We start from the raw sequence: 225,249 nt of genomic DNA on the forward strand, positions 1-225,249 counted from the left end.
ATGATGATTGCAGCTGCATGCGGAAACGCAGGAGAAAGTGAAAAAACAAATAGCGGCTCTGCAAAAGGAGAAGAAAAGGCATCAGGTTCTTTAACCATTTCTGGTTCATCGGCCATGCAGCCATTAGTACTTGCAGCTGCAGAAAAATTTATGGAAGAAAACCCTGATGCTGATATACAGGTACAAGCAGGGGGGTCTGGAACAGGGCTTTCTCAAGTCTCTGAAGGGGCTGTTCAAATCGGAAATTCAGATGTTTTCGCTGAAGAAAAAGAAGGTATCGACGCAAAAGCGCTTGTAGACCATCAAGTTGCAGTAGTCGGTATGGCAGCGGCTGTAAACCCTGACACAGGTGTAAAAGATATCTCAAAAGATGAATTGAAAAAAATCTTCACTGGCAAAATCAAAAACTGGAAAGAGCTTGGCGGAAAGGATCAAAAAATTACGCTTGTAAACCGTCCTGATTCTTCAGGTACACGTGCTACATTTGTAAAATACGCGCTTGACGGAGAAGAACCAGCAGAAGGTATTACTGAGGATTCTTCCAACACTGTGAAAAAAATCATTGCTGATACTCCGGGAGCGATTGGATATCTTGCATTCTCATATTTAACAGATGACAAGGTAACAGCTTTATCTATTGACGGCGTGAAGCCAGAAGCGAAAAACGTTACAACTGGAGAATATCCAATCTGGGCTTATCAGCATTCTTATACAAAAGGCGAAGCGAAAGCTCTAGCGAAAGAATTTCTTGATTATCTAAAGAGTGAAGACATTCAAAAAAGCATTGTAACTGACCAAGGGTACATTCCGGTGACTGATATGAAAGTGACTCGCGATGCCAAAGGGAAGCAAAGCTGATCTAAATAAAAAGAGGAGTGCGGAGACTTCCGTTTCTCCTCTTAACACATTCATAGGAGTGTAAAACAATGATAAATAATAGAGAAAATATGTCTGTGAGCGAACGTTTAATCAGCTCAAGGCAAAACCGGCAATTGGATGAAGTTCGGGGAAGAATGATCGTGACAGCCTGCGCCCTTATAATGATAGCGGCATCTGTGGCGATCACCATTTTCCTCGGCATTAAGGGGCTGCAATCTTTTCTTGTAAATGGTGTAAGCCCAATTGAATTCTTAACGAGTCTGAATTGGAACCCTACAGATTCTGATCCGAAATACGGAGTGCTGCCTTTTATCTTTGGCTCATTTGCAGTAACGATTCTCTCCGCTCTCATTGCTGCGCCGCTCGGCATAGCAGGTGCGATCTTTATGACAGAAATTGCGCCGAATTGGGGGAAGAAAGTGCTGCAGCCGGTGATCGAATTATTGGTCGGCATCCCATCTGTTGTTTATGGATTCATAGGTCTTACAGTATTGGTGCCTTTTATTGCTCAGTTCAAAACGAGCGGAACAGGACACAGTTTATTGGCGGGAACGATTGTGCTTTCTATTATGATTCTGCCGACGATTACATCTATCTCAGCCGATGCGATGGCATCACTTCCGAAAAGCTTAAGAGAAGGTTCTTACGCTCTCGGTGCGACACGATGGCAGACCATTAGAAAAGTGCTTATTCCTGCAGCTTTTCCGACATTAATGACTGCCGTTGTCCTAGGTATGGCGCGTGCGTTTGGTGAGGCTTTGGCTGTCCAAATGGTCATTGGAAATACAAGAGTATTGCCTGAAAGTCTGTTTGACACCGCAGGAACATTGACAACCATTATTACGCTGAATATGGGCCATACCACATACGGAAGCGTTGAAAATAATACGCTGTGGTCAATGGGGCTTGTATTGCTGGTGATGTCATTCTTGTTCATCCTGCTTATTCGCTACTTGTCATCTAGGAGGAAAGTGTAATGAACCGCAAATTAACAGATAAACTGGCGACTGGAATGTTCGGTTTATGCGCAGCCATTATCGCCGCGATTCTAGTCGGTTTGTTTTCCTATATTATTATTAACGGTGTTTCTCAGCTCAGCTTTGATTTTATTACGACAAAATCAAGCGCCATTGCCGCAGGAGGCGGGATACGAGACCAGCTGTTTAACTCCTTTTATATTCTGTTTATCACGATGCTGATTACCATCCCGCTCGGGGTGGGCGGCGGAGTGTTCATGGCGGAATACGCGCCTAACAACAAAGTGACAGATTTCATCAGAACGTGTATTGAAGTCCTTTCATCTCTTCCATCAATTGTCATTGGGATGTTCGGCTTACTGATGTTTGTTAACCTGACAGGCTGGGGATATACGATCATAGGCGGGGCGCTGGCATTAACGGTCTTTAATCTTCCTGTTATGGTGCGTGTGACAGAAGACGCGGTCCGTTCAGTCCCTAAAGATTTGAAGGAAGCATCGCTCGCTTTAGGTGTTTCTCGCTGGCATACCGTAAAAACCGTTTTAATACCAAGTGCGATCCCTTCCATCATTACAGGTGCCATTTTAGCGTCAGGACGGGTGTTCGGGGAAGCGGCGGCTTTATTATTTACAGCAGGGCTTACAACGCCGCGTCTCAATTTTGCAGAGTGGAATCCGTTTTCTGAAACATCGCCGCTTAATATTTTCAGACCCGCTGAAACACTTGCGGTCCACATTTGGAATGTAAATACGCAAGGGATGATTCCGGATGCTGAAGCGATTGCCAACGGAGGTTCTGCAGTGCTGGTGATTTCAGTTCTAGTCTTCAATCTCGCGGCGAGATGGCTTGGGACAATAATCTATAAAAAGCTTACGGCAAATTAGACCGGAAAGAGGCGAAAACAATGTCTGAACAAATGCTAAAAGAAAAGCCTGAGAGAACGGTTATGATTCCTCAGCAGCAAAATGTGCTCGAGGTGAAGGATCTGTCTATTTTCTACGGAAACAAACAGGCTGTTCGTCACGTGAATATGGAGATTGAAAAAAATGCGGTGACCGCTTTGATCGGGCCGTCAGGATGCGGCAAATCTACTTTTCTTAGAAATATTAACCGCATGAATGACTTAATTCCTTCTGCAAGAAGTGATGGTGAAATTTTGTATGAAGGATTAAATATACTGGGAAGCAATATTAACGTTGTCAGTTTAAGAAGAGAAATCGGCATGGTCTTCCAAAAGCCGAATCCATTTCCAAAATCGATCTACCATAATATCACGCATGCATTAAAATATGCCGGAGAGCGGAACAAATCAGTGCTCGACGACATCGTGGAAGAAAGCTTAACAAAAGCGGCGCTCTGGGATGAAGTAAAGGACCGGTTGCATTCATCCGCACTTTCGTTATCAGGCGGTCAGCAGCAGCGTTTATGTATTGCCAGAACGCTCGCGATGAAGCCGGCCGTTCTTCTTCTTGATGAACCTGCTTCAGCGCTAGATCCGATTTCAAATGCGAAAATAGAAGAATTGATTACGGAATTGAAAAGCGAATACTCAATTATTATTGTTACTCACAATATGCAGCAGGCTCTGCGGGTGTCTGACCGGACGGCTTTCTTTTTAAACGGCGAGATCGTTGAATACGGACAGACCGAACAAATTTTCACAAGTCCGAAGCAGCAAAAAACAGAGGATTACATTAACGGGAAATTCGGATAGGAGGCTGGCAATGAGTATTGCTACCGAAGCTGTAAAGAAACAGGAAGTTTATCAAGTCAACGGAATGAATTTATGGTATGGGGAAAACCATGCTTTGAAAAATATCAATTTGAGCATTAATCAAAACGAAGTCACGGCGATTATCGGGCCGTCGGGATGCGGCAAATCGACATTTATTAAAACATTGAATTTAATGATTCAGATGACGCCGAATGTAAAGCTTGCGGGTGAGCTGAACTATAATGGCAGTAACATTTTAAAGGATAAAGTCGATATCGTAGATTTACGCAAAAATATCGGCATGGTATTTCAGAAAGGAAACCCGTTTCCGCAATCAATTTTTGATAATGTTGCTTACGGACCGAGAGTTCACGGCATCAAAAATAAAAAGAAGCTGCAAGACATTGCAGAAAAGTCACTAAAAGACGTGGCGCTGTGGGATGAGGTGAAGGATCGTTTGCATTCATCTGCACTCTCATTATCAGGCGGCCAGCAGCAGCGGCTCTGTATCGCCAGAGCTCTTGCGACAAATCCTGATATTTTACTGATGGATGAGCCGACATCTGCGCTAGATCCAATTTCGACGAGAAAAATTGAAGAGCTCATTCTTCAGCTGAAAAATAAATACACCATCGTTATCGTGACGCACAACATGCAGCAGGCAGCGAGGGTTTCTGATCAAACTGCATTTTTCTACATGGGTGAGCTTGTTGAATGCGACAATACAAATAAAATGTTCTCTCAGCCGAGAGATCAAAGAACACTCGATTATATTACAGGGAAATTCGGATAAAAAAACAGGCTGTTACATAGCCTGTTTTTTTTTATCGTGTTAATGTTTTAACGATCTTTTTGAAACTCATATCTGATTTTACTTTAAATTTTCCGGCACGGATCTCCTTGTGATACCCAGCGTCGATCACGTAGTCATTAAAGTCCTTAGCTGAAGAAATAATGCCTTCTTTTTCAAGAATAGCTGATACATCTGCGGTGCTCATGCCGTCTTTAATAATGAGTTTATACGTTTTTACTTTGTTTTTCGAGTCTGAGCTGCTGTCATCGCTCAGAGATTTCTCTTTTGAATCGAGAAGCTTTTGATATTCATCACGGTTAACAGAAACCATTTTTTTAGAATCGAGATAATTGTTCACGTCTTGCTCGGTTACTGTTTTTTGTTCTTTTACAGCAGCGGCTTGATCTTCATCTGTCAGATAAAAAACACTTGCGAGAACGGCTGTCGCTAATATGATACCGCCGGCAAATGCCTGAATGCCTCGTTTTGTCATACGAGCACCTTCTCATTATCTTTTATTATCGTATTCACGTCTTCTACTGATACATGCTCTGCTTTAGCAATTGCTTCAGCTGACATGCCGTTATTATATTTAGAAAGTATTTGTTTGGCGATCTTTTGATTGATGCCGCTGTTCTTTGCTTTGCGGATCACAAGGTTTGTTTCAAGTAATTCTTCCTCAAGCACTGTCATTTTCTTTTTGAGCTTATAAATTTCCTGCATAGCAGAAAGCTGCAATGTTTCAAGCTCCTGCTCGACATCTTTCATCGGATCTCGTTGAGAATATGAGAATGCAATTAGCGCTATACTGACGATAAACAACGCAATAATAGCAATTTCCACGTTTCATCACCTTCTATTCTTTTTTTATCCTTCTTTTTTATACCATAAAACAAGTGGATTCTAAAGGAATTCGCGAAAAAAACGAGTTTTTGTCGAGAAATCTTTCTTTTCTTCCTTTATGGGTAATGGTTTAATAGGATCACCGAGCCAATGGAAGGAAAGGAGAATGTGAAAAGCCTATGGACAAACACTCATTTCCTCATAACATTCGAAGCGGGATTCCTTTTTTTAGGGACATATTCGACATGAACATCCAAAACTCTCACACATTGACAGTCCGATGGAATCTTTCAGTTGAGACGATGAAACTGGCGGAAACCGTGCTTTTCGAAAAAACGCCGGACATGATAAAAGAAATCCGTATTTTTGTGAAAAGAAACGGTATAGAAGCTGTCAGGACGAAATGCATAAAACGGGATAAAGGGAAATGGACCATTGTTCAGGTGCCTGGTCATGCTTTATATCGCGCTGAATGCAGAATACTGAATTCGATAAATGTTTCTCTCAAACTAGCTGAAACAGAGGACATCTTTCTTGCAGAAAACGGTGTCAGCGACATAAACAGTTTCCGTAATGCAGAAATACATACCAGGTGGGAGGAGCAATTTTCTGCTTATACCTGCTATCGCAGTGAGGGAAGAGGGAAATGAACATTCTTATGCTTTCATTCGAGCATCCTAATAAACCGAAAAGCGGGCTTGGCGTTCATTTGAGCCGTCTTATTTCCTATTTAAATCCGCATATCAAAATAACGGTCTTCGTTCCAAGCGGTAAGCTATCTTCCTATGCGAATGTTGAAGACTTTATAGCTGATGTCAATGTTAGAATGGTTCAACAAGTGTTGTCATGCAATGAACGCTTTGATCTGATTCATGCCCATGATGACATGACGGCCCCTGCCGCTTATTATTTGAAAAAGCAGCTTGGCATTCCGCTTGCTGCAACGATCCACGGGCTTGAAAGCAGAAGGAAGCGTGCATGCAAAGAAACGCCTCATCCGTACAGGTTGCTGACGGAGAGGCTCCTCCTCGACATTTCCGACGAACTGATTGTGTTAAGCACTTTTATGAAGAGATCGATGAATAAGGCGTATCCGTTTCGTGAAAAAATAACCGTCATCCCAAGCCCTCTGTCTCTGCAGGCAAAAAGCGGCCTAGCTGAAAGGGTCATTCATAAAAGATACTTGTTTTCGTTTGGAAGGTTTGTTCCGGAAAAAGGGTTTTCACAGCTGTTAAAGGTATTTTCTATTCTGAACAAATGCCGGCCTGACCTTCAGTTGGTGCTAGCTGGACAAGGGCCGTTTCTGGCTGCCTATAAGAAACTGGCTGAGCAATTGAGCATAAAGGAAAGTGTAATGTTTTATCCTTTTTTAAATAGAAGAGAGATCGTGACGTTACTGTCTCAATGTGAAATGGCTGTTTTCCCAAGCTTTTATGAACCCTTTGGGCTCGCTGCACAAGAAAGCATGGAACAAGGCGTGCTGACAGCTGTTTCACAGTCGGGCGGTTTTTGTGACTTTGCCGTTCATGACAAAACTGCAATTGCTGCTGATTTTTCGCAAGAACGGGAGGCAGCCGATAGGCTTCACAACATATTAATAGATGAAGAAAAGGCCCGCCGGATAAAAGAAGCGGGCAGAGAACAGGTGATGAAACTGCATCATCCACGGATCATCACAGCATCATATTTGCAGCTTTATCAGCGTCTATCCAATAATTCATCATTTCATTGAAAAACATCCTAGCATTCCGTGCATTATAGTGGTATTATATATAAGTCTGAATAAGTAAATGATATTTAGTTTGGAGGGAAAACAATGCGCGTTAATATTACTTTGGCTTGCACAGAATGTGGTGAGCGTAACTATATTTCTAAAAAGAACAAACGCAACAATCCAGACCGCGTTGAATTTAAAAAATATTGCCCACGTGATAAAAAATCTACGTTACACCGTGAAACAAAATAACAGCATAGCTGTTTGAGGTGTAAGAAAAAAGCCAGAGCTTTGAAAAAGGTTCTGGCTTTTTTCTATTCCGAGGGGGATGGAAATGAAATCACAATTAAGAAAAAAAACAATAGAAACGTTATCAGCGATATCGAGTGAAGAGCTGTCTAAGAAAACGGCGCGTATCAACAAGCATTTATTTTCACTTCAAGAGTGGCAAAATGCCCGCACCATAGCCGTCACCATTTCAAGAGGGCTGGAGGTACCGACACGGCCGATCATCGAAAAAGCCTGGGGCGAAGGGAAAGAAGTTTGTATTCCCAAGTGTGATCCCGACACGAAAAGAATGCAATTCCGCACATTCCAAGCGGATGATCAGCTTGAAACGGTTTACGCCGGACTTCAGGAGCCGATGATTGAGAAAACGAATGAAGTGATCCAATCACAGATTGATTTGATGATCGTGCCTGGCGTATGTTTCGATGCTGACGGCTATCGGATTGGCTTTGGCGGCGGTTACTATGATCGTTATTTATGTAATTATACAGGGAACACAGTTTCTTTGCTTTTAGAATGCCAGCTGTATGATCATGTGCCGCATCTGTCACATGATATCCCGGTTCAAATGCTGGTTACTGAGGATCGAATCATTTCTTGCTTTTTATAGCTTTCCCGTCCCTCCGTCAAGAATAAATAAGAAAGAATAACAAACCCTAATGGCAGGAGGGATATAATGAAAAAATTTATGATCTATGCCATATGTGCTGTTTCTGCCGTGATGTTTTACCAAAACCGTTACCGTCTCATGAATACCGTGCTCAGCCAGCCCGGGATCAGACGGTCCTTTATTCATCTTTTTTTAAGAATCCCGTTTATCCGCAATAAGTTTATACAGCAAGCTTTTTAAAAATCCCGTTTTCACGGGATTTTTTGCTTTTAGTAGGCGTCGGGAGCACCAGCTGTTATAATGAAAAAAAACCATTGGAGCGGTAAACATGTATTTGTTGGAGTATACATATTGGAAGGTCGCGGCGCATTTAGTAAGAAGAGGGTATGGCGTCATACAATCCGGTGAATCTGATGAAATATGGCTGGAAGCACCGGACAAATCCTCTCATGATCTGATTCGCCTCTTTAAACAGAATATTGATTTTCGCCAAGAAATTGTAAGGGACATAGAAGTGCAGGCGGAGCGAGTAGAGCATGTCAGGAAGTCTATCGGAAAGCGGCATTTGAAGCTGCTGAATGTGCTGATTTCAGCGGAAGCCCCTGTCGATGACTGGGAGGAAATCGCTGAAAAGCCATTTGTAAAAGGACAGGTATCCGTTGAAACGGCACTTGTGACTGGCACTTCGCTTCATGAAGATCTGCAGGCAGTTTTCCCCTCACTTGATGCTGTTGAATGGACGGAAGACCGAGACTCATTGGAACACGCGCAAATGGCGAAAGAACACTTTTTTTCACTAGTGCAGAAACAAGAAGAACAGCGGAAAAAAGAAGCGGCGTTTTTCCAGAACGGAAAACCGATCTTTACATATTTGTTCATCGCACTGCAGCTCGTGATGTTTTTCCTGCTCGAAATAAACGGAGGCAGCACCAATACGGAGACGCTTGTTGCTTTCGGTGCTAAGGAAAACGGCCTGATTGCAGCCGGAGAATGGTGGCGCCTGCTGACGCCGATTGTGCTTCACATCGGCCTTGCGCATTTAGCCTTTAACACGCTGGCTTTATGGTCTGTTGGAACCGCTGTTGAGCGCATGTATGGATCAGGCAGGTTTTTGCTGATTTATTTGGCGGCGGGTATCACGGGATCGATCGCCAGCTTCGTGTTCAGTCCGTATCCTTCAGCCGGTGCTTCAGGCGCCATATTCGGATGCTTAGGCGCATTGCTGTATGTAGCTGTGTCAAACCGAAAAATGTTTCTAAAAACGATAGGCACAAATATTATTGTTATTATCCTGATAAACCTGGGTTTTGGCTTTGCGGTCTCAAATATTGATAATTCGGGGCATATTGGCGGCTTGGCCGGCGGTTTTCTTGCTGCGGCAGCACTTGGTTTGCCAAAAGCAAAAGACTGGGGCAAAAAAATGGTGTCAGCGATTCTGCTGGCTGCCCTGGCCGGCGGGTTTCTCTATTACGGATTGCATTCACCCCATCAGGAGACAGCGCTGATCCAGCAGGCAAATGAGCTTTACCAGGAAGGAAAATATAAAGAAGTAACCGAGTTGCTGAACGGTGAAGCAGAGCAGAAAGACGCTTCAGCTGATCTTCTGAAAGTCCTGGCAGTTTCTGATATTCAAATCGGCGAATATGATCAGGCGATTTCTCTTTTGGAAAGAGCAGTGCAAAAAGAGCCTAAAGACCATGCGTCCCATTACTATTTGGCATTTGTGTATGCGGAAAAAAATGAACTTGATCAAGCTGACAAGGCAATCAGGACCGCTGTAAAGCTGAAGCCGAAGGAGAAGCGTTACATAGAACTGCAGCAGCAAATTGAAAATAACAAAGAATAAATGGCTGGATGAGAACGTGTTGAATTTGCCAAGGAATGAATCCCGGGTATTTTTGTCAGCGTTTTCTTCTTGACTGGCCGCTTCTTTATGACTACGCTATTTATAGTTAAGATCAAGAATGGTGAGGAATATGAATACATTTTATGATGTACAGCAGCTGTTAAAAACATTTGGACTCATTGTTTACTTTGGTGACAGAGAGTTTGAAATTGAGTTTATGCTTGATGAATTAAAGGAACTTTATATAAATCATATGATTGAGAAGGAGCAGTGGGCTAAAGCGGCAGCTGTCCTTCATAAAGAGCTGGAACAAACAAAAAAACGTAAGAGATTTACGTAAAGGTTAAGGTGATAAAAATGGACGAGATATGGTTTGTGGGAATCGATCTTGGAGGAACGACGATAAAACTCGCATTTATTAATCAATATGGAGAGATTCAGCATAAATGGGAAGTGCCGACAGATAAGTCCGGTGACACCATTACCGTGACAATAGCAAAAGCGATTGACAGCAAGCTGGATGAGCTTCATAAACCGAAGCACATCGTCAAATATATAGGAATGGGCGCACCGGGGCCAGTAGATATGGCAACTGGGGTCGTTTATGAAACGGTAAATCTGGGCTGGAAAAACTATGCTTTAAAAAATCATCTGGAAACGGAAACAGGCATCCCCGCGGTTATAGAAAATGATGCGAATATTGCCGCGCTCGGAGAAATGTGGAAGGGTGCGGGTGATGGCGCAAAAGACGTCATTCTCGTTACGCTAGGCACAGGAGTTGGCGGCGGTATTATTGTGAATGGGGAGATTGTGCACGGGATGAATGGCGCTGGCGGAGAAATCGGCCATATTTGCAGCATCCCTGAAGGCGGGGCGCCGTGCAACTGCGGTAAAACAGGCTGTATTGAAACCATCGCGTCAGCAACTGGCATTGTCAGAATTGCAAAAGAGAAAATTGCAAAAGCTAAAAAGCCGACTCAATTAAAAGCATCTGATCATTTAACGGCACGAGATGTATTTGAAGCAGCAAATGAAAATGATGAATTAGCTCTTGAAGTTGTCGATTATGTAGCTAAGCATCTCGGCCTGGTGCTTGGCAATCTGGCCAGCTCGCTTAATCCGTCAAAAATTGTTCTCGGCGGCGGCGTTTCAAGAGCTGGAGAATTGCTGAGATCCAAAGTCGAGAAAACATTCCGTGTATGTGCCTTTCCGCGCGCTGCGGAAGCGGCTGATATATCTATTGCGGCGCTTGGAAATGATGCGGGTGTTATCGGAGGGGCTTGGATTGCTAAGAATGAATGGCTGAAACACCAAAATTGTTAAATTTGTGAAAATGAAATTGATTTTTTGTTATGTTCAGGTTAAGATTTAATTTGATGTGTTAATGAGAAAGTTGTGAATAGACTGATTTATTTGAGCGTGCTGCATAGGAGGTTGAAATGCGAAAAACGTTTTTTTCGATGATTTCATTTATGCTGATTGCCATTTTAATGATGTGGCTGAAAACGTATGTTGTTTACAAAACCAGTTTTCATATTAAAATTGACAATCTTACGCAGGAATTTATTCTGTTTATCAACCCATTGAGCTTTTTGCTGCTTATTTTTGGCTTCAGCCTGTTTTTAAAGGGAAGAAACAGAAATCGTTACATTATTGCCATGAGTTGTATTGTCACATTTGTTTTGCTGGCGAATATGGTTTTTTATCGTTTTTACAATGATTTCTTAACGATTCCGGTTCTTTTTCAAACAAGCAATATGGGTGATCTGGGAAGCAGCATCGGAACGCTTCTTGAGCCGACAGACCTCCTATTGGCTGTAGATATCGTGATTTTAATATGGCTTCATATGCGTCAAAAAGCCTTTCAATCAGACATCTCCTCCACGAAAAATGAACGGGCGGCATATTTTTTGTTTGTGGCTTCTGTTTATTTCTTCAACTTAGGTCTGTCTGAAGCAGAACGGCCGCAGCTATTGACACGCTCATTTGACAGAGAAATGCTCGTTAAAAATATCAGCCTGTTTAATTTTCATATTTATGACGGAGTACTTCAGTCGAAGCAATCCGCACAAAGAGCGCTGGCTGACAGCAACAGCCTGACGGAAATTGAAAACTATGTCACAGCCAATGCGAAAGATGCCAATAAGGACTTATTTGGCGCCGCAAAAGGCAGAAATGTCATACTCGTATCTCTGGAGTCGACACAAAGCTTTGTGATCAATGAAAAGGTGAACGGAAAAGAAATCACCCCGTTTTTGAATGATTTTATAAAAGAAAGCTATAACTTTAGTAATGTTTACCACCAAACCGGGCAGGGGAAAACCTCTGATTCTGAATTTATCGTTGACAATTCACTTTATCCGCTTGGACGAGGCGCTGTGTTCTTTACAAATGCGGGCAATCAATACATGGCCGCGCCAGAGATTCTCAAAAATAACGGATATTATTCAGCGGTGCTCCATGCCAATAATAAAAGCTTTTGGAATCGCGACTTAATGTACGATTCATTTGGGTACGATTCATTTTTTGATATTGAATCGTATGATGTCAATGACGATAATTCAGTCGGCTGGGGGCTGAAGGATAAAGAATTTTTTGAACAGTCTTCAGAGCTGATGAAAAACCTGCCTCAGCCGTTTTACTCCAGGCTGATCACACTCACGAACCACTTTCCGTTTGACCTTGATGCAGAGGACAAATTGATTGAGGAATATGATTCAAACAGCCAAACGTTAAACAAATATTTCCCAACGGTTCGCTATCAGGATGAGGCGCTGAAACGATTTATCGAAAAGCTGAAGGAAGACAGGTTATATGATAACTCCATTATTGTTTTATACGGTGACCATTACGGGATATCGGAAAACCATAATGAAGCGATGGGGCAGTTTTTAGGGAAAGAAATTACACCATTTGAAGAAGTGCAGCTCCAAAAAGTGCCGTTTGTCGTTCATATTCCTGGAATTACAGACAAGAAGCCGAAAACGATTGATAAGGTAGGCGGACAAATCGATATCCGGCCGACGCTGATGAATCTGTTAGGTATTGATACAAAGAACTTTATTCAATTCGGCAACGATCTGCTTTCTGACGACAAACTGGACTTTACAGTGCTGCGGGACGGAAGCTTTATCACAGACCAGATCGTGTACACTGACGGTCTATGTTATGACAAAGCGAGCGGAAAGCCTTTGAAAGAGGCAAAGCAATGTGAAACATTTGCAGATAAAGCGAAGCAGGAGCTTTCACTTTCTGATGAAATCATTTACGGAGATTTGTTACGATTTTATGATCAGGAAAGACTGGACAATTCGTCAAAAAGAAAAGAAAAACAAATTCTTGATGAGGCCTCATGATCACAAAGTCTCCCGTATCAAAAAATGCGGGAGGCTTTCTTTTTTTAAAAACGCCGTCATATAGTAACAAAAAGGGGGATGATGATGGCGTTTATTACGATAAAACCTGAGATCAAATACAATTTGGCTTTATTGGCAAGAGAACTGAAGATAGATGAGACATTGCTTAGAAGTGCCAATCATACAGCACAGAAACATCAATTGTACTGTCCGGGTTATAAGATTGAAAATAGCACTGATAAGGAGCTTCAATCCATTCAGGAAGTAAAGCGCTTTTTACACCCGCTGCAGCTGCAGCCTGCTGATGACTGGCTGGAACAAGAAAAAATCTATGACTTTCTTGCTGTCGAAGAGGAGATTAAAAAAATAATCAATGTGTTTCCGTTTGTTTCGTGCCGGGAAATCGGACGTTCTGTTTTGGGCAGGCCGATCTGGGAGCTGGCAGTTGGGGGAGAGCATATCTCCAAAAAAGTTCACATGAATGCATCGTTTCATGCAAATGAGTGGATTACCACGTCTGTATTGCTGAAGTGGCTGAAGGAATATTGCCTTTCTTTATGTCATAATACGAATTTCTTTGGTTTTACTCCTTTGGAGCTGTTCAGCCGAACCTCTCTGTCTCTTGTTCCTCTTGTGAATCCGGATGGCGTGGATCTTGTCTTACACGGATCAGCGGGCATGGGAGACAGGAGAGATGAACTTGAAAGACTAAACTGCCATCGTCCGAATTTTAATGAATGGAAAGCAAATATTAACGGAGTTGATTTAAATAAACAATTTCCGTCTTTATGGGAAATTGAAAAATACCGCAAACCAAAAACGCCCAGCTACCGAGATTTTCCCGGAACTTCTCCGCTCACAGAGCCGGAATCCATTGCGATGCAGAAGCTGATAGCAGCGGATCCGCCTGACAGGCTGGTGGCCCTTCACACTCAAGGAGAAGAAATCTATTGGGGATATAAAGGCCTTGAGCCCGATGAATCGGCTGCGGTAATAAAGGATTTTGAGACGATAAGCGGAAACATTTATAAAGGAGTCAAGGATATTGACAGCTATGCGGGATTCCGCGACTGGTTTATTCATCACTATTTTAAGGAAGGTTATACGGTGGAACTTGGAAAAGGCCGAAATCCCTTGCCGTTTGAGCAGTTTTCACATATTTACAGGGCGACAAGCGGGATCTTATGGAGGTCGTTATTTTTTCCTGAATAACTGAAACTTTTTCTTTTTCGTGCCGTATCAAATATGGGACAATAAATTATGATCGGAGGGGAAGGCTGATGAGATCAGTTTGTTTGATTCTGCTGTCAGCATTGCTAGTTTGTTTATCGGCATGCGAACCATCTCATCAGCAGCAAAAACAGGCAGCGACGGCAAAAAGTGAGGAAAAAGAGATTGTTCCGCTGCCAGCAGGAAAAGCGGACGGAGCGGAAGGCTGGCTCAATAACAACACCATTCTGTATACAGCCTCAGATCCGACAAAAACAGAGCTTCTTGCATATCAAATCTTTAATGGCAAAACGAAAAAGCTCTATCAGACGGATGGTCAAATCGTTGATGTTCAAATCAATCCTAAGAAACAGATGATTCTGCTGCAGATCACGCATAGCCAACAGACAGCAGTAGTTTTGCTGAATCAAAAAGGGGAGACGCTGTACCAAAAAGAATACGAAACGTATGAGCTGGAGGCAGCATGGAATCAGTATGATCCGTATCAAATGATGGTCACGGTATTCACTGAAAACTGGGACTTCAATACATATCACGTGGATGCCAAAAAAGACAAGTCTGCGTTAAGTCGAATACAGGTACCGTTTGTCCATTGGACCTCAAAAGACACATTTCACTATCTAAAAGAGGGAAGAAACGATAAAGAAGGCCCTTTGTATACGTATGATATTGCTTCTGAAAAGGAGAAAAAGCTGGAGGAGGATGTCCTTTACTTTGATTCTTTTCATAATGTGAGCTTTATCGTCAAAGCAGATTCCGGAGAGAACGGCTTGTATGAATTTACATCACCGCAATTGAATGGTGAAGCAATTACAGCAGAATGGCCGCTTCAAATCAAATATACAAGTCTGGCTCCGATGGAGTATGATTATGATGAGGCTGGCGGTCTGTTTTACACGTTTAAAGAAAGCGGGGACGCATATAAGCTGTCAGCGATAGATATGAAATCGGGAAAGGCGCAGGATCTTCTTACCTTGCCTGAAATGGAGCCGATCCAAGTATCCCCGAACGGAAAATATGCGTTGTACGGTTTTCATTTTGAGCGCATAATTTCATTAATATCTCATGAAATGAAGCCAATCATCATTGATAAAAAGGAGATGGAATAAGTAATGGCTATCGCAGATGTAACCATTATCCCAATCGGAACAGAAACACCTAGTGTGAGCGCCTACGTGGCGGATGTGCAGAAGATTTTAGAGGGCTACAAGGCAGAAGGGAAAATCAAATATCAGCTGACACCAATGAACACACTGATTGAAGGCGAGCTCAGCGACCTTTTTACTGTGATTCAGGCGATTCACGAAGCGCCGTTCCAAAAAGGACTCCACAGAGTGGCGACCAACATTCGCATCGATGACAGACGGGACAAAAAAACGACGCTTGAAAGTAAAATAGAAAGCGTGAATAAACATTTACAGCAATAAAAAATAAACCTGTATCCCATTGGATACAGGTTTTAATGAGCAGTAGGATAACCGCTGTTTATCACCGTCATCACTGTAAACCAGCCAAACACACACAAGGTGGCTCCGGCTAATAAAAATCCAAGGATATTTTTGTTTTTCACAGAACGCAAGACTCCCCATAAAGCGAAAAGAGCGACAAGGCCGAAAATCACGACAAGTAACATTACGCAGCCCCCTTTACATTGAAAAACCTGCAATTCTTTCCATTTTTATTCTACCCGTTTTCAATGTGTTTGTCGATAGCGTTTTCATAGCGATTGTTTGAATCTTTTTTGAAAAAACCTCATAATAGGAGCATAAAAAGGAAAGAGGTGAGAAAAGTGAAATGGAGAAGAATGCCTGTAGGACCGATTCAAGCGAATGCATATTTTTTAATCAGTGATGATCAATGCCTGATTTTTGATCCGGGCGGCGAGGGAGATAAAATCAATCAATACATAAAAGAAAAAGGATTAACGCCTTTAGCCATTTTACTGACACACGCCCATTTTGACCATATTGGGGCGCTGGATGACGTGAGAGACAGATGGGATATTCCTGTCTATCTGCATCAAAATGAAAAGAATTGGCCTACAGATGCCTCATTAAACGGCTCAGGAATGCTGAGAGGGATAGAAGTGACAGCTAAGCCGGCAGATCATTTGATTGAAGGGGACGGTGAACTGAATATTGGGCCTTTCCATCTGGAGACGCTATTTACACCGGGGCATTCCCCGGGAAGCGTTTCATATTACGTGAAGGATGCCGACCTGGTGATTTCCGGTGATGTCCTGTTTCAAGGCGGGATAGGCCGTACAGATTTACATGGAGGCGACCAAGAAACGCTGCTGACGTCTATCCATGAAAAATTGCTTACGCTGCCGGAGCACACATTGGTGTTAAGCGGACATGGCCCTGAAACTGACGTGCAGACTGAGCAGGATCAAAATCCGTTTTTAAATGGTTTTTCATTATAGAAAAAGAGACAAGCCGATGAGGTTTGTCTCTTTTTGCATTTAATGTCCTCCGCCGCCTGGTGCCATAATAAAAATGGAATAGTATGTGAAGCCGGCAAAGAAGATGGTTAAATAAGCGCCAAAGATATAAATGTACATCCGTTCTGTTAAATTCAAATACGATAGAAACACAAATAAGATCGTCTGTCCAAAAAATAAAAGGGAAGCATCTTTCATATCACCTAAATAAAACATGACTGCAAATATTCCCGTCCAAAATCCTAACACCCGGAACATGCGATTCATTTTTTATCCCCTCCCGAGAGTCCCTCTGACTGTTATTATAATAGATCACGGACAAAAATGTAAACATTTTCATTATTAATATGAAAAATGGTATTCAACCCTTTGATTGCGTTTTCTATTATATGTGCGGTTTTTTAGAAATAACCCGAAAAAAAAGTTCAATAAATGGTTTAAAGAAAAATTGATACGGGTAGTTATTCTACAAAGAGATGGTTAACTGGAGGAGGAAAAAACATAATGGAACAATTAACTTTTTACTCATACCCAAGCTGCACGTCATGCCGAAAAACAAAACATTGGCTCAAAGCGCACCAGATTGAATTTAACGAACGGCACTTATTCAGAGAAACTCCAACGATGGATGAATTAAAGTATATTTTATCTTTAACCACAGAAGGAATTGACGAAATTTTAGCAACAAGAAGCCAAACGTTCAAAAATTTAAATTTAAACATTGAAGATATGACTGTAAACGAAGTGCTGGAACTTTTAATTGAGAAACCGAAGCTTTTGCGCCGTCCGATTCTCGTGGACAACAGGAAGCTTGTTATCGGATACAATCCGGGGGAACTGTTAAAGTTATCGAAGAAGAAAACGATTCATCAATCTGCATGATGAAAAACCGAAGATCCGCTGATTTGCTTGAATCAGCTTATCTTCGGTTTTTCACGGTTCAGAAACTGGGCTAGCTGGATTCGAACCAACGATCACGGAGTCAAAGTCCATTGCCTTACCGCTTGGCTATAGCCCATTGAATATAAAAATAGTATGTGTAACGTGAGACAAGTTATACATATCAATCATACACTTTTTGAAAGATAAACATCACAGGAGGTAACCGATTGAAATGACAGCTCTAGATCAGTATTTAACAGAGCACAAAGAAGACATTACACTCCAATGGCTGGAAACGTGCACGTTAAAAGGAAGTTTGCTGTATTCTGCAAAAGATCAGCAAAAATTAGAACGAAAATTAAAAGACCAGCATGAATCATTGGTAGCCATTGTAGCCAAATCCATTAGAAAAGAAGAGGTGAAGGATCAGCTTAACCAATGGTCACTTCAATGTGCCAGAGACCGTGCTGTTCATGAAGTGACCGTGACGGAAAGTGTCAGTCAGTTTAACGCTTTCAGACACATCATGTGGCGGTGGATTCAGGACTTCAGCGAAGCCGCTTCTTCCCAAGAAATCGGCATCCAGGAGATATTTGAGTGGAGCAAGATTTTGAATCAAACGATTGATGAGATTATCGAGGTATTTACAGAAGAATATCATCAGGTCACGGTGATCCAATTGAATGCGCAAAAAGAAATGATCAATGAATTGAGCGCACCGATTATGCCGATTTCTAAAGAGATTGGGATTCTTCCCCTTGTTGGTGAAATTGACACGTACAGAGCGAGAACCATTTTGGAATCCGTTTTGGCCCAATGCTCGGCGTTAAAGCTTTCATATTTATTTTTAGATATATCCGGTGTTCCCATCGTCGATACGATGGTTGCCTATCAAATCTTTAAAGTGATTGACAGCACCAAACTGCTGGGCATTGAGACGATTATTTCAGGAATCAGGCCTGAAATCGCCCAGACTGTTGTGAAGCTCGGATTAGATTTTTCGAATGTGAAAACAGAGCAAAGTCTTGCTAAAGCTTTAGCCAACAAAGGATTTAAGATAGAAGAATCTTAAGATGTCCCTTAAGGGATGTACTTTTTTGAAGCACGTTCAACAATGAAGAGAAGCAACAGCTGAACAGCCTGTGCTAGGCTATTCAGCTTTTTTTACTTCGATAAACAAAATATGGTGACTGTCGATGTCTTTTACCTTGAATGAGTAGCCGTCATATTCAATGACACTTTCAGGCTCGGCGTCTATGTTTTGTGTGAGAAACCAGCCTCCGAGCGTATCGACTTCAGCATCTGATAAATCAGTTCCAAGCAGGTTATTCACGTCACTGATTAATAATTTCGCATTTAATAAATAATGATCTTTTCCCAGCTCACGAACATGAGGCACTTCATCTGCATCGAATTCATCGCGTATTTCTCCTACAATTTCTTCAATAATATCCTCGACGGTGATCAATCCTGAAGTTCCGCCATACTCATCAATAAGAATCGCCATATGAGTGCGTTCCTTTTGCATTTTGATGAGTAATTTGTAAATCGGAATGGTCTCAATAACATGAATGACGGGCTGTATGAAGGGTTCAATTTTGTGCTTCTGAAAAGAAAAATCTTTCGTCAGCAATGAAAACAGCACTTCTTTCATATTGATCACGCCGATGACGTTATCTTTATCTTCTTTTACAACCGGGTAACGGGTATATTTGGTCTGCTTAACCGTTTCCCGCATGCTTGGAATCGAGTCATCCTCAATAGACAAACTGACCATTTCGTTTCGCGGGACCATGATTTCCTTTGCCATTCGTTTATCAAATGTAAAGATATTATTCATATATTTTAATTCGCTTTTTCTGATTTCTCCGCTTTTATAGCTTTCGGTCAACAGTACTCTAAGTTCTTCCTCCGTATAAGCCAGTTCATGCTCTGATGCCGGCTTCAGCCCAAAAAGTCCTGTGATCATTCTGGCAGACTGGTTAAGGAGCCAAATGAACGGAAACATGATTTTATAAAACCAGATTAATGGTTTCGCGAGCATCAGCGTAATGCTTTCTGCTTTTTGAATCGCGAAGCTCTTCGGTGCCAGCTCCCCGATGACGACATTTAAATACGTTACCACTAAAAAGGCGATAATAAGGGAAAGAAGATGGGTAAGCGACTCGTTTAAACCTGCCTTATGAAAGAGCGGACGAAGCAGAGTCTGTACAGTCGGTTCACCCAGCCAGCCGAGTCCTAAAGCTGCGACCGTGATGCCCAGCTGGCAGGCTGATAAATATTCGTCAAGATGTGTGACCACATGTTTTGCCGCTTTAGCGCCTTTTTTGCCTTTGGCGACAAGCTGATCAATTCTGGATCGCCTTACTTTTACGATTGAAAATTCTACGGCGACAAAAAATCCCGTTAACAAAATTAAAAACGCGACTGCTAATAAATTGATAAATTCCAAAATAAACTGCCTTCTCCAAGGAAGGCATGCACCTCCCTTTCCGATGTCTTTCTACATTCCATACCACCGGCAAAAGCTCACAAAACATGTGATAAAGTGCCTAAATGGTTTAGGAATGCTTCTCTTTGGGCAATTAAAGAACAAAGAATAAAAGTCTGGAGGATCGTAACATGAAGGTACATACAGGTGAAGATTGGTTTTGGTACCAAATGGGGCCTCAGGAAAGAGATAAGGCAAGAGATCTGATCCATTTTTCTCATTGGCCGCAATGTGAAAAGTGGTTTGAAAATAATCATCATATTAACTTTTTGCGCGTGGATACAACAGAAGCTGAGAATGAAGCGGTATTCGGCTCGATTGTATATGATCAGGGGCTTGGTGAAGAAAAAGACCATACCGTTTTTCACTTCTATATTACAAGGCAATATTTTTTCACAATTAACTTTGATTTTTCAATTTTGGAGGGGATTAAGGGAAAACAAGTTGTCCAGCAAATGGAAAGAGCGAACAATGCAATAGAGGGGTTTTTGATTCTTCTCGGCGAACTAATGAATGCGTATTTAATCGGTGTAGATGAATTTGAAGTAAAGCTGAGAAAGCTCAGATGGCAAATCAAAGACGACAATAGCAAAAGCATTTTAAATCGCGTCCATCTCCTGCGCCATGAGCTGATGATTTGGAAAAACTTAATCCTTAGCGCTAAAAAAATTGAAATGGCGTTGAAAGAAACCTTTTTGCCTCAAAATGAAGGAAAAAAGGATTATCAGCGGACACACCTGAAAATTGACAGAGGGTTTACATACATCAGCGAATTTGAAGGGGAGCTTAACAATCTGCTGCATTCAGAGGAAGTCATTACCTCGCACAGGGGAAATGAAATTGTAAAAGCGCTGACCATTTTTACGACGCTTTTTACGCCGATTACAGCGCTGGGGGCCCTCTGGGGGATGAACTTTTCTGTGATGCCTGAGCTGAATTGGAAATACGGTTATGTCTTTTCTCTTTTATTGATTATCACTTCTACAGTCTTAATCTACCTATATTTGAAGAAGAAAGGCTGGACGGGAGATATGCTGCAGGAACGGAAGGATAAAAAGAAATCTCGAAAACGGCGGATACTATAGAATGTTTCATTTTTTGTGCAGCGGATAAAGAATAAATAGAACACGGTAAAGGAGGAATTGAAATGAAAGTAAGAGCTATCATGACTGCGAATGTAGAATGCTGTGAGCCAACCGCATCAGTCACTGAACTAGCCAAAAAGATGAAAGACTCCAATGTCGGTTCGATTCCAATTTGTAAAAGCGGCAGACTTCAAGGCATCGTTTCTGATCGGGACATTGTCACAAGAAGCTTAGCTGAAGATCAAATGGAGGCGAAAGCAAGTGATATCATGAGCACAGAAGTCGTTTCCGGTCATCCTGATATGTCTGCTGATGAAGCGAGTCAGCTCATGGCAGAGCATCAAATCCGCCGTTTACCGATTCTTGAAAATGAACGTTTAACGGGTATTGTTGCGTTAGGCGACCTTTCCGTTAAGAAAGACACAGACCAGAAAGCCGGAAAAGCATTAAGTGAAATTTCTAAATCAGCATAACAAACAGTTCGGAAGAGGTAACTGCCTCTTCCTTTTTATTTTGTATACAATAAACTGATTCGCCAATTTTAGAATGCGTCAAACTCCGATTTATAAATCCCTCTTTGGATGCCAGAGCCGGACTGCGTACATCTGTACATCAATCTCTTTTCAAATCCTTATTAAAATTAAAAATGATGTGATACATATAGCTGAATTTCTATTTTTGATAGGATTGAAATGTTTTTTTAAGTTGTAAATACATCAGAAAATCACATTTTCTTTGTTTGATTACCATGTCTTCTTTTTCTACAATACGCTTTGAAAGGAGAGGGAATCAAATTGGATTCGATAGAAAAAATAAGCAAAACTTTAATTGAAGAGGCATATAGGACGAAGGCCTCTGACATTCACATTGTGCCGAGGGAACGGGACGCAATCATTCATTTTCGGGTTGACCATGCATTGCTTAAAAAGCGAAACATGAAAAAAGAAGAGTGTGTAAGGCTCATTTCTCATTTTAAGTTTCTCTCAGCTATGGACATAGGGGAAAGAAGAAAGCCGCAAAATGGATCTCTTACTCTAAAATTAAAAGAGGGTGACGTTCACTTAAGGATGTCAACGCTCCCGACAATTAACGAAGAAAGCCTCGTCATCAGAGTGATGCCTCAGTATAATATCCCTTCGATTGACAAACTGTCTTTATTCCCAAAGACAGGAGCCACCTTGCTTTCATTTTTAAAACACTCCCACGGCATGCTGATTTTTACCGGGCCAACAGGCTCTGGGAAAACAACAACATTATATTCTCTGATCCAATATGCAAAAAAACATTTTAATCGAAACATTGTCACACTTGAAGATCCAGTGGAAACGAGGGATGAAGATGTTCTTCAAGTGCAGGTGAATGAAAAAGCCGGTGTCACATATTCCACAGGACTGAAGGCAATATTGCGCCATGACCCCGATATGATCATTTTAGGTGAGATTAGAGACGCTGAAACAGCCCAAACCGCGGTGCGGGCAGCGATGACTGGTCATTTAGTGCTGACGAGCCTTCATACGAGAGACGCGAAGGGCGCGATTTACAGGCTGCTTGAATTTGGGATTAATATGAATGAAATCGAGCAAACGGTTATCGCGATAGCGGCTCAGCGTTTAGTTGATTTGGCTTGCCCGTTTTGTGAAGACGGATGTTCATCAGTGTATTGCCGGCTGTCACGAAACGTCAGGAGAGCAAGCGTATACGAGCTGCTTTACGGGAAAAACCTTCAGCAGTGTATTCAGGAAGCGAAAGGGGACAATGCAAATTACCAATATCAAACGCTGCGTCAAATTATAAGAAAAGGGATTGCGCTCGGCTATTTAACGACAAACAACTATGACCGGTGGGTTTATCATGAAACAGATTAGAAAAGTTTGGCCGTTAAAGGATCAAGCCTATTTACTGAAAAGGCTGGGTGAAATGACAGCGGGCGGATACAGTCTTTTAGACGGATTGCGCCTGATGCAGCTGCAAATGAATAAAAGGCAGCTGGCGGACTTGGCTAACGCAATAAGACGGTTGAGAGAAGGGGAATCGTTTTACCATGTATTAAAGAGCTTGTCATTTCATAAGGAAGCCATTGGTATTTGTTTTTTTGCTGAAACACATGGAGAATTGCCGGCTTCTATGATTCAGAGCGGGGAGCTGCTGGAACGAAAAGCAGGCCAGGCAGAACAGATAAAAAGGGTGTTGCGATATCCTCTTTTCCTCATCTTTACTGTTGTTGTCATGCTTTATATGCTGCAAAACATCATTATCCCTCAGTTTTCCGGTATTTATCAATCGATGAATGTAGAAACCTCACGCACAACAGACATCATTTTTGCGTTTTTTCAGCACCTTGATGCTGTGTTCATATTAATGGCCATTTTGGCTGCAGGGATAGGTCTTTATTATTGGTTTGTGTTCAAGAAAAAATCCCCTGACCATCAAATGCTCATTTGCGTAAGCATTCCTTTGTGTGGAAAGCTGGTCAGGCTGTTTAACAGCTACTTTTTTTCTTTACAGCTGAGCAGTCTGCTAGCATCAGGTCTTTCTATTTATGACAGTTTGAAAGCATTTAGGCATCAAACGTTTCTCCCTTTTTACAGCTATGAAGCTGAACAAATGATTGAACGGTTAAAAGCCGGTGAAACCATTGAAGCTGCTTTATGGAAACGGCCTTTTTACGAAAATGATTTTTCAAAAGTGATATCTCATGGCCAGCTAAGCGGCCGCTTGGATCGGGAACTCTTCACATACAGCCAGTTTATATTGCAGCGGCTTGAGGACAAGTCACAAAAATGGACAGGTATTCTTCAGCCCATTATTTACGGATTTGTCGCAGGGATGATTTTAGTTGTTTATCTATCGATGCTCCTGCCTATGTATCAGATGATGAATCAAATGTGAAAGGAAGAGGCGGATGAATGAGAAAGGGTTTACACTTGTGGAAATGCTGATCGTGCTCTTTATTATTTCTATTTTGCTATTGATCACCATACCGAATGTAACAAAACATAATCAAACCATTCAGAAAAAGGGCTGTGAAGGCCTGCAAAACATGATAAAGGCGCAGGTAACAGCATATGAACTCGATCATGACGGGAAGACACCAAGCCTCGGCGATTTACAGGCAGAAGGTTATGTGAAAAAAGATGCGGTTTGTCCAAATGGAAAGCAAATTATCATTAACGGCGGGGAGGTTAAGGTTGAACATTAAAATAAAAGGGGAAGCTGGATTCACCCTTTTAGAAAGCCTGCTTGTTTTAAGCCTCGCCTCTATTATGCTGATCGCGGTGTTTACCACGCTTCCTCCTGTTTATGAAAATACAGCATTACGGCAGACAGTATCCCAGCTAAAAAACGATATTTTACTTGCACAGCAGACCGCTATTTCCAATCATCAAAGAACAAAAATTCTTTTTCAAGAGAAAAAATATCAATTAATCATAGGTGACACTGTTATAGACCGTTCGTATCATCATGGTCTTTTTGCAGAATCACTGACATTAAAAGACCGCTTGGAATTTAACGAGAAAGGGCACCCCAATATAGGCGGGAAAATCCGTATAAAAGGAAGTGCCGCCTATGACATAACAGTTTATTTAGGGAGCGGAAGAGTGAATGTGGAGAGAAAATAAAGGCTTTTCTACAATTGAAACAATGGCTGCCCTCAGCATATGGCTGTTTATGCTTCTGACGATCGTGCCGTTGTGGAACAAGCTGATAGCTGATGAACATATAGCGGAGTCGAGAGAAATTGGTTATCAGCTTGTTAATGAAAGCATAGGCAAATATATGCTGACAGGAGCAGGAAATTCGTCACAAACTGTTTCGATCAACAATAGCAAATACTCGATGACATGGGAGGAGGAGGGTGAGTATCAAAACGTATGCATCACATCAGACGCCTATAAAGACAAGCCATTTTGCCTCAGCATTTTGCGGACAGACTGGCTATACGCTTCTTAATGTATTATTTTCGCTCTCTGCTTATTTGCTCATATCAGGATCGTTAGCGATGTTCTTTCATCTATTTTTGACACGTCAACAGGAGAATGAGGGCTTCATGCAGCGGGAATGGGTCATTTCGGTAGAGCAGATCATGAATGAGTGCAAGCAGTCGCAGACGGTGCAGACAGATGAGCATGGCAGCGTCGTAATCTGCAGAAATCTGTCAGGGCATGAGGTCCGTTTTGAAATCTACCATTCAATGATCAGGAAAAGAGTAGACGGAAAAGGGCATGTTCCGATCCTTGACCATATTAAAACAATGAAAGCCGGGGTTAAAAACGGGATGCTTTGGCTGAAAGTCAAGAATGAGAATGATAAAGAGTATCAAACCGCTTTTCCGGTATATACGTCGTTAGGAGGTGGGTGAATGTACTACTCAAAAGGGTTTATCTATCCGGCCGTTCTTTTTACATTTGCCCTTGTGATGCTGATTGTGAATTTCACCGCCCCTCAATTTGTTTCACGCCATATGTTTGAGAAGGAAACAAAAGAGTATTACGCAGGAGAAAATCTGCTGCAAAATGGCGCGCTTCTATCCATTAGGCATATACTTGAGCACAGACCAGGCCGAAAGGGTTCACAGCAGTTTCAATATGGACATGTATCTTATGACATTCGCAAAACAACCATAAAAGAACAGCAAGAAATCACTCTTAAAGCCATCACAGAGTCGGGAACAGAAAAAAGCGCTCAGCTGCTGTTCGATCAAAATCAGAAAAAACTGCTGAGCTGGACAGAATAAACCAGCGGTATGTGTATAAAAAAAGTCGTGTGAGCCAACACTTCATAATAACTGAATGATGAGGTGATCACGTGAAAACGAATGATTATGTCAAATATATGACTCAGCAATTTGTGAAATATATAGACACTCCGAAAGATGAGCGAAAAGAACGAAAAGAGGTTCGAAAAGAAACAAAAACGCCTGCTTCTCAGCATTGGTTCGGTATTTTACCTTATGGTTTTAGGCTATGGCTAAAAAGAAAAAAATAAATTGTACCAATATAACGAATAAGGTCCTTCACATGGAGGACCTTATTGATATTCTTCTAAAATTGCAATTTTATTCACCTTTTGACTATGAGGATCGAAAGAAATTGTGACAAACACGCCGAATTCCTTTGAGCCTTCTCTCAGGGTTAAATGATATTGCTTCACAGCTTCGTCTTTTCTTTTGCGGTCCCAAACTTTTTGTTTAACCAGTACCTGTGCGAGCGGGTACCTTTTTTTTGCTTCTTTTACAGCAAGCTCTTCCCATTTTGACATGTGGCGGGCGGTTACAAGCGGCCCTTCTTCTGCTTGTGCGGCACTGGTGCCGAAACCGAGAAGAGACAGACAAATCACACATTGTTTGATCATAAGCCGTCACCCCTTCTTTGTTGTTTATTATTTCCAAATGTTAAGCGGATATGCATTTAATTTCTCACATAACAATCCCAAAAAATTCTAAAAACTTAAAAAGATGAGCAATATTGAGTAAGGCTATGCAATATGATGAAAACATTCTTTTAAACGAACAAAATGGCGGATTTTGGTGTTTTTAAATCCTTCAATCATTGATTATACTCAGTTTGTGCGGTTCTTAAAAGAGAACGATTGTCACATCAAGTTACAGTGTTTTACAGGGGGTAAGGTATGTTTCGATTGTTCCGCAATCAGCATAAGGCTAAGACAAAATTAAGAGTGCTGCTTGTTTTTCAGCTTTCAGCCATATTCAGTCTGACAGCCGCTATATGCTTACAATTTACCGGAGATACAAGCGCTGCTTTTTATGATATTGAAAACTTTGATGTTTCGCTTCAAACGTGTGAGAACTTTCAGCATACAGATAAAAACTGTCATTATGATAAACGGTGGGACCAAAGTGATTTACACGTGGTGAATCAAACAGATACAAAAGGTACTGTCTGTTCCCCTGTTCGTCTATTTGCCGAGCTGGAAAACAGAGGCGAGAAACTTAAGAAATCGAAATGGAAGTGGGAGCTTCATAAACTGGCAAACATCCGCAAACCGCTAAAAGACGGGAACGTAAAAGATAAAGGATACGTTTCCACCCAAATAGGCGAATCACTTTACAAAATTGAAACAAAGAAAAAAGTGAAACCCGGCATTTATGCGTTTAAAGTATATAAACCGGCCGGCTATCCGGCGGACGGCAGCAAGTCTGAGTGGTCGGAACCAATGACAATTGTGAAGTGTGACGAAAAACCGACAGCACCGAAAAAGGAAAGTCAGCCGGCTGTGAAAAATCAGCACAATCAAGCAGACAGTGACAGAAAAGACAAAACAGATAAAGAAAAAACAGCTGACAAAGCTGTAACTGAAGACAAAGAAAATCAACCAATTCAGAAGGAAAGCGGGGAAGAGGATGAAAAAAGCATTAAAGCTGATCAGTAATATCCTTTACGTAATCATCTTTACTCTGATCATTGTGTTAACGCTAGTTGTCATATCAACACGTTCATCCGGGGGAGAGCCGGCAGTGTTCGGATACACGCTGAAATCAGTACTGTCTGGCTCAATGGACCCTGAATTTAAAACGGGCTCATTAATTCTCGTTAAAGAAATCACAGATGTGAAAGAGCTCCAAAAGGGCGACGTAATCACATTTATGCAGGATGCAGACACAGCGGTGACCCATAGAATTATTGATATGAAAAAGCAAGGCGATCATTTGTTATTCCAAACAAAAGGGGATAATAACGCCGCAGCTGATTCTGCGCCTGTGTCGGATGAAAGTGTCCGCGCGCAGTATACAGGTTTTCAGCTTCCTTATGCCGGCTACATGCTTCATTTTGCCAGTCAGCCGATCGGCACTGCTATTTTACTGATTGTTCCCGGCGTTATGCTGCTGATCTACTCCTTTGTGACAATCAGCAGTGCGATCAGAGAGATTGAAAGAAAGACGAAAGCCTTGGAAACAGAGACAAAGGACAATACGATGTCCACTTAACATCAGTTGTAAACCTGGCAACAGGTTTCGATAATATAATCATTCAATAAAAGGGGAGTTTAGCATGGGTATGAAAAAGAAATTGAGTTTAGGAGTTGCATCAGCAGCACTAGGGTTAGCTTTAGTAGGAGGAGGAACATGGGCAGCATTTAACGATATTAAATCAACGGATGCTACTTTTGCATCAGGTACGCTTGATTTAGCAGCGAAAGAAAATTCAGCCAGTGTCAACTTATCAAATCTAAAGCCGGGAGATAAATTGACGAAAGATTTCCAATTCGAAAATAACGGCTCACTTGCGATCAAAGAGGTATTAATGGCGCTGAATTATGGAGAATTTAAAGCAAACGGCGGAAGTAATACATCCCCAGAAGATTTTCTCAGCCAGTTTGAGGTTACATTATTGACAGTCGGCAAAGAGGGAGGCAATGGCTATCCGAAAAACATCATTTTAGATGATGCCAACCTTAAAGACTTATATTTAATGTCCTCTAAGAATGATGCTGCGGCGACTGAAAAAATTAAAAATCAAATTGATCCTAAATTCTTAAACGCAAGCGGAAAAGTCAATATAGCGACAATTGACGGTAAAACCGCTCCTGAATATGACGGTGTTCCTAAAACACCGACTGATTTTGACCAGGTTAAAATGGAAATTCAATTTAAAGACGATAAAACAAAAGATGAAAAGGGACAAATGGTTCAAAATAAATATCAAGGCAACTCATTACAGCTTCAATTCTCATTTGAAGCAACACAGTGGAATGGCTTGACAATCAAAAAGGAACATACTGATAAAGACGGTTACATTAAAGAAAATGAAAAAGCGCATAGCGAGGATAAACATTAATTGAAAAAAGAGGTGGCTCAGTACATGCGTACTGAGCCATTCTTATGTTTATTGACAAAAGAGGAGTAAGTGCCTCTGCTCAGGCACTACTCCTCTTTTTGGGACTTTCTCCATTTTTGATAATCTAAAAATTCACGAAATTGTTTTTTCGATACCCCAGATGTCATCGCATCGCGAACCAATTTCTCCCATTCACTATCTAATTGACCATCGTATTCGGTTTCATGTTTTTCATCAAGCAAAGTATGAACCGAGACGTCCAGAACAGCGGAGACTTTTTCGAGAAATTGAATGGAGGGGTTCGTTTGTAGATTTCGTTCTATTGAGCTTAAATAAGACTTCGCTACCCCAGCTTTTTCTGCTAGTTCTGATAGTGAGTAGCCTTTTTCTTTACGGTATTGTTTAATACGCTGGCCAATCAATGTCATCACCTTCCTTGTGATATTATAGCACATTCAGAAAGGATTTATGGTATGACTTCTGGCTGCCGGACCAGGATGAGCAGACTTTTTGTTTAAAAGTAAATATTTGCGTATTTCCTCAGGGCTGATATTTGCTTCTCTGGCTTTCATCATTAATTCAACCCATTCTTGATCTAATTCGAAGTGCTCTTGTTTTGCATTTTTCATGCAGTTTCTCCTCCTAAAATACTTGTTTATGTATTTCAGCCAGTCCGGCCATGACCTTTGTACGCCTTCTGTGGTCTCTGGAAGTCATTTGCTAATTGAATAGCCAGAATTTTTTTCCAATATACCTTTATTATAATAGCATTTTTCCAAAAAAAACGAGAACGATGTCGAATCTGAAAAAAGTTAGCTCGAAATATTATTTTGCAGAAAAAATAATCCGCCATTTTCGATCTGAACTGATATCTTTGGTTGATACAAGGCTTTTAACGCTTGTTTTTCAAGATGGTACTCTTCTGGCTTTTCTTCTGTATGCTCATAAAACTGATCAAGTAATTTCATATCGTTTTGCCACCTGTTTACCGCCTGCTCTGCCCAGTCTGACGGTTCTTGCATAGCGGCTTGGGTAATATAGCTCTCCATCCGCTTAAGACCACTTTCAGGTTTGATCATAGGCGATATGGTGAAACAATAGTCACATATTTGTGATGTCAATGAAAGCTGTACGAGCTTACTTTGAAAATCTTCAATCATGGTTCCAGAGACAAGGTGAAGACCTAGTGACAATAGCTTATCCTTTTTCATGTCGGACTGGTATGAAATCATGACATTTATACCAAGCCAAGGCTGAAGCGGAATTTTCGCTCCGGCTGATTCAATTTTCTCATACATTCTGGTAAATCTCCCATTTTGTTTAACTGCTTTAAAGATTTGAAAAAGGCGTGGCGCCCCGAAATAAATAAATTCGCCATCTAGGTCTTTTGGAGCGGATTCCTTATCTGTAATGAACGTTATTTTCATCGGATTCGGGTCGCCGCCGGTCTTCTCGCGCCAGTGCCAGTAAAAAGGCCGATTCATGATCTGTTTGTCCATTTCAACTGTAAGCTGAACCGTCATGTAACCGGGTCCTTGGTCGATGATCGGACAGCTGTTTGCCTGGAAAAAACGAAGCAGAAATTGGTGAACCTCTTGCTGTCTCACTTGTAAAACCTCCTTGCGGCTAAGAACCTCTTTTTTCAGCGGGCTGCTGTTTTTTATAAGACAAAAATGAGGTTAAGTTGTCCATTTTGATTTTCATTTCTTCTTCGGTTGCCGAATGGTACAAAATATCGTGCAGGTGCTCTTCAAAATTGTTGACTTGAATTTTTGTTAAAATGTCATCAAGCTCGCCGACCACTTTTTCAAATAAATGAATTTTTTCATATAAAAGCTTTAAAATATGCTCTTCCACTGTATGTTTGGTAGCCATGTTATAAATATGCACGTCACGCTCCTGCCCGAGCCTGTGGATTCTTCCGATTCTTTGTTCAAGCCGCATCGGGTTCCATGGCAAATCATAGTTAATCATGTGATTGCAAAACTGCAGGTTGATCCCTTCGCCGCCCGCTTCAGTTGCAATCAGCACTTGAACCTTCCCGCGGAAAAGGTCCTTCATCCAGTCTTTTTTTCCGCGTTTAAATCCGCCTCTGAACGGCACAGAGCTGATGCCGTGTTGCTGAAGAAACCACTGCAGATAAATTTGAGTGGCACGGTATTCTGTAAAAATAATGACTTTATCGTCTATCTTTTTAATCAGATCGACGACTTGATTCGCTTTAGAATTTTGCGTCACTTGATTGATGCGGTCCATTAATATAGAAATGGTGTGTTCATCAATGGCTGGTGCCTGTTTTTCTTTTTGGTCGAGCATTTTTTTCAGTGTCATGTACACAGCTTCCCTGCTTGAACAGCATTCTCTTTGGAGTGTCATAATGGAGAACATGCTGGCCGGTTTGTTAATGCTTTCTTTCAGGCGGGAAATCTCATCGTAAAGCGCCTGCTCTGATGGAGAAAATTCAATCGGCACTGTTTCGACGCGGCGCTGCTTCCAATTCAGCCCGGTGTCATGCCGCCTGTTGCGAATCATGACTTTATTCACTAGATCTTTTAAATGATCATGCGCTTCTAAGCTGGATTTCTTTTTAGAAAACATTTCTTGAAAGTGATTCTGATTGCCTAAATGACCAGGCTTTAATAATGAAACCAAATTGAATATTTCTTCAACACGGTTTTGGATTGGCGTCGCAGTCAGCAGCAGGCAGTATTTTTTCACAAGATTCCGGACAAATTCATAGTTCTTTGTTTTGCTATTTTTGAGCTTGTGGGCCTCATCAATAATGACGAGATCATATGGGATTGACAGCACAATTTCCCGGTGGGGCGAGCGTTTTGCCGTATCGATGGAGGACACGACGATATCGCACTGCTCCCACACATAGCTTTTCTTTTGCTCAACAGCCGGAATCAAAAATTTTTCCTGAAGCTCTTTCACCCACTGCGAAACAAGAGAAGCTGGCACAAGGATCAGAATTTTTTTGGCTAACCCGCGAATCATATATTCTTTTAGAATCAGCCCGGCTTCGACAGTTTTGCCGAGCCCCACTTCATCTGCTAAAATCGCTTTTCCGTTCATTTTTTCAACAACCTTCTGCGCAACCTCAAGCTGATGGGGAAGCGGCGTGAAGGAAGGGAGATATAATGGGGCCCGCAAGCCTTCAAATTCAGGAATCGCCAATGTTTCCTGGATTTCTGATGAAAGCTTGTACAGCTCCCAGTTTGACCACGGACCGTCGTTTTTCAGTTTTTCGGCAAATTCTTCGGGCCATTTTGTATCATATTTGATTTCTGCATTCATTGCTGTGAAACCGCCTTTCATATTCTTCAATTTTTTAAATGAACAATATAAGAAAAATCCGCCCAAATTGCTGTTGCCCCGCATATAGTGATGATGGTAGGATATGAGTATGTATTTGATGTAAGATATTGCTATAGTATGTCCATAACAGCATGAAAATATGAGCGAATGACAGCAAGGGGAGAGACCTGACCGAGAAAACCGGGATACAGGCGCCGAAGGAGCAAACTGCGGAGTGAATCTCTCAGGCAAAAGAACTCTTGCTCGACGCAACTCTGGAGAGTGTTTGTGTGAAATGCGCAAGCCACCAAAGGGGACGTCTTTGCTATTGCAAAGTAAACTTTCAGGTGCCAGGACAGAGAACCTTCATTTAATATGAGGTGTTTCTCTGTCCTTTTTTGTATGTTTTTTTAGCTGCGCCGTTGATAAAGGGGAGGAATTTGATGCTGAAAAGAACACCGTTATTTGAATTGTACAAGGAATATGGAGGGAAAACGATTGATTTCGGAGGCTGGGAGCTTCCTGTTCAATTTTCTTCAATCAAAAAAGAGCATGAGGCTGTCCGAACAGCAGCCGGGCTGTTTGATGTTTCCCATATGGGGGAAGTCGAAATCACGGGGGATGACAGTCTGTCTTTTTTACAAAAGCTGATGACAAATGATGTATCCGCGTTAAAAACCGGCCGTGCGCAATATACCGCGATGTGCTACCCGGACGGCGGCACCGTTGATGATTTACTCATCTATCAAAAAGCTGAAAACCGCTATTTGCTTGTCATCAATGCTTCAAATATAGATAAAGATCTTGCTTGGCTCAAAGAACACGCAGCAGGAGATGTCCAGATTGACAATTTGTCAGATCAGATCGCGCTTTTGGCCGTGCAGGGGCCGAAAGCAGAAACAATCTTAAAAAATCTGACAGCTTCAGATGTGTCTGCTTTAAAACCATTTGCATTTATTGATGAAGCTGATATCAGCGGCTGCAAAGCACTCATTTCGCGCACCGGCTATACGGGTGAAGACGGGTTCGAAATTTACTGCCGTGCTGATGACGCCGTCCGAATTTGGAAACAAATCATTGAAGCGGGTAAAGAACATGGGCTTATGCCATGCGGGCTAGGAGCGCGTGATACGCTCAGATTTGAAGCGAAGCTCCCGCTCTATGGCCAGGAGCTGACTCGGGATATCTCGCCGGTTGAAGCAGGTATAGGATTTGCCGTAAAACACAAAAAAGAGTCTGATTTTTTCGGGAAGTCTGTATTGAGTGAACAGAAAGAAAACGGGGCGAAACGAAAGCTCGTCGGTCTTGAAATGATTGAAAAAGGAATACCGAGACACGGATATGAAGTGTTTCAAAGCGGCAAGTCCATCGGAAAGGTGACAACAGGCACCCAGTCACCGACATTGGGGAAAAACGTGGGCCTTGCCTTGGTTGATGCTGGAGCGAGTGAGATCGGAACTGTTGTAGAAGTGGAGATTCGCAAAAAATTAGTGAAAGCAAAGGTAGTTAAAACACCATTTTATAAACGCTAAAAATTTTTCTTTGGAGAGGGGTCAACACATGAAGCACCGCTATTTGCCCGCGACAGAAAAGGATAAACAGGAAATGCTTGATGCCATCGGCGCAAACACGATCGATGATTTATTCGCCGATATACCGGAGAACGTCAGATTCAAAAAAGAGTATCAAATCAAAAAGGCAAAATCAGAAACAGAATTAACAAAAGAACTGACCAAGCTGGCGTCTAAAAACTGTGATACCGTTCAATACGCATCTTTCTTAGGCGCCGGTGTTTATGATCATTATCAGCCGGTTATTGTGGATCATGTCATTTCAAGGTCTGAGTTTTATACAGCTTATACACCATATCAGCCGGAAATTTCTCAAGGGGAGCTTCAGGCGATTTTCGAGTTTCAAACGATGATTTGTGAATTAACTGGCATGGATATCAGCAACTCTTCTATGTATGATGGCGGAACAGCCTTGGCGGAAGCTGCGATGCTTGCCTCCGGACATACGAAAAAGAAAAAAATTGTGGTGTCAACAACCGTGCACCCTGAATCGAGAGAAGTGCTGAAAACATATGCAAAAGGACAGTATATTGAAGTTGTTGAAGTCCCTGCCGCAAATGGAGTGACTGATCTTGATGCTTTGCGCGAAACCGTTTGTGACGATACGGCGGCGGTCATTGTGCAGTACCCGAACTTTTTTGGTCTGGTTGAGCCGTTGAAGGATATTGAGCCGATCGCTCATCAGGGAAAATCTATGTTTATTGTCTCAGCCAATCCGCTTGCATTGGGACTTCTGACCCCGCCGGGCGCTTTTCAGGCTGATATTGTGGTTGGCGATGCACAGCCATTCGGGATTCCTTCCGCATACGGCGGACCCCATTGCGGGTTTTTTGCGGTCACGAAAAAATTAATGAGAAAGGTGCCGGGCCGCCTCGTCGGACAAACGGAGGATGAAAACGGAAAAAGAGGTTTTGTGCTTACCTTGCAAGCCAGAGAGCAGCATATTCGCAGGGATAAGGCGACGTCAAACATCTGCTCGAACCAGGCTTTAAACGCACTGGCCGCTTCCGTCGCCATGACGGCTCTCGGGAAAAACGGCGTAAAAGAAATCGCCCGCCAAAATCTCTTAAAAGCCAATTATGCTAAGCAAGAAGCGAAAAAAGCGGGGCTCACCGTAATGTTTGACGGGCCGATGTTTAACGAATTCGTTATCAAACTAGATGAACCTGTGAAATCGGTAAACAAAAGATTGCTGACAAATGGGATCATCGGCGGCTACGATTTGGGTCTGACGTATCCGGAGCTTGACCGCCATATGCTTATTGCCGTAACAGAGCTGAGAACAAAAGAAGAAATTGACGCACTCATTCAGGAATTGGGGGATCGCCATGAATAATCAGGATCAGGCACTTATTTTTGAGCTTTCAAGAGAAGGCCGTGTAGGCTACAGTCTGCCGGAGCTTGACGTACCGGAAATGGAAGTGGAGGACCTCTTGTCAGACAGTTATATCCGTGATGAGGACGCAGAGCTGCCGGAGGTTTCTGAGTTGGATATTATGCGGCATTACACGGCATTGTCCAAACGGAACCACGGGGTTGATTCGGGCTTTTACCCGCTCGGTTCCTGTACAATGAAATACAATCCGAAATTGAATGAAAAAATCGCGAGGATTCCCGGTTTTGCCGCGATTCATCCTCTTCAGGACGAAGACACAGTGCAAGGCGCTTTGGAGTTTTTATATGACTTAAGCAAGCATCTTGAGGAAATTACGGGAATGGATGAGGTCACGCTTCAGCCCGCGGCGGGGGCGCATGGCGAATGGACGGGACTGATGATGATCCGCGCTTATCATGAGGCGCGCGGAGATATGAAACGGACAAAGGTCATTGTCCCCGATTCAGCTCATGGGACAAATCCCGCGTCTGCAACAGTTGCCGGTTTTGAAACGGTAACGGTGAAATCGAATGAAAACGGACTTGTTGATTTAGAGGATTTAAAAAGAGCGGTGAATGAAGAAACCGCAGCTCTTATGCTGACGAATCCGAATACACTCGGATTATTTGAGGAGCAGATCACCGAGATGGCGGAAATCGTTCACCAAGCCGGAGGAAAGCTGTATTATGACGGCGCTAATTTAAATGCCGTGTTAAGTAAAGCGAGACCCGGTGATATGGGATTTGATGTGGTGCATCTTAATTTGCATAAAACCTTTACAGGGCCTCACGGCGGAGGCGGTCCGGGTTCAGGTCCGGTTGGCGTAAAAGAAGATCTGATTCCTTATCTGCCAAAACCCGTTTTAATCAAAAAAGAAGGCCGGTTTACTTTTGACTATGACCGCCCTCACGCGATCGGCCGTGTTAAGCCTTATTACGGCAACTTCGGCATCAACGTCAGAGCGTATACGTATATCCGCTCTATGGGCCCGGACGGGTTAAAGGCCGTTACTGAAAACGCGGTGCTGAACGCCAACTATATGATGAGAAAGCTTGCCCCTTATTACGATCTGCCGTTTGACCGCCATTGCAAGCACGAATTTGTATTGTCAGGGAAACGCCAGAAAAAGCTTGGGGTGCGTACGCTGGATATTGCAAAACGGCTGCTCGATTTCGGCTATCATCCGCCTACGATTTATTTTCCGCTTAATGTTGAGGAGTGCATCATGATTGAGCCGACAGAGACAGAATCCAAGGAAACGCTGGATGCGTTTATTGATGCTATGATCCAAATTGCGAAAGAAGCAGAGGAAACTCCGGAGCTCGTACAGGAGGCTCCGCATACAACAATCGTCAAAAGAATGGATGAAACAAAAGCAGCCAGACAGCCTGTACTTAGATACGAGAAAAACGTAAGCAGCGAACTTGTAAAATAAAAAACAGCTGTCTGATATCAGACAGCTGTTTTTTTAATTTTTGGCTTTAATTTTTCCGCCCCATTTTTTAAAGCCGCCCTTAAGGTTATAAATCTCAGTGCAGCCGTTTTTGCGCAGGGTTTGTGCCGCGCGTCCGCTGCGGACACTGTTCTGGCAGTACAGATAGACAGGCTTGTCCGGCCGGATTTCATTTTTTCTCTGTTTCAGCTGAGAAAGCGGAATGTTGCGGGCGCCTAAAATATGTCCGCCATCAAATTCATTCGGTTCACGAACGTCGATAAGCTGCGCTTTGCGGTAACCAGCGCGGAATTCTTCTTCCGAAAGTGTTTTCATAATTCGCTGCTGATAGACATATGAAGCAATCATATAGACGATAAACGCAGCAAAAATAATTAAAACGATCATATTAGACAATGTGATTCTACTCCTTTAACGTATAAAATCAAAACCCTGCTTCTTTAAACAAGGGCATAGAGACGTTTTCGACAAATACTATTATAGTAAAGCACGGCGCGATTGTCATCCATAATGGAACTAAAATATTTTTCATTTTCCCGGCAGTTTGTTAAACTGATTCTATTAAAACGGTAAGGAAGGTCTCAAAATGGAAAAAGAAACTTGGCGGTTTATAGACTCAGGAAATGCAAGCCCGGCTTTCAATATGGCGCTTGATGAAGCGCTTTTATATTGGCACAGTGAAAAGAAAATTCCTCCGGTCATCCGTTTTTACGGCTGGAATCCGGCGACGCTTTCTGTAGGTTATTTTCAAAATATTAAAAAGGAAATCAATTTTGAAGCAGTACATAAGTATAATCTTGGATTTGTCAGACGCCCGACCGGAGGAAGAGGGGTGCTCCACGATCAGGAATTGACATACAGTGTAATTGTTTCTGAGGATCATCCGGAAATGCCGGCGACGGTAACCGAGGCATATCGGGTTATTTCAGAAGGCATACTTCAAGGCTTTAGAAATCTTGGCCTGGACGCTTATTTTGCCATTCCGAGAACCGAAAAAGAAAAAGAAAGCTTAAAGAACCCGCGATCATCCGTTTGTTTTGACGCGCCGTCCTGGTATGAGCTCGTTGTCGAGGGACGCAAGGTGGCGGGAAGCGCGCAAACGAGACAAAAAGGCGTCATCCTTCAGCACGGCTCCATTCTGCTTGATTTGGATGAGGACAAGCTGTTTGATCTGTTTTTGTATCCGAGTGAAAGAGTCAGAGAGCGGATGCAGCGCAATTTTAAAAATAAAGCGGTTGCGATTAATGAACTCACCGATCACCCGGTGACGATGGACGATGCACGCAAGGCTTTTAAATCCGGATTTGAAACCGGTTTGAATATTCACTTGGAGCCGTACGAATTATCCCAGGAAGAGCTTGCTTTTGTTCAGGACTTGGCAGAAACAAAATATGCTTCTGATGAATGGAATTATAAGCGGTAAAAAGGGCTTTTTGGCCTGCAGAGCATCCTTGTTTTTTCAAGTTCATTAGTGTAAACTTGTAATGATTTATAAAGTTAAGGTGCTTTTTGGGAGGGTTTCGATGACGACACCAAGTATGGAAGATTATATTGAACAGATTTATATGCTGATTGAAGAAAAAGGATATGCAAGGGTTTCTGATATCGCGGAAGCATTGGCAGTCCACCCCTCCTCTGTAACAAAAATGGTTCAAAAACTAGATAAAGACGAATATTTAATTTATGAAAAATATCGCGGTCTCGTGCTAACGTCTAAAGGAAAGAAAATAGGCAAACGGCTAGTATACAGACATGAATTGCTTGAGCAGTTTTTAAGAATCATTGGTGTTGATGAAGAGAAAATATATAACGATGTCGAAGGAATCGAGCATCATTTAAGCTGGAACAGCATTGATCGCATCGGTGATCTTGTTCAATATTTTGAAGAAGACGATGCGCGTAAAAAAGAGCTGAAATCAATCCAAAAGAAAACAGAACATCATAATCAGTAAAAAGGCGGGTCTCAAAGGAGGCCGCCTTTTTTTGATGAAATGCGCCCTGCTTCATTCATTGGTCTATTTCTTCGCGTTTTTTCTTAAAATGATAGTAAACCATTGGATGGAGGGGGAGGGTATGGGATGTATATTGACGGTGTGTTTTCTGGCGGAGGGGTAAAAGGCGTGGCGCTTGCCGGCGCTTATGAAGCGCTTGAGGAAAAAGGCTTCCGCTTTGCACGGCTTGCCGGCACAAGCGCCGGCGCCGTTATTGCCGCTTTTATTGCATCAGGTTATTCAAGCAAGGAAATTCACGCTTTGATTGAAGAAGTGGACGGAGAGAGGCTGCTGGACCAGCGATACTCATTTCTCCCCTTAAAAATGCTCCAATGGGTGTCTATTTACTGGCGTTTGGGCTTGTTTAAAGGAGACACATTAGAAAAGTGGATCGCCGACCTTTTAAGAGCGAAAGGCGTACGCGTCTTTGGCGATTTGAAAAAAGGCTCTTTGCGGCTCATCGCTTCGGATCTGACAAACGGTACAATGATCGTGCTGCCGGATGACTTGGTCCGCTACGGGTTAAATCCGGATATGTTTCCGGTTGCCAGAGCGGTAAGAATGAGCTGCAGCATTCCCTATTTTTTTGAACCAATAAAATTAAAAACAGATACAGGAACTGCCACCGTAGTGGATGGGGGCGTTTTAAGCAATTTTCCCATATGGCTGTTTTCTAAAGAAAGAAAACGACCTGTTATCGGTGTGACGCTTGCGCCGAATGAAAGGGAGCGGCCGAAAAAAAATATCGGAAACGCTTTTGAACTGTTTGGCGCTCTGTTTGAAACGATGAAGGATGCGCATGACGCAAGACATATCGCGTCACGCTATGAGCAAAATATCATTTTTCTGCCGGTTGACAACGTGATGGCGACCGAATTTCATTTAACACAACAAAAAAAACTAGCCCTGATTGAGCTAGGTAAAAGTCGGACAGAGCAGTTTTTAAAGCAGTGGACCTATTAAAAAAGCGCTCTGTTTTTCTTTTTATTTTTTTTGCCTTCTATGACAGTCAGCTGCGTCTGGCTTTTTTTCTTGAGAATCATCGGCTTAGGTTTGCTGGCGCTCGGAACGCTTCGCAGATGGCTCACCCGGCCTTTATGCCCGGCGCGGTGCTTTGCTTTTTGTTCTTTCAGCCGGCGCCGCGATTGTTTGGCCGCTTTTTTAAAAGCCGCTCCTTCACTGCCAGTATTTCGCTTCATAACATATTTCACAATAAAATAAATAATGATACCTGCCAAGATGACGGTTATCGCCATTTTTGCCATTTCTCCGGGATTGGTTACCAGCACATAGAGGAAACCGAACGCTCCCAGCGCAATTAATACAGCAATAATAGGTTGTACACGATGATTCATAACTGTCCACCTCCGAAAGTAATAGCAGGGCAACGGATATTAGATGACGTTGTGAGAAGGCTGCTCTTTTTGTTCAGATCTTTCTTCGAGTCTGAGAAGCTCGTTAAAGCTTTCGATTGCAACTTCTACTTGGTCATCCTTAGGTTCTTTCGTCGTTAACAGCTGAAGCCAGAGGCCCGGGTACCCGAGACATTTCAAACCGGGAATATCACGCACTTTATTTGTCAGCTGCAGCACTTCAAAGGAAATCCCAAGTACAACCGGTATGAGAGCGACACGATCTATAACACGCAACCAAAGCGGATCTGTCGGAACAAGCAAGTATACAAACATACCGACAATAATGGTAAATAAAATAAAACTGGACCCGCAGCGGTAATGAAGCCGTGATTGATTTTGAACGTTCTCTACAGTAATTGGCAAATTCTGTTCATAACAGTTTATGACCTTATGTTCGGCTCCATGATATTGAAACACTCTTTTAATCAGCGGTGTCATGGATAAAAAATAAATATAACCGAGCAGCAAAATCAATTTGAACAGACTTTCAACTGCGATTTGCGCTGTGTCCGATGGAAAAACCGGTCTTGTCAGTTCAGCTAAGAAAACAGGAACCAATGTAAATACGAATTTACTGAACAAAAAAGATAAGACGCCGATCACTGCAAGGCTGAGATACATTGACAGCCCCGAGGATTTTTTTTCTTCCTTAAGCGTCTCGTCCTCAGACGGATCAAGTCCGTAGCGTTCACTCGAGAAATTCAAATGCTTTGTGCCGTTAGCGCTCGCTTCAATAATAGCCGCGATCCCTCTTATAAATGGTATTTTTTTCACCATGTTCAGCTTCGGATTGTGTTTCCGCGGAAGCTTGAAGAAATCAATGCTTCCGTCTGTTCTTCGTATGGCCGTAACGTAATTGTGTTTTCCGCCAAACATAACGCCTTCCACAACCGCCTGCCCGCCGTAAGCGGGCGGAATTTTATGTTTTGACATATTGATCAACCTGCCTATTTCTTTAGGATTGCTAACTATTTCCTTTCACTCTATTGTACAGGAAACAGCGCGAAACCTCTAGATTGACGGGCCGAAAATTTGCCAGAGCCTTGCTTTTTCTACATGCAGTATACCCGTTATTTTCAAATTTTACTCGCTGCTGTCAAAATGTGTGAGCTTTTTTATTGACATTTCATTTTTTGGGCACACTTTAACAAGGAGGTGGCCGTTATGACAAGTGAAAAAAATACAGATCAAAACGAACAAACAAAAGAGGATCAGGGACCGCCTGTGCCAATGGGCGGCAGGGTAGCGGCGACGGGTTTTTGCGGAGGCGTATTATGGAGTATCGTCGGTTATATCGCCTACTTATTTCATTTTTCCGAAATCAACCCCAATATGATATTGCAGCCGTTTGTACTCGGAGAGTGGAAAAAACATGGTTTAGGAACGATTATCAGCATCATTGTGATTGGCATCATTTCGATTGGCGGGGCGTTTCTTTATTATCTTCTCTTGAAACGCTTGAAAACGATGTGGCCTGGTATGTTATACGGCTTGCTGCTTTGGCTGCTCGTGTTTTTTGTGTTTAATCCGATTTTCCAGGATGTGCGCGCCGTAACTGAATTGAAATCAGATACGATTATTACAACGATCTGCATCTATCTGCTTTACGGGCTGTTTGTCGGATATTCAATTTCATTTGAATATAATGAGCTGAACTCGGAAAAGCTGGCACGTGCGCTGGGAACACAGAGAGAATAGTGTATTATCCTTTTTTGTTATGATAAAATGTTCACGAGAAGTGAACATTTTTTACATGAGAAACCCTCGCGAAAAGGAGAGAGCCATGTGCCTCATTTTTTGATTTTGAACGGCCCGAATGTCAATCGGCTGGGGAAGCGTGAGCCGGATGTATTTGGGCGTCACACACTGACAGATATTGAAACAGATCTTTTTCAATTTGCTGAAGCCTTACATATTCAGCTTACTTTTTTCCAGTCTAATCATGAAGGTGATTTGATAGACGCCATACACGAGGCTGAGGAACAATATGACGGAATTGTTTTGAATCCGGGCGCGCTGAGCCATTACAGCTATGCCATCAGGGATGCTGTTTCAAGCATCAGTCCTCCTGTGGTTGAGGTGCATTTATCAAACTTATACGCCAGAGAAGAATTCAGGCATCAGTCAGTGATCGCTCCTGTTGCGAAAGGGCAGATTGTCGGCCTCGGATCTGAAGGCTACAAGCTTGCTGTTCGCTATTTATTAAGCCGGCAAGGGGGAGAATAAAGATGAAACTTGAGAAATTAAGAAACTTGTTCGAACAGCTGGGGATAGACGGAATGCTGATTACAAGCAGCATCAATTTGCGCTATATGACCGGTTTTACAGGGTCAGCGGGCTTAGCTGTCATATCCGGAGACAGGGCTGCGTTTATTACGGATTTCCGTTATACGGAGCAGGCGAAGGTTCAGGTAAAGGGCTTTGAAATCATTGAGCACGGCGGCAGCCTGATTCAAACCACTGCCGACACAATTGAAAAGTTCGGCATCAAACGCCTCGGTTTTGAACAAAACAGTATGACCTACGGCACATACGCGTCCTACAACGCGGTTATCAGTGAGGCTGAATTAGTGCCTGTGGCTGAATCCGTGGAAAAGTTGCGCTTGATTAAGTCTAATGAAGAGATTAAGATATTAGAGGAAGCTGCGAAGATTGCAGATGATGCTTTCAGCCATATCTTGACGTTTATGAAACCCGGCATTTCTGAAATAGCTGTTGCCAATGAATTGGAGTTTTATATGAGAAGCCAAGGAGCGGACAGCTCTTCTTTTGATATGATTGTCGCCTCGGGCCTTCGGTCAAGCCTTCCCCATGGAGTGGCAAGTGACAAACTGATTGAAAGCGGGGATCTTGTTACGCTGGATTTTGGCGCTTACTATAAAGGATATTGTTCTGACATTACCCGAACGGTCGCTGTAGGCCAGCCTAGTGAACAATTGAAAGAAATTTATCAGGTCGTATTTGATGCTCAGGCACTCGGTGTCGAACATATTAAGCCGGGCATGACAGGCAAAGAGGCTGACGCCCTGACAAGGGATCATATCGCTGCAAAAGGCTACGGCGAGTACTTCGGCCATTCAACCGGGCATGGGCTCGGCATGGAAGTTCATGAGTCGCCGGGGCTGTCCGTCAGATCTTCAGCTATCCTTGAACCGGGCATGGTGGTTACAGTGGAGCCGGGCATTTACATACCAGAAACAGGCGGTGTCCGAATTGAAGATGACATCGTGATGACAGAAAACGGCAACCGGACAATTACCCATTCCCCAAAAGAACTCATTATTTTGTGATTGGAATATAGGAGGACATTAAACATGATTTCAGTAAACGATTTCCGTACAGGATTAACAATCGAAGTGGATGGCGGCATTTGGCGCGTCGTTGACTTCCAGCACGTAAAACCGGGTAAAGGTGCGGCATTTGTCCGTTCTAAACTTCGCAACCTGCGTACTGGCGCGATTCAGGAAAAAACATTCCGTGCTGGTGAAAAAGTGGCAAAAGCGCAAATCGAAACAAAAACAATGCAATACTTATATGCAAACGGAGACCAGCACGTATTCATGGATACAAGTTCATATGAACAGCTTGAACTGAGTGAAACTCAAATTGAAGAGGAATTAAAATATCTGCTTGAAAATATGTCTGTACACATCATGATGTACCAAGATGAAACACTCGGTATCGAACTTCCGAACACGGTTGAGCTGAAAGTGGTAGAGACTGAACCTGGTATTAAAGGTGATACGGCATCAGGCGGTACAAAACCTGCGAAAACCGAAACTGGTCTTGTTGTAAACGTGCCGTTCTTTGTCAATGAAGGCGACACTCTTGTAGTCAACACATCAGATGGTTCTTACGTTTCAAGAGCGTAAGGAGAAAAAAGAGGCCTGTTCCCAATTGGGAGCAGGCTTTTTTTGTGCGCAAAAACAGAATCTTTCTTTTATACGAAAATGGCAAGACTACTTCCGACAGCTAGAGCATATCATATAAAAAAATGGGAGGTTGGGAGAGTGCTATGAAATTTTTTCTTGGAAATATCAATTCTACTGTTTTGACAATGGCCGGATTGCGAGTTTTATCCTCTATGATCGAGCTGACGGCCGCGATTGTGATGCTTGTGACAAATGATGTCCGCAAAGCGGTTGTGGTCAACAGCATTCTTGCTATTGTCGGTCCGTTAATTTTTATCATCACCATGACTGTGGGAATCTACCAAATTGCCGGGCAGCTGTCATATGCAAAACTGATCTTGATTTTTACGGGTGTCGTGTTGATTTTAGCGGGTGTCCACAAATAAAGAGAGGCTTGTCATAAAGTCTGCCTCGCATCATACATTTTAAAGAAGCCGATCGGTAGAAAGGAGGAGACTCTGTTGAATGAAATTGCTGACGTTCTCCCTGAATCCATGAAAAACGCCCTTTCTGAAATACCGGAACATCAATGGCTGGAAATCGAAGAAATCAGAATTCGGGTTAACCGCCCTGTTGAACTGATACGAAAAGGACAACCTCTTTTTTTGTCCTATGCGGGCACGGCCGAGGATGCCCACCTGATCCTCAGCCGGCTGAGCAATTATAGTATGTATACGCTCGAAGAAGAGCTGAAGAAAGGGTATGTCACCATCAGGGGCGGCCACAGAGTCGGACTTGCAGGCAGAGTCATTACAGAAAACGGAGGGGTGAAGGGCCTCCGCGACATTGCGTCTTTTAATATACGAATTGCCCGGCAAAAGCTTGGGATTGCAGAACCGCTGCTGCCTTATCTGCATCAAAACGGCTGGCTGAATACATTGATTATCGGTCCGCCCCAAACCGGTAAAACAACGCTGCTTCGGGATCTTGCCAGACTTGCGAGCAGCGGCAAGAACCGGATTCCGCCCGTAAAGACAGGCATTGTCGATGAACGGTCGGAAATTGCCGGGTGCCTGCGCGGCATCCCGCAGCATCAATTCGGACAGAGAATTGACGTGTTAGATGCCTGTCCGAAGGCTGAGGGGCTGATGATGATGATCCGGTCAATGAGTCCCGAGGTGATAATCGTTGATGAAATCGGAAGAACGGAGGATACAGAAGCACTTCTCGAGGCGCTGCATGCCGGTGTTTCGGTCATTGTATCCGCGCATGGCTGGAGTATTTCTGATCTGACGAAGCGGCCTTCATTAAAGCGTCTGTGGGAAGAAAAAGCCTTTGACCGCTATTTGGAATTATCCAGAACGAAGGGACCGGGCACGGTAAGCCGTATTTATGACAAAGACGGAAACGTGCTTTCGGGAACGAGGGACGTGAAAACATGCTGAAGCTGTTAGGCGCTGTATTCATTGTAGCTGCGACAACATGGACAGGTTTCGAGACGGCGAAAATTTATACAGAACGGCCAAGGCAAATCCGTCAGCTGCGTGCCGCGCTCCAATCTCTTGAGGCGGAAATTATGTACGGCCATACACCGCTTCACACCGCTTCGCAGCAGATCGCAAAACAGCTTGCACAGCCTGTTTCGGCTCTGTTTCTCAGTTTTAGCGAACAGCTGGAGAAAGGCAGTGATTCAGCTAAAACGGCATGGGAGCAAAGCTTAAAAAAAGTGTGGGACAACATGTCGCTGAAAAAAGCCGAATATGATGTGCTGAAGCAGTTCGGCGAGACGCTTGGGATTCACGATCGAATCTCACAGCAAAAACATATCAAGCTGGCACTTACACACTTAGAGGCATCGGAAGCGGATGCTGAGCAGGCCCAAGCGAAAAATGAAAAGATGATAAAAAGTTTAGGCTTTTTAGCGGGCTTGTTACTCATTCTTCTATTGATGTAAACGTGAGGGGAGCAAAAATAAAATGGGAGTAGACGTTAATGTCATTTTTCAAATCGCCGGAGTGGGAATCGTGGTCGCTTTTTTACACACGATTTTGGATCAGATGGGAAAAAAAGAATACGCCCAGTGGGTGACGCTGTTAGGTTTTATCTATATTTTATTTATGGTCGCCACTATTGTGGATGACCTCTTTAAAAAGATAAAAGCTGTGTTTTTATTTCAAGGATAGGGGGGCTTACAGATTGACATTGTTCAAATTGTAGGTTTAGGGCTGATCGCCACCTTCCTTTCTTTGATCGTAAAAGAACAAAAGCCGACATTTGCCTTTTTAATTGTCGTCTTTGCCGGATGTGTTATTTTTCTCTATTTGGTAGATCAAATCTACGACATTATCAGAATGATTGAAAAAATAGCCGTTAACGCCAATGTCAACATGGTATATGTTGAAACGATTTTAAAGATTATCGGAATCGCTTATATTGCTGAATTCGGGGCGCAGCTCACCAAGGATGCCGGTCAAGGGGCCATCGCCTCGAAAATAGAATTGGCGGGGAAAATTCTGATTCTCGTTATGGCTGTTCCTATTTTAACCGTGATTATTGAAACGATTCTCGGACTTATACCTTCCATGTCATAACCGAAAGGAGGCGGCAGATTGAAGCGTTTTCGATGGGCGTTGGTTCTTGCGGTGCTGCTCGTATTCGGCTGCACAGAAATTGTACAAGCAGCAGACGATTCGACCCAAACAGAAGAACATACCGAAACGCCGGAGCAATTGGCTGAAAAAACGGCAGAGTCGCTTGAAACAGACAAGATCGGTGAATTTTGGAATGACATAATGACGGAGTACGGCGGGCTTCTGCCGGAAAGTCAAAAAGGAAGTTTGCTTGAGTTTATAAACGGCGATAAATCCTTTTCACCGCAAGAATGGCTGAAGGCTCTCTTTTCTTATTTGTTTCATGAAGTGCTTGCCAATGGAAAGCTTCTCGGCACGTTGATTTTGCTGACGATTTTTTGCGTCATTCTTCAGCTTCTGCAAAATGCATTTCAGCAAAGCACAGTCAGCAAGGTTGCCTACGCAATTGTTTATATGGTGCTGATAATCCTGGCGCTGAACAGCTTTCATGTAGCGATCAATTATGCGACAGAGGCGATTCAGACGATGACCAGTTTTATTTTGGCTCTCATTCCTCTCCTGCTGGCACTATTGGCTTCCTCTGGAGGAGCTGTATCTGCGGCTTTCTTTCATCCTGTTATTCTCTTTCTAATGAATACGAGCGGTCTGCTGATTCAAAATATCGTCATGCCGCTGATTTTCTTATCGGCGATTCTGAGCATCGTCAGTACAATGACTGAACAATACAAAGTAACGCAGCTGTCCAATCTTCTCAGAAATATTGCCATCGGAGCGCTGGCAGTCTTTCTCACTGTGTTTCTCGGCGTCATTTCTGTGCAGGGTGCCTCGGCGGCAGTGACAGACGGCATTACGCTCAGGACGGCTAAGTTTATTACCGGCAACTTCATTCCTGTTCTTGGAAGAATGTTTACTGACGCAACAGATACAGTGATCAGCGCTTCCTTATTGCTGAAAAATACGGTGGGAATTCTGGGTGTCGCCATTTTGATTTGTATTGCGGCTTTCCCGGCAATCAAAGTGCTTTCTCTCGCTTTTATTTACAAGCTGGCAGCCGCGATTCTCCAGCCGCTCGGCGGCGGTCCGGTCATTACCTGTCTCGATGTCATCAGCAAAAGCGTCATTTATATTTTTGCGGCTCTCGCTATTGTGTCTCTCATGTTTTTTTTAAGCCTTACCGTCATTATTACTGCCGGAAACCTCACGATGATGATGAAATAAAGGAGGCTGACGGATGAGTTTTTTAACTGAATGGCTTACCAGCATCGTCTTATTTATCCTATTTGCAATCGTCATTGATATGCTGCTGCCGAGCTCCAGCATGCAAAAGTACGCAAAAATGGTAGTCAGCCTGCTGCTGATCGTCGTCATGCTTACTCCAATCTTTAAGCTTTTCAAAACAGACCCCGAAGTCATCTTTGAATACCTCACAAAAAACGGGCAATCGGAATCTGCCGAAATAAAAAATCAGATCAATTCAAAAAAAATAGAAATACAAGCTTCCCAGCGCGCATATATTTTAGAAGAAATGGCTGTCCAACTAAAAAAGAAAGCGGAGGAGATGTTCAGTCATGACGAATATAAAGTAGACCAAATCAAGATCACGGCAGGAGAAAAAGTAGATTCAGAAGAGGATATCAAAACAATCAGCGTGTATATGGCCCCGTCTTCTGAAAAAACGGTCCAAACGGTCGCGCCGATCGACATTAATACGGATCATGCATACGTCACGAAAGAAAAAGCGGAACAAAAAGAAGCAAAACAGATTGAGACAAAGCTTGCGGACATTTGGGAAATCGGCAGTGAGAAAATTACGGTTCATATGGAAGGCGGGGAGAGGATCGGCAATGAATAAAAACGGATTATGGAACGTATTGAAAAAGCAGTTTCTTCCGGGGCAATCGAAGGACGGCGAAAAACCGAAGCTGACCAAATATCATTACTTTCTGTTCGTTTTTGTTCTCGGCGTCTCCTTTATGCTTGTCAGCCAGCTCTTTTCTTCACCGGAGAAAACGGAAAACGCCCAGACCATAACAGCACCGGCATCAGTTGATTCGGCGGACAGCAAAGAGAAAACAGCCGAGGTGTTTAAAGCCTCTAAATCTGATGATCCTAAAAACTCTATTGGCGATTATGAAAAAGAATATGAAAACCAGCTGAAAGAAATTCTTGAAACCATTATCGGCGTGGAGGATGTCTCGGTTGTGGTCAATGTAGACGCAACGTCACTGAAGGTTTATGAAAAAAACAAATCAAGCAAAAATACAACAACTGAAGAAACAGACAAAGAAGGCGGAACTAGAAGTGTGACGGATCAAACATCAGAGGAAGAAATCGTCATGATCAGGAATGGGGATAAAGAAACCCCTGTTGTGGTTCAAACGAAAAAACCTGACATACGCGGTGTACTCGTTGTTGCTCAAGGAGTGGACAACGTTCAAATAAAACAAACCATTATTGAAGCGGTGACACGGGTCCTGGATGTTCCAAGCCACCGGGTTGCGGTTGCCCCTAAAAAAATAAAGGAGGATTCATAAATGCTCAAAAAACAAACCGTTTGGCTGTTAACAATGCTCAGTCTTGTTGTGGTGTTAAGTGTTTATTATATCATGTCGCCGGAAAGTAAAAACGCGGTGCAGATGCAAAGTGAAAAAAGCCCGTCTGACAGCGGTGAGGTAGCAACTGAAAAAACACCTGCCAAGGAAGACACAAAGGAAAAAAACGGTACTGAAACAGAAAAAGAAGACGGAACAAAGGGGACGAAAGATTCTTCATCAGACAAAGAAACTTCCGCTGAAGCGAGTGAAAAAGGAACAGTTGTGACCGAAACCGCCGATGATGATCTCTTCACAACGTACCGCCTTGATTTAGAGGACGCCAGAAGCAAGGAAAGGGAAGAGCTGAATGCGATCGTGTCCAGCGACGATGCAACAGCAAAGGAAAAGAGCGAAGCATATGATAAAATGACAGCCCTCAGTGAAGCGGAAGGAACAGAAAAACAGCTTGAAACACTGATTAAAACACAAGGCTATGAAGATGCCCTCGTAAACGCGGAAGGAGACAAAATCAACATCACGGTCAAGTCTGACAAACACTCCAAATCTAAAGCTACAGCCATCATAGACCTTGTTGCCAAAGAAATTAAAACGATGAAAGACGTTGCTGTCACATTTGAGCCTTCCAAATAGTTAATGGACAACCGCCCGCCGAAACGCGGGCTTTTTGCATGCCAATCATATTAGAGTTGAATTCAAAAGTCCGCTCCTGTAAGATAAACATAGTATGTACTTTTAGTAGTAACCTATAAAAAGAAATTTCAATACATAGGAGTGCGATGGAATGTTAAATATTAAAGAAATCCATGAGCTGATTAAAACAATTGACGAATCTTCAATTGATGAATTCGTATATGAAAATGAAGGTGTTTCCCTAAAACTGAAAAAACACGAAGCGGGTACAGTGCAAGTGATGCAGCAAGCGCCGGCAGCACCTGTACAAGCAGCGGCTCCGCAAACGGCACAGCAGCAAGCAGCGCCGGCACCTGCACAAGAGGCGCCGAAACAAGATGAAAACCTGCATCAAATCAAATCGCCGATGGTGGGAACATTTTATGCTTCTTCATCACCGGAAGCCGGTCCTTATGTAACTGCAGGCTCTAAAGTAAATGAAAACACAGTTGTCTGCATTGTGGAAGCAATGAAGCTATTCAACGAAATCGAAGCGGAAGTAAAAGGCGAAATCGTTGAAGTATTAGTTGAAAACGGCCAGCTGGTTGAGTATGGACAACCTCTATTTCTTGTAAAAGCAGAGTAAGGAGACTTAACATGATAAAAAAGCTATTGATCGCCAACAGAGGAGAAATTGCTGTCAGAATCATCAGAGCCTGCAAAGAGCTCGGCATTGAGACTGTCGCTGTTTATTCAGAAGCTGATAAAGATGCCCTGCATGTGCAAATGGCTGACGAGGCTTTTTGTATCGGACCGAAAGCGTCAAAAGACAGCTATCTAAACGTTACAAATATCGTAAGTGTCGCCAAGCTTACCGGCACAGACGCTATCCATCCGGGATACGGATTTTTAGCTGAAAACGCCGACTTCGCGGAATTATGTGAAGAAGTGAATGTCACGTTTGTCGGACCTAGCGCTGAGGCCATTTCAAAAATGGGAACAAAAGACGTTGCGCGGGAGACGATGAAACAGGCGGGCGTGCCGATCGTTCCAGGTTCACAAGGAATTATAGAAAATGTGGAAGAAGCGGTTTCGCTGGCTAATGAAATTGGGTATCCTGTAATTATAAAAGCCACCGCAGGCGGAGGCGGAAAAGGAATCAGGGTTGCGCGCACCGAAGAGGAATTGATTAACGGCATTAAGATTACTCAGCAGGAAGCTGCAACTGCATTTGGAAATCCTGGAGTTTACATCGAAAAATACATAGAGGATTTTCGACATGTTGAGATCCAAGTGCTTGCCGATAATTATGGAAATACCATTCATTTGGGCGAACGCGACTGCTCGATTCAAAGACGCCTTCAAAAGCTTTTGGAAGAATCACCATCTCCTGCGCTTGATTCAGAAATCAGAGAGCAGATGGGTGAAGCAGCGGTTAAGGCTGCAAAAGCAGTTGGCTACACAGGCGCGGGCACAGTTGAATTTATTTATGACTACAGAGAACAGCGCTACTACTTCATGGAAATGAACACAAGAATTCAAGTAGAGCATCCAGTCACAGAAATGGTGACAGGAACAGACCTGATTAAGGAACAAATCAGAGTCGCATCAGGAATGGAACTCAGCCTCAAACAAGAAGATGTTCTATTTGAAGGCTGGGCCATCGAATGCCGAATTAATGCGGAAAACCCTAGCAAAAATTTCATGCCGTCACCTGGTGAAATCAAAATGTATCTGCCGCCGGGCGGTTTAGGTGTTCGTGTAGATTCAGCCGCGTATCCGGGTTATACCATCCCTCCGTACTACGACAGCATGATTGCGAAAGTAATCACATACGGAAAAACGAGAGATGAAGCGGTTGCCCGCATGAAGCGCGCATTAAGCGAATTCGTCATCGAAGGCATAGAAACAACAATCCCGTTCCACATCAAACTGCTTGAACACGAAACATTTGTCAGCGGAGAGTTTAATACGAAGTTTTTAGAAACATATGATGTAATGGGCTCATAATTTTTACGGAGGTGAATTGAATGAAAGACAACAGCTTGCTTAAAATGGATCATGAAGACACGCATTTAGGTAAGGTTGAGATCGCGCCGGAAGTCATTGAGGTGATTGCGGGTATCGCAGCTTCTGAGGTTGACGGCGTTGCTGAAATGCGCGGAAACTTTGCGACAGGCGTCGTCGAGCGCTTCGGCAAAGTAAACCACGGCAAAGGCGTAAAAGTCGACTTGGCGGATGACGGAATTACGATCGATGTCTACTGTGTTGTCGCATTCGGCGTTTCCATTCCGAAAGTCGCAGCGGCCGTTCAGGAAAACATTCGTCAAACCTTATTAAATATGACGTCTCTTTCAATTAACGAGATCAATATTCACATCGTCGGCATTCAATTTGACACAAAAGCCCAGGAAGTCGAAATCGACGAAGAAATGTAAATGGCTTAACAGAAAACCAAGGGGAGGGCGGCCCTTTGGTTTTTTTACACGTTACCCTTTATTTCAAAGTATGAAGAAAGCCGGCTCAAGGCAGCCGAGTTTCTTCATGATCGTGAAATCCGAATGATCATATGAAGGTGTGTAAAAATATTCGGTAATAGGGTCAAAAAACCTTGATTTCAATATGCGGATACGAAAAAAATATGTTATGATCTCTTTATGGCTTAACGACAAGCGGATAAAGAGGATCAAAGGAGAAAGAAAATGAAAAGAAGAACAGCAAGAGAAAAAGCTTTGCAGGCACTATTTCAAATTGATGTCAGCGATATTGCAGTGAATGAAGCCATTGAACACGCATTAGATGAAGATAAGACAGATCCTTTCTTTGAAAAGCTTGTATACGGTGTACTTGAACACCAGGTTCAGCTGGATGAAATGATTTCGAAACATCTGGTGAATTGGAAGCTTGACCGGATTGCCAATGTTGACCGTGCGATTTTGCGTCTGGCAGCGTACGAAATGGCATATGCCGAAGACATTCCGGTAAATGTCTCCATGAACGAAGCGATTGAGCTGGCGAAACGGTTTGGTGATGACAAAGCGACAAAATTTGTAAACGGGGTTCTTTCTAACATTAAATCTGATATTGAACAATCATAGGAGGAAAGAAAATGACTGCAACAATCATCGACGGAAAAGAAACGGCAAAAGAAAAACGCGAACAATTGGCAAAAGAGGTAGAAGAGCTTAAAAAGCAAGGCGTCACTCCCGGCCTGGCGGTTATTTTGATTGGAGATGATCCAGCTTCTCATTCTTACGTGCGGGGAAAGAAAAAAGCAGCAGAAACAATGGGCATGAATTTTAAGCTTGATCAATTCGACAGCAGCCTCACAGAAGCTGAACTGCTTTCGATTATTGACAAATACAATGAAGACCCTGAGTTTCACGGAATTCTCGTTCAGCTTCCGCTTCCAGACCATATTTCTGAAAAAGCGGTGATTGAACGTATTTCTCCTGATAAGGATGTAGACGGTTTTCATCCGTTAAATGTAGGAAAAATGCTGCTAGGCGAAGATACATTTCTTCCTTGCACGCCGCACGGAATTGTTGAGCTTTTGAAGAAAACCAATATTGACCTTTCCGGTAAAGAGGTTGTTGTAGTCGGCCGAAGCAATATTGTCGGTAAACCTGTCGGCCAGCTTTTATTAAATGAAAACGCGACAGTGACATACTGTCATTCAAGAACAAAAGATATATCTGAACATACGAAAAAAGCGGACATCCTGGTGGTGGCGGTCGGTAAAGCCAACTTCATCACTGCTGACCAGATGAAAGAAGGCGCCATCGTTATTGACGTCGGCGTTAACCGTTTGGAAAGCGGAAAGCTTTGCGGAGACGTTGAGTTTGAAGGTGCGAAGGAAAAAGCATCCTTTATTACACCTGTTCCGGGCGGAGTCGGTCCTATGACCATCACGATGCTTGCGCATAATACTGTTAAATCTGCGAAACGTACGTTATCATAGATCTTTGGAGATATTCAGAGACAGGCTAAAACCCTGCCTCTGGATTATGAGCACGATACCCGCTTCTTCAGGCTCCTTAAGCCAGAGCGGGTTTTCTTTAGTTATGGTGCAGGAATGCTTACGAGAGGAGTTTGAGACATGGGTGAAACAGCGTATGTTACTGTCTCAGCGCTGACAAAGTATATAAAACGAAAATTCGATGTAGATCCTCACCTTGAAAATATTTGGATTAAAGGCGAATTATCGAATGTAAAGATACACACGAGAGGCCATATTTACTTCACGTTAAAAGACGAAAACGCCCGGATGCAGTCGGTCATGTTCGCCAGACAGAGCGAGCGTCTTCCTTTTAAACCTGAAAACGGTATGAAAGTGCTGGTGAGAGGCGGAATTTCCGTATACGAACCGAGCGGAAACTATCAATTATATGCAAAAGAAATGCAGCCTGACGGGGTCGGAGCGCTTTATTTAGCGTATGAAGAATTAAAAAAGAAGCTAGCCGGAGAAGGTTTATTTGACGAACGCTACAAAAAACAAATCCCCGCTTTTCCAGCCACAATCGGGGTTGTGACATCACCCACAGGTGCTGCTGTCAGAGATGTCATTACAACTCTAAAAAGAAGATATCCCCTTGTAAAAGTCATTGTTCTTCCAGCGCTCGTTCAGGGTGAAAATGCGAGCAGATCAATCGTTAGGCGCATTGAAGAGGCGAATGAAAAACAGGCGTGCGACGTATTAATTGTCGGAAGAGGCGGCGGATCGATTGAGGAACTATGGGCGTTTAACGAAGAAATCGTAGCGCGTGCGATCTTTGCTTCCAACATACCGATCATATCGGCAGTCGGGCATGAGACGGATTTTACCATCAGTGATTTTGTTGCGGATATCAGAGCGGCGACACCTACAGGAGCAGCTGAGATTGCAGTGCCCCATACCACTGATTTAATGGAACGGACGAAAACGGCGGAAGTCAGAATGACAAGAGCGATGCAGCAGCATCTCATCCAAAAAAAAGAACGGGTTCAAACACTTCAATCCTCATATGCATTTCGCTTTCCTAAGCGGCTGTTTGAGCAAAAAGAGCAGCAGTTTGACCTTGCATATCAGCAGTTTCAAGCTCAGCTTACCGTGCTGTTGGATCGGAAAAGCAGACAGCTTGAGCGCGAAACATACAGATTAGAGGCGCTGCATCCCCATGAACAGCTGAAACAGGCGAGAAAACGGTATGAGGATCAGACGAATCAGCTGAAAAAAAATATGAATATCCAAATGAAGCAGCTGCATTCTCAGTTTCAAACCGTTCTTGGCAAGCTGAACGCGCTAAGTCCCCTTCAAATTATGGAAAGAGGATACAGCTTGGCTTATAAGGAAGATGAACTCATAAAAAGCGTCAGTCAGATCGAAGAGAAAGACCAGCTTGAGGTCAAGCTGAAGGATGGCGTGCTGACCTGTGAAGTATTAAATAAGAGAGGGGAAGAAAAATGACAGACATGAAAAAAAATGAAAGCATGACGTTTGAAGAAGCGATGAAAGGCTTAGAAAGCATTGTATCAAAGCTTGAAGAAGGCGATGTGCCTCTGGAGCAAGCAATTAACTACTTTCAAGAAGGAATGGCTCTTTCAAAAATGTGCCATGAAAAGCTTCAAAAAGTAGAAAAGCAAATGGACTTCATTTTAAAAGAAGACGGCGAACTGGCACCTTTTAGTGTTCAGGAGGAAGACGAAGGTGACAAATAAATTAGCTAGCTTTCTGGCGGAGCGTAAAAAAACGGTTGAAAAACAGCTCTTTGTATATACAGAAAACCTTAATATCCCGGATTCATTAAAAAAATCTATGCTGTATTCCCTTGAGGCCGGAGGGAAACGGCTGCGGCCTCTCATCGTGCTGGCGGTTTTGAACGCGTACGGAAAAAGTGAAAAAGACGGCATCCCAGTCGGGTGCGCTGTTGAAATGATTCACACGTATTCATTAATTCATGATGATCTGCCTTGCATGGATGATGATGATCTGCGCCGCGGAAAGCCGACAAACCATAAAGTATTTGGTGAAGCCACGGCTGTTTTAGCGGGAGACGGGCTGCTGACGGAAAGCTTTAAGCTGATTACGTCCCATGTGTCAGACGAAGTATCCGCAGAAAAGCGGCTTCGTCTTGTGAATGAACTGATATCAGCAGCGGGAACCGAGGGCATGGTCGGGGGGCAGATCGCCGATATGGAAGCAGAAAACCGTCAGGTCACGCTTGAAGAACTTGAATCCATTCATGAACGGAAAACAGCCAAACTGCTCGGTTTTGGCGTCATCGCCGGCGCTATTTTGGCGGATGCGCCTGAGGAAGAAATTGAAACATTGCGCGTCTTCAGCAGACACATTGGAATCGGTTTTCAAATCAGAGACGACATTTTAGATTTAGAAGGCAGTGAAGAGAAAATCGGCAAACGCGTCGGCTCGGATACAACGAACGACAAATCGACTTATCCGTCACTTCTGTCACTGGAAGGGGCCAAAAAGAAATTGGACGGTCACATAAAAGAAGCAAAGCGCTTGATCGACGGGCTCTCCCTTCAAAAAGACCTTTTGTATGAGCTTTGTGATTTAATTGCGGCAAGAGACCACTAAAACGATCCTTATTTGAAGCGGCTGCACGACATATGGTAAAATGTAAGCAGTTTCGATGAAAATCAAAAGGAAGAGCGCGTTTGTCTTTTTTTATGCCTGAGAAATGATCTGAGTTCAGCTCGGCATTTAAGACATATATCAATGCAGAAATTCATGCTGAAAGTGAGTTGATCCGCTTTGGATCTTTTATCAATACAGGACCCGTCGTTTTTAAAAAACATGTCCATTGATGAATTAGAGAAATTAAGTGATGAAATCCGTCAGTTTCTGATTACGACTTTATCGGCTTCTGGCGGTCACATTGGCCCTAATTTGGGTGTCGTTGAGCTTACCGTTGCATTGCATAAGGAATTTAACAGCCCGAAAGACAAGTTTTTGTGGGATGTAGGCCATCAGTCTTATGTCCATAAGCTGCTGACGGGCCGGGGAAAAGAATTTGAGACCCTTCGTCAGTATAAAGGGCTTTGCGGATTCCCGAAGCGGAGCGAAAGCGAACATGACGTATGGGAAACCGGTCATAGCTCAACTTCCTTGTCAGGTGCGATGGGGATGGCGGCCGCTCGCGATATTAAAGGAACGGATGAGTTTATCATTCCGATTATCGGTGATGGTGCGCTGACCGGCGGAATGGCGCTTGAAGCGCTGAACCATATCGGTGACGAGAAAAAAGACATGATTGTTATCCTCAACGATAATGAAATGAGTATCGCTCCGAATGTCGGTGCTATTCATTCCATGCTCGGCCGGCTGCGAACAGCCGGGAAATATCAATGGGTGAAAGATGAGCTTGAATACCTGTTTAAGAAGATCCCGGCTGTTGGGGGCAAGCTTGCCGCCACGGCAGAACGTGTCAAAGACAGCCTGAAGTATATGCTTGTCTCAGGCATGTTTTTCGAGGAACTCGGATTTACTTATTTAGGCCCTGTGGACGGACACTCTTATCATGAGCTGATTGAGAATCTTCAATACGCTAAAAAAACAAAAGGCCCTGTCCTGCTGCATGTGATCACCAAAAAAGGAAAAGGGTACAAACCTGCTGAAACCGATACGACCGGTACGTGGCACGGAACCGGCCCATATAAAATTAATACAGGTGACTTTGTAAAACCAAAAGCCGCAGCGCCTGCATGGAGCAGCCTTGTCAGCGGCACAGTACAGCGAATGGCACGTGAGGACGGGCGAATCGTGGCGATAACACCGGCAATGCCTGTCGGTTCGAAGCTTGAAGGCTTTGCGCAGGAATTTCCTGACCGAATGTTCGACGTCGGAATTGCAGAGCAGCATGCCGCTACAATGGCAGCCGCTATGGCATTACAAGGGATGAAGCCGTTTCTGGCTATCTATTCAACCTTCCTGCAGCGTGCATATGACCAGGTTGTTCATGACATCTGCCGTCAAAACGCCAATGTGTTTATCGGAATTGACCGTGCCGGATTAGTCGGTGCAGATGGCGAGACGCATCAAGGCGTATTTGATATCGCGTTTATGCGCCACATTCCAAATGTGGTCTTAATGATGCCAAAGGATGAAAATGAAGGGCAGCATATGGTTCATACAGCGCTCAGTTATGACGACGGTCCGATCGCCATGCGTTTTCCGCGCGGAAACGGCCTCGGTGTCAAAATGGATGAACAGCTTAAAACGATTCCAATTGGCACGTGGGAGGTGCTGCGTCCGGGTAACGACGCGGTCATCTTAACATTTGGAACAACAATTGAAATGGCGCTTGAAGCTGCTGAAGAGCTGCAAAAAGAAGGCCTTTCCGTACGCGTGGTCAACGCGCGATTCATTAAGCCGATTGATGAAAAGATGATGAAGGATATCCTAAATGAAGGCTTGCCGATTTTAACGATTGAAGAAGCGGTCTTAGAAGGCGGATTCGGAAGCGCGGTTTTAGAATTCGCTCATGATCAGGGGATGTATCATACGCCGATCGACAGAATGGGCATACCGGATCGATTTATAGAACATGGTAGCGTAACGGCGCTTCTTGAAGAAATAGGATTAACGAAACAGCAGGTGGCAGACCGAATTCGATTGCTGGCACCGCCGAAGACACATAAAGGAATTGGATCATGACGGCTAAGAAAGAACGATTAGATGTATTATTAGTGGAAAGAGGGCTTGCGGAAACGCGGGAAAAAGCGAAACGGGCCATTATGGCAGGGATCGTGTATTCGAATGAAAACCGCTTGGACAAGCCTGGAGAAAAAATTGACCGCGAGCTTCCGTTGACCATCAAAGGAAACCCGCTGAAATATGTGAGCAGAGGCGGCTTAAAGCTTGAAAAAGCGCTGAAAGAATTTCCTGTCTCTGTTCAGGACAAAATTATGATTGATATCGGTTCCTCCACCGGCGGCTTTACGGACTGTGCTCTGCAAAACGGCGCAAAACAGTCGTACGCGGTGGATGTAGGCTATAATCAGCTTGCATGGAAGCTAAGACAGGACGAACGCGTCGTCGTGATGGAACGCACGAATTTCCGTTATGCGACTCCGGCAGACTTCTCAAAAGGCATGCCGGAGTTTGCTACGATTGATGTATCCTTTATTTCACTTCGGCTGATCCTGCCTGTTTTAAAAACATTGCTTGTACCGGGCAGCGATTGTATTGCGCTTGTCAAGCCTCAGTTTGAAGCAGGCCGGGAATCTGTCGGCAAAAAAGGCATTGTCAGAGATCCGAAGGTGCATGCAGATGTCCTGCGGCGTATGGTCAGTTTTTCGGCTGGCGAGGGCTATATCTGCAAAGGCCTGTCATTTTCTCCAATTACAGGGGGAGACGGAAATATTGAATTTCTCCTTCATTTGCACTGGCTGGGAGAAGGTCAAGAAGGTGCAGGTTTGCCTGAGGAGGAAATCAGCCGTATAGTGGAAGAAGCACATAAGACGTTAAAAGAAAAAAAAGCAGATGTACCGGAATAATAGGGCGCTATTATTCCTTTTTTCTGCATTCATGTACTTTTTGCGGAGAATCATATACCATATAAGAACAGATAAGCTGGAAATAGAGGTGCTTACATGAACAAAGGCCAGAGGCATATCAAAATCAGAGAAATCATTACAAGCAATGAAATCGAAACCCAAGATGAATTGGTCGACATGCTGAAGCAGGATGGATACAAGGTGACACAAGCCACGGTTTCACGTGATATTAAAGAGCTTCACCTTGTGAAGGTGCCGACAAATAACGGCTCATATAAATACAGCCTACCGGCGGACCAGCGTTTCAATCCGCTGTCTAAGCTGAAACGGTCACTGATGGATGCTTTTGTGAAAATAGACTCAGCAAGCCATATGATTGTGCTGAAAACCATGCCGGGCAATGCCCAGGCAATCGGAGCGCTTATGGACAATCTGGACTGGGACGAAATTATGGGGACCATTTGCGGAGATGACACCATTTTAATTATTTGCCGGACTCCTGAAGATACCGACGGCGTAAAAAGCCGGCTCCTAGAGCTGCTGTAAAGGAAATCTAACAAAGATAAGAGGTGTAATGCTGTTTGTTAGCTGAATTATCGATTAAAAACTTTGCCATTATTGAGGAACTGACGGTTTCTTTTGAACGCGGGCTTACGGTTTTAACAGGAGAAACCGGAGCCGGCAAATCCATCATCATAGATGCCATTTCACTTTTGGTCGGTGGCCGCGGTTCATCTGAATTTGTCAGATATGGAGAAACAAAAGCCGAGCTTGCAGGGCTGTTTCTGTTAGATAGCGGCCATCCCGTTTTTGACGTCTGTGCTGAGCAGGGGATTGACGTTTCAGATGAAATGATCGTCATGAGAAGGGATATCAGCACGAACGGAAAAAGCATATGCCGGGTTAATGGCAAACTTGTAACGATTGCGTCGCTTAGAGAAATCGGCAGGCTTTTATTAGATATTCACGGGCAGCACGATAACCAGCTGTTAATGGAGGACGAAAACCATCTTCAGCTTTTGGACAAGTTTGCGGGAGCCGAAGTGGAAAGCGCACTTCAAGCGTATCAGGAAGGCTATCAGCGATATATGAAGCTGCTTAAAAAGCTGAAGCAGCTTTCTGAAAGTGAGCAGGAAATGGCACACCGGCTTGATCTGATTCAATTTCAGCTGGAAGAAATCGAATCAGCAAAGCTCGAACTGAACGAAGATGAGCAGCTGCAAGAAGAGCGCCAGCAAATTTCAAATTTTGAGAAAATATTTGAATCACTGCAAAATGCTTATAACGCGCTGCGCAGCGAGCAGGGCGGTCTGGACTGGGTCGGAATGGCGTCGTCTCAGCTTGAAGATTTATCCGATATTAACGAACCGCTGCAAAAACTTTCTGAGAGTGTTTCGAACTCCTACTACCTTTTAGAGGACGCTACATTTCAGATGAGAAATATGCTGGATGAGCTTGAATATGACCCTGAGCGCTTGAATTTTATTGAGACGCGTCTTAATGAGATCAAGCAGCTGAAGCGGAAATACGGGGCAACCGTTGAGGATATTTTAGAATATGCTTCTAAAATTGAAGAAGAGATTGATCAAATTGAAAACAGAGACAGCCATCTGCAAAGCCTGAAGCAGGAGCTGGATTCGGTTGGTAAAGATGTTGCAGTAGAAGCGGCAAACGTTTCCCGAATCCGAAAAACGTGGGCGAAAAAGCTGGCTGAGGAAATCCATCGTGAACTGAAAAGCTTATATATGGAAAAGTCGACTTTCGATACGGAGTTTAAGGTCAGAACAGCGACCCGCGGTGAGGAAGCTCCGGTCGTAAACGGACATCCTGTTCAGCTCACTGAACAAGGAATTGATCTGGTGAAGTTTTTAATTTCCACCAATACGGGCGAGCCGCTGAAATCTCTTTCTAAAGTCGCTTCCGGCGGAGAGCTGTCGAGGGTCATGCTTGCCATTAAAAGCATTTTTTCCTCACAGCAGGACGTTACCTCGATTATATTTGACGAGGTAGATACAGGCGTAAGCGGCAGGGTCGCACAGGCTATTGCTGAAAAGATTCACAAAGTATCGATGGGATCACAAGTGCTTTGCATTACGCACCTGCCTCAGGTAGCAGCCATGGCCGATACCCATCTTTACATTGCGAAAGAATTAAAAGACGGAAGAACGACGACGCGTGTAAAGCCGCTGACTAAACAAGAGAAGGTGACGGAAATCGGACGCATGATAGCAGGAGTCGAAGTTACAGACTTGACGAAACGCCATGCGAAAGAGCTGTTAAAACAAGCGGATCAAGTCAAAACTACTGGGTAAGCTGCGCGATATGCGCAGCTTATTTTTTTGTATACACATCCATTCGTTCATCAGTATATCCAATGTTTTTCTTTATAACACAGTTATAAATAAGGGCTGAGAAGGCAAAAGTAATGATGTAGCAGCAATTCATAAAGAAGGTGTGGGGTAGGAGCGAGGAGAGTGAAGTAGTGAATGCCGGATAACATCAGAAAAGCAATAGGTTTAATTCTCCTTGTTTCGTTATTAAGTGTAGGTTTATGCAAACCATTAAAAGAGTATTTACTGATTCCAACGCAAATGAGAGTATTTGAAACCCAAACACAAGCCATTGAAACGAGTTTATCGGTAAACGCCCAGGAAAAATCATCAGAAGCGTTTACAGTTGAGAAAGACCCGCATGAAATCAAAGTCACAGGCAAAAAATCAGGCCAGTCAGAATTAGTATATGACCTTGCCGGATTTCCAATCAAAAAAACAAAAGTGCAAGTTCTTCCGGATTTAAAAGTCATACCGGGCGGGCAATCCATCGGTGTCAAACTTCATTCCGTGGGAGTGCTTGTCGTCGGATTTCATCAAATTAACACAAGCGAAGGGAAAAAATCCCCTGGTGAATCGGCAGGTATTACAGCAGGCGACATTATTATCGAGATGAATGGACAGAAAATTGAAAAAATGAATGATGTTGCCCCGTTTATTCAAAAAGCGGGAAACACCGGAGAGTCACTTGATTTGCTGATCAAACGTGATAAACAGAAGATCAAAACAAAGCTGATTCCTCAAAAGGACGAAGCTGAAGGCAAATACCGAATCGGTTTATATATCAGGGATTCTGCCGCGGGCATCGGCACAATGACCTTTTATGAGCCGAAAACAAAAAAATACGGAGCACTTGGCCACGTGATCTCCGATATGGATACGAAAAAACCAATCGTCGTGGAAGATGGAGAAATTGTTAAATCGACTGTGACATCAATTGAAAAAGGGACAGGCGGAAATCCTGGAGAAAAACTGGCGCGATTTTCCTCTGAACGCAAAACGATCGGGGACATTAACAGAAACAGCCCATTTGGAATCTTCGGCACATTACATCAGCCGATTAAAAACAAAATATCAGATAAGGCACTGCCGGTTGCCTTTTCAAATGAAGTGAAAAAAGGGCCTGCGGAAATCTTAACGGTCATTGATGATGATAAGGTAGAAAAATTTGATATCGAAATCGTCAGCACGACACCGCAAAAATTTCCGGCTACAAAAGGAATGGTCTTGAAAATTACCGATCCGAGACTGCTGAAGGAAACAGGCGGCATAGTACAAGGCATGAGCGGGAGCCCAATCATTCAAAATGGAAAGGTTGTCGGCGCTGTCACCCATGTGTTTGTCAACGACCCGACAAGCGGTTACGGTGTGCATATTGAATGGATGCTGTCTGAAGCAGGAATCGATATTTACGGAAAAGAAAAAGCAAGCTGACTGCCGGATCTCCGGCAGTTTTTTGCTTTTCCCCCTCTTCACTTCTCATCATACATACGTTAAAATGAACAAAAGAAGATTTTTCGACAAATTCACGTTTCCTTATTTGTCAAATTTCATTTTTAGTCGAAAAACAGAGAAAAACATAGAATAACGAAGATATGCCACTATTATTGTTAGTTATGATTTTTTTTAGAGGGTATATAGCGCTTTTGTCGAATGTAAACATGTAGCAAGGTGGAATCCTGTTAACTACATTGGGGGAGGAAGAAACGTGGAGAAAATTAAAGTTTGTGTTGCTGACGATAATCGAGAGCTGGTAAGCCTGTTGAGTGAATATATAGAAGGACAGGAAGACATGGAAGTCATCGGAGTTGCGTATAACGGACAGGAATGCTTGTCGCTATTTAAAGAAAAAGATCCTGATGTGCTCGTCTTGGATATTATTATGCCTCATTTGGACGGACTTGCTGTTTTAGAGCGCCTGAGAGAATCCGATCTGAAAAAACAGCCGAACGTCATTATGCTGACAGCCTTCGGGCAGGAAGATGTCACGAAAAAGGCCGTCGATTTAGGAGCGTCCTACTTTATTCTCAAACCGTTTGATATGGAAAACCTTGTCGGCCATATTCGCCAGGTCAGCGGAAATGCCAGCAGTGTGACGCATCGCGCGCCGTCATCACAAAGCAGCATTATACGCAGCAGCCAGCCTGAACCAAAAAGGAAAAATCTCGACGCGAGCATCACAAGCATTATCCATGAAATCGGCGTCCCTGCACATATTAAAGGCTATCTCTATTTGCGTGAAGCGATCTCAATGGTGTACAACGACATCGAGCTGCTCGGCAGTATTACAAAAGTCCTCTATCCGGACATTGCCAAAAAATTCAACACAACCGCTAGCCGTGTAGAAAGAGCGATCCGCCATGCAATTGAAGTGGCATGGAGCAGAGGAAACATTGATTCCATTTCCTCGCTGTTCGGTTATACTGTCAGCATGACAAAAGCTAAACCTACCAACAGCGAATTCATTGCAATGGTTGCGGATAAGCTTAGATTAGAACATAAGGCTTCTTAAACATGTGCATATTATGTAATGATTAAATCAAACGTCTTTTATTTATTGGTTTGCGCTGATAAATAGGAGGCGTTTTGTTTTTGGGGGACATTTGTTATCATAGTGATGGATATGAAAAATTTATTTTCCGTAAGGAGTGAGGTATGTGTTTGAAAAATATGGTCTGCTGATTTCCTTATTTATCCTTGCGCTTTGCGTCAATTCGAACATCATCACAGATTCACGCTTACTAGGCACCCTGATTGACTTTATCTCATTTACAGTCATGGTTTCATGTGTTCTCGCTGCTTGGAGAATCAAAACCAAACAATCAGAATCAAATTGAAACCTTTCCGTTGCAAAATCGTAAGCAAGGTGTATTTTATTCAAAGGAGACGTACGAATGAAAAAGAAAAAAGCAAGAAAGCGTGACGGGCTTCTCCTAGATTTGCTTCCCCAAGCAGCTGGCGAGCTCCTTCTCCTGCTGTTTAGATGTTTACATAAATTATTGATTTAAAGTTGAAAAAAGACTGCCGAATCATTTCGGCAGTCTTTGCACATTAATCTTTATAAGGAACCCATCCAGGTGTGTTCACAATCGCTTGCCATAGCGGCTCAGGCAAGTGATATTTTTCTTTGTCTGTCCCTTTTATCACAGTTTCAATTTGTTTTTCGCGTCCTTCTTTTACTTTTACAGCCCAATCAGGATCAACTAAAATTTCACGCCCCATCGCCACCAGCGGAATCCCGTTTTCAATCACAGCAAGCGCGTCATCAGCAGAATGGATGGAACCAACAGCAATCAGAGGCACCTTGTGTCCGACACGTTCATTCAATAAGTCCATGCGCGTACGTGTCGGATCTGCCCCGCGGCGCGCTGTGGAGTTGACGTCCATCAATGAAATATGGAGGTAATCCAGTTCTTTTTCCACTAAGGCATCAACAAGCGTGAAGGTTTCTGTCATTGTCAGTCCCGGTGTATCTGGCTCTTCCGGAGACAGGCGGTAGCCTACTAAAAATGCACCCTTCGCGTGATCGGCAATTGCTTGTTTCACCTCATCCACAATAGCGAGCGGGAAGGCTAATCGTTTCTCATCGCTTCCTCCCCAGCGGTCTGTGCGCTGATTTGTTTTTGGGGAATAAAACTGCTGAATCAAGTAGCCGTTTGCACCGTGAATTTCGACACCGTCAAATCCGGCTTCAATGGCGCGTCTTGTCGCTTCTCCAAAAGCCTTCACAATGTTTTCAACCTCTGCTTCTGTTAAGGCGCGGGCCATTTGTTTGCCGTTATCAGACACGTCACTTGGCGCGACAACGTCCTGATTCGGAACGAGCTCAGCAGGGCATTCTATTCCGCCGTGATGAATTTGCACAATCGCTTTTGACCCTTGTGCTTGAATGGCTTGGGCTAATCTTTTTAGCCCGGCAATATGTGAGTCGTCATGGATGGCCGGCTGTCCGGAAAACGCTTTTCCATCAGGCGTGACGTTTGCGCATGCTGTCATCACCATTCCCATTTCTTTTGAACGGGGGATGATATAGTCCAGCTCCGCTTCAGAAATCGTGCCGTCCTCATTGGAAGAATAATGGGTCATTGGAGCAACCGCGATCCGGTTGTCAATCGTAACGCCGCTTCGGAATGTAAATGATTCAAAGAGCGGTTTGTACTTTGGATTCATGAGATCATCTTCTTTCGTTTGGATTCGCACATATTCTAGCCTATATGTAAAATTTGATGCAATCAATCTGCTTCACCGGCTGAATATCTTGAGTGCCGAATGTGGTTTTCTCCGCTCTTTTTCGGGGCTTTTGCAGCCGCCTTTGATTTGATGGCCAATGGAGCAAGTGATGACCGCCGCGGCTAGCAGCAGAACGAATTTTTTCATGAGCTGTAACTTCTTTCTGTAAAGTAAATATTCTTTAAAAGCTTACGCCTGCCCAACCCCTTCGTCAAACCATCTGCTCACCGTATTCATCAATTTTTTAAAAATGAATATAAAGTTGCTTCTTTCAGCTAATTTTTTCTAAAATGCTGCTCTTTTAGAGACATCCTCATAGACAGATCCGCTTGCTTTCTTTCTAACAACAGGAAATCAGCAGGTCAGATAGCCCTTTTGAAAATCATGGAAACGTTGTGCCGGCTTTCGTGCAAGCTTTACAAATCCTCCATTCTGGTCAAAGATAAAAGCCAAACATCAGGAAGAGGTGATCATGTGAAACAAGCTGGTCTATTTCTGTTTACTGTACTGCTGCTTTCCGGATGCAGTATTGCAAGCGCGGATGAATCAGCCCCGAGGTTTACAGAAGAGGGCAAGTATATTGGCTCGGCCGATCCTCATACAATCGCTGTTTCCCTTAACGGAGAAGAAACCATGATACAAGTTCCAAGGGACAAACGCGATGATTGTGAGGATCTGCCAGATCACACAAATGTCCAGGTGAAATATATAAAAAAAGAGAACGGAACCTTACTGCTGGAAGATATTCAGCAAAAGAATTCGTAATGACAGACCGGAGGGAGAAACGTTGAGAATGTTATGGAGGAGTTTAGCGATATGCGGATTGGCTTTTATGCTCGCACCCTGTGCGCAAGCGGCAGAGCCGGTAGCAGGGAAGACGGTATATATTGATGCCGGCCATGGCGGCAAAGACAGCGGGGCAGTCGGAAACGGGCTCTTGGAGAAAAATATTAATTTGGCTGTCTCTCGTCATGTTGTGGACGAGCTGAAAGCGGAAGGAGCGAACCCTGTCACTACAAGGAAAGATGACCATTTTCTGACCTTGGAGGAAAGAGTGGCAAAAGCAAGTGCAAACCATGCCGATCTTTTTGTCAGTATTCATGTGAATTCGGGCGTTTCCTCCGCTTCAGGCACGGAAACGTACTTTCAGTCTGATTATGAAGCGGAAAACAGTCAGCGGCTGGCATCGGATATTCAGTCAGAGCTGGTATCATCCTTGCAAACAAGAGACAGGGGTGTGAAAGAATCGGATTTTTATGTCATTACATATTCACAAATGCCGAGCGTGCTGGCTGAGCTTGGATTTATTACAAACAGCTCTGATGCGGACAAGCTTGGGAGTGAAGTATATCAGGAAAAAGCTGCAGACGCGATTGTCGCGGGGATCGATTCTTATTACGCGCAATAGTCTGAGTACAAGAAACCTTAATTCTAGAGTGACAAGGCCAAAATCAGTATAATGGAGAAAACGGGCAACTTTAGGCTTGAGGTGAAACAATGACAAAGGTTTTTGCCCATCGGGGGGCATCAGGTCATTATCCCGAAAATACAATGATTGCATTTGAAAAAGGGATTGAAGACGGAGCAGATGGAATAGAGCTTGATGTTCAGCTGACAAAAGACGGACGTATTGCTGTTATTCATGATGAAAGGCTCGACCGGACGACATCCTTAAAAGGTTTCGTAAAGGACACGGTGTACGATGTCTTGAAGACTGCGGATGCGGCTGCCGGTCATCATCAAACAGTGGGCGATGTAAGGGTGCCGCTGCTTGAAGACGTGCTCTCGTGGGCTGAAAAAAAGGATTTTCTGATTAACATTGAATTGAAAAACAGCGTGATCCGTTATGAAGGAATGGAAGAAAAAGTGCTTGAGGCAGTAAAGAGATTTAAAATAGAAGAAAGAACGATTCTGTCCTCATTTAACCATGAAAGCTTAGCGTTATGCGGCCGGTTGGCACCCCATATTGAGCGAGCGGTGCTGACCTCAGATGTGCTTTATCAGGCTGATCAATATGTAAAATCCATTCCGGCAGCCGGCTACCACCCAAAGCTGCATAGCCCGGCGGTAACGGATGAAGTGCTGCAGCAAATGCGGAACAGTTCGATTAAGGTAAGGCCTTTTACAGTCAATCGGCCAGACGATATGGAGTATTTGATGAAAATGGGAGCAGACGGCCTTTTCACAGATTTTCCTGAGCGGGCTCTTGCCATCGCTAAGAAATTGAATAGAAGAAATTAGTTTTCAAGAAGGCTGCCGGAGCAGCCTTCTTTTTTCATTCATTCATACCTGTTTCAAAGCATACATTCATAGAAGACATCAAGAAATGTAAGCGCTATCTATCCTTTGATTTGAGGTGGAACTATGAGGAAAACAGTTATTGTAAGTGCTGCGAGAACCCCGTTTGGTAAATTTGGCGGGGCATTAAAAGAAGTAAAAGCTGCTGAACTCGGGGGCGCTGTTATGAAAGAGGCGTTAAAGCGTGCCGGAGTCTCTGGAAATCAGGCGGAAGGCGCGGTTATGGGTATGGTTGTCCAAGCCGGTGCGGGCCAGATACCTTCCCGGCAAGCTGCCCGTATAGCCGGACTGCCTTGGAGTGTGCCATCGGAAACGCTGAATAAAGTTTGCGCCTCCGGCCTTCGCGCTGTCACTCTATGTGACCAAATAATTCGGGCGCATGATGCGGACATTCTTGTTGCCGGAGGCATGGAGAGTATGAGCAATATTCCGTATGCTGTTCCCGCTGGCCGCTGGGGCGCGCGGATGGGTAACGGTGAGCTAAGGGATTTAATGGTTTATGACGGATTAATGTGCGCCTTTGATGAAGTGCACATGGCCGTTCACGGAAATACGGCGGCCAAGGAATATGGAATTTCACGTAAAGAGCAGGATGAATGGGCCCTTCGAAGCCACAAGCGGTCGGCCGAGGCGGCCGATGAAGGAAAGTTAGGTGAAGAAATTGTTCCTGTCAGCTGGCTTGGCCGGAAAGGAAAAACAAACATTGTTGACAAAGATGAAGCGATTCGCCGCGATACCACTCTCGATCAGCTTGCGAAACTTTCTCCGATTTATTCAAGTGACGGATCCATTACAGCCGGCAATGCGCCGGGAGTCAACGACGGAGCGGGAGCATTTGTATTAATGTCTGAGGAAAAAGCCGCTGAACTAGGAAAGCGTCCTCTTGCAACCATTCTTGGTTTTTCAACAGCCGGAATGCAAGCGCATGAGCTTGCGGCCGCTCCGGGATACGCAATAAACAAGCTGCTCGAAAAGACCGGCTTTACATTACAGGATATTGATCTTTTTGAAGTCAATGAAGCATTTGCTTCTGTTGTATTAACATGTGAAAAAATCGTCGGGTTTGATCTTGAAAAAGTAAACGTAAATGGCGGAGCGATTGCGCTGGGCCACCCGATCGGCGCTAGCGGTGCGAGAATTTTGATGACGCTTGTGTACGAATTAAAGCGCCGGGGAGGCGGACTGGGTATTGCTGCTATTTGCAGCGGGGCGGCTCAGGGAGACGCTGTCTTGGTTCAAGTTCATTAAAACATTGACGGAGAAGGGGATTTGAATGGAAATCAAACATATCATGGTGGCCGGCGCCGGACAGATGGGAAGCGGAATTGCCCAAACAGCGGCTGAAGCCGGCTTTTATGTGCTGCTGTATGATTTGAATCCGGAGGCAGCGGAAACGGGGTTTCAGCACATAAAAAAACATTTGAACCGCGCTGCTGAAAAAGGAAGAAAGACGGAAGCTGAAGTGAAGGCTGTTATCAGCCGCATTTCGCTTTCCCCCGCGCTGGAGGAGGCGCAGCATGCGGATGTTGTGATTGAAGCAATTGCAGAAAACATGACGGCAAAAACTAAATTGTTCAAAAAACTTGATCATATTTGCCCGGCTCATACGCTTTTGGCCAGCAATACATCTTCCTTGCCTATAACAGAAATTGCAGCTGTCACAAATCGTCCAGAACACGTCATTGGCATGCATTTTATGAACCCCGTCCCTGTTATGAAACTGGTTGAAGTTATTCGCGGCCTGGCGACATCAGATGAAACGGCATCAACCATTACGGCATTAGCGGAAAAAATGGGGAAAACACCGGTCGAAGTCAATGATTTTCCCGGATTTGTCTCCAACCGTGTGCTTCTGCCAATGATTAATGAAGCCATCTATTGTCTTTATGAGGGGGTAGCTGAGCCAGACGCAATAGACCAGGTCATGAAGCTTGGCATGAATCACCCGATGGGCCCGCTTAAATTAGCTGATTTTATCGGGCTGGACACGTGTTTGTCGATTATGGAAGTCCTTCACTCCGGGCTTGGAGACTCCAAGTACCGTCCTTGCCCGCTGCTTCGTAAGTACGTCAAAGCAGGGTGGCTCGGCAAAAAGAGCGGACGCGGCTTTTATCATTACGGCGAGGAGAAGAATACCTGAAGTCAATTCCAATCCGGGGGTGGCCGAGTTGCATTTAACCCAAGAGCAAGTCATGATGCGAAAGATGGTGCGTGATTTTGCCCGAAAAGAAATTGCTCCTGCTGCGGAGGTCATGGAGAAAACAGATGAATTTCCATTTCAGCTAATGAAGAAAATGGGTGAACACGGCTTGATGGGAATACCAGTGCCGGAACAATATGGCGGCGCTGGAGCGGACGTTGTTTCTTATATTTTGGCCATTCATGAGATTTCTAAAATCAGCGCGGCGGTCGGTGTCATTCTTTCGGTTCATTCCTCAGTGGGCACAAATCCGATTTTGTACTTCGGAAACGAAGAGCAAAAAGTGAAATATATACCGAAACTCGCCTCAGGCAGCTATTTGGGTGCATTTGCGCTGACTGAGCCTTACTCTGGATCGGATGCCGGAAGCCTTCGCACCACAGCGATCAAAAAGAACGGCAAATATATTTTAAACGGATCGAAAATTTTCATAACAAACGGCGGTGCCGCTGACCTCTATATTACGTTTGCTTTAACGGCCCCGGGCCAAAACAGGAACGGGATTTCGGCTTTTATCGTTGAAAAGAACACACCGGGTTTTACAGTCGGCAAAAAAGAAAGAAAGCTGGGGCTTCACGGATCCAATACAACAGAGCTGATATTTGAAAATGCGGAAGTGCCGGAAGAGAATTTGCTGGGCCAAGAGGGCGATGGATTTAAAATCGCGATGGCGAATCTGAATGTGGGGCGCATCGGCATTGCAGCACAAGCGCTGGGAATCGCAGAGGCTGCCCTAGAATATGCGGTTGCTTACGCGAAACAGCGTGTCCAATTCAACAGGCCTATCGCAGCCAATCAAGGCATATCGTTTAAGCTCGCCGATATGGCGACAAGAGCAGAGGCGGCAAGGCACCTTGTCTATCATGCGGCAGATCTCCATAACCGCGGCCTGGCCTGCGGAAAGGAAGCGTCCATGGCTAAACAATTTGCTTCCGATTCGGCGGTGAAGGCTGCCCTTGAGGCAGTCCAGATTTATGGAGGATATGGTTATATGAAGGATTATCCGGTCGAACGGCTGCTTAGGGATGCAAAGGTAACACAAATTTATGAAGGCACAAATGAAATTCAAAGACTCATTATTTCCAAGCACCTGCTTGGCGCAAACTGACAGATAATAACGCAAAGCGGAGGTTGAGAATATGGATGGTAAACAGCATTTTTCTCCAGGTCTGGACGGGGTCGTCGCGGCAGAAACGGATATTTCTTATCTCGACACACAGTACAGCCAGATATTGATTCGAGGCTATGATTTAATTGATCTTTCAAAAACGAAAAGCTATCTAGAACTGGTGCATCTATTGCTGGAGGGGAGGTTGCCGGATGGAAATGAAACGGAAACGGTCATAAGGAAGGTCAACAGCGCTTCAAACCTGCCGACTGACATTGTCCGTCTTCTTGAGCTGCTGCCTGAACATACTCATCCGATGGATTGTCTGCGAACCGGGGTATCGGCTCTTGCCGGCTACGACCGCCAAATTGACGATCGGTCGCCTTCTGCAAACAAGGAGCGCGCCTATGAGCTTTTAGGGAAAATGCCTGCGCTCACAGCAAGCAGCTATAGAAAGATAAAAAAAGGAAAACTGATTCCGCCGCTTCAGCACCTATCCTACAGCGCGAATTTCTTATACATGATGACAGGCAAAATACCGTCCGCATTGGAAGAGCGGATCTTTGACCGTTCACTCATTCTGTACAGTGAGCATGAGATGCCGAATTCAACCTTTACGGCCAGGGTGATTGCTTCAACACAATCGGATCTTTATGGCGCATTGACAGGAGCTGTAGCTTCTTTGAAGGGGAATCTTCATGGAGGCGCAAACGAAGCGGTCATGTATATGCTTTTGGAGGCAAAAACAAAGGCTGATTTTGAACAAATCCTGTTATCAAAACTGAGAAAAAAAGAAAAAATCATGGGCTTCGGCCACCGGGTGTACATGAAAAAAATGGACCCGAGAGCGCTTATGATGAAAGAAGCGCTTCAGCAGTTATGCGATCAAGCCGGAGATCACCGTTTATACGAAATGTGTGAAGCAGGGGAGCAGCTGATGGAGCGGGAAAAAGGGCTTTATCCGAATTTGGATTATTACGCCGCCCCGGTATATTGGATGCTTGGCATACCAATTCCATTGTATACACCTGTCTTTTTCAGTGCGAGAACGGCAGGCTTATGCGCACATGTGATTGAACAGCATACCAATAACCGCTTGTTCCGCCCGCGTGTCCGCTATACCGGCCCGCGATATGAGAACAAATCCAAATCATGAAAGGAATGGGTCGAATGCTGAAAACGGATCATGTCATTGAAGAAATAACAGACTATGTACTTGAGAAGGAGATTACGAGTTCGGAAGCGTTTACAACGGCAGGTCACGTTTTGCTGGATACACTCGGCTGCGGGATTTTAGCGCTCCGCTATCCCGAATGCACCAAGCTGCTCGGCCCGATTGTCCCCGGAACCAGTGTGCCAAACGGAAGCAGAGTGCCGGGAACGTCATATGTTCTTGATCCTGTACGGGCAGCATTTAACATAGGATGTATGATCCGCTGGCTTGATTACAACGATACGTGGCTTGCGGCGGAGTGGGGGCATCCGTCAGATAACTTGGGGGGCATTCTTGCGGCGGCTGATTATGTATCAAGAGTGAGGCTGTCTGAAGGAAAAGAGCCATTAACGGTTCGCGACGTCCTTGAAGCGATGATCAAGGCTCACGAAATTCAAGGTGTGCTGGCTTTAGAAAACAGCTTAAACCGAGTCGGGCTTGATCATGTGTTGTTTGTCAAGGTGGCCACGACGGCTGTAGCCGCAAAGCTGCTGGGCGGCGGAAGGGAAGAAATCAATCATGCGCTTTCGAATGCTTGGATTGACAATGCAGCCTTGCGGACATACCGGCATGCGCCTAATACCGGCTCGCGCAAATCGTGGGCCGCAGGAGATGCAACCAGCAGGGGCGTTCATCTCGCACTGATGGCGTTAAAAGGCGAAATGGGTTATCCGACAGCCTTGACCGCTCCGGGCTGGGGCTTTCAAGACGTATTATTCAACAAGAAAGAGATCAAGCTTGCCCGCCCGCTTGACGCTTATGTCATGGAAAATGTGTTGTTCAAAGTCTCTTATCCTGCGGAATTCCACGCCCAGACAGCGGCAGAGTGTGCCGTCATTCTTCATCCGCAGGTCAAAGACCGTATCGATGAAATTGACCGTGTTGTTATCAAAACGCATGAATCAGCTATTCGCATCATTGATAAAAAAGGCCCGCTGCATAATCCCGCGGATCGCGATCATTGTCTGCAATACATCACAGCGATTGGTTTAATATTTGGTGATATCACTGCACAGCATTATGAGGCTGATACGGCAAGTGATCCAAGAATAGATAAACTTCGAGAAAAAATGGAAGTGACTGAAAACAAAGCATATACGGAAGATTATCTCAAACCAGATAAACGCTCCATTTCAAATGCCGTTCAGATTCATTTTAAAGACGGAACGAGTACAGAGATGGTTGAATGTGAATTTCCGCTGGGCCATCGTTTTCGAAGAGACGAGGCTGTGCCAAAATTGTTAGAAAAGTTTTCTGTGAATCTTAAAACCCATTTTCCAGAGAAACAGCAAAAACATATTTACAAGCGCTGCACCAGCTCTGAAACATTACAAACGATGCGCGTAAACGATTTTGTCGATATGTTCTGTATGTGAAAGGAGGACTCATATCTTGTCTTGGATCGTCAATGAGCAATCGTCACAAGAAGAACTTGCTGAACGCTTCCGCAAGCTGATGTGTGCGCCGGAAATATTGCAAATTCCCGGCGCTCATGACGGGATGGCCGCCTTGCTTGCGAAGGAGGCCGGTTTTTCTGCCTTATACTTATCGGGTGCGGCTTATACGGCCAGCAGGGGGCTGCCTGATCTTGGAATTGTTACGTCGGCAGAAATGGCCGAACGGGCAAAAGATCTTGTCCGCGCAGCAGACCTGCCTTTGCTTGTTGATATCGATACGGGCTTTGGCGGGGTATTAAACGCTGCCCGCACCGCCCGCGAGATGCTGGAAGCAAGGGTGGCAGCAGTGCAAATAGAGGACCAGCAGCTTCCGAAAAAATGCGGGCATTTGAATGGCAAACAGCTTGTCCCGGCTCAGGAATTGGCGCAAAAAATAAAGGCCATGAAACAAGCGGCACCATCACTTGTGATTGTCGCCCGTACAGATGCAAGAGCGCAGGAAGGACTTGAGTCCGCAATAAAACGCGCTTTGGCATACATTGAGGCGGGAGCGGACGCAATTTTCCCTGAAGCGCTTCAAACGGAAAACGAATTTCGACAGTTTGCTGAACAGATCCCTGCCTCGCTTCTTGCCAATATGACTGAGTTTGGGAAAACGCCGTATTATCATGCAGATGAATTTGCTGCTATGGGGTTTCAGATGGTGATCTATCCGGTCACCTCGCTCAGAGCTGCGGCAAAGGCTTATGAACGGATGTTTAGCTTGATAAGGGAGCGCGGATCGCAAAAAGAAGGGCTTGATGATATGCAGACGCGTAAGGAGCTGTATGAAACGATTTCTTATTATGATTATGAAGCGCTGGACAAAACGATTGCCAAGACCGTCTTGCCTGATAAATAATGCGAACAAAAAAGCCGGAGCATTCTCCGGCTTTTTTACATCTTTTGTTTTCTGAATCGCGGACTGACTTGATTGCGTTTTCTGTCTCTGTACAAAATGAACCCGGCCAGCACATACAGGCCGAAAACGAAAAAGATTAATCCTGATAAACCTTGGAGCCAAAGAGAAGAAAATGGCTTTACCGTATGGCCGAAAAGCATATCTCTCATCAGTTTAATGCCTAAAGCAGAAATGGCGCCAGGGAGCACTAAAATCAAAAGCGCAAGAAGTCGGCTCATGTTCAGAAAACCCCTTTATTTTTCATTTCCTTTATTGTCCAGCGGAAAAAATATTTTGTCAAGAGAAGAAAACGTGGTAACATAGGGTTGTGCAAATTATTGCAACGGAAAAAACAGGTATGCAAATTTTTTCATACAAAGGGGTATCGGGATGCAGAAGGTACTGATCGTAGGTGCCGGTAAAAGGGGAACGGCGTTATTACAAATTCTCATTAAAACAGCCATCATAGACATTATTGCCGTGGTTGACAAAAACCCCGAAGCGCCGGGATTAAAAGAAGCAAAACATTATGGAATTGCCGTTTCATCTGATTGGAAACCATACATACAACAAAAGCCGGATATCGTCATTCATACAACGGGTGATCAAGCTGTACTTGACGAACTCCTTCAGGAAAAACATGAGCAGACCATTGTTATGCCGGGAAAGATGGCTTACATTGTGTTTCAGCTTATGGAAGAAAAACAGCAGCTGATTCAAATGCTAAAAGAACAAACATACAAACATGACCGAATCTTTAATTCCACCCACGACGGAATGATTTTTATTGATATCAATGAAGAGATCATTCTGTTTAATCATATGGCTGAAAATATGGTGGGAAAACAACGTGAGGAAGTCATTGGACGCCCGATCAAAGAAGTTATCCCGAGCACAAAGATGCCTCGGATTTTAAAAACGAGAGAGCCTGAATACAATCAAAAACAGCTCTTGGGTGAAAATTTGCAAATTGTAACAACAAGGCTGCCGATCATTGATGAAGGCGGACGTCTGCTCGGAGCACTCAGTGTATTTAAGGATATTACAGATGCGGTCGAGCTGGCGGAGGAAGTGACAAATCTAAAACAGGTGCGCACGATGCTGGAGGCGATTATACAATCCTCCGACGAGGCGATTTCTGTCGTTGATGAAAACGGCATTGGCCTGTTGATCAATAAAGCATACACAAAAATGACTGGGCTTTCTGAAAAAGAAGTCATCGGCAAGCCGGCGAGCACTGATATTTCTGAAGGGGAAAGTATGCATTTAAAGGTGCTTGAGACAAGACGCCCAGTGCGCGGCGTCAGAATGAAGGTCGGCCCGAATGAAAAAGAGGTCATCGTCAATGTAGCGCCGGTGATTGTGGATGGCATTTTAAAAGGCAGTGTCGGCGTGATCCATGACGTGTCAGAAATTAAAATGCTGACCGCGGAGCTTAACAGGGCCAGGCAGATTATCCGCACGCTCGAAGCGAAATATACCTTTGACGACATTATCGGCAAAAGTGAGCAAATGCTTGTTGCGCTTGAGCAGGCGAAGCTTGGAGCGAAAACGCCGGCAACGATTTTGCTGCGCGGAGAATCGGGCACGGGCAAAGAGCTGTTTGCACATGCCATCCATAACGAAAGCGACAGGAAATACAATAAATTCATCCGCGTAAATTGCGCCGCTCTTTCAGAAAATCTTCTGGAATCAGAACTGTTTGGCTACGAGGAAGGCGCGTTTTCGGGAGCGAAGCGCGGCGGCAAGAAGGGCTTATTTGAAGAAGCCAATAACGGCAGCATTTTCTTAGACGAAATCGGCGAGCTGACGCAAAATATGCAGGCGAAACTGCTGCGCGTCCTTCAAGAAAAAGAGATCGTCAGAGTGGGAGGCACGAAGGCAATCCCTGTTAATGTGAGAATTATTGCAGCCACAAATGTAAATATCGAAAAAGCAATGGCGGATGGGACGTTTCGTGAAGATCTGTATTACCGCATCAATCGCTATCCCATCTCTATCCCCCCTTTGCGTCAGCGGATTGAAGACATTGAAGCGCTCAGTGAAAGGCTCATTCAAAAAATTAACCGCGATTACGGACGGAATGTAAAGGGACTGACCCAGCAGGCTTTGCGGGCATTGTCGGCTTACCATTGGCCGGGGAATGTCCGCGAGCTGGAAAATGTCCTTGGACGAGCAATGATTTTTTTGAAGCCGCACATGGAATGGATTGAAAAAGAGCATTTGCCTGTATTTGAAATAGAACAAAAAGAAAGCAGCGCAGAACAGGGAGCCGGTTTTGATTTTCCTGACATCGAAGGCGAAAAGCTGTCTAAGGCCGTTGAAAAATTTGAAGCGCACTTGATTCAGCAAACGCTGGAAAAGCATCATTTTAACCGTACGAAAACAGCGAAAGCCCTCGGCGTCAGCATTCGAAATTTATATTACAAAATGGATAAATACGGCCTTGCAAATGAAGGCATGCAATAATTTGCAGAATAAGCGCAAACGTCTGCACGAATCTTTCTTCGCATCCATCATGACAGCATCGCACCGAGCTGGCATAGAACTTGCATAATAAAAAGCGGAGTCGAGACAAGAAAGGTGGTAACTGATGAAGCTGAAAGATTTGATCGGCAAAGCGTCGATGTACAAAAACAAGACCATTGCGGTTGCCCATGCTGAGGATGAGGAAGTGATCCGGGCAGTAAAGCTGGCAGCCGAGCATCTATCCGCCCGTTTTTTGTTAACGGGCGACAGCAAAAAACTGAACGACCTGACATCATCCATGCAAGGGCATCAAGTGGAAATCATTCATGCCAATACGCCGGAGGAATCGGCGAAGCTAGCGGTTCGCGCTGTTCATCAAAAAAAAGCAGACGTCTTAATGAAAGGGAATGTGCCGACTTCTGTTTTGCTTAAAGCGGTATTAAACAAACAGGAAGGGCTGCGGAAATCCCGTGTCCTTTCTCATGTGGCCGTGTTTGATATTCCTGACTTTGAGAGACTGATGTTTGTGACAGATTCGGCTATGAATATTGCCCCTTCGCTGGAGGAGCTTCAGCAGATTCTTCAAAATGCTGTTCATGTCGCACGTGCAGTAGGGAACAATATGCCAAAAGCGGCTGCCCTTGCAGCGGTAGAAACGGTAAATCCGAAGATGGAAGCGACGGTCAATGCAGCTGCTCTCGCCCAAATGTGCAAAAGAGGGCAGATTAAAGGGTGCATTGTAGATGGACCGCTTGCCTTGGATAACGCAGTATCGCAAATCGCCGCGGCTCAGAAAAAGATTTCGGGAGACGTAGCGGGCAGCGCCGATATCCTTCTTGTCCCTTCGATTGAAGCGGGAAATATTTTATATAAATCACTGATTTATTTTGCGAAAGCACACGTGGCGGCTGTCATTGCGGGGGCCAAAGCGCCGATTGCATTAACGAGCAGAGCGGATTCCGCTGAAAACAAACTGTATTCGATCGCGCTGGCATTATGCGCATCTGAAGAATACACACTTTAGGAGGAACTGATATGGAACTTTTTAAATATATGGAGCAGTACGATTATGAGCAATTGGTTTTCTGCCAAGACGAACAATCAGGATTAAAGGCCATTATCGCAATTCATGATACAACGCTTGGACCAGCGCTCGGCGGAACGAGAATGTGGACGTATGAAAATGAAGAAGCTGCGATTGAAGACGCACTGAGACTTGCAAGAGGCATGACCTATAAAAACGCGGCGGCAGGCTTAAACCTGGGTGGCGGAAAAACGGTTATCATCGGCGATCCGCGCAAGGATAAAAATGAAGAAATGTTCCGCGCGTTCGGCCGTTATATTCAAGGACTTAACGGCAGATACATTACGGCTGAGGATGTCGGCACAACGGTTGAGGATATGGATATCATTCATGATGAAACAGATTTTGTCACAGGTATTTCTCCTGCATTCGGCTCTTCAGGAAATCCGTCTCCTGTTACGGCTTACGGGGTGTATAAAGGCATGAAGGCTGCCGCTAAAGCTGCATTCGGCACGGACTCTCTTGAAGGAAAAACCATCGCTGTACAGGGTGTTGGAAACGTGGCTTACAATCTATGCCGCCACCTTTATGAAGAAGGAGCAAGCTTAATCGTTACGGATATCAACAAGCAATCAGTTGAACGTGCGGTACAAGATTTTGGTGCTCGTGCGGTTGATCCAGAAGATATTTATTCACAAAACTGCGATATTTATGCGCCGTGTGCTCTTGGTGCAACCATCAATGACGATACTATTAAGCAGCTGAAAGCTAAAGTGATTGCAGGCGCTGCTAACAATCAGCTGAAAGAAACTCGCCACGGCGATCAAATTCACGAAATGGGCATTGTTTACGCACCGGACTACGTCATCAACGCGGGCGGTGTTATCAACGTGGCGGATGAGCTTTACGGCTATAATGCAGAACGTGCACTAAAAAAGGTTGAGGGCATTTACGCCAACATTGAACGTGTCCTTGAAATTTCCCAGCGTGACGGCATTCCGACGTATTTAGCGGCTGACCGCTTGGCTGAAGAACGAATTGAACGCAATCGCCGCTCAAGAAGCCAGTTTTTGCAAAACGGCCACCATATATTAAGCAGACGCTAAGAAATTGATCTGGAGGTTTTGAAATGCTACATGATGAAAAACGCATTCTCACCATTAATCCAGGCTCAACTTCAACGAAAATCGGTGTTTTTCATAATGAACGCAGTATTTTTGAAAAAACACTGAGACACAGCATAGAAGAGCTGCAGCAGTTCGACCATATTATTGACCAGTATGAATTTCGCAAACACCATATTCTCGAAACGCTTCATGAACAGGGGATCAATATTTCAAAATTTGATGCTGTCTGTGCCAGAGGCGGTCTTCTCCGCCCGATAGAAGGTGGGACATACGAAGTGAATGACGACATGATTGAGGACTTGAAAAGCGGTTATGCAGGACAGCATGCCTCCAATTTAGGGGGCATTATCGCAAGAGAAATTGCTGACGGCCTCAACATCCCATCTTATATTGTAGACCCTGTTGTAGTTGACGAAATGTCAGAGCTTGCTAAAATATCAGGCATGCCGGAAATTGAACGGAAAAGCATTTTTCATGCGTTAAACCAAAAAGCTGTCGCCCGTAAGGCGGCAGCCTCTCTTGGCAAACGATATGAGAATATGAAAATGATTATTACTCATTTGGGCGGCGGCATTACAATAGGTGTACATGACCGGGGGCGGGTGGTGGACGTCAACAACGGCCTTCACGGAGAGGGGCCGTTCAGTCCTGAACGCGCAGGAACAGTGCCTGCGGGGGATCTCGTCGATTTATGCTTTTCAGGAGAATATACAAAAGAAGAAATGATGAAAAAGCTGGTGGGAACCGGCGGGCTCACCGGTTATCTCGGTACAAATGACGCTGTGAAAGTAGAACAAATGATTCAGGAGGGCGATGAAAAAGCCCGCTTCATTTTTGACGCCATGGCGTATCAGGTAGCGAAGGAAATCGGAGCAGCAAGCGCCGTATTAAAAGGCGAAGTCGAGGCCATTGTTCTGACAGGAGGTCTGGCTTACGGCAAAACCTTTGTTTCCAGCATCAGATCATACATAGATTGGATTTCGGATGTTTTAGTATATCCGGGAGAAAACGAACTGCAATCTCTGGCCCAAGGGGCGCTCAGGGTATTGCAGGGTGAAGAGCAATCCAAACAATATCGCATTGAATAGACAGACAGGAGTGAGTCAGATGGCAACTGAGTATGATGTAGTCATTCTGGGCGGCGGTACAGGCGGTTATGTCGCGGCGATCAGAGCGGCGCAGCTTGGCTTAAAAACAGCCGTTGTAGAAAAAGAAAAGCTCGGCGGTACATGCCTGCATAAAGGCTGTATTCCGAGTAAAGCGCTGCTGAGAAGCGCGGAAGTGTACCGGACAGCCCGTGAAGCCGATCAATTCGGAGTCGAAACGTCCGGCGTTTCCCTCAACTTTGAAAAGGTACAGCACCGTAAGCAGGCTGTTGTTGATAAGCTTGCAGCAGGCGTCAATCATTTAATGAAAAAAGGAAAAATTGACGTGTATGACGGATATGGGCGCATCCTCGGACCGTCTATTTTCTCTCCGCTGCCGGGAACGATTTCTGTTGAGCGGGGAAATGGCGAAGAAAATGACATGCTGATTCCGAAGCAGGTCATTATAGCAACAGGTTCAAGGCCGAGAATGCTTCCGGGTCTGGAAGCGGACGGAGAGTTTGTCTTGACCTCGGATGAAGCGCTCCAAATGGAGGAGCTTCCAAAATCAATGATCATCGTCGGCGGAGGGGTCATTGGAATCGAATGGGCATCCATGCTTCATGACTTTGGCGTAAACGTAACGGTTATTGAATATGCGGACCGGATATTGCCGACTGAAGACAGGGACATTTCAAAAGAAATGCAAAGCCTTCTTGCAAAAAAAGGAATTCAGTTTGTCACAGGAGCTAAAGTGCTGCCTGATACGTTGAAAAAATCGTCAGGCGAAATCAGCATACAAGCGGAAAAAGACGGAGAAACCGTTACCTACTCTGCTGAAAAAATGCTCGTTTCCATCGGCAGACAGGCAAATGCCGAAGGAATCGGTATAGAAAACACCGATATTGTCACTGAAAATGGCGTCATTTCAGTAAATGAAAGCTGCCAAACGAAGGAATCTCATATTTATGCAATCGGAGACGTAATCGGTGGCCTTCAACTAGCTCATGTTGCATCGCATGAAGGAATCATTGCCGTTGAGCATTTTGCGGGTCTCAATCCGCATGCGCTTGATCCAACACTTGTACCGAAGTGCATTTACTCAAGCCCTGAAGCTGCCAGTGTCGGCTTAACAGAAGATGAGGCAAAATCGAATGGGCATAATGTCAAGATCGGCAAGTTCCCATTTATGGCAATTGGAAAAGCGCTTGTATATGGAGAAAGCGACGGATTTGTAAAAATCGTGGCGGACCGTGAAACGGATGATATTCTCGGCGTGCATATGATAGGCCCGCATGTCACTGACATGATATCAGAAGCAGGTCTTGCAAAAGTGCTGGATGCGACGCCTTGGGAGGTCGGACAAACGATCCACCCGCACCCGACGCTGTCTGAAGCGATTGGAGAAGCAGCGCTTGCCGCAGATGGCAAAGCCATTCATTTTTAAAAGCATAAAGGAGGCGCTTGAATGAGTACAAACCGACATCAAGCATTAGGGCTGACTGATCAGGAAGCCGTTGATATGTATAGAACCATGCTGTTAGCAAGAAAAATCGATGAAAGAATGTGGCTATTAAACCGCTCTGGTAAAATCCCGTTTGTTATCTCTTGTCAAGGACAGGAAGCGGCACAAGTAGGAGCGGCTTTCGCCCTTGACCGTGAAACGGATTATGTGCTGCCTTACTATAGAGACATGGGTGTCGTGCTCGCGTTTGGCATGACCGCGAAGGACTTAATGATGTCCGGGTTTGCCAAAGCAGCAGATCCGAACTCAGGAGGCCGTCAAATGCCGGGGCATTTCGGTCAAAAGGAAAACCGGATCGTGACGGGGTCGTCTCCGGTAACAACGCAAGTGCCGCATGCGGTCGGCATTGCGCTGGCTGGACGCATGGAGAAAAAAGATATTGCGGCTTTTGTCACATTTGGAGAAGGATCTTCAAACCAAGGCGATTTCCATGAAGGGGCAAACTTTGCCGCTGTTCATAAGCTTCCGGTTATTTTCATGTGTGAAAACAACAAATACGCAATATCAGTGCCTTACGATAAGCAAGTAGCCTGTGAGAACATTTCCGACCGTGCCGTAGGCTATGGAATGCCTGGCGTAACTGTGAATGGAAACGATCCGCTCGAAGTTTATCAAGCGGTGAAAGAAGCGCGTGAACGGGCGCGCAGAGGAGAAGGCCCTACATTAATTGAGACGATTTCTTACCGCCTGACACCGCATTCCAGCGATGACGACGACAGCAGCTACAGAGGCCGTGAAGAAGTAGAGGAAGCGAAAAAAAGTGATCCCCTGTTTACTTATCAAGCTTACTTAAAGGAAAAAGGCCTGCTGACCGAAGAGATAGAACAAACCATGCTGGACGAAATCATGGCAATCATAAACGAGGCGACAGATGAAGCGGAGAACGCTCCTTATGCAGCTCCTGAGTCAGCGCTCGATTATGTGTATGCGAAGTAGGGAGGAAGTACAAATGTCAGTAATGTCATATATTGATGCGATCAATTTGGCAATGAAAGAAGAAATGGAACGAGATTCACGTGTCTTCGTTCTTGGGGAAGATGTAGGAAAAAAAGGCGGTGTATTTAAAGCCACAGCCGGCCTGTACGAACAATTTGGAGAAGAGCGTGTCATGGATACGCCGCTTGCTGAATCAGCGATCGCCGGAGTCGGTATCGGAGCGGCTATGTACGGCATGAGGCCGATTGCTGAAATGCAGTTTGCTGATTTTATTATGCCGGCGGTAAACCAGATTATTTCTGAGGCTGCTAAAATCCGCTACCGCAGCAACAATGACTGGAGCTGCCCGATCGTTGTCAGAGCGCCGTACGGTGGCGGCGTGCACGGAGCGCTTTATCATTCTCAATCAGTCGAAGCGATTTTCGCCAATCAGCCCGGACTGAAAATTGTGATGCCTTCAACGCCATATGACGCGAAAGGACTTTTAAAAGCCGCGGTTCGTGATGAAGACCCGGTGCTGTTTTTTGAGCACAAGCGTGCGTATCGTCTGATCAAAGGAGAGGTTCCGGCAGATGATTATGTACTTCCTATCGGCAAAGCTGATGTAAAAAGGGAAGGCGATGACATCACGGTGATCACATACGGGCTTTGTGTCCACTTTGCTTTACAGGCTGCAGAACGTCTCGAAAAAGACGGCATTTCTGTACATGTGGTGGATTTAAGAACGGTATACCCGCTTGATCAAGAAGCGATCATCGAAGCCGCATCCAAAACCGGAAAGGTCCTTTTGGTCACAGAAGATACAAAAGAGGGCAGTATCATGAGTGAGGTGGCTGCCATTATATCCGAGCATTGTCTGTTCGACTTAGACGCGCCGATCAAACGGCTTGCAGGTCCTGATATTCCGGCTATGCCTTATGCGCCGACAATGGAAAAATACTTTATGCTCAACCCTGATAAAGTAGAAGCGGCGATGAGAGAATTAGCGGAGTTTTAAAGACGTAAGGAGGATACGATCATGGCAATAGAACAAATGACGATGCCGCAGCTTGGCGAAAGCGTAACGGAGGGAACGATCAGCAAATGGCTTGTCGCCCCTGGGGATAAGGTGAACAAATACGATCCAATTGCGGAAGTCATGACAGATAAGGTAAACGCGGAGGTTCCGTCCTCTTTTACCGGTACAATAACAGAGCTTGTGGGAGAAGAAGGCCAGACCCTGCAAATCGGAGAAGTGATTTGCAAAATCGAAACAGAAGGCGCAAAGCCGGCTGAACAAAAACAAGATCAGACGGAAGCGCCAACTGACAGGCAAGCTGCTCCTGAAAGCCGCATTGAAGCAGCCAGTCAGGCCAATAAGAAACGTTTTTCTCCAGCCGTACTTCGTTTGGCCGGAGAGCACGGCATTGATCTTGAGCAAGTGACAGGAACGGGCGCCGGAGGAAGGATTACGAGAAAAGATATTCAGCGTATCATTGATTCAGGCGGCGTTTCCGAACGGACTGAGGAGCCAAAAGCAGCAGCTCCTGCACCAGCGCAAAAACAGGAGACAAAAGAAGATGTTGCTCATCCTGCTTCAGCAGCCGGTGACAAAGAAATTCCTGTCACAGCTGTTAGAAAAGCGATCGCTTCAAATATGAAACGAAGCAAAACAGAAATTCCTCACGCTTGGACGATGATGGAAGTCGATGTCACAAACATGGTGGCATACCGAAACAGTATAAAAGATTCCTTCAAGAAAACAGAAGGATTTAATTTAACTTTTTTCGCTTTTTTCGTAAAAGCGGTCGCTCAGGCGTTAAAAGAATACCCGCAAATGAACAGCATGTGGGCGGGGGACAAAATCATTCAGAAAAAAGATATCAATATTTCAATCGCGGTTGCCACGGAAGATTCTTTATTTGTTCCGGTGATCAAAAACGCTGATGAAAAAACAATTAAAGGCATTGCGAGAGAAATTACCGACCTTGCCAAAAAGGTAAGAGACGGAAAACTGTCAGCAGACGATATGCAGGGAGGAACGTTTACCGTCAACAATACAGGTTCTTTCGGATCTGTTCAGTCGATGGGAATCATCAACTATCCTCAGGCTGCGATTCTTCAAGTGGAATCGATCGTCAAACGCCCGGTTGTCATGGAACACGGCATGATTGCAGTCAGAGATATGGTCAATCTGTGCCTGTCTTTAGATCACAGAGTGCTTGACGGCCTCGTGTGCGGAAGATTCCTGGCGCGTGTCAAAGAAATTTTAGAATCTATAGATGAGAAAACCTCTGTCTACTAAGCAAACAGAAAGAGCATTTTTTGAATGATAACTTCAAAAAATGCTCTTTTTCTATGTATCATTATTCTGCGATTCGAATTTTCATCTCAACCCGATATTCTTCTTGTTTTTTCGGAGAATAATGAATCGGTATGATTAATTCGTAAACATCACTGATAACCGTTAATTGACGGTCCGCGATATACTTAATCAGCTTCTGTAAGTTGAGAAAATAATGCTCCGGAGAGAAATTATAAGCGATACAAACATATTTGCCTTTTGGTATCGTTGTGATTTCCATATCCGGCGTAATCGAAGAAATTTGTTTATTCGTTAAGACAGGCGTGAAAATATGACGGTAAGTCATTTCATCAATGTTGTTATACGGCTGAAACGAGAAAGTAGCACCGTAGCTATTGTTCGTAAACCCATCAGCTGATTCGATAAAGGTTTTTAGTTTGCTGTATGAAGCGTTGAGCACGTTTTCAGGCCCGATTCCCTCTGCATCTGTCTGTATAATCCGTATTTCTTCTTCATCTAGAACAAACACCTCGCCGAGCGCAGGATATTCCATCTGCCGTTTCATTCGTTTTTTCACCAGAGCAATGGTCTGCTCCAATGTTGATAAAAAATCTAATTTCTCCCTGATTTGCTTTTCCTGCTCTGTATAAAAAGAAAATAGTTCTTCCATCTCTAATTCCTGTGCCTTTTTCATCTCTTCTAAAGGTGTGCCGATATATTTTAATGATTTAATCAAATCAAGATGATAGAGCTGGGAGTCTGTATAAAAGCGGTATTTGGTATCCGGGTCGACGTAGGCGGGTTTAAATAAATCAATCTTATCGTAATAACGAAGCGCTTTAATCGACACATTTGCCAGTTTTGAAACTTCTCCAATTGAGTAAAACGAGTCCTTCATGCCATCACTCCCCTTATGATCAGTATAATAAAAAAGCGCATCCTTTGCAGTACACAAAGAATACGCTTCTTTTACATGCTGGCTTTTATATGGGCAGGGGCTTTCCAGGCAATGGTAAGCGCAATGCCTATGGCTAAAGCTGCTGTTGCAAAATAGAATGGATAGTTTAAGTCAATATCGAATAGCATTCCCCCGATAATGGGGCCGAACACATTGCCGATACTCGTAAACATTGAGTTCATCCCGCCGGCAAACCCCTGTTCATTTCCCGCAATCTTTGACAGATAGGTTGTTACGGCCGGCCGCATAAGATCGAATCCGACAAATACGGTGAAGGTAACTAATAAAATCGCAGCATATGAATTTACGATGGTCAGCAAAAACACAAGACTAGTTGAGAGAATTAAGCTGTAGCGGATTAAACGGATTTCCCCAAACCACCTTGTGAAGCGGTCGAATAAGACGACTTGCGTGATGGCTCCGACAATTGCTCCCCCAGTTATTAAAATGGCAATGTCACTGGCCGTAAATCCGAATTTATGATCAACGAATAACGCAAATAAAGATTCAAACGATGCCAATCCAAAAGACGATATTAAAATGATGAGAAAAGCAATGAAATACATAGGTGCAAAAATCCGCTTGAATCCTGTCTTTTGGCCCTCTATTTTCTCATTCTCAGGATTTCGCTCCGGTTCCCGAAGCGTCAGCATCGATAAAATGGCTGCTATTAACGCAAAGGCTGCAGCAAAGAAGAAAGGCAGACGGGAATGGATTTCCGCTAAAAATCCGCCTATGCCGGGACCGATAATAAAACCTGTTGAAATAGCGGCTGACATATAGCCGAGCGCTTTCGGACGTGTTTTAACAGTAGTGATATCGGCGATAAAAGCCGTGACCCCGGGCATAATGAAAGCAGCACTGATACCGCCAAGCATACGGGATATAAATAAAATGTCAACTGTTTTTCCGATGCCGAATAAAAACTCTGAAACACTAAAAAACAACAGGCCAATCACGATCATAATTTTGCGTCCGAAGCGGTCAACCCAGCGTCCGGCGATTGGGGACACAATAAGCTGCGTAACAGCGAAGCATGCAACCATATAGCCGACCGCGGTACCGGATAAATGCAATTCATTCATAATCGCGGGCGTTACCGGAATCACAAGCCCGATCCCTAAAAAGGCAATGAATAAATTAGTTAATAATATAGCTAATGTGATGTTCTGTTTCTTCATGTGACTTCCCCTTTTTACGAAAGTGTATCCCTTATACTGTAAGACCTCCTCTTAGGGGAGAGTCAACGGATTTCTTTCTATGAAAGCTGTTCGCACTTTATAAACGTCTTGACCAGCGGACAGTTATTCATTGCGGGGAATAAGCATGTCAATGTGCTGCGGAAGGACTTGAATCACAGCCGGTGTATGTGTATAAACTTCTCCATCTGTATCAGCCTTTTTAACGGTATCCGTTTCAATTTCGACGCGAGAGGCCTGAACATAGGACAGCTCTCCGGTGAATCGCTCTATTGTGCCCTGTTCCATATTCATCAGCTCGCGCAAAGCGGAGAGATTGGTGCTGCGGCAAATGAGGATATCAAGTAATCCGTCACATATACTGGCATCCGGCAGGGGAATTCGATTCGTTCCGATGTATTGTCCGTTCATGACAAGCAGCATAACGGCTTCATCTTTTATCTCTTGCCCATCGATTGTCAATGAAATAGGAAAGGATTCAGCAGATGAAACGGTCCGTAACGCGCTTGTAAAATAGCTGATTTTTCCTAATAGCGCTTTTTCCGTTTCGTTGATTTGATTCGATGTTTCTGCGATCAGGCCGATCCCCCAGAAATTCAAAAAATAACGATCGTTCATCTGGCATACATCAACCTTGGATTTTTTTCCTGACACGAGTGCTTCGGCTGCCTTTGCAAGATTTTGAGGAATGTCCAGCACTCTTGAAAAGTCATTGCACGTTCCGCCGGGCAAAATACCGACAGCTGGCCTTCTTTCTAAAGTACTGATGCCATTGATGCATTGATGGACTGTACCGTCGCCGCCGAGAATAAAGACAGTCTCGACAGAATCATCTATCGAACGGCAAAAATGATAGGCATCGTCTTTTTTCTTTGTCTGTTTAATGATCACCTCATCTAACGATTGTGATAAAACCGGCACAACAGCTCCTAATGCTTTTTCTATATTTTTGTTGCCGGCGTTTCCGTTATGAATAAGTAAAGCTTTCCTGTGGCTCATACAAAACTGCTCCTTTATTTATACATCTGATTATATAATTCCCTTTACTTGTAAGCAGTAAACGGAAAGCAAAAAATCCTCCGATATAAGCGGTGACATTTGCCGATAAGGCGGTTTCCTTGCTATCATAAGAACAGATGATGAAAAAGGAGAGGTCTTCATTGAACATGGACTTTAATTTATTTATGAATGATGTTGTCCGCCAAGCGAGACAAGAAATTACGGCTGCCGGATATACCGAGCTGAAAACAGCTGAAGAGGTGGACGAGGCACTTACGAAAAAAGGAACGACGCTTGTCATGGTCAACTCTGTCTGCGGATGCGCGGGCGGGATCGCAAGACCGGCTGCATACCATTCCGTTCATTATGACAAAAGACCTGACCAGCTCGTGACTGTGTTTGCGGGGCAGGATAAAGAAGCGACGGCAAGAGCGCGCGAATATTTCGAAGGATATCCGCCATCTTCTCCGTCATTTGCTATTTTAAAAGACGGAAAAATCATGAAAATGGTGGAGCGTCATGAAATTGAAGGCCATGATCCGATGGGAGTTGTCTCAAAACTGCAGGAAGCCTTCGAAGAATATTGCGAAGAAGTATAAGATAATAAAACCCCGGATGCCCGAGCGGCACGGGGTTTTTTTGTGCATAAAATTCCAAGTGATAATGAATAAATATTAGAGTTTATTCAATGGCTACGCTACAGAAGATGTCCTTTTTATCTAGTAATATGAAATGAGATTGCTGGAAAAATAAGCTTCGAGATAATTTTTAAAAATAGTATTGCATAAAAATAAGAAAGTGTTTAAAATACAAATTAACGAATAAATATTCAAATGTGATAAAAGTAATGAATATGGGGGAAATGGATCATGAAAAAATGGCTCTTATTACTGATAGCTGCGTGCATCACCTTTGCATTATCTGCTTGCGGCTCAAGCAGTTCAGGTTCAGAAAGCGGCAAGAAAAAATTAGTTATGGGAACTTCGGCGGATTACAAACCGTTTGAATATAAAGATGGCGATAACATTGTCGGTTTTGATGTAGATTTGGCAAAGGCCCTTGCGAAGAAAACCGGCTACGAAATTGAAGTGCAGGATATGGACTTTAACAGCTTAATTACAGCACTGAAATCAAAACAAGTGGATTTGGTTTTGTCAGGAATGACACCGACGCCTGACCGTAAAAAACAAGTTGATTTCTCCGATGTATATTACACAGCGAATCATATGATTGTCAGCAAAAAAGACAGCGGCATTAAGTCTTTAAAAGATCTGAAAGGAAAAACAGTCGGCGTTCAGCTTGGCTCCATTCAGGAAGAGAAGGGGAAAGAGCTTTCTCCGGAATATGATTTTAAAACAGAAGACCGCAACAGAATTTCTGATTTGGTGCAGGAAATCAAATCTGACCGCTTTGACGCCGCGATTATTGAAGACATGGTGGCAGAAGGGTATTTCAAATCAAATGATGACCTGCAGGGCTTCGTGATTCCTGATGCGAAAGCGGAAGAAGCCGGTTCTGCGATTGCTTTCAGAAAAGACAGTGAGCTGACGGACAAATTCAATAAAGCGCTCAAAGAAATGCAAGATAACGGAGAGCTCGATAAATTGAGGAAAAAATGGTTCACTGGAGAGAAGTAAAAAAAGCGGCTCAACTTTTTCGTTGAGCCTTTTTATTGAATAGGAAATCTTTTTTCCTGTAAGAAAAGGAGACAAAGGCTATGAATTTGGATTTTTCAGCAACGATTCCCCAAATTCCTTTTATATTAGAAGGCTTAGCAATCACATTAAAAATTGTTGTTGTATCTGCTATTATCGGACTTATATTAGGGATTGTGCTAAGCTTATGCAAGATCAGCACATTCCGCCCGCTGATCTGGATTGCTGATTTTTACACATCAGTATTTCGCGGCACGCCTTTAGTGCTGCAGCTGATGATTGTTTATTTCGGGCTCCCGCAGCTGCTCGGCTTTCAAATTGACCAGTTTTGGGCGGCGGTTGTCGCATTGTCACTGAATTCCGCTGCTTATGTATCGGAAATTATCAGAGCGGGAATCAACGCAATTGATAAAGGGCAAAAAGAGGCTGCTGTCGCACTGGGTGTTCCGTACGGCAAAATGATGAAGGATCTGCTTTTGCCGCAGGCCTTCAAAAATATATCACCTGCCATTGTAAATGAATTAATTACGTTAACAAAAGAATCGGCGATCGTCACCGTCATCGGGCTTGGCGATGTCATGAGACGCGCGTATCAAGCTGGCGCCGCCACTTACAATTACCTTGAGCCGCTGATTATCGCCGGATTGATTTATTATGTGCTTGTCCTTATTTTAACGTTTATCGGCAAGGCTGTAGAAAGGAAGCTGAAATCCAATGATTAAGGTTGAAAAGCTGTCAAAATCATTTGGGAAACATGAAGTATTAAATAACATTTCAACAAACATCGCTGAAGGTGAGGTTGTTGCCGTCATCGGCCCTTCCGGCTCAGGCAAATCAACATTTCTTCGCTGTTTGAATCTTTTGGAGAAACCTAACGGCGGAACCATCACAATTAAAGACAAAGAGATTACGCAGCCGAAAACCAATACATTAAAGGTACGGGAAAACATCGGAATGGTATTTCAGCATTTTCATCTTTTTCCGCACAAAACGGTTCTCGAAAATATCATGTACGCACCTGTAAATGTCAAAAAAGAATCAAAGCAGACTGCACAGGGAAAAGCCGAAGAGCTGCTGCGTAAAGTCGGATTGTTTGAAAAGCGAAATGACTATCCAAACCGTTTATCAGGCGGACAAAAGCAGCGTGTCGCCATCGCCCGTGCTTTGGCAATGAATCCTGAAATCATGCTGTTCGACGAGCCGACGTCAGCGCTTGACCCTGAAATGGTCAAAGAAGTGCTCCAGGTCATGAAAGAACTGGTTGAAACCGGTATGACCATGGTAATCGTTACACACGAAATGGGCTTTGCAAAAGAAGTGGCCGACCGCGTGTTATTTATGGATGAAGGGATGATTGTCGAGGACGGCAATCCGAAAGAATTTTTTCTTTCGCCAAAATCCAAAAGAGCGCAGGACTTTTTAGAAAAAATATTATAGAATATAGGGAAAAAGGAGAAGGCTTGTGCTTCTTCTTTTTTGTTGAAGAAACGAATAGAATGGAGTCCGACATGTTTAAAATTGGTTACCGCACAATAAAGACAGCACTTGGAACAGCTCTGGCTATTTATATAAGCCAGCTATTGCATTTGCAAAACTTCGCATCAGCAGGAATCATCACCATTTTGTGCATACAAATCACACAAAAACGGTCGCTTCAAGCGTCATGGGCCCGATTTGCAGCATGCTGTCTGGCCATTCTCTTTTCCTATCTCTTTTTCGAACTGATTGGTTATCATCCGTTTGTCATTGGATTGCTTTTGCTGATTTTCATCCCGACAACAGTTGTATTAAAAATCAACGAAGGCATCGTCACCAGCTCTGTTATTATCCTTCATCTGTATATGTCCGGCGGCATTACGCCCCAATTCATCTGGAATGAAGTCCAGTTAATTACAGTCGGAATCGGCGTCGCTCTTTTAATGAATCTGTATATGCCGAGCCTTGACCGGAAGCTGATCGCCTATCGAAAAAAGATAGAGGATAATTTTGCTGTCATTTTCGCAGAAATTGAACGGTATTTGTTAACTGGTGAGCAAGATTGGACAGGAAAAGAAATTCCGGAAACACACCAGTTAATCACTGAAGCCAAAAACCTGGCGTACCGAGATGTACAAAACCACATACTGCGCCACGAAAATCAGCACTATCATTATTTTAAAATGAGAGAAAAACAATTTGAAATCTTCGAGCGCCTTCTTCCTAAAGTGACATCCATCTCCATTACGGTGGATCAGGGAAAAATGATTGCTGAATTTCTTCGCGATCTGCGGGAAGCAATTCACCCGGGGAATACAGCCTACAAATTTTTGAAAAGACTTGCTGACATGAGAAAAGAATTCGAAGAGATGCCGCTTCCTGCGACAAGAGAAGAATTTGAAGCGAGAGCCGCACTCTTTCATCTTCTTGGGGAAATGGAGCAATATTTAGTGATAAAAAGTTATTTCAAAGGAATCAAACAAGAAAAATCGCTCACTTAACTCGCATGAGCTCATCCTACATTGGTCAACCTAATGGAAAAGGAGGAGCTTATGCGTTTTTTCTTATGTTCAATATTGATGATTATTTCTCCGATATGGCCTCTTGGCGAAAATCCGCTTCCGGGTGACCCGTATGTCATCGTCAACAAGAAAACAAATAAGCTTGCTGTCATCATCGACAACAAAATTGAAGGCGTTTATCGTGTGGCAACCGGAAAGTCGGATGATTTGACGCCCGAGGGAGAATTTTCGATTACAGTAAAAGCGGCGAATCCTTATTACAGAAAGAAAAATATTGAAGGCGGAGCTTCTGAGAATCCGCTTGGGGCAAGATGGATTGGGTTTGATGCGAGAGGGACAGACGGCCGGATCTACGGTATTCACGGGACAAACCGGGAAGAATCTATCGGTCAATTTGTATCTAACGGCTGTATACGTATGCATAACGATGAAGTTGTCCATCTGTTTCAAGAGATTCCGGTGGGGACGAGAGTGCTGATCACGAAAGACTCCCGGTCTTTTGAGGAGATTGCCATTGAGCATAAAGCCCTGATAAAAAAGCAGGATGTTCCCGTTCAATAAGGCCGCCTGCTTTTTTATCATTATAAAAACATAACGATTCCTGAGAGTACTGTTGAAAGAATAAAAACTCCCAAAATCACGATTAAAACGCTTTTCATCAGTTTTTGAGACATGGTTTCACTCCTTAGACAATCTGATTATATTTTAACGTGTTTTGTATGGGCGGACAAGCGATATCTATTGCCGGAAAGCAGGGATGAAAATGACCGGACTTGACCATATTGGGATTGCCGTTTATTCCATAAAAAAAGCCAGAACTTTTTATGAAGATGTATTGGGATTAACGTTTCTTCATCAAGAAACGGTTGAAGAGCAAAAGGTGATCATTGCTCTGTTCCAAGCGGGAGGTATTTATTTGGAGCTGATCGAGCCGTTAACGCCTGACAGCCCTGTCCGTACATTTTTAGATAAAAAAGGAGAGGGGCTGCACCATGTTGCGTTTTTATGCAGCGGCTTAACAGATCAGCTTCAAGCATTATCAAACCGGCAAATTGATGTAATAAACAGGCAGCCGAGACAGGGAGCAAACGGGAAACAGATCGCGTTTATTTCTCCGCGGGAAACAAATGGCGTGCTTGTAGAGCTCTGTGAACCGAAAGGAGATCAAGACATTGAACATGAATGAACATATCGGTCATCTATACAACAGGCGCAGGCAGGCGGAAGAAGGCGGAGGACATGCAAAGCAGGCTGAACAGCGGAAAAAGGGAAAGCTCACAGCGCGGGAAAGGATCGCCTATCTCCTGGATGAGGATAGTTTTATCGAATTATATCCCTTCATGGAGAGCCGAAGCTTAACAAGAGAGCAGCGTATCTTGGGAGATGGAGTCGTGACGGGCTATGGGACGATTGACGGCCGCTCTGTATATGTGTTTGCGCAGGATTTTACCGTATTCGGCGGGGCGCTTGGCGAAACCCATGCGAAAAAAATCACCTCTCTGTTGGATCTTGCAGCAAAAAATAAAGCACCGATTATCGGGCTGAACGACTCAGGTGGTGCGAGAATTCAAGAGGGTGTGGTATCATTAGATGGATACGGTCACATATTTTACCGAAACGTCTTATATTCCGGAGTCATTCCGCAAATCTCGGTTATATTAGGGCCGTGCGCTGGAGGCGCTGTGTACTCTCCGGCACTTACTGATTTTATCTTTATGGCAGAACAGACGGGCCGAATGTTTATTACCGGTCCGAAGGTCATTGAAAAAGTAACAGGAGAACAGGTTGATGCGGAGAGCTTAGGAGGAGCGGGAATACATAATGCCGTCAGCGGAAATGCCCACTTTTCCGGAAAAACGGAAGAGGAGGTTCTGTCAGGAGTGAAGAAGCTGCTGTCTTATTTGCCGCTCGACAAACAGATATCACTACCTTCATCTGCGGATGAGGCCTCCAGCTCGTTAATAAACCGCCTCGTGCCGGCTGACAGCACAAAGCCGTATGATGTTCGGGCGGTGATTCAGGAATTGGCTGATCCGCAGTCTTTTTTTGAGATTCAGCCGTATTTTGCGAAAAATATAGTCATCGGATTTGCAAAGCTTGGCCAAAAAACGATCGGAATTGTGGCAAACCAGCCGAAACATTTAGCAGGAAGCCTGACGATTGACGCGGCTGATAAAGCAGCGAGATTTATCCGGTTTTGTGACGCCTTTGACATCCCGCTGTTAACTGTCGAAGATGTTCCGGGGTTTTTGCCCGGCATTCAGCAGGAGCATAACGGCATTATCAGACACGGAGCCAAATTGCTGTTTGCTTATGCAGAAGCGACGGTCCCCAAAGTAACGCTCATTATCAGAAAAGCGTATGGCGGGTCGTATGTCGCCATGAACAGCAAATCCATCGGAGCGGATCTCGTGTTTGCTTGGCCAAATGCCGAAATCGCAGTGATGGGTGCTGAAGGTGCGGCATCTATTTTGTATCATAAGGATATTGAAGCGTCAGCTGACCCGCAAAAAACAAAACGCGAAAAAACAGCTGAATACAAAAAACAAAACGCCAGCCCTTACAAAGCGGCGGCATGCGGAATGGTCGATGACATCATTTTGCCGGAAGAATCAAGGAAAAAACTCATCCAAGCTTTTCACATGCTTGCACATAAGACAGAAGAGAGACCGAAAAAAAAGCACGGTAACATACCGCTTTAACATGGAGGGACTTACAAATGGTGAATGAAAAACGCCTGCTGGAAGAATTTTTAGAGCTTGTTCAAATCGATTCAGAAACGAAGCACGAGGCTGAAATCTGCAAAGTGCTGAAACAAAAATTTTCTGATTTAGGTGTAGACGTAAAAGAAGACGATACAATGGATATCACTGGCCACGGAGCCGGCAACCTGATCTGCACATTAAAAGGGACGAAAAAGACAGATACAATTTATTTTACATCTCATATGGACACAGTCGTACCCGGAAACGGCGTAAAACCGGTTGTTGAGGACGGATATGTCAAAACAGACGGGACAACGATTTTAGGCGCCGATGACAAAGCCGGTTTGGCTGCCATGTTTGAAGCAATTAAAGTGCTCAAAGAAGAAAATATTGAGCACGGCACGATTGAATTCATCATCACTGTAGGTGAAGAATCAGGTCTTATCGGGGCAAAGGCGCTTGACCGTTCCATGATGACAGCATCCTACGGTTATGCTCTTGATTCAGACGGAAAAGTCGGCAATATCATTGTTGCGGCACCGACTCAGGCGAAGGTAAGAGCGGCGATTTACGGTAAAACCGCACACGCCGGAGTTGAACCAGAAAAAGGTATATCAGCGATTACAATCGCAAGCAAGGCGATTTCAAAAATGCCATTGGGCCGCATCGATGAAGAAACAACAGCAAACATCGGCCGGTTTGAAGGCGGCACACAAACGAACATTGTGTGCGACGAAGTTCATATTCTCGCTGAAGCCCGTTCTTTAGTTCCTGAAAAAATGGAAGCGCAGGTTCAAAAAATGAAAGCAGCTTTTGAAGAGGCGGCAGCTGATATGGGCGGACGTGCAGAAGTTGAAATCGAAGTCATGTATCCAGGGTTTAAATATCAAGATGGCGACCAGGTCGTTGAAATCGCGAAAAAAGCGGCTGCAAAAATCGGACGCACAAGCGAGCTGCAAACGAGCGGCGGCGGAAGCGACGCAAACGTAATCGCAGGCCATGGCATCCCAACGGTCAATCTTGCAGTCGGGTATGAGCAGATTCATACGAAGAACGAAAAAATGCCGATTGAAGAGCTGGTGAAAACAGCAGAAATGGTTGTTGCCATTATTGAAGAAGCAGCAAAATAATGAAGAAAACCCGAGTGCGGATCTGGCATTCGGGTTTTTTTATGACAGTCAGCGCCATTGTCGAAGCGGCCAAAATAACACGTCTTGTTTTTCGGCATAATGAAGCAGCGGTTCTGAGTCTGGTAAAGTGATTTCGTGAGCATCAGTCACTGTATTGATTGAAAACTGGGCCTCAGCTCTTTGAAGAAGCCAAGGGTGATGGTGAATGTCCTCATAATAGAGCTTGTCACGATGGGCGGTGTAGAGTCTGTAGCGCTCCGTCAGCCAGTAATCAAGCGAATCCTCTTGCGCTGTAAAAGGCGCAGAGAGCGGCCGGTACGTGGCGCCGAATTCTGCTTTTCCGGCGTCTCTTCGTTTGCTTTTATATTCCATATCATCCCCATTTTTTTCGGCTTTCATATCGGCGTAAAAATAAGGCAAATGAAAGAAAGACCGTGCACCTTGAACTGCCAGCCAATGATCAGCATCTAAGCTGAAGAAATAAATGCCCGGCTTGCCTTTATAGGTGACATAAGTGCGCAGGTTAAGCTCTGGAAAGGACTGGGCTCCGGGAATAGGAGGGAGAAAACGCGCGCGAAGGTTTGTGAGCATAAAGGGAAGCATGCTGACCCAAGCTTGTCCGTTATATGTATCTATGTCCAATATCGGCGGAATCTTAGCGCGAAGGGTAGAGTAATTAACCGGCCAATGAGCAAATAAGACATCATTCCATGTTTGTTTCATGATCCAAATTCCCTCAGGCACAGAAATATTTTTTTGTTGAGACTGTTCCGTCACGACACCAGCTCCTTTCATTTGGATGTGATTAAAGGTATTCCCGATTTTCTTCTTTTTAAACGAATGCAGGTTCTAAAACGTGATGGAAATAAAAAAACAACTCCGAACAAAAGTCGGAGTTGTTTTTTTATTTCACCGGCTCTGTAAGAGCGGCTGTTTTTTTATGTTTATGGTGTGTCATCTGAAGTACGACGTTTTGCACTGTCAAGAACAGGCCGCTGGTGAACCAGTACAGCGGAAGGGCCGCAGGTACATTAAGCGAGAAAATCGTCATCATCACAGGGAAGAGAAACACCATTAGCTTTGCAGATTGCTGCGCTGCCGGATTTTGCGGGACAGCGGAATATTTCGCGCTCAGCTTTTGAGCGACATAAGCTTGGACAAAATACATAATCCCTGCACTAAGGGACATGAGAATATCAGATTGCCCTAAACTGAACCATAGAAACGAGTGTGACGCAATTTCAGGTGTTGAGCGAATCGCGTAATAAAGCCCAATCATAATCGGAGACTGAATCAGCATTGGAAGACAGCCCATCGCAAGCGGGTTGATATTATGCTCCTGATACAGCTTCATCATTTCCATTTGAATTTCTTTCTGTTTTTCCGGGTCCTTTGTCTTTTTGATTTTGGCTTGAATGCTGTCTACTTGCGGTTTAATGACTGCCATTTTCTCTTGGAACACACGCTGTTTTTTAAACTGATTGACAAACAAAGGCAGTACCACAACGCGCACAATAACGGTTACAAGTATGATAGACAACCCGTATTCTCCGTGAAACAGTCCGGCAACGCCTTTCAGCAGCGAGGAAAACGGCTCAATTAAATAGTCGTGGAAAAAACCGACGTTACTGAGGCCTCCCACCTGATTTGTTGCAGCAAAAGCTGCGTTGCCCGAGCATAATACGATCAAAAAGGCCCCTAAAGCCAAAAGTTTCTGATATGTTTTTAACAATTTGTTCTCCTCCTTTTTATAAATGCGGTTTATAAAAGAAGGGAACTGACGTCTTCATCATCATTCACAGGTGAATTCATGCGGAAGACTTTACGTATCCAAGTTGTAATGCGATGATATATAATAATAAGAAAGTCTGTTCGGTTTATTCGAAAGACCGTCTGATGCTCATCTGTTCGTTTTGATTTCCACTGCTCGCCGGCACGGCACTCTCGCAAGAGAAAAGCAATCCCGATGGCGGTCAGAGCCGGAAGAATAATTGTGAAAAAATCGACTAAGAATAAAACGTCATTTATCGATTCCACAAACATTGTAATCACATCCATTCAATACCTTCATTTTACTATATGTACAAGCCGTTGTCTAATGAACGGAAAGGAGATATGTTTATGCCGGGGAAGGGCCGAATTATTTTCCATATTGATATGAACAGTTTCTATGCATCGGTGGAAATGGCATATGACCCGTCTCTCAGAGGAAAGCCAGTTGCAGTTGCCGGAAACGTCAAAGAACGCAAAGGCATCGTCGTCACATGCAGCTACGAAGCAAGGGCGCACGGTGTGAAAACAACCATGCCGGTTTGGGAAGCAAAGCGCAACTGTCCTGAGCTCATCGTCCTTCCGCCGAACTTTGACCGCTACAGAAGCTCTTCAAGAGCGATGTTTAGCATCCTTCGTGAATATACAGATCTGGTGGAGCCTGTATCCATCGACGAAGGCTATATGGATATGACGGATACACCATACAGCCGCAATGCCTATGAGACGGCAAAAGAAATACAAAGCAGACTGCAGAAAGAGCTGCTGCTTCCGTCAAGCATCGGAATTGCCCCTAATAAATTTCTCGCCAAAATGGCATCCGATATGAAAAAACCGCTTGGGATCACCATCCTGAGAAAAAGAGAAGTGTCTGATATCCTTTGGCCTCTCCCAGTTGGAGAAATGCATGGCGTAGGCAAAAAGACGGCGGAAAAACTGAACGGGCTCAGTATTGATACGATTGGAGATTTAGCGGCCGCTGACGAACACGCGCTGAAACGGCTGCTTGGCATCAACGGGCCCCGTCTAAAAAATAAAGCGAACGGCATTCACCATGCCCCTGTTGATCCGGAACGTATTTATGAATTTAAAAGCGTAGGCAATTCATCCACACTTTCTCATGATTCTGCCGATGAAGATGAGCTGTTAGCTGTTTTTCGCAAACTGTCCGCATCAGTTAGCGACCGTTTGCAGCGTAAAGAGGTAATGGCTTCAAAGCTGTTTATTATGATCAGATATGCGGACTGGAAAACCATAACGAGAAGCATCACACTGAAGAATCCGATAGATCAAAAAAACGAGATATATAATGAAGCAGAACATCTCTTCTTTAAGCATTGGAACAAAAACCCCATCAGGCTGCTCGGCATTACCGGAACGGATTTGGTAGAAAAAGAGCAGGCCTATAAGCAGCTCAATTTGTTCAGTTTTACAGAGGATGCGAAGGATGAACCGATTCAGCAGATGATGGAAAAACTGAATGAAAAGTACGGCTCCAAGCTGATCAGAAAAGGTGCAAGGGTTAAAAAAGACGAGAGCAAAACAAGCGGGACAAGCTTTAATAAAGATTTTTTTCAAGAGGAAAAGAAAAGCTGAATGTCTTGAAATAAGGGGGTGAAGTATGGTAATTTCAATAGTATAAATATCATTTTATTTTAATGTAAATTTTAAAATGGTTAAACGTTTGCAGAAGGGACGTTAGAATATGTCAAAACAACAAATCGGAGTTATCGGACTTGCGGTAATGGGTAAAAATCTGGCTTTAAATATTGAAAGCCGAGGATTTTCTGTTTCTGTTTACAACAGATCAAGCAGCAAAACCGAGGAATTTTTGCAAGAGGCTAAAGGCAAAAACGTTGTTGGCACCTACAGCATTGAAGAATTTGTTCAATCCTTGGAAACACCGCGCAAAATTTTGTTAATGGTTAAAGCGGGAACTGCTACAGATGCGACAATTCAATCTCTTCTTCCTCACTTAGAGAAGGACGATATTTTAATTGACGGCGGAAATACATATTATAAAGATACACAGCGCCGAAACAAAGAGCTTGCTGAAAGCGGCATTCATTTTATCGGCACAGGCGTTTCAGGCGGAGAAGAAGGAGCGCTTAAAGGGCCTTCTATCATGCCTGGCGGACAAAAAGAAGCTCATGAACTTGTGAAGCCAATTCTTGAAGCAATTTCTGCAAAAGTTGACGGTGAAGCGTGTACGACATATATCGGTCCGGACGGTGCCGGCCATTATGTAAAAATGGTTCACAACGGCATTGAATACGGGGATATGCAGCTGATCTCTGAATCTTATTTCATCCTGAAGCAGGTACTCGGTCTTTCAGCTGATGAGCTTCATGAAGTATTTGCTGAATGGAATAAAGGCGAGCTAGACAGCTATCTGATCGAGATTACTGCTGATATCTTCACGAAAAAAGATGAAGAAACAGGTAAACCGCTTGTTGATGTAATTCTTGATAAAGCGGGTCAAAAAGGAACAGGAAAATGGACAAGCCAAAGTGCACTTGACTTAGGTGTTCCGCTTCCGATCATCACTGAATCTGTATTCGCACGTTTTATTTCAGCGATGAAGGATGAGCGTGTGAAAGCAAGCGGCCTTCTTTCAGGGCCTGAAGTGAAGCCTGTTACAGAAAATAAAGAAGAGCTGATCGAAGCAGTCAGAAAAGCGCTGTTCATGAGCAAAATCTGTTCTTACGCCCAAGGATTTGCCCAAATGAAAGCAGCTTCTGAAGAATACAACTGGGATCTCAATTACGGTGAAATCGCTATGATCTTCCGCGGCGGCTGCATCATCCGTGCGGCATTCCTGCAGAAAATCAAAGAAGCTTACGACCGCGATCCTGAGCTTGATAACCTGCTGCTTGACAGCCACTTCAAGAACATTGCAGAAAGCTATCAAGGAGCGCTTCGCCAAGTGATTTCACTTGCAGTTGCCCAAGGCGTGCCGGTACCTTCATTCTCAAGCGCACTAGCTTATTATGACAGCTATCGCACAGCCGTGCTGCCTGCAAACTTAATCCAAGCGCAGCGTGACTACTTCGGCGCCCATACTTATGAGCGCACAGACAAAGACGGTGTCTTCCATACTGAATGGATGAAATAATGATGTGGAAATCCCGCAGCCGACAGCTGCGGGATTTTTTTGAAATAGAGTGCCGACGAAAGGATGTATGTTTTGCCTGTAAATGAGTATCTACTTGAAAATTTTCCTGGTTTACAACTTACACCTCCTTTGTTTTATAACTGGCAGATCGGAATCCGGTTTGAAATAGGTGTAGGGTATAATGTGAAAGATGCCTATCTGCACAGCCCTTATTTAGATAACGCATATAAGAGAGCTGTCACTTTATTTAAGTCTCTACATGCCGAAGATGATGATATATTTGTTATAGCCGATGCTGTTGCTTTTGAAGGGAGAAGGGGATATAAGAGCAAATTGAATACTTTCTCACGGTACATTCGAGAAAAAGCTGTGTTGAAAAAACTGCAGCACATTGCTGTTCCTTATACTTGTTCTGATGATTATGATGATAAAACGCATAGATTTTTTCTTAGATGCAAAACCGGTGATATAAGATATATCCCATTGCTGAGAGCAATATGTAATCAAGATATGGGGATAAAACCAAGCATTTCTCAAAAAATTTACTTTATCAATATAAAAAAGAGAACCATTTTTCATCTTTATGATGATCGAGGCTGCGATATTTTAGCTGCTGCAGCTGAAACAATACGGGATATGTATGAAACATATAACAGCTGGATATTAGATTACGACAGAGAGAGAATCAATCGACTTTTTGAGCCGCTTAGAGGCAGAAAGCTTGATACATAAATAAAAGGCTGAAAATGCTTTACAAGCACTTTCAGCCTTTTTCTTTATATATTCCACCAATGCAAGCCGTCTTTCGCCAAAAGATCATCTGATTCTTTTGGACCCATAGAACCTGATTCATAGTTTGGCGATAGGGTTTTGTTGGCTGCCCATGTTTCAGAAATGGAATCGACAAAGTTCCAAGAAAGGGCAACTTCATCCCAGTGTGCGAAGTTCGTCGCATCGCCGAGAAGACAGTCGTGAATCAATTTTTCATATGCTTCAGGAGTGTTCAGCTCGTCATTGCAATTGCTGCAGTAATCCAGTTTGATTGGCTGCGCGTGTGCTGCTCCACCGAGTTTTTTAGCGTTTAAGTAAAGTGTAATGCCTTCGTCGGGCTGAATATGAATGACGAGTAAGTTCGGATTCATGTTGTTTTCATTGCCGTAGTACAGGTTCATCGGAATGTCCTTAAATTGAACGACAATTTTTGTGGACTTTTCTTTCATTCGTTTTCCGGTACGGATGTAGAATGGAACACCAGCCCATCTGAAGTTGTCGATCAGAAGCTTTCCAGAAACAAAGGTTTCTGTATTTGAGTCAGGAGCGACGTTATCCTCATCTGTATAAGCAGGGACTGGCAGACCGTCAATTTCACCGGCTTGATATTGTCCGCGCACAAAATACTCATCCACTTCGTCTTTTGCAATAGGGCGGAGGGCTCTCAGCACCTTCACTTTTTCGCTGCGGATTTCTTCTGTGTTCAGTTTAATCGGCGGCTCCATTGCGAGAAGCGCAACCATTTGCATAATATGGTTTTGGACCATGTCGCGAAGGGCGCCTGATTTTTCGTAATATCTAGCGCGGTCTTCAACACCAAGTGATTCGCTTGATGTGATTTGGATATTTGAGATGTAGCGGTTTGTCCATAGCGGTTCGAAAATCGCATTGGCAAATCGAATGACCTCAATATTCTGCACCATTTGTTTTCCTAAATAGTGATCGATTCTGTAAATTTGATCTTCTGTAAATGCTTCGCGAATTTCTTGATTTAATGCTTGCGCGCTTGGCAAGTCATGGCCGAACGGCTTTTCAATGACAAGGCGGGACCAGCCTGTAGTTGCTGTAACACCTTCTGATTTTAATGTCTTTGCAATTGTCCCAAAGAATTCTGGGGCCATTGCCAAGTAGAACATTCTGTTGTTCGGGATTTGATATGTATCTTCCAGCTGGTTGAGCAGTACGTTAAGCTCTTGATAAGAACCAGGGTTTGTCACGTCAAACGGGTGGTAATAGAAGTGAGACGTGAAATCATCTAAATGTTTATCAGCAGCTGAGGAAATAGATGTTTTGACGGTTTGGCGAAGATCCTCATTGGACCAAGGTCTTCTTCCGACTCCTACAACTGCAAACTCTTCTCCGATTTGTCCATTTTTATATAAACGGTGAATGGACGGATAGAGTTTTCGTTTTGCTAAATCTCCCGTTGCACCGAATATGACAATTACTGCTTTTGGTTGTTGGTTTGTTTTCACTAAAAGTACCTCACTTTATTCGAAGCTTTATTTTAGTACCCCGCATATTTCCTTCATTTTAAATCTAAAATTCAACGAAAGCAAACATTTAAGACCTTTTTTTGCAGAATGGCGCGAAAATATTTCTAGAACGAAAGGATTGTCTGAATGAGAGCGAGATTCACATTTTACGAATGATCCTGTATTCTTGTAGGTAACTAGTTCTAGTAGGAGGAAGGAAATGTGGAATTACTTTTTTTAGGGACGGGAGCCGGAATTCCCGCTAAGTCGAGAAACGTGACGTCGATCGCATTAAAACTGCTTGAAGAAAGGCGATCTGTATGGCTGTTTGACTGCGGGGAAGCCACACAGCATCAAATTTTACATACATCGATTAAACCTCGAAAAATAGAAAAAATCTTCATTACTCACATGCACGGCGATCATGTATACGGTCTTCCAGGGCTTCTTGGCAGCCGTTCTTTTCAGGGCGGTGAGGACGAGCTGACGGTTTACGGACCGAAAGGCATCAAGGCGTTTATTGAAACAAGTCTTGCCGTCACGAAAACTCACCTAACATATCCGCTTGTGATACAAGAGATTGAAGAGGGAGCGGTATTTGAGGACGATCAGTTTATCGTCACAGCTGTATCCGCGATTCATGGTGTAGAGGCCTTCGGGTACCGCGTACAGGAAAAAGATGTGCCTGGTTCTTTAAAGGCGGCGTTATTAAAGGAAATGAATATTCCGCCGGGACCTGTATATTCGAAAATGAAAAAAGGTGAAACTGTGACACTTGAAGACGGACGCATCATAAATGGGAAGGATTTTTTGGAGCCTCCTAAAAAGGGGAGAGCTGTCGTGTTTTCCGGGGATACGAGAGTGAGCGATAAGATAAAAGAGCTTGCGCGGGACTGTGATGTGCTTGTGCATGAAGCCACCTTTGCTAAGGATGATGTGAAGCTTGCTTTTGATTATTTTCACAGTACAACAGAACAAGCAGCTCTAACTGCCAAAGAAGCTGGAGCGAAGCAGCTCATTTTAACTCATATCAGCGCGAGATATCAGGGAGAGGCTTCTTTAGAGCTCCAAAAAGAAGCGGCAGCCGTTTTTCCGAACAGCATCACGGCGTATGATTTCTTAGAGGTTCAAGTTCCGAGAGGCTGAGAAAGAGATGGTGTTTGACAATCTGTTGTTAAGCTGTATAATAAAACGTAATCATTACGCTTTATAAGGAGATGTTAACATGAGAGTAAATGTTACTTTGGCTTGCACTGAAACAGGGGACAGAAACTACATCACAACCAAAAATAAACGCACAAATCCTGATCGTTTAGAGCTGAAAAAATACTCACCGCGGTTAAAGAAATATACCCTTCATCGCGAAACAAAATAGTAAAAACCCCGGCTGCTTCCGGGGTTTTTGTTTAATTGACTGCCTGGTATATCGGGGCGGCCTGCTGGCAGGCTGCGCACCAAACATCATAAATCGCCAGATGGACGATATGAGGTTCATCATGATGAATGTTATGTGAACTGTTTTTAGCTTGTATCCAGCCGCTTTGATCGGATAGAGACAAAATGCTGCTATGCAGGTTTCTCCATTCCTCTTCACGGGAGGCGAATTTCTCAGTGCGTTCACCTGATGCCAGGACAATAAGCGGCATGTTTCCTAAATGGACTTTTTGCTGTTTGAACTGTCGCAGACTTTTCGAAAAGTCTGCTTGTGTCTCCTCGAGCATCATCTGCTTTCTGTATGCTGTATGCATTTCTTCAGGAATAAATGTAAAGCCGCCATTGCCGTAATCTCCTAAAGCGGGATCAAGGAGCACCATGCCGATAATATCCTGTCGGTTTTTACAGGCCCATAAACTGCTGATAACCGATCCGTATGAATGTGAAACAGCCAGATAAGGGGGTCTTATACCTGCTGCCTTAAGCAAGCTTTCTAATTCTCTCACCTTTTGGTCGGCTGTTCGTTCTGCCTTGCTTTGTCCGCTTTTCCCAATGCCCGCTCTATCATATGTGAATATGCCAAATTCGTCATCAATGTCCGCTGTTAGTGGTTTCCACGTCTCTGAAGAAGTGCCGTATCCGGCTTCAAAGACAATGGTTACACCGCTAAATCCTTTTCGGTGTTTTGTATGAAATTCACAACCGTCAACCGTATAGGTCCTTTCGATCCATGCTGCATTCATTGGAGTCATCTCCTCTAATTGGTTCTACTAGGGAGACGGAGAACCTCAGCTGATCGTTTCTCCAAAAATAAAAAAAGAGATATCCGGCGGCGGAGCCGCGGATATCTCGGATCAAGATTACCAGCCTCTTTCGTATTGAACAGGGGCTTGAATGTCTGTATTCAACTGTTTTGCGGCAGTTCTTGCAAAGTAAGGGTCACGTAATAGCTCTCTGCCGATAAAGATGAGGTCTGCACGGTTATTTTGAAGAATTTCTTCAGCCATTGAACCATTTGTAATCATTCCGACAGCTCCAGTCGCCATGTCAGCCTGTTCGCGGATTTTCTCGGCGAAGCTGACCTGATAGCCAGGGAATACGTTAATGTCTGCCTGAACAAGGGCACCTGAGCTGCAGTCAATTAAGTCAACGCCCTGCTCCTTCATCCATTTTGCAAAACCGATATGATCAGCAATGTCTAAGCCTTTGTCTGTATAGTCAGTTGCCGATACACGGACAAATAAAGGACCGTCCCACACTTGTTTGACTTCATCAATGATTTCTCTTAAGAAACGGTAGCGGTTTTCTGGTGAGCCGCCGTATTCATCTGTGCGATGGTTAGAAAGCGGAGATAAAAATTCATGAATTAGGTAACCGTGTGCTGCATGAATCTCAATCACATCAAAGCCTGCTTCTTTTGCACGGGCAGCCGCTTGTTTGAACTCCAGCACAGTCTCTTTCACTTTTTCAGTTGTCATTTCAACCGGCGTGTTTGATTGCTCGTCAAACGCGATCGCAGACGGAGCGAAAATATCTCCTTCAAGCTCTGCTTTACGTCCTGCGTGGGCAAGCTGAATTCCGATTTTTGAGCCTTGTGCTTTTACCAGCTCAGTCAGCTTTGCGAAACCTTCGATATGCTCGTCGCCCCATATCCCTAAATCTTGGTCTGTGATTCGTCCTTGAGGATTAACCGCTGATGCTTCCACAATAATCAATCCGACCTGGCCGACTGCGCGCGTTATGTAGTGAGCCATGTGGAACGGCTGTAGTTTTCCGTCCTTTTCGTGAGAAGAGTACATGCACATTGGTGACATCACAATGCGGTTTTTTAACGTTACATCTTTAATCGTAATAGGTGTGAATAATTTTCTGGCCATTTCTTTCGCCTCCCGTAAGGTTTTTAGAGATTGATTATAACAAGTCATTTCTTTCACGTCATATAAACTGCTCAAACGATCCGAATTTGTCAAACATTTCTGTATAATAGACAGGGAATCATTTTATTTTTTAGGATCAAAGCGTTTTTATACATAGGAGGGCGGAAATGATGAATTGGCAGACTAAGGATGATTTGCTTACCCTTTTAACTTCTCTTGTCCAGTATGAAAGTGTCACCGGTTCAAAAGGGGAGGCCGCACTTGCAGAATATCTTTATTATCTTTTAAAGGACAAGCCTTATTTTCAAAATAACCCTGATCATGTAACACTCCATCCGATGGAAGACGGCAGAACGTTTTTGACAGCGCTTGTCAAAAAGAAAGATGTCAAACAGACGGTGCTCTTGCTGAGCCATTTTGACGTCGTGGACATAGAGGACTACGGAGAATTCAAACATATGGCTTGTAAGCCGGCTGAGCTTTTGAACTCCTTTTTAGAGAAAAAAGAGTTGCTTCCTGAACGTGTGAGAACAGACGCGGAAAGCGGCGACTGGCTGTTCGGGAGAGGCACGATGGATATGAAAGCGGGGCTGGCTGTTCAGCTGTCGATGCTTGAGCGGGCAATGAATGGTCATTTTGATGGGAATGTGCTTTTGATTACGGTTCCTGACGAGGAAGTCAATTCAAGGGGAATGATCGAAGCCGTTCCTGCGCTGAAAGAAATGGAGAAAAAATATCATCTTACATACACTGCTTGTTTGAATAGCGAACCGATGTTTGAAAAATTTCCGGGCGACCAGCAGCAATATGTGTATTCAGGAAGCATCGGCAAGGTTCTCGCAGGGTTTTTCTGCAAAGGGATAGAGACGCATGTCGGAGAGCCGTTTTCCGGTTTAAATGCAAATTTAATGGTTTCTGAGATCAACCGTTTGCTGGAACTGAACGTGAATTACTGCGAAATGGCTGACGGGGAAGTCACCCCGCCGCCGGTAAACTTAATGCAAAAGGACTTGAAGGAGGCATATTCCGTCCAAACACCGCATACGGCCGTTACGTTATTTAATGTACTGACAATGAAGCGCTCCGCGAGTGAGCTGCATAACATGCTGCGGAAAACCGCAGAGCAGGCGGCAGAGAAGATTTCAAACCATATTCAGCAGAAAACACTTGATTTCCAGAAGTTTGAGCCATTTCATCCAATTGAACGAACTGTCTCTGTTTTTACATTTGATGAGCTGCTTGCATGTGCGAAAAGGCGTGTCGGAAGCTCGGAGACGGAACGGGTGCTGAATTTCACTTATGCAAACAGGGGAGACCTTGGAGACAGGGATTTTTCGACTAGAATTGTATCTGAGCTCGCAGCGCTGTGTAAGGAAGATGCGCCGCTCATCGTTCTCTTTTACAGCCCTCCATTTTATCCGGCAGTGTCATCAAAGAACGATCAGATAATCAAGAATACTGCTGGCAAGCTCATTCAATATGCAGCTGACAGGTACGGCATTGCTTTACGGGAGGTTCAGTATTTCCCGGGACTCTCGGATTTGAGCTATCTTCAGCTGGAAAAACAGGAGGTTGGTGCATACACAAGCAATATGCCGCTCTTTAACAAAGGATATTCACTTCCCAGCAGTAAAGACAAGGCGCTGTATGTCCCGGTATTAAATGTCGGCCCGGCTGGAAAAGACCCGCACAAATGGACAGAAAGACTGTATGTGCCTTATTCCTTTGAGGTGCTTCCCGACTTGCTTTCCTTTACAATTTCTGCATTATTAAAACAATCAGAAGCTGCCAGCCAGCCTTAAGATAAAAGAAGACAGAAAGCGCTTTGCTTTCTGTCTTGTGTTTTTTTCTATAAATGCTTCTCTAAGGCGGCTCCGGCAAATTGCGCTTTGATTTCAGCGCTTCGTTTGGCTGTTTCTTCAATACAATGAATGATCGCTTCTTCAAAGCGGGCTTCCGTTAAAGCGCGAAGGCCTGCCTCTGTTGTTCCCCCTGGGCTCGTAATCTCTCTGCGCAGCTGTGCGGGCTGTTTTCCGCTTTGACGAAGCATGTCTGTAGCGCCTGCCATTGTCTGCAGGATCAGTTTTTTAGCCGTTTCCTCATCTAAACCGACCTTTTGCGCCGCTTTTTCCATCGCTTCGATATAGCGATACACGTAAGCGGGACCGCTGCCTGCTATCGCGGTAACGGCATCAAGGTGCTGCTCCTCAACCAATGTGGCGTCACCGATTGTTTCTAGCAATGCTGTAGCCGCCGTGATATCGTCTTGGCTTGCTTCAGCGCTTACGGAAAATCCGGTTGCTGATTTTCTGATGGCAGCTGAAGTATTCGGCATCACCCGTATGACAGCAAGCTTTCTGCCGAAATAATGCTGAATGGTTTCGATGGTAAGGCCTGCAAGCACAGAAATGACAAGCTGATCCTTCATGTAAGAACGAATGCTGTCAATGCTCTCTGCCGCATCCTTAGGCTTAAAAGCGAGAACGACGATATCAGTTTGTGTGAAAAACTCGCTCTTATCCCTGCATGGACGCACGCCGTACATTTCCTTTAATTCATTGAGTCTCTCTTCGTTTGACCTGTTTGTGATATAAATATTTTCAGGTTTTGTAATGCCGCTTTGCAAAAAGCCGTTGATCATTGCTTCAGCCATGGACCCGGCGCCGACAAATCCTATCTTTTTCATGGATATCCTCCTTCTATCAGAACAACAAAAAACCTTTTCATCACGTAAAGGACGAAAAGGTTCGCGGTACCACCCTCATTAGCACAACTTGTGCTCAGCTCAAATCCCGTAACGCGGGAAACGTTTAGGTTTTCCTAACCGCGACTTGAGGGCAGGTTCTACAAACAAGCGGGCCGCGATACCTTTCAGCCTGGGGATATCGCTCTCTCTGGCCATTGCCTGTATACTATTCCTCGTCATAGCGTTCCAATGGTTCTCATTTTAGTTGTTGTTCATTATGCAATGGGGGACAAGATAATGTCAATAGCTTTTTCAAAAAGGGTCGTTCTCATACGGCAATAATGACACAAGACCGAGAAAAAGCTAAAATATGAGTAATGAATGAAGACAAGGAGCAAAAGAATGACAACTGCAGATATCATTCCGATTCGCGTCCCGACACCGTTTGCCGTCGGTGATGTCATCGTTTACTTAGTAAATGGTGACGCGCTGACACTGATTGATGCCGGACCGAACACTAAAGAAGCAGCTGAAGTCCTAAAAGAGCAGCTTGCTAGTATACATATAGAAATGTCAGATATTGAACAGATCGTGCTGACTCACCATCACGCGGATCATGCGGGGTTGCTTGATGTTTTTTCTGATGATATTAAAGTGATTGGACATCCGTTTAACGAACTATATATCAGCAGAGACAAGGCATTTATGGAGTGGCAAAAACATTTTTTTCAAAAGCTGCTGCCTGAGTTAGGCGTTCCATTTGATGATGTGAAAGCAGAAAGGCTCATCCGGTCGGCGTACGCATTTTCCTGTACAAGATCCTTGACCCAAACGGTTACGGAAGGGATGAAAATTGACGGGATGGGTGACTGGACTGTTCTGGAAATGCCCGGACATGCAGAGTCGCATATTGTTCTCTTTCATGAAAAGACCGGAAGAATGCTTGGCGGTGATTTGCTGCTGGCGAACAGTTCGTCTAACCCGATTCTTGAAGCGCCAAAAACGGGAGAAAAAAGATCGGAGCCTTTACTGGATTATCAGCGGTCGTTGCGGAGGCTGTCTGAACTTGCCCCGAACACAGTGTTTCCCGGTCATGGCGAGACGATTGGCAATGTACGGGCACTGATCAAGAAGCGGTTTGACAAGCAGAGCAGCCGAACCGAGGATGTGCGTCATATGCTGTCGGAAAAACCGCTTACCGCTTTTCAGGTCTGTCAGCAGCTCTTTCCTGCCGTTTATGAAAAAGAGTTGTTTTTAACGATGTCAGAAACGGTTGGGCATCTTGATATATTGGCAGCCGAAGCAGGCATCACGACATATTGGGATGGAAAAACCGCATACTTTAGAGCAATAGAGAGGTGAACAGGGTGAAAAATATAGCTGGCAAGCGTATTTGGATTACAGGTGCTTCAGGAGGGCTTGGTGAAAGAATCGCTTATTTATGTGCGGCTGAAGGAGCCCATGTTTTGCTGTCGGCAAGACGTGAGGATCGTTTGAAGGAAATCAAAAGAAAAATGACCGAGGAATGGAGCGGACAGTGTGATATTTTCCCTCTGGATGTCTCCCGTCTTGAAGATATCACCCTCGTCCGTGATCAGATCGGTCCGGTTGATGTTCTGATCAATAATGCAGGCTTCGGTATTTTTGAAACGGTTTTAGACTCTACACTTGATGAGATGAAATCAATGTTTGATGTCAATGTTTTCGGTCTGATCGCCTGTACAAAAGCTGTTCTTCCGCATATGCTTGAGCAAAAAAGCGGCCATATCATCAATATTGCCTCTCAAGCAGGGAAAATTGCCACGCCGAAATCCAGCCTTTATTCAGCGACAAAACATGCTGTGCTCGGCTATTCAAACGCTTTGCGTATGGAGCTGGCGGGCACGGGCGTCTATGTGACGACAGTCAATCCAGGGCCGATTCAGACTGACTTTTTTTCTATTGCTGATAAAGGCGGAGACTATGCCAAAAATGTCGAACGCTGGATGCTTGACCCAGATGATGTGGCAGCACAAATCGCGTCTGCCATTATGACGAACAAACGTGAAATCAACCTTCCTCGTTTGATGAATGCCGGCACAAAGCTATATCAGCTGTTTCCAGCTCTTGTGGAAAAGCTGGCTGGACGGGTGTTCATGAAAAAATAAGCATGGAACTGCCTGTGTGAGGCGCCTTTTGGTGTGTTTGCAGACAGTTTTTTATAAAGATATACATTTGTTAAGGGAAGGAGAAATGGCTGATGTCGATTAATCAAGAAACTTTGCGTAATCTGATAAAAGATCCATTTATTCAGAAATTGATTGATGCACGACCGGTATTCTGGGCTAATCCCGGCAAGAAAGAGGGGATGGTATTACAAGCGGCTGAGTGGGAAAGCGAGATAGCCGAGGCGGACAAAAGACTTCGGCGGTTTGCTCCTTATCTTGCCGAGGCGTTTCCGGAAACAAAAGCTGCCGAAGGGATGATTGAATCGCCGCTTTTTGAAATACGCCATATGAAAAAGAAGCTGGAGGAAGTGTATGGCGAAACGTTTCCGGGGAGATGGCTTTTAAAGTGCGATCATGAGCTTCCGATTTCGGGATCGATTAAAGCACGCGGGGGCATTTATGAAGTGCTGAAGCATGCGGAGGAGCTTGCGCTTCAAGAAGGAATGCTTAAGGAAACAGATGATTACCGCATCTTGCACGAAGAGCGGTTCACTTCATTTTTCTCACGCTATTCCATTGCTGTCGGCTCAACAGGCAATCTTGGTTTAAGCATCGGCATCATTGGCGCCAAACTAGGTTTTCGAGTGACGGTGCATATGTCCTCCGACGCTAAGCAGTGGAAGAAGGATTTACTTCGCAAAAAGGGCGTCACCGTAATCGAGTACGAATCAGATTACAGTGAAGCGGTTAAAGAAGGACGGCGGCAGGCGGAACAAGATCCATTCTGTTATTTTATTGATGATGAACATTCCCGCCAGCTGTTCCTAGGATATGCGGTAGCGGCCAGTCGTTTAAAAAGACAGCTCAGTTTTATGGATATCGAGCCTGGTCCTGAAACACCGCTATTTGTGTATTTGCCTTGCGGAGTCGGCGGAGGGCCGGGCGGTGTGGCATTTGGACTGAAGCTATTGTACGGAAACCATGTCCATGTATTTTTCGGAGAGCCTACCCATTCACCGTCTATGCTCTTAGGTCTATATTCCGGCCTGCATGACCAGATCTCTGTGCAGGATATCGGCTTGGATAATGTAACGGCTGCTGACGGGCTTGCCGTAGGGCGTCCGTCAGGATTTGTCGGCAATCTGATCGAACCTTTGCTGAGCGGCTGTTATACAATTGAAGACGACACGCTGTATACCTTGCTTCATTTGCTGGCTTTATCTGAAAATAAGCATTTAGAGCCGTCTGCGCTTGCCGGCATGTTCGGGCCTGTTCAGCTGTTTTTATCGGATACCGGGAAACACGACATGTCTGAAAATGATCTGCGTCACAGCATGAAAAATGCCGTACATGTTGTCTGGGGAACGGGAGGCAGTATGGTTCCGAAAGAAGAAATGGCTGCATATAAGCGAATTGGTGCTGACTTGTTAAAAGGTAAATTGAAAAAATAAGCAGACAGTAGGAATGTTTTCCGTTACAATCTTTGTAAGCGTTTGTTTAAAGCTACAGAGAGTCAGGTGTAAACAGTGAAAAATAAAGAGCTTAATTTACATACTTTATATACACAGCACAGCCGGCAGTCTTGGTCAGGATTTGGGGGCCATTTGTCGATTGCTGTTTCTGAAGAAGAGGCAAAAGCTGTTGAAGGGCTGAATGATCATCTATCCGTAGAGGAAGTGGAGACGATCTATATTCCGCTTGTTCGCCTGCTTCATTTGCATGTCAAGTCCGCTGCCGAACGAAATAAGCATGTGAATGTTTTTTTGAAGCACCCTCATTCAGCCAAAATTCCGTTTATCATCGGCATTGCCGGCAGTGTCGCAGTCGGGAAAAGCACGACAGCGCGGATTTTGCAGAAGCTGCTTTCGCGTTTGCCGGATCGCCCCAAGGTCAGCCTGATCACGACAGACGGCTTTTTATTTCCTACAGCTGAGCTGAAGAAGAAAAACTTGCTGTCAAGAAAAGGATTTCCTGAAAGCTATGATGTGAAAGCGCTCCTCGAATTTTTGAATGACGTAAAGTCAGGAAAAGAAAGAGTAAAGGCCCCTGTATATTCTCATTTAACCTATGACCGCGAGGAAGGTGTGTTCGAGGTTGTAGAACAGGCTGATATCGTGATCATCGAAGGGATTAATGTTCTTCAATCGCCGACCTTGGAGGATGACCGGGAAAATCCACGCATCTTTGTTTCCGATTTCTTTGATTTTTCAATTTACGTAGATGCGGACGAAAGCCGGATTCTTACCTGGTATTTAGAGCGTTTCCGCCTTCTTCGGGAAACAGCCTTTCAAAATCCGGACTCTTATTTTCATAAATTTAAAGACCTGTCTGACCAGGAGGCTGACGAGATGGCAACCTCGATTTGGGAGAGTGTCAACCGCCCTAATTTATATGAAAATATTTTGCCGACTAAATTCAGGTCAGATTTAATACTGCGAAAGGGAGACCGGCATAAGGTAGAAGAAGTGTTAGTCAGAAGGGTGTGATCATTATGCATCATATTGAACTGTATGTCTCCGATTTGGAAGCGTCTAAGCGGTTTTGGGGATGGTTTTTAGCAGAGATTGGCTATAAAGAGTTTCAAAAATGGAGTTCCGGCATCAGCTGGAAGAAAGATCACTTTTACCTTGTGATTGTTCAGGCAAAAGAAGAATATCTAGAGCCGAAATATCACAGGTGCCGTGTCGGGCTGAACCATCTCGCGTTTCATGCTGAATCCAAGCTTCAAGTCGACCTGATGACTGAAAAATTGATGGCGAAAGGCTATCGTGTGCTGTACCGAGACCGGCATCCTTTTGCCGGAGGAGACGGGCATTATGCAGTCTATTGTGAGGACCCTGACCGGATCAAGGTAGAGCTTGTTGCCCCAAACGGTTAATCGTTTTGGTCTTCGGACATGCTGTTAAGCTTTTTTTCGATTCGGTCCAGCTGTGCTTTACGGTTTTTCGCATATGTAAAGCCGATCACAGCCGCCGAGATAACAGCGGCAAACATGAAAAATACGATCAGCTGAAACATGATATCACCTATATTCATATTTCATCACCTCGTTTTTTGCGGGAGAGAGCGATTCTCTCCCGTCTTCTTGTGTTAAAGCGGCTTCCCCAGTCCGGGTTGCTGCTCAGTGATTCCCGCTTTCATCCTCCGATAGGCAAACACTAAAAACGGCAGGCCAAGCAGGGTGATGCCGCTAAGTACAGAAAAAATGGAACTTGGATGCCCGGCACCAAATGCATCTATACATAAGCCGCCGGCCCAAGGGCCAATCACATTCCCAAACTGCGAAAAGCCAATCGCTCCGAAATACGTTCCTTTTAATCCGGGTTTTGCAATCTGGTCTACAAACAAATCCATCATACAGAATAAGAGCACTTCTCCAATTGTAAATGCAATCACAATGATAACAAATGAAGAAACCCCGTGTGACATGGTCAGGATGATCATGCTGGCGCTGATCATGATATTGCCGAGCATCAGGGAGCAAAGCGGCGAAAACCGTTTACCAAGGTGGACGATGGGAAACTGTGTTGCCAAAACAACAATTGCGTTTAATGTCAGCATCCAGCCGTACAATTTTGTCCCATTTTCGATAAAAGGATTTTGCGCCATATATTGCGGGAATGTAGAGCTGAACTGCGAATAGCCGAAGATGCATAGTGTAATGCCGATAAGAGCAACTGTAAAAAGACGATCCTTTTGCGTTACCATAAACGCTTCCCGAACGTTCAGATTTCTGGATTGTTCTAATGTCGCGGGTGGATGCTTTTTAAATTGGGTGGCAAGGATGACACCGTACATCCCATAAATCACCGCGGGCACCAAAAAAGGAGCGGTAGATTGTGATGAACCAAAGTACAGACCGAGCACAGGGCCGAAGACAACGCCGATATTAATGGCTGCATACCGTAAATTAAAAACCAGCAATCTTGTTTTTTCTTCTGTCATATCTGACAGCAAAGCCTTTGAAGCAGGTTCAAACAGTGATTTGCAAAGTCCGTTTAACGCATTTACCACAAAAAATACCCAGAGGTGAGAAGCGGCCGCAAACCCTGCAAACACCAACATCCAGCCGAAAATGGATACAAGCATCATGTTCTTTCTGCCGAATTTGTCCGAGATATATCCGCCATAAAAGCTTGCAATGATACCGACTGATGAGCTCGCCGCAATGACAAGCCCCGCGTAGGATGCTGATGCGCCTTGGACAGCTGTTAAATAAATCGCTAAAAACGGAATGCTCATCGATGTTGCCATCCTCCCAAAAATGGTTCCGATAATAATTGTCCAGCTGATTGGGTGGATATCTTTCCATGTCTTCATGTTTATTGTTCTCTCCTATTAGTAAGATCTTTTTCTATCATACATGAAAAAATTTCCTTATCCAACGGAGGATTAAATATTTTTACTTACCGGTTATATGGGATTGTATTACACTATGTGTGCGCAGGATGACCTTTGTTTTTGAATGGTTCATGTTTCACGTTTACGCCGTTGAAGCGGAGGTTGAAGTGCTCAGATTTTTTTGTCTGGTGTTTATATCTCACCATGATTCTCATTGAGCAGAAATGCCTGGCCAGTTTAAAAGACACTAGGAATGCGGGAGAATCGGGTTCCTGAATGCTGAGTGAGACGGGGCATCAGGCTAAAGTTTATGCTGATGGGCTTGAGCGCTCCTATATGAGAAGGGGCGCTTCCCGTCGATATCAGCCGCGTCCCTTCTGGCCATACGAAAACAGATATACGAAATTTCTCCAACAATGAAGGTGCATGACACTAAGAAAACAGCCCTTGGTTTGTGACGTAGTCATAAATGATATCCTCTATATGCGCATGCAGGTCCTCGTCTGGATCTTCATTTTGTCTTTCCTCTAAAGCAGCTTTCAGGCTTTGTTTTTCATACGGGCTTAACGGATCAACGGCAACATTTCGGCCGTATTGGCGCAATGCCTGTCCCAGCATTTTTTCGACAAATTTCTCCATTTCGACTCTCCTATCTCTATGGTTCGCTTTCATTCTACTAAATGTTTTCCTTCTCTCAAACCCTTGCATCATATTTTCTGTCAGACAAGAATCATTTACCAGTATAAATCGAACATATTTTCGCATATAATAGTGAAAGCGAACATAAGTTCTTTTTAGAGGTGTGTATGATGAAAGAAAAAGTGATTTTTCTCGTTGACATGCAATCGTTTTATGCATCTGTAGAGAAAGCGGAAAATCCACATTTGAAAAATCAGCCGGTGATTGTTTCGGGTGATCCGGAAAGGCGGGGCGGAGTTGTATTGGCTGCATGCCCGCTGGCGAAACGAAAAGGGGTAGCCAATGCCTCACGCCTGTGGGAAGCGCAGGAAAAATGCCCTGAAGCTGTTGTGCTCCGGCCTCGTATGCAGCGGTATATTGATGTATCGCTGCAAATCACCGCCATTTTAGAGGAATATACAGATCTCGTGGAGCCCTATTCCATTGACGAGCAGTTCATGGATATCACAGGCAGCCAGAAGCTGTTTGGGGCGCCCGAGGAGATTGCTAAAAGCATTCAGGACAGAATCATGCGGGAGGTCGGCATTTATGCCCGGGTCGGAATCGGCCCTAATAAAGCGCTCGCCAAAATCGCGTGTGACAATTTTGCCAAAAAGAATAAGAACGGTATTTTCACGTTAACGAAAGAAAATATGAAAACCGAGATGTGGCCGCTTCCGGTAGGGAGTATGTTTGGCGTCGGGAGCCGGATGAAACATCATTTAAATCGAATGGGCATCAGCACGATCGGCGGGCTTGCGGTTTTTCCGCTCGAGCTTTTAAAAAAGAAATGGGGCATTAACGGACACGTGCTGTGGATGACGGCGAACGGAATCGACTATTCTCCTGTGTCAACGGCATCGCTGGACGGCCAAAAAGCAATTGGCCACGGAATGACACTCCCGAAAGACTATGAACACTTTGACAAAGAAATAAAAGTCGTTCTGCTGGAGCTGAGTGAAGAGGTATGCAGGCGAAGCCGAAACGCCGGGATGATGGGACAGACGGTTTCGGTGAGCTGCAGGGGGGCTGACTTTGATTTGCCGACCGGCTTCAACCGGCAAGTGAAGCTGGCGGAACCGACCAATTCTACGCAGGATGTGTACCAGGCTGTATGCAGACTGTTTCTCAAGTTTTGGGACGGGAAGCCTGTCCGCCGCCTCGGGGTCAATCTCTCTCAGCTCTCATCTGATGAAGTATGGCAGCTTAATTTATTTCAGGATTATGCAAAGAAGATGAGCCTCGGCTATGTGATGGACGGGATTAAAAACCGGTTCGGCGACACGGCGATCATCAGGGCGGCCTCACTGACAGCGGCAGGCCAGGCGTTTGAACGAGCGGCTAAAATAGGAGGGCATTATAAATGAATGAGCATTTAAAAAGAGGCAATCTGCTGTGGGAAGGAAGCCGAATGTTTCTGCCTGAACATAAACAAAGCCTGCTTGAGAGAAAACACCATAAACAGAAGCTGCAAAGGCCAATCCTTGATTCGGATAAGCTGGAGGAGATGAACCAAACGCTTTGCATGGCAATGGAATTTGCTCAGGATATCACTGTCAGCTGCTTTCAGGATGGCGAAATTGTCACCTGCAGCGGGAAAATCTGCCGCTATGAGGAATTTGAAAAAACAGTGTGGATAAAAGGGGACGCCGGCAAGCTCTGTAAGCTGAGACTTGATCAGGTGCTTGATATTTTTCTGTAAATGTTCCCCCTCCTGGAGGGGGAGAACTAGATGTGAAAATAGCAAACATTGTTCCGTCAGCAGTCTGGAAACGTATGATACAGAAAAGAAGGCATTTACAATTCCAGTCAGGCAAAATATAATTTTTATATTGTGAGAAAAAAGAGACATTCGTTTTGCCAGACGGAGGGAGATCAAATCGTAATGGATATTCGAACAATCACGTCTTCAGATTATGAAATGGTAACGTCTGTAATGAATGAATGGTGGGGCGGCAGGCAGCTGAAAGAAAAGCTCCCGCGATTATTTTTTGAACATTTTCAAGACACCAGCTTTATCACACATGAACATAACAGCATGACTGGATTTTTAATCGGATTTCAATCGCAATCAGATCCTGTAACGGCGTACATCCATTTTTCCGGTGTGCATCCGGATTTCAGAAAAATGCAAATTGGAAAACAATTATACGATGTGTTTATTGAAGCAGTTAAGAAGAGGGGATGCACCCGGGTAAAGTGCGTGACGTCCCCGGTAAATAAGGTGTCAATCGCGTATCATACAAGACTGGGATTTGAAATTGAAAAAGGCAGCAAAACAGTGAATGGCATCTCAGTATTTGCAAATTACGATGGACCGGGCCAAGACAGGGTTCTTTTTGTGAAAAACATATGAGGAGGAACCGCTATGGATTTTTTAACAAAAACACCTGAGCCTCCTTATTATGCTGTTATCTTTTCTTCTGTCAAAAGTGAAAATGACGAAGCATATGGAGAAACGGCAGAGCGGATGGTTTCGCTTGCGGCGATCCAGCCCGGATTTTTAGGTGTGGAAAGCGTTCGCGAAGCGGATGGAACCGGCATCACAGTTTCCTATTGGGAGAGTATGGACGCAATCAATCATTGGAAGCATCACACCGAACACCAGGCAGCGAAAGCGAAAGGAAAAAGCGTATGGTATGAATCGTATGCGGTCCGCGTCGCCAAAGTCGAGAAGCAGCGGCTGTTTTCAGGAGAAAACAAATGATTGCATTTCTTCAGCATAAGGAAGAGGCTGTATCGCGTGAGATTATTGACGTTCAAAAGCCGGCTTATGTAAAAGAAGCGGAGCTTATCGGTTTTGACGGAATCCCTGCTTTACACGAAAAAGCTGAGGATATCAGAGCCTCTCAAGAGCGATTTGCGGGATACCGGGAAGACGGGAAACTGCTCGGTGTCATTTCATACGAGAAGTTTATGCATGAGCTGACAATTTGCAGGCTTGTTGTGCATCCCGACGGTTTCAGAAAAGGCATCGGACGAGCACTCGTGCAATTTGTTATTGATCAGAACGAAGACGCTGAGAAAATCGAGGTCGTAACAGCCGAGAAAAACAACCCGGCCGTGTCGCTGTATACGCAGGCAGGGTTTGTAAAGACGAAAACCGTCAAAACGTCAGAGGGGCTTTTTCTGTCAGTCTTTCATCTCTATCCGAAAAGAAAGGTTGAAGTCGTTCACTACAATGAAGAATGGGCAAGGCTGTTCAGAGAGGAAAAAGATCGTCTGAAGCTTGTGCTCGGCCCGGAGATCATTGACGTGTATCATGTCGGAAGCACATCGATACCAAATATGGCGGCAAAGCCGGTCATTGATATCCTGATTGCAGTAAAGGATATCGCGGCGGTGAACCAATATGATTCGAAAATGGCGGAGCTCGGCTATATGCCGAAAGGAGAAAACGGCATGATTGGCAGACGCTATTTTCAAAAGGGCGGAAATAAGCGTACCCATCATGTCCATATCTATGAGGGAGGGCATCCTGCTATTGAAAGGCATTTGGTGTTCAGAGATTATCTGACAGCTCATCCGGAAATAGCGAATGAATACGCCGCGCTCAAAAAACAGCTGGCAGACCAGTACCCGGACAATATCAAACAGTACATACAGGGAAAAACCGATTGGATCAAGGCTGCAGCAGAAAAAGCGAAGCGGTGGAAAAAAGGCAGAAACAATGCGAACGGACGCGTGGTGTGCTACAATAGCGAAAATGAAAAAAACGGGGGTTTCATCTTATGAACATTCATGTGACAGATGCAGCAAAACAGGCACTGCAGCAGGCGCTTGACGCCAACCCGGGAAAAAAGGCACAGCTCCGTTATGACGCTGAAGGATGCGGCTGCGCAGTAAGCGGTGTACCGACCATCTGGGTGACAGAGGAATTAGCGGGACAGTGTGAGCAGCTGGAAACGAACGGCATTCCGCTATATATCCAGTCGTCGCAAAAAGTGTTTTTTGACGATCAAATGACAATCGATTACAATGAAAAAGCCAAAACGCTGGCGCTGAAAAGTCCGGCTCAAATGCTCAGTCCAAGAATGAGCATATTAGTAAAGTAGGGAGACACGAAACGTGGAACAAAAGCTGAAGTCAATTAAGAATACAGCACAGAATAAGACGTGGGTATCCTTTCTGAACAAAAACCATCCCTACACCCTGCTGCATTGGTCAATCGGAGGAGCGCAATCCGTCGAGAAGGATGTTTGGCTTTTGCAGGATGAAATGACATTTGAAGCGCAGGAGTTTACTACGATAGACCTTGCGATTGAATGGATCAGTGAACATATGGATGGCATCACCGACGTTTTATGATGGAAAAGCGAAAGGCCGATAGGGGCCTTTCGCTTTTTACGTTATTTTGTCTAAAAAGGCTTGCACGGTTTTTCGATACGTGTCCCGGTTTTTTGTATACGACATGGCGTGTTCTCCAGCTTCAGCAATATAGAGTTCCTTTGGACCGGGCTTTTTTTTATAAAGCCGCTCGGTTGCAGAAACAGGAATATAATCATCGTGCCTGCTGTGAATAAAGAGGACCGGCTTTTCGATCGTTTCGATGACGGCAAGCGGAGATACATCGCGTGCGCGGTAGCCGTCCCTGAACCGCAAAAAGGAGTCGGCAATGGGAAGAATCGGCCAGGAAGGCAGCCGGTATTCCGCTTTCAGACGATACGCAAGCTGTTCTTCGAAGCTTGCAAACGGGCAATCGGCAATATAAAAATCAGCGCCATCGTCAGGATGTGCGCCTGCATACAGCAGAGCAGTCACTGCTCCCATTGATTCACCATGAATTCCGACCAATCCGAGGTTGCCGTTTTTTTCTCTCACCCATTTGACGACCTCGTTTAAATCATCCTTTTCATAAAAACCATAGCTTGTAGTCTTTCCGCCGCTTTGTCCGTGCCGGCGATGATCGTAAATCAGCACATTCCAGCCGAGATTAAGAAATAAATCCATATATTTGAGAGAATTCAATACATTCACGGTCACACCGTGGCAGATGATCATTGTATTTGATGTATCGTGCGGTGCAGCATAGTAGCCTTTTATATCATATCCGTAAGCCGATGGAATCACAAAAGCCGTTTTCTCCATGCGTTCAAACGATTCAAATACATCATGCCCGTCATCTGTTTCTCTTTTCATAATCTCTTCGTCGGTTTTTTTCTTTATGAACATAATGATATTTGTGAAGCAAATACCGATAGCAGCTACAGCTGCCAAGACAGCGCCGATGGCTAAAAGGAATCTTTTCAAAAGACACAGCACCTTTCAACTCTATTATGGATAACCTTCTAAAACCATTATACCTAAACGCTGCTGAGCCGGCAGAAAAATATGACAGCGTTTTTCAGAAGAGAGTCTGCTTGTTCAGCCTGAATCTCCATGATAAACTGGCTTCAAAACAAAAACACGGGGGAAGCGAGCATGAAAAAACAAAAATCCGCTGACAAACACCAATTAAAAGACGACCTTCAATCCGATATAAAAGAAAAGCTGATGCAGATGAAAAGCCAATTGAAGGAAGAGGATCAGGAGAGACAGAAAAGAGAAAAAGCAGAACAGATCAGAAAGAAAAAGGAGATCGAAAAAAATAAAACCTTCGAAGAGCTCCTAAATGAAAGTCCGTTGGATTGGCATCAATATAAATAAACCAACACCTGGTCAGGTGCTGGTTTTTCTGTTAAGAGCGGTGGGCTTCGTAAACGTCTTGTTTCGTATGAGATTGGAGCGCTTTGATTTCCTCTTCACTTAAACGCCGTGCGTTTGCAGCATGAACGTTTTCCCGTAACTGCTCAACCTTACTGGCGCCTGTAATCACTGAGGCGACAGCCGGCTGTGCTAACAGATACTGCAGCGACTTTTCTGTCATGGACAGATCTGGCGCGACATTCTCCATCGCTTTGCGGGCATTTGTCAGTGTCTCGAACGAATAGGATAAGTACCCGTTTTGTTTGATACTGTCAGCCGCTTGTTCAAGCGGTCTCTCAGTCAGCAGCCCTTTAGCGACCGGGCCCCTGGCAACGACACTGATCTGATGTTCCTCCAAAAGCGGGAGCCATTCCTCCGGCCGTCTGTCAAACAGGCTGAATTGCATCATAATGCTGACGATGTTTGACTTTTTCACATATTCTTTAATGACGTTCGGGCGAATAGAAGAAATTCCATAATAACGAATGACACCTTCTTGCTTTAATTCTTCAAATGCTTCAATCGTTTCGTCAATGTTGTCTTCTATTGTGCCGCCGTGAAGCTGATACAGATCGATATAATCCGTTTTCAGCCGTGTCAAGCTCTTTTTCACAGCTTCTTTTATGTAGGCTTTTGAAGGGTCCCAATACCAGCCTTCACTTTCGTCACTCCACCGGTTTCCCGCTTTCGTTGCCAAAATAATATCCTGGCGTCTGTTTTGAATCGCTTCGCCGACGATTTCTTCATTGCGGCCGCGGTCATACAAATCAGCTGTGTCCAGATAGTTGATGCCAAGCTCAATGGCTTCATCAAGGATCGATAGCGCTTTATTTTTTTCGGTTCCAAGGGACATACAGCCAAGTCCGACTTCGCTTATTTCTAAATCAGATGAACCTAGTTTGCGCTTTCTCATGTGCACACTCCTTTTTTTAGGCTTTGTAATGACCGTAATATAAAGGAGCGGAGTTTTCAACTTTTACGGCTCGGAAATCCAATCTTTCACATACCGGAATGTGCGCCCGTATTCCTTGAGCTTCGCCCGCACCTCCCACGCTTTTCCCACTAAAACGACGCCCTTTTGCATACGGTACACTTTCATAAAGAAGCCCCCTTTTCTCTAGTATGATAAAATGTATGGGGCATGATATAGAGACAGAACGGGAGATGAAGAAATGAAACACTTAGAAGAAAAAACAATTGCTAAAGAACAGATTTTTTCGGGTAAAGTTATTGATCTTTATGTAGAGGACGTCGAGCTCCCAAACGGAAAAACGAGTAAACGCGAAATTGTAAAACACCCTGGTGCGGTAGCGGTGCTGGCTGTCACAGACGAAGGGAAAATCATAATGGTGAAACAATTCCGGAAGCCGCTGGAGCGGACGATCATTGAAATACCGGCCGGAAAGCTGGAAAAAGGAGAAGAGCCGGAGTATACGGCGCTTCGGGAGCTGGAAGAAGAAACAGGATACACAGCGAAAAAGCTGACGAAAATCACAGCATTCTATACATCGCCCGGTTTTGCCGATGAAATTGTCCACGTTTTTCTTGCGGAAGAGCTGTCTGTGCTTGAAGAAAAACGGGAGCTTGATGAGGACGAGTTTGTAGAAGTGATGGAGGTGACGCTTGAAGAGGCGCTGAAGCTGGTTGAATCGCGTGAAGTATATGATGCTAAAACAGCCTATGCGATTCAGTATCTTCAACTGAAAGAAGCGCTCCAAGCACAAAAATGAAAAAGATTTACGCGGACTTGCACATTCATATCGGCCGGACCTTTACGGGAAGGGCTGTCAAAATAACAGGCGCCAAAACACTGACGCTGGACCGAATTTTGGTTGAAGCCAGTGAACATAAAGGGATTGAACTTCTTGGTATTATCGACTGTCATTCTCCGGAAGTCATCCTGGAGCTTGAGGAAGGCATTTCATCCGGAAAATATAGCGAGCTTGACGGCGGCGGGATTCGCTACCGCAGCACGACTCTTTTGTTGGGAAGCGAGCTGGAGATTTACGATGAAGCCTGCAGCGGGCCGGTTCATGTGCTCGCTTTTATGCCGACACTCGCTGATATGAAACAATTTTCAGCCTGGCTTTCAGCGCGGATGAAAAATATTCACTTAAGCTCGCAACGGATATACGAAACAGGTTTGAACCTTCAAAAAAAAGTAAAGGAAATGGGCGGATTGTTTATCCCCGCCCATATTTTCACGCCCCACAAAAGCTTGTACGGAAAAGGGGTTAAGTCAAGTTTAACTGAGGTTTTTGATCCTTCTATGATAGATGCGGTCGAGCTTGGTTTAAGCTGTGACACACCTATGGCTTCACGGGTATCCGAATTAAATAAATATTCATTTTTAACAAATTCTGATGCGCATTCCTTAGGGAAGATCGGCAGAGAATATAATGAACTATATGTGCAGTCAGCTGATTTTTCTGAGTTTGCTCTTGCATTAAAGGGGCAGGACAACAGGAAAATTACTGCAAATTACGGATTAGATCCGCTGTTGGGGAAGTATTATCAAACGGCTTGTGAAGTATGCGGGGAGCGTACAGTAAGCGGGGCAACGGCGTGCGCGGAATGCGGAAGTGCCAGATTGACAAAGGGTGTCACCGAAAGACTGCGCGAACTGAGTGATCAGTCTGGAAAAAGCATAACGCGTCCTAGATATGTCCATCAGATACCGCTGCAATTTGTTCCGGGTGTCGGACCGAAAACCTTGGACAAGCTGAAGACTGCCTTTGGCACAGAAATGGCTGTTCTCCATGAGACTTCAGAGGAGGATCTGGCTCGGGTTGTTCCGCCGAAAACCGCCGCTCTTATTGTGAAAGCGAGGTCAGGAAAGCTTGAACTGAAAGCCGGAGGAGGAGGAACCTACGGGAAAGTTAAGTCATGAGTGAAAATTAACTCAGTTCCTCCTGGACTTTTCTCTTTGTCCGGATAAAGGTGATCAGCTGTATAATTTCGTCTTCAGACAGCGGCTTGCCGTCAACAGCAATATCAATGTCAAGGCTGCTCCACGTGGTCAATTCAATGGTCTGAGGAGCAGTCTGCTTTTGTTTTGGGCGGCCTAAGAGGTCATCGCAGGTTGTATCAAAAAGGTCTGCCAGCATTGCCAGCGCCTCAAGCGAAGGGCGGCGGTAGCCGGACTCGTATCCCGCGTATGTGCTTTTTGCGATGCCCAGGAGGTCAGCCGTATATTGAAGCGACCAATTTTTCTTTTTTCTCAATTCAGTTAAACGATCTAAATTCATGGACTTCCGCTCCTTTTTCAACTTGAGCTGATTATATCATATAGGTATTCGGAAGTGTACGCGAATTGAATAATAATGTCTTGCGTATTTTATTTTCCGTGTCTATAATTGCATTAAAAGTATGCGAAAAGCGAATGCCTTCTCGCAAACCCATCTTTAGATATAGTGAAGAGGTGTATGGTATGAAAAAATTATTGATGTTGACAACTGGGGGAACGATCGCTTCAGTTGAAGGGGAAAACGGGCTTGCCCCGGGGGTGAAGGCTGACGAGTTGTTAAGTTACGTATCAAAACTTGATAACGATTACACGATGGAAACCCAATCGCTTATGAATATAGACAGCACCAATATGCAGCCTGAATACTGGGTAGAGATAGCGGAAGCCGTTAAAGAAAATTATGAGGCCTATGACGGATTTGTTATTACCCATGGTACAGATACAATGGCCTATACATCCGCCGCATTATCTTATATGCTGCAGCATGCTAAAAAGCCGATTGTGATTACAGGCTCGCAAATTCCGATTACCTTTCAAAAGACAGACGCCAAAAAAAATATTACAGATGCCATTCGCTTTGCCTGTGAAGGTGTAGGTGGGGTTTATGTTGTGTTTGACGGCAGAGTCATTCAAGGAACACGTGCGATCAAGTTAAGAACGAAAAGCTATGACGCGTTTGAAAGCATCAATTATCCATATATCGCTTTTATTACAGAAGACGGGATTGAATACAACAAACAAGTAACGGAACCTGAGAACGACTCCTTCACAGTTGACACTTCACTATGCACAGATGTTTGTCTGCTTAAGCTGCATCCGGGCTTAAAGCCGGAAATGCTGGACGCTCTGAAAAGCATGTACAAAGGAATTGTCATCGAAAGTTATGGCAGCGGAGGCGTTCCGTTTGAAGGCAGAGACATTTTGTCCAAGGTAAATGAGCTGATTGAAAGCGGCATCGTTGTCGTCATTACGACTCAATGCTTGGAAGAAGGCGAAGATATGAGTATTTACGAAGTCGGCCGCAGAGTCAATCAGGACTTGATTATCCGCTCTAGAAACATGAACACTGAAGCAATCGTTCCTAAATTAATGTGGGCACTCGGTCAATCCTCAGATCTGCCGGTCGTAAAAAGAATTATGGAAACCCCGATTGCCGATGACGTTGTCCTGTAAAATAGCTAAAACTATAACCATTATAGAGAAAGTAGGTTAAAGATTATGTTAAACGGCCAAAAAGAATACCGCGTGGAAAAAGATTTCCTTGGAGAAAAACAAATTGAAGCAGATGTCTATTACGGCATCCAAACGCTGCGTGCTTCAGAAAACTTTCCGATTACGGGATATAAAATCCATGAAGAAATGATTAACGCGCTGGCGATTGTGAAAAAAGCTGCCGCTCTTGCAAACATGGATGTAAAACGGCTGTATGAAGGAATTGGCCAAGCTATCGTACAAGCCGCTGACGAGATTCTGGAAGGCAAGTGGCACGACCAGTTTATCGTTGATCCGATTCAAGGTGGCGCTGGTACATCCATGAACATGAATGCGAACGAGGTCATCGGAAACCGCGCGCTCGAAATCATGGGTCATAAAAAGGGTGAATACATCCACTTAAGCCCTAACACACACGTTAATATGTCACAGTCAACAAACGATGTGTTTCCGACAGCCATTCATATTTCCACACTGAATCTGCTGGAAAAACTGCTTAAGACGATGGAAGACATGCATGGTGTGTTTAAACAAAAAGCGCAGGAATTTGATTCTGTCATTAAAATGGGGCGGACTCACCTTCAAGACGCTGTTCCGATTCGGCTCGGCCAGGAATTTGATGCATACAGCCGTGTTCTTGAGCGTGATATTAAACGCATTAAACAATCCCGGCAGCACCTGTATGAAGTCAACATGGGCGCTACTGCAGTCGGCACTGGCCTGAACGCCGATCCGGAATATATCAAACAAGTCGTTAAACACCTTGCTGATATTAGCGGACTGCCTCTTGTCGGCGCTGACCATCTTGTCGATGCAACGCAAAATACAGACGCTTACACAGAAGTTTCTGCATCATTAAAAGTCTGCATGATGAACATGTCGAAGATTGCGAACGACCTTCGTTTAATGGCATCGGGACCGCGCGCCGGACTTGCGGAGATTTCTCTGCCTGCCCGCCAGCCGGGATCTTCCATCATGCCGGGTAAAGTCAATCCGGTTATGGCGGAGCTCATTAACCAAATTGCGTTCCAGGTGATTGGAAACGATAATACCATCTGCCTAGCTTCAGAAGCAGGTCAGCTTGAGTTAAACGTTATGGAGCCAGTGCTCGTCTTTAATCTGCTGCAATCAATCAGCATTATGAACAATGGTTTCCGTTCCTTCACTGACTATTGCTTAAAAGGCATCGAAGCTAATGAAAAACGCTTGAAACAATACGTAGAAAAAAGCGCTGGCGTTATTACCGCTGTGAATCCGCATCTTGGTTATGAAGCGGCTGCCCGAATCGCCAGGGAAGCGATTATGACAGGCCAGTCCGTCCGTGATCTTTGCCTTCAGCATGATGTGCTGACAGAAGAAGAACTGGATATCATTTTAAATCCATACGAGATGACAAAGCCGGGGATTGCTGGAAAAGAGCTATTAGAAAAATAAAATTAAAACAAAATGCAGCTTATTCACCTCTGAATAGCCGGTGAATAAGCTGTTTACAAGCATAGGGATGAGGAAGTATAGTATACGTGTTGCACTATTTATTGAAAGCGTTTTAGCTTTTTCATTAAGGGGGACTTCTTTTGAAGGATGTAAGATTGCCAACACTATTTGAAATTATTATCGTACTAGGAGTATTTTTGGCACTTGTCATGTCGTTTACAGTCTTTTTGGACTTGCCGATACAGCTTGCGCTTTTTATTTCCTGGTTTATTGCAATGATTCTCGGAATCAGACTCGGTCATTCTTATAAAGATTTGCAGAATGCGATTCTTAGCGGAATATCAAACGGTCTCGAAGCCGTTCTGATTCTCGTTTCAGTCGGAGCGCTCATTGGAACATGGATTGCCGGAGGCGTCGTGCCGACCTTGATTTATTATGGATTAGAATTTATTCATCCTAGTATCTTTTTACTCGCAACGTTAATTATTTGTTCTATTATGTCTGTGGCAACAGGAACGTCATGGGGAACAGTTGGAACAGCCGGTATTGCCATGATCGCAATTGGTGAAGGCCTCGGAATCCCGCTTCCTCTTGTAGCTGGAGCCATTCTTTCCGGAGCTTACTTCGGGGACAAGCTGTCTCCTCTGTCTGACAGCACAGTCCTGGCTTCTTCATTATCAAAAGTGGATGTATTGGCTCACGTCAGAGCGATGCTTTATTTATCAATACCAGCATATGTGATTACGGCTATTCTCTTTACAGCTGTTGGATTTATGTACGGCGGGAAAAATATTGATCTCGACAAAGTTGAATTTTTGAAATCTTCATTGCAGAATACATTTGACATTCATATTTGGATGCTCATCCCGGCTGTAATCGTTATCGTCTTATTAGCGGTGAAAAAGCCGTCTATGCCGGTTATCGTAATTGGTGCATTGCTTGGCGCTGTTTGGGCTGCTGTTTTCCAAGGGATGAATTTCGCGGATGCGATTGCAACGGCGTACAACGGCTTCTCTATTAAAACAGATGTTGAGTTTTTAAACGGCCTCTTAAACCGTGGAGGCATCGTAGGCATGCTCGGTTCTCTCGTCGTGATTATCTTTGGTCTCGGCTTTGGCGGGTTGCTCGAGAAGCTAGGTGTGTTAAAAGTCATTGTTTCATTGTTTGAAAAGAAGTTGACATCAGCGGGCAATGTGACATTATCTACGCTGATTGTAGCATTTTTGGCGAACATCTTCGGGTGTGCCATGTATGTATCTCTTATTTTGACACCGAAAATTATGGAAGACAGCTATGACCGTTTGCATCTGGACAGAAGAGTTCTATCCCGTAATTCAGAGGTCGGGGGAACTTTGACTTCAGGTATGGTCCCTTGGTCTGATAACGGCATTTACATGGCCGGGATTTTAGGAGTTTCTACCTTCTCTTATTTGCCGTTTATGTGGCTCAGTTTTGTCGCAATAGGTCTTGCCATTATCTATGGTTATACAGGAAAATGTATATGGTATACGAAAAACGATACAGCTCAAGCTGAAAAACTAGGCTAAGGGGAGGATCACTGAATGATAGCGAAACACATGATTCGGACACTGATGATAGAAACGCCTTCGGTTCCCGGAAATCTCGGAAGAGTGGCTACAGCAATAGGCCTTCTGGGCGGAGACATTGGTGATGTGGAGACGGTAAAAGTCGGACCCAATTACACGATGCGCAATATTACTGTACAAGTGGAAAATGAAGAACAGCTTCAGGAAGTGATCATGGCTGTTCAGGCTCTTGGCGAAGGGATCAGGCTTCACACGGTATCTGATGAAGTCCTGTCTGCTCATGAAGGCGGAAAAATCCAAATGAAAAGCAAAATGCCAATCCGTTCGCTGGCAGAGCTTGGGCGCGTCTATACCCCAGGTGTAGCAGACGTCTGCAGACTGATCGAGAAAGAACCTCAGAAGGCTGATATCTATACAACAATCAGCAACTCGGTCGCAATTGTAACTGATGGAACAGCCATTCTCGGCCTTGGTAACATCGGCTCTGTAGCGGGAATGCCTGTTATGGAAGGAAAGGCAGCGCTGTTTGATCAGCTGGCAGGGATCAGCGGTATACCGATTTTGCTGGATACAAGTGATCCTGAAGAAATCATCAATACGGTAAAACATATTTCACCAGGATTTAACGGCATCCTGCTTGAGGATATCGGGTCACCGCATTGCTTCGAAATTGAAGATCGCCTAAAAGAGGAGCTCAATATCCCTGTCATGCACGATGATCAGCATGGGACAGCTGTCGTCACGCTGGCAGCTGCCATTTCGGCATGTAAAAGCGCAGGCGTTGACTTGAAAGAAGCAAAAGTGGGGCAGATCGGCCTCGGCGCAGCGGGCGTAGCCATCTGCCGGATGTTTATGGCTTACGGCGTCAAAGCTGTATGCGGTACAGACAAATCAGAGGCGGCGATGAATCGTCTTGAGCAATACGGCGGACAGACAGCTGCCAGCATCGAAGAGTTAATGGAAACATGTGATATTGTCATTGCCACAACAGGAGTTCCTGGTTTAATTAAACCTGAATTCGTACGGTCTGGTCAGGTCATATTGGCATTATCCAATCCGAAGCCGGAAATTGAGCCTGAGGCTGCTTTGCAGGCCGGCGCAGCGTATGCAGCTGACGGGCGGTCTGTGAATAATGTGCTTGGCTTCCCTGGTATATTCAGAGGAGCACTGAATGCCAAAAGCAAGGAAATCAATCACGATATGCTTGTGGCGGCAGCAGAGGCCATTGCAGCCTGCACAAAGCCAGGCGATGTGGTTCCGCAGCCGCTGGATTCAAAGGTCCATCACGAAGTGACAGCCGCGGTTGAACGCGCAGCTCTTACAGCAGCGGTCAAACATTAAAATGAAAACAGCACCTGGCACGACAGGTGCTGTTTTTTTCTGACAGATTCAAAACATTTTAATAACATGTTCCATTTGCTATAATGAACCAAAATGAAACAGGGAGTGATCAGCATGGCAAAAAGCCGAGCGAAAAGAAAACGGGAGCATCTGCTTAGAAACAGCGGACGGGACGCCTCAGTATCAAGAGGCAGTTCTCCATCCTTCAGCACCCATGAAAGAATGACAAAAAGCAAAAAAGACATATTGAATAAAAGAAAGCATAAACACAAAAATCCTTATGATCATAATGCATTTGATGATAGGGATTTTTTTATGTCCGAAACAGCCGCCTAGCAATCTCTATCGTTTCTTTTTGAAAAAGAGCATGTTTTTTCGTTTCTTTCATACAATCTATTAAATCAAATCAATAGAGCGGGCGGGAGGAAACGATATGCGGAAAATTTCTTATAAGGACATGTTTCTCGGACATGTAAAGGATCATCTCTCTCTTTATATATTTGTGTCTGTCCTGTTTTTCATGGGTGTGATTTTTGGCGCTATTATTGTGAACAGCATGACGATCAGCCAGAAAGAAGATTTATATTATTATTTAAGCCAATTTTTCGGACAGCTATCAGACGGAAAGCAGGCCAGCTCATCCGATATGTTTTGGCAAAGCATTTTTCATAATGTAAAGTATTTAGGGCTGATGTGGATTTTAGGCATTTCTGTGATTGGTATGCCGATCATTTTTATTATGATTTTTCTAAAAGGAATTGTCGTCGGATTTACTGTGGGATTTCTCGTCAACCAGATGGGAATCAGCGGTTTCTTCTTATCCTTTGTCTCGGTTTTGCCGCAAAATGTGCTGCTTATTCCGGCTTATCTCATTATGGGCACGTGTGCGATTGCATTTTCTTTAAAGCTGATCAGACAGCTGTTCGTTAAACGAAGTCTGCATGATGCGCCGATCCAGTGGTTCGGGCGATATGCTGTTGTTCTCCTGATCATTTTATTTTTAGCGCTGATCTCGTCTCTCTTTGAAGCATACATGTCGCCTGTTTTGATGGAAAAGCTGACATCGCGACTTTTTTAAAAACATTATTAAAAGAAAATCATTTTATTTATCAGTTTATAATAATTATAGTTGGAACTCCGCGCTTATTTTGTTATAATGAGTCATGGAATGCGGCGTAGGAGGGAAAGACATGGAAAACCGTATTGATCGAATTAAGAAACAGCTGCACTCATCCAGCTACAAACTTACGCCTCAGCGTGAAGCGACAGTAAGAGTGCTGCTTGAAAACGAAGAAGACCATTTAAGCGCAGAAGATGTATACCTCCTCGTAAAAGAGAAATCTCCTGAGATCGGTCTCGCAACAGTATACCGTACGCTTGAATTACTAACTGAATTAAAAGTCGTTGATAAAATTAACTTTGGAGACGGCGTGTCCCGTTACGATCTTCGTAAGGAGGGGGCAGCTCACTTTCATCACCACTTGGTGTGCATGGAGTGCGGAGCCGTTGATGAAATTGAAGAAGATTTGCTTGAAGACGTAGAAGAAGTCATTGAACGTGATTGGAAATTTAAGATCAAAGATCATAGATTGACGTTTCACGGCATTTGCCACCGCTGTAACGGAAAAGAAACTGAATAGACGATGCCGGGCTCGAACCTTTTCTCTTGGGGAAAGGGTTTTTTGCTGTTTCGACGTATAATTCCTTTCTGATTTGGCATATGGTTTAAATAACTGGAACCATAGAGAAAGGATCGATTGGGACATGGGAAGATTCCTGAAAACGGCTGTTGATACATTGAAGGTTTTTATTCTGTTCACAGGTTTTACCGCTCTCTTCTATTATGCTATGATATGGGTAAATCAAGAGTATGAAAACTATCATCGGTACGATAAACCTGAAGGCTCCGCCGTAAAAGTTGTTGAAATGGATGCGGAAGAAAAAGGCGGATGGTTTGACCGGTTAATCTTTTTTTACCAAAATGGGGAGTAGATCTAGAGTGAAAGATCAAATAAAGGATTTCATCCACTACGTCATGGTAGAGAGAGGGCTTTCTCAAAATACGGTGGTTTCCTATGAGCGTGACTTGAAAAGCTATTCTCTTTATATAACAGAAACCCTTCATATCAACAATTGGAACGATGTGACCCGTATACATATTATCCAATATTTGAAGCACTTGAAGGACTCGGGGAAATCCGGAAAGACATCAGCGCGGCATTTGGCATCGATTCGCTCTTTTCATCAATTTCTGCTTAGGGAAAAGGTGACGGACAAAGACCCTTCCGTACATATCGAAACACAAAAAACAGAACGGACGCTTCCAAAGGTGCTGGCGCTGAACGAGGTTGAGCGGCTGTTGGACACGCCTAAGCTTACGAGTCCTTTTGGCTATCGGGATAAAGCGATGCTGGAGCTGCTCTATGCCACAGGTATCCGAGTCAGTGAAATGATTGAATTGAAAACGACAGATGTCCATTTGTCAATGGGGTTTGTCCGCTGTTTCGGAAAAGGGAGGAAAGAGCGGATTGTGCCGATCGGTGAAACCGCTGCTTCTGCTATTGAAGAATATATGATGAAAGCCAGGGGGAAACTGCTGAAGAACAAAGTGTCTGACGCACTCTTTTTAAATCATCACGGCAAGCAGATCAGCCGCCAGGGGTTTTGGAAAAATCTGAAGAAAATCGCGCTCGAAGCCGGAATCAAAAAAGAGCTCACCCCGCATACACTCAGGCATTCCTTTGCAACGCATCTGCTTGAAAACGGGGCTGATTTAAGAGCGGTGCAGGAAATGCTCGGCCATGCGGATATATCTACGACGCAAATCTATACGCATGTGACGAAAACAAGGCTGAAGGATGTGTACAAGCAGTACCATCCGCGTGCCTAGCCGCAGCAGGCTGCGGCTTTTTTCTTTAGACCAGACAGAAAATAATGAAGTTTCTCATTATTTTCAAATGCATTGTCAACGGGAATGAAAACGGTTTATACTTGAGTTGTCAGACCTCTAGGCGATACAATAGACGTATAGAAAAAAAGGAGGCTTTTATGATGCCTGCATACAAATATAATCGCGTGTTTTTAATCGTAATGGATTCAGTCGGAATTGGCGAAGCGCCTGATGCCGCCGACTTTAATGACGTAGGCGCCAATACGCTCGGGCATATTGCCGAGCACATGAACGGATTACATATGCCGAATATGGCAAAACTCGGCCTTGGCCTTATTGGTGATATCAAGGGCGTTGAAAAAACAGAACAGCCGCTCGCGTACTTTGGAAAAATGCAAGAAGCGTCAAACGGCAAAGATACAATGACAGGCCATTGGGAGATCATGGGCTTATACATTGATAAACCGTTTAAAGTGTTCCCTGAGGGTTTTCCTGATGAACTGCTTCAGGAGCTTGAGAAAAGATCGGGCCGCAAAATTATCGGAAACAAGCCGGCTTCTGGCACAGCTATTTTGGATGAACTCGGCAAAGAGCATATGGAGACAGGCGCTTTAATTGTGTACACTTCAGCTGACTCTGTTCTGCAAATTGCCGCTCACGAAGAAGTTGTTCCGCTTGAAGAACTGTACCGCATTTGTGAAACGGCGAGAGAGCTGACGCTTGATCCGAAATATATGGTAGGCCGCATTATCGCACGGCCGTTCGTCGGCGAGCCGGGACATTTCAAACGGACGCCAAACCGCCACGACTATGCGCTTAAGCCGTTTGACCGCACTGTGATGAATGAATTGAAAGACAGCGGCTTAGATGTCATTTCAATCGGAAAAATTTCTGATATTTATGATGGAGAAGGAATTACGTCTTCCCGCAGAACGGTATCTAATATGGACGGAATGGACAAGGTGGTTGACACGCTCGGAGAAGACTTTACGGGTCTGAGCTTTGCAAACCTTGTTGATTTTGACGCCTTATACGGCCATCGCCGTGATCCGGAAGGCTACGGACGCGCGCTTGAAGAATTTGATGCTCGCCTTCCGGAAGTATTCGAACAAATGAAAGAAGATGATCTGTTAATCATTACAGCCGATCACGGCAATGATCCGATTCATCACGGAACAGACCATACACGTGAGTATGTGCCGATTCTTGCATACAGCAAAAAACATGAGAAAGCGCAAATGCTGCCGCTTGCAGATACATTTGCCGATATCGGCGCAACGATCGCGGATAATTTCCAAACAACAAAACCGAAATACGGTAAAAGCTTTTTATCTTTATTACAATAGGGGGACTGTTTCTTGAAAGACAGAATCGAACGCGCAGCCGCTTTTATTCAACAAAACTTGCCTGAATCACCAAAAATCGGCCTTATTTTAGGCTCAGGTCTTGGTATTTTGGCTGATCAAATCGAAAATCCTGTTAAGCTGAAATATGAGGATATCCCGGAATTCCCGGTATCAACGGTTGAGGGACACGCCGGACAGCTTGTGCTTGGCACACTTGAGGGAGTTACCGTCATCGCCATGCAGGGCCGCTTTCATTTCTATGAAGGCTATTCAATGGAAAAAGTCACTTTTCCTGTTCGCGTCATGAAAGCGCTCGGAGTCGAGGCTTTGATCGTGACAAATGCGGCAGGGGGCGTAAACACTGAATTCCGTGCGGGAGACTTAATGATCATTACAGATCACATTAACTTTATGGGGACAAACCCATTAATCGGGCCAAACGAAGCAGATTTCGGCGCCAGATTTCCTGATATGTCTTCAGCCTATGATAAAGATCTTTCCAGCCTGGCTGAAAAAATGGCGAAAGACCTTAACATTCCAATTCAAAAAGGTGTGTATACCGCTGTGACAGGTCCTTCCTACGAAACACCGGCGGAAGTGCGCTTTTTAAGAACAATGGGTTCTGATGCAGTCGGCATGTCTACCGTACCGGAAGTGATTGTGGCAAACCATGCGGGTCTCCGCGTACTCGGCATTTCCTGCATTTCGAACGCAGCAGCCGGAATTTTGGATCAGCCTTTATCCCACGATGAAGTCATGGAAGTGACAGAAAAGGTGAAAGCCGGATTCTTGCAGCTTGTGAAAGCGGTAGTTGCTAAGTACGAATAAATATGGAATTCAGAAAAAATAAGAAGACAGCTGTTTCTAATCGAAACAGCTGTCTTTTTTATGTCGAAAAGTCCCGAAACATTTTCCAACAGTGGTGTATAAAACCATTCAGCTTGGAAAAAATAAAAAGGATTATGAAATGGAGGGCTTTTGAGATGAAACGTCTTTTATCCACTTTGTTGATTGGTATGATGCTGCTTACATTTGCACCGTCCGCATTTGCAAAACAAGACGGAAAACATACATCGGAGCTTGCTCATGAAGCCAAGTCTGCGGTGCTGATTGAACGTGATACTGGAAAAGTGCTTTACAACAAGAACAGCCGTGAGAGACTGGCGCCTGCAAGCATGACAAAAATCATGACGATGCTTTTAATCATGGAAGCCTTAGATGAAGGAAAAATCAAGATGAGTGATAAGGTCCGTACGAGCGAACATGCTGCTTCAATGGGCGGATCACAGATTTTCCTTGAGCCCGGGGAGGAAATGACAGTTACAGAAATGCTGAAGGGCATTGCGATTGCATCAGGAAATGACGCATCCGTAGCGATGGCTGAATTTATTTCGGGATCCGAGGATGAATTTGTGAAAAAAATGAACAAAAAAGCGAAAGAGCTGGGATTAAAAGATACATCCTTTAAAAACCCGACCGGCTTGACCGAGGAAGGGCATTACAGCTCGGCTTATGACATGGCAATTATGGCTAAGGAATTATTGAAATATGAATCAATCACCAAGTTTACAGGTACGTATGAGGATTATTTACGTGAAAACACAGATAAAAAGTTTTGGTTAGTGAATACAAATAGGCTTATCAAATTTTATCCCGGTGTAGACGGCGTCAAAACAGGCTATACAGGAGAAGCGAAATACTGCCTGACCGCTTCGGCTAAAAAAGGGAACATGCGGGCGATTGCTGTTGTGTTCGGGGCAAGCACACCTAAGGAAAGAAATGCGCAAGTCACAAAGATGCTTGATTATGCTTTCAGCCAATATGAGACACATCCTTTGTACAAACGAAATGAAACGGTAGCAAAAGCAAAGGTCAAAAAAGGCAAACAAAAAGTGATAGAACTCACCACTTCTGAGCCGATTTCTGTATTGACAAAAAAAGGCGAGGATATGAAACATGTGAAAAAAGAAATTAAAATGAACAACAATGTAAGCGCTCCGGTTCAAAAGGGCCAAGAGCTTGGCACGCTTGTGTTGAAAAAGGACGGAAAAGTGCTTGCTGAAAGTCCTGTCGTCGCTAAAGATGATATGGAAAAAGCCGGATACTTAACGTTTTTAAAGAGGGCAATGGGAGATTGGACAAAATTTAAGTAATTATGCCGAATGATCACTAGTTTTGTCACGGTGAAGGAATTCATTCCTGCGAAATCGAAACACTCATTATCCGATCATATCAAGGAGGAATGAGCATGAGCCTTGGAATTGACATGCATGTCAAAGAATCAGTGCTTTGTATTCGATTAACAGGCGAACTCGATCACCATACGGCTGAAACGCTGAAACAAAAAGTAACGGAATCATTGGAAAAGGATGATATTCGTCATATCGTGCTGAATCTGGAGGACCTTTCCTTTATGGACAGCTCGGGGCTTGGCGTTATTTTAGGCAGATACAAACAAATTAAGCAAATTGGCGGGGAAATGGTCGTTTGCGCCATCTCTCCGGCAGTGAAACGGCTGTTTGATATGTCTGGCCTGTTTAAAATTATTCGTTTTGAACAATCTGAGCAGCAGGCACTGCTCACGCTGGGGGTGGCATCATGAAAAATGAAATGCACCTTGATTTTTCCGCTCTCAGCCAAAATGAATCGTTTGCGCGTGTGACGGTTGCTTCATTTATTGCACAGCTTGACCCGACCATGGATGAACTCACCGAGATCAAAACCGTGGTGTCAGAAGCGGTGACGAATGCCATCATCCATGGTTATGAAGAAAATGGCGACGGAAAAGTATATATTTCGGTGACGCTGGAAGATCATGTCGTATATATGACCATTCGTGATGAAGGGCTCGGCATTACAGATCTGGAAGAAGCCCGCCAGCCTTTATTCACAACAAAGCCTGAGCTGGAGCGTTCTGGTATGGGCTTTACCATTATGGAAAATTTCATGGATGATGTCAGTATCGATTCATCACCCGAAATGGGGACGACGATTCGCTTAACAAAGCACTTATCAAAAAGCAAAGCGCTTTGTAATTAAGGAGATTTGTTATGGATGTGGAGGTTAAGAAAAACGGTAAGAACGCTCAGCTGAAGGACCATGAAGTAAAAGAATTAATCAAACAGAGCCAAGATGGCGACCAGCAGGCAAGAGACCTCCTCATAGAAAAAAACATGCGTCTTGTTTGGTCTGTCGTACAGCGGTTTTTAAACAGAGGATATGAGCCCGATGACCTCTTTCAGATTGGCTGCATCGGGCTGTTAAAATCTGTTGATAAATTTGATTTAACCTATGATGTGCGCTTCTCGACATATGCAGTGCCGATGATTATCGGCGAAATCCAGCGTTTTATCCGTGATGACGGAACTGTCAAGGTGTCAAGATCATTAAAAGAGCTTGGCAACAAAATCCGCCGAGCGAAAGATGAACTTTCAAAAACACTGGGCAGGGTGCCGACCGTACAGGAAATCGCCGAACATTTGGAGATTGAAGCTGAAGATGTCGTGCTAGCCCAAGAGGCAGTAAGAGCTCCGTCTTCGATTCATGAGACAGTTTATGAAAATGACGGAGATCCGATTACCCTGCTTGACCAAATCGCCGATAACTCAGAAGAGAAATGGTTTGACAAGATTGCGCTGAAAGAAGCAATCAGCGATTTGGAGGAAAGGGAAAAATTAATCGTCTATCTTCGGTATTATAAAGATCAGACGCAGTCAGAAGTTGCTGAGCGGCTGGGGATATCTCAGGTGCAGGTATCCAGGCTTGAAAAGAAAATATTAAAACAGATCAAGGTTCAAATGGATCATACGGAAAGCTAGTCTGTCACTGCAGGCTGGCTTTTTGTTTTGCAAAAGCGTGGTAATTTATGGTCTTTTCAAGCGGATGAATGAGAACAAAATCGAACCACATACTACATATATAACCACCGAAAGATGGTGATCAATGATGGAACGACGACTATTTATCAGGCTTCGCCACCGCGTTTTGGCACATCCGGGGGATATCATAACGGTCGGGGATGCCGCGCAAATAGAAGGGCAGCATCAGCTGAAAAAGAAACTGTCGGCTATGCCGCTGTATCAGGTGAGCGAAAAAGATAAAAATATCGTAATTCTGGATATCATAAAAGTGCTCAAAGCCATTTATCAGCAGGATCCCACACTCGATGTTCAAACTGTGGGCGGAGCTGAAACCATTGTTGAAATTCAGTACCAGAAACGGCACATATCAACCGTTCTTTTTATTGGTGTCTGGCTGCTGCTGTTTATCGGATCGTGCCTCGCCATCATGAACTTCCATGAGGATGTCAGCATGGGAGATGTTCATATTGCGCTATATGAAATCATAACCGGAGAGCGGAATGACTATCCATATTTACTTCAAATCCCTTACAGCATCGGTTTGGGACTGGGGATGATCGTGTTTTTTAACCACATTTTTAAAAAGCGCCTTAATGAAGAGCCCAGCCCGCTGGAGGTTGAAATGTTTAACTATCAGCTTGATCTCGATCAATATGTGGCCATGCATGAAAATGAAGAAACAATAAAGGACCTGCATGATCGTTAGTGTATTGTTCATCATTTTTGTCGGGCTCGGCGGAGGCATCACAGTCGGGGCAGGTTTCGTGGCTTTTTTAACCGTGATGGGAATCATTCCGCGTCTGATGCAGCTCACCAAAACGATGAGATTTGTTCAAGCTTATGAAGCGGCTGTTATTCTCGGTGCGGTTTGCGGGGGCTGGGAAACACTGCATATGCACCATCTCTTTTTATCAAAGTGGATTGCCGTGCCGGTCGGGCTGTTGGCCGGAGTATTTGTCGGGATGCTTGCAGCCGCGCTGACAGAAGTGTTAAATGTCCTGCCGATCTTGGCTAAACGAATCGGCCTCAGAAGTAAAATCATTATTCTATTAATGGCCATTGTCATTGGAAAAATCGCGGGCTCTTTATTTCATTGGCTGTATTTTATTCATCATTCATAAGGAGGTTTCAATATGACAAACATAAAAGAAAACTACAAATCAAAAGTAAAAACATATCAGCCAAAGCCGCCTTACGTATGGAACTGTGTAAAAGCCTTTCTTGTAGGCGGTTTGATCTGCATGATCGGACAAGGTCTGCAGAATTTTTATATCCATTTTTTTGATTTTAACGAAAAAACAGCAGGAAACCCTACGGCGGCAACATTGATCCTATTGTCAGCGTTGCTCACCGGATTCGGCATTTATGACAGAATCGGTCAGTTTGCAGGCGCAGGATCAGCTGTACCTGTCACCGGCTTTGCCAACAGTATGGCAAGCGCGGCTCTTGAGTATAAAAGCGAAGGTTTAGTATTGGGAGTAGCGACAAACATGTTTAAACTGGCGGGAAACGTCATCGTATTCGGTGTTGTGGCTGCTTACATCGTCGGAATGATTCGGTTTGCTTTTGAGAAACTGATGTCATAGGAGGAGAAAGAAATGAAATTAACAGGAAAGCAAACCTGGGTGTTTGAGCATCCCTTATTTGTCAATGCAGCGGGAACAGCAGTAGGGCCTAAGGAAAAAGACGGTCCGCTCGGGTCTTTATATGATAAAACCTATGACGACATGCACTGTAATCAAAAAAGCTGGGAAATGGCTGAAAGGCAGCTAATGGAGGACGCCATCAATACCGTGCTGCAAAAAAACAATTTGAAAAAAGATGATATTGATCTTTTGCTTGCAGGCGATCTGTTGAATCAAAATGTCACAGCTAACTATGTGGCAAGGCATCTGAAAATCCCGTTTCTTTGCATGTTTGGCGCATGCTCAACATCAATGGAAACAGTTGCTGTTGCATCTGCCTTAGTCGACGGCGGATTTGCAAATCGGGCAATTGCTGCTACAAGCAGTCACAATGCCACAGCCGAAAGACAGTTCCGCTATCCGACGGAATACGGCGGGCAAAAACCGGATACTGCGACATCTACTGTAACTGGGAGCGGTGCGGTTGTCATTAGTCAGACACCGAGTGATATTCAAATTACAAGTGCAACTATAGGGAAGGTGGCTGACTTAGGAATTACCGACCCGTTTGATATGGGATCAGCCATGGCTCCTGCTGCTGCTGATACCATTAAACAGCACTTTCAAGACATGAACCGCACAGCGGACGACTACGATCTGATCCTGACGGGAGACCTTTCCGGCGTCGGATCTCCTATTGTCAAAGATATCTTGAAAGAAGAGGGATATCCGGTCGGCACAAAACATGATGATTGCGGGCTTCTGATTTACACACCGGATCAGCAGGTGTTTGCCGGAGGAAGCGGCTGCGCTTGTTCCGCGGTTGTAACCTACTCACATATTTTCAAGCAGCTGAAAGAAGGAAAATTAAACCGTGTGTTTGTAGTAGCAACCGGGGCGCTATTAAGCCCGACCATGATCCAGCAAAAACAAACCATTCCGACCATCGCACACGGGGTTGTATTTGAACGTGCAGGAGGTGCATCTTAAGTGGACTATCTTTTGGCTTTTGTTTGCGGAGGCGCCATTTGTATTGTCGGGCAGCTGCTGCTGGACATATTTAAATTGACGCCTGCCCACGTCATGACATCCTTTGTCGTCATCGGGGCGATTTTAGACGGTTTTGGCATTTACGATAAATTTATTGAGTTTGCTGGAGGAGGCGCCACGGTTCCGATTGTCAGCTTTGGCCACAGCCTTCTGCACGGTGCCATGCATCAGGCGCATATACACGGATTTATCGGAATCGGTATGGGGATATTCGAGCTGACATCTGCCGGTATATCAGCCGCCATTCTATTCGCCTTTATCGTCGCTGTTATTTTTAAACCGAAAGGATAATGCCGAGATGACGACAAAACGCAAGGTCATACTGGTAACAGACGGAGATGTGTATGCCGCTAAAACAATTGAATACGCCGCAAGAAGAGTTGGAGGGAGATGTATTTCTCAATCAAAAGGCAATCCCTCCACCCGCAGCGGCGCCGAGCTTGTCAGGCTGATTACATCAGCACCGTATGACCCTGTATTTGTCATGTTTGACGACTCCGGCCTTCAAGGAGAGGGACCGGGAGAAACCGCTCTGACCTATGTGGCCACTCATCCGGCAATTGAAGTGCTTGGTGTGATTGCGGTAGCGTCGAAAACCCATCAGGCTGAATGGACCAGGGTTGACGTAAGCATTGACCGCAATGGAGAGATAACAGAATACGGCGTGGATAAAATCGGAGAGAGGGAATTCGATGAACACAGAATGAACGGGGATACGGTCTATTGCCTTGATAAACTTGATCTGCCGCTTATCGTTGGTATCGGGGATATCGGCAAAATGGGCAGGAAAGACGATATATCGAAAGGGTCGCCAATCACCATGAAAGCGGTCGAGTTTATTTTAGAAAGGAGCGGGTATCATGCCGGACAAACAGGAAGAGAAAATCCGGGTTTATCGGAATCCAGACAAAAATGAAGCTTATTTTAAAAATCGAGTCGGAATGGGAATCAGCTATGATGTAGGTGTTCGCAAGCTTACCATTTTAGACAGAGAAGTTCAGCTGTACTATTTGAATGGATTATGTGACACTGCCTTTATCATTCACTTAATGAGAGAGCTAGTTGCCATTAACAACCGGACAGGAAAAGAGGACCCTGAAGAACTGGTCGATATCGTTGAAAACAGGCTGCTCAACGCCCAGGTCGAAAAAGTAAAAACGCTGGATGAAACCACCGACCAGGTGCTGTCCGGGTTAGTCGCAGTTATTGTCGAAGATGCAGGATTTGCTTTTATCATTGATGTCAGAAGCTATCCGGGAAGAAATCCGGAAGAACCGGATACGGAAAAGGTGGTCAGAGGCGCCAGAGACGGATTTGTTGAAAATATCGTCGTCAATACCGCGCTTCTCAGAAGACGGATCAGGGACGAACGCCTTCGCGTTAAGATGACAAAGGTCGGCGAGCGTTCAAAAACGGATCTGAGCATTTGTTATATCGAAGACATTGCAGATCCGGATCTGGTTGACATCGTGGAAAAAGAAATTGCTGCCATTGATGTCGACGGATTAACAATGGCAGACAAAACAGTCGAAGAGTTTATTATCAAACAAAGCTACAACCCGTTTCCGCTCGTCCGTTATACAGAAAGGCCCGATGTGGCGGCCAATCACGTACTTGAAGGCCATGTCGTGATTATGGTTGATACATCGCCGAGTGTGATCATCACGCCGACAACCTTATTCCATCATGTTCAGCATGCTGAAGAATACAGACAGGCTCCTTCTGTGGGAACCTTTTTAAGATGGGTACGATTTTTCGGCATTCTTGCTTCTACTTTATTTCTCCCCATCTGGTTTCTCTTTGTTCTTCAACCGGAACTGCTGCCAGAGAATCTAAAATTTATCGGGTTGAATAAAGATATGCACATCCCGATCATTCTGCAGATTTTCTTAGCTGATTTAGGAATTGAGTTTCTCAGAATGGCGGCTATTCACACACCGACCGCTTTATCTACCGCAATGGGACTAATTGCCGCGGTTCTAATCGGGCAAATTGCCATTGATGTGGGGCTGTTCTCTCCTGAGGTCATACTGTATGTCTCGCTTGCCGCTATTGGAACCTTTACGACGCCAAGCTATGAATTAAGCCTGGCAAATAAAATGGCCCGTCTTACACTTATGATATTAGTAGCGCTCTTTCATGTAAAAGGGCTCGTTATAGGATTTACTGTGCTTATTATTGCCATGGCCAGCATAAAATCCCTTCAAACCCCATACTTATGGCCGCTCATCCCGTTTAACGGAAAGGCGCTATGGCAGGTGTTGATTCGCACGGCGAAACCTGGTGCGAAAGTAAGACCAAGCATTGTTCACCCAAGAAATCGCTTAAGACAGCCTACCAATTCATAATCGCATTGAAACTGACTGAAGAGTATGATAATGTATGTCTTAATTATGAAAGGACAGTCCATAAAACTGTCCTTTTCACCCATAAGCGGAGAAAGAGGGAATGACATTGTTCTTACACGGCACTAGCAGACAAAATCAACATGGGCATTTGGAAATCGGAGGTGTGGACGCTCTCTATTTAGCTGAAACATACGGCACGCCTCTTTACGTATATGATGTGGCTTTAATACGTGAGCGTGCTAAAAGCTTTAAGCAGGCATTTATAACTGCAGGGCTGACAGCGCAGGTCGCGTATGCGAGCAAGGCATTCTCTTCTGTTGCGATGATTCAGCTTGCCGAGGAAGAAGGGCTTTCCTTAGATGTCGTGTCTGGAGGAGAACTTTACACAGCTGTTGCAGCAGGATTTCCTGCGGAGCGCATTCACTTTCACGGAAATAACAAAAGCAGGGAAGAGCTGCGGATGGCGCTTGAACACCGTATCGGCTGCATTGTGGTTGATAATTTCTATGAAATCTCGATTCTTGAAGACCTGTGCAAAGAAACTGGGCACTCAATTGATGTTCTCCTGCGGATTACCCCCGGAGTAGAGGCGCATACACATGACTACATTACAACGGGACAGGAAGATTCAAAGTTTGGTTTTGACCTTCATAACGGACAAACTGAACAGGCGATTGAACAGGTTTTACAATCAGAACACATTCAGCTGCTGGGTGTTCATTGCCATATCGGTTCGCAAATTTTTGAAACAGCCGGTTTCGTGCTAGCAGCAGAAAAAATCTTCAAAAAACTTGACGAATGGAGAGAAGCATACTCATTTGTTTCAAAGGTGCTGAACCTTGGAGGCGGTTTTGGCATTCGTTATACGGAAGAAGATGAACCGCTTCATGCCACTGAATATGTAGAAAAAATTATCGAAGCAGTAAAAACAAATGCAGCCCGCTATGGATTTGACATACCGGAAATTTGGATCGAACCGGGCCGCTCGCTTGTAGGAGACGCAGGCACAACACTTTATACAGTCGGCTCCCAAAAAGAAGTGCCGGGTGTCCGGCAGTATGTAGCTGTTGACGGAGGAATGAACGACAATATCCGTCCGGCTCTCTATCAGGCAAAATATGAAGCTGTTACAGCTAACCGTATCGGTGAAGCGCACGATAAAACGGTATCGATTGCGGGCAAGTGCTGTGAAAGCGGAGATATGCTCATTTGGGATATTGACCTGCCGGAAGTAAAAGAAGGAGATCTGCTTGCTGTTTTCTGTACAGGAGCTTATGGCTACAGCATGGCCAATAATTATAATAGAATTCCAAGACCTGCCGTTGTATTTGTAGAAAACGGAGAGGCTCATTTAGTCGTAAAAAGAGAAACGTACGAGGATATTGTAAAACTGGATCTGCCATTTAAAACGAGTGTGAAGCAATAAAAAAAGCGCCGGGAATTCGGCGCTTTTTTTATTTGAATATAGAAACAATCGCGTTCCAGATGGAAACGAAGAAATCAATGACTTTCTGGATAAAGTTCTTGCCTTCATCTGAGTCTAAAAATTTACTAATCTTATCTTTCGCTTTATCAAGCTGGTCACCGACCTGTCCCCAGTCGATATCAACATTTTTCATCTTATTGAACAAGGATACAAGCTGATCCTTTTGGCTGTCTGTCAGTGTGACGTTTAAATCGGAAGCCGCATCATCCACTTTTTTCTCAATATCGGCTTTATTGTCAGGCACACCGTTTTTAGCAAACTCTTCTTTTATTTTTGCAATCAGCGCAGCCGCATTTTCGTCACCGATTTTGTCACCAAGCTCTGAGGTCGTCACAAGCTCTTGGTTGGCGACTTGCTTAACGTCTTCAGAAATCGCTTCGTCAGAAGAAACTTCATATGCTTTAATCAAGCCTGTCAAAGCCGCAGTACCGGACACTTCAAACGGAGCGGTAACATAAACCTTCGCGTCCTTAACGCCGGCTGTCATCAAGGCATTGAGGTACATTTCATCCGTAATGCTGCTGATATTATGTGTCTCAACATTTAATCCGGAGCCTTTTTTGGCAATGGTAATAGACGATGATGAAATCGCTCTTGAGCCAATTTGCGCGCTTGGTATATATTTTCCTAAATATTCGTGTTCTTCCTTATTGGTAACGGTCACGGTTGTGGCATTATCAGGGACATTCATTTCATCAAGCACTTTTTGCTTATCTGATTCTGACAAATTTGCACCAAGTGTCACGATGACATCTCCGACTGCGGCATCCGCGAGACTGACTTTCGGAATCGTCAGCAGCAAAACGGCCGCTGCCAGCATTCCAATCCATATTTTTTTCAAAGCAGTTGACCTCCTTCATTTCACAAGCAGCAGTTAAAGCTGCTTTGCGAGGACCTGAATCATGATGAAAAATACAGTTCCGATAGGTTAGACGGAGATAGAGAGGTTCAGGTTTCATTTTTATTTTGGAGAAAAGCCGGAGAGTCGTTTTCCCCAAAAAGGTGTGGTATAATAGCCGCGACAAGGAGAGACAAGCCATAATGATGATACATAAATTTCTCCTTTGAAAATTAAAATAAAGAAAGTGGGCATACAATTGAAAACAGGTTACTTTTTATTAGAAGACGGCAACAAAATTGAATTTGAACTTTATCCGGAAGCAGCACCGGGTACAGTTGCAAACTTTGAAAAGCTTGCAAACGAAGGATTTTACGACGGCCTTACATTCCACCGAGTCATTCCAGGCTTCGTCAGCCAAGGCGGATGCCCGCACGGTACTGGCACAGGCGGTCCCGGATACACAATCAAATGTGAAACAGAAGGAAACCCGCACACACATGAAGCAGGCGCACTCTCTATGGCACACGCAGGAAAAGATACTGGCGGCAGCCAATTTTTCATCGTCCATGAGCCGCAGCCTCATTTAAACGGTGTTCACACTGTATTCGGCAAAGTAACAAGCGGTCTAGAATTCGCGAAAAACATGTCTAACGGTGACGTGATGAAAGAAGTTCGCGTAGAAGGCTAATAGGCAGGCAGAAAGCTCCCTTGATATGAGGGAGCTTTTTCTTTTCGCTCACAGCCTGATCTGGTTGTGGCAGTTAACAAACAGACGTTTTCAAGATAGAACGAGGAGACATAGAGAGATTTGGTATGAATCCTATAGTCCTCTTTATACATATTAGAGACCGTATGAAATAGATTAAACGAACCAGCAAAAAATAACAAAATGAGATTGTAAGCTAGTCCGCGTTTGTATGAGTGGAGCATTCCTTACAGTCAGATACACCCATCAGGGAAAAATTAAACAAATTTTAAAGTTGACATGTTTCATCCCAAACGGCATTTGTAGTAAAATGAAATCATATCGATGTCATTTTTTTGAAAAGGAGCTGCGTTTGATGAACAACAAGGGCTGTATAAAATGCGGAAGCACTGAAGCTGGGCAAAAAGAAATTGCCACAACTGGAACCGGATTGTCAAAGTTGTTTGATGTGCAGCATAACCGTTTTCTCGTCGTCTACTGTAAGAAATGCGGATATTCGGAGTTTTATAATAAAGAAACTTCAACTGCCGGCAATATATTGGATTTGTTCTTTGGAGGCTGATTGATTCTTCTCCAGCTTTCATTAGGAAAGGGAACAAATTGATACCGGCAGAAGAATAAATAAATGTGAAAATTCGCTTCAATGGTCCTAATGGGATTTCTTATCGATTCGTGATAACATAAATTGAAGATCGTTGTTTATTGGAGGAACTCAGTTGAAATCGGAAACCGTTTCTAAGAAAAAATCAATATTTGAATGGGCCAAAGCGATTATTATCGCAGTTGTTCTGGCATTACTCATCCGCAATTTTATTTTTGCGCCGTATGTCGTTGACGGTGAGTCCATGGAGCCTACCCTTCTTGACCATGAAAGGGTATTTGTCAATATGACAGTTAAGTACATAGGCGAGTTTAAGAGAGGGGATATCATCGTGCTAAACGGGGATGATGTCCACTATGTCAAGCGGCTGATCGGCTTGCCGGGAGACACGGTCGAAATGAAAAACGACCAGCTTTATATCAATGGAAAAAAAGTGGCTGAGCCTTATTTGAAGGCAAATAAAAAGAAAGCAAAAAATAAAGGTATTGACCATCTAACTGATGATTTCGGCCCGATCAAAGTGCCTGATAACAAATATTTTGTTATGGGTGATAACCGCCGAAACTCAATGGACAGCCGAAACGGGCTTGGACTCTTTACGAAAAAACAAATTGCGGGTACATCAAAGTTTGTTTTCTTCCCATTTAACGACATTCGTAAAACCAACTAGGTATAAGCAGTTTCCTGAAAAGGAGCTGCTTTTTTATTCTTTTTCTCATGCATCCCCTAAAACCAGAACGTAAATTCGTATATCTATAGAAAAGAAATTTTTGCAGAAATGCGAAACATATTCCCGTTATGCATCGTTATATAAATAATTTACGAGAATTTGCGGTTTTTTATTCATGAAAAAAAGGAATAACTCATATGAATGAATAGATTCATATTGGCTGGAGGTTTTTTAAAATGGGAAGAATAAAAACCAAGATTACCATTCTGTTAGTGCTACTGGTTTTGCTTGCAGGGGGGTATATGTACATAAATGATGTTGATCTGAAGGACGTTCCGACAGCGATTGGACAAACCTTGTCCTCCGAAGAAGAAGAGTATACAATCGAGGAATATCAAGTGACAAAAATTGACGGCACCGAATATCATGGAGAAGCAGAAAACGGCACGAAGATCATCTTCAACGGAAAAAAATTAAATCAAGATTTGTCTGATATAAAAGAAGGCGATAAGATCAAGGCGTACTTCAGCAAATCAAAGCGGATCGACGGTTTAATCAAGGTTGCAAAAGTAAATGATTAAGTGAAAAAACACCTTTCGGAACGATGGGTGTTTTTTTGATTTCTCAAATTGTAAGTTTATTTCATTGCGTACTTAAGAAAGGATCGCTATAATAGCCATTAAGGACAAATGAATAAAGATTGTATCCTTCGGGGCAGGGTGGAAATCCCGACCGGCGGTAGTAAAGCGACATGCGCTTTAGAGCCCGTGACCCGTGTGCATATGTACGCGGTGGATTCAGTTTAAGCTGAAGCCGACAGTGAAAGTCTGGATGGGAGAAGGATGAAGAACCGCTATGCAAAATGTATCAACATGCATAGTGTTATTTCCTATTGCGTAAAATACCTAAAACCCCGAATTTTTCTTAAATTCGGGGTTTTTTTGACGGTAAATGAATAAAGAAGGGAGGAAAAACAGATGGAAGAGTATTATATGAAACTGGCGTTGGATCTCGCGAAGCAGGGTGAAGGACAGACCGAATCGAATCCGCTCGTAGGCGCTGTTGTGGTGAAGGACGGACAGATTGTCGGGATGGGCGCCCATTTAAAATACGGTGAAGCTCACGCGGAAGTTCATGCTATTCATATGGCAGGCGCACATGCGAAAGGCGCTGATATTTATGTCACCCTTGAACCATGCAGCCATTACGGAAAAACACCGCCTTGTGCCGAACTGATTATCAAGTCCGGGATAAAGAGAGTATTTGTCGCAATGAGAGATCCTAACCCGCTTGTGGCCGGACGGGGAATCAGCATGATAGAAGAAGCCGGCATCGAAGTGAAGGAAGGCATTCTGGCAGATCAGGCGGAACAGCTGAATGAAAAATTTCTGCATTTCATGAGGACAGGCCTCCCTTACGTCACATTAAAAGCTGCCGCTAGCCTAGACGGAAAAACAGCGACCAGTACAGGTGACAGCAAATGGATCACATCAGAAGCTGCAAGACAGGATGCTCAGCAATACAGGAAATCACATCAAAGCATTTTGGTCGGAGCAGGCACTGTGAAAGCTGACAATCCAAGCTTAACCTGCAGGCTTCCGAATGTGTCAAAACAGCCGGTCAGGGTGATACTTGATACCGAACTTTCGATTCCCGATGACGCGAATGTGATTTGCGATCAGGCAGCGCCGACTTGGATTTTTACAACAACACGTGCTGATGACGAGAAGAAAAAACGGTTTTCCGCTTTTGGCGTGAAAATATTTACTCTGGAAACAGATCGTATACCAATTTCCGATGTGCTGAAAATCCTTGCGGAAGAAGGCATCATGTCGGTGTATGTGGAAGGCGGATCAGCTGTTCACGGAAGCTTCGTCAAAGCAGGCTGTTTTCAAGAGATCATCTACTATTTTGCCCCTAAATTAATCGGAGGAACGCTTGCTCCCAGCTTAATCTCCGGTGAAGGTTTTCAATCAATGAAAGATGTCCCCTTATTACAATTCACAGATATAACCCAAATTGGCCGTGATATCAGACTGACGGCAAAACTGAAAAACGAGTAGGATGGTGACCATGTTTACAGGAATTATAGAAGAAACAGGCACAATCGAATCCATGAAAAAAGCAGGCCCCTCTATGGCCTTAACAATTAAATGCTCAAAAATATTAGATGATGTTCATTTGGGCGACAGCATTGCAGTAAATGGCATTTGTCTGACTGTTACTGATTTCACGAAAAGTCACTTCACAGTTGATGTCATGCCTGAAACAGTCAAAGCAACGTCGCTGAACGATTTATCAAAAGGCAGCAAAGTGAACCTGGAAAGAGCCATGGCAGCCAACGGGCGTTTTGGGGGCCATTTCGTTTCAGGCCATGTCGACGGAACCGCAGAAATCACGCGTATTGAAGAAAAAAGCAACGCAGTTTACTATGATTTGAAAATGGATCCGTCATTAACAAAAACGTTGGTTTTAAAGGGATCTATTACCGTGGACGGCGTGAGTTTAACCATCTTTGGGCTGACAGATGATACCGTGACGATTTCTTTAATCCCGCACACCATCAGCGAAACGATTTTTTCCGAAAAAATGATCGGCTCTAAAGTGAATATCGAATGCGATATGATCGGAAAATATATGTATCGATTTTTGCATAAAGCCAATGAAAATAGGAACAAACAAACCATAACAAAAGCCTTTTTAAGCGAAAACGGCTTTTAGAGAGGAAGATTTGCATGTTTCATCCGATAGAAGAGGCATTAGACGCTTTAAAAAAAGGCGAAGTCATCATTGTTGTGGATGATGAAGACAGAGAAAACGAAGGAGACTTTGTGGCTCTTGCGGAGTATGCGACTCCTGAAGTGATTAACTTTATGGCGACGCACGGAAGAGGGCTGATTTGCACGCCTCTCAGTGAGGAAATCGCTGACAGGCTCGATCTTCATCCTATGGTTGAGCACAATACAGATTCCCACCACACTGCTTTTACAGTAAGCATTGACCACCGTAAGACAAAAACGGGAATCAGCGCACAGGAAAGATCATTTACTGTCAAAGCTTTGCTGGACAGCAGTTCAGTGCCGGCAGATTTTCAGCGTCCAGGGCACATTTTTCCGCTGATTGCGAAAAAGGGAGGTGTCCTGAAAAGAGCGGGCCATACAGAAGCGGCAGTTGATCTTGCTGAAGCCTGCGGTTCTCAGGGAGCTGGCGTCATTTGTGAAATTATGAATGAAGACGGAACGATGGCAAGGGTACCTGAGCTCATTGAAATTGCGAAAAAGCATCAATTAAAACTGATCACCATTAAGGATTTAATTGAGTACCGCTACAACTTGACAACACTTGTAGAGCGGGAAGTCGATATTACCTTGCCTACTGATTTTGGCACTTTTAAGGTGTATGGTTACACGAATGAGATCGATGGAAAAGAGCATGTCGCATTTGTGATGGGAGATGTGCCGTTTAATGAAGAACCAGTATTGGTCCGGGTTCATTCAGAGTGTCTCACAGGTGATGTGTTTGGGTCTCATCGCTGTGACTGCGGCCCGCAGCTGCACGCCGCGCTGACGCAAATTGCCGCAGAAGGCCGGGGGGTGCTCTTGTACTTGCGCCAAGAAGGCCGAGGCATCGGTTTAATCAATAAGTTAAAAGCTTATAAGCTTCAGGAACAAGGCTATGACACCGTAGAAGCCAACGAGGAGCTGGGATTCTTGCCTGATCTCCGCAACTATGGCATCGGTGCACAAATGTTACGCGATCTCGGCGTGCGGAATATGAAGCTCTTGACGAATAATCCGCGGAAAATTGCCGGACTTGAAGGGTATGGTCTCAGCATTACAGAAAGAGTGCCGCTTCAAATGGAGGCCAAAGAGCACAACAAAAAATATTTGCAAACAAAGATGAACAAACTAGGTCATTTACTTCATTTCTAATCACAAAAATCACAAAAAAGGATGGGAATCATATGAATATCATACAAGGAAATTTAGTTGGTACAGGTCTTAAAATCGGAATCGTAGTAGGAAGATTTAATGATTTTATTACAAGCAAGCTGCTGAGCGGGGCAGAAGATGCTTTGCTCAGACACGGTGTGGATACAAACGATATTGATGTGGCTTGGGTTCCGGGCGCATTTGAAATTCCTTTCGCTGCTAAAAAAATGGCGGAAACAAAAAAATATGATGCCGTTATTACACTCGGCACTGTCATCAGAGGCGCGACGACTCATTACGATTACGTCTGCAACGAAGCTGCAAAAGGCATCGCGCAAGCAGCGAACACAACAGGCGTACCTGTGATCTTTGGAATTGTCACTACGGAAAACATTGAGCAGGCCATTGAACGGGCTGGAACAAAAGCGGGCAATAAGGGCGTAGATTGTGCTGTTTCTGCCATAGAAATGGCAAATTTAAACCGTTCATTTGAATAATTTGCTGAAAACAGTTTAAAAATATGGCGAAAATGATATAATGTGAGAAAACGGATCACCTATACTTATCCGTTTGATAGAACTGGACATTTAGGATATAGAGGGGTTTTTATGTTAATTCGTTATAAAAAATCGTTTGAAAAGATTGCGATGGGACTTCTTTCGTTTATGCCAAATGAAAAAGACCTTAAGCAGCTTCAGCAGACAATTAAGGACTACGAAACGGATACAGACCGCCAGCTCTTTCTTTGGAAAGAGGACGAGGATATCGTCGGAGCAATCGGAGTTGAAAAAAAGGATTCCGAGGTTGAAATCCGGCATATCAGTGTGAATCCTTCTCATCGCCATCAAGGAATCGGAAAACAGATGATGGATGCTTTAAAGCATTTATTTAAAACGCAGGTACTGGTTCCGAATGAATTAACGCAGAGCTTTTTCGAACGCTGTCAAGGTCAGCAAGATCAAGACATTTCATACAATAATTAAGCAGAGGCTGTTATCAGCCTCTGCTTTTTTTTCTTCGTTCAATTTCTTTCTGGCGTTCACGGATGACATCAGTCCGATCCCGCAAACGATGTTTATGAATTAGAAATCTATCAGTGAGTGTGCTGGGCTGTCCCCACGTGTAAGCTTTTCGCTTGCATTCAATGCGGCATGCTTCCTTCAGCCTCTCATCTTTCATTGGCAGCATGATGCTTTTATAGGAAGATCCCAGTTCAATTTGTTCGTAAACCGACTGCATAAGCTCCAGTAAACGGATATGATCAAGCCCCAAATCTTCCACCGCTTGTTTTTCCGCTTGAAGAATCCGTATGCTGTTTGCCAGCAATCTTTTGGCCCCGGCTGTATTCTGTCTTCTGTGATGATACAAAGCAACAGCAAGCTGGATAAAGCCGACCCAAAGTATTTTTCGTTTGTTCGGAGGATCTTCCTTCCAATATTCTTCTAGTATTTCATGGCATTCAAAATAATCCCGTGTTGCGTGAAATTCAACGAGATAATCGATATAAGCTTTCGGGTACAAGATGCTTCCTCCTTTTAATCCGCCTTTAGTGTAACATAGGACAGATAAAAGGAAAAAACAGCGCATTGGATTCGCTCTTTTTTAGTTCTAGCAAATCCAAGCGGCACCTACGATAATCAGCAGAATAAACAAAACAACAATTAAAGCGAAACCGCCGCTGAAGCACTTTTCTCCCATGAACATTCAGCCTCCTTTGTTGTGGTCTACGCGAGCATCCTATGTACACCTGCCCTTTTTTGTGTAGGCGGATATCTTGTTATTTGAATATTCAGCACAAATCTCTTGAAATGCAGGAAATGAAATAGTATTGGACGAGAGCTTTTTGGTGGCTTATACTATAGGGTAGCCAGTTTATCCGGCAATGAGAGTGATACTTGAAAATGGTGAGATGATGGAAGAATATCAAGTAAAAATTGATACGTTTGAAGGCCCATTGGACCTGCTGCTTCATTTAATCAATCGTCTTGAAATTGACATATATGATATACCTGTGGCGAAGATTACTGAACAATATTTATTATATGTACATACGATGCGTGTGCTTGAGCTTGATATCGCCAGCGAGTATTTGGTGATGGCTGCCACACTGCTCAGTATTAAAAGCAGAATGCTGCTCCCGAAGCAAGAGGAAGAGCTGTTTGAGGATGAATTGCTTGAGGAAGAAGACCCGCGGGAGGAACTGATTGAAAAGCTGATTGAGTATAGAAAATATAAAGACGCGGCGAAGGAATTAAAGGAACGGGAAGAAGAAAGACAAAAATCATTCACGAAACCGCCGAGTGACTTGAGCGAATATGCAAAAGAAGTGAAACAGTCGGAGCAAAAGCTGTCAGTCACAGTCTACGATATGATTGGCGCTTTTCAAAAAGTGCTGAAGCGAAAAAAAATAACAAGGCCGATGGAAACAACAATTACAAGACAGGAAATACCAATCGAAGACAGAATGAATGAAATCGTGCACAGCCTGAAATCAAAAGGAAAAAGAATCAACTTTATGGATCTTTTTTCATATGAACAAAAAGAACATTTGGTTGTCACCTTCCTGGCTGTTCTAGAACTGATGAAAAATCAGCTGATTTTGATTGAGCAGGAGCAAAATTTTTCAGATATTTACATTATGGGGAGTGAATCCATTCATGGGGCTTGATATCGTGAATTGGAAAGCTATAGTGGAAGCCCTTCTATATGCGGCAGGCGATGAAGGACTGACCAAAAAACAGCTGTTAACAGTGCTTGAAATAGAAGAGCCTGAACTGAACACCATTATGGCGGATGTCGCAGACGATTACCGTCATGATACAAGAGGCATTGAACTTATTGAATATGCAGATACGTACATGCTTTCCACCAAAAAGGACTTTGCGCCGTACTTGAAAAAACTGATCGAAGTACCGTCGAAAGGCCTTTCCCAGGCATCTTTGGAGGTGCTGGCGATTGTTTCATATAAACAGCCGATTACGAGAGCGGAAATTGAAGATATCAGAGGCGTGAAATCAGAAAGAATTTTACACAGCCTTGTCGCCAAGGCGCTGCTGTGTGAAGTCGGACGCGCTGACGGTCCGGGACGGGCCATTTTATACGGCACGACGCCGGCTTTTCTTGAGCAATTCGGCTTAAAAACGCTGGACGAGCTTCCGCCGCTGCCTGAAAATGCGGAAGATGACGTTCTTCAAGAAGAAGCGGATTTATTCTTTGAAAACTTTAACCAAACCTTTGAAGACATAAAATAGAGATTTAATGAATCGCGCTTTTTCATCAACATAAGATATAAGGAAGAAGTAGCTATCATGAAAGAAGCAAAATGTGAGAGACAAAGACATGAGGGGAAGATACCAAACGAAATGGGACATTCGATTGTGCGAGTGCAGACTCAAAAAACAGGCGAATTCTTATCAATGGTTGTCAATACCGTTAATGATTATTTAAATCAAACCACACTGGCGTCTATGCAGGCTGAATTGCCTGTTGAAGAGGCATACTGCTGCGATGTGCTGAGCACGCTGAGAAAAATGACAGTATTTTGTGAAGGAGGCGCTGAAGCATGCCGCCGTCTCCTTATGCAAGAGCCATTTCAGGAAACCAGAGCGGAAAAAACACTTTACAATGTGTATCATCAATGCATTGAAGAGTTCTTTATGCCAAAGAAAGACACCTGGTGTGAAAACAGCCGGGCGTCATATACCGGAGTCAGCGCAATTGAGTTCTACCATGCTGTTCCGCAGTCTCTGGAGCAATTATTATTGCCGCTGAGCGCAGCGTTTCTGAAGATGAGGGAAGAACTGGCTCATTACGAAGCGTCCGGATCTAGCATGGCATCAATCAGATAAGACTTACTCTCCCTTTATGGGAGAGTTTTTTTATGTTTGCAGGCCAAGACACAATTGTTATTCATAACTGATGGACATGCGCATAAACTTGTACAAACCACCACAAGGACGTGAACAAACATGCGCATTTTTAAAAAAGCTGTATTCATCGTCATCATTTCTTTTCTATTTGCAAATGTAAATATGAACACAGCACATGCAGCTATAAATGTCAGTGCGAAGAGCGCCATTGTCATTGACGGCACATCAGGAAGAGTGTTATTTGCCAAGGACGAGCATGAAAAAAGGCGGATTGCCAGTATTACAAAGATCATGACCGCTGTTCTCGCCATTGAATCCGGAAAAATGGAAGAAACCGTGACTGTTTCTGCAAATGCGGTCAGAACAGAGGGTTCGGCCATTTATTTAACCGAAGGGCAAAAAGTAAAATTAAAGGATCTTGTGTATGGCCTGATGCTGAGATCCGGGAACGATGCTGCTGTTGCGATTGCTGAGTATGTCGGGGGAAGCCTCGATGGATTTGTCTATATGATGAACCAAAAAGCAGAACAAATCGGTATGGAAAATACCCGTTTTCAAAACCCGCACGGATTGGATGACCATGAAAATCACTACTCAACAGCTTATGACATGGCTGTTTTAACGAAATACGCCATGAAGCTCAAAGACTATCAAACCATCTCAGGCACAAAAATATACAAAGCAGAAACAATGGAAAGCGTATGGAAAAACAAAAATAAATTGCTGACGATGCTGTATCCATACAGCACTGGGGGGAAAACAGGCTATACCAAGCTTGCAAAACGCACACTCGTTTCAACCGCTTCAAAGGACGGCGTTAATCTGATAGCCGTTACCATTAATGACCCCGACGATTGGGATGATCATATGAATATGTTTAACTATGTATTTGATCATTATCAAACATATTTAATCGCAAAAAAAGGAGATATTCCGAAGCTCAAAGGTACATTTTATGAGTCTAAAGCTTTCATCAAACGGGACATCACCTATTTGCTTACCGAAGAAGAAAAAGAAGATGTCAAAATCAACACTACCCTGCTCAAACCGAAAAAAGCCTGGGAAAAGGATGTCTCAAAAATTCCGGATATTGTAGGACATATGAAAGTCATGTTCAACGATGAAACCATCGCAAAAGTGCCGATCTATTACGAAAACGAACAAAATCAAAAACCGAAAAAAAAGTTTTTTGAAACGTTTCAATCCATTTTTCTGAATGCGGCTGGCGGGGCAAAATGGTCAATATAATCTGGGTCAGCTTAACTGTGATCGGGCTAGTATTTGCGATGTGCAATGGAACGCTGCAGGATGTAAATGAGGCGGTGTTTAAAGGAGCCAAAGAAGCTGTCACAATCTCATTTGGACTTATGAGCGTGCTTGTTTTTTGGCTTGGTTTAATGAAAATAGCTGAACAGTCAGGACTGCTGGATATTTTCAGCCGTCTGTGCAGGCCTTTTATTTCTAAGCTGTTCCCTGACATACCGCCGGATCATCCCGCAATGGGCTACATTTTATCAAATCTCATGGCGAACTTCTTCGGCCTAGGGAACGCGGCCACACCTCTTGGCATTAAAGCAATGGAGCAAATGAAAAAGCTGAATGGAAACCGTTCGGAAGCGAGCCGTTCCATGATCACTTTTTTAGCTGTTAATACGTCGTGCATTACTCTCATCCCGACAACGGTTATCGCCGTGCGAATGGCCTATTCCTCCAAAACGCCGACAGATATCGTCGGACCGAGCATTTTGGCGACACTTATTTCTGGAATCGGCGCCATTATTATTGACCGGTATTTTTATTACCGCCGTAAAAAGAAGGGGAGGTAAGCCGATGGAAATTATCAACTGGCTGTCTTTAGCCATGATCCCTATTATTATTGCTGGCATTCTTCTTTATGGAACAATCAAAAAGGTGCCGACATATGAATCCTTTGTTGAAGGCGGAAAAGAAGGAATTGAGATCGCATTTTCGATTATCCCCTACTTAGTCGGGATGCTAGTTGCGATTACTGTTTTCAGATCATCAGGGGCGCTTGACTTTTTTATGGATTTTTTAAAGCCTGCCTTTTCCGCCTTCGGCATACCGGCTGAGGTGGTTCCGCTTGCGCTGATTCGTCCGATCTCCGGTACGGCTGCTCTGGGTATGACCACCGATTTAATTGCAGTATATGGACCGGACTCCTTTATTGGCAGGCTGGCATCGGTGATGCAGGGATCAACGGATACAACACTTTATGTGTTGACAGTGTATTTCGGAGCTGTCGGCATTAAAAAAATGGGTGATGCGTTAAAGGTGGGACTTCTTGCTGATTTAATCGGTGTAGTTGCATCTATCATCATCGTTACGTTATTATTTGGGAGCGCCTGAAAATGGCGTTTTTTTAGATAAAGCATGCGAAATCTGAAAAAGCTTGTTTGTTCAGGTTGAAAAAAGTAAGATAATACTTGAGGTGAAAGACATGGAAAGACTGCAAAAAGTAATTGCTCACGCCGGAGTTGCATCGCGCAGAAAGGCAGAAGAGCTGATTAAAGAAGGAAAAGTAAAGGTGAACGGCAAAGTAATAACAGAGCTTGGTGTTAAAGTCACCGGTTCTGATCAGATTGAAGTAAACGGCTTGAAGGTGGAACGTGAAGAGCCTGTTTATTTTCTGCTATATAAACCAAGAGGCGTGATCTCCGCAGCGGAAGATGACAAAGGGCGCAAAGTCGTGACGGACTTTTTAAGAGAAGTGCCGCAGCGCATCTATCCGGTCGGACGTCTGGATTACGATACAAGCGGTCTTTTGCTTTTAACCAATGACGGCGAGTTTGCCAACAAGCTGATGCACCCTAAATATGAAATAAACAAAACATATGTAGCAAAGGTAAAAGGCATACCGTCTAAAGAGCTGATCAGAAAGCTGGAGCGCGGCATTATGCTGGAGGAAGGCAAAACAGCGCCTGCCAAAGCGAAGCTGCTTTCATTGGATAAGAAAAAACAAACAAGCATTATACAGCTGACCATCCATGAAGGACGGAACAGGCAAGTGCGCCGCATGTTTGAAGCAATCGGACATGAAGTAATCAAGCTGAAGCGGGAAGAATACGCATTTTTAAATCTGGGAGGCTTAAATACGGGAGACGCAAGAGAGCTTACGCCGCACGAAGTCAAAAGACTCCGAGCGCTAGCGGAACACGGTAAAAACGCTTTCTAAGTTTCACATAACCTTCAAAAAGTTAGAAATGTGAAATGATTGTGAAATGATATAATTGAATGGATCTGCAATAGGGGAAGGGGGCAGTGGACAATGAAGAAAAAAAGGCGTTTATTCATTCGGACAGGCATCCTTCTCGTTTTAATCTGCGCGCTGGGCTATACCATATACAATGCTGTATTTGCCGACAAAGAGAGCATATCCGAAGGGTCCGAGGCACCGAATTTTGTCCTTGAAGATACGAATGGGGAACGTATTGAGCTGAGTGATTTAAAAGGAAAAGGTGTTTTTTTGAATTTCTGGGGCACCTGGTGTGAGCCGTGCAAAAAAGAATTTCCTTATATGGCGAACCAATACAAATATTTTAAAGACCAAGGCGTTGAAATTGTCGCGGTAAATGTTGGGGAGTCAAAGATAGCAGTACATAATTTTATGAAATCCTACGGAGTAAATTTTCCGGTTGTCCTGGATACAGATCGTCAGGTTCTTGATGCCTATGGCGTATCTCCGCTTCCGACAACCTTTTTAATCAATCCGGAAGGAAAAGTTGTCAAGGTGGTGACCGGCACTATGACAGAAAGCATGATCCATGACTATATGAATCTGATAAAACCCGGAGCGACTTCGGAATGAAGCAGATAAAATGTGAATGCGGACATATCAACCCGGTCGGAACCGTTTTATGTGAATCGTGCGGCAGGGCGCTTCAGGAAACGCAGCCCCCGCTTGCTGATATGAGATACGATGGAAGTGCGAGACGTTCACAAACTTATAACAAAACGTTCATTGATAAAATATGGAACTTCTTTTCTTCGGTTAAGGTCGGAATATGGCTTATCGTCATAACCCTTGCAGCATCAGCATTCGGGACGATTTTTCCTCAAGAAGCCTATTTGCCCCCCGGCGCTCAGGCTGATACATATTATAAAGAACAATACGGCACGTTCGGCCAGCTTTATTATTTACTCGGGTTCCATCATTTATATGGATCTTGGTGGTATTTGCTGCTGATTGCCTCTATCGGCATTTCTCTTGTCATATGCAGCCTTGACCGTGTGATTCCCCTGTACAGAGCATTGAAAAATCAGGGGGTCAGGAGAAGCCCTGTTTTCTTAAAAAGGCAGCGGCTGTTCAGTGAAACGGAGACCGAGTTCAACCTTGAAGAAAAAGAAAAGATTGTGACTCTCTTAAAGAAAAAGCGTTATAGAATACGAGAACAAGAGGGCAGCATTCTGGCGGAAAAAGGGCGTTTTTCCCGCTGGGGTCCGTATGTCAATCACATAGGATTAATCATTTTCCTGATTGGCGCAATGCTGAGATTTGTGCCGGGCATGTACGTCGATGAAACGCTCTGGGTCAGAGAAGGCGAAACTGCGGCAATTCCAGGCACAGACGGAAGATATTATTTGAAAAACAATCAATTCAGCGTAGAGACCTATAACAGCAAAACGGAAAAAAAGGTATTCGCAGATGCGATTGACAGAGTCGGGGACGGGAAAGTAACAAAGAGCTTTCAAACAGATGCCGTACTCTACAAGAGAGAAGGAAAAATTGTTTATGGCGAGAAGCCGAAGCTGAAAAAAGTAACAGAAGAGGACATTCGTGTCAATCAGCCGCTGCGTTTTGATTCTTTTTCCGTTTACCAGGTGAGTTATAAAGAGAATCAGCTCGATCAGATGGTGTTTCAGCTGATTGACAAAAAATCAAAAAAATCCTTTGGGAGCTTAAAGATCAACCTATTGGATCCCGATTCGGTTTATGATCTTGGTAACGGTTACAAAGTTGAGGTCGCCAGCTACCTTCCTGACTTCTATTTTAATCAGGACGGAGAGCCGAGCACGAAAACAAAGATCCCTAACAATCCGGCTTTTGTCTTTAATATCATAACGCCGGACAAACCGAAGGGTGAGAAAAGCTTTGTCGCCATCCAAGAAACAATCGAAGGCTCAGACAGCAATAAATATAAGCTGAAGTTTGACCATGTCGAAACGAAAAACATCACCGGTCTGACAGTCAGAAAAGATCTGACGCTTTGGGTGCTTGCCATCGGCGGAGCCATTTTTATGATTGGCGTCATTCAAGGAATGTACTGGCAGCACCGCAGAATCTGGCTGCATACACAGGAAGGTGCAGTCATGGTTGCCGGCCATACCAATAAAAACTGGTACGGACTGAAGCGGGATTTAGAATTTGTTTTAGCCGATACGGGGCTGACTGAACCAGCAGACCAAAAAGAATTAATGAAAACACAGAAATAGGCAAAAAGGGAGTGGTGTCATGGCGGAGCTGAGCGGAAATTTTCTTTATGCGGCCTTTCTCGTGTATTTAATCGCGGTCCCGATTTTCGGCGGGGCCATACGCGGAAGGAAAAATAAAAAAGACAGGGCAAACCGGTGGGCGACGATCGGGATTACCCTTTCGATTATCGGTTTTCTCTGCCACCTGGGCTATTTTATTACAAGGTGGGCTGCCAGCGGCCATGCGCCTGTCAGCAACATGTTTGAATTTACAACGGCCTTTGGCATGATGCTTGTGCTTGCGTTTATTATCCTTTATTTTATCTATCAATTGCCTTCATTAGGTCTGTTTACATTATCGATCGCTTTATTGCTGATTGCATACGCCAGCATGTTTCCGACGGACATTTCGCCTTTAATTCCGTCATTGCAGAGCAATTGGCTGTATATCCACGTAACCACGGCCGCGCTGGGGCAAGCTATACTCGCCATCAGTTTTGTCGCAGGTGTCATTTTTCTTTTGAAGCATGTTGACCAAACAAAACCTAGTAAAAAAACCTTTTGGCTTGAAGCTATCATGTTTATTATGGTGACGGCAGTTGCCTTTATTGTGATAACATCTGTGTTTCGTTTTGCCGGGTATGAAGCTGAGTTTAACTGGGTGGATAAGAATAAGGAAAAAAGCGTAATGGTCTATGAAATGCCCGCACTTGTAGGTCCGCATGAGGGTGAGCTTATCACCGAGGGGAAAATGCAGCCCATTGCAGAGCTTCCGGCCCTTTTCTCAGGCAGAAAGGTAAACACGGTGATTTGGTCGTTTGGAGCTGGACTCCTATTGTACGGAGCGCTTCGCCTGATCGTCAGAAAAAGAATCAGTGCCTGTTTACATCCTCTGGTGAAAAACGTGAATCTTGATCTGGTGGATGAGGTTGGCTACAGAGCCGTTTCCATCGGTTTTCCGATTTTTACACTTGGCGCGCTGATCTTTGCAATGATTTGGGCTCAGCTCGCTTGGACGAGATTTTGGGGCTGGGACCCGAAGGAAGTATGGGCGCTGATCACGTTTTTGTTTTACGCCGCATATTTGCATTTAAGGCTGTCAAGAGGATGGCACGGTGAGAAATCAGCATGGCTGGCCGTAATCGGTTTTGCCATCATTATGTTCAATTTAATATTCGTAAATCTTGTGCTTGCCGGACTTCATTCTTATGCATAGTCCAGAAAAAAGCGATACAGTTCTCAAACTTTCTCACGATTTGATAAAATGAAAGTAACAGAAGGAAAGCAGGGGGAAAACGATGGACCAAACCAATGAAACCAAAATATTAGTAGTTGATGACGAAGCCAGAATTCGCCGCCTTTTAAAAATGTATCTTGAACGTGAAAATTATGTGATTGAAGAAGCGGAAAATGGTGATGAAGCCATTGCCAAAGGCCTCGAAACCAATTATGACTTAATTTTGCTTGACCTAATGATGCCTGGCACAGACGGAATTGAGGTCTGCCGCCAAATTCGCGAAAAAAAAGCTACACCAATCATCATGCTGACCGCAAAAGGAGAAGAAGCAAACCGGGTGCAGGGGTTTGAATCGGGAACAGATGATTACATTGTCAAACCGTTTAGTCCGAGAGAAGTTGTGCTGCGGGTAAAAGCGCTTTTGAGAAGGGCATCTCAAAACTCTTATTTCAATGCGAATACGCCGACGAAAAACGTATTGGTGTTTTCTCATCTGTCAATCGATCATGATGCCCATCGGGTAACGGCTGACGGAACTGAAGTGAGCTTAACACCGAAAGAGTATGAGCTCCTTTACTTCTTAGCGAAAACGCCTGACAAAGTGTATGATCGGGAAAAGCTTCTCAAGGAAGTGTGGCAGTATGAATTTTTTGGCGATCTGCGTACAGTAGACACACACGTCAAACGTCTCCGGGAAAAGCTCAATAAAGTATCACCTGGAGCTGCCAAAAAAATCGTCACCGTATGGGGCGTCGGTTATAAATTCGAGGTAGGCGCTGAATGAAATTTTGGAAAAGCGTAGTAGGCAAGCTGTGGGCTACGATCCTTTCTCTTGTCCTGATCGTATTATTTATTTTAACGGTGCTTTTACTCGAGTTTATTGAAAATTATCATGTGGAAGAAGCTGAAAATGATTTAACCCAGCTTGCAAATAAAGTCGCAGTCATCTTAGAAAAGCACGAGGATCAGGCGCTGGCAAGGTCGATCACCTGGGAGCTCGCTGATAACTTAACAAGCATTGCGATCATACAGGATGAGAAAAAATACTGGTATTCGCCGAACGATAAAAATCGGCTTTCATCTATTACGCTTGAGCAAATACAGCGGGACAAGGATTTACACCAGGCTCTGGACAACCATAAAAAAGTCAGTAAACGTACGGGCCTGAGTGGCAGAGACGCGGATAATGAACGCCTGATTGTGGGTGTTCCGTATGAAAAAGACGGAAAAAAAGGCATGGTCTTTTTATCTCAGTCTCTGCTTGCCGTCAAAGACACAACAAAACACACGACCCGTTATATATTTCTTGCCGCAGGCATTGCGATTGTGCTGACCACATTTTTTGCTTTCTTTTTATCAAGCAGGGTCACGTATCCGCTTCGAAAAATGAGAGAGGGCGCACAGGATTTGGCAAAGGGCAAGTTTGACACGAAAATCCCGATTTTAACCCAGGATGAAATCGGTGAGCTGGCAACCGCCTTTAATCAAATGGGACGGCAGCTTAATTTTCATATCAATGCCCTCAACCAAGAAAAAGAACAGCTTTCAAACATTTTAAGCAGTATGGCTGACGGAGTGATTACCATCAATATCGACGGCACGATTCTTGTGACAAACCCGCCGGCCGAACGTTTTCTGCAGGCTTGGTATTATGAGCAGAATATGAATATTAAAGAAGGCGACAATCTTCCGCCAGAAGCGAAAGAACTGTTCCAAAATGCTGTCAGCACAGAAAAAGAACAAATGATTGAAATGACGCTGCAGGGCAGATCATGGGTGCTGCTGATGTCGCCGCTGTATGCGGAATCGCATGTCAGAGGCGCAGTTGCCGTTCTTCGAGATATGACCGAAGAACGCCGCCTTGATAAATTGCGCGAGGACTTTATCGCAAATGTCAGCCATGAATTAAGAACGCCGATCTCCATGCTTCAAGGGTATAGTGAAGCCATTGTCGATGACATTGCGAGCTCCGAAGAAGACCGAAAAGAGATTGCTCAAATTATATATGACGAGTCGCTGCGAATGGGCCGGCTTGTCAACGATTTGCTTGATTTAGCGCGAATGGAATCAGGCCATACTGGATTGCATTATGAACAAATCAATCTTAATGAATTTATAGAAAAGATCATGCGCAAATTTTCCGGCGTTGCCAAAGAAAAAAATATTTCTTTGCATCAGGACATTTCTCTCACTGAAGAGGAATTTATGTTTGATGAAGATAAGATGGAGCAGGTGTTTACCAATTTAATTGATAACGCGCTGCGTCATACTCAATCAGGCGGCAGTGTCTCCATCTCCGTTCATACGGTTAAGGATGGAATAAAAATAGACGTCAAAGATTCCGGCTCAGGCATACCGGAAGAGGATCTGCCATTTATTTTTGAGCGGTTCTATAAAGCGGATAAAGCACGGACAAGAGGCAGAGCAGGAACCGGACTGGGACTCGCTATTGTTAAAAATATTGTGGAAGCTCACAACGGTACCATTACGGTGCACAGCCGGATGGACAAAGGAACGACGTTTACGTTTTATATTCCGACAAAATGATCAAGTCGAGTCTGAATTTGCCGAAGAATCTTGTTCCATAAGAAACACCCGCTGATCCAAGCGGGTGTTTTTTAAAAGGTTTTTCTTAATAAAATTTAAGGATATGTTAATATAAATTCCCTTCCAAATTCCAGTTTCTCGTAATATAGTTGTAATGTAACTTTTAAGCTATTATTACGACTAAAGGAACGGAGGGGTTTCCTATGGAAGAAACCTTTCAAACGTTATATAAAACTTACCATCAAGATTTATACCAATTTTTATTTTATATGGTAAAGGATAAAAGCCAGGCTGAAGACCTTCTTCAGGAGGTTTATATTCGTGTATTAAATTCATATCATACGTTTGAAGGAAGAAGCAGTGAAAAAACATGGCTTTTGTCGATTGCACGCCATGTGGCGATAGACTGGTTCCGTAAGCAGCAGACGATCAGACAGCGTGTACTCGGGACATTTGATTGGGATACACAGGATGTCAGAGATCAGCAATTGCTTCCGGACGAACTCGCGGTTCAACATGAAAATGTCCGGGAAATTTATGCTGCGCTCGATCAATGTACGATCGATCAAAGAGCTGTGATTATCTTACGGTTTATTCAGGGATATTCAATACAGGAAACAGCCAATGCTCTGCGCTTCTCGGAAAGCAAAGTGAAAACGACCCAACATAGAGGGCTCAAAGTACTTCGGAAACATATGGAGCTTTTGAGGGAGGAGCTAATGGATGATGAAGTCAGATTGGAACGAAGAACAGATAAAGGAGTTGTTAAGTCAACTGCCGGCAGTTAAAGACCATCGTTCTCCGCAAGACATATATAAGCGGCTTTCGATGGCAAAAAGCAAAAAAAAATCCGCTGTTAGGTGGATTGGCCCCGCGTGTGCCACTGCGGTTGCGGTTTATATCGCCTTCATTATTTCTCCTCATTTTTTTGATCAGGCACAGCCTCAACAAAAAGAAGCGTCCCAAGAAAACGCTATAACGAAAACTGAGACAGCAGACAGCAAAAAAGATGCATTATCCCTGGATCAGTCATCGTTAGTTGTTCCTAAAAAGGAGCAAAACAATTATACGACTGTAGCAATTGCCGATGCCGAAACATCCACAATTATACCCGTCAGCATTAAAAAAACGAAATCAAACCAAACCATACAGGAGGTGCTGTTTGAAAGTGATCAATTGGATATCCTTGATCACGCCATCACGATTCCCTCCTTCATGGATGAAGTGGAAGTAAAGGAAAACCAAAACCATAAGGAATTACATATACAAGTCGATCAGCCCATTGAGGCTTTTTCTGTAAAAGACGACGCAATACTAAAAAAATTGCTGAAAGAATCTTTAAAATGGAGTCCTTATGAAAAAATCAAAATTTTTTCATCGGAGCAGAAAAAGGACGGCGCCAGTATTGGCTCAAATGGTACGTTTACTGAAATTCCTATTCCTAAACAGTCGAACAGAGCCTACTCCTTGTACCAAAATGAAAAAGGACAAGACTTTCTCGTTCCAACAGAAAGAACATTTAATACTGTAAAAGAAGCTATTAAGGAAATGGAATCGAGCACTCAAACAAATACTGCACCTCTTATTCAAGCGGGTGCCGTCAAATCTGTAACGGAGAAACAGACACACTTATATATCCATTTCTCAAAACACTCAGGAGTTGAGGATTCTATTGCCGGCATTTTAATGCTGGAGGGACTTCTTTTAACAGCAAAGGAGTTTGGCTTTACAGAAGTGACCTTTGCGGAAACGGGAACAAAAAAAATCGGAAGATACGATGTATCAGAAGCTATTCCGGTTCCAGCTGCACCAAATCCGATTTCCTTACATTAAAAGAGCCTTTTTCAGGCTCTTTTTTCGTTGCTTTTCATATAATAGAAATTTTCAAAAAAAACTTGTCCGTGTATAATAAAACAAGGTAAAGATTGAAAGGATTTGAGACGAGTGAACGTGTTAACAATCAAAGGAGTTTCCATCGGTGAAGGGATGCCGAAAATCATCGTTCCGCTGATGGGGAAAACGGAAAAGCAAATTTTAAAAGAAGCAGAAGCTGTGAAATTACTGGATCCGGATATTGTCGAGTGGCGAGTCGATGTATTTGAAAAAGCAGACGACAGCGAAGCCGTCATAAAGATGATCTCAAAGCTGCGAGAGTCTTTGAGAGACAAGCTGTTTCTATTTACATTCAGATCGCATAAAGAAGGCGGGAGCAAAGAAATGGATGTAAGTTCTTACATCGCTTTGCTGGAAACGGCTATCCGCACAAAAGATATAGACTTTATCGATATTGAATTATTTTCAGGAGAGGCAAACGTTGAAGCGTTAGTATCTTTAGCAGGAGAAAATGGTGTCTACGTGATTATGTCTAATCATGACTTTCAGAAAACACCTGCAAAGGACGAGATCATTTCTCGGCTTCGTAAAATGCAGGAGTTAGGAGCGCATATTCCGAAAATAGCCGTAATGCCGAATGATGCAGGAGATCTTTTAACCTTGCTTGATGCGACGTATACGATGAAGACAAAATATGCGGACCGACCGATGATCACAATGTCAATGGCGGGAACGGGATTAGTTAGCAGGCTGAGCGGTGAGATATTTGGATCAGCTTGCACATTCGGCGCAGGAGAAGAGGCTTCAGCACCTGGGCAAATACCTGTATCCCAACTGAGAAACGTGTTAGAAGTACTGCACAAACATACATAAACAGGAAACCGTTAAAAAGCAGAAAAAAACTCAAGCTGCAGAGCTTGAGTTTTTTTCATTATGGAAGATCAATAAGTTTTACAGACACGATATCAGGAACATCTGTTAGTTCTTTCACAATTTTATCTTCTAAATGTCTGTCAAAAGAAAGCATCATGATGGCTTCTCCGCCTTTTTCTTTACGGCCGACCTGCATGGTTGCAATGTTAATATCGTTATCTCCGAGAATACGTCCCACACGGCCGATGACCCCCGTCGTATCCTGATGCTGGATGTAAACCAGGTGGCCTGTTGGATAAAAGTCGATATTAAACCCGTTGATTTCGACAATGCGTTCTCCGAAATGAGGGATATAGGTAGCTGTAACGGTAAAGGTGCTGCGGTCTCCTGCAACTTTTACGCTAATGCAATTATCGTATCCAGATTCAGAAGTGGAAATCTTTTCACTAAAGCTAATGCCGCGTTCTTTTGCGACACCGCCCGCATTTACTTCGTTAACTGTTGAGTCAACGCGTGGTTTTAAGAAGCCTGACAGAAGGCTTTTTGTAATAAACGATGTTTCAAGTTTAGCAATTGTGCCTTCATATTGAATCGCGACATCCTGTACCGGCTCTTTCATGCATTGTGATACGAGGCTGCCGATTTTTCCTGCGATTTGGTGGTACGGCTTAATCTTAGCGAATTCATCTTTTGTCATGGCAGGCAGGTTAATGGCTGACATAACAGGAAGACCTTTTGCGAACTGCAGAACTTCTTCTGATACTTGCGCTGCAACATTCAGCTGCGCTTCTTTTGTCGATGCCCCTAGGTGAGGAGTGGCAATCACTAACGGGTGGTCAACGAGCTTATTATCAACTGGCGGTTCAACTTCAAAAACGTCAAGAGACGCACCGGCAACATGGCCGCTTTCTAAAGCTTCAAGAAGAGCTGCCTCATCGATAATGCCGCCTCGTGCACAGTTAATTAAGCGAACACCTTTTTTCGTTTTTGCAATTGTTTCTTTGTTTAATAAGCCTTTTGTTTCTTTTGTTAACGGTGTATGCACAGTGATGATATCTGCGCTTTCCAAGACTTCTTCGAACGTACGGCTGTTTACACCGATTTTTTTCGCTCTTTCTTCTGTTAAGAAAGGATCAAAAACGTGCACGGTCATACCGAAGGCTCTTGCTCGCTGTGCAATTTCGCTTCCGATTCTTCCTAATCCTACAATTCCAAGTGTTTTGCCGTAAAGTTCCGAACCAACATATGCTGTGCGGTTCCATTCTCTGGATTTTACAGAGATATTGGCCTGAGGGATGTGTCTCATTAAAGATGAGATCATCGCGAATGTGTGCTCAGCTGTGGAAATTGTGTTTCCGTTTGGTGCATTAATAACAATTACCCCATGTTTCGTCGCTTCGTCAATGTCGATATTATCCACACCGACACCGGCTCTTCCAACGATTTTTAAAGAAGTCATTTTTTGAAAAAGGTCTTCTGTTACTTTTGTCGCACTTCGCACCAATAGAGCATCAAAGGTATGTAATTCATCCTCTGCATCTGCTACGTTTTTTTGGACGATTTCAATAAAGTCTGATTCAATAAGTGGTTGTAAGCCGTCGTTGCTCATTTTGTCTGAGACCAATACTCGAAACATCGTAAGATTTCCTCCTAAATTGACAAACTAAATATCTGATAATTTAACATATTCTCAATAGAGTGTCAATGTGTATTGACGCAGTAAAGGATAAAAGGAAAGCGAGGAATTGACCAGTTTTAGAGACTTTTGGCGTTATATTTAATTTGAAGCAATTATCTATACAACCAACCGTTTATCGTTTATAATGGAACCAAATTCATATGATCAATCTTCGGGGCAGGGTGAAATTCCCTACCGGCGGTGATGAGCAATGGCTCTAAGCCCGCGAGCTGTTTTTGACAGCAGGATTCGGTGTGATTCCGAAGCCGACAGTATAGTCTGGATGGGAGAAGATGGAGGTTCAGCAGCGTTTTGAAAGAAAGGTTTTCAAACGTTTCTTTACCAAGCCAAATTTTTGAAACCCCGCTTTTATATCATAGAGCGGTTTTTTTTATTGGCTGGAAAAAGAACCTTTCCGCTTTTCGAGTAAGATGTGATCGAAAAGGAGAGAGCAAATTGAAAGTAAAAAAATTAGTCGTGATCAGCATGCTGAGCAGCATCGCATTTGTATTGATGCTGTTAAATTTTCCGTTTCCGGGGCTTCCTGATTATTTAAAAATTGATTTCAGTGATGTCCCTGCCATTATTGCGATTCTTATATACGGACCTTTAGCGGGTATTGCCGTTGAAGCGATAAAAAACGTTCTTCAATATATCATTCAGGGGAGCATGGCAGGAGTGCCTGTAGGACAAATTGCAAATTTCATTGCCGGAACACTCTTTATTTTGCCGACTGCTTTCTTATTTAAAAAGCTGAACTCGGCAAAAGGCCTGGCAGTAAGTCTTCTGCTTGGAACTGCAGCTATGACGGTGCTGATGAGCATTCTGAATTATGTTCTGATTCTTCCGGCCTACACATGGTTTTTACACTCCCCGGCATTATCCGACAGTGCGCTGAAAACAGCGGTAGTCGCTGGTATCCTGCCATTTAACGTCATAAAAGGCATTGTCATTACGATTGTGTTCACACTTATCTTTATCAAGCTTAAACCGTGGATTGAACAGCAAAGAAGCGCGCATATTCATTAAATAAAAAAAGCTCCCGCAGGGGAGCTTTTTCGATTACTTCTATTCAAATTTAAGCGGGTCGCCTTCAAACGGCTCATCCGCCACTTTGATGGAATCAGTAGGGCATCCTTCAAATGCGTCAATCATATCTTCTTCCAGTACTTCAGGAACTTCGACAACGCCTTTGTTTTCGTCGAGCGTTACGAACGCGATGCCTTCATCATCGTAATCGTAAATGTCTGGTGCAGCCGCTCCGCAAGCGCCGCATGCAATGCATGTATCTTTGTCTACGATTGTGTACTTTGCCATGAATAAAACCTCCCAGATTGTTCTTGGTGGAACAAATGGATCAATCTTTATATTTAATCAATTTAACACCTATTCCTCTTACTTATTGTAATGATGTTGATGCCACATTTCAACAGAAAAATGATTGAGAATGCTTATCACATAAGGGGTTATCTACATAACATCCCCCCTAATGATGACTTTAAACGTCGATTTCTGTTTAAAATCTGTTAAAATAAAAAGAACAAACCAGCGATTTTTGTCAGGAAGAATGTGGGTGGATAGGTTGTCATTAAATTACTTTGATATCATGGTTCTCGATTGCCTTTCTAAAATAAACGGGGAACGGACAGGAAGTGCCGTTTTTCACTTATTCAAAGGAAAAAAATCGTCACAAACCATTCAAGATGCCGGCTTATTTCAGACTGCAAGATATTTTGGAATGGCTCCGCAATGTTCAAGAAGCGACATTTCAGCCTCGCTCCGCAAGCTTGAACAGCAGTCATTTCTGGAACCGATGTCAGAAACAGATACATACAGAGTGACTATTAGAGGCGAAAGCATGTTGCGGCAGGCGCTGAGTGAACGGCCTTGGCCAGCCCATTGCCACGGCGCTTATTTTCAGCAGGCCGCAAGCGTGCTCTGGAAAAGACTTTCCCTTCTCGTACAGGTATTGTCAAATAAGCAGCACAGCAACAGACAGTATATTCCCGTCACAAAAGACTATAAGACGCTTCACTGGGTCAAGCGATACATGCTCAAGCAAAAGGATCATGAAAAACTGGCAAGAGGCTTGCAGGATATGCTGGAGAATCATTTGCAAAAGCTTGACGAGAAAGCAGCTCTTATCTTTGTCTACTCATTAACTTCATATAATAGGATCGGTTATACGAGCAGGCAGCTTGCTGACAATTTGAAAGAAGACGAGTGGTACGTTTATGTCTTGTTTTGGGCTGCGGTACATTATTTTATTCATTCCTTGCCGCAATGTGAAGATTCTATATTAAAGGATCTTCTTTCTGATGTGCATTTGGAGAACGCACTGACTGAGTCTACGAGAAAAACATGGCAGATGGTCAGACAAGGGATTCCGATTCAGCGAATTGCTGAAATTAGAAAGCTGAAAACCGCCACAATTGAAGACCATATTGTCGAAATTTCTCTTCATGAGCCGGCTTTTGTGATTGATGGATATATTTCGGCTGAAGATCAGCTCCAAATTGCTGAGTTCGCCAAACGCATGCGGACAAACAAGATCAAACAAATTCGAGAAGGCCTAGAGCAGCGGTTCAGCTACTTTCAAATCAGGCTGGCATTGGCAAAGCAGGTGAAACAGTATGACTAAATTACAGCAAGCGTTATATCAGTTTTTTGGTTTTCATTCCTTTAAAAAAGGGCAGGAGGACATCATCAGAAGCGTACTCAGCGGAAAGGATACCATTGCAATGCTCCCGACAGGGGGAGGAAAGTCTCTTTGCTACCAGTTGCCCGGTTATATGCTTGACGGTATGATATTAATCGTTTCTCCTTTGCTTTCTTTAATGGAGGATCAGATGCAGCAGCTGAAAGCGCGGGGAGAAAAACGAGCTGCCGCATTGAATAGCATGCTGGGCAGGCAGGAAAGACATTTCGTTTTGGAGCATATCCACCGCTACAAATTTTTGTATCTGTCGCCCGAAGCTTTGCAGTCGTCATATGTCTTGGAAAAATTAAAGAGCGTTCCGATCAGTCTTTTTGTTATTGATGAAGCGCATTGTATATCGGAGTGGGGACACGATTTTAGGCCTGATTATTCAAAGCTTGGACAGCTGAGAAAAAAACTTGGGCATCCGCCGGTGCTTGCTCTGACGGCTACGGCGACGAAGGATACGCTGCATGATGTCATGAATTTGCTTGATCTGCAGCATGCCGAACAGCATCTTAACTCGGTTAACCGGCCGAATATTGCACTCAAAGTTGAAAATACTGCGGATACTGCCGAAAAAATAGATAGGGTTATTCAGCTGGTTGAAAACCTGCAAGGACCGGGAATTGTCTATTGTCCGACAAGGAAATGGGCAGAGGAATTAGCGGAGGAAATTAAAAATAAAACAAGCAGCAGGGTTGATTATTACCATGGCGGCATGGATTCTGGTGACAGAATGTTAATTCAGCAGCAATTTATCAATAACCAGCTTGATGTCATTTGCTGTACAAATGCGTTCGGAATGGGTGTTGATAAATCTGATATCAAATATGTCATCCATTTTTATCTCCCGCAGACGGCTGAAGCTTTTATGCAGGAAATTGGCAGAGCAGGGCGTAACGGAAAACCGAGTGTCAGCATTTTGCTCAGAGCGCCTGGAGATTTCGAATTGCAAGAGCAGATTATCCAAATGGAGAGCCTTGCGGATGGAGAAATCGCCAATGTTATTCGCGTGCTGGAGGAAACGGAAGAACGGGACGAAAGAAAACTGCGCGAATTATTAATGCAATATGGTATCACAGAGACGCAGTCGCGAATGATCATCCATCTCTTTATGCAGGGGAAAACATCAATTGAACTGATCAAGCGGGAAATCACGTATCGCATGGAGCTGAAACTTGACAAAATGCGTCACGTATCAGCTTTGCTTCATCATGATGGCTGTTTAAGACAATCGCTGTTAGCCTATTTTGATGAAACCTACGAGCCCGATAAGGGAAGCATGCCATGCTGTTCTCATTGCGGTTTTGACCTTTCGCTGTATGAAGAAAAAGAGGAGCGCGTCAAAATAGAGCCACTAGACGGCTGGAGATCGGAATTGCACCGTATATTCAGTCTGCAGACTGTAGGTGAGCCGAACTGAAACAGCAAAAGGATTTGATCCAGCATCTGTCTGACCGTGATATACTGAAGCAGCTATACATGACACAGCTTCTGATCATCATGGTGTCCGCTGCTGCCGTTTTGTTCTTTTTTCAGGATGCAAGTGATTTTTTCAAGCTCTGGCATATTAGGGATATAAGAATCATTTGGTATGGTGTTTCTTTGGCGGTTATTGTCATATTAGCCGACATGGCAATCATGAAATGGTGTCCGTCTCATTTATATGATGACGGCGGAATCAATAAAAAGTTATTCAGTAAAAGGCCAATCCCTCATATTATATTTTTAACGCTTCTGATTTCTTTTGCTGAAGAAATGTTATTCAGGGGAGTGCTGCAGACCCATCTTGGTTTATGGGCGGCCAGTCTTGTATTTGCTGTTCTTCATTTTCGGTATTTGACAAAATGGCTGCTATTTATCATGGTGACGGCAATCAGCTTTTTGCTTGGACTGATTTATGAATGGACCGGCAATCTATTTGTTCCCGTAACGGCGCATTTTATTATTGATGCCGTGTTTGCCTGTCAGATTCGTTTTGAACATGTTAGGAGGGATACACATGACGAACATGTCTAGATTAGAAAGAAGAAAAGCCCAGAATCTTTATGAAGACCATAAAACCGCATTGGCGGACGACCTTTTCGAAGATGATGAAGAAAGCCTTCCGACAAGACAATCTGTAAAAAATCAAAGAGAGAAGAAAAAAAAGCAAGGCAAAACAAGAACGCCGTTATTTACCACTCTCGCAGTACTGTTTGTATTTGTGCCGGTTATCGTCTTTGTCACCTTATTTTATCTAATGAAAAGCCATTCGGGAAATCCCGATGATTATGAAGATGTTTTTATAAACAGCAGCCAGAGTAAATACGAGGTAGTCCAAAAACCAGAGGCCAAAAAAGAAACGGCAGAGACAGTTCTGCGCGAAGAGTCAAAAAAAAAATCTGAAGGCAAAAAGACAGAGAAACAAACAGAAGCAACAACTGATAAGAAGCAGCCTGCTGTAGCGGAAAAAGAGAACACAGCAAACAAACAGGAAGCAAAAAGCGCGGCTGCTTCCCCTTCCCCGGAAAAAACAGTCCAAAAAGAGCAGGAACAGGTACAGCAGCAGTCTGAACCAGTTCAAGATACGGAGGCAAAACGTGTCGTTCAGCACACCGTTCAAAAGAAAGAAACGCTGTACCGCATTTCCATGAAATATTATAAAAGCAGATCAGGAGAAGAAAAGATCCGTGCCTATAATCATTTGAACGGAAATGACGTTTATACCGGGCAAATTTTGGACATCCCTTTGACTTATTAGCGGGCATCTTTTTGATCGCAGGCTCATATATTGTAGCAATGAAAAGGGACAAGGTGTGAAGCGTATGGAATCCTTATGGAACCAGCTGGACCGATTTACGGACGCGCCGACCAAACAGATGCTACAGGCGTTGGTGAAACGAAAACAAAAATACGAAAACTATGCTGCGCAATGCCGCAGGTGGCGGTGGACCTCACTCATTTGCCTGGGCTTATTATGTCTTTTAATGATGATCAAAAGTCCGGCGCCTCAGCTCATTCTTCAAGAAATGCTCAGCCATACCTTTTATTTATTTTGGATGATGGCAACTGCTTTTGCATACTGCACTTCATATTATTTTAAGAAAAAAGAAGAAAAAGCCGAGGGTGATTTCCATAAACTGAGATGTGAAATTATTCAGAAAAGCACTGATCTTTGGCCGCAGCCTGATAAATGGAAGGCGAGAGAATCTGTTTTTCAATTGATGAAGCACCAATACGATATTAATCTATATTTTGAAAGTAAATAAAATGAGGCGTTTTCTCAAACGATAGAAACGTCTTTTTTTTATTGTCCGTCTTATTGATAAGTTCTAAAAGAATGGAGAGTTTTTAATGAAGCGATCAATGAAAATTGCCGGTGCATTGGCTATTGCAGCAGCGGCAATGACGGCAAAAATGTATTCAGTGGCAAAAGGCAATCACCTGAAAATCCATACATTTACGTTATCAAAAATGAAGGGGAAGCCGCCTCTTACGATCTTTTTTATATCTGACATTCATAAACGTATTGTTGATCACGGTCTTTTAGAGGAAGCGCAGGGCCATCAGCCGGATCTGGTTATCATCGGCGGTGACTTAGCTGAGGGCGGAGTGCCCTGCTCGAGAATTGAGGAAAACGTCAGAAGGCTTGCGGGTTTGGGAGTCCCTGTCATGTTTGTCTGGGGAAACAATGATTATGAAATCAGTCAGCGGGAACTGTATGCTATTTTTAAAACGCACCGTATTATTACACTGCGAAATGAATCGGTTCCTTTTACGTATAACGGACATACCATCACCATAGCCGGAGTGGATGACATCAGGATGGAGATGGATGATTATGAAGAAGCGATTAAAGAAATTGACGGGAACCAGGTGAACGTTCTGGTTTGCCATAACCCTGAGATCCATCAACAAATCAATGAAACTGACGGTATTGATGTGATATTCAGCGGGCATACCCATGGCGGGCAGATTCGATTTGGAAAATTTGGCCCATATGAGCTTGGGACAACCGGTTTTGTTAAAAATGCTGCGTACCTCATCAGCAATGGGTACGGCACAACAAAAGTGCCCCTTCGTTTAGGGGCGGAGCCTGAGGCACACATCGTGACACTTGCAGCACCTGAATGACTTCCCTAAAGAGTGTGTCAGTAAAAAACTGCATTGTGCTTGTCTTACTAGTGAACTCAGTGTAAACTGATAACAATTAAGAACCTATGACTCATCATCTCATATAATGTGTTATATGATTTGTGTGCAAGTAGAGGCAGGAGGGAACGTTATGCGGCTTGAGCGTCTGAATTATAATAAGATCAAAATCTTCTTGACCCTCGATGATTTAACTGATCGTGGATTAACAAAAGAAGACCTCTGGAAGGACTCATTTAAAGTCCACCAGTTATTTAAAGATATGATGAATGAAGCAAATACAGAGCTCGGCTTTGAAGCGAATGGACCGATTGCAGTGGAAGTGTATTCTCTCCAAGCACAAGGGATGGTTGTGATCGTAACAAAGAACCAAGAAGCGGATTCAGAAGAAGATGAGTATGATGATGATTACATCGAAATGCAAGTCAAGCTTGACGAAAGCGCAGACATCATATATCAATTCCATTCCTTTGAAGATATCATTCAGCTTTCTGAAAGCTTACAGCGGATCGGTATCACAGGAGGAACTGTCTACCACTATGAAGGACAGTACTTTCTGAGCCTTGAAGACTTGGGATCACAGACTGCCGAGGGTGTTGTGGCGGTCCTGGCTGAATACGGCAATCCGACAACATTAACGATTTATCGCTTACAAGAGTATGGTAAGCTCATTATGGACGGAAATGCCGTAGAGACAATCCAAACTCATTTTTCATAAGAATGGAAGAAAAACCGCTGTTTTTTACAGCGGTTTTTTTTGTTAAAAAACATGGAAAAACATAACGTTTATCCTATGCATAGATCATATGAAGGTGTATACTATTCTCTGAAAGGGAGCATGTGAGAAACAGAAGATTCTAGGAGGTTAACTCAAATGGCAGCCGATCGAAACACCGGTCATACAGAAGAGGACAAACTTGATGTATTAAAATCAACCCAAACCGTAATACATAAGGCTCTGGAAAAATTGGGATATCCTGAAGAAGTATACGAACTGTTAAAAGAGCCGATGAGATTATTAACGGTAAAAATACCAGTTCGTATGGACGACGGTTCAGTCAAGATTTTTACGGGGTATCGTGCCCAGCACAATGACTCTGTCGGTCCGACAAAAGGCGGGATACGTTTTCACCCGAACGTAACTGAAAAAGAGGTGAAGGCACTTTCCATTTGGATGAGTTTAAAATGCGGTATCATTGATCTTCCATATGGCGGTGGTAAAGGCGGAATTGTTTGTGATCCAAGGGATATGTCGTTTAGAGAGCTGGAGCGTCTAAGCAGGGGTTATGTCAGAGCTATCAGCCAAATTGTCGGTCCGACGAAAGACGTGCCGGCGCCGGATGTATTTACAAACTCACAAATCATGGCTTGGATGATGGATGAGTATTCGAGAATTGATGAATTTAATTCGCCTGGGTTCATTACAGGCAAACCGCTTGTGCTTGGCGGATCTCACGGGAGAGAATCAGCGACAGCAAAAGGTGTAACCATCTGCATAAAAGAAGCGGCGAAGAAAAAAGGCATCGATATTAAAGGTGCACGAGTTGTCGTTCAAGGCTTCGGAAACGCCGGAAGTTATTTGGCAAAATTTATGCATGATGCAGGGGCAAAGGTTGTCGGCATATCCGATGCATACGGCGGGCTGTATGACCCTGAAGGCCTGGATATTGATTATTTACTCGACCGCCGCGACAGTTTTGGCACAGTGACGAAGCTTTTCAACGATACGATTACGAACCAAGAGCTGCTGGAACTGGATTGTGATATTTTAGTTCCTGCCGCGATTGAAAACCAAATTACAGAAGAAAATGCCCATAACATTCAGGCGAAAATCGTCGTTGAAGCAGCAAACGGGCCAACTACGCTTGAAGGAACAAAGATTCTGTCAGACCGTGACATTCTGCTTGTTCCCGATGTACTGGCAAGCGCGGGAGGCGTAACGGTTTCTTATTTTGAATGGGTTCAGAATAACCAGGGCTTCTACTGGAGCGAGGAAGAAGTAGAAGAGAAATTAGAAAAAATGATGGTAAAATCATTCAACAATATATATGAAATGGCCAACAACCGAAGAATCGACATGAGACTTGCCGCTTATATGGTAGGTGTGCGTAAAATGGCTGAGGCTTCGCGCTTTAGAGGATGGATATAAGTTGATGATTTGCATAAAAAATAAAAATCTCCTATGATAAAATAGGAGATTTTTTTATTTGGAAATAGAAAAATGTGAATCGAATGCCAATCGCAGGAGTTGACGGAAATGATTGAAGAAAAAGCAATAATTATTGGCGGAGGTCCTTGCGGGTTATCTGCGGCCATTCACCTAAAACAAATTGGCATTGATGCCCTCGTCATTGAAAAAGGCAATGTCGTTAACAGTATTTACAATTATCCGACGCATCAAACCTTTTTCAGCTCAAGTGAAAAGCTTGAAATCGGTGACGTGGCATTTATTACCGAAAACAGAAAGCCTGTCAGAATTCAGGCTTTGTCGTACTACAGGGAAGTCGTGAAGCGGAAAAAGATCCGTGTGAATGCATTTGAAATGGTGCAAAAAGTGACAAAAGCAGAAAATAATTCATTTGTTATCGAAACGTCAAAAGAGACGTATTCAACACCATACTGCATTATTGCCACAGGCTATTATGATCATCCGAACTATATGAACGTACCCGGTGAGGATTTGCCGAAGGTATTCCATTATTTTAAGGAAGGACATCCGTATTTCGATAAAGACGTCGTCGTTATCGGCGGGAAAAATTCAAGTGTAGATGCTGCGCTTGAACTCGTCAAATCAGGAGCGCGTGTCACCGTTTTATATAGGGGCAATGAATATTCTTCAAGCATTAAGCCATGGATTCTGCCAGAATTCGAATCTTTAGTAAGAAACGGTACAATCCGAATGGAATTTGGCGCTTGTGTAGAAAAAATCACTGAAGATGAAGTCGTTTTCCGCTCCGGCCAGCAGGAACTGATTACCATTAAAAACGACTTTGTATTTGCCATGACGGGTTATCATCCTGATCATCAATTTTTGAAAAAAATCGGTGTGAAAATCGATGAGGAATCAGGGCGTCCGTTTTTTAATGAAGAAACGATGGAAACCAATGTGGAGGGCGTTTTTATTGCCGGGGTCATCGCTGCCGGAAACAATGCAAATGAAATATTTATTGAAAACGGAAGATTTCACGGCGGCCACATCGCAAATGAAATCGCAAAAAGAGAAGATAAGTGAAAAGAGGAGAGCATATGAAGGATTCGTATGCTCTTTTTGTTTTTTTAAGGGCAGACAGATGTAAATTCATACACAACATGGTAGGATAGACATAGGAATATAAAGGAAAGAGGTTGCCTGATGTTTGCAATCATCTCTGCAGGAATTGCTCCCGGCATCGCGCTGTTAAGTTATTTTTATTTAAAAGATCAGTATGATAATGAACCTGTACATATGGTGCTTCGGTCATTTTTTCTTGGGGTTGTTCTTGTATTTCCCACCATGTTTATCCAGTATGTGCTTGAAAAAGAGAATGTGGGAGGCGGAAGCTTTTTTGTTTCTTTTTTGTCTACTGGGTTTTTGGAGGAATCATTAAAATGGTTTATTTTAATGATCAGTGTTTACCCGCACGCCCACTTTGATGAACATTATGACGGAATTGTATACGGCGCAAGTGTATCGCTCGGTTTTGCGACACTCGAAAATATTCTTTATTTAATCGGTCATGGCGTGGAGCATGCGTTTGTCAGAGCGCTGCTGCCCGTTTCATGCCATGCCTTAATTGGAGTGATTATGGGGTTTTACCTTGGGAAAGCGCGTTTTTCCGCTGAAAAAGCACGTGTAAAATGGCTTTTCCTTTCGTTGGCCGTCCCTTCACTTTTACATGGGTCGTATGACTTTATCCTGACAGCCCTCAGTAATTGGATCTATTACATGTTTCCATTTATGTTATTTTTATGGTGGTTTGGTTTGCGAAAAGCAAAAAAAGCCCGTTCCGTCAATATGATGCAGATATAGAAGAGCCGCACAGCGATAGTGCGGCTTTTTGATTTGTTGAAATTTTTAAGCTGTGAGGGATAAGAAGGAAAGAGTGTATAAAAATAACCTCGTTACAGAAAATACGATTACACTCAAAAATTTGCTGTAGGAGGCTTGAAAAGATGAAGTCCAAAGGATCGATTATGGCATGTCTCATCTTATTTTCCTTTATCATTACGACGTTTATCAATACTGAAACAATTTCAGCCTTTTCTAATCAAGTCATTCAAAGAGGGGCAACAGGGGACGATGTGATCGAGCTGCAGGCGCGTCTTCAATATAACGGATATTATAATGGGAAAATTGACGGGGTTTATGGATGGGGGACATACTGGGCAGTACGGAACTTTCAGGATCAATTCGGCTTAAAAGAGGTAGACGGTCTGGTCGGAGCCCAAACCAAAAAGACCTTGATATGTAAGTCTAAATATTACCGTGAATATGTCATGGAGCAGCTTCAAAAAGGAAATAAATTCACGCATTACGGAAAAATACCGCTGAAATACCAAACAAAACCGTCAAAAACAGCGACTCAAAAAGCAAGGCAGCAAGCAGAGACGCGGCAGAAACAGCCTGCTGAAAAAATAACACAGCAGCCGCAAGCGAATAAACAGCAAAACAATAACACGCCTGCAAAAACCAGAAAACAGGATGCGGTTGCAGCTAACATGCCAGGCGGTTTTTCCAATAATGATATTCGGCTGCTTTCTCAAGCGGTTTACGGGGAAGCGCGTGGGGAGCCGTACGAGGGACAGGTTGCTATTGCGGCAGTTATCTTGAACCGTTTAAACAGTCCGTTATTTCCAAATTCAATAGCAGGTGTTATTTTTGAACCGCTTGCCTTTACAGCGGTGGCTGACGGACAAATTTATATGCAGCCGAACGAAACAGCAAAAGAAGCAGTATTAGACGCCATTAATGGCTGGGACCCTTCCGAGGAAGCGCTATATTACTTTAATCCGGATACAGCTACCAGCGCGTGGATTTGGGGGCGCCCGCAGATTAAGAGAATCGGTAAACACATTTTCTGTGAGTAGCAGGACATAAGAAAGCATAAAAATGAGGTGTGATAAATGATCAGAGCTATTTTAATCGCAGTGCTCGGTATTGCAATTGTCGGTACTAGTTACTGGGGATACAAAGAGCACCAGGAAAAAGACGCTGTCCTTCTTCATGCTGAAAATAACTATCAGCGGGCGTTTCATGAGCTGACCTATCAGGTAGACCAGCTGCATGATAAAATTGGCGCAACGCTTGCCATGAACAGCAAAAAATCACTGTCCCCCGCATTGATAGATGTTTGGAGAATTACATCAGAAGCCCATAACAGTGTCAGTCAGCTGCCGCTTACATTAATGCCGTTTAACAAAACGGAAGAGCTGTTATCCAAGATCGGCGATTTCAGCTATAAAACGTCAATCAGAGATTTGGATCAAAAACCGCTCGATGAAAAAGAGTATACTTCGTTAAATAAGCTTTATCAGCAATCAGAAGATATACAAAATGAACTGCGCCACGTTCAGCACCTTGTTATGAGCAAGAACTTGCGCTGGATGGATGTAGAGATGGCGCTGGCCTCTGATGAAAAACAGAGTGATAACACGATCATCAATAGCTTTAAAACGGTTGAAAAAAATGTCGGATCCTTTGCCTCAGGAACAGATCTTGGGCCAAGTTTCACCAGCACCAAAAAAGAAGAGAAGGGTTTTGCCCATCTGAAGGGAAAAGAAATTTCTGCACAGGAAGCCAAACAAATTGCCCAACGCTTTGCACCTGATGACAATTATGCAATCAAAGTGATAAAGAGCGGAAAAAAAACAAACCGTGACGTCTACAGTATCAGTATGAAAGATCCTGATCATAAAGCAGCGATATATATGGATATTACAAAAAAAGGCGGACACCCGGTTTATTTAATCCAAAACAGAGAAGTGAAAGATCAGAAAATCAGCTTGAATGACGGATCGAATCGAGCCCTTGCTTTTCTAAAGAAAAACGGATATGAAACAAAAGATCTGGAAATCGATGAAAGTGCGCAATACGATAAAATCGGTGTATTCTCATATGTTCCAATAGAAAATAATGTCCGGATGTATCCAGAAGCCATCCGTATGAAAGTTGCCTTGGATGACGGCGAGGTTGTCGGCTTTTCAGCGCGAGATTTCTTAACATCCCACAGAAAAAGAGACATACCAAAGCCGGCTATCTCTGAACAAGATGCGAAAGCAAAATTAAACAAAAGTGTAGAAGTGAGAGAAACAAGGCTTGCTGTGATCACAAATGAATTAGGACAGGAAGTATTATGCTATGAAATGCTGGGGACGATTGAAAATGATACATTCAGAATGTATATAAATGCTAATGACGGAACGGAAGAGAAAGTTGAAAAACTAAAAAATGCTGAACCTATATATAAAGACCTATAAAAACTAGGAGGAAAGGACTAAAAGTCTTTTCCTTTTTTTCATTACATGCTTTAATAAAAAGTGAGTATATTGAATGCGAAAGAGTGAAGTCAATGATAGAGATTGGGGAAACTGTACACTTAGAATACATAGAAGAAAATGATTTAAAAATAGCAAAGAGCAAAGCCGTGAGTATAGAAAACGGAGAGCTCCTGATCGCATATCCGGTTGATGTAAACACAGGAAGAACCGTGATTTTACATCATAATATTGAAGTAACGGTAGAGTTTGTCGGTAAAGACGAAGTGCCTTACCGCTTCTCAAGCCGCATTAAGGGAAAAGTGAAGGACAAGCTTCAAATGATCTGCCTTGAAGTGCCTCCCCGTGAAAAAATAAAACGAATTCAGCGCCGGCAATATGTAAGAACTGACGCGGTATTGGATGTGCTGGTCGAGCCGGCAGATGAAAAAGACGGGTTTCATACACTCTCGTACAATATCAGCGCCGGCGGTATTGCTTTGATTGTGACAGATGGCTATTCTTTTCAGCACGGGGATACGCTGCGCCTGTTCATCAGCCTTCAGGATGGGGAGAAAACGAATCAAATAGAGGCTGACGCGGTTGTCAGGCGTGTCTATAATGATTCAAAATCAGGCAAACGTAAAATGACCTTGGAGTATTCGGAGATTTCAGCCGGTGATCAGCAGCTCCTTCTTCAGTATTGCATACGCCGCCAGTTAAACAAGAGAAGAAAGGGACGATTGGAATAAACATCGGCAAACACTTCCATACTATTTGTGATGGAGGTGGGCTGATGAAGACCTTTGAACGGCTGCTGCTCAAATTATTGTTCATTCAGGCAGTGATTTTACTTGGTATCCAGTTTCTTTTTCACTATCAGCATATTGAACCTTATGTCTCAAAAGTGATTCAATATGAAGGGGTGGATAAAATGGAAGTTAATGATTGGGTAGAAACCTTCAAACATTAATTATTCATGAATTTTTCACCCTTTTTCATAAAGTTCATGATACAATCCATAGAGGAGAAAAGAGCAAGGAGAGGAATTATGGAAAAGAAATTATCGATTGCGATCGACGGCCCGGCTGCTGCGGGGAAAAGCACCGTTGCCAAAATTGTGGCTGAGAAAAAATCGTACATATATATTGATACAGGAGCGATGTATCGGGCCATTACATATGTGGCTTTACAAGAAAAAGTTGATTTGACAGATGAAGCAAAATTGGCTGAGCTGTTAAAGCAAACCGATATTGAGCTGATTACAACAAAAGAAGGACAAAAGGTGCTTGTCAACGGCACAGATGTGACTGAGGACATCAGAAAAGACGAGGTCAGCAATCAAGTCTCAATTGCTGCCAAGCACAGAAGCGTCAGGGAAGAAATGGTGAAACGCCAGCAGCAGCTCGGGGAAAAAGGCGGCGTTGTCATGGACGGACGTGATATCGGAACTCATGTGCTTCCAAATGCCGAAGTGAAGATCTTTCTTTTGGCATCTGTTGAAGAGAGAGCGAAACGCCGTTATGAAGAAAACGTAAAAAAAGGCTACGATGCCAACTACGAAACATTAATTGAGGAAATTGCAAGAAGAGATAAGCTCGATTCAGAGCGCGAAGTTTCTCCGCTTCGAAAAGCAGATGACGCGCTTGAAATCGACACGACTTCTCTCTCCATTCAGGAAGTTGCTGAAAAAATCCTTGATGTAGTGGAGCAAAAGTCCCGCTGATACCGGCGGAGGCCACTTTTTTTGAATTTTTCAACAAAGAAAGAATGTTATTGCTTGACAAACCTGTCCTTTTATTAGAAGTTAATACTAATAAAACTTTTTATTGATCATTCAAAATCTTTTTTGGATGATTCTTTAATACATATTCGGCTAAAAGCGGACATGCATGATACGTGTTCAGCTTTCAAACCGTTTTTAATTAAGCTGTGTAGGTTTGGACCAAGGAGGTTATTCAAATGACAGAGGAAATGAATCAAATTGATGTTCAAGTGCCAGAGGTTGGAGATGTAGTAAAAGGGATTGTGACAAAGGTAGAGGACAAGCATGTGGATGTTGAAATTATCAATGTCAAACAGTCCGGTATTATTCCAATCAGTGAATTATCAAGTCTTCATGTAGAGAAAGCATCGGATGTCGTAAAAGTAGACGACGAGCTTGACCTGAAAGTAACAAAAGTGGAAGACGATGCTTTGATTTTATCTAAACGTGCTGTTGATGCAGACCGCGCTTGGGAAGACCTTGAGAAAAAATTTGAAACAAAAGAAGTGTTTGAAGCTGAAGTGAAAGATGTCGTAAAAGGCGGTCTAGTCGTTGATATCGGCGTACGGGGCTTTATTCCGGCATCGCTTGTAGAAGCGCATTTTGTAGAAGATTTTACCGACTATAAAGGAAAAACACTGTCTCTGCTCGTAGTAGAGCTTGACCGTGATAAAAACCGTGTCATCCTTTCACACCGTGCGGTTGTTGAAAGTGAGCAGGCGAATAAAAAACAAGACCTTCTTCAGTCTCTAGAAGTTGGAAGTGTGCTCGATGGTAAAGTGCAGCGCCTGACTGACTTTGGCGCGTTTGTTGATATCGGCGGTATCGACGGGCTTGTGCACATATCACAGCTTTCCCACTCCCACGTTGAAAAGCCGTCTGATGTTGTGGAAGAGGGACAGGAAGTGAAAGTGAAAGTATTATCGGTTGACCGGGATAATGAGCGTATTTCTTTATCTATTAAAGAAACGCTGCCTGGGCCTTGGAGCCAAATTGGCGAGAAAGTCAAACCGGGTGATGTGCTTGAAGGAAAGGTTCAGCGTCTCGTGAGCTTCGGTGCGTTTGTTGAAATTCTTCCTGGCGTAGAAGGTCTCGTTCATATTTCTCAAATTTCTAATAAACACATCGGCACGCCGCATGAAGTCCTTGAAGAAGGACAGACTGTAAAAGTGAAGGTTCTTGATGTGAATGAAAATGAAGAGCGCATTTCATTAAGCATGCGTGAGCTTGAAGAAGCTCCTAAAGCCGATCAAGAGGATTACCGCCAATATCAGGCGAAGGAAGAAACAAGCACTGGCTTCCAGCTTGGAGATCTGATCGGAGATAAGCTTAATAAATTAAAATAATTGGTGATAAACGTGACTCGAGCAGAACGGAAAAGAGAACACATCAATCATGCCCTTTCTACCGGCCAAAAGCGGGAGACGGGTCTTGATGATATTACGTTTGTTCATGTCAGTCTGCCCGATCTTGCATTAGAACAAGTAGATATTTCCACAAAAATCGGCGAACTTTCAAGCAGTTCGCCGATTTTTATCAATGCAATGACTGGCGGCGGCGGACAACTTACATATGAAATTAATAAGGCGCTTGCTAGAGCAGCTCGTATAGCTGATATTCCTCTCGCTGTCGGCTCACAAATGTCGGCGTTAAAAGACCCGTCTGAACGCTATTCGTATGAAATCGTCCGAAAGGAAAATCCGAATGGGCTGATTTTTGCCAACTTGGGCAGTGAGGCAACAGCTCGTCAGGCGAAGGAAGCTGTCGAAATGATTGAGGCGGATGCGCTGCAGATTCACCTGAATGTGATTCAGGAAATTGTCATGCCCGAAGGCGACAGAAGCTTTAGCGGCGCTCTTTCCCGTATTGAACAAATCTGCAGCGAAATCAAAGTGCCTGTCATAATAAAAGAAGTAGGCTTCGGAATGAGCAAAGAATCAGCAAGAAAGCTGTATGACGCTGGTGCGGCAGCTGTTGATATCGGCGGTTACGGAGGGACAAATTTCTCGAAAATAGAAAATCTCCGAAGACAGCGCCAGATCACTTTTTTCAACTCATGGGGGATTTCAACAGCAGCGAGCTTGGCGGAAATCGGCTCTGAGTTTCCCGGTAAAACAACGATTGCGTCCGGCGGCCTTCAAAACGCGCTTGATGTCGCGAAGGCGATAGCTCTTGGGGCTTCCTGTACCGGAATGGCAGGGCACTTCTTAAAAGCGCTGACTGAAAAAGGCGAAGAAGGGCTGCTTGAAGAGATTCAGCTGATGCTGGAGGAATTAAAAATGATTATGACTGTGCTTGGCACCAGTACGATTTCTGATTTGCAAAAGGCTCCTCTTGTCATAAAAGGTGAGACTCATCACTGGCTGACAGAGAGAGGCATTCATACTTCCAATTACAATGTGCGTTAACAGCTGTATAAGAAAAGCCCAAAACGGTGTGAGTTTTGGGCTTTTTGTATTATGATTTACGCTTTTTAAATTTGCCGTTTTGTTCAAGGCTGGTGGCTCCGTCATAGTGAATCGATTGGTCCCGGTCTGATTCCACTCTGCCCGAAGCCTTGAGTTTTTTCTCCTGTCTGTCTTTTCCCATGATCATTCTCCTTTACGTGAAGCGGTTTGTTTAAAAAAAGTGTTTAGACTCCATACTGGGAGTATGGAGGAAGCGATATGGAACAATTTTATTATTATTGGTCAATGTGGTTTTTGTGGGTGCTGACAACCTTTATTCTTGGAAAGACGAAAAGGCGCTTTGTCGTCTCAGTATTTATTTTGACTAATATCATCTTAAGCATACATCACTTTACTTTATATTTTTCTCTGAATGCGGCGTACGTGATGTTTCTCGTTTGCGGGTGTGTCTATGCCGGATATTTAGGGATGTATAAACGATTTCGCTATATCATGGTGCACCTGACGCTTGTTTCCGGGTATGCGTTTGTTTATCTTTTTGCATTATATGATCCGGTTTGGTTCATCATAAAACCTGAGTGGACCGCTGTTGTATTATGTGTGCTTTTGACTGCTTCTGTTGAAAGGGATTTTCAGATGCAGCTTGCCTTATATGTTCTAGGAATGTGCCAAGGCGAACTCGTGTATTCTTTTGTCATTCAACAATTGGCAGGACATACGGCTGTCGGAGGTTTTCAATGGCTTAACGCGTGCTCTGCGGGAACGATATTGCTGTTTGGCATATCAAAATATGAACAGCTCGCCAGTCAAATTGGCCAGAAAGGCAAAAGATCAAACAAAGGAGCTACTAAAATGTCATGAGTGATTACATCTATCCGATTATTGCGGGGGTCATAGCAGGAGTCGCCACAAGGCTGTATATGCTGAAAACAGATTACCGTCAGTATCCGACCTATATTCACGGAAAAGTCATTCATATTGCACTTGGGCTTATTGCGGCAGGGTTAGGGGCAATTATTATGCCTGCGCTATTACAGGAGGAGTTTACGGCCATCACGTTTTTGACGCTTGCAGCCACTCAATTCAGAGATGTCAGAAATATGGAGCGGAATACGCTGACACAAATGGATTCGTACGAACTTGTCTCAAGAGGAAGCACCTATATTGAAGGAATCGCCATTGCGTTTGAAAGCAGAAATTATATCGTGATTTTTACTGCTCTTTTGACAACATCGGCGTATGTGTTTTTCTCAATCTGGGCTGCTGTCATCACCGCTGTTGTTTGTTTTTTGTTAGCAATGAAATTTATGTCCGGCAGTGTATTGAAAGATATTGTGGATATTGAGTACATAGAGCCTCACTTCGACGGACCGGGTCTGTTTGTAGATAATATTTATATGATGAACATCGGACTTCCGGAGAAACAGGAGCTGATTTTAAAGCATGGGATGGGGTTTATTTTAACGCCTAAAAATTTTAATTCAGCTGCAACCATTGCCAACCTAGGTCAGCGCCAGGCCATTTTATTTGATGTCTCCAATGTGCTGGGAGTGTATCGGGACTCAGGAGAGCCGTCCCTGACGCCAATCGCGAAAAGGGATCTTAATGACGGAAGAGTGGGCGTTTTTGTCCTGCCCCAAATTCATCACCCGGAAACAGCTGTTCAGATTATCAGCAATGTTCCGACCTTGGAAAACGCGATCAGAATGCCTACGGAATTTATCAAAAAACAGGATAAGGTGATAGGATGAGTGAATCGCTGACGAAAGTGATTTTGTCTGTTATCACGACAAACCGGAACCGTGCTTCAGGAGGGACACCCATCTTTTTTTGTAATGACCAAAAAGAGATGGAGCTTTTCGCTAAAAACCTTGAGGCAATCCTTGATGGAATTGCCCATAGAATCGGGGAAGATGTTTATTTGATCGTGAAACATTTTTAAGAATAGTTGTGATCCGAGTAAAAACTGATATAATAAATGAGTTAAGCCCTTCCTCTGAAGGGTTTCTTTTCATAAAAGTGAATGAGATGATTTAAATAACCGGTTGAGAATTTATGTAAAAATGAAAGCGGCTGGATCGAAAGGAAGGGTACTATGGGTAAACCTGTCGTAGCCATTGTCGGGAGACCGAATGTAGGAAAATCCACAATCTTTAACCGGATTGCGGGTGAGAGAATTTCAATAGTAGAAGATACCCCTGGTGTGACAAGGGATCGGATATACAGCTCGGCTGAATGGCTGAATTATGATTTTAATTTGATTGATACGGGCGGTATTGATATCGGTGATGAGCCGTTTCTAACACAGATACGCGAGCAGGCCGAAATCGCCATGGATGAAGCGGATGTCATTATTTTTATGGTGAATGGCCGTGAAGGTGTGACTGCTGCTGATGAAGAAGTAGCGAAAATTTTGTACCGCACGAAAAAACCTGTTGTTTTAGCGGTAAACAAACTGGATAACACAGAAATGAGAGCGAATATTTATGATTTTTATTCGCTGGGCTTTGGTGAACCGTATCCGGTTTCAGGAACACACGGACTGGGACTCGGAGATCTATTGGATGCCGCAGCGGAGCATTTTAAAAATATCCCTGAAACAAAATACGATGATGAAGTCGTTCAATTTTGCCTGATCGGACGCCCGAATGTAGGAAAGTCTTCTCTGGTAAACGCGATTCTTGGCGAAGATCGTGTCATTGTGAGTAATGTGGCAGGAACAACAAGAGATGCCGTTGATACAACATTTACTTATAACCAGCAGGATTTTGTCATTGTAGACACTGCCGGCATGAGAAAAAAAGGTAAAGTGTATGAAACGACAGAAAAGTACAGCGTGCTGCGGGCGCTGAAAGCCATCGACCGCTCTGAAGTTGTTGCGGTGGTGCTTGACGGTGAGGAAGGCATTATCGAACAGGACAAGCGAATCGCGGGTTATGCACATGAAGCAGGCAAGGCTGTCGTGATCGTAGTGAATAAATGGGATGCTGTTGACAAAGATGAAAGCACGATGAAAGAATTTGAACAAAATATCCGCGACCATTTTCAATTTCTTGACTATGCACCGATTCTGTTCATGTCAGCATTAACGACAAAACGGATTCATACGCTCATGCCTGCGATCATTAAAGCAAGTGAAAATCACTCACTTCGTGTCCAGACGAATGTCTTAAATGATATCATTATGGATGCGGTGGCAATGAACCCGACACCGACTCATAACGGGTCACGCTTGAAAATTTATTATGCGACTCAAGTTGCGGTGAAGCCGCCGAGTTTTGTTGTGTTTGTAAACGATCCCGAACTGATGCATTTTTCATACGAACGATTTTTAGAAAACCGAATCAGAGACGCGTTCGGTTTTGAGGGGACACCAATCAAAATATTTGCAAGAGCTAGAAAATAAAAAGGTGTGAATCAAAATGAAAAAAGTAACAATGCTTGGAGCAGGGAGCTGGGGAACCGCGCTGGCTTTGGTTTTAACCGATAACGGAAATGAAGTATGCGTCTGGGCTCACCGTGCAGAGTTAATACATCAAATCAATGAGCTGCACGAGAATAAAGACTATTTGCCAAATGTTAAGCTGCCTACAACTATGAAAGGGACAACCAATATGAAAGAAGCTGTGTCAGACGCAGATTTCATCATAGTTGCTGTTCCGACCAAAGCGATTCGGGAAGTGTTGAGACAGGCAGTGCCTTTTATGACGAAAAAAGCAGTTTTTGTTCATGTGAGTAAGGGGATAGAGCCGGATTCGCTCCTGCGCATTTCTGAAATTATGGAAATTGAGCTCCCGAGTGATGTCAGAAAGGACATTGTCGTGCTCTCCGGGCCGAGCCATGCTGAAGAAGTAGGACTCCGGCATCCGACAACCGTCACTTCCTCTTCAAAGAGCATGCAGGCTGCAGAAGAGGTGCAGGATCTGTTTATAAACCACAATTTTCGGGTGTACACAAATCCTGACATTATCGGTGTAGAAATCGGAGGCGCTCTGAAAAATATTATCGCCCTTGCTGCTGGCATCACAGACGGCTTAGGATACGGCGATAATGCCAAAGCTGCTTTGATTACGCGGGGGCTTGCTGAAATTGCGAGACTCGGCACAAAAATGGGCGGGAATCCGCTAACGTTTTCCGGATTGACAGGTGTCGGAGACCTGATTGTTACGTGCACAAGTGTTCACTCCAGAAACTGGCGTGCCGGCAATTTACTCGGAAAAGGGTACAAGCTTGAGGACGTTCTCGAAGAAATGGGAATGGTCGTTGAGGGAGTGCGCACGACAAAAGCGGCTTACCAGCTTTCAGAAAAATATCAGGTGCAAATGCCGATTACAGAAGCCCTTCATCAAGTTCTGTTTAATGGACAAAAGGTAGAAACCGCTGTTGAATCCTTAATGGCGAGAGGGAAAACCCATGAGATGGAGGACTTGGTGAATACATTTGATAACCAAGTTAAATAAAAGTGTCAACGGAATAGAAATCCGCATATTCTAATTGCACGAAAGCCCGAAACACAGAAGAATACCCAAGCCTTGGGATCTCCTGAAACATTTTGCCGATTTAGGCAAGAGAGGATGCATCTGTATGCAAAGTCGCATACTATAGCATCGAAGTCCAAGAGAGTGTTTCTTAAACGTAGGTGAATATAGTCAATTTGACTGAAGCAAAGTCCCCCTCTTTGCTTCAGTTTTTTTATTCTATCAAAGGATGGAAAATCTGGTTGATCTTTTCAAGCGCTGTATATTAAAATAAAATGTAACGCTTACAAAACAAATGGCGGAGGGGGCGCGGGTCATTTGAGTCTGGCATTGATCAAAATGTGGTTTGCCCTTGGTTCCATGGGGCTGATGTTTCTGGCCGTAGCATGCATCTATTTAAGCCGTTTTAAATGCCGAAGCCGTTTTCTGAAGATTGCGGTTTCGTCGTTTGCTTACATGTGTGTATTGATTTCAGGAATTATTGTATTTGTGGTGGTATTCAGCGGCCCTGTTAATGAATAAAGCTGTAAAAGGAAGTGCTGTATGGGTAAACTGAAGTGCGCTATGATTTTTGTAGCAGTGATTTTCTTATCTGGATGTTTATATCCGCATGAGCGGAAAAGCAGTGTACAAGCCACTCCATATCAAGACCAATTAAAGCTGGTTCAATCAGCCGTTGATGAATTTCAAAAGGCAAACGGAGGACTGCTTCCAATTCAAACAAAAGATATGTCAACACCGCTTTATCAAAAATATCCGATAGATTTTAACCGTTTAGCGCCGAGATATATGGCTGAACCTCCAAGCACGGCATATGAAAGCGGCGGAGACTATCAATACGTGCTTGTCGATGTAGAGAATAATCCGACTGTTAAACTGATTGATGTAAAGATGGCGGAAAAAATACGTGATATCAAATTACGCGTTCAAATGTACCGCCAAGAACATAAATATCCGCCATATCAGGATGTATTAGCGCGTGACTTGTTTACGCTTGATGGGAAAAAACTAGGGGAGGCTGACTCTCTTTCTGTCACAAGCCCTATCTCAGGAAACTCCCTGCCGCTTATGATTGACGGAGACGGAGAAATTTATGCCGACTATCGGACAGAGCTCGTTTCCTGTCTCAAAAAAAGCAAAAAAACTTTTAAACCCGGCACGGAAATACAGGACATAATATGGGAAGAGACGCCTTTTGTCCCCGTATTTTCAGTGAAATATACCGTTAATGACAAACAAGAACCTGTTTTTTTAGAAAATGATATAAAAAAGGAATGAACCTTTCTCCCTTGCATACAAATAGGGAGAAAGGTTTTTTTATACTTTAATAGATTAAGGATGGAAAATTTTCTAAAGATGTCATATTGAAATAGGACAACGTCATACACATATAGTGTCCTGTGTTTGATTGAAAAAGGTTAATAAAATTGATAAGGATAGGAAGTCCGGGAGGGGATCACTTGGAAAAGGTCGATATTTTCAAGGATATCGCTGAACGAACAGGAGGCGATATATACTTAGGAGTCGTTGGTGCTGTCCGTACAGGGAAATCCACGTTTATTAAGAAATTTATGGAGCTTGTGGTGCTCCCGAATATCAGTAATGAAGCAGACCGGGCACGTGCGCAGGATGAACTGCCTCAAAGCGCAGCCGGAAAAACGATTATGACTACAGAGCCTAAATTTGTTCCGAATCAGGCGATGTCTGTTCATGTATCAGACGGACTCGATGTCAATATAAGATTAGTAGATTGTGTAGGCTACACAGTGCCGGGTGCGAAAGGATACGAGGATGAAAACGGCCCGCGGATGATTAATACACCTTGGTACGAAGAACCGATCCCGTTTCATGAGGCTGCTGAAATCGGAACGCGGAAGGTGATTCAAGAACATTCGACCATCGGAGTGGTTATTACGACAGACGGCACGATTGGCGATATCGCCAGAAGTGACTATATAGAGGCGGAAGAAAGAGTCATTGAAGAGCTGAAAGAAGTCGGAAAACCCTTTATTATGGTCATTAACTCAGTAAAACCGTATCACCCGGAGACAGAGGCGATGCGCCAGGATTTAAGCGAGAAATACGATATCCCTGTTTTGGCAATGAGCGTAGAAAGTATGCGGGAAAACGATGTACTGAATGTTCTCAGAGAGGCTCTTTATGAGTTTCCAGTGCTTGAAGTAAATGTAAATCTCCCAAGCTGGGTCATGGTGCTGAAAGAAAACCATTGGCTGCGCGAGAGCTATCAGGAATCAGTGAAGGAAACTGTTAAGGATATTAAACGGCTCCGTGATGTCGACAGGGTTGTCGGTCAATTCAGCGAGTTTGAGTTTATTGAAAGTGCCGGATTAGCCGGGATTGAGCTCGGCCAAGGGGTTGCAGAAATTGATTTGTATGCGCCCGACCATTTATATGATCAAATCCTAAAAGAAGTGGTAGGCGTTGAAATCAGGGGCAGAGACCACCTGCTTGAGCTGATGCAGGATTTTGCCCATGCGAAAACGGAATATGACCAGGTGTCCGATGCCTTAAAAATGGTTAAACAGACGGGATACGGCATTGCAGCGCCTGCTTTAACTGACATGAGTCTGGATGAGCCGGAAATTATACGGCAAGGCTCACGATTCGGCGTAAGATTGAAAGCTGTCGCACCGTCAATCCATATGATCAAAGTGGATGTCGAAAGCGAATTTGCGCCGATTATCGGAACTGAAAAACAAAGCGAGGAACTGGTGCGTTACTTAATGCAGGACTTTGAGGATGATCCGCTTTCAATTTGGAACTCTGACATTTTTGGAAGATCGCTCAGCTCTATCGTGAGAGAAGGGATTCAGGCAAAGCTGTCACTGATGCCTGAAAATGCACGGTATAAATTAAAAGAAACATTAGAAAGAATCATAAACGAAGGATCAGGCGGCTTAATCGCCATTATCCTGTAATGCGGGGAGACCTCTTTATAGAATAGGAGGTCTTTTTTCTTTGCTCTTAATATTGGAAAAGGATCAAGGAATAGGATGAAAAAAGGAAAAAAAGGAATATTTGTTCGATAAATCACGGTAAATCCTTGACGAGCAAGGGATTGACGCTTTAAAATGCTTGATATGGCTTTTTATATGTGTTACTCTACATACAGAAATTCTTCACTCTGATGGACAAACATTCCTTGGAGTGCAGTTTTTCTTAAAAGCCGTTTAATTGTCTTTCTCTTGCTTGTCTGATTTTTTTCTCAGGCAGGTTTAGAATCAGACTGAACTGTGAAGAAATGATAATAAACGAACTGAGCTTATTCCTTTTGGGAGGAGGTGAAAGGCATGAACAAAACAGAACTTATCAATGCGGTTGCGGAAGCAAGCGAATTGTCTAAAAAAGACGCGACAAAAGCAGTTGACTCTGTTTTTGATACGATCTTAGATGCACTTAAAAACGGTGATAAAATTCAACTGATCGGTTTTGGTAACTTCGAGGTGCGTGAACGTTCTGCACGTAAAGGACGCAATCCTCAAACAGGTGAAGAAATCGAAATTCCAGCAAGCAAAGTACCTGCTTTCAAACCAGGTAAAGCGCTTAAAGACGCAGTTGCCGGAAAATAATTGTGAATATAGATCGTGTATGCATCTAGATTACATACACTTTATTTCTTCACAGAAAAGCCCCTTCTTAAGGGGCTTTTCATTTTTTTAGGAGCGTGTGCATTCACTTTGCTTTTAGCGGGGCATGTGTGCTAGAATCGAAATTAAATGTATTCATTGGTGGAGGACACAGAACATGAAAGAAGTTAATAAAGAACAAATCGAACAAGCTGTTCGTCAAATTTTAGAAGCGATCGGAGAGGACCCAAACAGAGAAGGGCTTCTTGATACTCCGAAACGAGTCGCAAAGATGTATGCCGAAGTATTCTCCGGCTTGAATGAAGATCCAAAAGAACATTTCCAGACTATCTTCGGTGAGGACCATGAGGAGCTTGTTCTTGTAAAAGATATCGCGTTTCATTCTATGTGTGAGCATCACCTTGTTCCTTTTTACGGAAAAGCACATGTTGCATATATACCGCGGGGCGGAAAAGTCACAGGGCTCAGCAAATTGGCGCGTGCCGTTGAGGCAGTTGCAAAGCGTCCGCAGCTTCAGGAGCGCATCACTTCTACAATTGCAGAAAGCATCGTAGAAACGCTTGATCCGCATGGCGTAATGATTGTTGTTGAAGCAGAGCATATGTGCATGACAATGCGTGGCGTAAGAAAGCCGGGCGCCAAAACAGTCACTTCAGCTGTCAGAGGCATTTTCAAAGATGATGCTGCTGCACGTTCAGAAGTATTGGAACATATTAAACGCCAGGACTAATAAAGATAGAGGGTGCTATAAATGAACGAAAAGCATTCAAGCGATTTTGTCATCATTAAAGCAATTGAGGATGGAGTGAATGTGATCGGCCTGACAAGGGGAACGGACACAAAGTTTCACCATTCCGAAAAACTCGACAAGGGAGAAGTCATCATTGCTCAGTTTACAGAGCATACTTCTGCCATTAAAGTCAGAGGAGAGGCGCTCATTCAAACCGCATACGGAGAAATGAAAAGCGAAAAAAAATAAGCTGGCTGTCCCCGCTGTTTTAAAGCAATGCTCGCAAACAGCGGGAGGATACAGCCAATTTGTTTTTTTTATGCTATAATGATACCTGCGTAATCTTATGACAAAATAAAACTCATACATATGATTTAGAAATAAATGTGAATTTGGGGACAAGGGTGATATTTTTGCAAGACATCTACGGAACTTTAGCCAATCTGAACACGAAAATAAAACAAAAGCTGTCTCATCCTTATTTAGCGAAGCATATTTCTGCGCCTAAGATCGATGAGGATAAGCTTCTTCTTTTTCATGCATTATTTGAGGAAGCCGACATAAAAAACAATGACAGAGAAAATTATATTGTAACAGCGATGCTTGTACAAAGCGCCCTTGATACCCATGATGAAGTAACGACAGCCAGAGTCATAAAACGAGACGAAAACAAGAACCGCCAATTGACTGTTCTTGCAGGCGATTATTTCAGCGGACTGTACTATTCATTACTATCTGAAATGAAGGATATCTACATGATTAGAACGCTCGCTACAGCAATTAAAGAAATCAATGAACATAAAATTCGTCTGTATGACCGATCTGTAAAGGACGAACACCATTTTTTCGAAAGTGTCGGCATCGTTGAATCAGCTCTATTCCATCGGGTGTCTGAACATTTCAATCTCCCGCGCTGGAAGAAGCTATCGAGTGATTTTTTTGTATATAAGCGGCTTATGACCGGAAATGATACATTTTTAGATGTGATCGGCAGTGTTATACAGCTGGGGAAAACAAAAGAAGAGATGCTGGAAGAGTGTTTTAAGAAAGCAAAGAACAGCATTGAGTCACTTCTGCCTCTAAGCTCACCTATTCAGCAAATTTTATTAAACCGCCTGAAGACAATCAGCCAAGATCAAACTTATCATCAGAAAGTGGAAGAAGGGTAACCATTATGCAGGACTCAAAAGAACAGCGGGTACACGGAGTATTTGAAAAAATATATAAAAACTACGACCAAATGAACTCTGTCATCAGTTTTCAGCAGCACAAAAAATGGCGTGATAAAACGATGCGCATCATGGGTGTAAAAGAAGGTGCCAAAGCTCTTGATGTTTGCTGCGGAACAGCTGACTGGACGATCGCTCTTGCAAAAGCAGCCGGTAAAACCGGTGAGATAAAGGGTTTGGATTTCAGCGAAAACATGCTGAGCGTCGGCAAACAGAAAGTAAAAGACGGCGGTTTCAGTCAAATCGAACTGCTGCACGGAAATGCAATGGAGCTCCCTTTTGATGATAATACATTTGATTTTGTAACAATTGGCTTCGGACTGCGTAATGTGCCTGATTATTTGACCGTACTGAAAGAAATGAGACGTGTGGTGAAGCCTGGCGGCCAAGTGGTATGCCTGGAAACCTCACAGCCTGAAATGTTCGGATTCAGACAGGCCTACTTTATGTATTTTAAGTATATTATGCCGTTTTTCGGGAAACTGTTTGCGAAAAGCTATAAAGAATACTCGTGGCTCCAAGAGTCAGCCAGAGAATTTCCTGGTATGAAGGAACTGGCAGGCCTGTTTGAAGAGGCGGGTCTGAAAAATGTCAAATATCATTCGTTTACTGGCGGAGTCGCTGCCACGCATATCGGATGGAAATGAAAACACAGATGTTTGGGTGAATGATATGAAATTTAAAATGGCCTACTCTTTTTTAAATGACGATATTGATGTAATTGAAAGGGAGCTTGAACAAACCGTACGCTCCGATTATCCGCTTTTGAGCGAGGCGGGTCTTCATCTATTGCAGGCAGGAGGCAAACGGATTCGGCCTGTCTTCGTTCTGCTTTCCGGCATGTTTGGCGATTACGATATCAATAAGATTAAATATGTCGCTGTCACTCTGGAAATGATTCATATGGCATCGTTGGTTCATGATGATGTCATTGACGATGCGGAGCTTCGCCGGGGAAAGCCGACGATCAAAGCCAAATGGGATAACCGAATTGCGATGTATACAGGAGATTATATGCTTGCCGGATCTCTTGAAATGATGACGAGAATTAATGAACCGAAAGCGCATCGGATTTTGTCACAGACCATTGTTGAAGTGTGTCTTGGAGAGATTGAACAAATCAAAGACAAATACAATATGGAACAGAATCTCAGAACGTATCTGCGGCGCATAAAGAGAAAAACGGCGCTTCTTATCGCTGTCAGCTGTCAGCTGGGGGCTATTGCGTCCGGAGCTGAAGAGAAGATTCATAAGGCGCTCTACTGGTTTGGATATTATGTCGGCATGTCTTATCAAATCATTGATGATATTCTTGATTTTACTTCAACTGAAGAAGAACTGGGTAAACCGGTTGGAGGCGATTTGCTTCAAGGAAATGTTACATTGCCTGTCCTATATGCATTAAAAAATCCAGCTTTAAAGAATCAGCTTAAATTAATTAACAGCGAGACGACACAAGAACAGCTTGCGCCCATTATTGAAGAAATCAAAAAGACAGATGCAATTGAAGCATCGATGGCAGTGAGCGAGATGTATCTGCAAAAAGCTTTCCAAAAACTTAACACGCTCCCGAGAGGGCGTGCGCGTTCTTCTCTTGCAGCCATCGCAAAATATATCGGTAAAAGAAAATTTTAATTTTTTGTAGATATTAAGAAATTTCTCCGCCCCGGATTGATTAATTATCTGAAAGATGTTACGATTTCGGTGTGCAATGTGAAAGCCTATACATACATATGATGGGGTGGAGAATGTGATGGAAAAGACTTTTATCATGGTGAAACCGGACGGTGTCCAACGGCAGCTGATCGGAGAAATTTTATCTAGATTCGAACGTAAGGGCTTACAATTAGCTGGCGCAAAGCTGATGAGAGTAACTGAACAAATGGCCGAGAAACACTATTCCGAACATCAAGGGAAGCCTTTCTTTGGAGAACTTGTTGAGTTTATTACTTCCGGACCAGTTTTTGCGATGGTGTGGGAAGGCGAAAATGTCGTTGAAGTGACCAGGCAGCTGATTGGAAAAACAAACCCTAAAGAAGCATTGCCAGGCACCATTCGCGGGGATTTCGGCATGTTTGTCGGAAAAAATATTATCCACGGCTCTGATTCTCTGGAAAGCGCTGAGCGTGAGATTAATATTTTCTTTAAGGATGAAGAGTTAGTATCATATCAACAACTCATGACAGGCTGGATCTATTAATCATTGCTGAAAAAGCCGAGAGAAGAACCGGTATCTGCACTCCGCCGGTTTCGGCTTTTTTGTAAAGGTTTACATTGATTTGAATAATGGCTAAACGACAGGGGATCTACCACTGTCTTTACCAATCATCTGAAATCAGCTGAAAAGCTGATTTTTTTATTTGAAACAATACAATTTCCTGATAAAACAGGCTATACTAGGACAAAAGACAGCGAGACTGGGAGAGAAGAGATGGATACATACAGCGTATTTACAACCAAATGGAAACAATTAACTGGAGTTGATTTAACTTTATACAAAGAAGCGCAAATGAAGAGAAGGCTGACATCCCTATATGAGAAAAAAGGTTTTCAAAGCTTTAAGGATTTTGCAGTCGCATTAGAAAAGGATCAGGCGCTTTTAAATGAAACATTGGACAGAATGACGATTAATGTTTCAGAATTTTATCGAAATTATAAAAGATGGGAAGTTCTTGAAACAGCTATTTTGCCTTTAATCAAACATTCAAAGCCTTTAAAAATATGGAGCGCGGCATGCTCTACAGGGGAGGAGCCTTATACGCTCGCAATGATTTTAGACCAGCAGAAAGGGCTCCCAGGCTATCAGATTTTGGCGACTGATATAGATGATAAAGCATTGGAAAAAGCGAAAAAAGGCGTGTATCAGGAGCGGTCTTTGCAAGAAGTGCCGTCTTCTGTGAAGGATCGTTATTTTACTCAAAACGCTGATAAGAGCTATGAAGTGAAACAGGACATAAAGAAGAACATTAGGTTTCAAAAACATAATCTGCTTGCGGATCGCTACGAGCAAGACTTTGATTTGATTGTGTGCCGCAATGTTTTTATTTATTTTACTGAAAACGCAAAGGAAGAGCTGTACTTAAAAATGGCGCATAGCTTAAAAAAGAATGGGGTTCTCTTTGTCGGCAGCACAGAACAGATCTTCAATCCGGAGAAATTCGGCCTTTCTCCCGCGGATACATTCTTTTATCAAAAAAGATAGACTGACTTTTTGCTGAAAAATATGTTATAGTAGTCTTACTTAAAAGCGTTAATGCGATGAAGGGAGAAGAAGTCATGAGATATTTAACAGCCGGTGAATCACACGGCCCCCAATTGACAACCATTATTGAAGGTGTGCCTGCGGGGCTTTACATAACTGAGGAAGATATCAACTTTGAGCTTGGCAGACGCCAGAAAGGCCATGGCCGCGGGCGCCGCATGCAGATCGAAAAGGACCAGGCGAAAATTATGAGCGGGGTGCGCCATGCCCGCACTCTCGGTTCACCAATCGCACTTGTCGTAGAAAATAACGATTGGAAACACTGGACTAAAATTATGGGTGCGGCTCCGATTACTGAGGAAGAAGAAAAGGAAATGAAACGCCAAATCTCCAGACCAAGACCGGGACACGCAGATTTAAACGGTGCGATTAAATATAACCACCGCGATATGAGAAATGTGCTTGAGCGCTCTTCAGCGCGTGAAACGACCGTAAGAGTGGCGGCAGGCGCTGTCGCTAAAAAGATCCTTTCTGAGCTTGGCATTAAGGTAGCGGGACACGTATTACAGATCGGGGCAGTTAAGGCGGAAAAAACGGATTATACTTCAATTGATGACTTGAAGCGTGTGACTGAAGAGTCTCCGGTCAGATGCTACGATGAAGAAGCAGGCAAAAAAATGATGGATGCCATTGACGAAGCGAAGGCAAACGGAGATTCCATCGGCGGAATTGTGGAAGTGATTGTTGAAGGGATGCCGGTGGGCGTGGGCAGCTACGTTCATTATGACCGTAAACTGGACAGCAAGCTTGCTGCGGCAGTACTGTCTATTAATGCATTTAAAGGTGTGGAATTCGGCATCGGTTTTGAAGCGGCCGGAAGAAACGGAAGCGAGGTTCATGACGAGATCATTTGGGACGAAGAAAAAGGATATACGCGTGCTACGAACAGACTTGGCGGATTGGAAGGCGGCATGACGACAGGAATGCCAATCGTTGTCCGCGGAGTCATGAAGCCGATTCCGACATTATATAAACCGCTGAAAAGTGTGGATATCGAAACGAAAGAACCGTTTTCTGCCAGCATTGAACGTTCAGACAGCTGCGCAGTGCCAGCGGCAAGTGTAGTGGCGGAAGCTGCTGTTGCATGGGAAATTGCGAATGCTGTTGTTGAACAATTCGGCTTAGACCAAATTGACCGCATTAAAGAAAACGTGGAGAATATGAGAAAACTGTCGAGGGAATTTTAATGAAAACACTGCATGTTCAAACCGCTTCCTCTTCGTATCCTGTATTTATCGGACAAGAAATCAGAAAAAAGGCTTGTGAACTATTAACCTCGCTAAACAGGCCATTAACACGCATTATGCTTGTTACCGATGAAGAAGTGGATCGCCTCTACGGTGATGAAATGCTTCACCTGCTGGAAGAAAAATGGCCTGTGAAAAAAGTGACGGTGCCGAGCGGAGAGCAGGCGAAATCAATGGATATGTACACGAAGCTGCAGAGTGAAGCGATTCGATTTCATATGGATCGCTCCTCATGCATCATCGCTTTTGGAGGCGGTGTTGTAGGAGATCTTGCTGGATTTGTGGCTGCCACTTTTATGCGCGGCATTGATTTCATTCAAATGCCTACAACGCTTTTGGCGCATGACAGCGCGGTCGGAGGAAAAGTAGCGGTGAATCATCCGCTTGGAAAAAATCTGATCGGCGCATTTTATCAGCCCAAAGCCGTGCTTTACGATACGGACTTTCTCCGTTCCCTACCGGAAAAAGAGCTTCGGTCCGGGATGGCAGAAGTGATTAAGCATGCTTTTATTTATGACAGAGAATTCCTGAAAGACCTGCTGGACATTCACTCACTGAACGATATCACCAGCGGGCAGCTGAATGACATGATTTTTAAAGGCATTTCGATTAAAGCGTCTGTCGTTCAGCAGGATGAAAAGGAAGAAGGAATCAGAGCCTATCTTAACTTTGGGCATACACTCGGCCACGCAATTGAGGCGGAGTATGGCTACGGACAGATCACTCACGGTGATGCGGTAGCACTCGGTATGCAGTTTGCTTTATATATAAGTGAACAGGAAGCCGGCTGTGAAATGGACAGAAATCGATTAGTCAGCTGGCTTAAGAACCTGGGCTATCCAAGCCGCATTAAAAAAGAAACGGCAACTTCCGTGCTTTTAGACCGTATGATGAATGATAAAAAAACCCGCGGCGGTATGATTCAATTCATCGTTCTCAAAGAATTAGGAAAAGTCGCCGACCATACGTTTTCAAGAGATGAACTTGAGAGCTGGCTGAACAAATGGCGAATGGAGGAGACATCATGATGATTCGTGGAATTCGCGGAGCAACGACAGTCGAAACGGACACTGAAGAAGAAATTTTACAAAAAACCAAACAGCTGTTAGAAAAAATGATAGAAGAAAACAAAACAAAGCCGGAAGATGTTGTTCAAATGCTTCTATCGGCGACACCTGACCTGCACTCTGTTTTCCCGGCAAAAGCTGTCCGTGAGCTTTCTGGCTGGCAGTATGTGCCGGTAACATGTATGCAGGAAATGGATGTTACAGGCGGGCTGAAAAAATGCATAAGGGTCATGATGACTGTTCAGACTGATGTTCCTCAGAATCAAATCAGACATGTCTATTTAGAAAAAGCGGTTGTATTAAGACCCGATTTATCATTGACAAAAAATAATGAATTGTAATACGATTAGAACAGCTTAGAAATACACAAGAGTGTGTATAAAGCTTAGTGAATGAGTTGAGTTAGAGAATAGGGTAGCAGAGAATGAGTGTAGTTGAGCTGAGACATGTATGTTTATTCTACCCAAAAGAAGCCTTTCTTTTGGGTTTATTTTGTTATATCTTGATTTTCCCTCTCATGCCTTCTTCTCATTCTCCTTGCCAAAAGGAGTGAGAGCAGATGAATTTCCAATCAAACATTTCTGCATTTTTAGAGGACAGTATGTCCTACCGCACCATACCGATTGTGGAGACATTCACAGTTGACACACTGACACCTATCCAAATGATCGAGCAGCTGGACAGGAAGATCACTTACCTTCTTGAAAGCAAGGATGACACATCAACTTGGTCCAGGTATTCGTTCATCGGCCTTCAGCCATTTCTCACGATCAAAGAACAGCAAAATGATTTTACTGCTCAAGATGAGAATGACCGATCCCTTTACAATGGAAAAGAATTAAAAGAGGTTCTGGATTGGATGAATGCAGCATACAAAATCAAAACGCCAGAGCTTGCCATTCCCTTTGTAGGCGGAGCTGTCGGGTATTTAAGCTATGATATGATCCCGATGATTGAACCTTCTGTTCCCCGCCACAAAAAGGAAACGGAATTTGAAAAGTGTATGCTGTTTGTTTGCAGCACATTAATTGCTTATGACCATGAAACAAAAAACGTCCACTTTATTCAGTATGCTAGATTGAATGGACAAGAAACTGAAGCTGAAAAAATTGCTGTGTTCAATAAAAATCACCAAGAGCTCCAAGGCCTCATTGATAAGTTGATGGATCAAAAAAACATAAAAGAACTGTTTCTTTCATCTGAGTCATATAAGACACCTGGTTTCGATACAGTATCTTCAAATTACGAAAAATCAGCGTTTATGGCAGATGTAGAAAAGATCAAAGAATATATAAAAGCAGGCGACATCTTTCAAGGTGTCCTGTCACAAAAATTTGAGATTCCGATAACAGCAGATTCATTTGAATTGTACAGAGTGCTGCGAATCGTCAATCCTTCGCCGTATATGTATTATATAAAACTCCCGGACAGAGAGATTGTCGGCAGCTCTCCGGAACGGTTAATCCACGTTCAAGACGGGCATTTGGAAATCCATCCGATTGCCGGAACAAGAAAAAGAGGCGCAGACAAAGAGGAAGATGAAAAACTCAAAATTGAGCTGATGAAAGATGAAAAAGAAAAAGCGGAGCATTATATGCTCGTTGATCTAGCTCGAAACGATATCGGCAGAGTGGCTGAGTATGGATCGGTTGCTGTGCCGGAGTTCACAAAGATCGTCTCATTTTCACATGTTATGCACATCATTTCAGTCGTCACAGGGAGGTTGAAAGAGGGAGTTCACCCTGTTGATGCGCTAATGTCGGCTTTTCCTGCGGGAACTTTAACCGGGGCCCCAAAAATCCGCGCCATGCAGCTTTTAAATGAACTAGAGCCGACACCGAGAGAGACATACGGCGGCTGCATCGCCTACATCGGATTTGACGGGAATATCGACTCCTGTATTACGATTCGGACCATGAGCGTAAAAAACGGTGTTGCATCGATACAGGCTGGAGCAGGTATTGTTGCTGATTCTGTGCCGGAAGCCGAATATGAAGAAAGCTGCAACAAAGCGGGCGCACTGCTGAAAACCATTCATATTGCTGAAGACATGTTTCGTAGCAAGGGGGATGAAGCCGATGAACCAATTTCTGCAAACGTGCGTTGATGGAAAGACACTTACTGCCGTTGAAGCGGAAGCGCTTATGAATATGATGATGACAGCAGAAATGACTCCTTCTGAAATGGGCGGCATATTGTCAATCCTGGCTCATCGGGGCGAAACTGCAGAAGAGCTGGCGGGCTTTGTGAAGGCCATGCGGACACATGCCCTTACGGTAGACGGACTTCATGATGTTGTTGACACATGCGGTACAGGCGGTGACGGCATCTCTACCTTTAACATTTCAACGGCATCGGCAATCGTTGCTTCAGCAGCAGGAGCTAAAATTGCAAAGCACGGCAATCGCTCCGTATCTTCTAAAAGCGGAAGCGCAGATGTTCTAGAAGAGCTTGGGATACCAATCCAAACCACACCTGAAGAAGTCAAAATCAGCATTGAAACAAATAATATGGGATTTCTCTTTGCACCGCTTTATCATTCGTCCATGAAACATGTAGCGGGCACAAGAAAAGAGCTCGGATTTAGAACGATTTTTAATCTGCTCGGACCGCTCAGCAATCCTTTGCAGGCGAAGCGTCAGGTGATCGGTGTCTATTCTGCTGAAAAAGCGGGATTGATGGCAAGCGCACTTGAAATGTTCCAGCCGAAGCATGTACTATTCGCAGCAAGCCGTGACGGTTTAGATGAGCTTTCGGTTACATCACCGACCGATGTGATTGAAATAAAGGATGGAGAGCGCCGGGAATATACTGTTTCACCCGAAGACTTCGGCTTCAAAAATGGCAGACTTGAAGATATACAGGTGCAGTCACCGACAGAAAGCGCTCATCTGATTCAGAATATTTTTGAAAATAAAAGCAGCCAATCAGCTTTATATATTACAGCCTTTAATGCCGGCGCTGCGATATACACGGCGGGTATTGCCGAAACACTGAAAGAAGGAACGGAGCTTGCGTTAGAAACGATTGCAAGCGGAGGTGCCGCAGCGCAGCTCTATAGACTGAAACAGAAAGAGGGAGAGATCTATGCTTGAAAACATAATCAATCAAAAAAAAGAAGAAGTCAAAACTCTCACCCTGCCAGAAGAACAGCCTTTTGAAAAACGGTCTTTTAAAGAGGCGCTGGCTAACCCGAACCGTTTTATCGGATTGATTGCCGAAGTCAAAAAAGCGTCGCCGTCAAAAGGACTCATTAAAGAAGAGTTTGTTCCGGAGCAGATTGCAAAAGACTATGAAACTGCGCAGGCAGACGCGCTTTCTGTTTTAACTGACTTTCCGTTTTTCCAAGGGAAAAACAGTTATTTATCAGACGTAAAGCGTACTGTTTCGATTCCGGTGCTGAGAAAAGATTTTATTATTGATTCTATTCAAGTAGAGGAATCAAAGAGAATTGGAGCTGATGCCATATTGTTAATCGGAGAGGTACTTGATCCCGTACAGCTTCACGAGTTGTACCTCGAAGCTGGGGAAAAGGAAATGGACGTGTTAGTTGAGGTTCATGATCAAACGACGCTTGAACAAATAGTAAAGGTATTCACCCCTGATATTCTCGGTATTAATAATCGAAACTTAAAAACGTTTGAAACTTCGCTCGAACAGACGAAACAGATTGCATCCCTAGTTCCGAAAGAATGCTTGCTTGTCAGTGAAAGCGGCATTGGTTCTTTAGAACATTTAACATTTGTCAAAGAACATGGAGCACGAGCTGTTCTCATCGGAGAGTCATTGATGAGACAGCATTCACAGCAAAAAGCAATCCATGCTTTGTATGGGGAGTGAGGTTGTGAAAAAACCGTCATTAAAGTATTGCGGTATACGGTCACTGCAGGACCTGCGGCTTGCAGCGGATTCACAGGCAGATTATCTGGGTTTTATTTTTGCTGACAGTAAACGAAAAGTATCTCCTGCAGATGTGAAAAAGTGGCAGAGCCAAGTTCACACCGAAAAACAGATTGCAGGCGTTTTTGTGAATGAATCGCTGGAAACGATTGCCCGTATAGCAGGCGATTTGCAGCTTGACGTCATCCAGCTTCATGGTGATGAGACACCAAAGGATGCTGAAGTCCTCCGTCTGCTGACAAATTGTGAAATATGGAAGGCGCTCCATCATAACAGCACAGCAATTCAGGACTTGGACCGCTTTAACGGTTCTGTAGACGGTTTTGTGATTGATTCATCTGTAAAAGGGGCAAGAGGCGGGACTGGAGTGGCTTTTGCTTGGGAGTGTGTGCCTGAATATCAGCAGAAAGCTGAACAAACGGGGAAACGGTGTTTCATCGCAGGCGGTGTGAATGCCGACACAATCGCAGACTTATTGAAATGGAAACCGGGCGGAGTCGATCTTGCCAGCGGAATAGAAAAAAACGGACAAAAAGATGACAAACTGATTAGGCTCTTAGAAGAAAGGATGAACCGATATGTATCCATATCCGAATGAAATAGGCAGATACGGCGATTTTGGCGGGAAATTTGTTCCGGAAACTCTTATGCAGCCGTTAGAAGAAATTGAAACAGCATTTAAGGGAATAAAGGATGATCCTGTTTTTAGGGGAGAATATCATAAGCTGTTAGCTGAATATTCCGGCAGGCCGACCGCATTAACATATGCCGATCGAGTCACAGAACATTTAGGCGGCGCTAAAATTTATTTGAAAAGAGAAGATTTAAACCATACAGGTTCCCATAAAATCAACAATGCTTTAGGCCAGGCATTGCTTGCAAAAAAAATGGGCAAAACGAAAATCATTGCAGAAACAGGTGCCGGACAGCATGGAGTAGCCGCCGCCACAGTTGCTGCAAAGTTTGGTTTTTCCTGCATTGTATTTATGGGGGAAGAGGATGTCGCCCGCCAGTCTCTGAACGTATTCCGAATGAAGCTTCTTGGAGCAGAGGTTGTGCCGGTCACAAGCGGAAACGGGACACTGAAGGATGCGACAAATGAGGCTATCCGTTATTGGGTTCAGCATTGTGAGGATCATTTTTACATGATTGGATCGGTTGTCGGACCGCACCCTTACCCGCAAATTGTCCGGGAATTTCAAAAAATGATTGGAGAGGAAGCGAAGGATCAGCTGAAAGACATTGAGGGAACACTGCCGGATAAAGTCGTTGCCTGTGTAGGCGGCGGAAGTAATGCGATAGGCATGTTTCAGGCATTTTTAGACGAAGATGTTGAACTGATCGGTGCTGAAGCGGCAGGAAAAGGAATTGATACCCCGTTTCATGCCGCTACCATTACGAAGGGAACTGTCGGTGTGATTCACGGTTCGCTCACTTACCTCATTCAAGACCAGTACGGTCAAATTATTGAGCCTTATTCAATTTCAGCAGGACTTGACTATCCGGGAATTGGTCCGGAGCACGCCTATTTGCATAAAAGCGGCCGTGTCACATACGATAGCATAACTGACGAAGAAGCAGTAGACGCATTAAAACTATTGTCAGAAAAAGAAGGGATTTTACCAGCGATCGAATCTGCTCATGCATTAGCGAAGGCATTTAAAATCGCAAAAGAGATGGGGCGGGATCAAACTATCCTCGTCTGTTTATCAGGAAGAGGAGATAAGGATGTCAATACATTAATGAACGTATTGGAAGATGAGGTGAAAGCGCATGTTTAAAGCAGACCTGCAGCAGTCGGGAAAGTTGTTTATCCCGTTTATTACAGCGGGTGATCCGTTGCCGGAAGTATCAATCGAACTGGCTAAGTCTCTTCAAAAAGCGGGTGCCACGGCACTTGAGATTGGTGTAGCATATTCAGATCCGCTGGCAGACGGTCCGGTGATTCAGCGGGCTTCAAAACGGGCGCTTGAGAACGGGATGAATATTGTAAAAGCGATTGAATTAGGCGGAGAAATGAAAAAAAATGGCGTCAATATTCCCATTATCCTCTTTACGTATTATAATCCTGTGTTACAATTGAACAAAGAATACTTTTTCGCTTTACTGCGGGAAAATCATATAGACGGCCTGCTTGTTCCGGATCTGCCTTTAGAAGAGAGCGCCATCCTTCAAGCGGAATGCAAAACCCATGAGGTAACGTATATTTCTTTAGTTGCACCGACAAGCGAAAGCCGTTTGAAAATGATTATTGAACAAGCCGAGGGCTTTGTCTACTGTGTATCTTCGTTAGGTGTGACCGGTGTCCGAAATGAGTTCAATTCATCAGCTTATCCATTTATCCGGACAGTGAAGAATCTCAGTTCTGTGCCGGTTGCTGTAGGGTTTGGTATTTCCAGCCGCGAGCAGGTGGTCAAGATGAATGAAATCTGTGACGGTGTCGTAGTGGGAAGTGCGCTCGTCAAAAAGATGGAAGAATTAAAGGATCGGCTCATCAGCACTGAGACGAGAGATCGTGCAGTGCAGGAGTTTGAAGATTACGCGAAGACGTTTGGCGGTTTGTACAGTTTAAAATGAGGTGACTGGATTTGCGTATCAAAGAACATTTAAAACAACTGAAGCCTTATCAGCCGGGTAAACCGATTGAAGAAGTAAAAGCAGAATATGGCTTGGATAAAGTCGTGAAGCTTGCATCAAACGAAAATCCGTACGGCTGTTCGGAAGCTGCAAAAGAGGCGCTTCATCATGAAATTCAACAGCTTGCGCTTTATCCCGATGGATATAGCGCAGCTTTGCGGACAAGGCTCAGTGAGCACCTCAATGTGAGCGAAACATCACTGATTTTCGGCAATGGTTCAGATGAAATCATCCAAATTATATGCCGGGCTTTTTTAAACGACAAAACAAACACGATTGCAGCAGCACCGACTTTTCCGCAATATAAGCATAATGCGGTGATTGAAGGCGCTGAAGTTCGTGAAATTGCCCTTCGTTCTGACGGCTCTCATGATTTAGACGCGATGCTTGAAGCGATTGACGAACAGACTCAAGTCGTTTGGATTTGCAGCCCGAACAACCCGACTGGCACTTATACAGCTGAAGGAGAATTGACTTCATTTCTGAAGTGTGTTCCTTCTCGTGTCCTCGTTGTTCTTGATGAAGCATATTATGAATATGTAACAGCTGAGGATTACCCGGAAAGCATACCGCTTTTGAATACGTATTCCAATCTGATGATATTGCGCACGTTTTCAAAGGCATACGGTCTGGCGGCGCTTAGAGTCGGATACGGTATTGCTGACGAAAAATTGATCCGCCAGATAGAGCCGGCAAGAGAGCCGTTTAACACCAGCCGTCTTGGCCAGGCTGCAGCGATTGCAGCCCTTGACGATCAAGAATTTATCGCTTCTTGTATCGAGAAAAATCAAGCAGGCCTTCAGCAGTATTATGATTTTGCGGAAACACACGGATTAAAGTGCTACCCTTCACAGACAAACTTTGTTTTAATAGACTTTAACCGCCCGTCTGATGAGTTGTTTCAGGCATTGCTGCAAAAAGGTTATATTGTCCGATCAGGAAATGCATTAGGGTTCCCGACTTCACTCAGGATTACGATCGGCACGAAAGAGCAAAACGAGGAAATTCTCGCAACTTTAGCTGAAATTTTATAAGAGGTGATCAGTATCACCTCTTTAGTCTATGAACCAGGTGATGACGAATGAATCAAATCAAAGATACAATATTGCTCGCCGGTCTCGGATTGATAGGCGGTTCTATTGCGTTAGCCATCAAAAAAAAACATCCGGAAAAACGCATTATTGGGGTCGATATCTCAGATGAGCAGGTGGTGGCTGCCTTAAAATTAGGTGTGATAGACGAGAGTGCTGATTCGTTTATTGACGGCGCGAAAAAAGCTGAAACCGTTATTATCGCCACTCCTGTTGCGCAAACGCTGCTTATGCTTGAAGAACTGGCCCATTCAGAAATTAAGCATCCGCTTTTGATTACTGACGTAGGAAGCACAAAGCAAAAAGTGGTTCATTACGCCGATCAAGTGCTGCCTGCCGGCTACCAATTTGTCGGAGGGCATCCGATGGCGGGCTCGCATAAATCAGGAGTTGCCGCTGCAAAGGAATTTCTGTTTGAAAATGCGTTTTATATTTTAACCCCAGGCCGTAAAACGGACAGAGAAGCGGTCGATCAGTTAAAACATTTGCTGCAAGGGACGAATGCCCAATTTGTAGAAATGTCGCCTGAAGAGCATGATGGCGTAACAAGCGTGATCAGTCATTTTCCGCATATAGTTGCAGCCAGTCTTGTGCATCAGACCCATCACTCGGAAGAGCTTTATCCGCTTGTGAAGCGGTTTGCTGCCGGCGGTTTTCGGGATATTACCCGGATTGCATCAAGCAGTCCTGCAATGTGGCGTGATATTCTGTTACATAATAAAGATAAGATTTTAGATCGTTTTGATGAGTGGACTCGTGAGATTGAAACGATCCGGACATATGTAGAGCATGGAGATGCGGAAAAACTATTCAATTATTTTAAAACGGCAAAGGACTACCGTGACGGACTGCCTCTCCGCCAGAAGGGCGCAATACCGGCATTTTATGATTTATACGTAGACGTGCCGGATCATCCTGGTGTGATTTCCGAGATAACGGCTATACTTGCTGCGGAACGCATCAGTATAACGAATATCCGCATTATTGAAACGAGAGAAGATATTAACGGGATTTTAAGGATCAGTTTTCAATCCGATGATGACCGCAAACGGGCCGAGCAGTGCATAGAAGCCCACGCGGAATACGAAACTTTTTATGCTGATTGAGGTGGAAAACAATGAAAAGAGAAAAGGTGCAGGCGTTAAACGGCGAAATACATATTCCTGGTGATAAATCCATTTCTCACCGCTCTGTTATGTTTGGCGCGCTTGCGAAAGGCACAACAACTGTTAAAAATTTTCTGCCGGGAGCAGACTGTCTGAGCACCATCGATTGCTTTAGTAAGATGGGTGTTCAAATTGAGCGAAACGGCAGTGATGTAGTCATTCACGGGAAAGGGATGGATTCCCTGCGAGAACCAGAAAGTCTGTTAGACGTCGGTAATTCAGGAACAACGATTCGTCTGATGCTCGGAATTCTTGCGGGCCGCCCTTTTTACAGCGCGGTAGCTGGGGATGAAAGCATTGCGAAACGCCCAATGAAACGTGTAACAGAGCCTCTGAAACAAATGGGCGCTAAAATTGACGGCAGAGCGGGCGGAGAATTTACACCGCTGTCAGTAAGCGGCGGTACATTAAAAGGCATTGACTATGTATCACCTGTGGCCAGCGCTCAAATTAAATCGGCTGTTCTGCTTGCCGGGTTGCAGGCTGAGGGAACTACAACTGTCACCGAGCCTCATAAATCCAGAGATCATACTGAACGGATGCTGTCTGCTTTCGGAGTGAAACTGGCAGAGGACAAGACAAGTGTTTCCATAAAAGGCGGCCAGCAGCTTACGGCTGCAGATATTTTTGTTCCCGGAGATATTTCTTCAGCCGCATTTTTCCTTGCAGCTGGCGCAATGATTCCAAACAGCAGAATTGTACTGAAAAACGTGGGGTTAAATCCGACTCGGACAGGTGTCATCGATGTGCTTCAAAACATGGGGGCAAAGCTTGAAATCAAACCATCTGTTGACGAAAGCGCAGAGCCTTATGGAGATTTGATCATTGAAACGTCATCTCTTAAAGCGGTTGAAATTGGCGGAGATATGATTCCGCGTTTGATTGATGAGATTCCTATTATTGCGCTACTTGCGACTCAGGCGGAAGGAACAACAGTCATTAAGGATGCCGCAGAGCTTAAAGTGAAAGAAACGAACCGTATCGATACAGTTGTTTCAGAGCTTCGAAAGCTCGGTGCTGAGATTGAACCGACTGAAGACGGAATGAAGGTATACGGCAAACAAACTCTCAAAGGCGGCGCGAAAGTATCAAGTCATGGAGATCATCGGATCGGGATGATGCTAGGCATAGCTTCCTGTTTAACAGAGGAGCCGATTGAGATCGGACAGACAGACGCCATTCATGTGTCATATCCAAACTTTTTTGATCATTTAAATAAGCTTTCAAACAAATCCTGAAGTTTATGCTTCAGGATTTGTTGTGTGAGCGTTTATCAGTCATAAACCGAAGGGAAAAAACATAGCCTGTCTTATAGAGGAATATAAAAACACAAAAGAGGGAGGGGGGCTTTACTTACAAGTCGGCAGGTCAAGGGCTGCTTTACTGTAATAGAGGGCTATCTTCCTTTTTTTATTTGCTATCGCAGGATCTTTTGATAAACTAATAAGACTCAGAAATTCCTTGACGTACAGTGTAAGCATCTTATTTGCCGAGGGCTATCCTCTGAATTATGATAGGATTAACCCGAACAAATAAGACTTTTATGTATGATTGATGTTGTTAGGAAAAGAAAGGACCGGTCCGATTTGAATACATTAATTCAAGAAGCCATAAAATTAGTTGAAGCAGGAGAAACAGAAAAGGGACTCAACACCCTCTCGAAGGCCGAAAAACAGCTTCATGATGAAGATAAAGCTATCGCAGCACAGCTTTATTACGAGTGGGGAAATGTAGAGAAAGCGATCTCACTGATCAGTGATTTGCATGATTTATATCCGAATGAAACAGAACTGACGAATTTTTATGCTGAACTTTTAATAGATATTGACGAAGAAGAAAAAGCATTGGCTGTGCTGGAAACGATCCCGGAATCAGACCCATCATATCCGGAAAGCCTGCTGCTCATGGCTGATCTTTATCAGATGCAGGGGCTGTTCGAAGTAAGTGAGCAAAAGCTTTTACAGGCAAAGTCTATTCTTGAAAATGAACCAATCATTGATTTTGCGTTAGGCGAGCTTTACTTTATGCAAGGAGCCTATGCAAAAGCTGTTCAATATTTTAAAAGAACGGCTGGGGAGCAGAGTGAGATCGGAGGCGTTAATGTCCACCAAAGACTGGCGGAATCGCTAAGTGCATCAGGAGATTTTGAGGAGGCCATTCCGTGGTATGAAAAAGCTGTAGATGAGAATCCTGACCCTAATACAATTTTCGGCTATGGATTTACAGCCTCGCAGGCGGGACTGATCAAAACGGCTATTAAACAGCTGTCCGATTTAAAGGAGCTTGATCCATCCTATTCATCACTTTATATGCCGCTTTCAAAAAGCTATGAGGCTGAAGGGATGTATGAAGAGGCATTAAAAACGGCAAAAGAGGGTATCAGGTATGATGAATATAACAAAGAACTTTTCCTCTATGCCGCAAAGATGGCGTTGAAAATCGGAAAGTCAGAAGAAGGGAAAAAACTTCTTCAGGAAGCGCTTGCTCTTGATCCTGGCTTCGTCGAAGCACTCCATACTTTACTTGCTGTGTATCATAAGGAAGAGGATTATGAGCAAATTATTGATCTGATTCAAGAGGTGCGGGGCTACGGGGAAGAAGATCCGAAATATAATTGGTATCTGGCCAGCGCTTACACCGAATTAGAGCAGTACGAAGAAGCAAAACAATCCTTTGAAGCTGCTTTTCTTCACTATCGTGAGGACAGAGATTTCTTATACGAATACGCAACCTTTTTATTAGAAGAAGGCCTCCAACAAGAAGCGCTGCCGCTATTGAAAAAGGTACTCGAAATAGACGGAGCCAATGAAGAGCTGGAAGAAATAATCTTGCGGATCGAGGATGAATTTTCGAGATAAGCAGGAATTTTAACCGCTTATGTGGAACATATAAGTATAGATTATACGAACGATAGAGGAGGGAATTACATGCAGACCCCTGTTTCTGTCAATGAGAAAAAGGATTTTATCCGTTGGTTTTTAAACCATTATCAGCTAAAGCGCAGAGAGTGCGTATGGATCTTGAACTACTTAATGAGCCACGATTCTTTAATGGAAAAGGTTCATTTTGTAGAGCAGGCAGAATTTTGCCCGAGAGGCATTATAATGTCAACACATTGTGTTGAAGAAGTTCCGTTTCGGTTTTATAAAGAGAATGTCATGACAACCGACGCGGAAAAATCTTTTCATGATATTAGATTAAATAAACAGCAGGATTTGTTTATCCAGCTTAATTTCCGTTCAGCTTACAGTTCTCCTGAGTATGCGGCGGTGCTGGAGTCCAACCCTCACATTCCGAAAGATCTGTTTGAAAACAAAAAAGATCAGGGGCTGGCTGAACAAATCCTGGAGCACGCCATTTCTACATTCCAAAGAGAAAAATTATTAAAAGACATTGACGATGCGCTCGATCGTCACGATAAAGAAGCATTTGAACAATTATCGCGCCAATTGAATCAGCTCACATAACATGACCAGCCTTGCAGTGTAATGCAAGGCTCGTTGTCGTAAAAAGGGGAGAACGATGATGAGGTGGAAAATGCCTGATGCCAAGGACTATTTACAATCTAAAGATTACATTGATACCGCTGTCATACCATTAATTAACATAAAAATGGGGAGCCAATTAAAAATAGCAGCAGAAAGAGGCGAATTTACGCAGCTTCTAGCTGATGAATTGGAAAGGCAGTTAAAAGGACGGGTATATTTATTGCCGGCTTATACATATGTTGATAGAAATGAAAATACCGTTCAAGGGCTGAAAGATTTACAGGAGGAGGTCAAATCCGATTTTCAGCATGTTGTACTGCTGACAGCTGATGATCATTGGAGTTGCGAAGAGTCATTGGGGAAGATGATTGTTGCGCCTTCTGTTCCGTTAGAGCACTTAAATGACTCCATAAAAAGAAAAATATTAGATGAACGCACAGCTGAAATTTTGAACGTTTTGTTACAGTTATGGAACGCTTCATAAAAACACTTACATTTCCTCATAAACAATATTTTGGCTATATTGACCTTGCTGAGAGATTCATATATTATGAGGGTGTCTAGAGTTATGAAATATTTTCTATTTTAGTCAGTTTGCAGGGTTGACCTTGAGGGGGGAGAAGAGATGGGCGGAAGACATGATATATCGAGACGTCAATTTTTAAATTATACGCTTACAGGCGTAGGGGGGTTTATGGCGGCTAGTATGCTCATGCCTATGGTTCGCTTTGCACTCGACCCGGTATTAAAATCGACAGGAAAGCAGGACATGGTTCAGGTTGTCAGCGTAGATGAGCTGACAAAAGAGCCGCAGCGCTTTGATTTCAAAATTAATCAAGTCGATGCCTGGTATGAGTCGGAAGAATCGAGATCAGCTTGGGTTTTCAAAAATGGGGATGAGATTGTAGCACTTTCACCAATTTGTAAGCATTTGGGGTGTACGGTGAACTGGAACAGCGATCCTAAAAATCCGAATAAATTTTTCTGTCCTTGCCACTACGGACTCTATGAAAAAGACGGCACCAATGTCCCGGGCACGCCGCCGCTTGCGCCTCTTGATCATTACGAGCAAGAAGTTAAAGACGGCTTCCTGTATCTTGGAAAAGCAAAGCCTAAGGGGGAAGGGTGACATGCTGAACAAAATTTATGACTGGGTAGATGAACGGCTTGATATTACACCGATGTGGAGGGATATTGCCGATCACGAAGTGCCGGAACATGTGAATCCCGCCCATCATTTCTCTGCATTTGTGTACTGTTTTGGGGGACTGACGTTTTTTGTAACCGTTATCCAAGTGTTGTCTGGGATGTTTTTAACGATGTATTATGTGCCTGATATTAAAAATGCCTGGGAATCGGTATATTATTTGCAAAATGAAGTCGCATTCGGCCAGATTGTCAGGGGAATGCACCATTGGGGCGCCAGCTTGGTCATTGTGATGATGTTTTTACATACGCTGAGGGTCTTTTTTCAAGGGGCGTATAAAAAGCCGCGGGAACTGAACTGGATAGTCGGTGTGTTAATCTTTTTTGTCATGCTTGGGCTTGGGTTTACAGGCTACTTGCTTCCTTGGGATATGAAGGCTCTGTTTGCCACAAAAGTCGGGCTGCAGATCGCTGAAGCCACTCCTTTGATCGGGACGCAAGTCAAAACACTCCTGGCAGGGCATCCGGATATTGTAGGCGCCCAAACGCTGACTAGGTTTTTTGCGATCCATGTATTCTTTCTTCCTGCCGCCTTGTTTGGATTGATGGCCGCACACTTTATTATGATCCGCAAGCAGGGGATTTCAGGACCGCTTTAAACTTGATCTGCGAATAAAAGGGAGGGGATGACATGCACCGGGGCAAAGGGATGAAATTTGTAGGAGACTCAAGGATACCGGCTGAGAAAAAGCCGAACATACCGAAGGATTACTCAGAGTATCCCGGTAAAACAGAAGCCTTCTGGCCGAATTTCTTATTGAAGGAATGGATGGTCGGAGCTGTCTTTCTGATCGGTTTTCTTGTTTTGACGATTGTTCACCAGCCGCCTTTGGAGCGGATGGCGGACCCGACGGATACAGGTTATATTCCGCTGCCGGACTGGTATTTTCTTTTCTTATATCAGCTTTTGAAATATGAATATGCCGCTGGGAGCTTTACGGTGGTCGGCGCTATGATTATGCCGGGAATCGCCTTTGGCGCTCTGCTTTTGGCGCCATTTCTCGATAGGGGAACGGAAAGAAGGCCTTGGAAACGTCCCGTGGCTGTCGGGATGATGCTCTTGGCTATTTCCGCGGCTGTATTTTTGACCTGGCAGTCCGTAGCTACTCACGACTGGGCAAAAGCGGAGGAGCAGGGGAAAATCACAAAAGAAGCGGATATCGATACCAGTGCCGAAGGATATAAAATTTTTCAGGAGCAGGGCTGTATTTCATGTCACGGGGATAATCTTCAAGGCGGAGCGGCCGGGCCTTCATTGGTAGACACCGGGCTGAAGCCGGAAGAAATCAAAAAGATCGCTGTTGAAGGAAAAGGCCAAATGCCGGCAGGCGTGTTCAAAGGAAATGATAAGCAGCTTGAAGAACTTGCGAAATTCATTTCTGAAACAACGGCAAAATAACGTATTGTGAATTGCGAAACGGAAGGATATACTTTTATTATCAAAAGCTGACCAGGCGTCAGCTTTTTTATATGGACACATTATTTTTACAGACTGAGAGTTGATTTGATGTGAAATGGTTTCAATATGTATTAGGACAGCGAACGATGCTTATTCTTGTCTTAGCGATCAATTTTCTGGGAACGGTTTACGGATACTATTGGTACTTGCCTCAGCTTTTGGAGACGCCGGCCCGTTTCCTCATCTTTGTTCCAGACAGCCCGACAGCAACGTTTTTCTTTTTGTTTGTGCTGCTGGCCTTTCTCATGAAGCGGAACGCTCCGCTTTTTGAGGCGCTTGCGTTAGTGACGCTCGTAAAATATGGCTTGTGGGCCGTCGGAATGAATCTTCTCGTATTAGCTTTCACGGGTGATTTGCCATGGGAAGGCTATATGCTGATTGCCTCGCATTTTGCAATGGCTGTTCAGGGGGTGCTGTACAGCCCGTATTTTCGATTTTCATTATGGCACCTTGTTGTCGCTGCGGTCTGGACGCTTCATAATGATGTCATTGATTACCTGTTTGGGATGATGCCGCAATACTCCATGCTTTCTGAATATATGACTGACATAGGATACGGAACGTTTTGGCTGAGCATCTTTTCAATCGGACTTGCCTTCTATCTCGTCATTTCGAAAAAGCAAACAAAGCTTCAACTGACGTAAAGACAATCTTGGTCTATCCTTGTCCTTTCCTTCATATTCTGTAAGGAGAGAGAGTGGGAGGGACCTGCATGAAACGAAAGCTGACGATCTGTTTGTTGATTGCTCTTATTTTTTATAATGGGAATGCCAAGGCTGAAGAGCGGGGAAGCCTCAAGGAATTGAATGATTTATCCGATACGGTTTTTCAAATGACCCGCCAGTCGAAATATGAAGAGGCGCTACAAGTCTTATCTTATTTTGAAAAAACATTAAAAAACGCTGAAAAACAGAAGCAAGACAGCATGTTAACTGGAGCCCAAATTCGCCAAATTACTTTGGGCTATAACGATATGGTACGGAGTTTAAAACAAGCTGATGCATCAGACACACAAAAGCTCAGAGCAGCCGCACAGTTCAGAATGTTGATGGATGCTGTTGACAATCAGTCTGATCCCCTTTGGGGGTCACTGGAGAAGCCGATTATGGAGGTCTTTGCCGCACTCAAGCAGGATGTCCAAAAAAATGAAAGTACGAGCTTTCATGAAAAGTGGAACGAATTTATCAGCTTGTATGATTTGATTTATCCAAGTCTTACAATCGATATATCAGAAGATCAGCTTGATACAGTCGGAAAACATATTGAAGTGATTGAGCAAGAGGGGTTTCAGCAAATGACCGAGAGTACGAAGCTTGAACGGCTTTCCCTACTCCAGAACGATCTGAAGAGTGTATTTGACAGGGTGGAAGAGGATGATGCAGATCCGTCTTTGTTATGGGTGATGATTACTACAGGCGGTATCATCATTACAGCACTTACTTATGTCGGTTACAGAAAATACAGAGCGGAGAAAAAGAAACTAAAAAAGCGGGATTATCCAAAATGAGTAAGAGGGGCGGCGGCAGCCGCCTTTTGCCATCCAAAAAACATTAGCGCGGGAGCGGATTTTTATTTTCATCGAGTGTAAATCCTTCTCCAAGCACATCGTGGACATCGCTGACCGCGACAAAGGCATGAGGGTCAATGGAGTTAATCACACTTTTCAGCATGACCAGTTCATTTTTGGGCACTACACAATACAGCACGTCTAGATCCTCTTTCGTGTAGGATCCCTGTCCTTTCAAAATGGTAACGCCACGTTCCATTTCCTCAAGAATTTTCTTCTTAATTTGATCGTTTTTCGCAGAGATGATTGTTGCACCTTTAGCCGCGTATCCGCCTTCCTGAATAAAATCAATCAGTCTTGCCGCCACAAAAACGGCAACCAATGTGTACATTGCTTCTTTGTAAGAGAGATAGGTAAGCAATGATAAAATGATCACGCAAGCATCGAAAGCAAACATCGTTCGGCCCATTGGTATCCCAAAATACTTATTGACCAAACGGGCAATGATATCAACCCCGCCCGTCGTACCGCCGAACTTAAAAATAATGCCCAATCCGGCTCCAATGAATACGCCGGCAAATAAAGCGGCAAGCGCAAGGTCATGCTGAAGGGGCATATGTATTTCATATCGCTGAAAAATGCTGAGGAATAAAGACAGTGCCACAGTACCGACTAGGGTGTATACAAACATTGTTTTGCCCAGCAAACGCCAGCCGATAAAAAAGATCGGGATATTCAAAACCAGGTTTGAAATAGAAGGACTAATATGGAAAAGGGCATAAAGCAATAGTGTAATTCCTGTGAATCCACCCTCTGCCAGATTGTTTTGCATATTGAAATGAACCAGGCCAAATGAAAAAATGGCTGCACCGATTAAAATAAAAAATATGTTTTTTAATCTAATTTCTCCAAGCATCACACAAAACCCCTTTTCCTTCCATTAGGTAGCGTTTATATTATAGTGGATGCAAAAGAAAACAGCAAACGTGCTTAAACATTTGTCAAACGTATCCGAATTAGCTAACATGTAAGAGGATGATAGGAGGTTTCGTGCAGTGAGTGATAAAACAATGAAAGATATACAGGCTGAGGTGGACCGCTACATCGGCCAATTTAAAGAAGGGTATTTCAGCCCGCTTGCCATGATGGCAAGATTAACCGAAGAACTGGGCGAGCTTGCAAGAGAAGTCAATCATCGTTATGGAGAAAAACCAAAAAAAGCAACTGAAGATGATAAAAGCATGGAAGAGGAAATGGGCGATGTGCTGTTTGTGTTGGTTTGTTTAGCCAACTCACTTGATATTTCATTAGAGGAAGCCCACGACCGAGTCATGCATAAATTTAATACTAGAGATAAAGACCGCTGGACAAGAAAAGAAGAAGGAAAGTAGAGGAGATCAAGATGTCAAACGAAACAATTAAAGTAGTCATTGCAGGACCGCGGGGAAGAATGGGGCAAGAAGCTGTTAAATTGGCGGAAAAAACACCTCATTTTGACCTAGTCGGAGCAGTTGACCATACATACGATCAGCACAAATTATCTGATGTGATGTCTGTTGAGTCTGATGCTCTTATTTACACAGATATCCATGCCTGCTTTACAGAAACAAAACCAGATGTATTGATTGATTTAACTACACCCGAAATCGGGAAAGTACATACAAAAGTTGCATTAGAACACGGTGTCCGCCCTGTAGTGGGTACGACCGGTTTCTCTGATACTGATTTGAAAGAACTTACATCTCTGACAGAAGAAAAAGGGATCGGGGCTATCATCGCTCCAAATTTTGCATTGGGTGCGGTACTCATGATGAAATTCTCAAAAATGGCTGCCAATTACTTCGATGATGTTGAGATTATTGAGCTTCACCATGATCAGAAGCTTGACGCGCCAAGCGGAACGGCTCTCAAAACAGCTGAAATGATTTCCGAGGTTCGAAAGGAAAAACAGCAAGGACATCCAGATGAAAAAGAAATTCTCCCAAGAGCAAGAGGTGCGGAGCTAAACGGAATCCGTCTGCACAGTGTTCGTCTTCCAGGGTTGATCGCCCATCAGGAAGTGATGTTCGGCATGGACGGCCAAACGCTGCAGATCCGTCACGATTCTTATAACCGTGCTTCCTTCATGTCCGGTGTAAAACTGTCTGTAGAACAAGTCATGAAGATTGATCAGCTTGTCTACGGATTGGAAAATATCATTGATTAGACAGGGGGATAAATGATGAAAATTGCTTTGATCGCGCATGACAAGAAGAAACAGGATATGATCCAATTTACAACCGCTTATCAAGAGATTTTGAGTCATCATGATCTATATGCAACGGGAACAACGGGATTGAAAATTCAAGAGGCAACCGGCCTTCAAATTCAGCGTTTTCAATCCGGCCCTTTAGGCGGAGACCAGCAAATCGGCGCATTAATTGCCGCTAACGCACTTGACCTAGTTATCTTTTTGCGCGACCCGCTGACCGCACAGCCGCATGAACCGGATGTCTCGGCATTAATCCGTTTATGTGATGTTTATTCGATCCCGCTTGCCACCAATATGGGAACTGCAGAAATTCTTGTTCGCACACTTGATGAAGGCGTTTTTGAATTCCGAAATCTTCTTCGGGGAGAAGAACCTCATGTATAATGCTGACGTTCTTGCTTTTGGCGCCCATAGTGATGATGTCGAGATCGGTATGGGCGGCACAATAGCAAAGCTTGTCAAACAGGGAAAAAAAGCTGTGATATGCGATTTGACTGAAGCGGAGTTGTCTTCAAACGGAACAGTCAGTTTGCGAAAAGAAGAAGCGGCCGAAGCAGCCCGTATATTAGGTGTGGACAAAAGAATTCAGCTGACGCTCCCTGACCGCGGGCTGATGATGAGTGATGAGGCGATTCGGGCGATTGTCACAGTCATTAGAACCTGCCGGCCGAAAGCGGTGTTTATGCCATATAAAAAAGATCGTCATCCGGATCACGGCAATGCTGCCGAACTGGTAGAAGAAGCGATCTTTTCAGCAGGAATTCATAAATATAAAGATGAAAACAGCCTGCCTGCGCATAAAGTAAGTAAGGTCTATTATTATATGATAAATGGTTTTCATCAGCCTGATTTTGTTATTGATATCTCGGATACAATAGAGGATAAAAAGAAAAGCCTCAATGCCTACAAAAGCCAGTTTGTACCGTCACAGAATTCTGTTTCAACACCATTGACGAACGGTTATATCGAGATCATTGAAGCAAGAGAAAAGCTGTACGGCAAAGAAGCAGGTGTAGGCTACGCCGAGGGCTTCTTTTCCAATCGGATGCTGATGCTGGATCATGATGTGCTTGGGGGCGAACAATGAAAAAGTTAAAAATAGGCATTACATGCTATCCGAGCGTCGGCGGCTCAGGTATCATTGCGACAGAACTCGGGAAACAGCTTGCTGAAAAGGGTCATGAAATCCATTTTATAACATCGAGCATCCCGTTCAGACTAAATACATACCATCCTAATATTCACTTTCATGAAGTTGAAGTTAACCAATATGCCGTTTTTAAATATCCGCCGTATGATTTAACATTGGCAAGCAAAATCGCTGAGGTTGCAGAACGGGAGAATTTAGACATCATCCACGCTCACTACGCTCTGCCGCATGCGGTTTGCGCTTATCTCGCAAAGCAGATGCTGAAACGGAATATCGGCATCGTAACAACTTTGCATGGAACGGATATTACAGTATTAGGCTACGATCCATCCTTAAAAGATCTTATCCGTTTTGCGATAGAGGCTTCAGACAGGGTGACAGCGGTCTCATCAGCACTTGCTGCTGAAACGTACGATTTAATTAAGCCGGAGAAAAAAATAGAAACGATTTATAATTTCATAGATGAACGTGTATACCTTAAGAAAAACACAGCGGCCATTAAAGAGAAACACGGCATACTGCCGGATGAAAAAGTCGTGATCCATGTGTCCAACTTCAGAAAGGTCAAACGTGTGCAGGATGTCATCCAGGTGTTTCGCAATATAGCCGGCAAAACAAAAGCAAAACTGCTCTTAGTCGGAGACGGTCCTGAGAAATCAGTGGCCTGTGAGCTTGTCAGAAAATATGGGCTGGAAAAACAAGTGCTGATGCTTGGAAATCAAGATCGTGTCGAGGAGCTATACTCCATCAGTGATCTGAAGCTGCTGCTGTCTGAAAAAGAAAGTTTCGGCCTTGTCCTGCTTGAAGCGATGGCATGCGGAGTGCCTTGCATCGGAACGAATATTGGCGGTATCCCTGAAGTGATAAAAAACAATGTGAGCGGGTTTTTGGTGGATGTCGGCGATGTCGAAGCCGCTTCAGCTAAAGCGGTTCGCATTTTAGAAGACGAACAGCTGAGCAAGCGGTTTACCGAAGCGGCCATGGAAATGCTCAATAATGAATTTTCGTCACAAAAGATTGTCAGCCAGTATGAACAGATATATGCCGATTTAGCAGAACCGGAGTGATGACATGGAACAAATTTTTATCAAAGCACTTCCCGTGCTCCGCACATTAATTGAAGCAGGCCACCAAGCTTACTTTGTCGGAGGCGCAGTTCGTGACAGCTATATGAAACGAAATATTGGAGATGTCGATATTGCGACAGATGCGGCACCGGACCAAGTAGAACGGCTTTTTAAGCGGACAGTTGATGTCGGCAAAGAGCACGGGACCATTATCGTGCTCTGGGAAGATGATACCTATGAAGTCACTACATTCCGGACTGAATCAGATTATGAAGATTACAGAAGACCGTCAGAAGTGCACTTTATCACTTCATTAGAAGAGGATTTGAAACGCAGGGATTTGACGATTAATGCGATGGCCATGACAGCTGACGGTCAAGTTCTTGATTATTTTGGCGGCAAGAAAGACATTGATCAGCAGCTGATTCGAACGGTTGGAAAACCTGAGGACCGCTTTCAGGAAGATGCGCTTCGTATGCTGAGAGCGGTGCGATTTATGAGCCAGCTCGGATTTACGCTTTCGAAAGAAACAGAAGAAGCGATCATAAAAGAGAAAACACTTCTTTCTCATGTATCAGTCGAACGGAAAACAATAGAGTTCGAGAAGCTTTTACTGGGAAAAGCGTCCCAAGAGGCCATTCAAATGCTTGTACATACGGGGCTTTATGAAGAACTGCCGGGTTTTTATCACAAACGGGAGAACCTGGTGACGGCGAGCGAGTTTCCGTTTTCTCTTCTCACTTCTCGTGAGGAGCTTTGGGCAGCGCTTCTACTTGATCTTCAGTTAGACTTGAAAGAAGCGATGCTTTTCTTGAAAGCCTGGAAGCTCCCTGGAAAAGTGATGAAGGAAGCCGCTCACATTGCCGATACGTTTGGCCAGAGCCTTGACGCTATGTCCATGTACAAGGCTGGTGAAAAAGCGCTTTTATCCGCCGTCAAAATATCAATGCTCCGGCAAACCAAGCAGCTGAACGGCGAGAGACTGAAGGAAGTTAGAGAAGCTTATCAAAGCCTGCCCATCAAAAGTCTGAAGGATCTTGCCATCACAGGGCGGGATTTACTTGCACTGCGAAACCAGCCCGCTGGAAAATGGGTGTCTGAAGAATTACAGCGGATAGAGCAGGCTGTTGTAACGGGAAAGCTCTCCAATCAGAAGGAACACATAGAGGAGTGGCTGAAGACATGCGATCAACCTTA

260 protein-coding genes, 1 tRNA gene, 3 pseudogenes and 3 riboswitches (3 of these 267 cut by a window edge) are annotated in these 225,249 nt (G+C 43.9%); of the genes and pseudogenes, 222 read left to right on the forward strand and 42 right to left on the reverse strand.

The genetic code is table 11. The features are described 5' to 3' along the window. The 5 genes from M1D69_RS08315 to pstB (M1D69_RS08335) form a co-directional block, all read left to right on the forward strand. Nucleotides 1-858, forward strand: partial view of a phosphate ABC transporter substrate-binding protein gene (locus tag M1D69_RS08315; RefSeq protein ID WP_458104040.1) — the 3' portion only. It extends 45 nt beyond the left edge of the window; only the last 858 of its 903 coding nucleotides appear in the window; its start codon lies beyond the left edge, outside the window; its stop codon occupies nucleotides 856-858. Nucleotides 859-926: 68 nt separating this feature from the next. Further along, nucleotides 927-1,856, forward strand: a complete 930-nt coding sequence (gene pstC / locus M1D69_RS08320; RefSeq protein WP_024122067.1) for a phosphate ABC transporter permease subunit PstC — start codon at nucleotides 927-929, stop codon at nucleotides 1,854-1,856. Then, on the forward strand, nucleotides 1,856-2,740 hold the full coding sequence (gene pstA / locus M1D69_RS08325; protein ID WP_024122066.1) for a phosphate ABC transporter permease PstA: 885 nt from the start codon (nucleotides 1,856-1,858) through the stop codon (nucleotides 2,738-2,740). The genes pstC and pstA overlap by 1 nt, the downstream gene beginning before the upstream one ends. 20 nt (nucleotides 2,741-2,760) lie before the next feature. Next, the gene (gene pstB, locus M1D69_RS08330) at nucleotides 2,761-3,570 is read left to right on the forward strand and encodes a phosphate ABC transporter ATP-binding protein PstB (protein WP_458104039.1); all 810 of its coding nucleotides are present in this window, start codon (nucleotides 2,761-2,763) and stop codon (nucleotides 3,568-3,570) included. Between the two features lie 10 nt (nucleotides 3,571-3,580). After that, on the forward strand, nucleotides 3,581-4,363 hold the full coding sequence (gene pstB, locus M1D69_RS08335) for a phosphate ABC transporter ATP-binding protein PstB (protein ID WP_044154551.1): 783 nt from the start codon (nucleotides 3,581-3,583) through the stop codon (nucleotides 4,361-4,363). Nucleotides 4,364-4,394: 31 nt separating this feature from the next. On the opposite strand, the gene M1D69_RS08340 is transcribed toward pstB (M1D69_RS08335), so the two are convergent. Together M1D69_RS08340 and M1D69_RS08345 are read right to left on the reverse strand one after the other, a co-directional pair. Continuing rightward, nucleotides 4,395-4,856 (reverse strand): endolytic transglycosylase MltG, encoded by a 462-nt coding sequence (locus M1D69_RS08340; protein WP_458104038.1) that lies wholly within the window; start codon nucleotides 4,854-4,856, stop codon nucleotides 4,395-4,397. Next, nucleotides 4,853-5,206 carry a hypothetical protein gene (locus M1D69_RS08345; protein WP_010334943.1) on the reverse strand — a complete coding sequence of 118 codons (354 nt, stop codon included), beginning with the start codon at nucleotides 5,204-5,206 and terminating at the stop codon, nucleotides 4,853-4,855. Before M1D69_RS08345 ends, M1D69_RS08340 begins: the two co-directional genes overlap by 4 nt. Nucleotides 5,207-5,385: 179 nt before the next feature. On the opposite strand from M1D69_RS08345, the gene M1D69_RS08350 reads away from it, so the two are divergent. The 12 genes and pseudogenes from M1D69_RS08350 (at nucleotide 5,386) to M1D69_RS08405 (ending at nucleotide 15,677) form a co-directional block, all read left to right on the forward strand. Beyond that, nucleotides 5,386-5,856, forward strand: coding sequence for a hypothetical protein (locus M1D69_RS08350; protein WP_458104037.1), 471 nt, complete (start codon nucleotides 5,386-5,388; stop codon nucleotides 5,854-5,856). Beyond that, nucleotides 5,853-6,938 carry a glycosyltransferase family 4 protein gene (locus M1D69_RS08355; RefSeq protein WP_458104036.1) on the forward strand — a complete coding sequence of 362 codons (1,086 nt, stop codon included), beginning with the start codon at nucleotides 5,853-5,855 and terminating at the stop codon, nucleotides 6,936-6,938. Before M1D69_RS08350 ends, M1D69_RS08355 begins: the two co-directional genes overlap by 4 nt. Nucleotides 6,939-7,022: 84 nt before the next feature. Then, a complete protein-coding gene (gene rpmG, locus M1D69_RS08360; protein WP_003153056.1) occupies nucleotides 7,023-7,172 on the forward strand; it encodes a 50S ribosomal protein L33 in 150 nt (49 codons plus the stop codon). Nucleotides 7,173-7,254: 82 nt separating this feature from the next. Next, the gene (locus tag M1D69_RS08365; protein ID WP_458104035.1) at nucleotides 7,255-7,818 is read left to right on the forward strand and encodes a 5-formyltetrahydrofolate cyclo-ligase; all 564 of its coding nucleotides are present in this window, start codon (nucleotides 7,255-7,257) and stop codon (nucleotides 7,816-7,818) included. A 66-nt stretch (nucleotides 7,819-7,884) separates the two neighbouring features. Then, a complete protein-coding gene (locus tag M1D69_RS08370; RefSeq protein ID WP_024122059.1) occupies nucleotides 7,885-8,058 on the forward strand; it encodes a hypothetical protein in 174 nt (57 codons plus the stop codon). Between the two features lie 88 nt (nucleotides 8,059-8,146). Then, nucleotides 8,147-9,664: a rhomboid protease YqgP gene (yqgP, locus tag M1D69_RS08375; RefSeq protein WP_458104034.1), complete on the forward strand. Its 1,518-nt coding sequence runs from the start codon at nucleotides 8,147-8,149 to the stop codon at nucleotides 9,662-9,664. A 130-nt stretch (nucleotides 9,665-9,794) separates the two neighbouring features. Next, nucleotides 9,795-10,011 (forward strand): annotated as a pseudogene (locus tag M1D69_RS08380) (YqgQ family protein). Nucleotides 10,012-10,021: 10 nt separating this feature from the next. Next, nucleotides 10,022-10,987, forward strand: coding sequence for a glucose kinase GlcK (gene glcK / locus M1D69_RS08385; protein ID WP_458104033.1), 966 nt, complete (start codon nucleotides 10,022-10,024; stop codon nucleotides 10,985-10,987). Nucleotides 10,988-11,103: 116 nt separating this feature from the next. After that, nucleotides 11,104-13,020: an LTA synthase family protein gene (locus M1D69_RS08390; RefSeq protein ID WP_458104032.1), complete on the forward strand. Its 1,917-nt coding sequence runs from the start codon at nucleotides 11,104-11,106 to the stop codon at nucleotides 13,018-13,020. An 81-nt stretch (nucleotides 13,021-13,101) separates the two neighbouring features. Continuing rightward, entirely contained in the window at nucleotides 13,102-14,232 is a 1,131-nt protein-coding gene (locus M1D69_RS08395) for a M14 family metallopeptidase (protein WP_458106179.1), read from the forward strand. A 68-nt stretch (nucleotides 14,233-14,300) separates the two neighbouring features. Continuing rightward, nucleotides 14,301-15,359 carry a YqgU-like beta propeller domain-containing protein gene (locus M1D69_RS08400; RefSeq protein ID WP_458104031.1) on the forward strand — a complete coding sequence of 353 codons (1,059 nt, stop codon included), beginning with the start codon at nucleotides 14,301-14,303 and terminating at the stop codon, nucleotides 15,357-15,359. A gap of 3 nt (nucleotides 15,360-15,362) precedes the next feature. Next, entirely contained in the window at nucleotides 15,363-15,677 is a 315-nt protein-coding gene (locus M1D69_RS08405; protein ID WP_010334936.1) for an MTH1187 family thiamine-binding protein, read from the forward strand. A 32-nt stretch (nucleotides 15,678-15,709) separates the two neighbouring features. On the opposite strand, the gene M1D69_RS08410 is transcribed toward M1D69_RS08405, so the two are convergent. Beyond that, nucleotides 15,710-15,883, reverse strand: coding sequence for a DUF2759 domain-containing protein (locus M1D69_RS08410; RefSeq protein WP_010334935.1), 174 nt, complete (start codon nucleotides 15,881-15,883; stop codon nucleotides 15,710-15,712). Between the two features lie 156 nt (nucleotides 15,884-16,039). On the opposite strand from M1D69_RS08410, the gene M1D69_RS08415 reads away from it, so the two are divergent. Then, the gene (locus M1D69_RS08415) at nucleotides 16,040-16,675 is read left to right on the forward strand and encodes an MBL fold metallo-hydrolase (protein WP_458104030.1); all 636 of its coding nucleotides are present in this window, start codon (nucleotides 16,040-16,042) and stop codon (nucleotides 16,673-16,675) included. A gap of 39 nt (nucleotides 16,676-16,714) precedes the next feature. Here M1D69_RS08415 and M1D69_RS08420 read toward each other — a convergent pair whose 3' ends face one another. Beyond that, nucleotides 16,715-16,960 carry a DUF2626 domain-containing protein gene (locus M1D69_RS08420; RefSeq protein ID WP_033884711.1) on the reverse strand — a complete coding sequence of 82 codons (246 nt, stop codon included), beginning with the start codon at nucleotides 16,958-16,960 and terminating at the stop codon, nucleotides 16,715-16,717. Between the two features lie 234 nt (nucleotides 16,961-17,194). On the opposite strand from M1D69_RS08420, the gene mgsR reads away from it, so the two are divergent. Continuing rightward, nucleotides 17,195-17,575 carry a transcriptional regulator MgsR gene (gene mgsR, locus M1D69_RS08425; RefSeq protein ID WP_052330300.1) on the forward strand — a complete coding sequence of 127 codons (381 nt, stop codon included), beginning with the start codon at nucleotides 17,195-17,197 and terminating at the stop codon, nucleotides 17,573-17,575. 65 nt (nucleotides 17,576-17,640) lie between these two features. Here the strand turns inward: mgsR and M1D69_RS08430 are convergent. After that, nucleotides 17,641-17,711, reverse strand: a tRNA-Gln gene (locus M1D69_RS08430). Between the two features lie 96 nt (nucleotides 17,712-17,807). Here M1D69_RS08430 and M1D69_RS08435 point away from each other — a divergent pair. Further along, nucleotides 17,808-18,647, forward strand: a complete 840-nt coding sequence (locus tag M1D69_RS08435; RefSeq protein WP_458104029.1) for an STAS domain-containing protein — start codon at nucleotides 17,808-17,810, stop codon at nucleotides 18,645-18,647. Nucleotides 18,648-18,725: 78 nt separating this feature from the next. Here M1D69_RS08435 and M1D69_RS08440 read toward each other — a convergent pair. Next, nucleotides 18,726-20,055: pseudogene (locus M1D69_RS08440) on the reverse strand (hemolysin family protein). A 142-nt stretch (nucleotides 20,056-20,197) separates the two neighbouring features. Here M1D69_RS08440 and corA point away from each other — a divergent pair. The 10 genes from corA (at nucleotide 20,198) to M1D69_RS08490 (ending at nucleotide 26,137) form a co-directional block, all read left to right on the forward strand. Then, nucleotides 20,198-21,151: a magnesium transporter CorA gene (gene corA / locus M1D69_RS08445; RefSeq protein WP_458104028.1), complete on the forward strand. Its 954-nt coding sequence runs from the start codon at nucleotides 20,198-20,200 to the stop codon at nucleotides 21,149-21,151. A gap of 62 nt (nucleotides 21,152-21,213) precedes the next feature. Next, a complete protein-coding gene (locus M1D69_RS08450; protein ID WP_458104027.1) occupies nucleotides 21,214-21,624 on the forward strand; it encodes a CBS domain-containing protein in 411 nt (136 codons plus the stop codon). A gap of 321 nt (nucleotides 21,625-21,945) precedes the next feature. Next, nucleotides 21,946-23,016: a competence protein ComGA gene (comGA, locus tag M1D69_RS08455; protein WP_458104026.1), complete on the forward strand. Its 1,071-nt coding sequence runs from the start codon at nucleotides 21,946-21,948 to the stop codon at nucleotides 23,014-23,016. Then, nucleotides 23,003-24,040 (forward strand): competence type IV pilus assembly protein ComGB, encoded by a 1,038-nt coding sequence (gene comGB, locus M1D69_RS08460; RefSeq protein WP_458104025.1) that lies wholly within the window; start codon nucleotides 23,003-23,005, stop codon nucleotides 24,038-24,040. Before comGA ends, comGB begins: the two co-directional genes overlap by 14 nt. 13 nt (nucleotides 24,041-24,053) lie before the next feature. After that, nucleotides 24,054-24,350, forward strand: coding sequence for a competence type IV pilus major pilin ComGC (comGC, locus tag M1D69_RS08465; protein ID WP_458104024.1), 297 nt, complete (start codon nucleotides 24,054-24,056; stop codon nucleotides 24,348-24,350). Continuing rightward, complete coding sequence (comGD, locus tag M1D69_RS08470; RefSeq protein WP_458104023.1) at nucleotides 24,340-24,771, forward strand: competence type IV pilus minor pilin ComGD; 432 nt, start codon at nucleotides 24,340-24,342, stop codon at nucleotides 24,769-24,771. The genes comGC and comGD overlap by 11 nt, the downstream gene beginning before the upstream one ends. Then, the gene (comGE, locus tag M1D69_RS08475; RefSeq protein WP_458104022.1) at nucleotides 24,755-25,102 is read left to right on the forward strand and encodes a competence type IV pilus minor pilin ComGE; all 348 of its coding nucleotides are present in this window, start codon (nucleotides 24,755-24,757) and stop codon (nucleotides 25,100-25,102) included. Before comGD ends, comGE begins: the two co-directional genes overlap by 17 nt. A 25-nt stretch (nucleotides 25,103-25,127) precedes the next feature. After that, entirely contained in the window at nucleotides 25,128-25,511 is a 384-nt protein-coding gene (comGF, locus tag M1D69_RS08480) for a competence type IV pilus minor pilin ComGF (RefSeq protein ID WP_458106178.1), read from the forward strand. Further along, nucleotides 25,512-25,886 carry a competence type IV pilus minor pilin ComGG gene (gene comGG / locus M1D69_RS08485; protein ID WP_458104021.1) on the forward strand — a complete coding sequence of 125 codons (375 nt, stop codon included), beginning with the start codon at nucleotides 25,512-25,514 and terminating at the stop codon, nucleotides 25,884-25,886. It abuts the gene before it with no gap. 71 nt (nucleotides 25,887-25,957) lie between these two features. Further along, nucleotides 25,958-26,137: a YqzE family protein gene (locus M1D69_RS08490; protein WP_003236949.1), complete on the forward strand. Its 180-nt coding sequence runs from the start codon at nucleotides 25,958-25,960 to the stop codon at nucleotides 26,135-26,137. Between the two features lie 42 nt (nucleotides 26,138-26,179). Here M1D69_RS08490 and M1D69_RS08495 read toward each other — a convergent pair whose 3' ends face one another. Then, on the reverse strand, nucleotides 26,180-26,503 hold the full coding sequence (locus M1D69_RS08495) for a YqzG/YhdC family protein (protein ID WP_024122040.1): 324 nt from the start codon (nucleotides 26,501-26,503) through the stop codon (nucleotides 26,180-26,182). A 276-nt stretch (nucleotides 26,504-26,779) separates the two neighbouring features. Here M1D69_RS08495 and tapA point away from each other — a divergent pair, with 276 nt between their 5' ends. From tapA to tasA, 3 genes are all read left to right on the forward strand, one after another. After that, nucleotides 26,780-27,541 (forward strand): amyloid fiber anchoring/assembly protein TapA, encoded by a 762-nt coding sequence (gene tapA / locus M1D69_RS08500; RefSeq protein WP_458104020.1) that lies wholly within the window; start codon nucleotides 26,780-26,782, stop codon nucleotides 27,539-27,541. After that, nucleotides 27,513-28,097, forward strand: coding sequence for a signal peptidase I SipW (sipW, locus tag M1D69_RS08505; RefSeq protein WP_458104019.1), 585 nt, complete (start codon nucleotides 27,513-27,515; stop codon nucleotides 28,095-28,097). Before tapA ends, sipW begins: the two co-directional genes overlap by 29 nt. 64 nt (nucleotides 28,098-28,161) lie before the next feature. After that, a complete protein-coding gene (gene tasA, locus M1D69_RS08510) occupies nucleotides 28,162-28,947 on the forward strand; it encodes a biofilm matrix protein TasA (RefSeq protein ID WP_429659682.1) in 786 nt (261 codons plus the stop codon). 86 nt (nucleotides 28,948-29,033) lie between these two features. On the opposite strand, the gene sinR is transcribed toward tasA, so the two are convergent. The 4 genes from sinR to M1D69_RS08530 form a co-directional block, all read right to left on the reverse strand. Next, nucleotides 29,034-29,369, reverse strand: coding sequence for a transcriptional regulator SinR (sinR, locus tag M1D69_RS08515; protein ID WP_003226345.1), 336 nt, complete (start codon nucleotides 29,367-29,369; stop codon nucleotides 29,034-29,036). Between the two features lie 33 nt (nucleotides 29,370-29,402). Next, the gene (gene sinI, locus M1D69_RS08520) at nucleotides 29,403-29,576 is read right to left on the reverse strand and encodes an anti-repressor SinI (protein WP_458104018.1); all 174 of its coding nucleotides are present in this window, start codon (nucleotides 29,574-29,576) and stop codon (nucleotides 29,403-29,405) included. Nucleotides 29,577-29,759: 183 nt separating this feature from the next. Continuing rightward, the gene (locus tag M1D69_RS08525; protein ID WP_458104017.1) at nucleotides 29,760-30,554 is read right to left on the reverse strand and encodes a YqhG family protein; all 795 of its coding nucleotides are present in this window, start codon (nucleotides 30,552-30,554) and stop codon (nucleotides 29,760-29,762) included. 19 nt (nucleotides 30,555-30,573) lie between these two features. After that, a complete protein-coding gene (locus tag M1D69_RS08530; protein WP_458104016.1) occupies nucleotides 30,574-32,247 on the reverse strand; it encodes a DEAD/DEAH box helicase in 1,674 nt (557 codons plus the stop codon). Nucleotides 32,248-32,415: 168 nt separating this feature from the next. Then, a riboswitch (glycine riboswitch) is annotated at nucleotides 32,416-32,517 on the forward strand. A gap of 173 nt (nucleotides 32,518-32,690) precedes the next feature. Between M1D69_RS08530 and gcvT the strand changes: the two genes are divergently transcribed. Genes gcvT through gcvPB form a run of 3 tightly spaced genes read left to right on the forward strand, consistent with a single transcriptional unit; the run spans nucleotide 32,691 to nucleotide 36,628 of the window. Then, nucleotides 32,691-33,779, forward strand: coding sequence for a glycine cleavage system aminomethyltransferase GcvT (gcvT, locus tag M1D69_RS08535; protein ID WP_458104015.1), 1,089 nt, complete (start codon nucleotides 32,691-32,693; stop codon nucleotides 33,777-33,779). A gap of 28 nt (nucleotides 33,780-33,807) precedes the next feature. Next, nucleotides 33,808-35,154 carry an aminomethyl-transferring glycine dehydrogenase subunit GcvPA gene (gene gcvPA / locus M1D69_RS08540; protein ID WP_458104014.1) on the forward strand — a complete coding sequence of 449 codons (1,347 nt, stop codon included), beginning with the start codon at nucleotides 33,808-33,810 and terminating at the stop codon, nucleotides 35,152-35,154. Then, nucleotides 35,147-36,628: an aminomethyl-transferring glycine dehydrogenase subunit GcvPB gene (gene gcvPB, locus M1D69_RS08545; RefSeq protein WP_458104013.1), complete on the forward strand. Its 1,482-nt coding sequence runs from the start codon at nucleotides 35,147-35,149 to the stop codon at nucleotides 36,626-36,628. Before gcvPA ends, gcvPB begins: the two co-directional genes overlap by 8 nt. A gap of 33 nt (nucleotides 36,629-36,661) precedes the next feature. Here the strand turns inward: gcvPB and M1D69_RS08550 are convergent, their stop codons facing one another. Further along, nucleotides 36,662-37,042 (reverse strand): rhodanese-like domain-containing protein, encoded by a 381-nt coding sequence (locus M1D69_RS08550; protein WP_024122030.1) that lies wholly within the window; start codon nucleotides 37,040-37,042, stop codon nucleotides 36,662-36,664. 190 nt (nucleotides 37,043-37,232) lie between these two features. On the opposite strand from M1D69_RS08550, the gene lipM reads away from it, so the two are divergent. The 3 genes from lipM to M1D69_RS08565 all read left to right on the forward strand — a co-directional run bounded on the left by lipM (nucleotide 37,233) and on the right by M1D69_RS08565 (nucleotide 39,600). Further along, on the forward strand, nucleotides 37,233-38,069 hold the full coding sequence (lipM, locus tag M1D69_RS08555) for an octanoyltransferase LipM (protein ID WP_458104012.1): 837 nt from the start codon (nucleotides 37,233-37,235) through the stop codon (nucleotides 38,067-38,069). Between the two features lie 100 nt (nucleotides 38,070-38,169). Further along, nucleotides 38,170-38,598, forward strand: coding sequence for a transcriptional regulator MntR (mntR, locus tag M1D69_RS08560; RefSeq protein WP_010334908.1), 429 nt, complete (start codon nucleotides 38,170-38,172; stop codon nucleotides 38,596-38,598). A 126-nt stretch (nucleotides 38,599-38,724) separates the two neighbouring features. After that, entirely contained in the window at nucleotides 38,725-39,600 is an 876-nt protein-coding gene (locus M1D69_RS08565; RefSeq protein WP_024122028.1) for a patatin-like phospholipase family protein, read from the forward strand. On the opposite strand, the gene M1D69_RS08570 is transcribed toward M1D69_RS08565, so the two are convergent. Together M1D69_RS08570 and M1D69_RS08575 are read right to left on the reverse strand one after the other, a co-directional pair. Continuing rightward, complete coding sequence (locus M1D69_RS08570) at nucleotides 39,597-39,992, reverse strand: SA1362 family protein (RefSeq protein ID WP_044154629.1); 396 nt, start codon at nucleotides 39,990-39,992, stop codon at nucleotides 39,597-39,599. The genes M1D69_RS08565 and M1D69_RS08570 overlap by 4 nt on opposite strands. 39 nt (nucleotides 39,993-40,031) lie before the next feature. Next, entirely contained in the window at nucleotides 40,032-40,985 is a 954-nt protein-coding gene (locus M1D69_RS08575) for a DUF1385 domain-containing protein (RefSeq protein ID WP_458104011.1), read from the reverse strand. A gap of 231 nt (nucleotides 40,986-41,216) precedes the next feature. On the opposite strand from M1D69_RS08575, the gene M1D69_RS08580 reads away from it, so the two are divergent. The 28 genes from M1D69_RS08580 to M1D69_RS08715 all read left to right on the forward strand — a co-directional run bounded on the left by M1D69_RS08580 (nucleotide 41,217) and on the right by M1D69_RS08715 (nucleotide 64,323). Continuing rightward, the gene (locus M1D69_RS08580; RefSeq protein WP_458104010.1) at nucleotides 41,217-41,750 is read left to right on the forward strand and encodes a YqhR family membrane protein; all 534 of its coding nucleotides are present in this window, start codon (nucleotides 41,217-41,219) and stop codon (nucleotides 41,748-41,750) included. An 87-nt stretch (nucleotides 41,751-41,837) separates the two neighbouring features. After that, nucleotides 41,838-42,278 (forward strand): type II 3-dehydroquinate dehydratase, encoded by a 441-nt coding sequence (gene aroQ, locus M1D69_RS08585; protein WP_024122024.1) that lies wholly within the window; start codon nucleotides 41,838-41,840, stop codon nucleotides 42,276-42,278. Nucleotides 42,279-42,280: 2 nt separating this feature from the next. Further along, nucleotides 42,281-43,342 (forward strand): aminopeptidase PapA, encoded by a 1,062-nt coding sequence (papA, locus tag M1D69_RS08590; RefSeq protein ID WP_458104009.1) that lies wholly within the window; start codon nucleotides 42,281-42,283, stop codon nucleotides 43,340-43,342. Between the two features lie 24 nt (nucleotides 43,343-43,366). After that, nucleotides 43,367-43,924 carry an elongation factor P gene (gene efp / locus M1D69_RS08595; protein WP_024122022.1) on the forward strand — a complete coding sequence of 186 codons (558 nt, stop codon included), beginning with the start codon at nucleotides 43,367-43,369 and terminating at the stop codon, nucleotides 43,922-43,924. A gap of 143 nt (nucleotides 43,925-44,067) precedes the next feature. Further along, on the forward strand, nucleotides 44,068-44,349 hold the full coding sequence (locus tag M1D69_RS08600) for a YqhV family protein (RefSeq protein ID WP_010334901.1): 282 nt from the start codon (nucleotides 44,068-44,070) through the stop codon (nucleotides 44,347-44,349). 75 nt (nucleotides 44,350-44,424) lie between these two features. After that, a complete protein-coding gene (gene spoIIIAA / locus M1D69_RS08605; protein ID WP_059293615.1) occupies nucleotides 44,425-45,348 on the forward strand; it encodes a stage III sporulation protein AA in 924 nt (307 codons plus the stop codon). Then, nucleotides 45,342-45,857: a stage III sporulation protein SpoIIIAB gene (spoIIIAB, locus tag M1D69_RS08610; protein ID WP_024122020.1), complete on the forward strand. Its 516-nt coding sequence runs from the start codon at nucleotides 45,342-45,344 to the stop codon at nucleotides 45,855-45,857. The genes spoIIIAA and spoIIIAB overlap by 7 nt, the downstream gene beginning before the upstream one ends. 22 nt (nucleotides 45,858-45,879) lie before the next feature. Further along, the gene (spoIIIAC, locus tag M1D69_RS08615) at nucleotides 45,880-46,086 is read left to right on the forward strand and encodes a stage III sporulation protein AC (protein WP_003153142.1); all 207 of its coding nucleotides are present in this window, start codon (nucleotides 45,880-45,882) and stop codon (nucleotides 46,084-46,086) included. A gap of 12 nt (nucleotides 46,087-46,098) precedes the next feature. After that, nucleotides 46,099-46,494 carry a stage III sporulation protein AD gene (spoIIIAD, locus tag M1D69_RS08620; protein ID WP_081638335.1) on the forward strand — a complete coding sequence of 132 codons (396 nt, stop codon included), beginning with the start codon at nucleotides 46,099-46,101 and terminating at the stop codon, nucleotides 46,492-46,494. Nucleotides 46,495-46,512: 18 nt separating this feature from the next. Beyond that, complete coding sequence (gene spoIIIAE / locus M1D69_RS08625) at nucleotides 46,513-47,712, forward strand: stage III sporulation protein AE (RefSeq protein WP_458104008.1); 1,200 nt, start codon at nucleotides 46,513-46,515, stop codon at nucleotides 47,710-47,712. A gap of 13 nt (nucleotides 47,713-47,725) precedes the next feature. Next, complete coding sequence (gene spoIIIAF / locus M1D69_RS08630) at nucleotides 47,726-48,346, forward strand: stage III sporulation protein AF (protein ID WP_044154638.1); 621 nt, start codon at nucleotides 47,726-47,728, stop codon at nucleotides 48,344-48,346. Further along, entirely contained in the window at nucleotides 48,339-49,028 is a 690-nt protein-coding gene (spoIIIAG, locus tag M1D69_RS08635; protein WP_458104007.1) for a stage III sporulation protein AG, read from the forward strand. Before spoIIIAF ends, spoIIIAG begins: the two co-directional genes overlap by 8 nt. Further along, nucleotides 49,029-49,679, forward strand: coding sequence for a stage III sporulation ratchet engulfment protein SpoIIIAH (spoIIIAH, locus tag M1D69_RS08640; RefSeq protein WP_010334894.1), 651 nt, complete (start codon nucleotides 49,029-49,031; stop codon nucleotides 49,677-49,679). Between the two features lie 151 nt (nucleotides 49,680-49,830). Next, on the forward strand, nucleotides 49,831-50,304 hold the full coding sequence (gene accB, locus M1D69_RS08645; RefSeq protein WP_458104006.1) for an acetyl-CoA carboxylase biotin carboxyl carrier protein: 474 nt from the start codon (nucleotides 49,831-49,833) through the stop codon (nucleotides 50,302-50,304). An 11-nt stretch (nucleotides 50,305-50,315) separates the two neighbouring features. Further along, complete coding sequence (accC, locus tag M1D69_RS08650; RefSeq protein WP_044154640.1) at nucleotides 50,316-51,668, forward strand: acetyl-CoA carboxylase biotin carboxylase subunit; 1,353 nt, start codon at nucleotides 50,316-50,318, stop codon at nucleotides 51,666-51,668. Between the two features lie 20 nt (nucleotides 51,669-51,688). Next, entirely contained in the window at nucleotides 51,689-52,096 is a 408-nt protein-coding gene (gene yqhY / locus M1D69_RS08655; protein WP_010334891.1) for a fatty acid biosynthesis protein YqhY, read from the forward strand. 264 nt (nucleotides 52,097-52,360) lie between these two features. After that, the gene (gene nusB, locus M1D69_RS08660; protein ID WP_458104005.1) at nucleotides 52,361-52,756 is read left to right on the forward strand and encodes a transcription antitermination factor NusB; all 396 of its coding nucleotides are present in this window, start codon (nucleotides 52,361-52,363) and stop codon (nucleotides 52,754-52,756) included. Nucleotides 52,757-52,767: 11 nt separating this feature from the next. Beyond that, on the forward strand, nucleotides 52,768-53,619 hold the full coding sequence (folD, locus tag M1D69_RS08665) for a bifunctional methylenetetrahydrofolate dehydrogenase/methenyltetrahydrofolate cyclohydrolase FolD (protein ID WP_024122012.1): 852 nt from the start codon (nucleotides 52,768-52,770) through the stop codon (nucleotides 53,617-53,619). 138 nt (nucleotides 53,620-53,757) lie between these two features. Then, nucleotides 53,758-55,104 (forward strand): exodeoxyribonuclease VII large subunit, encoded by a 1,347-nt coding sequence (gene xseA, locus M1D69_RS08670; protein ID WP_458104004.1) that lies wholly within the window; start codon nucleotides 53,758-53,760, stop codon nucleotides 55,102-55,104. After that, a complete protein-coding gene (locus tag M1D69_RS08675) occupies nucleotides 55,101-55,355 on the forward strand; it encodes an exodeoxyribonuclease VII small subunit (RefSeq protein WP_024122010.1) in 255 nt (84 codons plus the stop codon). The genes xseA and M1D69_RS08675 overlap by 4 nt, the downstream gene beginning before the upstream one ends. Then, nucleotides 55,345-56,235 carry a polyprenyl synthetase family protein gene (locus M1D69_RS08680; protein WP_458104003.1) on the forward strand — a complete coding sequence of 297 codons (891 nt, stop codon included), beginning with the start codon at nucleotides 55,345-55,347 and terminating at the stop codon, nucleotides 56,233-56,235. The genes M1D69_RS08675 and M1D69_RS08680 overlap by 11 nt, the downstream gene beginning before the upstream one ends. Before the next feature lie 177 nt (nucleotides 56,236-56,412). Continuing rightward, the gene (gene dxs / locus M1D69_RS08685) at nucleotides 56,413-58,314 is read left to right on the forward strand and encodes a 1-deoxy-D-xylulose-5-phosphate synthase (RefSeq protein ID WP_044154645.1); all 1,902 of its coding nucleotides are present in this window, start codon (nucleotides 56,413-56,415) and stop codon (nucleotides 58,312-58,314) included. Further along, a complete protein-coding gene (locus M1D69_RS08690) occupies nucleotides 58,311-59,156 on the forward strand; it encodes a TlyA family RNA methyltransferase (protein WP_458104002.1) in 846 nt (281 codons plus the stop codon). The genes dxs and M1D69_RS08690 overlap by 4 nt, the downstream gene beginning before the upstream one ends. 96 nt (nucleotides 59,157-59,252) lie before the next feature. Further along, nucleotides 59,253-59,702: an arginine repressor ArgR gene (gene argR / locus M1D69_RS08695; protein WP_010334883.1), complete on the forward strand. Its 450-nt coding sequence runs from the start codon at nucleotides 59,253-59,255 to the stop codon at nucleotides 59,700-59,702. Between the two features lie 35 nt (nucleotides 59,703-59,737). After that, nucleotides 59,738-61,468, forward strand: a complete 1,731-nt coding sequence (recN, locus tag M1D69_RS08700) for a DNA repair protein RecN (protein WP_458104001.1) — start codon at nucleotides 59,738-59,740, stop codon at nucleotides 61,466-61,468. A gap of 174 nt (nucleotides 61,469-61,642) precedes the next feature. Then, nucleotides 61,643-62,920, forward strand: coding sequence for a SpoIVB peptidase (gene spoIVB / locus M1D69_RS08705; protein WP_024122004.1), 1,278 nt, complete (start codon nucleotides 61,643-61,645; stop codon nucleotides 62,918-62,920). A 274-nt stretch (nucleotides 62,921-63,194) separates the two neighbouring features. After that, nucleotides 63,195-63,998, forward strand: coding sequence for a sporulation transcription factor Spo0A (gene spo0A, locus M1D69_RS08710; RefSeq protein ID WP_010334880.1), 804 nt, complete (start codon nucleotides 63,195-63,197; stop codon nucleotides 63,996-63,998). A 145-nt stretch (nucleotides 63,999-64,143) separates the two neighbouring features. After that, nucleotides 64,144-64,323, forward strand: a complete 180-nt coding sequence (locus M1D69_RS08715; RefSeq protein WP_439024331.1) for a hypothetical protein — start codon at nucleotides 64,144-64,146, stop codon at nucleotides 64,321-64,323. A gap of 214 nt (nucleotides 64,324-64,537) precedes the next feature. Here M1D69_RS08715 and M1D69_RS08720 read toward each other — a convergent pair whose 3' ends face one another. Both M1D69_RS08720 and M1D69_RS08725 read right to left on the reverse strand, forming a co-directional pair. Next, complete coding sequence (locus M1D69_RS08720; RefSeq protein ID WP_458104000.1) at nucleotides 64,538-65,656, reverse strand: NADH-dependent flavin oxidoreductase; 1,119 nt, start codon at nucleotides 65,654-65,656, stop codon at nucleotides 64,538-64,540. Between the two features lie 72 nt (nucleotides 65,657-65,728). Then, the gene (locus M1D69_RS08725) at nucleotides 65,729-65,863 is read right to left on the reverse strand and encodes a hypothetical protein (RefSeq protein ID WP_458103999.1); all 135 of its coding nucleotides are present in this window, start codon (nucleotides 65,861-65,863) and stop codon (nucleotides 65,729-65,731) included. A gap of 327 nt (nucleotides 65,864-66,190) precedes the next feature. On the opposite strand from M1D69_RS08725, the gene M1D69_RS08730 reads away from it, so the two are divergent. From M1D69_RS08730 to prpB, 9 genes are all read left to right on the forward strand, one after another. Then, entirely contained in the window at nucleotides 66,191-66,481 is a 291-nt protein-coding gene (locus M1D69_RS08730; RefSeq protein WP_458103998.1) for a hypothetical protein, read from the forward strand. Nucleotides 66,482-66,503: 22 nt separating this feature from the next. Continuing rightward, complete coding sequence (locus M1D69_RS08735) at nucleotides 66,504-67,124, forward strand: N-acetylmuramoyl-L-alanine amidase family protein (protein WP_458103997.1); 621 nt, start codon at nucleotides 66,504-66,506, stop codon at nucleotides 67,122-67,124. A gap of 89 nt (nucleotides 67,125-67,213) precedes the next feature. Beyond that, nucleotides 67,214-67,957, forward strand: a complete 744-nt coding sequence (locus tag M1D69_RS08740; protein ID WP_229042697.1) for a glycerophosphodiester phosphodiesterase — start codon at nucleotides 67,214-67,216, stop codon at nucleotides 67,955-67,957. 123 nt (nucleotides 67,958-68,080) lie between these two features. Beyond that, nucleotides 68,081-69,262 (forward strand): acetyl-CoA C-acetyltransferase, encoded by a 1,182-nt coding sequence (locus M1D69_RS08745; RefSeq protein WP_458103996.1) that lies wholly within the window; start codon nucleotides 68,081-68,083, stop codon nucleotides 69,260-69,262. Between the two features lie 25 nt (nucleotides 69,263-69,287). Beyond that, entirely contained in the window at nucleotides 69,288-70,154 is an 867-nt protein-coding gene (locus M1D69_RS08750) for a 3-hydroxybutyryl-CoA dehydrogenase (RefSeq protein ID WP_458103995.1), read from the forward strand. A gap of 28 nt (nucleotides 70,155-70,182) precedes the next feature. Continuing rightward, nucleotides 70,183-71,322 carry an acyl-CoA dehydrogenase gene (locus tag M1D69_RS08755; protein ID WP_458103994.1) on the forward strand — a complete coding sequence of 380 codons (1,140 nt, stop codon included), beginning with the start codon at nucleotides 70,183-70,185 and terminating at the stop codon, nucleotides 71,320-71,322. 31 nt (nucleotides 71,323-71,353) lie between these two features. Further along, the gene (gene mmgD / locus M1D69_RS08760; protein WP_458103993.1) at nucleotides 71,354-72,478 is read left to right on the forward strand and encodes a citrate synthase; all 1,125 of its coding nucleotides are present in this window, start codon (nucleotides 71,354-71,356) and stop codon (nucleotides 72,476-72,478) included. A gap of 14 nt (nucleotides 72,479-72,492) precedes the next feature. Further along, nucleotides 72,493-73,911 (forward strand): bifunctional 2-methylcitrate dehydratase/aconitate hydratase, encoded by a 1,419-nt coding sequence (locus M1D69_RS08765; RefSeq protein ID WP_458103992.1) that lies wholly within the window; start codon nucleotides 72,493-72,495, stop codon nucleotides 73,909-73,911. A gap of 16 nt (nucleotides 73,912-73,927) precedes the next feature. Next, the gene (gene prpB, locus M1D69_RS08770) at nucleotides 73,928-74,833 is read left to right on the forward strand and encodes a methylisocitrate lyase (RefSeq protein WP_217827760.1); all 906 of its coding nucleotides are present in this window, start codon (nucleotides 73,928-73,930) and stop codon (nucleotides 74,831-74,833) included. Nucleotides 74,834-74,868: 35 nt separating this feature from the next. Here the strand turns inward: prpB and M1D69_RS08775 are convergent, their stop codons facing one another. Then, complete coding sequence (locus tag M1D69_RS08775; protein ID WP_024121990.1) at nucleotides 74,869-75,111, reverse strand: DUF2627 domain-containing protein; 243 nt, start codon at nucleotides 75,109-75,111, stop codon at nucleotides 74,869-74,871. Between the two features lie 151 nt (nucleotides 75,112-75,262). Between M1D69_RS08775 and M1D69_RS08780 the strand changes: the two genes are divergently transcribed. The 8 genes from M1D69_RS08780 to M1D69_RS08815 all read left to right on the forward strand — a co-directional run bounded on the left by M1D69_RS08780 (nucleotide 75,263) and on the right by M1D69_RS08815 (nucleotide 85,322). Next, the gene (locus M1D69_RS08780) at nucleotides 75,263-77,341 is read left to right on the forward strand and encodes a sigma-54 interaction domain-containing protein (protein WP_185848843.1); all 2,079 of its coding nucleotides are present in this window, start codon (nucleotides 75,263-75,265) and stop codon (nucleotides 77,339-77,341) included. 124 nt (nucleotides 77,342-77,465) lie between these two features. Continuing rightward, a complete protein-coding gene (yqiS, locus tag M1D69_RS08785; protein WP_458103991.1) occupies nucleotides 77,466-78,365 on the forward strand; it encodes a phosphate butyryltransferase in 900 nt (299 codons plus the stop codon). 11 nt (nucleotides 78,366-78,376) lie between these two features. Then, nucleotides 78,377-79,471, forward strand: coding sequence for a branched-chain amino acid dehydrogenase (gene bcd, locus M1D69_RS08790; protein ID WP_458103990.1), 1,095 nt, complete (start codon nucleotides 78,377-78,379; stop codon nucleotides 79,469-79,471). Between the two features lie 23 nt (nucleotides 79,472-79,494). Further along, complete coding sequence (gene buk / locus M1D69_RS08795; protein WP_458103989.1) at nucleotides 79,495-80,580, forward strand: butyrate kinase; 1,086 nt, start codon at nucleotides 79,495-79,497, stop codon at nucleotides 80,578-80,580. Nucleotides 80,581-80,599: 19 nt separating this feature from the next. Continuing rightward, complete coding sequence (lpdA, locus tag M1D69_RS08800) at nucleotides 80,600-82,024, forward strand: dihydrolipoyl dehydrogenase (RefSeq protein WP_458103988.1); 1,425 nt, start codon at nucleotides 80,600-80,602, stop codon at nucleotides 82,022-82,024. A 21-nt stretch (nucleotides 82,025-82,045) separates the two neighbouring features. Continuing rightward, complete coding sequence (gene bfmBAA / locus M1D69_RS08805; RefSeq protein ID WP_458103987.1) at nucleotides 82,046-83,038, forward strand: 3-methyl-2-oxobutanoate dehydrogenase subunit alpha; 993 nt, start codon at nucleotides 82,046-82,048, stop codon at nucleotides 83,036-83,038. A gap of 13 nt (nucleotides 83,039-83,051) precedes the next feature. Then, the gene (gene bfmBAB / locus M1D69_RS08810; protein ID WP_024121983.1) at nucleotides 83,052-84,035 is read left to right on the forward strand and encodes a 3-methyl-2-oxobutanoate dehydrogenase subunit beta; all 984 of its coding nucleotides are present in this window, start codon (nucleotides 83,052-83,054) and stop codon (nucleotides 84,033-84,035) included. A gap of 21 nt (nucleotides 84,036-84,056) precedes the next feature. Next, a complete protein-coding gene (locus M1D69_RS08815; protein ID WP_458103986.1) occupies nucleotides 84,057-85,322 on the forward strand; it encodes a dihydrolipoamide acetyltransferase family protein in 1,266 nt (421 codons plus the stop codon). Nucleotides 85,323-85,383: 61 nt separating this feature from the next. On the opposite strand, the gene M1D69_RS08820 is transcribed toward M1D69_RS08815, so the two are convergent. From M1D69_RS08820 to M1D69_RS08830, 3 genes are all read right to left on the reverse strand, one after another. Next, a complete protein-coding gene (locus M1D69_RS08820) occupies nucleotides 85,384-86,220 on the reverse strand; it encodes a MerR family transcriptional regulator (protein WP_458103985.1) in 837 nt (278 codons plus the stop codon). A 71-nt stretch (nucleotides 86,221-86,291) separates the two neighbouring features. After that, on the reverse strand, nucleotides 86,292-87,461 hold the full coding sequence (bmr, locus tag M1D69_RS08825) for a multidrug efflux MFS transporter Bmr (RefSeq protein ID WP_105955615.1): 1,170 nt from the start codon (nucleotides 87,459-87,461) through the stop codon (nucleotides 86,292-86,294). Between the two features lie 123 nt (nucleotides 87,462-87,584). Beyond that, on the reverse strand, nucleotides 87,585-88,478 hold the full coding sequence (locus tag M1D69_RS08830) for a YegS/Rv2252/BmrU family lipid kinase (RefSeq protein WP_458103984.1): 894 nt from the start codon (nucleotides 88,476-88,478) through the stop codon (nucleotides 87,585-87,587). Nucleotides 88,479-88,639: 161 nt separating this feature from the next. Between M1D69_RS08830 and brxB the strand changes: the two genes are divergently transcribed. From brxB to M1D69_RS08860, 6 genes are all read left to right on the forward strand, one after another. Further along, the gene (gene brxB / locus M1D69_RS08835; RefSeq protein WP_458103983.1) at nucleotides 88,640-89,077 is read left to right on the forward strand and encodes a bacilliredoxin BrxB; all 438 of its coding nucleotides are present in this window, start codon (nucleotides 88,640-88,642) and stop codon (nucleotides 89,075-89,077) included. 270 nt (nucleotides 89,078-89,347) lie between these two features. Then, nucleotides 89,348-90,115, forward strand: a complete 768-nt coding sequence (gene artP, locus M1D69_RS08840) for an arginine ABC transporter substrate-binding protein ArtP (protein WP_458103982.1) — start codon at nucleotides 89,348-89,350, stop codon at nucleotides 90,113-90,115. 80 nt (nucleotides 90,116-90,195) lie between these two features. Beyond that, nucleotides 90,196-90,855 (forward strand): arginine ABC transporter permease ArtQ, encoded by a 660-nt coding sequence (gene artQ / locus M1D69_RS08845; protein ID WP_014664528.1) that lies wholly within the window; start codon nucleotides 90,196-90,198, stop codon nucleotides 90,853-90,855. Continuing rightward, entirely contained in the window at nucleotides 90,848-91,570 is a 723-nt protein-coding gene (gene artR, locus M1D69_RS08850; RefSeq protein WP_458103981.1) for an arginine ABC transporter ATP-binding protein ArtR, read from the forward strand. Before artQ ends, artR begins: the two co-directional genes overlap by 8 nt. 71 nt (nucleotides 91,571-91,641) lie before the next feature. Continuing rightward, nucleotides 91,642-92,610, forward strand: a complete 969-nt coding sequence (locus M1D69_RS08855; protein WP_326050960.1) for an aromatic acid exporter family protein — start codon at nucleotides 91,642-91,644, stop codon at nucleotides 92,608-92,610. Between the two features lie 51 nt (nucleotides 92,611-92,661). Further along, entirely contained in the window at nucleotides 92,662-93,192 is a 531-nt protein-coding gene (locus tag M1D69_RS08860) for a L,D-transpeptidase (protein ID WP_458103980.1), read from the forward strand. A 20-nt stretch (nucleotides 93,193-93,212) separates the two neighbouring features. On the opposite strand, the gene prli42 is transcribed toward M1D69_RS08860, so the two are convergent. Further along, nucleotides 93,213-93,305 (reverse strand): stressosome-associated protein Prli42, encoded by a 93-nt coding sequence (gene prli42 / locus M1D69_RS08865; protein WP_003226489.1) that lies wholly within the window; start codon nucleotides 93,303-93,305, stop codon nucleotides 93,213-93,215. Nucleotides 93,306-93,394: 89 nt separating this feature from the next. On the opposite strand from prli42, the gene mce reads away from it, so the two are divergent. From mce to M1D69_RS08880, 3 genes are read left to right on the forward strand one after another with little or no spacing between them, the layout of a single operon-like run. Further along, a complete protein-coding gene (gene mce / locus M1D69_RS08870) occupies nucleotides 93,395-93,817 on the forward strand; it encodes a methylmalonyl-CoA epimerase (RefSeq protein ID WP_458103979.1) in 423 nt (140 codons plus the stop codon). Beyond that, nucleotides 93,810-95,333 (forward strand): acyl-CoA carboxylase subunit beta, encoded by a 1,524-nt coding sequence (locus M1D69_RS08875; RefSeq protein WP_458106177.1) that lies wholly within the window; start codon nucleotides 93,810-93,812, stop codon nucleotides 95,331-95,333. Before mce ends, M1D69_RS08875 begins: the two co-directional genes overlap by 8 nt. 17 nt (nucleotides 95,334-95,350) lie before the next feature. After that, nucleotides 95,351-96,466, forward strand: a complete 1,116-nt coding sequence (locus tag M1D69_RS08880) for a tripeptidase T (protein WP_044154721.1) — start codon at nucleotides 95,351-95,353, stop codon at nucleotides 96,464-96,466. 48 nt (nucleotides 96,467-96,514) lie between these two features. On the opposite strand, the gene M1D69_RS08885 is transcribed toward M1D69_RS08880, so the two are convergent. From M1D69_RS08885 to mifM, 3 genes are all read right to left on the reverse strand, one after another. Next, on the reverse strand, nucleotides 96,515-97,243 hold the full coding sequence (locus tag M1D69_RS08885) for a YqjF family protein (protein ID WP_458103978.1): 729 nt from the start codon (nucleotides 97,241-97,243) through the stop codon (nucleotides 96,515-96,517). Between the two features lie 127 nt (nucleotides 97,244-97,370). Then, the gene (locus M1D69_RS08890; RefSeq protein ID WP_458103977.1) at nucleotides 97,371-98,198 is read right to left on the reverse strand and encodes a membrane protein insertase YidC; all 828 of its coding nucleotides are present in this window, start codon (nucleotides 98,196-98,198) and stop codon (nucleotides 97,371-97,373) included. 29 nt (nucleotides 98,199-98,227) lie between these two features. Beyond that, nucleotides 98,228-98,515: a membrane protein insertion/folding monitor MifM gene (gene mifM / locus M1D69_RS08895; protein ID WP_081638334.1), complete on the reverse strand. Its 288-nt coding sequence runs from the start codon at nucleotides 98,513-98,515 to the stop codon at nucleotides 98,228-98,230. A gap of 72 nt (nucleotides 98,516-98,587) precedes the next feature. Here mifM and M1D69_RS08900 point away from each other — a divergent pair, with 72 nt between their 5' ends. The 3 genes from M1D69_RS08900 (at nucleotide 98,588) to M1D69_RS08910 (ending at nucleotide 102,083) form a co-directional block, all read left to right on the forward strand. Next, entirely contained in the window at nucleotides 98,588-99,832 is a 1,245-nt protein-coding gene (locus M1D69_RS08900; protein WP_458103976.1) for a DNA polymerase IV, read from the forward strand. Nucleotides 99,833-99,941: 109 nt separating this feature from the next. Further along, entirely contained in the window at nucleotides 99,942-101,351 is a 1,410-nt protein-coding gene (gene gndA, locus M1D69_RS08905; RefSeq protein WP_044154734.1) for an NADP-dependent phosphogluconate dehydrogenase, read from the forward strand. A gap of 63 nt (nucleotides 101,352-101,414) precedes the next feature. Then, complete coding sequence (locus tag M1D69_RS08910) at nucleotides 101,415-102,083, forward strand: DUF3885 domain-containing protein (RefSeq protein WP_458103975.1); 669 nt, start codon at nucleotides 101,415-101,417, stop codon at nucleotides 102,081-102,083. A gap of 44 nt (nucleotides 102,084-102,127) precedes the next feature. Here the strand turns inward: M1D69_RS08910 and zwf are convergent, their stop codons facing one another. Then, on the reverse strand, nucleotides 102,128-103,597 hold the full coding sequence (gene zwf, locus M1D69_RS08915) for a glucose-6-phosphate dehydrogenase (RefSeq protein ID WP_458103974.1): 1,470 nt from the start codon (nucleotides 103,595-103,597) through the stop codon (nucleotides 102,128-102,130). 222 nt (nucleotides 103,598-103,819) lie between these two features. Between zwf and rnz the strand changes: the two genes are divergently transcribed. Further along, complete coding sequence (rnz, locus tag M1D69_RS08920; RefSeq protein ID WP_069487211.1) at nucleotides 103,820-104,743, forward strand: ribonuclease Z; 924 nt, start codon at nucleotides 103,820-103,822, stop codon at nucleotides 104,741-104,743. Nucleotides 104,744-104,822: 79 nt separating this feature from the next. Then, nucleotides 104,823-104,972 carry a 50S ribosomal protein L33 gene (gene rpmG / locus M1D69_RS08925; protein ID WP_003226511.1) on the forward strand — a complete coding sequence of 50 codons (150 nt, stop codon included), beginning with the start codon at nucleotides 104,823-104,825 and terminating at the stop codon, nucleotides 104,970-104,972. 31 nt (nucleotides 104,973-105,003) lie between these two features. Here rpmG (M1D69_RS08925) and M1D69_RS08930 read toward each other — a convergent pair whose 3' ends face one another. After that, the gene (locus M1D69_RS08930; protein WP_458103973.1) at nucleotides 105,004-105,774 is read right to left on the reverse strand and encodes an alpha/beta fold hydrolase; all 771 of its coding nucleotides are present in this window, start codon (nucleotides 105,772-105,774) and stop codon (nucleotides 105,004-105,006) included. A 117-nt stretch (nucleotides 105,775-105,891) separates the two neighbouring features. Beyond that, nucleotides 105,892-106,908 (reverse strand): NADPH dehydrogenase NamA, encoded by a 1,017-nt coding sequence (gene namA, locus M1D69_RS08935; RefSeq protein ID WP_458103972.1) that lies wholly within the window; start codon nucleotides 106,906-106,908, stop codon nucleotides 105,892-105,894. Nucleotides 106,909-107,078: 170 nt separating this feature from the next. Here namA and M1D69_RS08940 point away from each other — a divergent pair, with 170 nt between their 5' ends. Then, nucleotides 107,079-108,710 (forward strand): M20/M25/M40 family metallo-hydrolase, encoded by a 1,632-nt coding sequence (locus M1D69_RS08940; RefSeq protein ID WP_458106176.1) that lies wholly within the window; start codon nucleotides 107,079-107,081, stop codon nucleotides 108,708-108,710. 47 nt (nucleotides 108,711-108,757) lie between these two features. Here the strand turns inward: M1D69_RS08940 and proC are convergent, their stop codons facing one another. Next, nucleotides 108,758-109,594: a pyrroline-5-carboxylate reductase gene (gene proC / locus M1D69_RS08945; RefSeq protein ID WP_458103971.1), complete on the reverse strand. Its 837-nt coding sequence runs from the start codon at nucleotides 109,592-109,594 to the stop codon at nucleotides 108,758-108,760. A gap of 402 nt (nucleotides 109,595-109,996) precedes the next feature. Between proC and M1D69_RS08950 the strand changes: the two genes are divergently transcribed. The 5 genes from M1D69_RS08950 (at nucleotide 109,997) to M1D69_RS08970 (ending at nucleotide 114,619) form a co-directional block, all read left to right on the forward strand. Then, nucleotides 109,997-110,956 (forward strand): MBL fold metallo-hydrolase, encoded by a 960-nt coding sequence (locus tag M1D69_RS08950; protein ID WP_458103970.1) that lies wholly within the window; start codon nucleotides 109,997-109,999, stop codon nucleotides 110,954-110,956. A 5-nt stretch (nucleotides 110,957-110,961) separates the two neighbouring features. Beyond that, nucleotides 110,962-111,741 (forward strand): SDR family NAD(P)-dependent oxidoreductase, encoded by a 780-nt coding sequence (locus tag M1D69_RS08955; RefSeq protein WP_059336663.1) that lies wholly within the window; start codon nucleotides 110,962-110,964, stop codon nucleotides 111,739-111,741. A 92-nt stretch (nucleotides 111,742-111,833) separates the two neighbouring features. Beyond that, the gene (gene dsdA, locus M1D69_RS08960; RefSeq protein ID WP_458103969.1) at nucleotides 111,834-113,192 is read left to right on the forward strand and encodes a D-serine ammonia-lyase; all 1,359 of its coding nucleotides are present in this window, start codon (nucleotides 111,834-111,836) and stop codon (nucleotides 113,190-113,192) included. A 75-nt stretch (nucleotides 113,193-113,267) separates the two neighbouring features. Continuing rightward, nucleotides 113,268-114,227, forward strand: a complete 960-nt coding sequence (gene coaA / locus M1D69_RS08965; protein ID WP_024121956.1) for a type I pantothenate kinase — start codon at nucleotides 113,268-113,270, stop codon at nucleotides 114,225-114,227. A 5-nt stretch (nucleotides 114,228-114,232) separates the two neighbouring features. Continuing rightward, nucleotides 114,233-114,619 carry a VOC family protein gene (locus M1D69_RS08970; protein ID WP_458103968.1) on the forward strand — a complete coding sequence of 129 codons (387 nt, stop codon included), beginning with the start codon at nucleotides 114,233-114,235 and terminating at the stop codon, nucleotides 114,617-114,619. Here M1D69_RS08970 and M1D69_RS08975 read toward each other — a convergent pair. The 3 genes from M1D69_RS08975 to M1D69_RS08985 form a co-directional block, all read right to left on the reverse strand. Next, the gene (locus M1D69_RS08975; protein WP_458103967.1) at nucleotides 114,616-114,777 is read right to left on the reverse strand and encodes a hypothetical protein; all 162 of its coding nucleotides are present in this window, start codon (nucleotides 114,775-114,777) and stop codon (nucleotides 114,616-114,618) included. The two genes, M1D69_RS08970 and M1D69_RS08975, sit on opposite strands and share 4 nt — an antisense overlap. A gap of 54 nt (nucleotides 114,778-114,831) precedes the next feature. Further along, entirely contained in the window at nucleotides 114,832-116,061 is a 1,230-nt protein-coding gene (locus M1D69_RS08980) for an MDR family MFS transporter (protein WP_458103966.1), read from the reverse strand. Between the two features lie 453 nt (nucleotides 116,062-116,514). Next, on the reverse strand, nucleotides 116,515-116,721 hold the full coding sequence (locus M1D69_RS08985; RefSeq protein WP_024121951.1) for a YqzH family protein: 207 nt from the start codon (nucleotides 116,719-116,721) through the stop codon (nucleotides 116,515-116,517). A 167-nt stretch (nucleotides 116,722-116,888) separates the two neighbouring features. Between M1D69_RS08985 and M1D69_RS08990 the strand changes: the two genes are divergently transcribed. The 7 genes and pseudogenes from M1D69_RS08990 to M1D69_RS09020 all read left to right on the forward strand — a co-directional run bounded on the left by M1D69_RS08990 (nucleotide 116,889) and on the right by M1D69_RS09020 (nucleotide 121,068). Further along, nucleotides 116,889-118,127, forward strand: coding sequence for a DNA polymerase IV (locus tag M1D69_RS08990; RefSeq protein ID WP_095713226.1), 1,239 nt, complete (start codon nucleotides 116,889-116,891; stop codon nucleotides 118,125-118,127). Then, complete coding sequence (locus M1D69_RS08995) at nucleotides 118,124-118,462, forward strand: YolD-like family protein (protein WP_024121949.1); 339 nt, start codon at nucleotides 118,124-118,126, stop codon at nucleotides 118,460-118,462. Before M1D69_RS08990 ends, M1D69_RS08995 begins: the two co-directional genes overlap by 4 nt. 183 nt (nucleotides 118,463-118,645) lie before the next feature. Then, complete coding sequence (locus tag M1D69_RS09000) at nucleotides 118,646-119,116, forward strand: GNAT family N-acetyltransferase (RefSeq protein WP_024121948.1); 471 nt, start codon at nucleotides 118,646-118,648, stop codon at nucleotides 119,114-119,116. 12 nt (nucleotides 119,117-119,128) lie between these two features. Then, a pseudogene (locus M1D69_RS09005) lies at nucleotides 119,129-119,486 on the forward strand (antibiotic biosynthesis monooxygenase family protein). After that, nucleotides 119,464-120,495, forward strand: a complete 1,032-nt coding sequence (locus M1D69_RS09010) for a GNAT family N-acetyltransferase (protein WP_458103965.1) — start codon at nucleotides 119,464-119,466, stop codon at nucleotides 120,493-120,495. The pseudogene M1D69_RS09005 and the gene M1D69_RS09010 overlap by 23 nt, the downstream one beginning before the upstream one ends. Continuing rightward, a complete protein-coding gene (locus M1D69_RS09015; RefSeq protein WP_024121945.1) occupies nucleotides 120,492-120,815 on the forward strand; it encodes an iron-sulfur cluster biosynthesis family protein in 324 nt (107 codons plus the stop codon). The genes M1D69_RS09010 and M1D69_RS09015 overlap by 4 nt, the downstream gene beginning before the upstream one ends. Before the next feature lie 13 nt (nucleotides 120,816-120,828). Beyond that, the gene (locus M1D69_RS09020) at nucleotides 120,829-121,068 is read left to right on the forward strand and encodes a DUF2552 family protein (protein ID WP_044154756.1); all 240 of its coding nucleotides are present in this window, start codon (nucleotides 120,829-120,831) and stop codon (nucleotides 121,066-121,068) included. A gap of 36 nt (nucleotides 121,069-121,104) precedes the next feature. Here M1D69_RS09020 and M1D69_RS09025 read toward each other — a convergent pair whose 3' ends face one another. Beyond that, nucleotides 121,105-122,010: an alpha/beta hydrolase gene (locus tag M1D69_RS09025; RefSeq protein ID WP_458103964.1), complete on the reverse strand. Its 906-nt coding sequence runs from the start codon at nucleotides 122,008-122,010 to the stop codon at nucleotides 121,105-121,107. A gap of 171 nt (nucleotides 122,011-122,181) precedes the next feature. Between M1D69_RS09025 and M1D69_RS09030 the strand changes: the two genes are divergently transcribed. Further along, nucleotides 122,182-122,406, forward strand: a complete 225-nt coding sequence (locus tag M1D69_RS09030; protein WP_248338802.1) for a YqkE family protein — start codon at nucleotides 122,182-122,184, stop codon at nucleotides 122,404-122,406. A 31-nt stretch (nucleotides 122,407-122,437) separates the two neighbouring features. Here the strand turns inward: M1D69_RS09030 and M1D69_RS09035 are convergent, their stop codons facing one another. Together M1D69_RS09035 and mciZ are read right to left on the reverse strand one after the other, a co-directional pair. Further along, complete coding sequence (locus M1D69_RS09035; protein WP_458103963.1) at nucleotides 122,438-123,358, reverse strand: aldo/keto reductase; 921 nt, start codon at nucleotides 123,356-123,358, stop codon at nucleotides 122,438-122,440. Between the two features lie 63 nt (nucleotides 123,359-123,421). Then, the gene (gene mciZ, locus M1D69_RS09040) at nucleotides 123,422-123,544 is read right to left on the reverse strand and encodes a Z-ring formation inhibitor MciZ (RefSeq protein ID WP_010334819.1); all 123 of its coding nucleotides are present in this window, start codon (nucleotides 123,542-123,544) and stop codon (nucleotides 123,422-123,424) included. Between the two features lie 73 nt (nucleotides 123,545-123,617). On the opposite strand from mciZ, the gene nudF reads away from it, so the two are divergent. Next, on the forward strand, nucleotides 123,618-124,175 hold the full coding sequence (nudF, locus tag M1D69_RS09045) for an ADP-ribose pyrophosphatase (protein WP_458103962.1): 558 nt from the start codon (nucleotides 123,618-123,620) through the stop codon (nucleotides 124,173-124,175). Next, the gene (locus M1D69_RS09050) at nucleotides 124,172-125,335 is read left to right on the forward strand and encodes a TIGR00375 family protein (RefSeq protein WP_458103961.1); all 1,164 of its coding nucleotides are present in this window, start codon (nucleotides 124,172-124,174) and stop codon (nucleotides 125,333-125,335) included. The genes nudF and M1D69_RS09050 overlap by 4 nt, the downstream gene beginning before the upstream one ends. A gap of 7 nt (nucleotides 125,336-125,342) precedes the next feature. Here the strand turns inward: M1D69_RS09050 and M1D69_RS09055 are convergent, their stop codons facing one another. Beyond that, nucleotides 125,343-125,693: a helix-turn-helix domain-containing protein gene (locus M1D69_RS09055; protein ID WP_024121939.1), complete on the reverse strand. Its 351-nt coding sequence runs from the start codon at nucleotides 125,691-125,693 to the stop codon at nucleotides 125,343-125,345. 182 nt (nucleotides 125,694-125,875) lie between these two features. Between M1D69_RS09055 and ansA the strand changes: the two genes are divergently transcribed. The 23 genes from ansA (at nucleotide 125,876) to lysA (ending at nucleotide 145,771) form a co-directional block, all read left to right on the forward strand. Further along, a complete protein-coding gene (gene ansA / locus M1D69_RS09060) occupies nucleotides 125,876-126,865 on the forward strand; it encodes an asparaginase (RefSeq protein ID WP_216394043.1) in 990 nt (329 codons plus the stop codon). A 45-nt stretch (nucleotides 126,866-126,910) separates the two neighbouring features. Beyond that, entirely contained in the window at nucleotides 126,911-128,338 is a 1,428-nt protein-coding gene (aspA, locus tag M1D69_RS09065) for an aspartate ammonia-lyase (RefSeq protein WP_024121937.1), read from the forward strand. A gap of 140 nt (nucleotides 128,339-128,478) precedes the next feature. Beyond that, nucleotides 128,479-129,885 (forward strand): malate-H+/Na+-lactate antiporter MleN, encoded by a 1,407-nt coding sequence (gene mleN / locus M1D69_RS09070; protein ID WP_458103960.1) that lies wholly within the window; start codon nucleotides 128,479-128,481, stop codon nucleotides 129,883-129,885. A gap of 15 nt (nucleotides 129,886-129,900) precedes the next feature. Further along, complete coding sequence (locus M1D69_RS09075; protein WP_458103959.1) at nucleotides 129,901-131,226, forward strand: malic enzyme-like NAD(P)-binding protein; 1,326 nt, start codon at nucleotides 129,901-129,903, stop codon at nucleotides 131,224-131,226. 114 nt (nucleotides 131,227-131,340) lie between these two features. After that, on the forward strand, nucleotides 131,341-131,562 hold the full coding sequence (locus tag M1D69_RS09080; RefSeq protein ID WP_458103958.1) for a hypothetical protein: 222 nt from the start codon (nucleotides 131,341-131,343) through the stop codon (nucleotides 131,560-131,562). A 97-nt stretch (nucleotides 131,563-131,659) separates the two neighbouring features. Continuing rightward, the gene (spoIIM, locus tag M1D69_RS09085; RefSeq protein WP_024121933.1) at nucleotides 131,660-132,304 is read left to right on the forward strand and encodes a stage II sporulation protein M; all 645 of its coding nucleotides are present in this window, start codon (nucleotides 131,660-131,662) and stop codon (nucleotides 132,302-132,304) included. A gap of 112 nt (nucleotides 132,305-132,416) precedes the next feature. Continuing rightward, nucleotides 132,417-132,866, forward strand: coding sequence for a ferric iron uptake transcriptional regulator (gene fur / locus M1D69_RS09090; protein ID WP_024121932.1), 450 nt, complete (start codon nucleotides 132,417-132,419; stop codon nucleotides 132,864-132,866). Nucleotides 132,867-132,990: 124 nt separating this feature from the next. After that, the gene (locus M1D69_RS09095; protein WP_010334808.1) at nucleotides 132,991-133,218 is read left to right on the forward strand and encodes a YqzK family protein; all 228 of its coding nucleotides are present in this window, start codon (nucleotides 132,991-132,993) and stop codon (nucleotides 133,216-133,218) included. A 7-nt stretch (nucleotides 133,219-133,225) separates the two neighbouring features. Beyond that, nucleotides 133,226-134,116, forward strand: coding sequence for a site-specific tyrosine recombinase XerD (gene xerD / locus M1D69_RS09100; protein ID WP_458103957.1), 891 nt, complete (start codon nucleotides 133,226-133,228; stop codon nucleotides 134,114-134,116). Nucleotides 134,117-134,277: 161 nt separating this feature from the next. Further along, complete coding sequence (gene deoB / locus M1D69_RS09105) at nucleotides 134,278-135,462, forward strand: phosphopentomutase (protein WP_458103956.1); 1,185 nt, start codon at nucleotides 134,278-134,280, stop codon at nucleotides 135,460-135,462. Nucleotides 135,463-135,474: 12 nt separating this feature from the next. Beyond that, nucleotides 135,475-136,290, forward strand: coding sequence for a purine nucleoside phosphorylase I, inosine and guanosine-specific (locus tag M1D69_RS09110; RefSeq protein ID WP_458103955.1), 816 nt, complete (start codon nucleotides 135,475-135,477; stop codon nucleotides 136,288-136,290). A 155-nt stretch (nucleotides 136,291-136,445) separates the two neighbouring features. Beyond that, complete coding sequence (locus M1D69_RS09115) at nucleotides 136,446-137,615, forward strand: D-alanyl-D-alanine carboxypeptidase family protein (protein ID WP_105991705.1); 1,170 nt, start codon at nucleotides 136,446-136,448, stop codon at nucleotides 137,613-137,615. A 95-nt stretch (nucleotides 137,616-137,710) separates the two neighbouring features. Then, entirely contained in the window at nucleotides 137,711-138,064 is a 354-nt protein-coding gene (spoIIAA, locus tag M1D69_RS09120; protein WP_010334804.1) for an anti-sigma F factor antagonist, read from the forward strand. Further along, nucleotides 138,061-138,501, forward strand: a complete 441-nt coding sequence (gene spoIIAB, locus M1D69_RS09125; RefSeq protein WP_458103954.1) for an anti-sigma F factor — start codon at nucleotides 138,061-138,063, stop codon at nucleotides 138,499-138,501. Before spoIIAA ends, spoIIAB begins: the two co-directional genes overlap by 4 nt. Before the next feature lie 11 nt (nucleotides 138,502-138,512). Beyond that, nucleotides 138,513-139,280, forward strand: coding sequence for an RNA polymerase sporulation sigma factor SigF (gene sigF, locus M1D69_RS09130; RefSeq protein WP_024121925.1), 768 nt, complete (start codon nucleotides 138,513-138,515; stop codon nucleotides 139,278-139,280). Between the two features lie 127 nt (nucleotides 139,281-139,407). Further along, a complete protein-coding gene (gene spoVAA, locus M1D69_RS09135) occupies nucleotides 139,408-140,028 on the forward strand; it encodes a stage V sporulation protein SpoVAA (protein ID WP_044154790.1) in 621 nt (206 codons plus the stop codon). Then, nucleotides 140,018-140,443, forward strand: a complete 426-nt coding sequence (gene spoVAB / locus M1D69_RS09140; protein WP_024121923.1) for a stage V sporulation protein SpoVAB — start codon at nucleotides 140,018-140,020, stop codon at nucleotides 140,441-140,443. Before spoVAA ends, spoVAB begins: the two co-directional genes overlap by 11 nt. Before the next feature lie 12 nt (nucleotides 140,444-140,455). Beyond that, entirely contained in the window at nucleotides 140,456-140,908 is a 453-nt protein-coding gene (spoVAC, locus tag M1D69_RS09145) for a stage V sporulation protein AC (protein ID WP_024121922.1), read from the forward strand. 12 nt (nucleotides 140,909-140,920) lie between these two features. Next, entirely contained in the window at nucleotides 140,921-141,937 is a 1,017-nt protein-coding gene (spoVAD, locus tag M1D69_RS09150) for a stage V sporulation protein AD (RefSeq protein ID WP_024121921.1), read from the forward strand. After that, on the forward strand, nucleotides 141,938-142,288 hold the full coding sequence (gene spoVAE, locus M1D69_RS09155) for a stage V sporulation protein AE (RefSeq protein ID WP_003230467.1): 351 nt from the start codon (nucleotides 141,938-141,940) through the stop codon (nucleotides 142,286-142,288). A gap of 7 nt (nucleotides 142,289-142,295) precedes the next feature. Continuing rightward, the gene (spoVAEA, locus tag M1D69_RS09160; RefSeq protein ID WP_095713213.1) at nucleotides 142,296-142,913 is read left to right on the forward strand and encodes a stage V sporulation protein SpoVABEA; all 618 of its coding nucleotides are present in this window, start codon (nucleotides 142,296-142,298) and stop codon (nucleotides 142,911-142,913) included. Next, nucleotides 142,858-144,345, forward strand: a complete 1,488-nt coding sequence (spoVAF, locus tag M1D69_RS09165) for a spore germination protein SpoVAF (RefSeq protein ID WP_069487226.1) — start codon at nucleotides 142,858-142,860, stop codon at nucleotides 144,343-144,345. Before spoVAEA ends, spoVAF begins: the two co-directional genes overlap by 56 nt. Nucleotides 144,346-144,451: 106 nt before the next feature. Continuing rightward, nucleotides 144,452-145,771, forward strand: coding sequence for a diaminopimelate decarboxylase (lysA, locus tag M1D69_RS09170; RefSeq protein WP_458106175.1), 1,320 nt, complete (start codon nucleotides 144,452-144,454; stop codon nucleotides 145,769-145,771). A gap of 28 nt (nucleotides 145,772-145,799) precedes the next feature. Here lysA and M1D69_RS09175 read toward each other — a convergent pair whose 3' ends face one another. Beyond that, nucleotides 145,800-146,672 carry a DUF1002 domain-containing protein gene (locus tag M1D69_RS09175; protein WP_458103953.1) on the reverse strand — a complete coding sequence of 291 codons (873 nt, stop codon included), beginning with the start codon at nucleotides 146,670-146,672 and terminating at the stop codon, nucleotides 145,800-145,802. A 256-nt stretch (nucleotides 146,673-146,928) separates the two neighbouring features. Between M1D69_RS09175 and M1D69_RS09180 the strand changes: the two genes are divergently transcribed. From M1D69_RS09180 to ribT, 9 genes are all read left to right on the forward strand, one after another. Further along, the gene (locus M1D69_RS09180) at nucleotides 146,929-147,360 is read left to right on the forward strand and encodes a peptidylprolyl isomerase (protein WP_003223931.1); all 432 of its coding nucleotides are present in this window, start codon (nucleotides 146,929-146,931) and stop codon (nucleotides 147,358-147,360) included. 373 nt (nucleotides 147,361-147,733) lie between these two features. Continuing rightward, the gene (locus M1D69_RS09185) at nucleotides 147,734-147,940 is read left to right on the forward strand and encodes a zinc ribbon domain-containing protein (protein ID WP_010334793.1); all 207 of its coding nucleotides are present in this window, start codon (nucleotides 147,734-147,736) and stop codon (nucleotides 147,938-147,940) included. A gap of 154 nt (nucleotides 147,941-148,094) precedes the next feature. Continuing rightward, nucleotides 148,095-148,649: a signal peptidase I sipS gene (sipS, locus tag M1D69_RS09190; RefSeq protein WP_458103952.1), complete on the forward strand. Its 555-nt coding sequence runs from the start codon at nucleotides 148,095-148,097 to the stop codon at nucleotides 148,647-148,649. Nucleotides 148,650-148,885: 236 nt separating this feature from the next. Continuing rightward, the gene (locus tag M1D69_RS09195; RefSeq protein WP_458103951.1) at nucleotides 148,886-149,230 is read left to right on the forward strand and encodes a hypothetical protein; all 345 of its coding nucleotides are present in this window, start codon (nucleotides 148,886-148,888) and stop codon (nucleotides 149,228-149,230) included. A gap of 120 nt (nucleotides 149,231-149,350) precedes the next feature. Next, nucleotides 149,351-149,496, forward strand: a riboswitch (FMN riboswitch). Between the two features lie 130 nt (nucleotides 149,497-149,626). Further along, nucleotides 149,627-150,712, forward strand: a complete 1,086-nt coding sequence (gene ribD, locus M1D69_RS09200) for a bifunctional diaminohydroxyphosphoribosylaminopyrimidine deaminase/5-amino-6-(5-phosphoribosylamino)uracil reductase RibD (RefSeq protein WP_458103950.1) — start codon at nucleotides 149,627-149,629, stop codon at nucleotides 150,710-150,712. Nucleotides 150,713-150,722: 10 nt separating this feature from the next. Continuing rightward, on the forward strand, nucleotides 150,723-151,370 hold the full coding sequence (ribE, locus tag M1D69_RS09205; RefSeq protein ID WP_458103949.1) for a riboflavin synthase subunit alpha: 648 nt from the start codon (nucleotides 150,723-150,725) through the stop codon (nucleotides 151,368-151,370). 14 nt (nucleotides 151,371-151,384) lie between these two features. Next, a complete protein-coding gene (locus M1D69_RS09210; RefSeq protein ID WP_458103948.1) occupies nucleotides 151,385-152,581 on the forward strand; it encodes a bifunctional 3,4-dihydroxy-2-butanone-4-phosphate synthase/GTP cyclohydrolase II in 1,197 nt (398 codons plus the stop codon). Nucleotides 152,582-152,613: 32 nt separating this feature from the next. Next, nucleotides 152,614-153,078, forward strand: coding sequence for a 6,7-dimethyl-8-ribityllumazine synthase (gene ribH, locus M1D69_RS09215; protein ID WP_024121911.1), 465 nt, complete (start codon nucleotides 152,614-152,616; stop codon nucleotides 153,076-153,078). A gap of 111 nt (nucleotides 153,079-153,189) precedes the next feature. Further along, nucleotides 153,190-153,564: a GNAT family N-acetyltransferase RibT gene (ribT, locus tag M1D69_RS09220; RefSeq protein WP_003223910.1), complete on the forward strand. Its 375-nt coding sequence runs from the start codon at nucleotides 153,190-153,192 to the stop codon at nucleotides 153,562-153,564. A gap of 13 nt (nucleotides 153,565-153,577) precedes the next feature. On the opposite strand, the gene M1D69_RS09225 is transcribed toward ribT, so the two are convergent. After that, nucleotides 153,578-154,102 carry a DUF309 domain-containing protein gene (locus tag M1D69_RS09225; protein ID WP_458103947.1) on the reverse strand — a complete coding sequence of 175 codons (525 nt, stop codon included), beginning with the start codon at nucleotides 154,100-154,102 and terminating at the stop codon, nucleotides 153,578-153,580. 87 nt (nucleotides 154,103-154,189) lie between these two features. Continuing rightward, nucleotides 154,190-154,279: a YjcZ family sporulation protein gene (locus tag M1D69_RS09230; RefSeq protein ID WP_024121909.1), complete on the reverse strand. Its 90-nt coding sequence runs from the start codon at nucleotides 154,277-154,279 to the stop codon at nucleotides 154,190-154,192. A 214-nt stretch (nucleotides 154,280-154,493) separates the two neighbouring features. On the opposite strand from M1D69_RS09230, the gene scpA reads away from it, so the two are divergent. From scpA to aroD, 15 genes are all read left to right on the forward strand, one after another. Next, the gene (gene scpA, locus M1D69_RS09235; protein ID WP_024121908.1) at nucleotides 154,494-155,249 is read left to right on the forward strand and encodes a segregation/condensation protein A; all 756 of its coding nucleotides are present in this window, start codon (nucleotides 154,494-154,496) and stop codon (nucleotides 155,247-155,249) included. Next, complete coding sequence (gene scpB, locus M1D69_RS09240) at nucleotides 155,239-155,832, forward strand: SMC-Scp complex subunit ScpB (RefSeq protein WP_458103946.1); 594 nt, start codon at nucleotides 155,239-155,241, stop codon at nucleotides 155,830-155,832. The genes scpA and scpB overlap by 11 nt, the downstream gene beginning before the upstream one ends. A 57-nt stretch (nucleotides 155,833-155,889) precedes the next feature. After that, nucleotides 155,890-156,429, forward strand: a complete 540-nt coding sequence (locus tag M1D69_RS09245; RefSeq protein WP_458103945.1) for a YpuI family protein — start codon at nucleotides 155,890-155,892, stop codon at nucleotides 156,427-156,429. A 120-nt stretch (nucleotides 156,430-156,549) separates the two neighbouring features. Then, nucleotides 156,550-157,698: a D-alanyl-D-alanine carboxypeptidase family protein gene (locus M1D69_RS09250; protein ID WP_458103944.1), complete on the forward strand. Its 1,149-nt coding sequence runs from the start codon at nucleotides 156,550-156,552 to the stop codon at nucleotides 157,696-157,698. Then, nucleotides 157,686-158,276: a spore maturation protein SpmA gene (gene spmA, locus M1D69_RS09255; protein ID WP_044154898.1), complete on the forward strand. Its 591-nt coding sequence runs from the start codon at nucleotides 157,686-157,688 to the stop codon at nucleotides 158,274-158,276. The genes M1D69_RS09250 and spmA overlap by 13 nt, the downstream gene beginning before the upstream one ends. Nucleotides 158,277-158,280: 4 nt before the next feature. Continuing rightward, complete coding sequence (gene spmB, locus M1D69_RS09260) at nucleotides 158,281-158,817, forward strand: spore maturation protein SpmB (RefSeq protein WP_059352425.1); 537 nt, start codon at nucleotides 158,281-158,283, stop codon at nucleotides 158,815-158,817. A 91-nt stretch (nucleotides 158,818-158,908) separates the two neighbouring features. Then, nucleotides 158,909-159,643 (forward strand): 23S rRNA pseudouridine(2605) synthase RluB, encoded by a 735-nt coding sequence (gene rluB, locus M1D69_RS09265; RefSeq protein WP_458103943.1) that lies wholly within the window; start codon nucleotides 158,909-158,911, stop codon nucleotides 159,641-159,643. 93 nt (nucleotides 159,644-159,736) lie between these two features. Continuing rightward, nucleotides 159,737-160,276 carry a thiol-disulfide oxidoreductase ResA gene (gene resA, locus M1D69_RS09270; RefSeq protein ID WP_458103942.1) on the forward strand — a complete coding sequence of 180 codons (540 nt, stop codon included), beginning with the start codon at nucleotides 159,737-159,739 and terminating at the stop codon, nucleotides 160,274-160,276. Then, nucleotides 160,273-161,901, forward strand: coding sequence for a cytochrome c biogenesis protein ResB (gene resB, locus M1D69_RS09275; protein ID WP_439024312.1), 1,629 nt, complete (start codon nucleotides 160,273-160,275; stop codon nucleotides 161,899-161,901). The genes resA and resB overlap by 4 nt, the downstream gene beginning before the upstream one ends. A gap of 19 nt (nucleotides 161,902-161,920) precedes the next feature. Beyond that, nucleotides 161,921-163,096: a c-type cytochrome biogenesis protein CcsB gene (ccsB, locus tag M1D69_RS09280; protein WP_101860350.1), complete on the forward strand. Its 1,176-nt coding sequence runs from the start codon at nucleotides 161,921-161,923 to the stop codon at nucleotides 163,094-163,096. A gap of 82 nt (nucleotides 163,097-163,178) precedes the next feature. After that, nucleotides 163,179-163,901 (forward strand): DNA-binding response regulator ResD, encoded by a 723-nt coding sequence (resD, locus tag M1D69_RS09285; RefSeq protein WP_010334777.1) that lies wholly within the window; start codon nucleotides 163,179-163,181, stop codon nucleotides 163,899-163,901. Continuing rightward, nucleotides 163,898-165,664 carry a sensor histidine kinase ResE gene (gene resE / locus M1D69_RS09290; RefSeq protein WP_458103941.1) on the forward strand — a complete coding sequence of 589 codons (1,767 nt, stop codon included), beginning with the start codon at nucleotides 163,898-163,900 and terminating at the stop codon, nucleotides 165,662-165,664. Before resD ends, resE begins: the two co-directional genes overlap by 4 nt. Before the next feature lie 203 nt (nucleotides 165,665-165,867). Next, nucleotides 165,868-166,452 (forward strand): RNA polymerase sigma factor SigX, encoded by a 585-nt coding sequence (gene sigX / locus M1D69_RS09295; protein WP_458103940.1) that lies wholly within the window; start codon nucleotides 165,868-165,870, stop codon nucleotides 166,450-166,452. Next, nucleotides 166,388-167,497 (forward strand): sigma-X negative effector, encoded by a 1,110-nt coding sequence (locus tag M1D69_RS09300; protein WP_458103939.1) that lies wholly within the window; start codon nucleotides 166,388-166,390, stop codon nucleotides 167,495-167,497. The genes sigX and M1D69_RS09300 overlap by 65 nt, the downstream gene beginning before the upstream one ends. A 111-nt stretch (nucleotides 167,498-167,608) precedes the next feature. Next, the gene (aroD, locus tag M1D69_RS09305) at nucleotides 167,609-168,370 is read left to right on the forward strand and encodes a type I 3-dehydroquinate dehydratase (RefSeq protein ID WP_458103938.1); all 762 of its coding nucleotides are present in this window, start codon (nucleotides 167,609-167,611) and stop codon (nucleotides 168,368-168,370) included. A 58-nt stretch (nucleotides 168,371-168,428) separates the two neighbouring features. On the opposite strand, the gene serA is transcribed toward aroD, so the two are convergent. Beyond that, nucleotides 168,429-170,006: a phosphoglycerate dehydrogenase gene (gene serA / locus M1D69_RS09310; protein ID WP_458103937.1), complete on the reverse strand. Its 1,578-nt coding sequence runs from the start codon at nucleotides 170,004-170,006 to the stop codon at nucleotides 168,429-168,431. 206 nt (nucleotides 170,007-170,212) lie between these two features. After that, nucleotides 170,213-170,347, forward strand: a riboswitch (FMN riboswitch). Between the two features lie 157 nt (nucleotides 170,348-170,504). Here serA and fmnP point away from each other — a divergent pair. Then, on the forward strand, nucleotides 170,505-171,077 hold the full coding sequence (fmnP, locus tag M1D69_RS09315; RefSeq protein WP_024121894.1) for a riboflavin transporter FmnP: 573 nt from the start codon (nucleotides 170,505-170,507) through the stop codon (nucleotides 171,075-171,077). A gap of 39 nt (nucleotides 171,078-171,116) precedes the next feature. On the opposite strand, the gene M1D69_RS09320 is transcribed toward fmnP, so the two are convergent. Beyond that, nucleotides 171,117-171,365 (reverse strand): ferredoxin, encoded by a 249-nt coding sequence (locus M1D69_RS09320; RefSeq protein ID WP_003225461.1) that lies wholly within the window; start codon nucleotides 171,363-171,365, stop codon nucleotides 171,117-171,119. Between the two features lie 265 nt (nucleotides 171,366-171,630). Here M1D69_RS09320 and M1D69_RS09325 point away from each other — a divergent pair, with 265 nt between their 5' ends. The 17 genes from M1D69_RS09325 (at nucleotide 171,631) to fni (ending at nucleotide 187,509) form a co-directional block, all read left to right on the forward strand. Continuing rightward, complete coding sequence (locus M1D69_RS09325; RefSeq protein WP_458106174.1) at nucleotides 171,631-172,689, forward strand: helix-turn-helix domain-containing protein; 1,059 nt, start codon at nucleotides 171,631-171,633, stop codon at nucleotides 172,687-172,689. Next, nucleotides 172,682-174,172: a RecQ family ATP-dependent DNA helicase gene (locus tag M1D69_RS09330; RefSeq protein ID WP_458103936.1), complete on the forward strand. Its 1,491-nt coding sequence runs from the start codon at nucleotides 172,682-172,684 to the stop codon at nucleotides 174,170-174,172. Before M1D69_RS09325 ends, M1D69_RS09330 begins: the two co-directional genes overlap by 8 nt. Before the next feature lie 14 nt (nucleotides 174,173-174,186). Beyond that, entirely contained in the window at nucleotides 174,187-174,768 is a 582-nt protein-coding gene (locus tag M1D69_RS09335; protein ID WP_458103935.1) for a CPBP family intramembrane glutamic endopeptidase, read from the forward strand. Then, entirely contained in the window at nucleotides 174,752-175,492 is a 741-nt protein-coding gene (locus tag M1D69_RS09340; protein WP_458103934.1) for a LysM peptidoglycan-binding domain-containing protein, read from the forward strand. Before M1D69_RS09335 ends, M1D69_RS09340 begins: the two co-directional genes overlap by 17 nt. Before the next feature lie 64 nt (nucleotides 175,493-175,556). After that, complete coding sequence (locus M1D69_RS09345; protein ID WP_024121889.1) at nucleotides 175,557-176,000, forward strand: YpbF family protein; 444 nt, start codon at nucleotides 175,557-175,559, stop codon at nucleotides 175,998-176,000. Nucleotides 176,001-176,085: 85 nt separating this feature from the next. Continuing rightward, nucleotides 176,086-176,865: a metallophosphoesterase gene (locus M1D69_RS09350; protein ID WP_458103933.1), complete on the forward strand. Its 780-nt coding sequence runs from the start codon at nucleotides 176,086-176,088 to the stop codon at nucleotides 176,863-176,865. 151 nt (nucleotides 176,866-177,016) lie between these two features. Further along, nucleotides 177,017-177,601: a genetic competence negative regulator gene (locus M1D69_RS09355; RefSeq protein WP_010334765.1), complete on the forward strand. Its 585-nt coding sequence runs from the start codon at nucleotides 177,017-177,019 to the stop codon at nucleotides 177,599-177,601. Nucleotides 177,602-177,757: 156 nt separating this feature from the next. Further along, entirely contained in the window at nucleotides 177,758-179,032 is a 1,275-nt protein-coding gene (gudB, locus tag M1D69_RS09360) for an NAD-specific glutamate dehydrogenase (RefSeq protein ID WP_024121887.1), read from the forward strand. Between the two features lie 108 nt (nucleotides 179,033-179,140). Next, entirely contained in the window at nucleotides 179,141-180,115 is a 975-nt protein-coding gene (locus M1D69_RS09365; RefSeq protein ID WP_151175111.1) for a YpdA family putative bacillithiol disulfide reductase, read from the forward strand. A gap of 120 nt (nucleotides 180,116-180,235) precedes the next feature. Next, nucleotides 180,236-180,892: a glutamic-type intramembrane protease PrsW gene (prsW, locus tag M1D69_RS09370; protein WP_458103932.1), complete on the forward strand. Its 657-nt coding sequence runs from the start codon at nucleotides 180,236-180,238 to the stop codon at nucleotides 180,890-180,892. Nucleotides 180,893-181,035: 143 nt separating this feature from the next. Then, nucleotides 181,036-181,950 (forward strand): spore cortex-lytic enzyme, encoded by a 915-nt coding sequence (sleB, locus tag M1D69_RS09375; protein ID WP_059293685.1) that lies wholly within the window; start codon nucleotides 181,036-181,038, stop codon nucleotides 181,948-181,950. A gap of 36 nt (nucleotides 181,951-181,986) precedes the next feature. Next, nucleotides 181,987-183,339: a germination protein YpeB gene (gene ypeB, locus M1D69_RS09380; RefSeq protein WP_024121883.1), complete on the forward strand. Its 1,353-nt coding sequence runs from the start codon at nucleotides 181,987-181,989 to the stop codon at nucleotides 183,337-183,339. A gap of 92 nt (nucleotides 183,340-183,431) precedes the next feature. After that, nucleotides 183,432-184,088 carry a flagellar brake protein gene (locus M1D69_RS09385; RefSeq protein ID WP_458103931.1) on the forward strand — a complete coding sequence of 219 codons (657 nt, stop codon included), beginning with the start codon at nucleotides 183,432-183,434 and terminating at the stop codon, nucleotides 184,086-184,088. A 44-nt stretch (nucleotides 184,089-184,132) separates the two neighbouring features. Continuing rightward, nucleotides 184,133-184,309, forward strand: a complete 177-nt coding sequence (locus M1D69_RS09390) for a YpfB family protein (RefSeq protein WP_063623048.1) — start codon at nucleotides 184,133-184,135, stop codon at nucleotides 184,307-184,309. A 78-nt stretch (nucleotides 184,310-184,387) separates the two neighbouring features. Then, nucleotides 184,388-185,062, forward strand: coding sequence for a (d)CMP kinase (gene cmk, locus M1D69_RS09395; RefSeq protein WP_044155003.1), 675 nt, complete (start codon nucleotides 184,388-184,390; stop codon nucleotides 185,060-185,062). A gap of 236 nt (nucleotides 185,063-185,298) precedes the next feature. Continuing rightward, nucleotides 185,299-186,447 (forward strand): 30S ribosomal protein S1, encoded by a 1,149-nt coding sequence (gene rpsA / locus M1D69_RS09400; protein WP_024121879.1) that lies wholly within the window; start codon nucleotides 185,299-185,301, stop codon nucleotides 186,445-186,447. A gap of 12 nt (nucleotides 186,448-186,459) precedes the next feature. Further along, on the forward strand, nucleotides 186,460-187,509 hold the full coding sequence (fni, locus tag M1D69_RS09405; RefSeq protein ID WP_458103930.1) for a type 2 isopentenyl-diphosphate Delta-isomerase: 1,050 nt from the start codon (nucleotides 186,460-186,462) through the stop codon (nucleotides 187,507-187,509). Nucleotides 187,510-187,558: 49 nt separating this feature from the next. Here fni and M1D69_RS09410 read toward each other — a convergent pair whose 3' ends face one another. Next, entirely contained in the window at nucleotides 187,559-187,690 is a 132-nt protein-coding gene (locus M1D69_RS09410; RefSeq protein WP_010334754.1) for a YpzI family protein, read from the reverse strand. Between the two features lie 77 nt (nucleotides 187,691-187,767). On the opposite strand from M1D69_RS09410, the gene M1D69_RS09415 reads away from it, so the two are divergent. The 36 genes from M1D69_RS09415 to ypjB all read left to right on the forward strand — a co-directional run bounded on the left by M1D69_RS09415 (nucleotide 187,768) and on the right by ypjB (nucleotide 219,584). Continuing rightward, nucleotides 187,768-188,370 (forward strand): YphA family membrane protein, encoded by a 603-nt coding sequence (locus tag M1D69_RS09415; RefSeq protein WP_458103929.1) that lies wholly within the window; start codon nucleotides 187,768-187,770, stop codon nucleotides 188,368-188,370. After that, nucleotides 188,367-189,260: a YIEGIA family protein gene (locus tag M1D69_RS09420; RefSeq protein ID WP_458103928.1), complete on the forward strand. Its 894-nt coding sequence runs from the start codon at nucleotides 188,367-188,369 to the stop codon at nucleotides 189,258-189,260. Before M1D69_RS09415 ends, M1D69_RS09420 begins: the two co-directional genes overlap by 4 nt. After that, entirely contained in the window at nucleotides 189,257-189,451 is a 195-nt protein-coding gene (locus M1D69_RS09425; protein ID WP_024121875.1) for a capping complex subunit for YIEGIA, read from the forward strand. The genes M1D69_RS09420 and M1D69_RS09425 overlap by 4 nt, the downstream gene beginning before the upstream one ends. A gap of 153 nt (nucleotides 189,452-189,604) precedes the next feature. Beyond that, complete coding sequence (der, locus tag M1D69_RS09430) at nucleotides 189,605-190,915, forward strand: ribosome biogenesis GTPase Der (RefSeq protein WP_010334750.1); 1,311 nt, start codon at nucleotides 189,605-189,607, stop codon at nucleotides 190,913-190,915. Nucleotides 190,916-190,931: 16 nt separating this feature from the next. Continuing rightward, entirely contained in the window at nucleotides 190,932-191,969 is a 1,038-nt protein-coding gene (locus M1D69_RS09435; protein ID WP_458103927.1) for an NAD(P)H-dependent glycerol-3-phosphate dehydrogenase, read from the forward strand. Nucleotides 191,970-192,305: 336 nt separating this feature from the next. Beyond that, nucleotides 192,306-192,509 (forward strand): DUF2768 domain-containing protein, encoded by a 204-nt coding sequence (locus M1D69_RS09440; protein ID WP_458103926.1) that lies wholly within the window; start codon nucleotides 192,306-192,308, stop codon nucleotides 192,507-192,509. A 21-nt stretch (nucleotides 192,510-192,530) separates the two neighbouring features. Beyond that, nucleotides 192,531-193,265, forward strand: a complete 735-nt coding sequence (locus tag M1D69_RS09445) for a hypothetical protein (protein WP_458103925.1) — start codon at nucleotides 192,531-192,533, stop codon at nucleotides 193,263-193,265. 182 nt (nucleotides 193,266-193,447) lie between these two features. Beyond that, nucleotides 193,448-194,926 (forward strand): stage IV sporulation protein A, encoded by a 1,479-nt coding sequence (gene spoIVA / locus M1D69_RS09450; RefSeq protein ID WP_010334746.1) that lies wholly within the window; start codon nucleotides 193,448-193,450, stop codon nucleotides 194,924-194,926. Between the two features lie 372 nt (nucleotides 194,927-195,298). Further along, nucleotides 195,299-195,577: a non-specific DNA-binding protein Hbs gene (gene hbs / locus M1D69_RS09455; protein WP_003153447.1), complete on the forward strand. Its 279-nt coding sequence runs from the start codon at nucleotides 195,299-195,301 to the stop codon at nucleotides 195,575-195,577. A 175-nt stretch (nucleotides 195,578-195,752) separates the two neighbouring features. After that, complete coding sequence (folE, locus tag M1D69_RS09460; RefSeq protein WP_458103924.1) at nucleotides 195,753-196,325, forward strand: GTP cyclohydrolase I FolE; 573 nt, start codon at nucleotides 195,753-195,755, stop codon at nucleotides 196,323-196,325. Between the two features lie 21 nt (nucleotides 196,326-196,346). Beyond that, a complete protein-coding gene (mtrB, locus tag M1D69_RS09465) occupies nucleotides 196,347-196,574 on the forward strand; it encodes a trp RNA-binding attenuation protein MtrB (RefSeq protein ID WP_277852196.1) in 228 nt (75 codons plus the stop codon). Nucleotides 196,575-196,738: 164 nt separating this feature from the next. After that, nucleotides 196,739-197,494, forward strand: a complete 756-nt coding sequence (gene hepS, locus M1D69_RS09470; RefSeq protein WP_024121870.1) for a heptaprenyl diphosphate synthase component 1 — start codon at nucleotides 196,739-196,741, stop codon at nucleotides 197,492-197,494. Between the two features lie 5 nt (nucleotides 197,495-197,499). Next, nucleotides 197,500-198,201, forward strand: coding sequence for a demethylmenaquinone methyltransferase (gene menG, locus M1D69_RS09475; RefSeq protein WP_024121869.1), 702 nt, complete (start codon nucleotides 197,500-197,502; stop codon nucleotides 198,199-198,201). A 25-nt stretch (nucleotides 198,202-198,226) separates the two neighbouring features. Beyond that, entirely contained in the window at nucleotides 198,227-199,189 is a 963-nt protein-coding gene (gene hepT, locus M1D69_RS09480; protein WP_024121868.1) for a heptaprenyl diphosphate synthase component II, read from the forward strand. Between the two features lie 115 nt (nucleotides 199,190-199,304). Further along, nucleotides 199,305-199,754: a nucleoside-diphosphate kinase gene (gene ndk / locus M1D69_RS09485; protein WP_458103923.1), complete on the forward strand. Its 450-nt coding sequence runs from the start codon at nucleotides 199,305-199,307 to the stop codon at nucleotides 199,752-199,754. A gap of 231 nt (nucleotides 199,755-199,985) precedes the next feature. Further along, a complete protein-coding gene (gene cheR / locus M1D69_RS09490; RefSeq protein WP_458103922.1) occupies nucleotides 199,986-200,756 on the forward strand; it encodes a protein-glutamate O-methyltransferase CheR in 771 nt (256 codons plus the stop codon). 74 nt (nucleotides 200,757-200,830) lie between these two features. Then, entirely contained in the window at nucleotides 200,831-202,003 is a 1,173-nt protein-coding gene (gene aroC / locus M1D69_RS09495) for a chorismate synthase (protein WP_458103921.1), read from the forward strand. Continuing rightward, the gene (gene aroB, locus M1D69_RS09500) at nucleotides 202,003-203,091 is read left to right on the forward strand and encodes a 3-dehydroquinate synthase (protein ID WP_458103920.1); all 1,089 of its coding nucleotides are present in this window, start codon (nucleotides 202,003-202,005) and stop codon (nucleotides 203,089-203,091) included. Before aroC ends, aroB begins: the two co-directional genes overlap by 1 nt. Then, on the forward strand, nucleotides 203,088-203,471 hold the full coding sequence (aroH, locus tag M1D69_RS09505) for a chorismate mutase (protein ID WP_458103919.1): 384 nt from the start codon (nucleotides 203,088-203,090) through the stop codon (nucleotides 203,469-203,471). The genes aroB and aroH overlap by 4 nt, the downstream gene beginning before the upstream one ends. A gap of 218 nt (nucleotides 203,472-203,689) precedes the next feature. Continuing rightward, complete coding sequence (gene trpE, locus M1D69_RS09510) at nucleotides 203,690-205,237, forward strand: anthranilate synthase component I (protein WP_458103918.1); 1,548 nt, start codon at nucleotides 203,690-203,692, stop codon at nucleotides 205,235-205,237. Next, nucleotides 205,209-206,225 carry an anthranilate phosphoribosyltransferase gene (gene trpD / locus M1D69_RS09515; protein WP_458103917.1) on the forward strand — a complete coding sequence of 339 codons (1,017 nt, stop codon included), beginning with the start codon at nucleotides 205,209-205,211 and terminating at the stop codon, nucleotides 206,223-206,225. The genes trpE and trpD overlap by 29 nt, the downstream gene beginning before the upstream one ends. Next, nucleotides 206,218-206,970, forward strand: a complete 753-nt coding sequence (trpC, locus tag M1D69_RS09520; RefSeq protein WP_458103916.1) for an indole-3-glycerol phosphate synthase TrpC — start codon at nucleotides 206,218-206,220, stop codon at nucleotides 206,968-206,970. The genes trpD and trpC overlap by 8 nt, the downstream gene beginning before the upstream one ends. 4 nt (nucleotides 206,971-206,974) lie before the next feature. Further along, entirely contained in the window at nucleotides 206,975-207,628 is a 654-nt protein-coding gene (locus tag M1D69_RS09525; protein WP_458103915.1) for a phosphoribosylanthranilate isomerase, read from the forward strand. Then, nucleotides 207,609-208,811 (forward strand): tryptophan synthase subunit beta, encoded by a 1,203-nt coding sequence (gene trpB, locus M1D69_RS09530; RefSeq protein WP_458103914.1) that lies wholly within the window; start codon nucleotides 207,609-207,611, stop codon nucleotides 208,809-208,811. Before M1D69_RS09525 ends, trpB begins: the two co-directional genes overlap by 20 nt. Further along, nucleotides 208,804-209,607, forward strand: a complete 804-nt coding sequence (gene trpA, locus M1D69_RS09535) for a tryptophan synthase subunit alpha (RefSeq protein ID WP_458103913.1) — start codon at nucleotides 208,804-208,806, stop codon at nucleotides 209,605-209,607. Before trpB ends, trpA begins: the two co-directional genes overlap by 8 nt. 11 nt (nucleotides 209,608-209,618) lie before the next feature. Continuing rightward, on the forward strand, nucleotides 209,619-210,701 hold the full coding sequence (gene hisC, locus M1D69_RS09540; RefSeq protein WP_458103912.1) for a histidinol-phosphate transaminase: 1,083 nt from the start codon (nucleotides 209,619-209,621) through the stop codon (nucleotides 210,699-210,701). Between the two features lie 47 nt (nucleotides 210,702-210,748). Next, on the forward strand, nucleotides 210,749-211,864 hold the full coding sequence (locus M1D69_RS09545; protein WP_458103911.1) for a prephenate dehydrogenase: 1,116 nt from the start codon (nucleotides 210,749-210,751) through the stop codon (nucleotides 211,862-211,864). 11 nt (nucleotides 211,865-211,875) lie between these two features. Beyond that, entirely contained in the window at nucleotides 211,876-213,162 is a 1,287-nt protein-coding gene (gene aroA / locus M1D69_RS09550; protein ID WP_458103910.1) for a 3-phosphoshikimate 1-carboxyvinyltransferase, read from the forward strand. Between the two features lie 348 nt (nucleotides 213,163-213,510). Continuing rightward, nucleotides 213,511-214,782, forward strand: coding sequence for a tetratricopeptide repeat protein (locus tag M1D69_RS09555; protein WP_458103909.1), 1,272 nt, complete (start codon nucleotides 213,511-213,513; stop codon nucleotides 214,780-214,782). A 69-nt stretch (nucleotides 214,783-214,851) separates the two neighbouring features. Further along, the gene (locus M1D69_RS09560; RefSeq protein ID WP_003225551.1) at nucleotides 214,852-215,391 is read left to right on the forward strand and encodes a ReoY family proteolytic degradation factor; all 540 of its coding nucleotides are present in this window, start codon (nucleotides 214,852-214,854) and stop codon (nucleotides 215,389-215,391) included. 58 nt (nucleotides 215,392-215,449) lie between these two features. Further along, on the forward strand, nucleotides 215,450-215,896 hold the full coding sequence (locus M1D69_RS09565; protein WP_101860372.1) for a YpiF family protein: 447 nt from the start codon (nucleotides 215,450-215,452) through the stop codon (nucleotides 215,894-215,896). 141 nt (nucleotides 215,897-216,037) lie between these two features. Then, nucleotides 216,038-216,541, forward strand: coding sequence for a ubiquinol-cytochrome c reductase iron-sulfur subunit (locus tag M1D69_RS09570; protein ID WP_010334725.1), 504 nt, complete (start codon nucleotides 216,038-216,040; stop codon nucleotides 216,539-216,541). A 1-nt stretch (nucleotide 216,542) separates the two neighbouring features. Continuing rightward, nucleotides 216,543-217,217: a menaquinol-cytochrome c reductase cytochrome b subunit gene (qcrB, locus tag M1D69_RS09575; RefSeq protein ID WP_003225560.1), complete on the forward strand. Its 675-nt coding sequence runs from the start codon at nucleotides 216,543-216,545 to the stop codon at nucleotides 217,215-217,217. Nucleotides 217,218-217,249: 32 nt separating this feature from the next. Then, on the forward strand, nucleotides 217,250-218,017 hold the full coding sequence (locus tag M1D69_RS09580; protein WP_010334724.1) for a menaquinol-cytochrome c reductase cytochrome b/c subunit: 768 nt from the start codon (nucleotides 217,250-217,252) through the stop codon (nucleotides 218,015-218,017). Between the two features lie 110 nt (nucleotides 218,018-218,127). Beyond that, the gene (gene lhaT, locus M1D69_RS09585) at nucleotides 218,128-218,721 is read left to right on the forward strand and encodes a lipoprotein heptaprenylglyceryl N-acetyltransferase LhaT (RefSeq protein ID WP_458103908.1); all 594 of its coding nucleotides are present in this window, start codon (nucleotides 218,128-218,130) and stop codon (nucleotides 218,719-218,721) included. A 68-nt stretch (nucleotides 218,722-218,789) separates the two neighbouring features. After that, the gene (ypjB, locus tag M1D69_RS09590) at nucleotides 218,790-219,584 is read left to right on the forward strand and encodes a sporulation protein YpjB (protein ID WP_458103907.1); all 795 of its coding nucleotides are present in this window, start codon (nucleotides 218,790-218,792) and stop codon (nucleotides 219,582-219,584) included. Nucleotides 219,585-219,627: 43 nt separating this feature from the next. On the opposite strand, the gene M1D69_RS09595 is transcribed toward ypjB, so the two are convergent. Beyond that, the gene (locus M1D69_RS09595; protein ID WP_458103906.1) at nucleotides 219,628-220,500 is read right to left on the reverse strand and encodes a YitT family protein; all 873 of its coding nucleotides are present in this window, start codon (nucleotides 220,498-220,500) and stop codon (nucleotides 219,628-219,630) included. A gap of 139 nt (nucleotides 220,501-220,639) precedes the next feature. Here M1D69_RS09595 and M1D69_RS09600 point away from each other — a divergent pair, with 139 nt between their 5' ends. Beyond that, nucleotides 220,640-220,975, forward strand: a complete 336-nt coding sequence (locus M1D69_RS09600) for a nucleotide pyrophosphohydrolase (RefSeq protein ID WP_004398044.1) — start codon at nucleotides 220,640-220,642, stop codon at nucleotides 220,973-220,975. 11 nt (nucleotides 220,976-220,986) lie between these two features. Further along, nucleotides 220,987-221,790: a 4-hydroxy-tetrahydrodipicolinate reductase gene (dapB, locus tag M1D69_RS09605; protein ID WP_458103905.1), complete on the forward strand. Its 804-nt coding sequence runs from the start codon at nucleotides 220,987-220,989 to the stop codon at nucleotides 221,788-221,790. A gap of 15 nt (nucleotides 221,791-221,805) precedes the next feature. Further along, a complete protein-coding gene (mgsA, locus tag M1D69_RS09610) occupies nucleotides 221,806-222,219 on the forward strand; it encodes a methylglyoxal synthase (RefSeq protein WP_044155160.1) in 414 nt (137 codons plus the stop codon). After that, nucleotides 222,212-222,922, forward strand: coding sequence for a bacillithiol biosynthesis deacetylase BshB1 (gene bshB1 / locus M1D69_RS09615; RefSeq protein WP_458103904.1), 711 nt, complete (start codon nucleotides 222,212-222,214; stop codon nucleotides 222,920-222,922). The genes mgsA and bshB1 overlap by 8 nt, the downstream gene beginning before the upstream one ends. Then, nucleotides 222,919-224,052 carry an N-acetyl-alpha-D-glucosaminyl L-malate synthase BshA gene (gene bshA / locus M1D69_RS09620; RefSeq protein ID WP_024121846.1) on the forward strand — a complete coding sequence of 378 codons (1,134 nt, stop codon included), beginning with the start codon at nucleotides 222,919-222,921 and terminating at the stop codon, nucleotides 224,050-224,052. The genes bshB1 and bshA overlap by 4 nt, the downstream gene beginning before the upstream one ends. 4 nt (nucleotides 224,053-224,056) lie before the next feature. Further along, a protein-coding gene (locus M1D69_RS09625) for a CCA tRNA nucleotidyltransferase (protein WP_458103903.1) crosses the window boundary here: on the forward strand, nucleotides 224,057-225,249 show its 5' portion. It continues 1 nt past the right edge of the window; only the first 1,193 of its 1,194 coding nucleotides appear in the window; it begins with the start codon at nucleotides 224,057-224,059; the stop codon is cut by the window's right edge — 2 of its three bases fall inside, at nucleotides 225,248-225,249. Then, a protein-coding gene (locus M1D69_RS09630; RefSeq protein WP_458103902.1) for a biotin--[acetyl-CoA-carboxylase] ligase crosses the window boundary here: on the forward strand, nucleotides 225,235-225,249 show its start. It continues 969 nt past the right edge of the window; the window shows 15 of its 984 coding nt (coding positions 1-15); its start codon is at nucleotides 225,235-225,237; its stop codon lies off the right edge, out of view. The genes M1D69_RS09625 and M1D69_RS09630 overlap by 16 nt, the downstream gene beginning before the upstream one ends.

The organism is Bacillus sp. PK3-037 (assembly GCF_054161355.1).

Excerpts from the sequence above, each read along its gene's own strand:
- pstC (WP_024122067.1), top strand. The coding sequence starts at position 927 with ATGATAAATAATAGAGAAAATATGTCTGTGAGCGAACGTTTAATCAGC.
- pstA (WP_024122066.1), top strand. The coding sequence starts at position 1,856 with ATGAACCGCAAATTAACAGATAAACTGGCGACTGGAATGTTCGGTTTA.
- pstB (WP_458104039.1), top strand. The coding sequence starts at position 2,761 with ATGTCTGAACAAATGCTAAAAGAAAAGCCTGAGAGAACGGTTATGATT.
- pstB (WP_044154551.1), top strand. The coding sequence starts at position 3,581 with ATGAGTATTGCTACCGAAGCTGTAAAGAAACAGGAAGTTTATCAAGTC.
- M1D69_RS08340 (WP_458104038.1), bottom strand. The coding sequence starts at position 4,856 with ATGACAAAACGAGGCATTCAGGCATTTGCCGGCGGTATCATATTAGCG.
- M1D69_RS08350 (WP_458104037.1), top strand. The coding sequence starts at position 5,386 with ATGGACAAACACTCATTTCCTCATAACATTCGAAGCGGGATTCCTTTT.
- M1D69_RS08355 (WP_458104036.1), top strand. The coding sequence starts at position 5,853 with ATGAACATTCTTATGCTTTCATTCGAGCATCCTAATAAACCGAAAAGC.
- rpmG (WP_003153056.1), top strand. The coding sequence starts at position 7,023 with ATGCGCGTTAATATTACTTTGGCTTGCACAGAATGTGGTGAGCGTAAC.
- M1D69_RS08365 (WP_458104035.1), top strand. The coding sequence starts at position 7,255 with ATGAAATCACAATTAAGAAAAAAAACAATAGAAACGTTATCAGCGATA.
- M1D69_RS08370 (WP_024122059.1), top strand. The coding sequence starts at position 7,885 with ATGAAAAAATTTATGATCTATGCCATATGTGCTGTTTCTGCCGTGATG.
- yqgP (WP_458104034.1), top strand. The coding sequence starts at position 8,147 with ATGTATTTGTTGGAGTATACATATTGGAAGGTCGCGGCGCATTTAGTA.
- glcK (WP_458104033.1), top strand. The coding sequence starts at position 10,022 with ATGGACGAGATATGGTTTGTGGGAATCGATCTTGGAGGAACGACGATA.
- M1D69_RS08390 (WP_458104032.1), top strand. The coding sequence starts at position 11,104 with ATGCGAAAAACGTTTTTTTCGATGATTTCATTTATGCTGATTGCCATT.
- M1D69_RS08395 (WP_458106179.1), top strand. The coding sequence starts at position 13,102 with ATGATGGCGTTTATTACGATAAAACCTGAGATCAAATACAATTTGGCT.
- M1D69_RS08400 (WP_458104031.1), top strand. The coding sequence starts at position 14,301 with ATGAGATCAGTTTGTTTGATTCTGCTGTCAGCATTGCTAGTTTGTTTA.
- M1D69_RS08405 (WP_010334936.1), top strand. The coding sequence starts at position 15,363 with ATGGCTATCGCAGATGTAACCATTATCCCAATCGGAACAGAAACACCT.
- M1D69_RS08410 (WP_010334935.1), bottom strand. The coding sequence starts at position 15,883 with ATGTTACTTGTCGTGATTTTCGGCCTTGTCGCTCTTTTCGCTTTATGG.
- M1D69_RS08420 (WP_033884711.1), bottom strand. The coding sequence starts at position 16,960 with ATGAATCGCATGTTCCGGGTGTTAGGATTTTGGACGGGAATATTTGCA.
- M1D69_RS08435 (WP_458104029.1), top strand. The coding sequence starts at position 17,808 with ATGACAGCTCTAGATCAGTATTTAACAGAGCACAAAGAAGACATTACA.
- corA (WP_458104028.1), top strand. The coding sequence starts at position 20,198 with ATGAAGGTACATACAGGTGAAGATTGGTTTTGGTACCAAATGGGGCCT.
- M1D69_RS08450 (WP_458104027.1), top strand. The coding sequence starts at position 21,214 with ATGAAAGTAAGAGCTATCATGACTGCGAATGTAGAATGCTGTGAGCCA.
- comGB (WP_458104025.1), top strand. The coding sequence starts at position 23,003 with ATGAAACAGATTAGAAAAGTTTGGCCGTTAAAGGATCAAGCCTATTTA.
- comGC (WP_458104024.1), top strand. The coding sequence starts at position 24,054 with ATGAATGAGAAAGGGTTTACACTTGTGGAAATGCTGATCGTGCTCTTT.
- comGE (WP_458104022.1), top strand. The coding sequence starts at position 24,755 with ATGTGGAGAGAAAATAAAGGCTTTTCTACAATTGAAACAATGGCTGCC.
- comGG (WP_458104021.1), top strand. The coding sequence starts at position 25,512 with ATGTACTACTCAAAAGGGTTTATCTATCCGGCCGTTCTTTTTACATTT.
- M1D69_RS08495 (WP_024122040.1), bottom strand. The coding sequence starts at position 26,503 with ATGATCAAACAATGTGTGATTTGTCTGTCTCTTCTCGGTTTCGGCACC.
- tapA (WP_458104020.1), top strand. The coding sequence starts at position 26,780 with ATGTTTCGATTGTTCCGCAATCAGCATAAGGCTAAGACAAAATTAAGA.
- sipW (WP_458104019.1), top strand. The coding sequence starts at position 27,513 with ATGAAAAAAGCATTAAAGCTGATCAGTAATATCCTTTACGTAATCATC.
- tasA (WP_429659682.1), top strand. The coding sequence starts at position 28,162 with ATGGGTATGAAAAAGAAATTGAGTTTAGGAGTTGCATCAGCAGCACTA.
- sinI (WP_458104018.1), bottom strand. The coding sequence starts at position 29,576 with ATGAAAAATGCAAAACAAGAGCACTTCGAATTAGATCAAGAATGGGTT.
- M1D69_RS08530 (WP_458104016.1), bottom strand. The coding sequence starts at position 32,247 with ATGAATGCAGAAATCAAATATGATACAAAATGGCCCGAAGAATTTGCC.
- gcvT (WP_458104015.1), top strand. The coding sequence starts at position 32,691 with ATGCTGAAAAGAACACCGTTATTTGAATTGTACAAGGAATATGGAGGG.
- gcvPA (WP_458104014.1), top strand. The coding sequence starts at position 33,808 with ATGAAGCACCGCTATTTGCCCGCGACAGAAAAGGATAAACAGGAAATG.
- gcvPB (WP_458104013.1), top strand. The coding sequence starts at position 35,147 with ATGAATAATCAGGATCAGGCACTTATTTTTGAGCTTTCAAGAGAAGGC.
- lipM (WP_458104012.1), top strand. The coding sequence starts at position 37,233 with ATGGAAAAAGAAACTTGGCGGTTTATAGACTCAGGAAATGCAAGCCCG.
- mntR (WP_010334908.1), top strand. The coding sequence starts at position 38,170 with ATGACGACACCAAGTATGGAAGATTATATTGAACAGATTTATATGCTG.
- M1D69_RS08565 (WP_024122028.1), top strand. The coding sequence starts at position 38,725 with ATGTATATTGACGGTGTGTTTTCTGGCGGAGGGGTAAAAGGCGTGGCG.
- M1D69_RS08570 (WP_044154629.1), bottom strand. The coding sequence starts at position 39,992 with ATGAATCATCGTGTACAACCTATTATTGCTGTATTAATTGCGCTGGGA.
- M1D69_RS08575 (WP_458104011.1), bottom strand. The coding sequence starts at position 40,985 with ATGTCAAAACATAAAATTCCGCCCGCTTACGGCGGGCAGGCGGTTGTG.
- M1D69_RS08580 (WP_458104010.1), top strand. The coding sequence starts at position 41,217 with ATGACAAGTGAAAAAAATACAGATCAAAACGAACAAACAAAAGAGGAT.
- papA (WP_458104009.1), top strand. The coding sequence starts at position 42,281 with ATGAAACTTGAGAAATTAAGAAACTTGTTCGAACAGCTGGGGATAGAC.
- efp (WP_024122022.1), top strand. The coding sequence starts at position 43,367 with ATGATTTCAGTAAACGATTTCCGTACAGGATTAACAATCGAAGTGGAT.
- M1D69_RS08600 (WP_010334901.1), top strand. The coding sequence starts at position 44,068 with ATGAAATTTTTTCTTGGAAATATCAATTCTACTGTTTTGACAATGGCC.
- spoIIIAB (WP_024122020.1), top strand. The coding sequence starts at position 45,342 with ATGCTGAAGCTGTTAGGCGCTGTATTCATTGTAGCTGCGACAACATGG.
- spoIIIAC (WP_003153142.1), top strand. The coding sequence starts at position 45,880 with ATGGGAGTAGACGTTAATGTCATTTTTCAAATCGCCGGAGTGGGAATC.
- spoIIIAF (WP_044154638.1), top strand. The coding sequence starts at position 47,726 with ATGAGTTTTTTAACTGAATGGCTTACCAGCATCGTCTTATTTATCCTA.
- spoIIIAG (WP_458104007.1), top strand. The coding sequence starts at position 48,339 with ATGAATAAAAACGGATTATGGAACGTATTGAAAAAGCAGTTTCTTCCG.
- spoIIIAH (WP_010334894.1), top strand. The coding sequence starts at position 49,029 with ATGCTCAAAAAACAAACCGTTTGGCTGTTAACAATGCTCAGTCTTGTT.
- accB (WP_458104006.1), top strand. The coding sequence starts at position 49,831 with ATGTTAAATATTAAAGAAATCCATGAGCTGATTAAAACAATTGACGAA.
- accC (WP_044154640.1), top strand. The coding sequence starts at position 50,316 with ATGATAAAAAAGCTATTGATCGCCAACAGAGGAGAAATTGCTGTCAGA.
- yqhY (WP_010334891.1), top strand. The coding sequence starts at position 51,689 with ATGAAAGACAACAGCTTGCTTAAAATGGATCATGAAGACACGCATTTA.
- nusB (WP_458104005.1), top strand. The coding sequence starts at position 52,361 with ATGAAAAGAAGAACAGCAAGAGAAAAAGCTTTGCAGGCACTATTTCAA.
- folD (WP_024122012.1), top strand. The coding sequence starts at position 52,768 with ATGACTGCAACAATCATCGACGGAAAAGAAACGGCAAAAGAAAAACGC.
- xseA (WP_458104004.1), top strand. The coding sequence starts at position 53,758 with ATGGGTGAAACAGCGTATGTTACTGTCTCAGCGCTGACAAAGTATATA.
- M1D69_RS08675 (WP_024122010.1), top strand. The coding sequence starts at position 55,101 with ATGACAGACATGAAAAAAAATGAAAGCATGACGTTTGAAGAAGCGATG.
- M1D69_RS08690 (WP_458104002.1), top strand. The coding sequence starts at position 58,311 with ATGACGGCTAAGAAAGAACGATTAGATGTATTATTAGTGGAAAGAGGG.
- argR (WP_010334883.1), top strand. The coding sequence starts at position 59,253 with ATGAACAAAGGCCAGAGGCATATCAAAATCAGAGAAATCATTACAAGC.
- spoIVB (WP_024122004.1), top strand. The coding sequence starts at position 61,643 with ATGCCGGATAACATCAGAAAAGCAATAGGTTTAATTCTCCTTGTTTCG.
- M1D69_RS08720 (WP_458104000.1), bottom strand. The coding sequence starts at position 65,656 with ATGAATCCAAAGTACAAACCGCTCTTTGAATCATTTACATTCCGAAGC.
- M1D69_RS08725 (WP_458103999.1), bottom strand. The coding sequence starts at position 65,863 with ATGAAAAAATTCGTTCTGCTGCTAGCCGCGGCGGTCATCACTTGCTCC.
- M1D69_RS08740 (WP_229042697.1), top strand. The coding sequence starts at position 67,214 with ATGACAAAGGTTTTTGCCCATCGGGGGGCATCAGGTCATTATCCCGAA.
- M1D69_RS08745 (WP_458103996.1), top strand. The coding sequence starts at position 68,081 with ATGAGGAAAACAGTTATTGTAAGTGCTGCGAGAACCCCGTTTGGTAAA.
- M1D69_RS08750 (WP_458103995.1), top strand. The coding sequence starts at position 69,288 with ATGGAAATCAAACATATCATGGTGGCCGGCGCCGGACAGATGGGAAGC.
- mmgD (WP_458103993.1), top strand. The coding sequence starts at position 71,354 with ATGGATGGTAAACAGCATTTTTCTCCAGGTCTGGACGGGGTCGTCGCG.
- M1D69_RS08765 (WP_458103992.1), top strand. The coding sequence starts at position 72,493 with ATGCTGAAAACGGATCATGTCATTGAAGAAATAACAGACTATGTACTT.
- M1D69_RS08775 (WP_024121990.1), bottom strand. The coding sequence starts at position 75,111 with ATGAGCCGACTTCTTGCGCTTTTGATTTTAGTGCTCCCTGGCGCCATT.
- M1D69_RS08780 (WP_185848843.1), top strand. The coding sequence starts at position 75,263 with ATGCAGAAGGTACTGATCGTAGGTGCCGGTAAAAGGGGAACGGCGTTA.
- yqiS (WP_458103991.1), top strand. The coding sequence starts at position 77,466 with ATGAAGCTGAAAGATTTGATCGGCAAAGCGTCGATGTACAAAAACAAG.
- bcd (WP_458103990.1), top strand. The coding sequence starts at position 78,377 with ATGGAACTTTTTAAATATATGGAGCAGTACGATTATGAGCAATTGGTT.
- buk (WP_458103989.1), top strand. The coding sequence starts at position 79,495 with ATGCTACATGATGAAAAACGCATTCTCACCATTAATCCAGGCTCAACT.
- lpdA (WP_458103988.1), top strand. The coding sequence starts at position 80,600 with ATGGCAACTGAGTATGATGTAGTCATTCTGGGCGGCGGTACAGGCGGT.
- bfmBAA (WP_458103987.1), top strand. The coding sequence starts at position 82,046 with ATGAGTACAAACCGACATCAAGCATTAGGGCTGACTGATCAGGAAGCC.
- bfmBAB (WP_024121983.1), top strand. The coding sequence starts at position 83,052 with ATGTCAGTAATGTCATATATTGATGCGATCAATTTGGCAATGAAAGAA.
- M1D69_RS08815 (WP_458103986.1), top strand. The coding sequence starts at position 84,057 with ATGGCAATAGAACAAATGACGATGCCGCAGCTTGGCGAAAGCGTAACG.
- M1D69_RS08820 (WP_458103985.1), bottom strand. The coding sequence starts at position 86,220 with ATGAAGGACTCGTTTTACTCAATTGGAGAAGTTTCAAAACTGGCAAAT.
- bmr (WP_105955615.1), bottom strand. The coding sequence starts at position 87,461 with ATGAAGAAACAGAACATCACATTAGCTATATTATTAACTAATTTATTC.
- M1D69_RS08830 (WP_458103984.1), bottom strand. The coding sequence starts at position 88,478 with ATGAGCCACAGGAAAGCTTTACTTATTCATAACGGAAACGCCGGCAAC.
- artP (WP_458103982.1), top strand. The coding sequence starts at position 89,348 with ATGAAAAAATGGCTCTTATTACTGATAGCTGCGTGCATCACCTTTGCA.
- artQ (WP_014664528.1), top strand. The coding sequence starts at position 90,196 with ATGAATTTGGATTTTTCAGCAACGATTCCCCAAATTCCTTTTATATTA.
- artR (WP_458103981.1), top strand. The coding sequence starts at position 90,848 with ATGATTAAGGTTGAAAAGCTGTCAAAATCATTTGGGAAACATGAAGTA.
- M1D69_RS08855 (WP_326050960.1), top strand. The coding sequence starts at position 91,642 with ATGTTTAAAATTGGTTACCGCACAATAAAGACAGCACTTGGAACAGCT.
- M1D69_RS08860 (WP_458103980.1), top strand. The coding sequence starts at position 92,662 with ATGCGTTTTTTCTTATGTTCAATATTGATGATTATTTCTCCGATATGG.
- prli42 (WP_003226489.1), bottom strand. The coding sequence starts at position 93,305 with ATGTCTCAAAAACTGATGAAAAGCGTTTTAATCGTGATTTTGGGAGTT.
- mce (WP_458103979.1), top strand. The coding sequence starts at position 93,395 with ATGACCGGACTTGACCATATTGGGATTGCCGTTTATTCCATAAAAAAA.
- M1D69_RS08875 (WP_458106177.1), top strand. The coding sequence starts at position 93,810 with ATGAATGAACATATCGGTCATCTATACAACAGGCGCAGGCAGGCGGAA.
- M1D69_RS08880 (WP_044154721.1), top strand. The coding sequence starts at position 95,351 with ATGGTGAATGAAAAACGCCTGCTGGAAGAATTTTTAGAGCTTGTTCAA.
- M1D69_RS08900 (WP_458103976.1), top strand. The coding sequence starts at position 98,588 with ATGCCGGGGAAGGGCCGAATTATTTTCCATATTGATATGAACAGTTTC.
- gndA (WP_044154734.1), top strand. The coding sequence starts at position 99,942 with ATGTCAAAACAACAAATCGGAGTTATCGGACTTGCGGTAATGGGTAAA.
- M1D69_RS08910 (WP_458103975.1), top strand. The coding sequence starts at position 101,415 with ATGTATGTTTTGCCTGTAAATGAGTATCTACTTGAAAATTTTCCTGGT.
- rpmG (WP_003226511.1), top strand. The coding sequence starts at position 104,823 with ATGAGAGTAAATGTTACTTTGGCTTGCACTGAAACAGGGGACAGAAAC.
- M1D69_RS08930 (WP_458103973.1), bottom strand. The coding sequence starts at position 105,774 with ATGAATGCAGCATGGATCGAAAGGACCTATACGGTTGACGGTTGTGAA.
- namA (WP_458103972.1), bottom strand. The coding sequence starts at position 106,908 with ATGGCCAGAAAATTATTCACACCTATTACGATTAAAGATGTAACGTTA.
- M1D69_RS08940 (WP_458106176.1), top strand. The coding sequence starts at position 107,079 with ATGAATTGGCAGACTAAGGATGATTTGCTTACCCTTTTAACTTCTCTT.
- proC (WP_458103971.1), bottom strand. The coding sequence starts at position 109,594 with ATGAAAAAGATAGGATTTGTCGGCGCCGGGTCCATGGCTGAAGCAATG.
- M1D69_RS08950 (WP_458103970.1), top strand. The coding sequence starts at position 109,997 with ATGACAACTGCAGATATCATTCCGATTCGCGTCCCGACACCGTTTGCC.
- dsdA (WP_458103969.1), top strand. The coding sequence starts at position 111,834 with ATGTCGATTAATCAAGAAACTTTGCGTAATCTGATAAAAGATCCATTT.
- M1D69_RS08970 (WP_458103968.1), top strand. The coding sequence starts at position 114,233 with ATGCATCATATTGAACTGTATGTCTCCGATTTGGAAGCGTCTAAGCGG.
- M1D69_RS08975 (WP_458103967.1), bottom strand. The coding sequence starts at position 114,777 with ATGAATATAGGTGATATCATGTTTCAGCTGATCGTATTTTTCATGTTT.
- M1D69_RS08980 (WP_458103966.1), bottom strand. The coding sequence starts at position 116,061 with ATGAAGACATGGAAAGATATCCACCCAATCAGCTGGACAATTATTATC.
- M1D69_RS08985 (WP_024121951.1), bottom strand. The coding sequence starts at position 116,721 with ATGGAGAAATTTGTCGAAAAAATGCTGGGACAGGCATTGCGCCAATAC.
- M1D69_RS08990 (WP_095713226.1), top strand. The coding sequence starts at position 116,889 with ATGATGAAAGAAAAAGTGATTTTTCTCGTTGACATGCAATCGTTTTAT.
- M1D69_RS08995 (WP_024121949.1), top strand. The coding sequence starts at position 118,124 with ATGAATGAGCATTTAAAAAGAGGCAATCTGCTGTGGGAAGGAAGCCGA.
- M1D69_RS09000 (WP_024121948.1), top strand. The coding sequence starts at position 118,646 with ATGGATATTCGAACAATCACGTCTTCAGATTATGAAATGGTAACGTCT.
- M1D69_RS09010 (WP_458103965.1), top strand. The coding sequence starts at position 119,464 with ATGATTGCATTTCTTCAGCATAAGGAAGAGGCTGTATCGCGTGAGATT.
- M1D69_RS09015 (WP_024121945.1), top strand. The coding sequence starts at position 120,492 with ATGAACATTCATGTGACAGATGCAGCAAAACAGGCACTGCAGCAGGCG.
- M1D69_RS09030 (WP_248338802.1), top strand. The coding sequence starts at position 122,182 with ATGAAAAAACAAAAATCCGCTGACAAACACCAATTAAAAGACGACCTT.
- M1D69_RS09035 (WP_458103963.1), bottom strand. The coding sequence starts at position 123,358 with ATGAGAAAGCGCAAACTAGGTTCATCTGATTTAGAAATAAGCGAAGTC.
- mciZ (WP_010334819.1), bottom strand. The coding sequence starts at position 123,544 with ATGAAAGTGTACCGTATGCAAAAGGGCGTCGTTTTAGTGGGAAAAGCG.
- nudF (WP_458103962.1), top strand. The coding sequence starts at position 123,618 with ATGAAACACTTAGAAGAAAAAACAATTGCTAAAGAACAGATTTTTTCG.
- M1D69_RS09050 (WP_458103961.1), top strand. The coding sequence starts at position 124,172 with ATGAAAAAGATTTACGCGGACTTGCACATTCATATCGGCCGGACCTTT.
- M1D69_RS09055 (WP_024121939.1), bottom strand. The coding sequence starts at position 125,693 with ATGAATTTAGATCGTTTAACTGAATTGAGAAAAAAGAAAAATTGGTCG.
- ansA (WP_216394043.1), top strand. The coding sequence starts at position 125,876 with ATGAAAAAATTATTGATGTTGACAACTGGGGGAACGATCGCTTCAGTT.
- aspA (WP_024121937.1), top strand. The coding sequence starts at position 126,911 with ATGTTAAACGGCCAAAAAGAATACCGCGTGGAAAAAGATTTCCTTGGA.
- M1D69_RS09075 (WP_458103959.1), top strand. The coding sequence starts at position 129,901 with ATGATAGCGAAACACATGATTCGGACACTGATGATAGAAACGCCTTCG.
- M1D69_RS09080 (WP_458103958.1), top strand. The coding sequence starts at position 131,341 with ATGGCAAAAAGCCGAGCGAAAAGAAAACGGGAGCATCTGCTTAGAAAC.
- spoIIM (WP_024121933.1), top strand. The coding sequence starts at position 131,660 with ATGCGGAAAATTTCTTATAAGGACATGTTTCTCGGACATGTAAAGGAT.
- fur (WP_024121932.1), top strand. The coding sequence starts at position 132,417 with ATGGAAAACCGTATTGATCGAATTAAGAAACAGCTGCACTCATCCAGC.
- M1D69_RS09095 (WP_010334808.1), top strand. The coding sequence starts at position 132,991 with ATGGGAAGATTCCTGAAAACGGCTGTTGATACATTGAAGGTTTTTATT.
- deoB (WP_458103956.1), top strand. The coding sequence starts at position 134,278 with ATGCCTGCATACAAATATAATCGCGTGTTTTTAATCGTAATGGATTCA.
- M1D69_RS09115 (WP_105991705.1), top strand. The coding sequence starts at position 136,446 with ATGAAACGTCTTTTATCCACTTTGTTGATTGGTATGATGCTGCTTACA.
- spoIIAA (WP_010334804.1), top strand. The coding sequence starts at position 137,711 with ATGAGCCTTGGAATTGACATGCATGTCAAAGAATCAGTGCTTTGTATT.
- spoIIAB (WP_458103954.1), top strand. The coding sequence starts at position 138,061 with ATGAAAAATGAAATGCACCTTGATTTTTCCGCTCTCAGCCAAAATGAA.
- sigF (WP_024121925.1), top strand. The coding sequence starts at position 138,513 with ATGGATGTGGAGGTTAAGAAAAACGGTAAGAACGCTCAGCTGAAGGAC.
- spoVAA (WP_044154790.1), top strand. The coding sequence starts at position 139,408 with ATGGAACGACGACTATTTATCAGGCTTCGCCACCGCGTTTTGGCACAT.
- spoVAB (WP_024121923.1), top strand. The coding sequence starts at position 140,018 with ATGATCGTTAGTGTATTGTTCATCATTTTTGTCGGGCTCGGCGGAGGC.
- spoVAC (WP_024121922.1), top strand. The coding sequence starts at position 140,456 with ATGACAAACATAAAAGAAAACTACAAATCAAAAGTAAAAACATATCAG.
- spoVAD (WP_024121921.1), top strand. The coding sequence starts at position 140,921 with ATGAAATTAACAGGAAAGCAAACCTGGGTGTTTGAGCATCCCTTATTT.
- spoVAEA (WP_095713213.1), top strand. The coding sequence starts at position 142,296 with ATGACGACAAAACGCAAGGTCATACTGGTAACAGACGGAGATGTGTAT.
- spoVAF (WP_069487226.1), top strand. The coding sequence starts at position 142,858 with ATGCCGGACAAACAGGAAGAGAAAATCCGGGTTTATCGGAATCCAGAC.
- M1D69_RS09185 (WP_010334793.1), top strand. The coding sequence starts at position 147,734 with ATGAACAACAAGGGCTGTATAAAATGCGGAAGCACTGAAGCTGGGCAA.
- M1D69_RS09195 (WP_458103951.1), top strand. The coding sequence starts at position 148,886 with ATGGGAAGAATAAAAACCAAGATTACCATTCTGTTAGTGCTACTGGTT.
- ribD (WP_458103950.1), top strand. The coding sequence starts at position 149,627 with ATGGAAGAGTATTATATGAAACTGGCGTTGGATCTCGCGAAGCAGGGT.
- ribE (WP_458103949.1), top strand. The coding sequence starts at position 150,723 with ATGTTTACAGGAATTATAGAAGAAACAGGCACAATCGAATCCATGAAA.
- M1D69_RS09210 (WP_458103948.1), top strand. The coding sequence starts at position 151,385 with ATGTTTCATCCGATAGAAGAGGCATTAGACGCTTTAAAAAAAGGCGAA.
- ribH (WP_024121911.1), top strand. The coding sequence starts at position 152,614 with ATGAATATCATACAAGGAAATTTAGTTGGTACAGGTCTTAAAATCGGA.
- ribT (WP_003223910.1), top strand. The coding sequence starts at position 153,190 with ATGTTAATTCGTTATAAAAAATCGTTTGAAAAGATTGCGATGGGACTT.
- M1D69_RS09230 (WP_024121909.1), bottom strand. The coding sequence starts at position 154,279 with ATGGGAGAAAAGTGCTTCAGCGGCGGTTTCGCTTTAATTGTTGTTTTG.
- scpA (WP_024121908.1), top strand. The coding sequence starts at position 154,494 with ATGGAAGAATATCAAGTAAAAATTGATACGTTTGAAGGCCCATTGGAC.
- scpB (WP_458103946.1), top strand. The coding sequence starts at position 155,239 with ATGGGGCTTGATATCGTGAATTGGAAAGCTATAGTGGAAGCCCTTCTA.
- M1D69_RS09245 (WP_458103945.1), top strand. The coding sequence starts at position 155,890 with ATGAAAGAAGCAAAATGTGAGAGACAAAGACATGAGGGGAAGATACCA.
- M1D69_RS09250 (WP_458103944.1), top strand. The coding sequence starts at position 156,550 with ATGCGCATTTTTAAAAAAGCTGTATTCATCGTCATCATTTCTTTTCTA.
- spmA (WP_044154898.1), top strand. The coding sequence starts at position 157,686 with ATGGTCAATATAATCTGGGTCAGCTTAACTGTGATCGGGCTAGTATTT.
- spmB (WP_059352425.1), top strand. The coding sequence starts at position 158,281 with ATGGAAATTATCAACTGGCTGTCTTTAGCCATGATCCCTATTATTATT.
- rluB (WP_458103943.1), top strand. The coding sequence starts at position 158,909 with ATGGAAAGACTGCAAAAAGTAATTGCTCACGCCGGAGTTGCATCGCGC.
- resA (WP_458103942.1), top strand. The coding sequence starts at position 159,737 with ATGAAGAAAAAAAGGCGTTTATTCATTCGGACAGGCATCCTTCTCGTT.
- resB (WP_439024312.1), top strand. The coding sequence starts at position 160,273 with ATGAAGCAGATAAAATGTGAATGCGGACATATCAACCCGGTCGGAACC.
- ccsB (WP_101860350.1), top strand. The coding sequence starts at position 161,921 with ATGGCGGAGCTGAGCGGAAATTTTCTTTATGCGGCCTTTCTCGTGTAT.
- resD (WP_010334777.1), top strand. The coding sequence starts at position 163,179 with ATGGACCAAACCAATGAAACCAAAATATTAGTAGTTGATGACGAAGCC.
- resE (WP_458103941.1), top strand. The coding sequence starts at position 163,898 with ATGAAATTTTGGAAAAGCGTAGTAGGCAAGCTGTGGGCTACGATCCTT.
- sigX (WP_458103940.1), top strand. The coding sequence starts at position 165,868 with ATGGAAGAAACCTTTCAAACGTTATATAAAACTTACCATCAAGATTTA.
- M1D69_RS09300 (WP_458103939.1), top strand. The coding sequence starts at position 166,388 with ATGATGAAGTCAGATTGGAACGAAGAACAGATAAAGGAGTTGTTAAGT.
- serA (WP_458103937.1), bottom strand. The coding sequence starts at position 170,006 with ATGTTTCGAGTATTGGTCTCAGACAAAATGAGCAACGACGGCTTACAA.
- M1D69_RS09320 (WP_003225461.1), bottom strand. The coding sequence starts at position 171,365 with ATGGCAAAGTACACAATCGTAGACAAAGATACATGCATTGCATGCGGC.
- M1D69_RS09330 (WP_458103936.1), top strand. The coding sequence starts at position 172,682 with ATGACTAAATTACAGCAAGCGTTATATCAGTTTTTTGGTTTTCATTCC.
- M1D69_RS09340 (WP_458103934.1), top strand. The coding sequence starts at position 174,752 with ATGACGAACATGTCTAGATTAGAAAGAAGAAAAGCCCAGAATCTTTAT.
- M1D69_RS09345 (WP_024121889.1), top strand. The coding sequence starts at position 175,557 with ATGGAATCCTTATGGAACCAGCTGGACCGATTTACGGACGCGCCGACC.
- M1D69_RS09350 (WP_458103933.1), top strand. The coding sequence starts at position 176,086 with ATGAAGCGATCAATGAAAATTGCCGGTGCATTGGCTATTGCAGCAGCG.
- M1D69_RS09355 (WP_010334765.1), top strand. The coding sequence starts at position 177,017 with ATGCGGCTTGAGCGTCTGAATTATAATAAGATCAAAATCTTCTTGACC.
- gudB (WP_024121887.1), top strand. The coding sequence starts at position 177,758 with ATGGCAGCCGATCGAAACACCGGTCATACAGAAGAGGACAAACTTGAT.
- M1D69_RS09365 (WP_151175111.1), top strand. The coding sequence starts at position 179,141 with ATGATTGAAGAAAAAGCAATAATTATTGGCGGAGGTCCTTGCGGGTTA.
- prsW (WP_458103932.1), top strand. The coding sequence starts at position 180,236 with ATGTTTGCAATCATCTCTGCAGGAATTGCTCCCGGCATCGCGCTGTTA.
- sleB (WP_059293685.1), top strand. The coding sequence starts at position 181,036 with ATGAAGTCCAAAGGATCGATTATGGCATGTCTCATCTTATTTTCCTTT.
- ypeB (WP_024121883.1), top strand. The coding sequence starts at position 181,987 with ATGATCAGAGCTATTTTAATCGCAGTGCTCGGTATTGCAATTGTCGGT.
- M1D69_RS09385 (WP_458103931.1), top strand. The coding sequence starts at position 183,432 with ATGATAGAGATTGGGGAAACTGTACACTTAGAATACATAGAAGAAAAT.
- M1D69_RS09390 (WP_063623048.1), top strand. The coding sequence starts at position 184,133 with ATGAAGACCTTTGAACGGCTGCTGCTCAAATTATTGTTCATTCAGGCA.
- cmk (WP_044155003.1), top strand. The coding sequence starts at position 184,388 with ATGGAAAAGAAATTATCGATTGCGATCGACGGCCCGGCTGCTGCGGGG.
- rpsA (WP_024121879.1), top strand. The coding sequence starts at position 185,299 with ATGACAGAGGAAATGAATCAAATTGATGTTCAAGTGCCAGAGGTTGGA.
- M1D69_RS09410 (WP_010334754.1), bottom strand. The coding sequence starts at position 187,690 with ATGGGAAAAGACAGACAGGAGAAAAAACTCAAGGCTTCGGGCAGAGTG.
- M1D69_RS09415 (WP_458103929.1), top strand. The coding sequence starts at position 187,768 with ATGGAACAATTTTATTATTATTGGTCAATGTGGTTTTTGTGGGTGCTG.
- M1D69_RS09420 (WP_458103928.1), top strand. The coding sequence starts at position 188,367 with ATGAGTGATTACATCTATCCGATTATTGCGGGGGTCATAGCAGGAGTC.
- M1D69_RS09425 (WP_024121875.1), top strand. The coding sequence starts at position 189,257 with ATGAGTGAATCGCTGACGAAAGTGATTTTGTCTGTTATCACGACAAAC.
- der (WP_010334750.1), top strand. The coding sequence starts at position 189,605 with ATGGGTAAACCTGTCGTAGCCATTGTCGGGAGACCGAATGTAGGAAAA.
- M1D69_RS09435 (WP_458103927.1), top strand. The coding sequence starts at position 190,932 with ATGAAAAAAGTAACAATGCTTGGAGCAGGGAGCTGGGGAACCGCGCTG.
- M1D69_RS09445 (WP_458103925.1), top strand. The coding sequence starts at position 192,531 with ATGGGTAAACTGAAGTGCGCTATGATTTTTGTAGCAGTGATTTTCTTA.
- hbs (WP_003153447.1), top strand. The coding sequence starts at position 195,299 with ATGAACAAAACAGAACTTATCAATGCGGTTGCGGAAGCAAGCGAATTG.
- folE (WP_458103924.1), top strand. The coding sequence starts at position 195,753 with ATGAAAGAAGTTAATAAAGAACAAATCGAACAAGCTGTTCGTCAAATT.
- mtrB (WP_277852196.1), top strand. The coding sequence starts at position 196,347 with ATGAACGAAAAGCATTCAAGCGATTTTGTCATCATTAAAGCAATTGAG.
- menG (WP_024121869.1), top strand. The coding sequence starts at position 197,500 with ATGCAGGACTCAAAAGAACAGCGGGTACACGGAGTATTTGAAAAAATA.
- hepT (WP_024121868.1), top strand. The coding sequence starts at position 198,227 with ATGAAATTTAAAATGGCCTACTCTTTTTTAAATGACGATATTGATGTA.
- cheR (WP_458103922.1), top strand. The coding sequence starts at position 199,986 with ATGGATACATACAGCGTATTTACAACCAAATGGAAACAATTAACTGGA.
- aroC (WP_458103921.1), top strand. The coding sequence starts at position 200,831 with ATGAGATATTTAACAGCCGGTGAATCACACGGCCCCCAATTGACAACC.
- aroB (WP_458103920.1), top strand. The coding sequence starts at position 202,003 with ATGAAAACACTGCATGTTCAAACCGCTTCCTCTTCGTATCCTGTATTT.
- aroH (WP_458103919.1), top strand. The coding sequence starts at position 203,088 with ATGATGATTCGTGGAATTCGCGGAGCAACGACAGTCGAAACGGACACT.
- trpE (WP_458103918.1), top strand. The coding sequence starts at position 203,690 with ATGAATTTCCAATCAAACATTTCTGCATTTTTAGAGGACAGTATGTCC.
- trpD (WP_458103917.1), top strand. The coding sequence starts at position 205,209 with ATGAACCAATTTCTGCAAACGTGCGTTGATGGAAAGACACTTACTGCC.
- trpC (WP_458103916.1), top strand. The coding sequence starts at position 206,218 with ATGCTTGAAAACATAATCAATCAAAAAAAAGAAGAAGTCAAAACTCTC.
- trpB (WP_458103914.1), top strand. The coding sequence starts at position 207,609 with ATGTATCCATATCCGAATGAAATAGGCAGATACGGCGATTTTGGCGGG.
- trpA (WP_458103913.1), top strand. The coding sequence starts at position 208,804 with ATGTTTAAAGCAGACCTGCAGCAGTCGGGAAAGTTGTTTATCCCGTTT.
- M1D69_RS09545 (WP_458103911.1), top strand. The coding sequence starts at position 210,749 with ATGAATCAAATCAAAGATACAATATTGCTCGCCGGTCTCGGATTGATA.
- aroA (WP_458103910.1), top strand. The coding sequence starts at position 211,876 with ATGAAAAGAGAAAAGGTGCAGGCGTTAAACGGCGAAATACATATTCCT.
- M1D69_RS09560 (WP_003225551.1), top strand. The coding sequence starts at position 214,852 with ATGCAGACCCCTGTTTCTGTCAATGAGAAAAAGGATTTTATCCGTTGG.
- M1D69_RS09565 (WP_101860372.1), top strand. The coding sequence starts at position 215,450 with ATGAGGTGGAAAATGCCTGATGCCAAGGACTATTTACAATCTAAAGAT.
- M1D69_RS09570 (WP_010334725.1), top strand. The coding sequence starts at position 216,038 with ATGGGCGGAAGACATGATATATCGAGACGTCAATTTTTAAATTATACG.
- qcrB (WP_003225560.1), top strand. The coding sequence starts at position 216,543 with ATGCTGAACAAAATTTATGACTGGGTAGATGAACGGCTTGATATTACA.
- M1D69_RS09580 (WP_010334724.1), top strand. The coding sequence starts at position 217,250 with ATGCACCGGGGCAAAGGGATGAAATTTGTAGGAGACTCAAGGATACCG.
- ypjB (WP_458103907.1), top strand. The coding sequence starts at position 218,790 with ATGAAACGAAAGCTGACGATCTGTTTGTTGATTGCTCTTATTTTTTAT.
- M1D69_RS09595 (WP_458103906.1), bottom strand. The coding sequence starts at position 220,500 with ATGCTTGGAGAAATTAGATTAAAAAACATATTTTTTATTTTAATCGGT.
- dapB (WP_458103905.1), top strand. The coding sequence starts at position 220,987 with ATGTCAAACGAAACAATTAAAGTAGTCATTGCAGGACCGCGGGGAAGA.
- mgsA (WP_044155160.1), top strand. The coding sequence starts at position 221,806 with ATGAAAATTGCTTTGATCGCGCATGACAAGAAGAAACAGGATATGATC.
- bshB1 (WP_458103904.1), top strand. The coding sequence starts at position 222,212 with ATGTATAATGCTGACGTTCTTGCTTTTGGCGCCCATAGTGATGATGTC.
- bshA (WP_024121846.1), top strand. The coding sequence starts at position 222,919 with ATGAAAAAGTTAAAAATAGGCATTACATGCTATCCGAGCGTCGGCGGC.